The organism is Microbacterium paraoxydans (genome assembly GCF_900105335.1).
GTDB lineage: Bacteria > Actinomycetota > Actinomycetes > Actinomycetales > Microbacteriaceae > Microbacterium > Microbacterium paraoxydans.
The window spans coordinates 1-215,445 of record NZ_LT629770.1 but is presented as its reverse complement, the minus strand read 5'-3'; the positions used below and the strand labels follow the sequence as shown (position 1 = coordinate 215,445).

The 215,445-nt window shown below is 69.4% G+C and carries 250 protein-coding genes and 3 tRNA genes (2 of these 253 cut by a window edge); 64 read left to right on the top strand and 189 right to left on the bottom strand.

Translation table 11 applies throughout. The features are described 5' to 3' along the window. Nucleotides 1-4, bottom strand: partial view of a nucleoside/nucleotide kinase family protein gene (locus BLU02_RS01230; protein WP_060922769.1) — the 5' end (the start) only. Its footprint begins 578 nt before the window's first position; 4 of the gene's 582 nt are visible here — the first part of the coding sequence; the start codon lies at nt 2-4; its stop codon lies off the left edge, out of view. Then, nucleotides 1-305, bottom strand: partial view of a hypothetical protein gene (locus tag BLU02_RS01225; protein ID WP_060922768.1) — the 5' portion only. Its footprint begins 13 nt before the window's first position; only the first 305 of its 318 coding nucleotides appear in the window; its start codon is at nt 303-305; its stop codon lies beyond the left edge, outside the window. The genes BLU02_RS01230 and BLU02_RS01225 overlap by 17 nt, the downstream gene beginning before the upstream one ends. Before the next feature lie 37 nt (nt 306-342). Further along, entirely contained in the window at nt 343-1,599 is a 1,257-nt protein-coding gene (locus BLU02_RS01220; protein WP_060922767.1) for a DNA polymerase IV, read from the bottom strand. 48 nt (nt 1,600-1,647) lie between these two features. After that, complete coding sequence (gene gatB, locus BLU02_RS01215) at nt 1,648-3,162, bottom strand: Asp-tRNA(Asn)/Glu-tRNA(Gln) amidotransferase subunit GatB (RefSeq protein WP_060922766.1); 1,515 nt, start codon at nt 3,160-3,162, stop codon at nt 1,648-1,650. Next, the gene (gatA, locus tag BLU02_RS01210) at nt 3,162-4,679 is read right to left on the bottom strand and encodes an Asp-tRNA(Asn)/Glu-tRNA(Gln) amidotransferase subunit GatA (RefSeq protein WP_060922765.1); all 1,518 of its coding nucleotides are present in this window, start codon (nt 4,677-4,679) and stop codon (nt 3,162-3,164) included. Before gatA ends, gatB begins: the two co-directional genes overlap by 1 nt. Further along, nucleotides 4,676-4,975: an Asp-tRNA(Asn)/Glu-tRNA(Gln) amidotransferase subunit GatC gene (gatC, locus tag BLU02_RS01205; RefSeq protein ID WP_025103377.1), complete on the bottom strand. Its 300-nt coding sequence runs from the start codon at nt 4,973-4,975 to the stop codon at nt 4,676-4,678. The genes gatA and gatC overlap by 4 nt, the downstream gene beginning before the upstream one ends. Before the next feature lie 64 nt (nt 4,976-5,039). Between gatC and BLU02_RS01200 the strand changes: the two genes are divergently transcribed. The 3 genes from BLU02_RS01200 to BLU02_RS01190 are packed head-to-tail and all read left to right on the top strand — an operon-like array spanning nt 5,040 to nt 9,137. Further along, a complete protein-coding gene (locus tag BLU02_RS01200) occupies nt 5,040-6,740 on the top strand; it encodes a long-chain-fatty-acid--CoA ligase (RefSeq protein WP_060922764.1) in 1,701 nt (566 codons plus the stop codon). Between the two features lie 46 nt (nt 6,741-6,786). Then, entirely contained in the window at nt 6,787-8,646 is a 1,860-nt protein-coding gene (locus BLU02_RS01195) for a DEAD/DEAH box helicase (protein ID WP_407939394.1), read from the top strand. Nucleotides 8,647-8,657: 11 nt separating this feature from the next. Beyond that, the gene (locus BLU02_RS01190; protein ID WP_060923553.1) at nt 8,658-9,137 is read left to right on the top strand and encodes a GNAT family N-acetyltransferase; all 480 of its coding nucleotides are present in this window, start codon (nt 8,658-8,660) and stop codon (nt 9,135-9,137) included. A gap of 3 nt (nt 9,138-9,140) precedes the next feature. Here BLU02_RS01190 and ligA read toward each other — a convergent pair whose 3' ends face one another. Genes ligA through BLU02_RS01175 form a run of 3 tightly spaced genes read right to left on the bottom strand, consistent with a single transcriptional unit; the run spans nt 9,141 to nt 13,777 of the window. Next, entirely contained in the window at nt 9,141-11,456 is a 2,316-nt protein-coding gene (gene ligA / locus BLU02_RS01185; RefSeq protein WP_060923554.1) for an NAD-dependent DNA ligase LigA, read from the bottom strand. 38 nt (nt 11,457-11,494) lie between these two features. Continuing rightward, a complete protein-coding gene (gene mnmA, locus BLU02_RS01180) occupies nt 11,495-12,592 on the bottom strand; it encodes a tRNA 2-thiouridine(34) synthase MnmA (RefSeq protein WP_082750179.1) in 1,098 nt (365 codons plus the stop codon). Between the two features lie 9 nt (nt 12,593-12,601). Next, entirely contained in the window at nt 12,602-13,777 is a 1,176-nt protein-coding gene (locus BLU02_RS01175; RefSeq protein ID WP_083370855.1) for a cysteine desulfurase family protein, read from the bottom strand. Between the two features lie 101 nt (nt 13,778-13,878). Here BLU02_RS01175 and glgX point away from each other — a divergent pair, with 101 nt between their 5' ends. The 3 genes from glgX (at nt 13,879) to glgB (ending at nt 20,283) form a co-directional block, all read left to right on the top strand. After that, complete coding sequence (glgX, locus tag BLU02_RS01170; RefSeq protein ID WP_083370854.1) at nt 13,879-15,951, top strand: glycogen debranching protein GlgX; 2,073 nt, start codon at nt 13,879-13,881, stop codon at nt 15,949-15,951. 64 nt (nt 15,952-16,015) lie between these two features. Continuing rightward, nucleotides 16,016-18,085, top strand: coding sequence for an alpha-1,4-glucan--maltose-1-phosphate maltosyltransferase (locus tag BLU02_RS01165; RefSeq protein WP_082750106.1), 2,070 nt, complete (start codon nt 16,016-16,018; stop codon nt 18,083-18,085). After that, on the top strand, nt 18,082-20,283 hold the full coding sequence (gene glgB, locus BLU02_RS01160) for a 1,4-alpha-glucan branching protein GlgB (RefSeq protein WP_157546956.1): 2,202 nt from the start codon (nt 18,082-18,084) through the stop codon (nt 20,281-20,283). The genes BLU02_RS01165 and glgB overlap by 4 nt, the downstream gene beginning before the upstream one ends. A gap of 54 nt (nt 20,284-20,337) precedes the next feature. Here glgB and BLU02_RS01155 read toward each other — a convergent pair whose 3' ends face one another. Both BLU02_RS01155 and BLU02_RS01150 read right to left on the bottom strand, forming a co-directional pair. Beyond that, the gene (locus tag BLU02_RS01155) at nt 20,338-21,264 is read right to left on the bottom strand and encodes a tetratricopeptide repeat protein (RefSeq protein ID WP_370670661.1); all 927 of its coding nucleotides are present in this window, start codon (nt 21,262-21,264) and stop codon (nt 20,338-20,340) included. Nucleotides 21,265-21,269: 5 nt separating this feature from the next. Continuing rightward, nucleotides 21,270-23,213 carry a DUF8094 domain-containing protein gene (locus BLU02_RS01150; protein WP_060922796.1) on the bottom strand — a complete coding sequence of 648 codons (1,944 nt, stop codon included), beginning with the start codon at nt 23,211-23,213 and terminating at the stop codon, nt 21,270-21,272. A 178-nt stretch (nt 23,214-23,391) separates the two neighbouring features. Between BLU02_RS01150 and BLU02_RS01145 the strand changes: the two genes are divergently transcribed. Then, on the top strand, nt 23,392-24,453 hold the full coding sequence (locus BLU02_RS01145; RefSeq protein WP_060922797.1) for an AI-2E family transporter: 1,062 nt from the start codon (nt 23,392-23,394) through the stop codon (nt 24,451-24,453). 18 nt (nt 24,454-24,471) lie between these two features. Here BLU02_RS01145 and BLU02_RS01140 read toward each other — a convergent pair whose 3' ends face one another. From BLU02_RS01140 to rpsB, 9 genes are all read right to left on the bottom strand, one after another. Next, on the bottom strand, nt 24,472-25,194 hold the full coding sequence (locus tag BLU02_RS01140; RefSeq protein ID WP_060922798.1) for an alpha/beta hydrolase: 723 nt from the start codon (nt 25,192-25,194) through the stop codon (nt 24,472-24,474). Beyond that, nucleotides 25,191-25,478, bottom strand: coding sequence for an Rv1322 family protein (locus BLU02_RS01135; protein WP_082750107.1), 288 nt, complete (start codon nt 25,476-25,478; stop codon nt 25,191-25,193). The genes BLU02_RS01140 and BLU02_RS01135 overlap by 4 nt, the downstream gene beginning before the upstream one ends. Nucleotides 25,479-25,487: 9 nt before the next feature. After that, nucleotides 25,488-26,195, bottom strand: a complete 708-nt coding sequence (locus BLU02_RS01130; protein ID WP_231919614.1) for an aggregation-promoting factor C-terminal-like domain-containing protein — start codon at nt 26,193-26,195, stop codon at nt 25,488-25,490. A gap of 49 nt (nt 26,196-26,244) precedes the next feature. After that, nucleotides 26,245-26,826: a DivIVA domain-containing protein gene (locus tag BLU02_RS01125; protein WP_060922799.1), complete on the bottom strand. Its 582-nt coding sequence runs from the start codon at nt 26,824-26,826 to the stop codon at nt 26,245-26,247. Between the two features lie 20 nt (nt 26,827-26,846). After that, a complete protein-coding gene (locus BLU02_RS01120) occupies nt 26,847-27,992 on the bottom strand; it encodes a phosphatidate cytidylyltransferase (protein WP_060922800.1) in 1,146 nt (381 codons plus the stop codon). A 5-nt stretch (nt 27,993-27,997) separates the two neighbouring features. Next, a complete protein-coding gene (gene frr / locus BLU02_RS01115) occupies nt 27,998-28,552 on the bottom strand; it encodes a ribosome recycling factor (RefSeq protein WP_060922801.1) in 555 nt (184 codons plus the stop codon). 67 nt (nt 28,553-28,619) lie between these two features. Then, nucleotides 28,620-29,336: a UMP kinase gene (gene pyrH / locus BLU02_RS01110; RefSeq protein WP_060922802.1), complete on the bottom strand. Its 717-nt coding sequence runs from the start codon at nt 29,334-29,336 to the stop codon at nt 28,620-28,622. Nucleotides 29,337-29,426: 90 nt separating this feature from the next. Continuing rightward, on the bottom strand, nt 29,427-30,254 hold the full coding sequence (gene tsf, locus BLU02_RS01105) for a translation elongation factor Ts (protein WP_060922803.1): 828 nt from the start codon (nt 30,252-30,254) through the stop codon (nt 29,427-29,429). Nucleotides 30,255-30,295: 41 nt separating this feature from the next. Continuing rightward, nucleotides 30,296-31,237 carry a 30S ribosomal protein S2 gene (gene rpsB, locus BLU02_RS01100; RefSeq protein ID WP_025103356.1) on the bottom strand — a complete coding sequence of 314 codons (942 nt, stop codon included), beginning with the start codon at nt 31,235-31,237 and terminating at the stop codon, nt 30,296-30,298. 361 nt (nt 31,238-31,598) lie between these two features. On the opposite strand from rpsB, the gene BLU02_RS01095 reads away from it, so the two are divergent. Then, nucleotides 31,599-32,144 (top strand): M23 family metallopeptidase, encoded by a 546-nt coding sequence (locus BLU02_RS01095; RefSeq protein WP_231919613.1) that lies wholly within the window; start codon nt 31,599-31,601, stop codon nt 32,142-32,144. A 21-nt stretch (nt 32,145-32,165) separates the two neighbouring features. Here the strand turns inward: BLU02_RS01095 and BLU02_RS01090 are convergent, their stop codons facing one another. From BLU02_RS01090 to BLU02_RS01050, 9 genes are all read right to left on the bottom strand, one after another. Further along, a complete protein-coding gene (locus tag BLU02_RS01090; RefSeq protein ID WP_060923624.1) occupies nt 32,166-33,068 on the bottom strand; it encodes a tyrosine-type recombinase/integrase in 903 nt (300 codons plus the stop codon). 56 nt (nt 33,069-33,124) lie between these two features. After that, a complete protein-coding gene (dprA, locus tag BLU02_RS01085) occupies nt 33,125-34,315 on the bottom strand; it encodes a DNA-processing protein DprA (RefSeq protein WP_060923625.1) in 1,191 nt (396 codons plus the stop codon). Further along, on the bottom strand, nt 34,312-35,841 hold the full coding sequence (locus tag BLU02_RS01080) for a YifB family Mg chelatase-like AAA ATPase (RefSeq protein WP_083370851.1): 1,530 nt from the start codon (nt 35,839-35,841) through the stop codon (nt 34,312-34,314). The genes dprA and BLU02_RS01080 overlap by 4 nt, the downstream gene beginning before the upstream one ends. Further along, a complete protein-coding gene (locus BLU02_RS01075; protein WP_060922195.1) occupies nt 35,838-36,200 on the bottom strand; it encodes a YraN family protein in 363 nt (120 codons plus the stop codon). The genes BLU02_RS01080 and BLU02_RS01075 overlap by 4 nt, the downstream gene beginning before the upstream one ends. Before the next feature lie 111 nt (nt 36,201-36,311). After that, entirely contained in the window at nt 36,312-36,638 is a 327-nt protein-coding gene (locus BLU02_RS01070; RefSeq protein WP_017204525.1) for a DUF2469 family protein, read from the bottom strand. A 56-nt stretch (nt 36,639-36,694) separates the two neighbouring features. Further along, nucleotides 36,695-37,354, bottom strand: coding sequence for a ribonuclease HII (locus BLU02_RS01065; RefSeq protein ID WP_060922196.1), 660 nt, complete (start codon nt 37,352-37,354; stop codon nt 36,695-36,697). Then, nucleotides 37,351-38,076, bottom strand: a complete 726-nt coding sequence (gene lepB / locus BLU02_RS01060; RefSeq protein ID WP_060922197.1) for a signal peptidase I — start codon at nt 38,074-38,076, stop codon at nt 37,351-37,353. The genes BLU02_RS01065 and lepB overlap by 4 nt, the downstream gene beginning before the upstream one ends. Before the next feature lie 119 nt (nt 38,077-38,195). After that, on the bottom strand, nt 38,196-38,546 hold the full coding sequence (gene rplS / locus BLU02_RS01055; protein ID WP_025103348.1) for a 50S ribosomal protein L19: 351 nt from the start codon (nt 38,544-38,546) through the stop codon (nt 38,196-38,198). 169 nt (nt 38,547-38,715) lie between these two features. Then, complete coding sequence (locus tag BLU02_RS01050) at nt 38,716-39,204, bottom strand: hypothetical protein (protein WP_060922198.1); 489 nt, start codon at nt 39,202-39,204, stop codon at nt 38,716-38,718. Nucleotides 39,205-39,312: 108 nt separating this feature from the next. On the opposite strand from BLU02_RS01050, the gene map reads away from it, so the two are divergent. Next, on the top strand, nt 39,313-40,095 hold the full coding sequence (map, locus tag BLU02_RS01045) for a type I methionyl aminopeptidase (RefSeq protein ID WP_060922199.1): 783 nt from the start codon (nt 39,313-39,315) through the stop codon (nt 40,093-40,095). Here the strand turns inward: map and BLU02_RS01040 are convergent. The 6 genes from BLU02_RS01040 to rpsP are packed head-to-tail and all read right to left on the bottom strand — an operon-like array spanning nt 40,058 to nt 43,317. Then, a complete protein-coding gene (locus BLU02_RS01040) occupies nt 40,058-40,540 on the bottom strand; it encodes a pyrimidine dimer DNA glycosylase/endonuclease V (RefSeq protein ID WP_060922200.1) in 483 nt (160 codons plus the stop codon). The two genes, map and BLU02_RS01040, sit on opposite strands and share 38 nt — an antisense overlap. Next, a complete protein-coding gene (locus BLU02_RS01035) occupies nt 40,537-41,271 on the bottom strand; it encodes a class I SAM-dependent methyltransferase (protein ID WP_060922201.1) in 735 nt (244 codons plus the stop codon). Before BLU02_RS01035 ends, BLU02_RS01040 begins: the two co-directional genes overlap by 4 nt. 46 nt (nt 41,272-41,317) lie before the next feature. Then, entirely contained in the window at nt 41,318-42,022 is a 705-nt protein-coding gene (trmD, locus tag BLU02_RS01030; protein WP_060922202.1) for a tRNA (guanosine(37)-N1)-methyltransferase TrmD, read from the bottom strand. Between the two features lie 19 nt (nt 42,023-42,041). Then, nucleotides 42,042-42,641 (bottom strand): ribosome maturation factor RimM, encoded by a 600-nt coding sequence (gene rimM / locus BLU02_RS01025; protein ID WP_060922203.1) that lies wholly within the window; start codon nt 42,639-42,641, stop codon nt 42,042-42,044. A 1-nt stretch (nt 42,642) separates the two neighbouring features. Beyond that, a complete protein-coding gene (locus BLU02_RS01020) occupies nt 42,643-42,873 on the bottom strand; it encodes an RNA-binding protein (protein ID WP_025103341.1) in 231 nt (76 codons plus the stop codon). A 6-nt stretch (nt 42,874-42,879) separates the two neighbouring features. Further along, the gene (gene rpsP, locus BLU02_RS01015; protein WP_060922204.1) at nt 42,880-43,317 is read right to left on the bottom strand and encodes a 30S ribosomal protein S16; all 438 of its coding nucleotides are present in this window, start codon (nt 43,315-43,317) and stop codon (nt 42,880-42,882) included. A 208-nt stretch (nt 43,318-43,525) separates the two neighbouring features. Between rpsP and BLU02_RS01010 the strand changes: the two genes are divergently transcribed. Beyond that, nucleotides 43,526-44,677, top strand: a complete 1,152-nt coding sequence (locus tag BLU02_RS01010; RefSeq protein WP_060922205.1) for a glutamate--cysteine ligase — start codon at nt 43,526-43,528, stop codon at nt 44,675-44,677. 12 nt (nt 44,678-44,689) lie between these two features. On the opposite strand, the gene BLU02_RS01005 is transcribed toward BLU02_RS01010, so the two are convergent. Then, the gene (locus BLU02_RS01005) at nt 44,690-45,661 is read right to left on the bottom strand and encodes a sugar-binding transcriptional regulator (protein ID WP_060922206.1); all 972 of its coding nucleotides are present in this window, start codon (nt 45,659-45,661) and stop codon (nt 44,690-44,692) included. A 102-nt stretch (nt 45,662-45,763) separates the two neighbouring features. Here BLU02_RS01005 and BLU02_RS01000 point away from each other — a divergent pair, with 102 nt between their 5' ends. From BLU02_RS01000 to glpK, 3 genes are all read left to right on the top strand, one after another. After that, nucleotides 45,764-47,473 (top strand): glycerol-3-phosphate dehydrogenase/oxidase, encoded by a 1,710-nt coding sequence (locus tag BLU02_RS01000; protein ID WP_060922207.1) that lies wholly within the window; start codon nt 45,764-45,766, stop codon nt 47,471-47,473. Nucleotides 47,474-47,564: 91 nt separating this feature from the next. Next, complete coding sequence (locus BLU02_RS00995; RefSeq protein WP_060922208.1) at nt 47,565-48,338, top strand: MIP/aquaporin family protein; 774 nt, start codon at nt 47,565-47,567, stop codon at nt 48,336-48,338. A 36-nt stretch (nt 48,339-48,374) separates the two neighbouring features. Continuing rightward, nucleotides 48,375-49,889: a glycerol kinase GlpK gene (gene glpK, locus BLU02_RS00990; RefSeq protein ID WP_060922209.1), complete on the top strand. Its 1,515-nt coding sequence runs from the start codon at nt 48,375-48,377 to the stop codon at nt 49,887-49,889. Between the two features lie 89 nt (nt 49,890-49,978). Here the strand turns inward: glpK and BLU02_RS00985 are convergent, their stop codons facing one another. Beyond that, the gene (locus BLU02_RS00985) at nt 49,979-50,854 is read right to left on the bottom strand and encodes a LysR family transcriptional regulator (RefSeq protein ID WP_060922210.1); all 876 of its coding nucleotides are present in this window, start codon (nt 50,852-50,854) and stop codon (nt 49,979-49,981) included. Nucleotides 50,855-50,932: 78 nt separating this feature from the next. Between BLU02_RS00985 and BLU02_RS00980 the strand changes: the two genes are divergently transcribed. Next, nucleotides 50,933-51,841, top strand: coding sequence for an EamA family transporter (locus BLU02_RS00980; RefSeq protein ID WP_060922211.1), 909 nt, complete (start codon nt 50,933-50,935; stop codon nt 51,839-51,841). 11 nt (nt 51,842-51,852) lie between these two features. On the opposite strand, the gene ffh is transcribed toward BLU02_RS00980, so the two are convergent. Further along, nucleotides 51,853-53,415: a signal recognition particle protein gene (gene ffh / locus BLU02_RS00975; protein WP_060922212.1), complete on the bottom strand. Its 1,563-nt coding sequence runs from the start codon at nt 53,413-53,415 to the stop codon at nt 51,853-51,855. 149 nt (nt 53,416-53,564) lie between these two features. Then, nucleotides 53,565-54,152 carry a TetR/AcrR family transcriptional regulator gene (locus tag BLU02_RS00970; protein WP_060922213.1) on the bottom strand — a complete coding sequence of 196 codons (588 nt, stop codon included), beginning with the start codon at nt 54,150-54,152 and terminating at the stop codon, nt 53,565-53,567. A gap of 87 nt (nt 54,153-54,239) precedes the next feature. Between BLU02_RS00970 and lipB the strand changes: the two genes are divergently transcribed. Then, on the top strand, nt 54,240-54,890 hold the full coding sequence (gene lipB, locus BLU02_RS00965) for a lipoyl(octanoyl) transferase LipB (RefSeq protein ID WP_060922214.1): 651 nt from the start codon (nt 54,240-54,242) through the stop codon (nt 54,888-54,890). Next, entirely contained in the window at nt 54,887-55,876 is a 990-nt protein-coding gene (lipA, locus tag BLU02_RS00960) for a lipoyl synthase (protein WP_060922215.1), read from the top strand. Before lipB ends, lipA begins: the two co-directional genes overlap by 4 nt. A 10-nt stretch (nt 55,877-55,886) precedes the next feature. On the opposite strand, the gene BLU02_RS00955 is transcribed toward lipA, so the two are convergent. Beyond that, a complete protein-coding gene (locus tag BLU02_RS00955) occupies nt 55,887-56,387 on the bottom strand; it encodes a DUF2004 domain-containing protein (RefSeq protein WP_060922216.1) in 501 nt (166 codons plus the stop codon). Between the two features lie 43 nt (nt 56,388-56,430). Continuing rightward, on the bottom strand, nt 56,431-57,303 hold the full coding sequence (gene ftsY / locus BLU02_RS00950) for a signal recognition particle-docking protein FtsY (protein ID WP_025103328.1): 873 nt from the start codon (nt 57,301-57,303) through the stop codon (nt 56,431-56,433). 28 nt (nt 57,304-57,331) lie between these two features. On the opposite strand from ftsY, the gene BLU02_RS00945 reads away from it, so the two are divergent. Continuing rightward, nucleotides 57,332-58,009 carry an alpha/beta hydrolase gene (locus BLU02_RS00945; RefSeq protein ID WP_083370850.1) on the top strand — a complete coding sequence of 226 codons (678 nt, stop codon included), beginning with the start codon at nt 57,332-57,334 and terminating at the stop codon, nt 58,007-58,009. 111 nt (nt 58,010-58,120) lie between these two features. On the opposite strand, the gene smc is transcribed toward BLU02_RS00945, so the two are convergent. Next, nucleotides 58,121-61,666: a chromosome segregation protein SMC gene (smc, locus tag BLU02_RS00940; RefSeq protein WP_083370849.1), complete on the bottom strand. Its 3,546-nt coding sequence runs from the start codon at nt 61,664-61,666 to the stop codon at nt 58,121-58,123. 520 nt (nt 61,667-62,186) lie between these two features. Between smc and BLU02_RS00935 the strand changes: the two genes are divergently transcribed. The 4 genes from BLU02_RS00935 (at nt 62,187) to BLU02_RS00920 (ending at nt 65,771) form a co-directional block, all read left to right on the top strand. Beyond that, nucleotides 62,187-62,471 (top strand): hypothetical protein, encoded by a 285-nt coding sequence (locus BLU02_RS00935; RefSeq protein WP_060923102.1) that lies wholly within the window; start codon nt 62,187-62,189, stop codon nt 62,469-62,471. 109 nt (nt 62,472-62,580) lie between these two features. Continuing rightward, nucleotides 62,581-63,660, top strand: a complete 1,080-nt coding sequence (locus BLU02_RS00930; protein ID WP_060923101.1) for a GNAT family N-acetyltransferase — start codon at nt 62,581-62,583, stop codon at nt 63,658-63,660. A gap of 99 nt (nt 63,661-63,759) precedes the next feature. Beyond that, on the top strand, nt 63,760-64,455 hold the full coding sequence (locus BLU02_RS00925) for an ABC transporter ATP-binding protein (RefSeq protein WP_025103323.1): 696 nt from the start codon (nt 63,760-63,762) through the stop codon (nt 64,453-64,455). Next, nucleotides 64,452-65,771, top strand: coding sequence for an FtsX-like permease family protein (locus BLU02_RS00920; RefSeq protein ID WP_060923100.1), 1,320 nt, complete (start codon nt 64,452-64,454; stop codon nt 65,769-65,771). The genes BLU02_RS00925 and BLU02_RS00920 overlap by 4 nt, the downstream gene beginning before the upstream one ends. A gap of 50 nt (nt 65,772-65,821) precedes the next feature. On the opposite strand, the gene mutM is transcribed toward BLU02_RS00920, so the two are convergent. The 6 genes from mutM to BLU02_RS00890 all read right to left on the bottom strand — a co-directional run bounded on the left by mutM (nt 65,822) and on the right by BLU02_RS00890 (nt 70,927). Further along, a complete protein-coding gene (gene mutM / locus BLU02_RS00915; protein ID WP_060923099.1) occupies nt 65,822-66,685 on the bottom strand; it encodes a bifunctional DNA-formamidopyrimidine glycosylase/DNA-(apurinic or apyrimidinic site) lyase in 864 nt (287 codons plus the stop codon). Next, nucleotides 66,678-67,370 carry a ribonuclease III gene (gene rnc, locus BLU02_RS00910; RefSeq protein ID WP_060923098.1) on the bottom strand — a complete coding sequence of 231 codons (693 nt, stop codon included), beginning with the start codon at nt 67,368-67,370 and terminating at the stop codon, nt 66,678-66,680. The genes mutM and rnc overlap by 8 nt, the downstream gene beginning before the upstream one ends. 10 nt (nt 67,371-67,380) lie before the next feature. Further along, nucleotides 67,381-67,590 carry a 50S ribosomal protein L32 gene (gene rpmF, locus BLU02_RS00905; RefSeq protein WP_013586329.1) on the bottom strand — a complete coding sequence of 70 codons (210 nt, stop codon included), beginning with the start codon at nt 67,588-67,590 and terminating at the stop codon, nt 67,381-67,383. Between the two features lie 2 nt (nt 67,591-67,592). Continuing rightward, entirely contained in the window at nt 67,593-68,087 is a 495-nt protein-coding gene (locus BLU02_RS00900; protein ID WP_025103319.1) for a YceD family protein, read from the bottom strand. 136 nt (nt 68,088-68,223) lie between these two features. Next, the gene (gene coaD / locus BLU02_RS00895) at nt 68,224-68,721 is read right to left on the bottom strand and encodes a pantetheine-phosphate adenylyltransferase (protein WP_060923097.1); all 498 of its coding nucleotides are present in this window, start codon (nt 68,719-68,721) and stop codon (nt 68,224-68,226) included. A gap of 31 nt (nt 68,722-68,752) precedes the next feature. Further along, nucleotides 68,753-70,927 carry an ATP-dependent DNA helicase RecG gene (locus BLU02_RS00890; RefSeq protein WP_060923096.1) on the bottom strand — a complete coding sequence of 725 codons (2,175 nt, stop codon included), beginning with the start codon at nt 70,925-70,927 and terminating at the stop codon, nt 68,753-68,755. 60 nt (nt 70,928-70,987) lie between these two features. Here BLU02_RS00890 and rsmD point away from each other — a divergent pair, with 60 nt between their 5' ends. Then, the gene (gene rsmD, locus BLU02_RS00885) at nt 70,988-71,602 is read left to right on the top strand and encodes a 16S rRNA (guanine(966)-N(2))-methyltransferase RsmD (RefSeq protein ID WP_083370848.1); all 615 of its coding nucleotides are present in this window, start codon (nt 70,988-70,990) and stop codon (nt 71,600-71,602) included. Here rsmD and thiL read toward each other — a convergent pair. Then, nucleotides 71,572-72,567: a thiamine-phosphate kinase gene (gene thiL / locus BLU02_RS00880; protein WP_083370847.1), complete on the bottom strand. Its 996-nt coding sequence runs from the start codon at nt 72,565-72,567 to the stop codon at nt 71,572-71,574. The genes rsmD and thiL overlap by 31 nt on opposite strands. Before the next feature lie 23 nt (nt 72,568-72,590). Here thiL and BLU02_RS00875 point away from each other — a divergent pair, with 23 nt between their 5' ends. Next, the gene (locus BLU02_RS00875) at nt 72,591-73,073 is read left to right on the top strand and encodes a DUF3515 domain-containing protein (protein ID WP_025103314.1); all 483 of its coding nucleotides are present in this window, start codon (nt 72,591-72,593) and stop codon (nt 73,071-73,073) included. Between the two features lie 22 nt (nt 73,074-73,095). On the opposite strand, the gene BLU02_RS00870 is transcribed toward BLU02_RS00875, so the two are convergent. The 6 genes from BLU02_RS00870 to leuC form a co-directional block, all read right to left on the bottom strand. Further along, entirely contained in the window at nt 73,096-74,178 is a 1,083-nt protein-coding gene (locus tag BLU02_RS00870) for a D-alanine--D-alanine ligase family protein (RefSeq protein ID WP_060922900.1), read from the bottom strand. Then, nucleotides 74,078-75,217 (bottom strand): NAD(P)H-dependent glycerol-3-phosphate dehydrogenase, encoded by a 1,140-nt coding sequence (locus BLU02_RS00865; RefSeq protein WP_060922899.1) that lies wholly within the window; start codon nt 75,215-75,217, stop codon nt 74,078-74,080. The genes BLU02_RS00870 and BLU02_RS00865 overlap by 101 nt, the downstream gene beginning before the upstream one ends. Next, on the bottom strand, nt 75,207-75,962 hold the full coding sequence (locus BLU02_RS00860; protein ID WP_029989231.1) for a lysophospholipid acyltransferase family protein: 756 nt from the start codon (nt 75,960-75,962) through the stop codon (nt 75,207-75,209). The genes BLU02_RS00865 and BLU02_RS00860 overlap by 11 nt, the downstream gene beginning before the upstream one ends. Before the next feature lie 5 nt (nt 75,963-75,967). Continuing rightward, nucleotides 75,968-77,335, bottom strand: a complete 1,368-nt coding sequence (gene murA / locus BLU02_RS00855; protein WP_060922898.1) for a UDP-N-acetylglucosamine 1-carboxyvinyltransferase — start codon at nt 77,333-77,335, stop codon at nt 75,968-75,970. Nucleotides 77,336-77,396: 61 nt separating this feature from the next. Further along, nucleotides 77,397-78,017, bottom strand: a complete 621-nt coding sequence (leuD, locus tag BLU02_RS00850; protein ID WP_060922897.1) for a 3-isopropylmalate dehydratase small subunit — start codon at nt 78,015-78,017, stop codon at nt 77,397-77,399. Between the two features lie 2 nt (nt 78,018-78,019). Next, on the bottom strand, nt 78,020-79,456 hold the full coding sequence (gene leuC / locus BLU02_RS00845; protein WP_060922896.1) for a 3-isopropylmalate dehydratase large subunit: 1,437 nt from the start codon (nt 79,454-79,456) through the stop codon (nt 78,020-78,022). Between the two features lie 187 nt (nt 79,457-79,643). On the opposite strand from leuC, the gene BLU02_RS00840 reads away from it, so the two are divergent. Both BLU02_RS00840 and BLU02_RS00835 read left to right on the top strand, forming a co-directional pair. Next, complete coding sequence (locus BLU02_RS00840) at nt 79,644-80,939, top strand: O-acetylhomoserine aminocarboxypropyltransferase/cysteine synthase family protein (protein WP_060922895.1); 1,296 nt, start codon at nt 79,644-79,646, stop codon at nt 80,937-80,939. Next, entirely contained in the window at nt 80,936-82,249 is a 1,314-nt protein-coding gene (locus tag BLU02_RS00835) for an LLM class flavin-dependent oxidoreductase (RefSeq protein ID WP_060922894.1), read from the top strand. Before BLU02_RS00840 ends, BLU02_RS00835 begins: the two co-directional genes overlap by 4 nt. Nucleotides 82,250-82,265: 16 nt before the next feature. On the opposite strand, the gene BLU02_RS00830 is transcribed toward BLU02_RS00835, so the two are convergent. Further along, nucleotides 82,266-83,273, bottom strand: coding sequence for a TerC/Alx family metal homeostasis membrane protein (locus tag BLU02_RS00830; protein ID WP_060922893.1), 1,008 nt, complete (start codon nt 83,271-83,273; stop codon nt 82,266-82,268). A 267-nt stretch (nt 83,274-83,540) separates the two neighbouring features. On the opposite strand from BLU02_RS00830, the gene BLU02_RS00825 reads away from it, so the two are divergent. The 4 genes from BLU02_RS00825 (at nt 83,541) to BLU02_RS00810 (ending at nt 87,037) form a co-directional block, all read left to right on the top strand. Next, a complete protein-coding gene (locus BLU02_RS00825; RefSeq protein ID WP_060922892.1) occupies nt 83,541-84,098 on the top strand; it encodes an RNA polymerase sigma factor in 558 nt (185 codons plus the stop codon). Next, nucleotides 84,095-85,183: a DUF4349 domain-containing protein gene (locus BLU02_RS00820; RefSeq protein WP_060922891.1), complete on the top strand. Its 1,089-nt coding sequence runs from the start codon at nt 84,095-84,097 to the stop codon at nt 85,181-85,183. Before BLU02_RS00825 ends, BLU02_RS00820 begins: the two co-directional genes overlap by 4 nt. Before the next feature lie 64 nt (nt 85,184-85,247). Next, nucleotides 85,248-85,796, top strand: a complete 549-nt coding sequence (locus BLU02_RS00815) for a helix-turn-helix domain-containing protein (protein ID WP_060922890.1) — start codon at nt 85,248-85,250, stop codon at nt 85,794-85,796. Beyond that, nucleotides 85,796-87,037, top strand: coding sequence for an MFS transporter (locus BLU02_RS00810; protein ID WP_083370846.1), 1,242 nt, complete (start codon nt 85,796-85,798; stop codon nt 87,035-87,037). The genes BLU02_RS00815 and BLU02_RS00810 overlap by 1 nt, the downstream gene beginning before the upstream one ends. Nucleotides 87,038-87,447: 410 nt before the next feature. Here BLU02_RS00810 and BLU02_RS00805 read toward each other — a convergent pair whose 3' ends face one another. Beyond that, a complete protein-coding gene (locus BLU02_RS00805; protein WP_060923671.1) occupies nt 87,448-87,630 on the bottom strand; it encodes a hypothetical protein in 183 nt (60 codons plus the stop codon). Nucleotides 87,631-87,843: 213 nt separating this feature from the next. Between BLU02_RS00805 and BLU02_RS00800 the strand changes: the two genes are divergently transcribed. Both BLU02_RS00800 and BLU02_RS17325 read left to right on the top strand, forming a co-directional pair. Continuing rightward, complete coding sequence (locus tag BLU02_RS00800) at nt 87,844-88,368, top strand: hypothetical protein (protein ID WP_060923670.1); 525 nt, start codon at nt 87,844-87,846, stop codon at nt 88,366-88,368. After that, a complete protein-coding gene (locus BLU02_RS17325) occupies nt 88,352-88,489 on the top strand; it encodes a hypothetical protein (RefSeq protein ID WP_157546954.1) in 138 nt (45 codons plus the stop codon). The genes BLU02_RS00800 and BLU02_RS17325 overlap by 17 nt, the downstream gene beginning before the upstream one ends. A 60-nt stretch (nt 88,490-88,549) precedes the next feature. Here BLU02_RS17325 and BLU02_RS00795 read toward each other — a convergent pair. After that, nucleotides 88,550-88,622 (bottom strand) — tRNA-Glu (locus BLU02_RS00795). A gap of 151 nt (nt 88,623-88,773) precedes the next feature. On the opposite strand from BLU02_RS00795, the gene BLU02_RS00790 reads away from it, so the two are divergent. After that, on the top strand, nt 88,774-89,412 hold the full coding sequence (locus BLU02_RS00790; RefSeq protein ID WP_025103300.1) for an MBL fold metallo-hydrolase: 639 nt from the start codon (nt 88,774-88,776) through the stop codon (nt 89,410-89,412). Continuing rightward, nucleotides 89,409-89,939 carry a GNAT family N-acetyltransferase gene (locus BLU02_RS00785; RefSeq protein WP_231919612.1) on the top strand — a complete coding sequence of 177 codons (531 nt, stop codon included), beginning with the start codon at nt 89,409-89,411 and terminating at the stop codon, nt 89,937-89,939. Before BLU02_RS00790 ends, BLU02_RS00785 begins: the two co-directional genes overlap by 4 nt. Here the strand turns inward: BLU02_RS00785 and pepN are convergent. The 4 genes from pepN to BLU02_RS00765 all read right to left on the bottom strand — a co-directional run bounded on the left by pepN (nt 89,936) and on the right by BLU02_RS00765 (nt 95,346). Next, nucleotides 89,936-92,419, bottom strand: coding sequence for an aminopeptidase N (pepN, locus tag BLU02_RS00780; protein WP_060923371.1), 2,484 nt, complete (start codon nt 92,417-92,419; stop codon nt 89,936-89,938). The two genes, BLU02_RS00785 and pepN, sit on opposite strands and share 4 nt — an antisense overlap. A 49-nt stretch (nt 92,420-92,468) precedes the next feature. Continuing rightward, nucleotides 92,469-93,479: a DNA topoisomerase IB gene (locus BLU02_RS00775; protein ID WP_060923370.1), complete on the bottom strand. Its 1,011-nt coding sequence runs from the start codon at nt 93,477-93,479 to the stop codon at nt 92,469-92,471. 73 nt (nt 93,480-93,552) lie between these two features. Beyond that, nucleotides 93,553-94,059 (bottom strand): hypothetical protein, encoded by a 507-nt coding sequence (locus BLU02_RS00770; RefSeq protein ID WP_060923369.1) that lies wholly within the window; start codon nt 94,057-94,059, stop codon nt 93,553-93,555. A gap of 9 nt (nt 94,060-94,068) precedes the next feature. Beyond that, nucleotides 94,069-95,346 (bottom strand): MFS transporter, encoded by a 1,278-nt coding sequence (locus BLU02_RS00765; protein WP_060923368.1) that lies wholly within the window; start codon nt 95,344-95,346, stop codon nt 94,069-94,071. A gap of 83 nt (nt 95,347-95,429) precedes the next feature. Here BLU02_RS00765 and BLU02_RS17660 point away from each other — a divergent pair, with 83 nt between their 5' ends. After that, nucleotides 95,430-96,224, top strand: a complete 795-nt coding sequence (locus BLU02_RS17660; RefSeq protein ID WP_083370845.1) for a hypothetical protein — start codon at nt 95,430-95,432, stop codon at nt 96,222-96,224. 89 nt (nt 96,225-96,313) lie between these two features. Beyond that, on the top strand, nt 96,314-97,165 hold the full coding sequence (locus tag BLU02_RS00755) for a class II glutamine amidotransferase (RefSeq protein ID WP_060923188.1): 852 nt from the start codon (nt 96,314-96,316) through the stop codon (nt 97,163-97,165). Between the two features lie 526 nt (nt 97,166-97,691). Here BLU02_RS00755 and BLU02_RS17315 read toward each other — a convergent pair. Beyond that, nucleotides 97,692-101,267, bottom strand: coding sequence for a hypothetical protein (locus tag BLU02_RS17315; RefSeq protein WP_157546952.1), 3,576 nt, complete (start codon nt 101,265-101,267; stop codon nt 97,692-97,694). Nucleotides 101,268-101,463: 196 nt separating this feature from the next. Between BLU02_RS17315 and BLU02_RS00745 the strand changes: the two genes are divergently transcribed. Then, nucleotides 101,464-102,168, top strand: coding sequence for a hypothetical protein (locus tag BLU02_RS00745; RefSeq protein WP_060923186.1), 705 nt, complete (start codon nt 101,464-101,466; stop codon nt 102,166-102,168). A 14-nt stretch (nt 102,169-102,182) separates the two neighbouring features. Here BLU02_RS00745 and BLU02_RS00740 read toward each other — a convergent pair whose 3' ends face one another. The 10 genes from BLU02_RS00740 to BLU02_RS00695 all read right to left on the bottom strand — a co-directional run bounded on the left by BLU02_RS00740 (nt 102,183) and on the right by BLU02_RS00695 (nt 112,511). Then, a complete protein-coding gene (locus BLU02_RS00740; RefSeq protein WP_060923185.1) occupies nt 102,183-102,761 on the bottom strand; it encodes a hypothetical protein in 579 nt (192 codons plus the stop codon). 132 nt (nt 102,762-102,893) lie between these two features. Further along, a tRNA-Gln gene (locus BLU02_RS00735) sits at nt 102,894-102,968 on the bottom strand. A gap of 100 nt (nt 102,969-103,068) precedes the next feature. Beyond that, on the bottom strand, nt 103,069-104,574 hold the full coding sequence (gltX, locus tag BLU02_RS00730; RefSeq protein ID WP_060923184.1) for a glutamate--tRNA ligase: 1,506 nt from the start codon (nt 104,572-104,574) through the stop codon (nt 103,069-103,071). A gap of 29 nt (nt 104,575-104,603) precedes the next feature. Next, nucleotides 104,604-105,368, bottom strand: coding sequence for a class I SAM-dependent methyltransferase (locus tag BLU02_RS00725; protein WP_083370844.1), 765 nt, complete (start codon nt 105,366-105,368; stop codon nt 104,604-104,606). Further along, on the bottom strand, nt 105,365-106,624 hold the full coding sequence (locus tag BLU02_RS00720; RefSeq protein WP_083370843.1) for an MFS transporter: 1,260 nt from the start codon (nt 106,622-106,624) through the stop codon (nt 105,365-105,367). Before BLU02_RS00720 ends, BLU02_RS00725 begins: the two co-directional genes overlap by 4 nt. Further along, a complete protein-coding gene (locus tag BLU02_RS00715; RefSeq protein ID WP_060922668.1) occupies nt 106,621-107,400 on the bottom strand; it encodes a fumarylacetoacetate hydrolase family protein in 780 nt (259 codons plus the stop codon). The genes BLU02_RS00720 and BLU02_RS00715 overlap by 4 nt, the downstream gene beginning before the upstream one ends. A gap of 115 nt (nt 107,401-107,515) precedes the next feature. After that, nucleotides 107,516-108,496, bottom strand: coding sequence for a hypothetical protein (locus BLU02_RS00710; RefSeq protein ID WP_060922667.1), 981 nt, complete (start codon nt 108,494-108,496; stop codon nt 107,516-107,518). A gap of 190 nt (nt 108,497-108,686) precedes the next feature. Further along, nucleotides 108,687-109,787, bottom strand: a complete 1,101-nt coding sequence (locus BLU02_RS00705; protein WP_060922666.1) for a branched-chain amino acid aminotransferase — start codon at nt 109,785-109,787, stop codon at nt 108,687-108,689. A gap of 62 nt (nt 109,788-109,849) precedes the next feature. Next, nucleotides 109,850-110,893, bottom strand: coding sequence for a 3-isopropylmalate dehydrogenase (locus BLU02_RS00700; RefSeq protein ID WP_060922665.1), 1,044 nt, complete (start codon nt 110,891-110,893; stop codon nt 109,850-109,852). An 82-nt stretch (nt 110,894-110,975) separates the two neighbouring features. Continuing rightward, on the bottom strand, nt 110,976-112,511 hold the full coding sequence (locus tag BLU02_RS00695; RefSeq protein WP_060922664.1) for an MFS transporter: 1,536 nt from the start codon (nt 112,509-112,511) through the stop codon (nt 110,976-110,978). A 96-nt stretch (nt 112,512-112,607) separates the two neighbouring features. Between BLU02_RS00695 and BLU02_RS00690 the strand changes: the two genes are divergently transcribed. Beyond that, nucleotides 112,608-113,150, top strand: coding sequence for a TetR/AcrR family transcriptional regulator (locus BLU02_RS00690; RefSeq protein ID WP_060922663.1), 543 nt, complete (start codon nt 112,608-112,610; stop codon nt 113,148-113,150). A 73-nt stretch (nt 113,151-113,223) separates the two neighbouring features. Here BLU02_RS00690 and serA read toward each other — a convergent pair whose 3' ends face one another. From serA to BLU02_RS00675, 3 genes are all read right to left on the bottom strand, one after another. Then, nucleotides 113,224-114,828 (bottom strand): phosphoglycerate dehydrogenase, encoded by a 1,605-nt coding sequence (gene serA / locus BLU02_RS00685; RefSeq protein ID WP_060922662.1) that lies wholly within the window; start codon nt 114,826-114,828, stop codon nt 113,224-113,226. Between the two features lie 131 nt (nt 114,829-114,959). Beyond that, entirely contained in the window at nt 114,960-115,295 is a 336-nt protein-coding gene (locus BLU02_RS00680; protein WP_060922661.1) for a hypothetical protein, read from the bottom strand. Beyond that, the gene (locus BLU02_RS00675; RefSeq protein ID WP_060922660.1) at nt 115,292-115,762 is read right to left on the bottom strand and encodes a hypothetical protein; all 471 of its coding nucleotides are present in this window, start codon (nt 115,760-115,762) and stop codon (nt 115,292-115,294) included. Before BLU02_RS00675 ends, BLU02_RS00680 begins: the two co-directional genes overlap by 4 nt. An 83-nt stretch (nt 115,763-115,845) precedes the next feature. Here BLU02_RS00675 and BLU02_RS00670 point away from each other — a divergent pair, with 83 nt between their 5' ends. Beyond that, the gene (locus BLU02_RS00670) at nt 115,846-116,796 is read left to right on the top strand and encodes a hypothetical protein (RefSeq protein WP_060922659.1); all 951 of its coding nucleotides are present in this window, start codon (nt 115,846-115,848) and stop codon (nt 116,794-116,796) included. Nucleotides 116,797-116,798: 2 nt separating this feature from the next. On the opposite strand, the gene BLU02_RS00665 is transcribed toward BLU02_RS00670, so the two are convergent. After that, nucleotides 116,799-117,461, bottom strand: coding sequence for a GntR family transcriptional regulator (locus BLU02_RS00665; protein ID WP_060922658.1), 663 nt, complete (start codon nt 117,459-117,461; stop codon nt 116,799-116,801). 74 nt (nt 117,462-117,535) lie between these two features. Between BLU02_RS00665 and BLU02_RS00660 the strand changes: the two genes are divergently transcribed. Next, the gene (locus BLU02_RS00660; RefSeq protein ID WP_060922657.1) at nt 117,536-120,370 is read left to right on the top strand and encodes an FAD-binding and (Fe-S)-binding domain-containing protein; all 2,835 of its coding nucleotides are present in this window, start codon (nt 117,536-117,538) and stop codon (nt 120,368-120,370) included. A gap of 58 nt (nt 120,371-120,428) precedes the next feature. On the opposite strand, the gene BLU02_RS00655 is transcribed toward BLU02_RS00660, so the two are convergent. The 6 genes from BLU02_RS00655 to BLU02_RS00630 all read right to left on the bottom strand — a co-directional run bounded on the left by BLU02_RS00655 (nt 120,429) and on the right by BLU02_RS00630 (nt 127,471). Continuing rightward, nucleotides 120,429-121,778 (bottom strand): alpha-L-fucosidase, encoded by a 1,350-nt coding sequence (locus BLU02_RS00655; RefSeq protein ID WP_060922656.1) that lies wholly within the window; start codon nt 121,776-121,778, stop codon nt 120,429-120,431. Beyond that, nucleotides 121,775-123,322, bottom strand: coding sequence for a M81 family metallopeptidase (locus tag BLU02_RS00650; RefSeq protein WP_303621141.1), 1,548 nt, complete (start codon nt 123,320-123,322; stop codon nt 121,775-121,777). Before BLU02_RS00650 ends, BLU02_RS00655 begins: the two co-directional genes overlap by 4 nt. A gap of 65 nt (nt 123,323-123,387) precedes the next feature. Next, entirely contained in the window at nt 123,388-124,362 is a 975-nt protein-coding gene (locus BLU02_RS00645; protein WP_083370842.1) for an ROK family protein, read from the bottom strand. Continuing rightward, the gene (locus BLU02_RS00640) at nt 124,359-125,273 is read right to left on the bottom strand and encodes a carbohydrate ABC transporter permease (RefSeq protein ID WP_060920974.1); all 915 of its coding nucleotides are present in this window, start codon (nt 125,271-125,273) and stop codon (nt 124,359-124,361) included. The genes BLU02_RS00645 and BLU02_RS00640 overlap by 4 nt, the downstream gene beginning before the upstream one ends. Further along, the gene (locus tag BLU02_RS00635) at nt 125,263-126,168 is read right to left on the bottom strand and encodes a carbohydrate ABC transporter permease (protein ID WP_060920975.1); all 906 of its coding nucleotides are present in this window, start codon (nt 126,166-126,168) and stop codon (nt 125,263-125,265) included. The genes BLU02_RS00640 and BLU02_RS00635 overlap by 11 nt, the downstream gene beginning before the upstream one ends. A gap of 43 nt (nt 126,169-126,211) precedes the next feature. Further along, complete coding sequence (locus tag BLU02_RS00630) at nt 126,212-127,471, bottom strand: ABC transporter substrate-binding protein (protein ID WP_060920976.1); 1,260 nt, start codon at nt 127,469-127,471, stop codon at nt 126,212-126,214. Between the two features lie 199 nt (nt 127,472-127,670). Here BLU02_RS00630 and BLU02_RS00625 point away from each other — a divergent pair, with 199 nt between their 5' ends. After that, nucleotides 127,671-128,822, top strand: a complete 1,152-nt coding sequence (locus BLU02_RS00625) for an ROK family transcriptional regulator (RefSeq protein ID WP_060920977.1) — start codon at nt 127,671-127,673, stop codon at nt 128,820-128,822. A 19-nt stretch (nt 128,823-128,841) separates the two neighbouring features. On the opposite strand, the gene BLU02_RS00620 is transcribed toward BLU02_RS00625, so the two are convergent. The 8 genes from BLU02_RS00620 to BLU02_RS00585 form a co-directional block, all read right to left on the bottom strand. Further along, entirely contained in the window at nt 128,842-130,107 is a 1,266-nt protein-coding gene (locus BLU02_RS00620) for an alpha-L-fucosidase (protein ID WP_060920978.1), read from the bottom strand. A gap of 102 nt (nt 130,108-130,209) precedes the next feature. Beyond that, on the bottom strand, nt 130,210-131,238 hold the full coding sequence (gene ilvC, locus BLU02_RS00615; protein ID WP_060920979.1) for a ketol-acid reductoisomerase: 1,029 nt from the start codon (nt 131,236-131,238) through the stop codon (nt 130,210-130,212). Between the two features lie 59 nt (nt 131,239-131,297). After that, nucleotides 131,298-131,807, bottom strand: coding sequence for an acetolactate synthase small subunit (gene ilvN, locus BLU02_RS00610; protein ID WP_025103268.1), 510 nt, complete (start codon nt 131,805-131,807; stop codon nt 131,298-131,300). 3 nt (nt 131,808-131,810) lie between these two features. Beyond that, nucleotides 131,811-133,610 (bottom strand): acetolactate synthase large subunit, encoded by a 1,800-nt coding sequence (locus BLU02_RS00605; RefSeq protein WP_060920980.1) that lies wholly within the window; start codon nt 133,608-133,610, stop codon nt 131,811-131,813. Between the two features lie 70 nt (nt 133,611-133,680). Continuing rightward, nucleotides 133,681-135,399, bottom strand: coding sequence for a dihydroxy-acid dehydratase (gene ilvD, locus BLU02_RS00600; protein WP_060920981.1), 1,719 nt, complete (start codon nt 135,397-135,399; stop codon nt 133,681-133,683). A 9-nt stretch (nt 135,400-135,408) separates the two neighbouring features. Continuing rightward, nucleotides 135,409-136,206 carry a trehalose-phosphatase gene (gene otsB, locus BLU02_RS00595; RefSeq protein ID WP_082749910.1) on the bottom strand — a complete coding sequence of 266 codons (798 nt, stop codon included), beginning with the start codon at nt 136,204-136,206 and terminating at the stop codon, nt 135,409-135,411. A 43-nt stretch (nt 136,207-136,249) separates the two neighbouring features. Continuing rightward, nucleotides 136,250-137,656 carry an alpha,alpha-trehalose-phosphate synthase (UDP-forming) gene (locus BLU02_RS00590; protein ID WP_060920982.1) on the bottom strand — a complete coding sequence of 469 codons (1,407 nt, stop codon included), beginning with the start codon at nt 137,654-137,656 and terminating at the stop codon, nt 136,250-136,252. 65 nt (nt 137,657-137,721) lie between these two features. Beyond that, a complete protein-coding gene (locus tag BLU02_RS00585; RefSeq protein ID WP_060920983.1) occupies nt 137,722-138,978 on the bottom strand; it encodes an MFS transporter in 1,257 nt (418 codons plus the stop codon). A gap of 207 nt (nt 138,979-139,185) precedes the next feature. Here BLU02_RS00585 and BLU02_RS00580 point away from each other — a divergent pair, with 207 nt between their 5' ends. After that, nucleotides 139,186-139,485, top strand: a complete 300-nt coding sequence (locus tag BLU02_RS00580; protein WP_025103262.1) for a hypothetical protein — start codon at nt 139,186-139,188, stop codon at nt 139,483-139,485. A 21-nt stretch (nt 139,486-139,506) separates the two neighbouring features. On the opposite strand, the gene BLU02_RS00575 is transcribed toward BLU02_RS00580, so the two are convergent. The 3 genes from BLU02_RS00575 to BLU02_RS00565 are packed head-to-tail and all read right to left on the bottom strand — an operon-like array spanning nt 139,507 to nt 142,127. After that, nucleotides 139,507-140,691 (bottom strand): acetyl-CoA C-acetyltransferase, encoded by a 1,185-nt coding sequence (locus tag BLU02_RS00575; protein WP_060920984.1) that lies wholly within the window; start codon nt 140,689-140,691, stop codon nt 139,507-139,509. Continuing rightward, nucleotides 140,684-141,352 (bottom strand): CoA transferase subunit B, encoded by a 669-nt coding sequence (locus tag BLU02_RS00570; RefSeq protein ID WP_174521412.1) that lies wholly within the window; start codon nt 141,350-141,352, stop codon nt 140,684-140,686. The genes BLU02_RS00575 and BLU02_RS00570 overlap by 8 nt, the downstream gene beginning before the upstream one ends. 1 nt (nt 141,353) lies before the next feature. After that, the gene (locus tag BLU02_RS00565; protein ID WP_060920985.1) at nt 141,354-142,127 is read right to left on the bottom strand and encodes a CoA transferase subunit A; all 774 of its coding nucleotides are present in this window, start codon (nt 142,125-142,127) and stop codon (nt 141,354-141,356) included. Nucleotides 142,128-142,230: 103 nt separating this feature from the next. On the opposite strand from BLU02_RS00565, the gene BLU02_RS00560 reads away from it, so the two are divergent. The 8 genes from BLU02_RS00560 (at nt 142,231) to BLU02_RS00525 (ending at nt 147,133) form a co-directional block, all read left to right on the top strand. Next, nucleotides 142,231-143,019 (top strand): IclR family transcriptional regulator, encoded by a 789-nt coding sequence (locus BLU02_RS00560; RefSeq protein WP_060920986.1) that lies wholly within the window; start codon nt 142,231-142,233, stop codon nt 143,017-143,019. Nucleotides 143,020-143,054: 35 nt separating this feature from the next. Then, entirely contained in the window at nt 143,055-143,492 is a 438-nt protein-coding gene (locus tag BLU02_RS00555; RefSeq protein ID WP_060920987.1) for a MarR family winged helix-turn-helix transcriptional regulator, read from the top strand. Then, nucleotides 143,489-144,727 carry an MFS transporter gene (locus BLU02_RS00550; protein WP_060920988.1) on the top strand — a complete coding sequence of 413 codons (1,239 nt, stop codon included), beginning with the start codon at nt 143,489-143,491 and terminating at the stop codon, nt 144,725-144,727. Before BLU02_RS00555 ends, BLU02_RS00550 begins: the two co-directional genes overlap by 4 nt. Nucleotides 144,728-144,749: 22 nt before the next feature. After that, nucleotides 144,750-145,232: a YbaK/EbsC family protein gene (locus BLU02_RS00545; RefSeq protein ID WP_060920989.1), complete on the top strand. Its 483-nt coding sequence runs from the start codon at nt 144,750-144,752 to the stop codon at nt 145,230-145,232. Between the two features lie 82 nt (nt 145,233-145,314). Then, nucleotides 145,315-146,007, top strand: a complete 693-nt coding sequence (locus BLU02_RS00540) for an SOS response-associated peptidase (RefSeq protein ID WP_060920990.1) — start codon at nt 145,315-145,317, stop codon at nt 146,005-146,007. A 145-nt stretch (nt 146,008-146,152) separates the two neighbouring features. Then, the gene (locus BLU02_RS00535) at nt 146,153-146,494 is read left to right on the top strand and encodes a DUF7882 family protein (RefSeq protein ID WP_060920991.1); all 342 of its coding nucleotides are present in this window, start codon (nt 146,153-146,155) and stop codon (nt 146,492-146,494) included. Between the two features lie 64 nt (nt 146,495-146,558). After that, on the top strand, nt 146,559-146,828 hold the full coding sequence (locus BLU02_RS00530; protein WP_060920992.1) for a hypothetical protein: 270 nt from the start codon (nt 146,559-146,561) through the stop codon (nt 146,826-146,828). Between the two features lie 29 nt (nt 146,829-146,857). Next, the gene (locus BLU02_RS00525; protein ID WP_060920993.1) at nt 146,858-147,133 is read left to right on the top strand and encodes a hypothetical protein; all 276 of its coding nucleotides are present in this window, start codon (nt 146,858-146,860) and stop codon (nt 147,131-147,133) included. A gap of 169 nt (nt 147,134-147,302) precedes the next feature. Here BLU02_RS00525 and BLU02_RS00520 read toward each other — a convergent pair. Next, nucleotides 147,303-147,375 (bottom strand) — tRNA-Lys (locus BLU02_RS00520). A gap of 154 nt (nt 147,376-147,529) precedes the next feature. Between BLU02_RS00520 and BLU02_RS00515 the strand changes: the two genes are divergently transcribed. The 3 genes from BLU02_RS00515 (at nt 147,530) to BLU02_RS17310 (ending at nt 149,156) form a co-directional block, all read left to right on the top strand. Further along, entirely contained in the window at nt 147,530-148,327 is a 798-nt protein-coding gene (locus BLU02_RS00515) for an inositol monophosphatase family protein (protein WP_060920994.1), read from the top strand. A 15-nt stretch (nt 148,328-148,342) separates the two neighbouring features. Further along, nucleotides 148,343-148,891: a hypothetical protein gene (locus tag BLU02_RS00510; protein ID WP_060920995.1), complete on the top strand. Its 549-nt coding sequence runs from the start codon at nt 148,343-148,345 to the stop codon at nt 148,889-148,891. Between the two features lie 88 nt (nt 148,892-148,979). Then, nucleotides 148,980-149,156 carry a hypothetical protein gene (locus BLU02_RS17310; RefSeq protein ID WP_157546950.1) on the top strand — a complete coding sequence of 59 codons (177 nt, stop codon included), beginning with the start codon at nt 148,980-148,982 and terminating at the stop codon, nt 149,154-149,156. A gap of 56 nt (nt 149,157-149,212) precedes the next feature. Here BLU02_RS17310 and BLU02_RS00505 read toward each other — a convergent pair whose 3' ends face one another. Both BLU02_RS00505 and BLU02_RS00500 read right to left on the bottom strand, forming a co-directional pair. Next, nucleotides 149,213-149,527: a DUF7882 family protein gene (locus BLU02_RS00505; RefSeq protein WP_025103247.1), complete on the bottom strand. Its 315-nt coding sequence runs from the start codon at nt 149,525-149,527 to the stop codon at nt 149,213-149,215. 57 nt (nt 149,528-149,584) lie between these two features. Then, nucleotides 149,585-149,812: a DUF2188 domain-containing protein gene (locus tag BLU02_RS00500; protein WP_060920996.1), complete on the bottom strand. Its 228-nt coding sequence runs from the start codon at nt 149,810-149,812 to the stop codon at nt 149,585-149,587. 213 nt (nt 149,813-150,025) lie between these two features. Here BLU02_RS00500 and BLU02_RS00495 point away from each other — a divergent pair, with 213 nt between their 5' ends. Further along, nucleotides 150,026-150,370 (top strand): hypothetical protein, encoded by a 345-nt coding sequence (locus BLU02_RS00495; RefSeq protein ID WP_060920997.1) that lies wholly within the window; start codon nt 150,026-150,028, stop codon nt 150,368-150,370. Between the two features lie 247 nt (nt 150,371-150,617). Here the strand turns inward: BLU02_RS00495 and BLU02_RS00490 are convergent, their stop codons facing one another. Then, entirely contained in the window at nt 150,618-150,935 is a 318-nt protein-coding gene (locus BLU02_RS00490) for a DUF3263 domain-containing protein (protein ID WP_082749912.1), read from the bottom strand. A 60-nt stretch (nt 150,936-150,995) separates the two neighbouring features. Here BLU02_RS00490 and BLU02_RS00485 point away from each other — a divergent pair, with 60 nt between their 5' ends. Both BLU02_RS00485 and BLU02_RS00480 read left to right on the top strand, forming a co-directional pair. Then, nucleotides 150,996-151,358 (top strand): hypothetical protein, encoded by a 363-nt coding sequence (locus BLU02_RS00485; protein WP_060920998.1) that lies wholly within the window; start codon nt 150,996-150,998, stop codon nt 151,356-151,358. 263 nt (nt 151,359-151,621) lie between these two features. After that, complete coding sequence (locus tag BLU02_RS00480) at nt 151,622-152,098, top strand: hypothetical protein (protein WP_060920999.1); 477 nt, start codon at nt 151,622-151,624, stop codon at nt 152,096-152,098. Nucleotides 152,099-152,162: 64 nt separating this feature from the next. On the opposite strand, the gene BLU02_RS00475 is transcribed toward BLU02_RS00480, so the two are convergent. The 15 genes from BLU02_RS00475 to BLU02_RS00405 all read right to left on the bottom strand — a co-directional run bounded on the left by BLU02_RS00475 (nt 152,163) and on the right by BLU02_RS00405 (nt 163,809). Beyond that, nucleotides 152,163-152,666 (bottom strand): holin, encoded by a 504-nt coding sequence (locus BLU02_RS00475; protein ID WP_060921000.1) that lies wholly within the window; start codon nt 152,664-152,666, stop codon nt 152,163-152,165. Beyond that, on the bottom strand, nt 152,663-153,259 hold the full coding sequence (locus BLU02_RS00470; protein WP_060921001.1) for a collagen-like domain-containing protein: 597 nt from the start codon (nt 153,257-153,259) through the stop codon (nt 152,663-152,665). Before BLU02_RS00470 ends, BLU02_RS00475 begins: the two co-directional genes overlap by 4 nt. 2 nt (nt 153,260-153,261) lie before the next feature. After that, nucleotides 153,262-153,627, bottom strand: a complete 366-nt coding sequence (locus BLU02_RS00465) for a hypothetical protein (RefSeq protein ID WP_060921002.1) — start codon at nt 153,625-153,627, stop codon at nt 153,262-153,264. Between the two features lie 72 nt (nt 153,628-153,699). Beyond that, the gene (locus BLU02_RS00460; protein WP_060921003.1) at nt 153,700-154,425 is read right to left on the bottom strand and encodes a M15 family metallopeptidase domain-containing protein; all 726 of its coding nucleotides are present in this window, start codon (nt 154,423-154,425) and stop codon (nt 153,700-153,702) included. Nucleotides 154,426-154,447: 22 nt separating this feature from the next. Beyond that, a complete protein-coding gene (locus BLU02_RS00455; RefSeq protein ID WP_060921004.1) occupies nt 154,448-155,026 on the bottom strand; it encodes a hypothetical protein in 579 nt (192 codons plus the stop codon). A gap of 9 nt (nt 155,027-155,035) precedes the next feature. Continuing rightward, nucleotides 155,036-155,893 carry a hypothetical protein gene (locus tag BLU02_RS00450; protein WP_060921005.1) on the bottom strand — a complete coding sequence of 286 codons (858 nt, stop codon included), beginning with the start codon at nt 155,891-155,893 and terminating at the stop codon, nt 155,036-155,038. Nucleotides 155,894-155,907: 14 nt separating this feature from the next. Further along, nucleotides 155,908-156,672 carry a hypothetical protein gene (locus BLU02_RS00445; RefSeq protein WP_060921006.1) on the bottom strand — a complete coding sequence of 255 codons (765 nt, stop codon included), beginning with the start codon at nt 156,670-156,672 and terminating at the stop codon, nt 155,908-155,910. Continuing rightward, nucleotides 156,672-157,862 carry a hypothetical protein gene (locus BLU02_RS00440; protein WP_060921007.1) on the bottom strand — a complete coding sequence of 397 codons (1,191 nt, stop codon included), beginning with the start codon at nt 157,860-157,862 and terminating at the stop codon, nt 156,672-156,674. Before BLU02_RS00440 ends, BLU02_RS00445 begins: the two co-directional genes overlap by 1 nt. 14 nt (nt 157,863-157,876) lie before the next feature. After that, nucleotides 157,877-158,704: a hypothetical protein gene (locus tag BLU02_RS00435; RefSeq protein ID WP_060921008.1), complete on the bottom strand. Its 828-nt coding sequence runs from the start codon at nt 158,702-158,704 to the stop codon at nt 157,877-157,879. A gap of 3 nt (nt 158,705-158,707) precedes the next feature. Further along, entirely contained in the window at nt 158,708-161,554 is a 2,847-nt protein-coding gene (locus tag BLU02_RS00430) for a phage tail tape measure protein (RefSeq protein WP_060921009.1), read from the bottom strand. A 6-nt stretch (nt 161,555-161,560) separates the two neighbouring features. After that, nucleotides 161,561-161,896 carry a hypothetical protein gene (locus BLU02_RS00425; protein WP_060921010.1) on the bottom strand — a complete coding sequence of 112 codons (336 nt, stop codon included), beginning with the start codon at nt 161,894-161,896 and terminating at the stop codon, nt 161,561-161,563. Next, entirely contained in the window at nt 161,893-162,222 is a 330-nt protein-coding gene (locus BLU02_RS00420; protein ID WP_231919611.1) for a hypothetical protein, read from the bottom strand. Before BLU02_RS00420 ends, BLU02_RS00425 begins: the two co-directional genes overlap by 4 nt. 92 nt (nt 162,223-162,314) lie before the next feature. Further along, nucleotides 162,315-163,088 (bottom strand): phage tail tube protein, encoded by a 774-nt coding sequence (locus tag BLU02_RS00415; protein ID WP_060921012.1) that lies wholly within the window; start codon nt 163,086-163,088, stop codon nt 162,315-162,317. Continuing rightward, the gene (locus BLU02_RS00410) at nt 163,085-163,495 is read right to left on the bottom strand and encodes a minor capsid protein (RefSeq protein WP_231919609.1); all 411 of its coding nucleotides are present in this window, start codon (nt 163,493-163,495) and stop codon (nt 163,085-163,087) included. The genes BLU02_RS00415 and BLU02_RS00410 overlap by 4 nt, the downstream gene beginning before the upstream one ends. Beyond that, nucleotides 163,492-163,809: a hypothetical protein gene (locus tag BLU02_RS00405; protein ID WP_060921014.1), complete on the bottom strand. Its 318-nt coding sequence runs from the start codon at nt 163,807-163,809 to the stop codon at nt 163,492-163,494. The genes BLU02_RS00410 and BLU02_RS00405 overlap by 4 nt, the downstream gene beginning before the upstream one ends. Before the next feature lie 30 nt (nt 163,810-163,839). Here BLU02_RS00405 and BLU02_RS00400 point away from each other — a divergent pair, with 30 nt between their 5' ends. Next, nucleotides 163,840-164,382, top strand: coding sequence for a hypothetical protein (locus tag BLU02_RS00400; protein ID WP_157546928.1), 543 nt, complete (start codon nt 163,840-163,842; stop codon nt 164,380-164,382). On the opposite strand, the gene BLU02_RS00395 is transcribed toward BLU02_RS00400, so the two are convergent. Then, a complete protein-coding gene (locus BLU02_RS00395; protein WP_060921016.1) occupies nt 164,375-164,695 on the bottom strand; it encodes a hypothetical protein in 321 nt (106 codons plus the stop codon). The genes BLU02_RS00400 and BLU02_RS00395 overlap by 8 nt on opposite strands. A gap of 147 nt (nt 164,696-164,842) precedes the next feature. On the opposite strand from BLU02_RS00395, the gene BLU02_RS00390 reads away from it, so the two are divergent. After that, nucleotides 164,843-165,298, top strand: a complete 456-nt coding sequence (locus tag BLU02_RS00390; protein WP_167627829.1) for an HNH endonuclease — start codon at nt 164,843-164,845, stop codon at nt 165,296-165,298. Here the strand turns inward: BLU02_RS00390 and BLU02_RS00385 are convergent. The 50 genes from BLU02_RS00385 to BLU02_RS00165 form a co-directional block, all read right to left on the bottom strand. Then, nucleotides 165,295-165,672 (bottom strand): hypothetical protein, encoded by a 378-nt coding sequence (locus BLU02_RS00385; RefSeq protein ID WP_060921018.1) that lies wholly within the window; start codon nt 165,670-165,672, stop codon nt 165,295-165,297. The two genes, BLU02_RS00390 and BLU02_RS00385, sit on opposite strands and share 4 nt — an antisense overlap. Before the next feature lie 20 nt (nt 165,673-165,692). Next, nucleotides 165,693-165,911, bottom strand: a complete 219-nt coding sequence (locus BLU02_RS00380; protein WP_060921019.1) for a hypothetical protein — start codon at nt 165,909-165,911, stop codon at nt 165,693-165,695. Continuing rightward, the gene (locus BLU02_RS00375) at nt 165,911-166,837 is read right to left on the bottom strand and encodes a phage major capsid protein (RefSeq protein WP_060921020.1); all 927 of its coding nucleotides are present in this window, start codon (nt 166,835-166,837) and stop codon (nt 165,911-165,913) included. The genes BLU02_RS00380 and BLU02_RS00375 overlap by 1 nt, the downstream gene beginning before the upstream one ends. Before the next feature lie 14 nt (nt 166,838-166,851). Continuing rightward, nucleotides 166,852-167,211 (bottom strand): capsid cement protein, encoded by a 360-nt coding sequence (locus BLU02_RS00370; protein WP_060921021.1) that lies wholly within the window; start codon nt 167,209-167,211, stop codon nt 166,852-166,854. Nucleotides 167,212-167,213: 2 nt separating this feature from the next. After that, nucleotides 167,214-168,506 carry a head maturation protease, ClpP-related gene (locus BLU02_RS00365; protein ID WP_060921022.1) on the bottom strand — a complete coding sequence of 431 codons (1,293 nt, stop codon included), beginning with the start codon at nt 168,504-168,506 and terminating at the stop codon, nt 167,214-167,216. Further along, complete coding sequence (locus BLU02_RS00360) at nt 168,503-169,822, bottom strand: phage portal protein family protein (RefSeq protein ID WP_060921023.1); 1,320 nt, start codon at nt 169,820-169,822, stop codon at nt 168,503-168,505. The genes BLU02_RS00365 and BLU02_RS00360 overlap by 4 nt, the downstream gene beginning before the upstream one ends. Nucleotides 169,823-169,835: 13 nt before the next feature. Continuing rightward, the gene (locus BLU02_RS00355) at nt 169,836-171,482 is read right to left on the bottom strand and encodes a terminase large subunit domain-containing protein (protein WP_060921024.1); all 1,647 of its coding nucleotides are present in this window, start codon (nt 171,480-171,482) and stop codon (nt 169,836-169,838) included. A gap of 22 nt (nt 171,483-171,504) precedes the next feature. Then, a complete protein-coding gene (locus tag BLU02_RS00350) occupies nt 171,505-171,786 on the bottom strand; it encodes a hypothetical protein (protein WP_060921025.1) in 282 nt (93 codons plus the stop codon). 753 nt (nt 171,787-172,539) lie between these two features. Beyond that, nucleotides 172,540-172,704 carry a hypothetical protein gene (locus BLU02_RS17300; RefSeq protein ID WP_157546946.1) on the bottom strand — a complete coding sequence of 55 codons (165 nt, stop codon included), beginning with the start codon at nt 172,702-172,704 and terminating at the stop codon, nt 172,540-172,542. Then, the gene (locus tag BLU02_RS00345; protein WP_060921026.1) at nt 172,701-172,883 is read right to left on the bottom strand and encodes a hypothetical protein; all 183 of its coding nucleotides are present in this window, start codon (nt 172,881-172,883) and stop codon (nt 172,701-172,703) included. Before BLU02_RS00345 ends, BLU02_RS17300 begins: the two co-directional genes overlap by 4 nt. Beyond that, nucleotides 172,862-173,038 (bottom strand): DUF7455 domain-containing protein, encoded by a 177-nt coding sequence (locus BLU02_RS17950; protein WP_441888663.1) that lies wholly within the window; start codon nt 173,036-173,038, stop codon nt 172,862-172,864. The genes BLU02_RS00345 and BLU02_RS17950 overlap by 22 nt, the downstream gene beginning before the upstream one ends. A 10-nt stretch (nt 173,039-173,048) precedes the next feature. Next, the gene (locus tag BLU02_RS00340) at nt 173,049-173,384 is read right to left on the bottom strand and encodes an HNH endonuclease (protein ID WP_157546944.1); all 336 of its coding nucleotides are present in this window, start codon (nt 173,382-173,384) and stop codon (nt 173,049-173,051) included. Next, complete coding sequence (locus BLU02_RS00335) at nt 173,381-173,581, bottom strand: hypothetical protein (RefSeq protein WP_157546942.1); 201 nt, start codon at nt 173,579-173,581, stop codon at nt 173,381-173,383. The genes BLU02_RS00340 and BLU02_RS00335 overlap by 4 nt, the downstream gene beginning before the upstream one ends. Then, nucleotides 173,578-174,114, bottom strand: coding sequence for an Lrp/AsnC family transcriptional regulator (locus tag BLU02_RS00330; protein ID WP_083370840.1), 537 nt, complete (start codon nt 174,112-174,114; stop codon nt 173,578-173,580). Before BLU02_RS00330 ends, BLU02_RS00335 begins: the two co-directional genes overlap by 4 nt. A gap of 287 nt (nt 174,115-174,401) precedes the next feature. Continuing rightward, nucleotides 174,402-174,587 (bottom strand): hypothetical protein, encoded by a 186-nt coding sequence (locus tag BLU02_RS00325; RefSeq protein ID WP_231919610.1) that lies wholly within the window; start codon nt 174,585-174,587, stop codon nt 174,402-174,404. Nucleotides 174,588-174,630: 43 nt separating this feature from the next. Continuing rightward, nucleotides 174,631-174,858, bottom strand: coding sequence for a hypothetical protein (locus BLU02_RS17295; RefSeq protein WP_157546940.1), 228 nt, complete (start codon nt 174,856-174,858; stop codon nt 174,631-174,633). Further along, nucleotides 174,855-175,295: a hypothetical protein gene (locus BLU02_RS00320; protein WP_060921029.1), complete on the bottom strand. Its 441-nt coding sequence runs from the start codon at nt 175,293-175,295 to the stop codon at nt 174,855-174,857. The genes BLU02_RS17295 and BLU02_RS00320 overlap by 4 nt, the downstream gene beginning before the upstream one ends. Then, nucleotides 175,282-175,629: a hypothetical protein gene (locus BLU02_RS00315; protein WP_060921030.1), complete on the bottom strand. Its 348-nt coding sequence runs from the start codon at nt 175,627-175,629 to the stop codon at nt 175,282-175,284. The genes BLU02_RS00320 and BLU02_RS00315 overlap by 14 nt, the downstream gene beginning before the upstream one ends. After that, on the bottom strand, nt 175,626-175,832 hold the full coding sequence (locus tag BLU02_RS00310) for a hypothetical protein (RefSeq protein ID WP_060921031.1): 207 nt from the start codon (nt 175,830-175,832) through the stop codon (nt 175,626-175,628). The genes BLU02_RS00315 and BLU02_RS00310 overlap by 4 nt, the downstream gene beginning before the upstream one ends. Beyond that, on the bottom strand, nt 175,829-176,668 hold the full coding sequence (locus BLU02_RS00305; protein ID WP_060921032.1) for a hypothetical protein: 840 nt from the start codon (nt 176,666-176,668) through the stop codon (nt 175,829-175,831). Before BLU02_RS00305 ends, BLU02_RS00310 begins: the two co-directional genes overlap by 4 nt. Then, nucleotides 176,665-177,342: a hypothetical protein gene (locus BLU02_RS00300; RefSeq protein ID WP_060921033.1), complete on the bottom strand. Its 678-nt coding sequence runs from the start codon at nt 177,340-177,342 to the stop codon at nt 176,665-176,667. Before BLU02_RS00300 ends, BLU02_RS00305 begins: the two co-directional genes overlap by 4 nt. Then, a complete protein-coding gene (locus BLU02_RS00295) occupies nt 177,342-178,313 on the bottom strand; it encodes a helix-turn-helix domain-containing protein (RefSeq protein WP_083370839.1) in 972 nt (323 codons plus the stop codon). Before BLU02_RS00295 ends, BLU02_RS00300 begins: the two co-directional genes overlap by 1 nt. Continuing rightward, entirely contained in the window at nt 178,310-179,827 is a 1,518-nt protein-coding gene (locus BLU02_RS00290) for a DNA methyltransferase (RefSeq protein ID WP_060921035.1), read from the bottom strand. Before BLU02_RS00290 ends, BLU02_RS00295 begins: the two co-directional genes overlap by 4 nt. After that, a complete protein-coding gene (locus BLU02_RS17290) occupies nt 179,824-179,991 on the bottom strand; it encodes a hypothetical protein (protein ID WP_157546936.1) in 168 nt (55 codons plus the stop codon). The genes BLU02_RS00290 and BLU02_RS17290 overlap by 4 nt, the downstream gene beginning before the upstream one ends. Continuing rightward, nucleotides 179,988-180,551: an ASCH domain-containing protein gene (locus BLU02_RS17655; RefSeq protein WP_060921036.1), complete on the bottom strand. Its 564-nt coding sequence runs from the start codon at nt 180,549-180,551 to the stop codon at nt 179,988-179,990. Before BLU02_RS17655 ends, BLU02_RS17290 begins: the two co-directional genes overlap by 4 nt. Beyond that, nucleotides 180,548-180,991 (bottom strand): hypothetical protein, encoded by a 444-nt coding sequence (locus BLU02_RS00280; protein ID WP_060921037.1) that lies wholly within the window; start codon nt 180,989-180,991, stop codon nt 180,548-180,550. The genes BLU02_RS17655 and BLU02_RS00280 overlap by 4 nt, the downstream gene beginning before the upstream one ends. After that, entirely contained in the window at nt 180,988-181,440 is a 453-nt protein-coding gene (locus BLU02_RS00275) for a hypothetical protein (RefSeq protein WP_060921038.1), read from the bottom strand. Before BLU02_RS00275 ends, BLU02_RS00280 begins: the two co-directional genes overlap by 4 nt. After that, on the bottom strand, nt 181,437-181,667 hold the full coding sequence (locus tag BLU02_RS00270) for a hypothetical protein (RefSeq protein ID WP_060921039.1): 231 nt from the start codon (nt 181,665-181,667) through the stop codon (nt 181,437-181,439). Before BLU02_RS00270 ends, BLU02_RS00275 begins: the two co-directional genes overlap by 4 nt. A gap of 14 nt (nt 181,668-181,681) precedes the next feature. Further along, nucleotides 181,682-182,926 (bottom strand): AAA family ATPase, encoded by a 1,245-nt coding sequence (locus tag BLU02_RS00265; RefSeq protein WP_060921040.1) that lies wholly within the window; start codon nt 182,924-182,926, stop codon nt 181,682-181,684. After that, nucleotides 182,926-183,306, bottom strand: coding sequence for a hypothetical protein (locus tag BLU02_RS00260; protein WP_157546934.1), 381 nt, complete (start codon nt 183,304-183,306; stop codon nt 182,926-182,928). The genes BLU02_RS00265 and BLU02_RS00260 overlap by 1 nt, the downstream gene beginning before the upstream one ends. A gap of 2 nt (nt 183,307-183,308) precedes the next feature. After that, entirely contained in the window at nt 183,309-183,527 is a 219-nt protein-coding gene (locus BLU02_RS00255) for a hypothetical protein (protein ID WP_060921042.1), read from the bottom strand. Further along, nucleotides 183,524-183,844 carry a hypothetical protein gene (locus tag BLU02_RS00250; RefSeq protein ID WP_060921043.1) on the bottom strand — a complete coding sequence of 107 codons (321 nt, stop codon included), beginning with the start codon at nt 183,842-183,844 and terminating at the stop codon, nt 183,524-183,526. The genes BLU02_RS00255 and BLU02_RS00250 overlap by 4 nt, the downstream gene beginning before the upstream one ends. Beyond that, on the bottom strand, nt 183,841-184,602 hold the full coding sequence (locus BLU02_RS00245) for a helix-turn-helix domain-containing protein (RefSeq protein WP_060921044.1): 762 nt from the start codon (nt 184,600-184,602) through the stop codon (nt 183,841-183,843). The genes BLU02_RS00250 and BLU02_RS00245 overlap by 4 nt, the downstream gene beginning before the upstream one ends. Next, nucleotides 184,599-185,006, bottom strand: a complete 408-nt coding sequence (locus tag BLU02_RS17280) for a hypothetical protein (RefSeq protein ID WP_060921045.1) — start codon at nt 185,004-185,006, stop codon at nt 184,599-184,601. Before BLU02_RS17280 ends, BLU02_RS00245 begins: the two co-directional genes overlap by 4 nt. Next, entirely contained in the window at nt 185,006-185,290 is a 285-nt protein-coding gene (locus BLU02_RS00235; RefSeq protein ID WP_060921046.1) for a hypothetical protein, read from the bottom strand. Before BLU02_RS00235 ends, BLU02_RS17280 begins: the two co-directional genes overlap by 1 nt. Continuing rightward, nucleotides 185,287-185,766, bottom strand: a complete 480-nt coding sequence (locus BLU02_RS00230; RefSeq protein ID WP_060921047.1) for a hypothetical protein — start codon at nt 185,764-185,766, stop codon at nt 185,287-185,289. Before BLU02_RS00230 ends, BLU02_RS00235 begins: the two co-directional genes overlap by 4 nt. Further along, nucleotides 185,763-186,044 carry a hypothetical protein gene (locus BLU02_RS00225; RefSeq protein WP_060921048.1) on the bottom strand — a complete coding sequence of 94 codons (282 nt, stop codon included), beginning with the start codon at nt 186,042-186,044 and terminating at the stop codon, nt 185,763-185,765. Before BLU02_RS00225 ends, BLU02_RS00230 begins: the two co-directional genes overlap by 4 nt. 8 nt (nt 186,045-186,052) lie before the next feature. Beyond that, on the bottom strand, nt 186,053-186,358 hold the full coding sequence (locus BLU02_RS00220; protein WP_060921049.1) for a hypothetical protein: 306 nt from the start codon (nt 186,356-186,358) through the stop codon (nt 186,053-186,055). Beyond that, nucleotides 186,355-187,398 carry a phage recombination protein Bet gene (bet, locus tag BLU02_RS00215; RefSeq protein WP_060921050.1) on the bottom strand — a complete coding sequence of 348 codons (1,044 nt, stop codon included), beginning with the start codon at nt 187,396-187,398 and terminating at the stop codon, nt 186,355-186,357. The genes BLU02_RS00220 and bet overlap by 4 nt, the downstream gene beginning before the upstream one ends. Next, nucleotides 187,395-188,285 carry a PD-(D/E)XK nuclease-like domain-containing protein gene (locus tag BLU02_RS00210; protein WP_060921051.1) on the bottom strand — a complete coding sequence of 297 codons (891 nt, stop codon included), beginning with the start codon at nt 188,283-188,285 and terminating at the stop codon, nt 187,395-187,397. The genes bet and BLU02_RS00210 overlap by 4 nt, the downstream gene beginning before the upstream one ends. Beyond that, nucleotides 188,285-188,512: a hypothetical protein gene (locus tag BLU02_RS00205; protein WP_060921052.1), complete on the bottom strand. Its 228-nt coding sequence runs from the start codon at nt 188,510-188,512 to the stop codon at nt 188,285-188,287. Before BLU02_RS00205 ends, BLU02_RS00210 begins: the two co-directional genes overlap by 1 nt. Beyond that, a complete protein-coding gene (locus BLU02_RS00200; protein WP_060921053.1) occupies nt 188,512-188,814 on the bottom strand; it encodes a hypothetical protein in 303 nt (100 codons plus the stop codon). The genes BLU02_RS00205 and BLU02_RS00200 overlap by 1 nt, the downstream gene beginning before the upstream one ends. Further along, nucleotides 188,811-189,125 (bottom strand): hypothetical protein, encoded by a 315-nt coding sequence (locus BLU02_RS00195; RefSeq protein ID WP_083370838.1) that lies wholly within the window; start codon nt 189,123-189,125, stop codon nt 188,811-188,813. The genes BLU02_RS00200 and BLU02_RS00195 overlap by 4 nt, the downstream gene beginning before the upstream one ends. A 25-nt stretch (nt 189,126-189,150) precedes the next feature. After that, a complete protein-coding gene (locus tag BLU02_RS00190) occupies nt 189,151-189,681 on the bottom strand; it encodes an HNH endonuclease signature motif containing protein (protein ID WP_060921055.1) in 531 nt (176 codons plus the stop codon). After that, nucleotides 189,678-190,259 (bottom strand): hypothetical protein, encoded by a 582-nt coding sequence (locus BLU02_RS00185; protein ID WP_060921056.1) that lies wholly within the window; start codon nt 190,257-190,259, stop codon nt 189,678-189,680. The genes BLU02_RS00190 and BLU02_RS00185 overlap by 4 nt, the downstream gene beginning before the upstream one ends. Further along, a complete protein-coding gene (locus BLU02_RS00180) occupies nt 190,256-190,447 on the bottom strand; it encodes a hypothetical protein (protein WP_060921057.1) in 192 nt (63 codons plus the stop codon). Before BLU02_RS00180 ends, BLU02_RS00185 begins: the two co-directional genes overlap by 4 nt. Next, entirely contained in the window at nt 190,444-190,989 is a 546-nt protein-coding gene (locus BLU02_RS00175) for a hypothetical protein (protein WP_157546932.1), read from the bottom strand. Before BLU02_RS00175 ends, BLU02_RS00180 begins: the two co-directional genes overlap by 4 nt. 32 nt (nt 190,990-191,021) lie before the next feature. Beyond that, complete coding sequence (locus BLU02_RS17275) at nt 191,022-191,180, bottom strand: hypothetical protein (protein ID WP_157546930.1); 159 nt, start codon at nt 191,178-191,180, stop codon at nt 191,022-191,024. 107 nt (nt 191,181-191,287) lie between these two features. Next, the gene (locus BLU02_RS00170) at nt 191,288-191,527 is read right to left on the bottom strand and encodes a helix-turn-helix transcriptional regulator (protein WP_060921059.1); all 240 of its coding nucleotides are present in this window, start codon (nt 191,525-191,527) and stop codon (nt 191,288-191,290) included. Then, the gene (locus BLU02_RS00165; protein WP_060921060.1) at nt 191,524-191,793 is read right to left on the bottom strand and encodes a helix-turn-helix domain-containing protein; all 270 of its coding nucleotides are present in this window, start codon (nt 191,791-191,793) and stop codon (nt 191,524-191,526) included. The genes BLU02_RS00170 and BLU02_RS00165 overlap by 4 nt, the downstream gene beginning before the upstream one ends. Before the next feature lie 100 nt (nt 191,794-191,893). Here BLU02_RS00165 and BLU02_RS00160 point away from each other — a divergent pair, with 100 nt between their 5' ends. From BLU02_RS00160 to BLU02_RS00150, 3 genes are read left to right on the top strand one after another with little or no spacing between them, the layout of a single operon-like run. Then, nucleotides 191,894-192,328, top strand: a complete 435-nt coding sequence (locus tag BLU02_RS00160) for a hypothetical protein (protein ID WP_231919608.1) — start codon at nt 191,894-191,896, stop codon at nt 192,326-192,328. Further along, the gene (locus BLU02_RS00155) at nt 192,325-192,783 is read left to right on the top strand and encodes an ImmA/IrrE family metallo-endopeptidase (RefSeq protein WP_060921062.1); all 459 of its coding nucleotides are present in this window, start codon (nt 192,325-192,327) and stop codon (nt 192,781-192,783) included. Before BLU02_RS00160 ends, BLU02_RS00155 begins: the two co-directional genes overlap by 4 nt. A gap of 2 nt (nt 192,784-192,785) precedes the next feature. Further along, nucleotides 192,786-193,964, top strand: coding sequence for a site-specific integrase (locus tag BLU02_RS00150; RefSeq protein ID WP_082749916.1), 1,179 nt, complete (start codon nt 192,786-192,788; stop codon nt 193,962-193,964). Between the two features lie 182 nt (nt 193,965-194,146). Here BLU02_RS00150 and BLU02_RS00145 read toward each other — a convergent pair whose 3' ends face one another. After that, entirely contained in the window at nt 194,147-194,464 is a 318-nt protein-coding gene (locus tag BLU02_RS00145) for a DUF3263 domain-containing protein (protein ID WP_082749912.1), read from the bottom strand. 60 nt (nt 194,465-194,524) lie between these two features. On the opposite strand from BLU02_RS00145, the gene BLU02_RS00140 reads away from it, so the two are divergent. Both BLU02_RS00140 and BLU02_RS00135 read left to right on the top strand, forming a co-directional pair. Next, the gene (locus BLU02_RS00140; RefSeq protein ID WP_060920998.1) at nt 194,525-194,887 is read left to right on the top strand and encodes a hypothetical protein; all 363 of its coding nucleotides are present in this window, start codon (nt 194,525-194,527) and stop codon (nt 194,885-194,887) included. A 263-nt stretch (nt 194,888-195,150) separates the two neighbouring features. After that, nucleotides 195,151-195,627, top strand: a complete 477-nt coding sequence (locus BLU02_RS00135; RefSeq protein ID WP_060920999.1) for a hypothetical protein — start codon at nt 195,151-195,153, stop codon at nt 195,625-195,627. Between the two features lie 64 nt (nt 195,628-195,691). Here BLU02_RS00135 and BLU02_RS00130 read toward each other — a convergent pair whose 3' ends face one another. The 15 genes from BLU02_RS00130 to BLU02_RS00060 form a co-directional block, all read right to left on the bottom strand. Then, nucleotides 195,692-196,195 (bottom strand): holin, encoded by a 504-nt coding sequence (locus BLU02_RS00130; protein WP_060921000.1) that lies wholly within the window; start codon nt 196,193-196,195, stop codon nt 195,692-195,694. Further along, nucleotides 196,192-196,788 carry a collagen-like domain-containing protein gene (locus BLU02_RS00125; RefSeq protein WP_060921001.1) on the bottom strand — a complete coding sequence of 199 codons (597 nt, stop codon included), beginning with the start codon at nt 196,786-196,788 and terminating at the stop codon, nt 196,192-196,194. Before BLU02_RS00125 ends, BLU02_RS00130 begins: the two co-directional genes overlap by 4 nt. 2 nt (nt 196,789-196,790) lie before the next feature. After that, nucleotides 196,791-197,156 carry a hypothetical protein gene (locus tag BLU02_RS00120; RefSeq protein ID WP_060921002.1) on the bottom strand — a complete coding sequence of 122 codons (366 nt, stop codon included), beginning with the start codon at nt 197,154-197,156 and terminating at the stop codon, nt 196,791-196,793. A gap of 72 nt (nt 197,157-197,228) precedes the next feature. Continuing rightward, complete coding sequence (locus tag BLU02_RS00115; protein WP_060921003.1) at nt 197,229-197,954, bottom strand: M15 family metallopeptidase domain-containing protein; 726 nt, start codon at nt 197,952-197,954, stop codon at nt 197,229-197,231. Between the two features lie 22 nt (nt 197,955-197,976). Further along, on the bottom strand, nt 197,977-198,555 hold the full coding sequence (locus BLU02_RS00110; RefSeq protein ID WP_060921004.1) for a hypothetical protein: 579 nt from the start codon (nt 198,553-198,555) through the stop codon (nt 197,977-197,979). 9 nt (nt 198,556-198,564) lie between these two features. Further along, nucleotides 198,565-199,422, bottom strand: coding sequence for a hypothetical protein (locus tag BLU02_RS00105; RefSeq protein WP_060921005.1), 858 nt, complete (start codon nt 199,420-199,422; stop codon nt 198,565-198,567). A gap of 14 nt (nt 199,423-199,436) precedes the next feature. After that, entirely contained in the window at nt 199,437-200,201 is a 765-nt protein-coding gene (locus BLU02_RS00100; RefSeq protein ID WP_060921006.1) for a hypothetical protein, read from the bottom strand. Then, the gene (locus tag BLU02_RS00095) at nt 200,201-201,391 is read right to left on the bottom strand and encodes a hypothetical protein (protein WP_060921007.1); all 1,191 of its coding nucleotides are present in this window, start codon (nt 201,389-201,391) and stop codon (nt 200,201-200,203) included. Before BLU02_RS00095 ends, BLU02_RS00100 begins: the two co-directional genes overlap by 1 nt. A gap of 14 nt (nt 201,392-201,405) precedes the next feature. Then, a complete protein-coding gene (locus BLU02_RS00090) occupies nt 201,406-202,233 on the bottom strand; it encodes a hypothetical protein (protein WP_060921008.1) in 828 nt (275 codons plus the stop codon). A 3-nt stretch (nt 202,234-202,236) separates the two neighbouring features. Further along, nucleotides 202,237-205,083 carry a phage tail tape measure protein gene (locus BLU02_RS00085; protein WP_060921009.1) on the bottom strand — a complete coding sequence of 949 codons (2,847 nt, stop codon included), beginning with the start codon at nt 205,081-205,083 and terminating at the stop codon, nt 202,237-202,239. A gap of 6 nt (nt 205,084-205,089) precedes the next feature. Then, on the bottom strand, nt 205,090-205,425 hold the full coding sequence (locus BLU02_RS00080) for a hypothetical protein (RefSeq protein WP_060921010.1): 336 nt from the start codon (nt 205,423-205,425) through the stop codon (nt 205,090-205,092). Further along, complete coding sequence (locus tag BLU02_RS00075; RefSeq protein WP_060921011.1) at nt 205,422-205,841, bottom strand: DUF7426 family protein; 420 nt, start codon at nt 205,839-205,841, stop codon at nt 205,422-205,424. The genes BLU02_RS00080 and BLU02_RS00075 overlap by 4 nt, the downstream gene beginning before the upstream one ends. Nucleotides 205,842-205,844: 3 nt before the next feature. Next, a complete protein-coding gene (locus tag BLU02_RS00070) occupies nt 205,845-206,618 on the bottom strand; it encodes a phage tail tube protein (protein ID WP_060921012.1) in 774 nt (257 codons plus the stop codon). After that, on the bottom strand, nt 206,615-207,025 hold the full coding sequence (locus BLU02_RS00065) for a minor capsid protein (protein WP_231919609.1): 411 nt from the start codon (nt 207,023-207,025) through the stop codon (nt 206,615-206,617). The genes BLU02_RS00070 and BLU02_RS00065 overlap by 4 nt, the downstream gene beginning before the upstream one ends. Beyond that, nucleotides 207,022-207,339, bottom strand: a complete 318-nt coding sequence (locus BLU02_RS00060; protein WP_060921014.1) for a hypothetical protein — start codon at nt 207,337-207,339, stop codon at nt 207,022-207,024. The genes BLU02_RS00065 and BLU02_RS00060 overlap by 4 nt, the downstream gene beginning before the upstream one ends. A gap of 30 nt (nt 207,340-207,369) precedes the next feature. Here BLU02_RS00060 and BLU02_RS00055 point away from each other — a divergent pair, with 30 nt between their 5' ends. Continuing rightward, entirely contained in the window at nt 207,370-207,912 is a 543-nt protein-coding gene (locus tag BLU02_RS00055; protein ID WP_157546928.1) for a hypothetical protein, read from the top strand. On the opposite strand, the gene BLU02_RS00050 is transcribed toward BLU02_RS00055, so the two are convergent. Further along, nucleotides 207,905-208,225, bottom strand: a complete 321-nt coding sequence (locus tag BLU02_RS00050) for a hypothetical protein (RefSeq protein WP_060921016.1) — start codon at nt 208,223-208,225, stop codon at nt 207,905-207,907. The two genes, BLU02_RS00055 and BLU02_RS00050, sit on opposite strands and share 8 nt — an antisense overlap. Nucleotides 208,226-208,372: 147 nt before the next feature. Between BLU02_RS00050 and BLU02_RS00045 the strand changes: the two genes are divergently transcribed. Continuing rightward, nucleotides 208,373-208,828 (top strand): HNH endonuclease, encoded by a 456-nt coding sequence (locus BLU02_RS00045; RefSeq protein ID WP_167627829.1) that lies wholly within the window; start codon nt 208,373-208,375, stop codon nt 208,826-208,828. Here BLU02_RS00045 and BLU02_RS00040 read toward each other — a convergent pair. The 8 genes from BLU02_RS00040 to BLU02_RS00005 are packed head-to-tail and all read right to left on the bottom strand — an operon-like array spanning nt 208,825 to nt 215,316. Further along, nucleotides 208,825-209,202, bottom strand: a complete 378-nt coding sequence (locus BLU02_RS00040; protein WP_060921018.1) for a hypothetical protein — start codon at nt 209,200-209,202, stop codon at nt 208,825-208,827. The genes BLU02_RS00045 and BLU02_RS00040 overlap by 4 nt on opposite strands. Nucleotides 209,203-209,222: 20 nt before the next feature. Beyond that, on the bottom strand, nt 209,223-209,441 hold the full coding sequence (locus BLU02_RS00035) for a hypothetical protein (protein WP_060921019.1): 219 nt from the start codon (nt 209,439-209,441) through the stop codon (nt 209,223-209,225). Beyond that, nucleotides 209,441-210,367, bottom strand: coding sequence for a phage major capsid protein (locus tag BLU02_RS00030; RefSeq protein ID WP_060921020.1), 927 nt, complete (start codon nt 210,365-210,367; stop codon nt 209,441-209,443). Before BLU02_RS00030 ends, BLU02_RS00035 begins: the two co-directional genes overlap by 1 nt. 14 nt (nt 210,368-210,381) lie before the next feature. Beyond that, entirely contained in the window at nt 210,382-210,741 is a 360-nt protein-coding gene (locus BLU02_RS00025) for a capsid cement protein (protein WP_060921021.1), read from the bottom strand. Between the two features lie 2 nt (nt 210,742-210,743). Beyond that, entirely contained in the window at nt 210,744-212,036 is a 1,293-nt protein-coding gene (locus BLU02_RS00020) for a head maturation protease, ClpP-related (RefSeq protein ID WP_060921022.1), read from the bottom strand. Continuing rightward, nucleotides 212,033-213,352, bottom strand: a complete 1,320-nt coding sequence (locus tag BLU02_RS00015) for a phage portal protein family protein (protein WP_060921023.1) — start codon at nt 213,350-213,352, stop codon at nt 212,033-212,035. Before BLU02_RS00015 ends, BLU02_RS00020 begins: the two co-directional genes overlap by 4 nt. 13 nt (nt 213,353-213,365) lie before the next feature. Then, nucleotides 213,366-215,012: a terminase large subunit domain-containing protein gene (locus BLU02_RS00010; protein WP_060921024.1), complete on the bottom strand. Its 1,647-nt coding sequence runs from the start codon at nt 215,010-215,012 to the stop codon at nt 213,366-213,368. A 22-nt stretch (nt 215,013-215,034) separates the two neighbouring features. Next, nucleotides 215,035-215,316: a hypothetical protein gene (locus tag BLU02_RS00005; protein WP_060921025.1), complete on the bottom strand. Its 282-nt coding sequence runs from the start codon at nt 215,314-215,316 to the stop codon at nt 215,035-215,037. Nucleotides 215,317-215,445 lie beyond the last annotated feature (129 nt).

Here is a 215,445-nt window from a genome sequence, read left to right as displayed (position 1 = left end):
GCACGGATGATGCGCGTGAGAGCCCGACCGGCGACCCAGACGAAGGGCACGGCGACGACGAGCAGCGTCACGATGTTCGGCTCGAAGCGCAGCCCCTCCTCGCGCCGGACGTAGACGCCGACCGGTACCGAGACGCCACCACCTCCACCGCCTTCTCCGCCGTCACCGCTGGCTCCGCCGAAGCCCGCGTAGGTGAACGCCACCGGAGTGACGGTGACGCCGTCGATCTCCTGCGGTTCCCCGTACGCGCTCTTCACGCCGAAGGACGCGACCTGATTCCCGAGTTCCAGTGCAATGTTCGGCATGTTCCCACGGTAGCCGACAGTGGCCTTCCACGGGCGCTCAATCGACGCCGTGGTCCTTCGGATGCCGCGCGGAGCCCCGCCCCTCGCCCCGTCCGATGTGGCGCGCCCTGCTGATCGTCGCCGAACCGAACCGCGCCATGGCCTCGTCGACGGCCCCTTCGACCTTGCGCCAGTCCTCGTCCTCGTCCCACAGCGCCAGCGCGCTGCCTCCCGCGGGCCGGAGGTTCTCGGCACGGACTCCCACGAGGCGGATGGGATCACGACGCTCGATGAGCGCGAACAGGCCCTGCGCGGCCTCGCCGATGCGCTGGCCGACGGCGGTCGGCTCCGCCAGCGTCTGCGAGCGGGTGACGGTGCGGAAGTCGTCGAAGCGGATCTTGATCGCGACCGTGGAGGTCTCCCACCCGGCCCGGCGCAGGCGCGCGCCCACGCGATCGGCCAGCCGGAGCAGCTCGGCGCGGAGGAACGCCCGGTCCGTGACGTCGTGGTCGAAGGTCTCCTCGTGGCCGATGCTCTTCTCCACGCGCTCGGTGTCCACCGCGCGGGCGTCCTCCCCCCGCGCCAGCTGCGCCAGGCGGGCACTCAGCGCCGGCCCCACGGCGCGGTCCAGCATCTCGGGCGATGCGGTGCGGAGGTCGCCGATCGAGCGCAGACCCCGGGCCTCCAGGGCCTCCGCCGCCTTCGGCCCCACGCCCCACAGCGCTCGCACGGGGCGCGGCGCGAGGAAGGCGAGGGTGTCGTGTTCCGCGACCACGAGCATCCCGTCCGGCTTGGCCATGGTCGACGCCATCTTCGCCACGTGCTTGGTCGCGGCCACGCCGACGCTGCACGTGATGCCGACCTCGGCGAGGACGCGGTCACGGATCTGGGCCGCAATCCGGGCGGGGCTCCCCCAGAGCCGGCGCACACCCTGCACGTCGAGGAACGCCTCGTCCACCGACAGCGGCTCCACGAGCGGCGTGAACGACTCGAAGATCGCCATCACCTGCCGCGACACCTCTTGGTACCGGTGGAAGTGCGGCGGGACGATACGTGCCGTCGGGCACAGCCGCACGGCCTGCGACACGGGCATCGCGGAGCGCACGCCGTAGCTCCGTGCCTCGTAGGAGGCGCTGGAGACCACGGAGCGCCCGTCCGGTGACCCGATGATCAGCGGCAGTCCGCGGAGACTCGGGTCGTCCAGCACTTCGACGGCAGCATAGAACGCGTCCATGTCGACGTGGAGGATGCGCGTTCCCGTATCGTCGGCGTCGGCCGAGGACACCATGCGGCCTCTGCCATCACCGTGTCCCATGAACCCATTGTCCCCTGGGCCTCCGACATCGAGGCCCAGGGGGACGAATCACTGCGCGGCGCGCTCGAGGATGAGTTCGCGGACGCGGGCGGCGTCGGCCTGGCCCTTCATGGCCTTCATGACCGCACCGATGATCGCACCTGCGGCCTGGACCTTGCCGTCCTGGATCTTGGCCATCACATCGGGCTGTGCGGCGAGGGCCTCGTCGATCGCCGCGATGAGCGCACCGTCGTCCGAGACGACGGCGAGACCGCGCGCGTCGACGACCTCCTGCGGCGTGCCCTCGCCGGCGATCACGCCCTCCAGCACCTGGCGTGCGAGCTTGTCGGTCAGCGTCCCGGCGTCGACGAGCTGCTGCAGCGCCGCGACGTTCTCCGGACTGACGAGGTCGACCGCATCCTTCTCCTGCGCGTTGGCGAGGCGGGTGATCTCCCCCGTCCACCACTTCCGTGCCGCGGCCGGCGTGGCCCCGGCGGCGATCGTGGCCTCGACGACGTCGAGCAGGCCGCCGTTGCGCACGTCCTGGAACTCCAGCGGGGTGAAGCCCCACTCGTCCATGAGCCGACGACGGCGAGCGACGGGCTGCTCGGGCAGCGCCGCACGCAGCTCCTCGATCAGCTCGCGGGGAGGCTGGACCGGAAGCAGATCGGGCTCCGGGAAGTACCGGTAGTCGTCGGCGTCCGACTTCGGACGGCCGGGAGAGGTGGTCCCGGTGTCCTCATGCCAGTGCCGCGTCTCCTGGATGATGGTGCCGCCGTCGGCGAGGATCTGCGCCTGCCGCTGGATCTCGTAGCGCACCGCACGCTCGACCGACCGCATCGAGTTGACGTTCTTCGTCTCGGTGCGCGTGCCGAGCTTCTCGGCACCGCGAGGGCGCAGCGAGACGTTCGCGTCGCAGCGCAGGTTGCCGCGCTCGAGGCGAGCCTCGGAGATCCCGAGTCCGCGGACGATGTCGCGGATCGCGGCGACGTAGGCCTTGGCGACCTCGGGGGCCCGGTGCTCGGTGCCGAAGATCGTCTTCGTCACGATCTCGACGAGCGGGACGCCGGCGCGGTTGTAGTCGACGAGCGAATACTCCGCCCCCTGGATGCGACCGGTCGAGCCGCCCATGTGCGTGAGCTTGCCGGCGTCCTCCTCCATGTGCGCGCGCTCGATGGGGATCGTCACCATCGTGCCGTCCTCGAGCTCCACCTCGACCGAGCCCTCGAAGGCGATCGGCTCGTCGTACTGGGAGATCTGATAGTTCTTGCCGAGGTCAGGGTAGAAATAGTTCTTCCGGGCGAACCGGCTGGACTCGGCGATCGAGCAGCCGAGCGCGAGGCCGAGGCTGATCGACGAGCGGATGGCCGTCTCGTTGACGACCGGCAGCGCACCGGGGAGGCCCAGGTCCACCGGCGCGATCAGGGTGTTCGGCTCCGCCGCGTGGTACGCCTCGTTCGCAGGGTTGGGCGCGTCGGAGAACATCTTCGTGTTCGTGTTGAGCTCGACGTGCACCTCGAATCCGAGGACCGGCTCGAACAGCTCGAGCGCCTTGTCGAAGTCCATGAGCTTGGCGGCGGCCATCAGCGCGCGCCTCCTTCCAGCTGGGGGGCACGGGACAGCAGCGGCGCGCCCCAGGAGTCCACGAGCAGCGTCTCGAGGGCGGCGCCCACCCGGTAGAGGCGGGCGTCCTCTCGCGCCGGCGCGAGGAACTGGATGCCGACGGGCAGCCCGTCGTCATCCGAGAGACCGCTCGGGATCGAGATACCGGGGACACCGGCGAGGTTCGCCGGGATCGTGGTGATGTCGTTCAGGTACATCTGCAGCGGGTCGTCGATCTTCTCGCCGAGCTTGAAGGCCGTGGTCGGGGCCGACGGCGTGGCGATGACGTCGACATCGGCGAAGGCCGCGGCGAAGTCCTGCTGGATCAGCGTGCGGACCTTCTGCGCGCTGCCGTAGTACGCGTCGTAGTATCCGGCCGACAGCGCGTAGGTGCCGAGGATGATGCGGCGCTTGACCTCATCGCCGAAACCGGCGTCGCGCGTGGCGGACATCACGTCCTCCACCGTCGGGTTGCCCGCCGGGGTGACCCGGAGACCGAAGCGGACCGAGTCGAACTTGGCCAGGTTGCTCGAGGCCTCGGCCGGGAGGATCAGGTAGTAGGCGGCGACGCCGTACTCGAAGTGCGGTGCACCGATCTCGACGATCTCCGCACCCTGCGCCTCCAGCAGGGCCAGGGCGCTGCGGAACGAAGCCGCAACCCCCGGCTGGAAGCCGCTGTCGGGAAGCTCTCGGATGACGCCGACACGGAGGCCCTTGAGGCCGTCCCCGCGCGCACCCTCGCGTGCCGCCGCGGCGAAGGACGGCCACTGCTCGTCGAGCGACGTGGAGTCCTTCGGGTCGTGGCCGCCGATCGCGTCGTGCAGCAGACCGGCATCGAGCACCGTGCGGGTGACCGGGCCGACCTGGTCGAGGCTCGACGCCAGCGCGATCGCGCCGTAGCGGCTGACGCCCCCGTAGGTCGGCTTCACGCCGACCGTTCCGGTCACGTGCGCAGGCTGACGGATCGAACCGCCGGTGTCGGAGCCGAGGGCGAGCGGGGCCTCGAAGGCGGCGACGGCGGCGGCGGAGCCCCCGCCGGAACCGCCGGGGATCCGGTCGAGGTCCCAGGGGTTGCGGGTCGGGCCGTAGGCGGAGTGCTCCGTCGACGAGCCCATCGCGAACTCGTCCATGTTCGTCTTGCCGAGCGCGATGAGGCCGGCGGCGCGGGAGCGGGCCACGACCGTCGCGTCGTAGGGCGAACGGTACCCCTCGAGGATCCGCGAGCCGCTCGTGGTCGGCTGATCGGTCGTGACGAGCACGTCCTTGATCGCGAGCGGGACACCGGCGATCGGCCCGAGGTCCTCCCCCGCGGCGCGACGGGCGTCGATGTCGGCTGCCGCGTCGAGCGCGTGCTCGTTGACGTGCAGGAACGCATGGACGTCGCCGTCGACCTGTGCGATCCGGTCGAGGTGCGCCTGCGTGGCCTCGACGCTGGAGAGCTCCCGCGCCGCGAGCTTGTCGGCGAGCTCCGCCGCGGTCAGCCGGATGATGTCGCTCACTGCTCTTCTCCCAGGATCGCGGTGACGCGGAACCGGCCGTCGGCCTGGTCCGGGGCGTTCTGCAGCACCTGCTCGTGCGTGAGCGTCTCGCCGACCACGTCGGGACGGAACACGTTGCTCAGCGGGATCGGGTGGCTGGTCGCGGCGACATCAGCGGTCGCGACCTCGGACACCTTGGCGATGTTGTCGACGATGGCGTCGAGCTGGCCCGTGAGCCGCGTCACCTCGTCGTCGTTCAGCTGGATGCGCGCGAGCACGCCGAGATGGCGCACAAGATCAGGGGTGATTTCAGACACGCCCCCAGTCTAGTTGGCGAGCCGCCCGCCGCTCGGCGCGGCGCGGCCCGCCTAAGCTGGGCGCGTGAGCACGTTCCAGCCCCCTCGCCCGTGGATCGCCAGCTACGCCGACGGCGTTCCGGAGGACCTCGCCCCCGTCAGCGGCTCCCTCGTGGACATCGTCGCCGCCTCGGCCCGCGACTACCCCGATGCCCCGGCTCTGCAGTTCTTCGGCAGGGAGACCACCTACGCACAGCTGCAGGAGGCGATCGATCGCGCCGCCGCGGGGCTCCGGGATCTCGGCGTCCGTGCGGGCGATCCCGTCGCCATCGTCCTGCCGAACTGTCCGCAGCACATCATCGCGTTCTACGCCGTGCTGCGTCTCGGTGCGGTCGTGGTCGAGCACAACCCGCTCTACACCCCTCGCGAGCTGCGCAAGCAGTTCGAGGACCACGGCGCCAAGCACGCGATCGTCTGGAACAAGGTCGTCGCGACGGTGCAGGAGTTCCCGAGCGACCTCGCCGTCTCCACACTCATCTCGGTCGACGTTACGCGGGCCATGCCGGCCCTCACCCGCTTCGCCCTCCGGCTGCCGGTCGCGAAGGCGAGGGAGTCGCGCGCCGCACTGACCGAGCGCGTCCGCGGCACCGTCCTCTGGGAGTCGGTACTCGCCGGTGCCCCGATCCCCGCCTCGCATCCGCAGCCGGGCACGGACGACCTGGCGATCATCCAGTACACGTCCGGGACCACCGGCACGCCGAAGGGCGCCGCCCTCACGCACCGCAACCTCCTCGCCAACGCGGCCCAGTCCCAGGCGTGGGTCCCGTCCATCCAGCGCGGCAAGGGCTGCGTCGTGTACGCCGTGTTGCCCATGTTCCACGCCTACGGCCTGACGCTCTGCCTCACCTTCGCCATGTCGATGGGGGCACGTCTGGTGCTGTTCCCGAAGTTCGATCCCGATCTCGTGCTGGACGTGGTCAAGAAGCACCCCGCGACCTTCCTGCCGCTCGTGCCGCCCATCGCCGACCGGCTGCTCGCGGCCGCCAACGCCAAGGGCGTCTCGCTCGAGGGCATCGAGGTCGCGATCTCCGGAGCCATGGCCCTGCCGCACGAGCTCGTCGTCCCGTTCGAGGCCGCCACGCACGGCTACCTTGTCGAGGGCTACGGTCTGAGCGAGTGCTCGCCCGTGCTCATGGCGAACCCGGTGGCCGACAACCGCGTCCCCGGCACGGTGGGGCTCCCGCTCCCCGGGACGGAGTGCCGCGTCGTCGATCCGGAGAACCCCACCGAGGACGTCCCGGCCGGTTCCGCCGGCGAACTCGTCGTGCGCGGCCCCCAGGTCTTCTCCGGGTACTACGGCAAGCCGGAGGAGACCGAGGCCGTGTTCGTCGATGGCTGGTACCGGACCGGCGACATCGTCACGATCGACGACGCCGGATTCGTGCGCATCGTCGACCGCATCAAGGAGCTCATCATCACCGGCGGCTTCAACGTCGCCCCGACCGAGGTGGAGAACGCGCTGCGCCAGCATCCGTCGGTCGCGGACGCCGCGGTCGTCGGACTGCCCAGCGACCACTCGGGCGAGGAGGTCGTCGCGGCGATCGTCGTCGACCCCGGCGCCGATGTCGACGTGGAGGCGATCCGCGAGTACGCCCGCAGCATCCTCACCCCGTACAAGGTGCCGCGCCGCGTCTTCGTCGTCGACGAGCTGCCGAAGTCCCTGATCGGGAAGGTGCTCCGCCGGCAGGTGAAGGAGAAGCTGCTCGCCCTCACGTCGGGGGTCTGAGCCGGCCCCACAGGAATCGGGGGGCCGGGCGCGCTACCCTTGGGAAGTGACCCCTGAAGAAGTGACCCCCGCCGACGCCCCCGACGAGTCCCCTGCCACCCCCGGATTCGAGGACCTCGGCATCACCGGGCCGGTCCTCAAGGCCATCAAGGATCTCGGCTACGAGACCCCCTCGCCCATCCAGGCCGCGACCATCCCGACGCTGCTTGCCGGCCGCGACGTGGTCGGCATGGCGCAGACCGGAACCGGCAAGACCGCCGCCTTCGCCCTGCCCGTGCTGGAGCGGCTCGACATCGCGCAGAAGACGCCGCAGGCCCTCGTCCTCGCCCCGACCCGTGAGCTCGCGCTGCAGGTCTGCGAGGCGTTCGAGTCGTACGCCTCCCGCATGAAGGGCGTGCACGTGCTGCCCGTCTACGGCGGTCAGGGATACGGTGTCCAGCTCTCCGCACTCCGCCGCGGCGTGCACGTCGTGGTCGGCACCCCCGGCCGCATCATGGACCACCTGGCCAAGGGCACCCTCGACCTCTCGGAGCTGCAGTACCTCGTCCTCGACGAGGCGGACGAGATGCTGAAGATGGGCTTCGCGGAGGACGTCGAGCAGATCCTCGCTCAGACCCCCGAGGAGAAGCAGGTCGCCCTGTTCTCCGCCACGATGCCCGCGCAGATCCGCCGTCTCGCGCAGCAGTACCTCCGCGACCCGGAGGAGATCACGGTCAAGTCCAAGACCGCGACCAACACGAACATCACCCAGCGCTACCTCGTCGTCTCGTATGCGCAGAAGGTGGACGCGCTGACCCGCATCCTCGAGGTGGAGAACTTCGACGGCATGATCGTCTTCGTCCGCACGAAGAACGAGACCGAGACCCTGGCCGAGAAGCTCCGCGCCCGCGGGTACTCCGCCGCCGCGATCAACGGCGACGTGCCGCAGGTGCAGCGCGAGCGCAGCGTGAACCAGCTCAAGGACGGGAAGCTCGACATCCTCGTCGCGACAGACGTCGCCGCCCGCGGACTCGACGTCGAGCGCATCAGTCACGTCGTCAACTTCGACATCCCCACCGACACCGAGTCGTACGTGCACCGCATCGGACGGACCGGGCGGGCCGGGCGGACGGGCGACGCGATCAGCTTCATCACCCCGCGGGAGCGCTACCTGCTCAAGCACATCGAGAAGGCGACGCGGCAGCAGCCCACGCAGATGCAGCTGCCGAGCACCGAGGACGTGAACACGACGAGGCTCGCGCGCTTCGACGACGCCATCACGACTGCACTGTCGGAGACGTCGCGCATCGACGCGTTCCGCGACATCATCGCCCACTACGTGCGGCATCACGACGTGCCGGAGGGCGACGTCGCGGCCGCTCTCGCCGTGGTCGCCCAGGGCTCCACCCCGCTGCTCCTCGACCCCGCAGACGACGCCCTGTCGCAGGCGGTCGCCGCGGACAACCGCCCGCCGCGCGAGCGGCAGACGCGGGAGCCCCGGGAACCCCGGGAGCGTCGCAGCCGCGGCGACTACACCCCGTACCGCATCGAGGTGGGTCGGCGGCACCGCGTCGAGCCGCGGCAGATCGTGGGCGCGCTCGCGAACGAGGGCGGTCTGGGCCGCGACGACTTCGGCGCGATCAACATCCGTCCCGACTTCTCGATCGTCGAGCTCCCGGCGAACCTCGACCCCGCCGTCCTCGACAAGCTGCGCGACACCCGCATCTCGGGACGGCTGATCGAGATCGCCCCTGACCGCGGTCCCGGCGCACGGCGCGGCTCGTCCTCGCGCGACGGCGAGGGCCGCGGCCGGCCGGCCCGCTACGACCGGACCGATCGGCGCGACCGCGACGATCGCCCGGCGCCCCGCGACCGCGACCGCGACCGCGAGGAGAAGCCCTTCCGGAAGCCCCGCCACAAGGCCTGAGCGGACCGACGATGCGCATCGACCGCGCCGGCAGGGAGGATCTCGCCGCGCTCGCCCAGCTCAAGTGGGAGGACGTGCCTGCGGACCTGACGGCCGGTCGATCGCTCGACGCCTTCACCGCCGAGCTGGGCGCCTGGTGGCGGGCCCACGACCGCACCCACGTGGCCTTCGTCGCGCGGGGCGATGACGACGACCACATCGTCGGCGCGGCCTGGGTCGCCCTCGTACCGCGCGTGCCGCGGCCGGGCGCTCCGCACCGCCTCTCCGCGGACATCCAGAGCGTCTTCGTCCTTCCCGGGCATCGGGGACAAGGAGCGGGCCGCGGCCTCGTCGCCGCGGCCTGCGCCCACGCGGTCTCCGTCGGCGCCGAACGGATCACCGTGCACTCGAGCGAGGCGGCCGTCGGGCTCTATCAGGAGCTGGGGTTCGCGGACTCCCCACGGCTGCGGCAGTTCCTCGCTCCCACCACGGCAGCGCCGGAGAGCGCCTGATCCTCAGTCCAGCGCCGCGGGACCCTCGGTGACCAGCACATGGAACTGTGCGGCGTCGAGGATGCGGACGCCGAGCTCCTCCGCCTTCGCGAGCTTGGAGCCCGCTCCCGGCCCCGCGGCCACGAAGTCCGTCTTCTTGGACACACTCGAGGCGGCCTTTCCGCCGGCCTTGATGATCGCCTCCTGCGCCCCCTCGCGGGTGTACCCGTCGAGAGATCCCGTCGCCACCACGGTGAGACCCTCCAGCACTCCCCCGGCCGCGACCGCTGCTCCGGGACCGGGGTGCCCCGGCGTCGCCCACTGCACGCCCGCGTCCGCCCATTGGCGGACGATCTCCTGGTGCCAGTCGACCTCGAACCAGGCGCGCAGGGAGTCGGCGATGATGCCGCCCACGCCCTCGACCGCCGCCAGCTCCTCGCGCGACGCGGCACGGATCGCATCCAGCGACCCGAACCACTGCGCGAGCGCCCGCGCCGCGACCGGTCCGACGTGCCGGATGTTCAGCGCGACGAGGAGCCGCCAGAGGTCTTTGGTCTTCGCCTTCTCCAGCTCCGCCAGCAGGGTCAGCGCCTGGGAAGACGGCTGCGGGCCCTCCAGACCCGACTTCTTCTCGGCCGCGGTCGGGTTGCGTCGGAACGGCGCGCGGGTCTTCACGAGGCCGTCCTCGTCCTCGCGCGGCAGACCCGTCTCCGCATCGCGCACGACGACCTCGATCGGCACGAGCTGCTCCAAGGTCAGGGCGAACAGGCCCGCCTCCGTGACCAGTGGAGGCTCCGCCGGACTCGTGGGTTGGGTCAGGGCCGCCGCCGTCACCTCGCCCAGGGCCTCGACATCGAGGGCTCCCCGCGAGCCGATGTGCTCGACACGTCCGCGCACCTGGGCGGGGCACGACCGGGCGTTCGGGCACCGGAGATCGATGTCCCCTTCCTTCATGGCGCGCAGCGGCGTGCCGCACTCGGGGCAATCGACGGGCATGACGAACTCCCGCTCGGTCCCGTCCCGCTTCTCGACCACCGGGCCGAGCACTTCGGGGATCACGTCGCCAGCCTTGCGCAGCACCACGGTGTCGCCGATGAGAACACCCTTCGCCTTCACCACGTCCTTGTTGTGGAGCGTGGCCTGACGGACCACGGATCCGGCGACGTGAGCCGGCGCCATCACCGCGAAGGGCGTCGCGCGACCGGTGCGACCGACGGAGACGACGATGTCGAGCAGCTTCGTCTGCACCTCCTCCGGCGGGTACTTGTAGGCGATCGCCCAGCGGGGCGCCCGGCTCGTCGCTCCCAGCTCGTCATGCAGGTCGAGCTCGTCGACCTTGACCACGATGCCGTCGAGCTCGTGCTCGATGTCGTGCCGGTGCTCGCCGTAGTACTCGACGAAGGCGACCACGTCGTCGACGCTGCGGCACACCTTCGTGTGCGGGCTCGTCGGCAGCCCCCAGGCGGCCAGCAGCTCGTAGACCTGGCTCTGGGCCGCGACCGGCGGGTTCGTCCAGGCACCGATGCCGTGCACGTACAGCGCGAGCGACTCGATGCGCAGCAGCCCCGCTTCCAGCTCCAGGCCGTCCTTCTTGTCGATCTGCTGACGCAGACCGCCGCTGGCCGCGTTGCGGGGATTCGCGAAGGCCGGGAAACGCCGTGCCGCCGCGGTGCGCGCCTTCTCCTCGTCGAACGGCTTCTTCGCGCCTCCCCTGGCCTCCCAGCGCGCAAGGGCGTCCGCGTACGCCCGATCTCGGAACGCCGCCTGCGCCGCGTTCAGCCGCTCGAACGCGGCGACGGGGATGAAGACCTCTCCGCGCACCTCGACGATCGGCGGGTGCCCCTCCCCGGCGAGCCGTTCCGGGATCTCCGGGAGGCGGAGCGCGTTCTCGGTGACGATCTCGCCGACGCGCCCGTCGCCACGGGTCGCGGCCGACGTCAGCACGCCGTCCTCGTACCGCAGATTGATCGCGAGGCCGTCGATCTTGAGCTCGGTCAACCAGTCGACGTCACGCCCGGCGGCGGCGCGCGTCTTCTGCGCCCACTCGCGCAGCTCCTCGATCGAGAAGACGTTGTCGAGGCTGAGCATGCGCTCGGCGTGCTCGATGGTCGCGAGCCCCGTCGCCTCGGCCGCGCCGACCATCTGCGTCGGCGAGTCCTGTCCCTGGAGCTCGGGGTGCAGGCGCTCAAGCTCTTCCAGGCGCCGCATCCAGCCGTCGTACGTGGCATCGTCGACGAGCGATGTGTCACGCCCGTAATACGCGTCCTTCGCCTCGAGGATGCGGGTCGTCAGCTCCTCCGCCTCGCTGCGGGCGTCTTCCAGTGAGATGTTCTCCGGCACTCCGTCAGTCTAGGAGCGGCGACCGACATCCGCCCGGATCAGACGCCGACGGGTACCGCGGACACGGTGGAATCGATCGTGAACTGCCCGAGAACGCGCGTGCCGATGTAGAGCACGGCGGTCTGCCCGGGGGCGACACCGTCAAGCGGAGAATCGGGAACGACGCGGACGCCCTCCGTCGTCACGGTGGCCGTGGCGGGTACCGGCTCGGCATGCGCGCGGATCTGCACGTCGCACGCGAACACCGACGCGGTCGGCGCAGCGCCGGCCCAGCTGAAACGCTCCCCGGAGATCTCGGCGATCGCCAGGGCCTCCTTCGGGCCGACGACCACCGTGTTCGACACGGGGCGCACCTCGAGCACGAAGCGCGGCTTGCCGTCCGCCGCCGGGACGCCGAGCTTGAGTCCGCGCCGCTGACCGACAGTGAACGCATGAGCGCCCTCGTGCGCGCCGACGACGGCACCGGAGCGGTCGACGATCTCGCCGGTGGCGGTGCCGACCTTCTCGGCCAGCCAGCCCCGGGTGTCCCCATCCGGGATGAAGCAGATGTCGTGGCTGTCCGGCTTCTGCGCGACGCTGAGACCACGCGCCTCGGCCTCCGCCCGCACGAGCGCCTTCGACGGCGTGGTGCCCAGCGGGAAGTAGGTGTGTGCGAGCTGGTCGGCCGTCAGGACGCCGAGCACGTAGGACTGGTCCTTCGCATTGTCCGATGCCCGGTGCAGTTCGAGACCCTCCGCGCCGTCGACGAGGGTCGCGTAGTGTCCCGTGCACACGGCGTCGAAGCCGAGTTCCAGGGCGCGCTCCAGCAGGGCGGCGAACTTGATCTTCTCGTTGCACCGCATGCACGGGTTCGGCGTCCGACCCGCACGGTACTCGGCGACGAAGTCGTCGATCACGTCGTCGCGGAACCGCTCCGAGAAGTCCCACACATAGAAGGGGATGCCGAGGAGGTCGGCGGCGCGACGCGCGTCGAGGGCGTCCTCGATCGTGCAGCAGCCGCGGCTGCCGGTGCGCAGGGTCCCCCCGGCGCGGGAGAGCGCGAGGTGCACGCCGACCACATCGTGCCCCGCCTCGACGGCCCGGGCGGCCGCGACAGCGGAGTCCACACCACCGCTCATGGCCGCAAGGATTCGCATGGGTCTAGTCTACGAGCGCTCGGCTGCACGGGCCCCGGATGCCCGTGCGTAGGCCTCGCCGATCACCGCCAGCACCGCGTCCACATCGGCATCGGTCGATGTGCGCCCGAGGGAGAAACGGAGCACGCTCCGGGCGTCCGCCTCACTTCGCCCCATCGCCATCACGACGTGCGAGGGCTCGGCGACCCCCGCCTGACACGCGGAGCCCGTGGAGGCCGAGACGCCGGCCATGTCCAGCAGGAACAGCAGGCTCTCCCCCACTGCGCCGGGGAAGAGCAGATGAGCCGTGCCGGGGAGGCGGTGGTCGGGGTCGCCCAGGAGCTCGGCGGCCGGCACCCGCGCACGGATGCCCTCGACCAGGCGGTCGCGCAGCTCGCCCACCCGGACGCTCTCGGCGGCCCGCTCACGCTCGGCGAGTTCGAGCGCTGTCGCCAGCGCCGCCGCTCCCGGCACGTCCTGGGTGCCCGCGCGCAGACCCCGCTGCTGGCCGCCGCCCCGCAAGAGCGGGGTCAGCCGGGCCGACCGCGTCACCACCAGCGCCCCGACGCCGACCGGCGCTCCGACCTTGTGGCCGGCGATGCTGAGCGCCACGAGGCCCACAGCGTCGTCGGCGCGGCCCCGCAAGTCGCGGAACGACAGCGGCAGGTGTCCGAGCGCGGCGACCGCGTCGAGGTGCAGCGGGACTTCGGCATCCGCGGCCGCAGCGGCGAGGGCGGGCGCGTCGTTGACGGTCCCGGTCTCGTTGTTCGCCACGAGCGCCGTCGCGAACGCTGCCCCGGGAAGGGCCGCTGCGAAGCGGCCCTCGTCGATCCGCGCCTGCGGAGACAGCGGAACAGCGCGCACCTCGGCCCCGTCGGCCACCAGGGCTGCGATCGTGTCCATCGTCGCGTGATGCTCGCCGTCCGGCACCACGACGGCCGTCGTCCCCGGACCACGCGAGTGCCACAGTCCCTGGAGGGCGAGGTTGATGGACTCCGTCCCACCGGAGGTGAGCACGACCTCGATCGGGTCGGCCCCGAGGACCGCGGCGATCCGCTCCCGTGACTCCTCCAGCACCCGGCGCGCGTCCTGCCCGGCTCCATGCGTCGATGACGCGTTGCCGATGATGGCCGACGCCTCCAGCCACGCGTCCCTGGCCTCCGGGCGCAGCGGCGTCGTCGCCGCGTGGTCGAGATAGTGCCGCATGCTTCGATTCTCCCCGATCCACGCCCCGGCCGGTCCGTCTGCGCGTGAGACCGGGTGCGTCCTGTCATGAGACCGAAATGCAACACGTTTAGGGTGTATCCATGTCTTCGTCCCCCGACTCCGTCGTGCCCGGTGGGGCGATCCTCGACAACCTCGGCGTCCGGCTGCACGACCGCGTCGGCACGCTGCGGGTCTGGTCGCAGAACGCCTCCGCGGTCGAGCTCGTCGTCTTCGACGCGACGGACCTCGACTGGGTCGTCGACCAGGCGCCGCTCGAACGGCGGCCCGGAGGCGTCTGGGAGGTGACGACGCCGTTGCTGCAGCCCGGAGTCCGCTACGCACTCCGCGTCGAGGGTCCGCACGGCCCCGGCAACACGTTCAACCCGGAGACGCTGCTCCTCGATCCGTACGCGCGGGGCCTCGCCCAGGGACACGGCTACCAGGAATGGCGAGCCGTGGTCATCGAGGACGGCTTCGACTGGGGCGATTCCACCAAGCCGCGCGTCCCAGCAGACCGCACCGTCATCTACGAGGGCCACTTGAAGGGACTGACCAAGCGGCACCCCGACATCCCGCCCGCGCTGCACGGCACCTACGCGGGCCTCGCGCATCCGGCCATGATCGCGTACCTCCGCACGCTGGGGGTGACGTCGGTGGAGCTGCTCCCCGTCCACGCCTTCGTCCCGGAACCGCGGCTGCTGGAGCGGGGGCTGACGAACTACTGGGGCTACAACACGCTCAACTTCTTCACACCGCACGCCGCCTACGCGACGGAGGACGCCCGGAAGCGGGGACCCGAGGCGATCATCGCCGAGTTCAAGGGCATGGTCAGGCTGCTGCATGAGGCCGGTCTCGAGGTGATCCTCGACGTGGTCTACAACCACACGTCGGAAGAAGGTATCGGCGGACCGCGCTCCAGTCTCCGCGGTATCGACAACGCGCGGTACTACCGGCAGGACGACGCGGGCGTCTACATCGACACCACGGGATGCGGCAACACGCTCAACACGGCCACCGACGCGGGCGCACGACTGGTGCTGGACTCGCTCCGGTATTGGGCCGAGGAGATGCAGATCGACGGCTTCCGCTTCGACCTGGCGACGGCGATCGCGCGCGACGGCGCTCACGCCTACACTCCGGATCATCCGCTTCTGCAGGCGATCGCCGCCGACCCCGTCCTCGCGGAGACCAAGCTCATCGCGGAACCCTGGGACGTCGGACTGGGCGGCTGGCAGACGGGCAACTTCCCCGCCGGGTGGCACGAGTGGAACGACCGGTACCGCGACCGGGTGCGCAACTTCTGGCTGAGCGACATCGACTACGCGCGGCGGGCCTCGGCACCGGTGGGGATCGGCGGCTTCGCCACCCGCCTCGCCGGATCGTCGAACACCTTCAGCGAGGAGCGCGGGCCGCTCGCGAGCATCAACTTCGTCACGGCGCACGACGGGTTCACGCTGCACGACCTCGTCTCGTACGACGTCAAGCACAACGAGGCCAACGGCGAGCACAACCGCGACGGCGCCGACCTCAACCGGTCCTTCAACCACGGCGTCGAGGGACCGACCGACGATCCCGCGATCCTCACCGCGCGGCGCAAGGCCATGCGCAACCTGCTCGGCACCCTCCTCCTCTCGGCCGGCATCCCGATGCTCACCGCCGGGGACGAGGTGGGGCGTAGCCAGCGCGGCAACAACAACGCCTACGCGCAGGACTCGCAGCTGTCATGGCTGACCTGGGAGTTCGAGCCCTGGCAGGAAGACCTCCGGGCTCACGTCGCGCGCCTGGTGCGGCTGCGGCAGGAGAACCCCGCACTGCGTCCGAGCCGGTACGCGCGCCTCGGCGAGCACATCCCGAACGCGTCGGTCATGGACTGGTACGACCAGGACGGCGCGACCATGGAGCCGAACCAGTGGACGGATCCCGGCAACCGCACCCTGCAGTACGTCGCCGCGTCCACGCCGGACAAGGAAGCCGCCAACCGCATCCTGCTGATCGTGCACGGGACGGAGGCGCCGATCGATGTCCGGCTGCCGGAGGAGATCGATGACGCCACGCGGTTCGTCTCCCTCTGGTCGAGCGCCGACGAGCGCCCGTCGGAGGCCGAGGAGACGTTCGCGCCTGGCGATGTCCTGCCGATCCCCGGCACCTCGATGCGCCTGTTCCGGGTGGAGTGATAGCACGGTTCGCCGCCGGGGTCGAGCGGTAGGTTCCGACAGGCCCGAGCGGTAGATTCGGCATGTGACTGCACGTGCTGGAACCCGACCCACGGCTCTACGGAGCCCCGTTCAGATCCCGACGCGCGCCGCCGACGCGGATCTCCCCGGAGCTCTGCGGACGACCCGTATCCCCTTGCTCGACGGTACCCCTGCGGTCCCCGGCGGGTTCCCGGCCAAGGCCTTCGCTGGCGAGGTTGTCCCCTTCCGCGTCGTGGCATTCCGGGAAGGGCACGATCTCATCGGCGTGCATGTACGACTGACGTCTCCGACCGGCGAGGAGAGCCTGCACCGGCTGACCGCCCTCGCGGACGGCACCGACCGCTGGGAAGCCGAGATCGCGCTCGACGCGGAGGGCGTCTGGCGGTACCGTTTCGAGGGATTCTCGGACGACTTCGCCACCTGGGCTCATGCCGCGCACCTCAAGATCGCCGCGGGAGTCGATGTCGAGGTGATGGCCGCCCTGGGCGCCGAGCTCCTGCAGCGCGCCGCCGGAGAGAAGGACCGCCCCGCGACGCAGCGCACGCGGCTGCGCGCCCGTGCCGAGGAGCTCCGGAGAAGTGACGCCGCCACGACCGCTGCTTCGGCCGTCGACCCCGAACTCGCGGCGATCTTCCGCGACCGTCCGGTCACGACCCTGCGCTCCGCCTCCGCGGAGCAGGTCCTCCGCGTCGAGCGCACCCGTGCGGGTGTCGGCTCCTGGTACGAGTTCTTCCCACGCTCCGAGGGTGCCCGTCGCCTCAAGGACGGCACGGTCCGCAGCGGGACGTTCCGCACCGCCGCGAAGCGGCTGCCCGAGGTCGCCCGGATGGGATTCGAGGTGATCTACCTCGTCCCGGTGCACCCCATCGGCACGACCAACCGCAAGGGTCGCAACAACACCCTCGTCGCCGAAGCGGGTGACCCGGGCTCGCCGTACGCGATCGGAGCGGCGGAGGGCGGACACGACGCGATCCATCCCGACCTCGGCACCCCGCAGGACTTCCGCGCATTCGTGCGCGCCGCGCGGAAGGAAGGACTGGAGGTCGCCCTGGACCTCGCCCTGCAGGCCTCCCCCGACCACCCATGGGTACGCGACCACCCGGAATGGTTCACGACCCTGCCGGACGGGAGCATCGCCTACGCGGAGAACCCGCCCAAGAAGTACCAGGACATCTACCCGCTGAACTTCGACAACGATCCGGAAGGCATCGCCGCCGAGATGCTCCGGATCGTCCGGCACTGGGTGGGCGAAGGCGTCCGGATCTTCCGCGTGGACAACCCGCACACCAAGCCGCTGCAGTTCTGGGAGTGGCTGATCGCGACGGTCAACGAGACGGATCCCGACGTCATCTTCCTCGCCGAGGCGTTCACCCGACCCGCCGTGATGCGTGCGTTGGCCGCGGTGGGCTTCCAGCAGAGCTACAGCTATTTCACCTGGCGCAACACCAAGCCCGAGCTGGAGGAGTTCCTCACCTCGATCTCCCACGAGACGGCCGACTACATGCGTCCGAACCTCTTCGTGAACACGCACGACATCCTCACCGAGTACCTCCAGTTCGGTGGTCGCGCGGCGTATCGCATCCGTGCCTGCATCGCCGCGACGGCCGGGCCCGTGTACGGCGTCTACGCCGGTTACGAGCTCATCGAGAACGTGGCCCGTCCGGGTTCCGAGGAGAACATCGACAACGAGAAGTACGAGTACAAGTTCCGGGACTGGGCGGGGGCCGAGGAACGCGGGGAGTCCCTGGCTCCGCTGCTCCGGCGACTGAACGAGATCCGTGCGGCGCATCCGGCGCTGCGGCAGCTCCGCAACCTCGAACTGCACTGGAGCGACGACGACGCCGTCCTCGTGTTCAGCAAACACCTCGACGCTGCCTTCACCGGCACCGGCAGGCCGGACACCCTCATCGTCGTGGCGAACGTCGACCCGCACTCGGTGCGCGAGACCACGGTCCACCTCGACACCACGCGTTGGGGGGTTCCCCTGGGTGAGACCTTCGAGGTGGAGGATCTGCTGACCGGCAGCGTCTGGACCTGGAGCGACCACAACTACGTCCGGCTCGACGCCTTCGCCGAGCCCGTCCACATCCTGAAGGTGAGGGAGCGCGCATGAGCCGCATCGAGGACACCGCCGACGCCGAATGGGAAGCGGTCGCTGCCGGTCAGCATCACGACCCGCACTCCCTGCTCGGTGCACACCCCGCCAAGGACGCCGCCGGCCGTACGGTCACCGCCGTCCGCGCCCGCCGGCCGCTCGCCGAGACCGTCGAGGCCGTCTTCGGAGACGGGAGCAGGCTCACCCTGTCCCACGTCGCGCACGGCGTCTGGGAGGGCACGCACCCCGGACCGCCGCTCCCGTATCGCATCGCGACGCGCTACCGCGGCGAGGAGGAGACCGTCTCCGGTGACCCGTACCGGCATGCACCGACGCTGGGCGACCTCGACCTGCACCTCATCGCCGAGGGTCGGCAAGAGCGACTGTGGGAGGCGCTGGGTGCCCATCCCCGCACCCAGGGCGACGAGCAGGGTGTGTCCTTCGCGGTGTGGGCTCCCGATGCGTCGGCCGTCCGGGTCGTGGGCGACCACAACGGTTGGAACGGCGAGAGCCACGCCATGCGCTCGCTCGGGGCCAGCGGCGTCTGGGAGCTCTTCGTCCCTGACCTCCCCGTCGGCACCCGGTACAAGTACCAGATCCGTACGCGGAGCGGCGCCTGGGTCCTCAAAGCGGACCCGATGGCTCTGGCGGCACAGGTGCCCCCGGAGACCGCGTCGGTCGTCACCGCGTCGTCCTACGTCTGGGAGGACGGCGCGTGGATGACCCGGCGTGCCGCGACCCACGCCGTCGCGCAGCCGCTGTCCGTGTACGAGGTGCACGTCGGCTCCTGGCGCGGGGGCCTGGGTTATCGCGAGCTGGCCGATCCGCTGATCGCGCATGTGCAGGAGACCGGGTTCACGCACGTCGAGTTCATGCCGCTCGCCGAGCATCCGTTCGGCGGATCGTGGGGTTACCAGGTCAGCGGCTACTACGCTCCGACGAGCCGGTACGGCTCCCCCGACGACCTGCGGTACCTCATCGACCGCCTGCACCAGGCCGGCATCGGCGTCATCATGGACTGGGTGCCGGGGCACTTCCCCAAGGACGACTTCGCCCTGGCCCGGTTCGACGGTCAGCCCCTCTACGAGCACCCCGACCCTCGGCGCGGCGAGCACCAGGACTGGGGCACGCTCATCTTCGACTACGGCCGACCCGAGGTCCGGGGGTTCCTCGTCGCGAACGCGCTGTACTGGCTCGAGGAGTTCCACGTCGACGGTCTGCGCGTCGACGCCGTGGCTTCGATGCTCTACCTCGACTACTCGCGCCGCGAGGGTGAGTGGGAGCCGAACATCCACGGCGGACGCGAGAACCTCGAGGCGATCCGCTTCCTCCAGGAGGTCAACGCCACGGCCTACCGGCTGCACCCCGGGATCCTCATGATCGCCGAGGAGTCCACGAGCTTCCCCGGCGTCACAGCGCCGACGGATCATGCCGGCCTCGGATTCGGTTTCAAGTGGAACATGGGCTGGATGAACGACTCGCTGCAATACATCGGCAGAGATCCGATGTACCGGGCGCACCACGAGGGCGAGATGACGTTCTCGTTCGTCTACGCGTTCGGCGAGAACTACGTCCTGCCGATCAGTCACGACGAGGTCGTGCACGGCAAGGGCAGCCTGTTGTCGAAGATGCCGGGCGACCACTGGCACAAGCTCGCGAACGTCCGCGCCTACCTCGCCTACATGTGGGGACATCCGGGCAAGAAGCTGCTGTTCATGGGACAGGAGTTCGGACAGCTCGCGGAGTGGTCCGAAGGGCGTGAACTGGACTGGTGGCTCCGCGACCAGCCCTCCCACGCCCAGCTGCAGGACTTCGTCGCCGCGATGAACGCGGTGTACCGGTCGCAGGCTCCGCTCTGGGAGCGTGACAACGACGGCTCCGGATTCACGCGACTCGGCGCGCCGAGCTGGGACCCGTCCGTGATCGCCTTCGAACGGCGGGACGCGCACGGCGGCCGTCTCGTCGTCGTCAGCAACTTCGCCGGAGTGGAGCGCACCGGGTACCGTCTCGGGCTCCCGCGCGAAGGCGTGTGGCAGGAGATCCTGAACTCGGATGCTGACGCCTACGGTGGGCGGGGCTCGGGCAATCTCGGAATGGTGATCGCCGAGTCGGCGGACGCCGGCGCCCCCACCGCCTCGATCACGCTGCCCGCGCTGTCGACGCTGTGGCTCCGTCATCAGCCGGAGCCGCACGTCCCCACCGTGAACAACGGCTGACGGACGGCCGACGACGACCGATCTGCGCGGAGCAACGAGCTCCGCGCGGATCGATCAGAACAGCAGCGAGGAGAGTCGGTTGCGAGCCGCGATCACGCGCGGGTCGCTGGCGCCGATGAGGCCGAACAACTCGACGAGGCGCTCGCGGACGGGTGTCCGCTGGTCGGACGGCAGCTGCGCGAACAGGTCGAGGAGCCGGCCGAAGGCGTCGTCGACGTGTCCGCCGGCGAGGTCGAGGTCCGCGACGTCGAACTGGGCCTGCACGTCCAGCGGAGCCGCTGCGGCCGCGGCTCGGGCCGTCTGCAGGTCGAGTCCCTGCACACGGTCCAGCAGTCGGACCTGGCCCAGGCCGGCGATGGCGTCCTCGTCACGCGGGTTCTCCGCGAGCGCCTTCTCATAGGCGGCGATGGCCGCACGGTAGTCGCCCCGCTCGATGGCGGAGAACGCCTCCGCGTGCAGCGGCGGTAGCTCGGGCTCGGCGGGAGGTTCAGCCTCCCCTGCCTCGGAGTCGCCGACCGGGAGCGATCCCGAGACGCCGTTCTGCGCGGCCACCTGCAGCAGCTGCGCGAAGACCTCACGCACCTGCTGCTCAGGAACGGCGCCCGTGAACATCGGCACCGGCTGGCCTGCGATGAGGGCGACGACCATCGGGATCGACTGCGCACGGAAGCTCTGCGCGAGCTGCGGATTCGCATCGACGTCGACCTTGGCCAGGAGCACCCGGCCGCCGAGCTCCCTGGTCACCTTCTCGATGATCGGGCTCAGCTGCTTACACGGCCCGCACCACTCGGCCCAGAGGTCGACGACCACGGGGACGGTGCGGGACAGCTCGAGCACCTGGCCGAAGTTCTCATCTGTCGCATCCACGACGACATCGGCCACCGGGGAGTTCGAGGGGGCAGCCGCACCGCTCGCGGGCGCGGACGGACGGTTGCGCAGATTGGACAGATCGACGGCGCCTCGCAGGGCCGCGGGAGACATCTCACTCACTTGATCACCTTCACGGAGACGAGATCCTGGCGCGAGGCCAGGAGGCGGATCGGTTCACTCGAGCCCTGAGACGGCACGGCGAAGAACAACTGGAACTCGTATGTCGTCTCGGCGCCCTTCGCAGACTCCTTCGCCCCGGTGAGCGCCTTCGCCTCCTCGTTGTCACCGAAACGGATGACGACGTCGGAGGACGTGGGGGTGATCGTCTCGACATCGAGAACGGAGACCGCGACGATGGCGCCGCTGTCCAGCGTCGTCATCGAGACCGGATCCGCCGTCGTCGGCTTCATGTCGAACGCCGCCTTGGACGTCTTCGCGGCGCCGGCATCAGCCAGCCCCTGCACCAGGTTCTGCCTGCTGTCCCTGATCGACGTGGCGAGGTTGAGCGCCAAGTCGTCGAACTGCCCGTACGAGGCACTCTTCTCGCCCTTGTCGACGACATCGGCGAACGCCGCCGCGACCTCGTTCGGCGGCACGGACAGGAAGGCCGAGTCCGCCGGGACCAGCGAGGTCCCCAGCCAGCTTGCGGCCACCTCGGGGAACACCGCATCCGCCGACATCTCCGCCATGTTGGTCACCTTGTAGTTGGACCAGGGGTCGGCCTGCGTCATGGTGAGCACCACCGGCGGCACTGTGTCGTCACCGGTGCTCTTCGAGAGCATGAGGACCGTGCGCGGCCAGCGATCCGTCGCCTCCGGGAGCACCACCTCGACGTCGTCCGTGGGGATCGCAGCGGGCGCGGCCCGATCCGGGAGCTTCGCGCGCAGGGCGTAGTCAGTGGTCCTCGTCGTCAGCGGAGCGCCGTCGAGACGGGTCGCCGCGAGGTCGAGGTCTTTCGCCTCATCGGCCTGCACCAGAGTTTCGGAGACCTCCCGGAGGATCCGCTCGGCCTGCGTCTCGGTGACTGCCGGCGGCTTCTGGTTCTCGGGGGCGATCACGGTCGGCGTCCGAGACGGCGATGCGGAGGCGTCCCCGAACTCCGGCCAGGAGTCGGCCGTGCAGCCTGAGGCCAGCAGAGCGGTCAAACCGATGGCGGGGAGGGCGAGCAGGCGCCGACGACGCCTCGGGCGCTCGGCTCGCATCGTACTCTTCCCGTCCTGCTCCTTCTCGTCGACGATCTCCGCGTCGTCCACGTCGTCCTTCCCCGCCGGTGTCGGCGACTGCGCCCCGTCCGCGGCCTCCAGGGCATCCCGCTCGGATGGCGGAAGGGCCGCCACGTCGATCGGCTGGGTCGAGGGAAGCGGCCCGGGACCCTTCCGGCGCGGGCCCCGACCACGGCGCTGGTGGCGGATCGCGAGCACGTAGAGGACCAGCCCCACGAGGAGCACCAGGCCGCCGGCCGCCATGAGCGGTCCTGCCAGAGGCGTCCGCGTGTCCAGCGGCCAGGAGACGACGATGTCGTCCGGCGCGTCCTTGGTGCCGTCGTAGGCGATCAGCACGCTGGTCCCTTCCGGGAGCTGCATCTTGTCGGTGGAGAGGAAGTTCTCATCGGTGAACGAGTCGAGCCACAGATCAGAGCCGGCGGGGTTGCGACCCGCGGGTGCATCGGCGTCGGCTTCCGGCGACGGTGTCTCCGTGGCCTCGGGCGCCGGCGTCTCGGTCGACCCCTCGTCGTCCGCGGCGGCGACGTGGTCGACGACGAGTTCGTCGTCGTCCCCGACGGTCACGTGGTTGTACTCCGAGTCGGAGAGCCAGGCCTCCATGTCGGCCGTGCGCCCGTAGCTGGTGAAGATCTCGCCCTCGCCGCGGATGAGCAGCTTCTGCGCGCCGGCGTTGATCCGCAGGACGTCGCCGTCCAGGAGCACGAAGGGCGCGGGCTCCTCGATGTCGACGCGGGCTTCCTCAGACGACGGGCCGACGAAGATGGTGCGTTGGGCGATCCCCGCACCGATCAGCACGGCAGCCAGCACGAAGGCCACCACGGCCCATACGAAACGCACGAATAGTCTCCTCACGCATCGCGGCTTCCCGCCCGCGACGCCACACTCGACATTTCAGACTAGCGAACCCACCTGTGTGTTGACCACGAGGGCCCTCCCTCCTCCGTCGCGCGGCACGTCGGCGGCGCGTCGAGCCGCGGCATGGGTAGCCTTGCTGCAGCCGTACCGAGGAGTCCGCATGAAGATCCACAACCCGTTCCGCACCGCCCTCGTGGCGACACTGGGCGTGGGCCTCGGGATCGTCCTGATCAGCAGCGTGCAGACGCTGTCGACCGTGCTGCTGTACATCGGGACCGCGCTCTTCCTCAGCCTCGGACTCGATCCCCTGGTCACGTTCCTCGAGCGTCGACGCCTGCCCCGGTGGCTCGCGGTCCTCGTGACGATCGTCGCCGTGCTGGCCGTCTTCGTCGGGATCATCCTCATCGTGCTGCCGGTGCTGGTCGACCAGATCTCGCAGCTCATCGCCCAGATCACGGCGATCGTGCAACGCGGAACCGCGATCGAGGACCTGCGGAGTTGGATCCAGGAGACGTTCCCCAACCTCCTCGTCGACGACGTCTTCGCGTACGTGGAGGACTGGCTGACCACCAATCTCGCGGAGATCGGCGGGTCGATCGGTCAGGGCGTGCTGATCGCCAGCGGCGCCGTGCTCAGCGGTGTGTTCGGCGCGTTCATCGTCCTCATCCTGACCATCTATCTCACGGCCTCGACGCCCTCGCTCAAGCGCGCGGTGTACCAGCTCGTCCCGGCGTCCAAGCGGGATCGCTTCATCGATCTCTCGGAGCAGATCACCGACTCGGTCGGCTACTACGTCATGGGCCAGGTCAGCCAGGGCGTGATCAACGGCGTCCTCAGCGCGATCTACCTCACGATCATCGACGCGCCGTTCCCCGCCGTTCTCGCGGTCGTCGCCTTCTTCTTCTCGCTCATCCCACTGGTGGGCACCCTGACCGGCTCGACGATCATCGTCCTCGTCTGCCTCATCCCTGGCCTCGGCTCCCCCGGCACGGCTCTCGCGGCGGCGATCTACTACCTGATCTACATGCAGATCGAGGCGTACGTGATCTCGCCGCGCATCATGAGCCGCGCGGTCTCCGTGCCCGGCGCCGTCGTCGTGGTGGCCGCCCTCGCCGGAGGCAGCCTGCTGGGCCTGCTCGGGGCGCTCATCGCGATCCCGGTGGCCGCCAGCATCCTGATCCTCTACCGCCAGGTGCTCATCCCGCGTATGAACGAACGATGACCAGGGTCGCCCGCGGCGTCAGTCCTCGGTCGACCAGTGGGTCGGCAGCGGCAGAGCCGACGGATTGACCGCGGCGACGATCTCTGTGAGCACCCGGCGCGTCTGGGTCTCCCCCACCCACAGGTGCTTGCCTCCTTCGACCGCGATCAGCTGCGCCTGGGGGATCGTCGCGAAGCGCTCCCGCGCTTCCGCCGGGCGCAGGTAGTCGTCGAACTCGGGCACGAGGATGACCACGCGGTGGCCGGTCTTCCCCCAGGCGGCGACCTCCTCCGCCGTAGCGCGATGCAACGGCGGCGAGAGGAGGATGATGCCCTCGATGTCGTGGTCGGCACCGTACTTGAGGGCGAGTTCCGTCCCGAACGACCACCCGACGAGCCACGGGCGCGGCAGCGCGCGGTCACGGACGAAGTCCATGGCGGCTGCGACATCGAACTGCTCCGCAGCGCCGCCGTCGAACGTTCCCTCGCTGGTGCCGCGCGGCGATGTGGTGCCACGCGTGTTGAACCGCAGCACCGCGAGATCGGCCAGGGCGGGCAGCCGCGCGGACGCCTTCCGGATGATGTGCGAGTCCATGAAGCCGCCGGCGGTCGGCAGCGGGTGCAGCGTGACCAGGGTCGCGGCCGGCGCGTCGGCCTCCGGCATCGCGAGCTCGCCGACGAGCGTCAGGCCGTCCGCGGTGTGCAGCTCGATGTCCTCACGACGCGCCGGAAGCTCCAGCGGTCCCCGGATCTCGATGGTCATGCGATCCTCCAACAGTGGTTGTGCCAGTGTCTGCGGTCGGCGAGAGCCGCGGCGTCGCCGAGAACACCGTCCGCGCGCCAGGCGACGAGGTGGGCGGTACCGGGCTCGACGGACCGTCCGCAACCCGGGCAGACGTACGCCTTCTGCGCCTGGAGTGCGGAGACGGGCTGCACCGTCCACTCCACGCCTCGGCGGACCTCGGTGCGCTTCCAGCCGGCGAGGAGACGCTCGAAGGAGTCATCGCCCTCAGGGCGCGCGGAAGGACGTCGGCGTGAGCGGGGCATGGTGCCGGCTCACCACCAGTGGTTGGTGACCCAGAAGTTGTACGCGCCTGCCCAGCTGCCGTAGCGACCGGTGGCGTATCCGGTGGCCCAACGGAGGTTGTCCACCGGGTTGTAGCCGTTGCCCGGCACCTTGCTGCAGGGCAGCGCCTGGACGAGGCCACAGGCGCCGGAGGACGAGTTGGTCGCGTTGGGGTTCCAACCGCTCTCCCGCGAGACGATGTAGTCGACGTACTGCCAGTCGCTCTGCGCGATCCCGGCGGCTGCCATCCACTCCGCGGGAGCGCCGCCGCCGCTGTACGGCGGGAGCCCACCGCCGCCGGAGGATCCGCCCTCCGACTCGTCGGACGACGAGGACGTGGTCGCCGGGGCCGGCTTCGGCTTGGGCTTCGGCTTGGGCTTGACGTAGATGTCGAACGACCCGCGCTCGACGGGGGTGATCGCCGCTCCTTCCACCGTGACGGTGAGGTTCTGCGTGTCCGCCAGTGCTACCGCATACACGGAGTCCGGTGCGTCCGTGGCCATGGGCTGCGCCAGGGCGACACCGGTGGGCGCGACCATCGCGGCGGCGAATCCGACGACCGCGAGAGAGCTGAAGACCCCGACGACACCGCGGCGGCGAGACCAGCGGCGGGTGCCGCGGGTGGCCGACGCGGACGTCGCTGCGGGTACCAGCAGGGCGTCGTTTCGATCGGGCATCATGTCGTTTCGGGAGTTCACGATGGAGGACAGTTTACGCATACCTGCCTGAAGAGGCCATCAGACGTGCTCAGCGGACCGCCAGGATCACGTCGATGGTGGCGTCCAGGAGCGCGTCGACCTGCTCTTCGCGGTAGCCGCCGCGCTGCATGCGGAACGCCGCGGACCGCAGCTGCTCGGCCGACAGCGCGTCGCCGTCCCGCAGGTAGCGGACGATGCGGGAGGTGACGTGATCGACCTCGTCGACGCGGTAGCCGAAGGTGAGGAATCCGGTGCGGGCGAACCGGTGCCGACGCGGACGCGCCAGGTGGTCCAGGATCACCTGCGCGTCGGCCCTCGCCTGCTCCACCCATGCGCCCGCTCCGAGGGAGCGCACGGCGCGCTCCCGCTCGCGCGCGGCGAAGGCATCCTCGACGCGTCCGAGGGCCGCGTCGACGTCCGCCACCACGTAGCCCTCCTTGACGAGCGGGAAGGAGACGGTGCGCACGTCCTCGGCCGTGAGGTCGTCCGCACCGCTCTCGAATGTCTGTCGCGCCGACGCGAGGAACCCGTCCACCGCGGCGCGGTGGTACCCCTTCGTGCGTCCGGTCGTGAGTGCGAACGCCGGCTTGGCCGTGCTCTGCACGGTGCCCTCGCGGCGGTCGTCGTCCATCACAGCACCACTGTCGTTCATCACAGCACCAACCAGGGAGAGAGGAGGAAGTACAGGCAGAGGGCGGGGATCGTCGACGGCAGGATGCTGTCCAGCCGGTCGAGGAGTCCTCCGTGCCCTGGAAGCCACGAGCTCATGTCCTTGATCCCGAGGTCGCGCTTCAACATCGACTCGCCGAGGTCCCCGAGCGTCGCGGACAGCAGGATCGCGGCGCCGAAGATCACGCCACCCCACCAGGGCAGATCGAGCAGGAAGATCGCGAGGAGCACGCCCGCCACGAGCGACGCGACCACGGCGCCGCCGAAGCCCTCCCAGGTCTTCTTGGGACTGATCCGCGGTGCCATCGGGTGCCGCCCGAAGGCGAGTCCAGCCGCATACGCACCGGTGTCCGCGGCGACCGCGATCGCGATGAAGCTGAGCACCCACCACTGCCCGCCCTCCTGCTCGAGCAGGATGAGGGCCACGCCGGCGAGGAACGGCACGTACACCTGCACGAAACCGCCGATCACGGCGTCGGTGAGCACATCTCCGTATGTGCGGCCGTCCTTCGCCACCATCTGGGCGAGCAGGCGCCAGACGATGACGAAGGCCACGGAGACGAACAGCATGACCCAGCTCAGCCACGGCTCGGCGAAGTACGCGGACAGGACAAGGAACGTCGAGGCGATCAGCTGCGGGACGACGTCGACACGACGCCCGGCCGCTCGCAGGGCGCGGGAGAGCTCGTACACGCCGAGCAGGGCCGCAGCCAACGCGAACGGCACGAACAGCGCCTTGATGAACAGCAGCGAACCGAGCAGTGCCGCGCCGAATGCGAGTCCGATGAGGATCGCGAGGATCAGATCGCGACCGGTGCGCTGCTTGATGCGCTCGTTCGCCTGGTCGAGCTGATCGCGCGCATGGGAGACATGCGTGCCGAACTCGTCGCGCGCCTGACGCCACTGCTCGCGGATCGCGTTGTGGTCGGCGGTGTCGAGGCGGTCGGCGGTGACAGGAGCCGCACCCGGCGGCGCCGGGAGTGGTGGCCGGGGCGGCACCCGATCCGCGTCGAACGCCGGGAAGGCGGCGTCGGCGAGCGGCACGCCGCCGTCAGGACCGGCCTCGGGCCGCTCCTCCCGGCGCGTCACCGGAGTGCCCTCCTCAGCGCCGCGCGATTCATCGGACATACGAGCTACACCTCGAGGAGTTCGGCCTCTTTGCGCTTGAGCGCGTCGTCGATGAGATCGACGTGCTGACGGGTCAGCGCGTCCAGCTCCTTCTCGCCGCGGGCGATCTCGTCCTCACCGAGCTCGCTCTTCAGGCCGTCCAGCTCGTCCTTCGCCTTCCGGCGGATGCCGCGGACGTGGACCTTGGCGTCCTCGGCCTTGGACTTCACGAGCTTCACGTACTCCTTGCGCCGCTCGGCGGTGAGCTCGGGCATCGTGACCCGCACGAGGTTGCCGTCGTTCGTGGGGTTCGCCCCGAGGTTCGGCATGTCGCGGATGGCCTGCTCGATCGCCTTGAGGGCGGACTTGTCGTACGGCGTGATGATGAGCGTGCGTGCTTCCTGGTTCGCGAGCGAGGCGAGCTGCGCGAGCGGGGTCGGCGTGCCGTAGTAGTCGACCAGCACCTTCTGGAAGAGCTGCGGGTTCGCACGACCGGTGCGCACCGTGGAGAAGTCCTCCTTGGCAGCCTCGACGGCCCGGGACATGCGGGTGGTGGTTTCAGCGAGGACGTCCGCGATCACGGTGGCTCCTATCGTCGGGGTGTTCTGGAAATTCTATCGGGAGCGGGCTCCCGTCCCGTGCAGGCGCTCAGGCGGTGACGAGCGTGCCGATGGGCTCGCCCAGGAGCGCGCGGGTGACGTTGCCCGCCGGCTCCATGCCGAAGACGCGCATGTCCATGTTGTTGTCCATGCACAGGCTGAACGCCGTCGAGTCGACGACCTTGAGGCCCTGCTGCAGAGCATCGCGATAGGTCACGCGATCGATGCGCTCCGCGTCGGCGTGCTTGTTCGGGTCGGCGGTGTAGATCGCGTCGACGCCGTTCTTGGCCACGAGGACCTCCTGCGCGCCGATCTCCAGTGCGCGCTGCGCGGCGACCGTGTCGGTGGAGAAGTACGGCAGGCCCGCGCCGGCGCCGAAGATGACGACGCGGCCCTTCTCCATGTGCCGCTCCGCCCGACGCGGGATGTAGGGCTCGGCGACCTGGGTCATCGAGATCGCGGACTGCACACGCGTCGCGGCACCCGCCTGCTCGAGGAAGTCCTGCAGAGCCAGGGCGTTCATCACGGTGCCGAGCATGCCCATGTAGTCGGCGCGCCCGCGATCCATTCCTCGCTGGCTGAGCTCGGCCCCACGGAAGAAGTTGCCTCCGCCGACGACGACCGCCACTTCGACCCGGTCGACCGCGGCGGCGATCTCCCGCGCCATCTGGCTGACCACGTCGGGGTTGACGCCGAGCTGCCCGGCGCCGAACGCCTCTCCGGAGAGCTTGAGGAGGACGCGACGGCGTCCGGTGCGTTCAGTCATGGGGGGTGTCCTCTCGTCCCGATTCAAGATAGTGCCTGGTGGGCATGAAGAAGGGGTTCGGATCGAGCGATCCGAACCCCTTCGACAGTGCTACGCGCCGACCTTGAAGCGCGCGAAGTCCGTCACGGTGATACCGGCGTCCTTCGCCACCTGGGCGACAGAGAGCTTGTTGTCCTTGGCGTAGTCCTGCTCCAGCAGGGCGACCTGCTTGATGAACGCGGAGACGCGGCCTTCGACGATCTTCGGCAGAGCGGCCTCGGGCTTGCCCTCGTTGCGGGAGATCTCGGTGACGATCTCGCGCTCCTTCTCGACCGCATCCGCCGGCACGTCCTCGCGGGACAGGTACGACGGGTTCGCGAACGAGATGTGCTGGGCGATGCTGCGCGCGGTCTCGGCGTCGTCACCCGTGTAGGCGACGACGACACCGATCTGCGGCGGCAGGTCCTTGCTCGTGCGGTGGAGGTAGACCTCGACGCTGTCACCGGAGACGGTGCGCACGCGACGGAGCTCGACCTTCTCACCGATGATGGCGGCCTCTTCCGAGATGAGCTGCTCGACGGTCTTGTCGCCCGCCGGAGCGGCGAGGGCGGCCTCGACCGAGTCGGCCTTCACGGCGGCGACGGCGTCGGCGACCTTGTCGGCCAGCGCGATGAAGCGCTCGTTCTTCGCGACGAAGTCGGTCTCGCAGGCGAGCTCGACGAGCGTCACGGCGCCGTCCTGCTCACGAGCGACGACGAGGCCCTCGCTGGTCGAACGGTCGGCGCGCTTGGCGTTGCCCTTCGCACCCTTCAGGCGCAGGATCTCGGTGGCCTTCTCGACGTCGCCGTCAGCCTCCTCGAGCGCCTTCTTGGTGTCGACCATTCCCGTGCCGAGCTGCTCACGCAGCGCCTTGAGGTCGGCGATGGTGAAGTTGGCCATGTGTGGTGGCTCCTTGCTTCGTTGTGTGGGTGTACGAGGGATTACTTGGCGTCTGCGGCCTCGGCGGCGGCGACCTCGGCGGTCTCCTCACCGGAAGCGGCGGCGATCGCCTCGTCGTGCGCCTGGGCACCGGCCTCGTCGGCGGCGGTGGCGTCAGCGGCCGGGGTCTCGACGACAGCGGCCTCGTCGTCCGCGGTCACGACCTCGGCGGCGTCAGCGGACTCCTGCACGGGAGCCTCGAGAAGCTCCTTCTCCCACTCGGCCAGCGGCTCCGCGTCGCCCGACTCCGGGTTGTGCTTCTGCTGCAGGCCCTCGGCGGCGGCGTCGGCGATGATGCGCGTCAGCAGCGACACCGAACGGATGGCGTCGTCGTTGCCGGGGATCGGGTACTGGAAGTCGTCCGGGTCGGCGTTGGTGTCGAGGATGCCGATCACCGGGATGCCCAGCTTCTTGGCCTCGTCGATGGCGAGGTGCTCACGCTTGGCGTCGACGACCCAGAGGGCGGACGGCGTCTTGGTGAGGTTGCGGATACCACCGAGCGACTTGTGGAGCTTGTCCAGCTCGCGCTTCTTGAGCAGCAGCTCCTTCTTCGTGAAGCCGGAAGCGGAGGGGTTCTCGTAGTCGAGCTCCTCGAGCTCCTTCATGCGGGCGAGACGCTTCGCGATGGTGGAGAAGTTGGTGAGGAGGCCGCCGAGCCAACGCTGGTTCACGTAGGGCTGGCCGACGCGCGTGGCCTGCTCCGCGAGGATCTCCTGCGCCTGCTTCTTGGTGCCGACGAAGAGGATCGTGCCGCCGTGCGCCACGGTCTCCTTGACGAAGTCGTAGGCCTTGTCGATGTAGCCGAGCGACTGCTGGAGGTCGATGATGTGGATGCCGCTGCGCTCCGTGAGGATGAAGCGCTTCACCTTCGGGTTCCACCGACGGGTCTGGTGTCCGAAGTGCACGCCGCTGTCGAGCAGCTGGCGGATGGTGACCACAGCCATGGTCGTCTCCTGATTCTGGCGCGGGGCGCCGTTGAGGTTGTCATGCCGACCGGACGGTCGGACATCCTGGTGCCCGGCTCACCCCCACCCGTTCGGAAACGGGACCTGCGGGAGTGGATGCCACGACAGAGTCGCTCTGGGCACGCGTAGTCACCCCGAGATCGAGGTGCTCGTCCAGCATACAGGATCATGCGGCGCCAGCTCGTCCTCCACAGCGGCGCGATGCTCGGCCTTCTCCCCTGCCGCCGGCCCCGGCGGAGAGCGGCCGCTCCGCCGGCCCGCACCGGTCACGCACACTCGCGTGATGACTCCTCCGTCCCCTCCTCGCCCTCGCTCTCGCCCGCACCCCTCTCTCCTCCGGGTGCTGATCGCCACAGTCCTCGCCGCTGTCGCACTCCTGTGTGGCGGTGCTCCGTTCCCGTCTCCGCCCGCCGCCCGAGCCACGTCGGCGGCACACGGCCTCGCGCCCGTGCCCGACGAGTTCGTCTCCGACATCCCCTGGCAGTGGCCCGTCGACGGGACGCGCCGCGTGAGCGTCGCCTACCGCGCGCCAGCGCACGCCTACGGCCCCGGACACCGCGGCGTGGACGTCGCTGCGGCTGCGGGCGGCACCGTCGTCGCCCCGGCGGAGGGGATCGTCGCGTTCCAGGGCGTCGTCGTCGATCGTCCGCTGCTCACGATCCGACACGCGGATGGCCTCGTGAGCACGTTCGAGCCCGTGGAGTCGCCCCTGCGCGCGGGAGACCCGGTCCGCCGAGGCCAGGACATCGGCCGTGTCGCCACGGGTGGTCACACTCCACCCGACTCACTGCACGTCGGCGTGCGACGCGACGGCGAGTACATCAACCCGATGCTCCTGTTCGGCGGCCTCCTGCGGGCGCGGCTCCTGCCCTGCTGCGACGGATGATCCGACGGGCGGGCTCCGCGCTCAGGCCCGCGGGTGCGCGAGGCGATACGTCGCCGTCAGCCGCTCCGCCGACACGTGCGTGTAGATCTGCGTGGTCCCCAGGCTCGCGTGCCCGAGGATCTCCTGCACGGCACGGAGATCCGCACCACCGTCCAGCAGATGGGTCGCCGCCGTGTGACGGAGGGCGTGCGGCCCGACGGTCTCCGCGCCGACGACGGGTGCGAGCGCACGGGCGACGACCTCGTAGACCGTCCGCGGACCGACGCGCCCACCGCGACTGCCGAGGAAGACGGCGGGCGAGGCGGCCCCGGCCCGTGCGAGGAGAGCTGGTCGAGCGCGACGCAGGTAGGCGGTGAGCGCATCCCGCGCCGGAGCGCCGAACGGGACGACGCGCTCTTTGTCGCCCTTGCCCCGCACGCGGGCCGTCCCCCGATCGAGATCCAGGTCGTCGATGTCGAGGCCGCAGAGTTCGGAGACGCGGACCGCCGCACCGTAGAGGAATTCCAGCACCGCGTGGTCGCGGAGGGCCGCGGGATCGCCCGAGGCCGCCGCCTGCCGATGTCGCTCCAACAGCTCCGACATCGCGTCCTTCGATGCCACCGTCGGCAGCGTCTTCGCGCGCTTCGGTGCCACGAGCCGCAGGCTGGGGTCGACAGGGACGAAGTCCTGCTCGCGCGCCCACCCGAAGAACGCTCGCGCCGTGGCCGCGCGTCGGGCCAGCGTCGCACGGGCGTCGCCCCGCTGGGTCGCCTGCCACAGCCATTCGCGCAGCATCTCCAGGTCGATACGGCCCACCGGGCCACCCCCCACGCTCGTCCCGAGGTCCCGCAGATCGGAACGGTACGCCTTCACGGTCGCCGGAGAGAGCCGACGCACCTTCTCGAGGTGGTCGGCGAACGCCTCGACAGCGACCGCGAAGTCCATATCCCCAGCCTGCCGCTCCCCCGCCTTCAGAGCGACGCGCCCCGCCGGGACCCTGCCTACGATGTGCGTGCCGCGCCCACGCCACGCCAGCCGTCGCCGTCGCGTCGCGCGAGCCCGTCGAGATCGAGCAGGCCGAGCACGGCGCGAGTCCGGTCGACGGTGAGATCGGCGCGCTGGGCGAGCTCCGCCTCCGTGCGAGCGGCTCGGGTGCTGAGCGCACGGAGGAGCACGACCCGCGCGTCGTCCGTCGCATCGAGTCCCCGTTGCGACCGCGCGCCGGCCGGGAGCAGCTCGGCCACCTCCGCCGCGGAGGTGACGCACACCGCGTCGTATTCGCGCAGCAGCCGGTGACAGCCGGCCGACGAGGCGGACGTCACGGGACCGGGCACCGCGCCGAGCGGCCTACCCAGAGTTGCCGCATGCCCCGCCGTGTTGAGGGAGCCGCTGCGCCAGCCCGCCTCGACGACCACGGTGGCCTGCCCCAGCGCCGCGATCAGCCGGTTGCGCGCGAGGAAGCGCCACCGCGTCGGGGCCGTCCCGCATGGCACCTCGCTGACGACGGCTCCGTCGACCGCGATGCGGGTCAGAAGGTTCCGGTGACCGGCGGGGTACGGGCGGTCGACGCCCCCGGCGAGGACCGCGATCGTCCCCCCGCCGACGGTCAATGCGGCGCGGTGCGCTGCGCCGTCGATGCCGTACGCACCGCCGGACACGACCGCCGTCTCCCCGACAGCCAGGTCTCCGGCGATGTCGGCGGCGACACGCTCCCCGTAGGCGGTGGCCGCCCTGGCTCCCACGATCGCAACGCGCGCGGCGCTCGACAGGAGGTCGCTGCGCCCGCGCACCCACAGCACCATCGGCGCCTCCGCATCGAGATCGTCGACGGACAGCGGCCAGTCGGGGTCTCCGGGGAGCAGCAGCTTCGCACCCGCCTCCCGTGCGCCACGGATGGCGCCGATCACCGCCGCCGGATCCGCGCGCTGCCGCCACCGGGCGCGCGCGTCGTCGAGGGCCCGTCGTGCCCCCACGGCTCGGACCACCGGCCACGGCCGTCCCGCCCCGTCCAACGCGAAGCGCAGCCCGTCGGCCGGCCCGAACTCGCGCACGAGGGTCGCGGCGACGGCGTCCCCGGGGTCGGCGATGACGGACCACGCGACCCGCGCCAGCGCCTCCGTCACCTCGTCTGTTCCGCGCACGCCCCGCGCCGCGTCGAGAGCGTCCTGTTGAGAGAGGAGTCCGTCGATCATCGTGCCACCCCCGTCCGCAGGAGCAGCGCCCGCCCGACCTCGTCCGTGCCGGGGCGGTCGCGTCCGGCCAGATCGGCCATGGTCCACGCCACCCGGAGGACGCGGTCGTAACCGCGGAGCGTCAACGCCCCGCGTTCCAAGGCGCGATCGAGCCCCGCCCGCACGTCCGACGGGAGACGGTAGCCGCCATGCCGGAGCACAGTGCCAGGTATCTCCGCATTCCGACGCCACGGTGTGCCGCGCCAGCGCCGCTCGGCTCGTGCGCGGGCCGCGCCGACGCGATCCCGGGCCTCGGCGGTCGTCGCTCCGGAGCGCTCCCCCGCGATCGAACGGGAGGCTGCGACGCGCGTGACCGGCAGATCGATGTCGAGACGATCGCGCAACGGCCCGGAGAGCCGCGTGGCATAGCGTCGCAGCGCCTGAGGCGGGCAGATGCAGTCGCCATCACGGACGCCGCGGTTGCCGCAGGGACACGGATTCATCGCCAAGAGCAGCTGGAACCGCGCCGGGAATCGCACCACGAAGCCCGAGCGATGCACATCGACGAATCCCGTCTCGAGCGGCTGGCGGAGCGCGTCCAGGGCCACCCGCGGGAACTCCGCCGCCTCGTCCAGGAACAGGACGCCCCGATGCGCACGGGCGACCGCGCCGGGGCGCGCCGTCCGCGATCCGCCTCCCACCATCGCCGCCACCGAGGCGCTGTGGTGCGGAGCGACCAGCGGGGGCTGGTGGTCGAGTCCGGTCACGGCCTCACCGCAGAGGGAGCGGACCGAGGCCACCTCGATCGCCTCCTGCTCGGTCAGCGGCGGCATGATGCCGGGCAGGCGCCCTGCGAGCATGGTCTTCCCTGCTCCCGGTGGACCGCTCAGGAGCATGTTGTGGCCACCGGCGGCAGCGACGATGAGCGCCTCGACGGCTTCCTCCTGCCCGAGGACGTCGCTCAGGTCGCGCTCGTCCGCTTTCTCCTCCGGCGGCTGCGGCCCCGGAACCGGCTCGACATCGGGCACCTCGACGTCCGCGCCGTGCCAGGCGGCGACCTCCGCGAGTGAGGCGGCGGCACGCACCTCCACGCCGCCGACGAGAACCGCCTCAGCCGCATTGCCGTGCGGCACGATCACGCGGTCGAAGCCGGCACGAGCGGCGGCGAAGACGGCCGGCAGCACTCCCGGCACGGGACGCAGCCTCCCGTCCAGCCCGAGTTCTCCCAGATGCACGGTCTGCCGGACGGCGCGACGGGCGATCACGTCGCCCGCGGCGAGGCAGGCCACCGCGATCGCCAGGTCGAAGGCGGCCCCGTGCTTCGGCAGACTCGCGGGCGAGAGGTTGACGGTCAGCCGTCGCCGCGGCAGCGGGAGGCCGGAGTTCCCGCAGGCGTTGTGCACGCGCTGCACGGCCTCGCCCAGGGACTTGTCCGGGAGGCCGATGATGCGGAACTCCGGCGTCTGCGCTGAGAGGTCGGCCTCGACCTCGACGACATGCCCCTCGGCCCCGGTGAGCGCCACGGACCAGGTTCGCGCCGTGCTCATGCGATGTCCTCGAGGTGCTCGATCGAGGCCGTCGCCACGGACGCGCCGATGATGCCGACCGCTTCCACCCGGAGGGCCCGTCCGCGCGCCAGCTCGGGGTGTGCCGCACGCCAGGCGTAGGCGAGACGCCACAGCCGGCGCCGCTTGCGGTCATCGATCGCATCGAACGGGTGCCCGAACGCCGCTGACCGCCGTGTCTTGACCTCGACCACCGCGACATGGGGGCCGATGATCGCGACGATGTCCAGCTCCCCCTGAGGACACCGCCAGTTGCGGTCGACGATCCGATACCCGCGCTTCGTCAGATAGTCCGCTGCCTGCTGCTCCCCGGCTCGCCCGAGGTCGTCTTTCGCTGCCATCCCGACAGAATGGACGTCAGCACCCCGTCACCGCCGTGGTCCCGCGCGAACAGTCCAGAGGCTGTGGAAACGACGAAGAATGTCACCGCTGTGCAGAAACGGCGCGCCGCGTCACTCTCCGTCGAGGGAGAGCTCCTGCGGCAGTTCGAACTCGCGGCGCTGGAGCTCCTCGACGTTCACGTCCTTGAACGTGAGCACCCGGACGGCCTTCACGAAGCGGTCAGCCCGGTAGATGTCCCACACCCACACGTCGCTCATGGAGATCTCGAAGTAGAAGTCGTGCTCGGTGTCCCGCCGCACGACGTTGACCTCGTTGGCCAGGTAGAAGCGACGCTCGGTCTCCACGACGTACTGGAACTGAGAGACGACGTCGCGGTACTCGCGGAACAGCGCGAGCTCCAGCTCGCGGTCGTAGTCGTCGAAGGCTTCCTCATCCATGATGAGTCCATCCTATGGTCGTCCGGCGCCGGTCGCGGCATCCCGGGCGCGGCCGCTCAGAACAGCGTCGGCGCGTCGGCGATCGCCCACGAGGACCGGTGGAACGGGGAGAGCCCGAACGAGCGGATGGCCTCCCGGTGCTCCGGGCTCGCGTACCCCTTGTTGCGATCCCACTGGTAGTCGCGGTGACCCTCGTGCAGCTCCGCCATGTGACCGTCTCTCGCGACCTTCGCGATCACCGACGCCGCGGACACGGAGGCGCAGTCGCGATCCGCCTTGATGACGGGCTGCACCCGCAGGGGCACGGGATGCACTCGCGAGACGTAGTCGTGATTGCCGTCGAGCAGGACCAGGGCGTTCTCCACCGTCGCGCCCTGTGCGACCACCGCCTCCACGGCTCGCGAGGCGGCGAGCCCCAGGGCCCGCATGATCCCGACCTCGTCGACCTCCGCCGCGGTCGCCCAGCCGACGGCGGAGGCCTGCACCCAGGCGGCGGCGCGGGTGGCCACGTCCGGGCGCCGGCGCTCGGGCACCAGCTTCGAGTCGCGCAGGCCCTCCGGAACCCGACGGCGGGCGCCTTTGGCGTCCATCACGGCTGCTCCGACGGCCACAGGTCCCGCCAATGCGCCGCGACCGACCTCATCGAGGGCGATGATGAGGTCGCACTCCCCCAGGAGCTTCCGCTCCAGGGTCAGTCGAGGCGTGATGACGGTCATTCGGGATCCGGGACCCCGTTGAAGATCTCGTGATGGCCGTCGATCGGTCCGAATCGGTCGAGCGGCCACGTCGTCAGGAACGCCTTGCCCACGATGTTCGAGACGGGGACGAATCCGCCGCTGGGCAGCTCCTGGTGTGCGCGGGCGTCGCGGGAGCGGTCGCGGTTGTCGCCGAGGAGCCACACGGAGTCTTCCGGCACGACGACGTCGAACGGCTCGTTGGAAGCCGCGGTGTCCCCTTCGGGAAGGTTCAGGTAGCTCAGCTCGTCGATCGGGGCCCCATTGATGGTGATCTGCCCCAACGCGTTGCAGCACACCACGTGATCGCCTTCGACCCCGATCACCCGCTTGACGAGATGGTCCTGCGTGTCGGTGGCCGAGATGCCCACGAAAGTCAGCACCCAGTCGACGGCCTTGACCAGCGGCGGCTGTGCCGGGGTCTGCGGCATCGGGTCGAGCCAGCCCCCCGGGTCCTTGAAGACGACGATGTCGCCGCGCTCATAGCCGGTCCAGCGCGGCGTCAGCTCGTCGACGAGGATGCGGTCGTCGATCAGCAGCGTCCGCTCCATGGAGGCCGACGGGATGTAGAACGAGCGCACGACGAACGTCTTGATGACGAAGGACACCAGCGCGGCGATGACGACGATGACCAGCACGTCGCGGAGGAAGACCAGGAACCCGCGCCGCCGTCGTGTCGGGCGTGCGGACGGAGAGTCAGTCATCTGGTTCCTTCTCGAAGAGTGCACCGTGAGCGCACGGCAGTAACAAGGTTCGCACACCGGGGACAGAACGAAAGCACCCCGGGACATCGTGTCCCGGGGTGCTGTGAAGAAGCTTCGCGTCAGTTGTTGACGCGCTTCTCCTTGATCTTCGCCTTCTTGCCGCGAAGCTCGCGCAGGTAGTAGAGCTTGGCGCGACGCACGTCACCGCGGGTGACGACCTCGATGTGGTCGATCACCGGGGAGTGCACGGGGAAGGTACGCTCGACACCCACCTGGAAGCTGATCTTCCGGACGGTGAAGGTCTCGCGGACGCTGTCACCCTGGCGGCCGATGACGACGCCCTGGAAGACCTGGATACGGGAGCGGTTGCCCTCGGTGATGTTGACGTGCACCTTGACGGTGTCACCGGGGAAGAACTCGGGGATGTCGGAACGGAGCGAAGCCGCGTCGACGGCGTCGAGGATCTGCATGATCGTCTCTCTCTGCACTCGCCTCAGGTCGGATGCACGGATTAGGAAGGAACAAGAATGGGAGTGTGCCGAACGGCGCTGACGCGTCCGCGGGCTCCCCTGGGGCAGAGCCGGTCACGGCACAAACAACCATTCTGCCACGGATGACAGGCCCGACCAAAACGACAGGTCAGAGCCGGTCGTCGGTCTCCCGCACCACGATCACCTCGTGCACACTCGTCTGCGGGCTCTCGGTGCGCGGCGGCGTCATCGTCGACCAGGAGATGGTTTCGCGGATCCGCGTCCCGCTCCCCCGCGCCTCGTTCCAGAGCTGCCACAGCTGCAGCCACATCAGGGCGATGCCCACGACGATGGCGGCCGCGAGGAGCCAGCCGAAGGCCCCCTCGATGAAGAAGCCGACTGCGATCGTGAGCGCGTGCCAGAGACCGAACCCGGCGACGTCCCACCACGAGACGGCGCGCTCGGCGCGGACCGACGGGCGGGAGCGCGTCAGCAGCGTGAGCAGGAGCTGCCCCACGAACACCGAGGGCATCGCGATGAGCAGCACCCAGAGGATCGACCAGCCGCCCTGGAAGACGGCCCAGCCGATGAGAAGCCACAGCGGCAGGAGGAACGCCGACGGCAGCAGCCAGCGGAAGAAGGCCTGTCGGATCCACATGCTCCGATGCTACGGCGACCGCACCGGCGCGTCACGGGTGTTCGCTGAGAGCGGCAGGCGCCGGGCACCTGTGCGATCAGGGAGAATGGAGACGACGAGAGGACACTGATGATCGAACTGCGCACCCCTGCCGAGATCGATGAGATGCGCGCGGCAGGCCGGTTCGTCGCCGAGACGCTGGCGACCCTGCGCGACGAGACGAAGGTCGGCACCAACCTCCTGGCGATCGATCGCCGGGCCCATGACATGATCCGCAAGGCCGGCGCCGAGTCCTGCTACATCGACTACCACCCCTCCTTCGGGGCGAGCCCCTTCGGCAAGGTCATCTGCACCTCGGTGAACGACGCCGTGCTGCACGGCCTCCCGCACGACTACGCGCTCCGGGACGGCGACCTCGTCACCCTGGACTTCGCCGTCTCGGTCGATGGCTGGGTCGCCGACTCCGCGGTCTCCTTCGTCGTGGGTACACCGCGGGACGAGGACCTCCGTCTCATCGACACCACGGAGCGCGCGCTGGCGGCCGCGATCGAGACCTCGGTGGTCGGCAAGCGCATCGGCGACATCTCCGCCGCGATCGCCGACATCGCGCACGGCGAGGGCTACTCCATCAACACCGACTTCGGCGGTCACGGCGTGGGCCGCACGATGCACGGCGACCCTCATGTGGCGAACGACGGCCGCGCAGGACGCGGCTTCCCGCTCCGTGCCGGCCTCGTGCTCGCGCTGGAGCCCTGGTTCCTCGCGACGACGGACGAGCTGATCACCGACCCCGACGGGTGGACGCTGCGCAGCGCGGACGGCTCACGCGGCGCGCACTCCGAGCACACCATCGCCATCACCGAGGACGGTCCGATCATCCTGACGGATCGCTCGTTCCTCGGCGTCGACTGACTCCGGCCGCGGGGTCGGCGCGCTCCCAGGGCGCGATCGGCCCGGGAACGACGACGAACAGCGGGTGCGCCCTCGGGAGCTCCACAGCCCCGTGTCGGGTGAGCACCTCCGGACTGCGCTCGGCGAGCTTCGCCCGCAGATGCTCCCACTCCCGCGCGAGCTGACCCGTGGTGACCGGGATCGGCGGTATCGCCGACTCAATCCGCCGGATCCGCGTGCGGTCGAAACGATAGCCACGGGCGTCCGCCTCGTCGGCGACACCTGCCAGGTACGCGCCCACCGCGGCCACCGGATCGGCCACCGCTCGGAAGCGCTCGAGCTGCGGATGCCGCTGATACCCCTTCGTGGCGTCGGCGAGCACCGCCTGGGCGAGGAGCGTCTCCCGCCAGCAGGCGACGAGCCCCTGACGGTCGAGGTACTCGGGGTGCAGCGACCAGATCCTCATGCGCGGCGGTAACGGAACACGTCGGTGAGGTGCGGCAGCTCGAACTCCGCCTTCCCCCGCGTCTCGTCCGCACCGTCCAGCACTGCCTCCAGGGCCGCCACCATCGCCGCGCGCTCCGCATCGTCCGCCACGAGGAAGCTGCTCACCGTGCCCCACCGTCGGAGGTAGTCCTCGCGGGTGTTCCGCTCCGTCCAGCGCACCTCCTCGTGGACCTCCAGGACGAAGCCGGGGAGATCCGCGGCCGACGCGGAGGTGTCGTCGTCCGCGCCGACCGCGGGATGCGCCACCCGGTGGCACGCGAGGTCCCAGGGACAGGCGGGGTCGGCACGATTCCACAGCAGCCCGAGCGTGCCGTGAGGCACGAGCGCGCGAGCGATCTCGGCCGCCGCCGCGTCCCGATCGAACCAGTGGAACGCCTGCGCGACGCTGACGGCATCGATGGAGCCGTCCGGCACGGGGATGCTCTCCGCGGTCCCCGGCCGCGCGTCGACCGTCGGCAGCGTCCGCGCGAGCACGGCGAGCATCGGCGCAGACGGCTCGACCGCGATCACCCGCCTCGCCCGCGCGACGAGCAGCCCCGTGAACTTCCCGGTGCCGGCGCCGAGATCGAGCGCCGTGGCGACCCGGTCCGGAACGACGATGTCGGCCGCACGCTCCGGGAACCCCGGTCGGTAGCGGTCGTACTCCTCGCCGATGCTCTCGAACGATCGCGCGTGTGTCACATCCACCATGCCTCGACGCTAACAGCAGTCGTCCCGGCGGATGGCCGCGGCCGGGTCAGCCGTCGGTCGGCGCGTCCGGGAGCAGGTCAGGGCGCCGCAGGCGGGTGCGGAGGAGCTGCTGCTCGCGACGCCATGCCGCGATCGCCCCGTGGTTGCCGCTGAGGAGCACATCGGGGACCGCGCGCTCCCGCCACACCGACGGCTTGGTGTACGACGGGTACTCGAGGAGGCCGTCCTCGTGCGACTCCTCGACCAGGCTCTCCGGATTGCCGACGACGCCCGGGATCAGGCGGCCGATGGCCTCGATCATCGCCATCGTCGCCACCTCGCCGCCGTTGAGGACATAATCGCCGAGGCTCAGCAACCGCACCTCGCCCCGCTCGGCGGCGTACTCGAAGACGCGCTCGTCGATGCCCTCGTAGCGCCCACAGCCGAACACGAGGTGGTCGCGCCCCGCGAGTTCCCGCGCGGTCGCCTGGGTGAAGACCTCCCCCGCCGGCGACGGAAAGATGATGGTCGGCGCCGGGGCGGCGTCCGCCGTGAGCTCATCGAGAGCGAGGCCCCACGGCTCCGGCTTCATGACCATGCCGGCTCCCCCGCCGTAGGGGGTGTCGTCGACGGTGCGATGGCGGTCGTGCGTCCAGTCGCGGAGATCGTGCACCTGGAGGTCGAGCAGACCCGAGCCTCGCGCCTTGCCGAGCAGGGAGAGCGTCAGTCCGTCGAAGTACGAGGGGAAGATGGAGACGACGTCGATGCGCACGGGGGAACCGTATCAGCGGTCACTCGGCGGTGTCGGAGGGAGCGGTCTCGTCCTCCGACTCGGGAAGCTCCTCGAAGAGCCCGGCCGGCGGGGTGACGATGATGCGCCCGGCGGCGACCTCGACGGCGGGGACGATGGCCTCGACGAACGGGACCATCACCTCGTCCGTGCTGCCGGTCGCCGTGGGCTTGACGATCAGGAGGTCCTGCGCGGGCAGGTGCTCGACCCGGACCACGCGGCCGATGACCACCTCGTCGCGGACGACGTCCAGACCCACGAGCTGGTGGTCGAACCAGGCGTTGTCCTCGGTCTCGTCCTCGTCCTGGTCCATCCAGAGGATGGCGCGGACGAGGCTCTCGGCGGCGTTCCGGTCGTCCACGTCCTCGAAGAAGACGACGGGGTTCCCGTTCATCACGCGGTACTCGCGGACGACGATCTCCTTGCCGTGCCACGGAGATGCCTCGGGCACCTGCAACGTGAACGCGGCCCCGGGGACGAAGCGCCGCTCGGGGTTGTCGGTGTAGAGCTCGAGCTTCAGGGCGCCCTTGAGCCCGTGGGCCTTGACCAGGCGCCCGACGCGCAGCTGGTTACGGCCCTGGGTGCGGTCCTGCGACACCACGTCAGTCGTCCGCGACGTCGACGCGGACGCGGCGCCCGTCGGCGAGGGCGCTCACGAGAGTGCGCAGGGCCTTGGCCGTGCGGCCGCCGCGCCCGATCACGCGTCCACGGTCATCGGGGTGCACACGCACCTCGAGCAGGTCGCCGCGAGGCGACGAGGATTCGTGGATGCGCACATCTTCGGGGTGATCGACGATCCCCTTGACGATGTGTTCGAGCGCGGCGGCGAGCACGATGGATTACTCGGCGTCGGCGGCGGGAGCCTCAGCGGCCTCCGCGTCGGCGTCAGCGGCGGGGGCCTCCGCAGCGGGGGCCTCCTCCTTCTTCTCCGCCTTGGGCTTGATGACCGACTTCTTCGAGGCGTCGGCCTCGAACGCGGCCTTCTCGCCGGCGACCTTGAGGGTGGACTTCGCGTCCTTGTCGCCCTTGAAGATGCCCCAGTCGCCGGTGATCTTGAGGATGGCGGTGACCTGCTCGGTCGGCTGCGCGCCGACGGAGAGCCAGTACTGCGCACGCTCGGAGTCGACCTCGATGAACGAGGGCTCCTCGGTGGGGTGGTACTTGCCGATCTCCTCGATCACACGACCGTCGCGCTTGGTGCGCGAGTCGGCGACGACGATGCGGTAGTACGGCGCGCGGATCTTGCCCATGCGCTTGAGACGAATCTTGACAGCCACGATTCTCCTGAATGGTGTGGAAGGAAACGAACCGGTCGCCTGGAGCGTGGGGTGCACACCCGGCGGAAGCTCAAATGAGGAGGACGAGCGCTGGATAGAGGGTCGAGCACGTCGTCCGACCCTCTATTCTGCCAGATGCGTGCGCCGCGTGCGAAACCCGGCGACACGGCGTTGCGGAGCAGGCCCGGCCCCGTGTCAGACTGTCCCCGTGCAGCTCGACTTCGCCGCTTCGGCCCGCTCCACCGTCGGTCTCGAGTGGGAGATCATGCTCGCCGATCCAGAGACCGGTGATCTCGTCGGTCGCGCGCCGGAGCTCCTCGCCGCGCTGGAGGCGGAGAGCGAAGACGAACGCCACACCGTCACCGGCGAGCTCCTCACCAACACCATCGAGGTGACCAGCGGGATCGGCGACTCCGTGGCCCACGCCGTCGACGACATCGCGAACGCGATCGCGGCGGTGCGGTCGGCCACCGACCCGGCAGGGATCGAGCTGCTCTCCGCCGGAAGCCACCCGTTCGCCCAGTGGTACGACCAGTCGGTGACCGACAAGACCCGCTACCACAGCCTGATCGAGCGCACCCAGTGGTGGGGGCGCAACATGATGATCTGGGGCATCCACGTGCACGTGGGCGTCGACGAGCAGCGCAAGGTCTTCCCCATCATCAACGCGCTGTCGGCCTATCTCCCCCACCTGCAGGCGCTGTCGGCGTCCAGCCCGTTCTGGGCCGGGGAACGCACGGGGTACGCCTCCAATCGCGCTCTCGTCTTCCAGCAGCTGCCCACGGCGGGTCTGCCCTGGCCGCTGCGCGACTGGTCGGAGTTCGAGCGCTACCTGGACGACATGGTCCGCACCGGAGTCATGGCCGACGCCACGGAGGTGCGGTGGGATATCCGTCCCGCTCCGCGCTGGGGCACGATCGAGGTCCGGGCGTGCGACGGCCTGTCCACGCTCTCCGAGATGGCCGCCGTGGCCGCGCTCGTGCAGGTCCTCGTCGAGCACTTCTCCCGGCTCCTGGACGAAGGGGCCGCCCTGCCCGACCTCCCCGCGTGGTTCCACCGCGAGAACAAGTGGCGCGCGGCCCGATACGGCCTGGACGCCCGGGTCATCGTCGACACGATCGGCACGCAGCGGCCCGTGCGCGAGCACCTGACCGAGAAGATCGAGGAACTGACCCCGGTCGCCGTCGAGCTCGGGTGCGTGCGCGAGTTCGGCAGCATCGCGACGATCCTCGACGGCGGCGCGAGCTACGCCCGTCAGCTCGCGGTGGCGGACGCCACGGACGGCGACCTCCGGGCCGTGGTCCAGCATCTGATCCGCGAGTTCCGGACCGGACCGCAGTCCTCGATCGAAGGCGAGTGACGCAAACGCCGCTCAGTCCTCGACGAGCCGGCGCGCGAGCCCCTCGTCCAGGACCACGTCGGTGATGAGCTCCGCGGCGATAGCCGCGCGCAGGCTCGCGAGCTTGGGCACGCCGGAGACGACGCACACTCGTCGTGGCACGCGGCGCAGCCGGTCGAGTCCCGGGCCGGTCGCCCGCGCATTGAGACGGATGTCGCGCCAGGAGCCGTCGGCGCGGAAGAAGACCGTCGCCACGTCGCCGATCGCGTGGTCCTCCCGCAGACTGCGGTAGTCCTCCCGACCGAGGTAGCCGCCGACGTAGACCCGGCTGGGCACCTCCGCCGCCGGGGAGCCGAGACTGAACACGGCGATGTCCATCTTCGCCTGCAGGTCGAGGACACGCCGGGTGCTGCGCTCGCGCCACATCGCCTCGCGGGTGGCGGGGTCGTCGAAGAACGCGGGGACCGGGAACTGCTGCACCTGCGCCCCGAAGGCGCTGCCGAAGCGCTGCAGGATGTCACTGGAGTACTCCACACCGCTGGTCTGGGTGTTCCCGGCGCCGTTGAGCTGCACGAATGTCGTGTTGTGCGTCTCCTTCTGGGTGAGACCGCGGCTGACCGCACTGATCGTCGACCCCCATGCGACGCCGACGATCATGTTCGAGTCCACGAACTGGGACAGCAGCCGCCCGGCGGTCAGCGCCACCCGCTCCAGGCGCTCGACCTCGCTGACGATCTCGGCCATCGGAACCACGTGCGCAACGACGCGATGGCGATCCCTGATGCGCTGCTCGAGCATCCCGAGGCGTTCCAGAGGCGAGTTGATCCGGATGTCGACGAGGCCGCTCTCGCGCGCGAAGCTGAGCAGCCGTGACACGGACGATCGCGACGTTCCGAGCTCCTGCGCGATGACCTCCATGGTCTTGTCCTGCATGTAGTAGAGCTGGGCAGCCTTGAGCGCGGCGATCAGCTTCCCGTCGCGCGAAGGCGCTCCGGATTCCGCCATGATGACCTCCTCTCCCTCGATCCTTGCACATATGTGCAGCCAGCTTGCGCGCGGCGTCACAGAGGTCGATGCTGGTGGCAAGCAAGGAAGAGAGGGTCGACGATGATCGATTCCACCCACACGTCCCCGGAGCGGGACGCCGTTCGCGCGCTCCGTGAATCCGGGCGCACCAGTGTCCTCGTGATCGGCGGCGGCATCAACGGCATCTCGACGTTCCGCGATCTGGCGCTGCAGGGCGTCGACGTCGTCCTCGTCGAGCGCGGCGACTTCGCCTCCGGTGCCTCCGCGGCGTCGAGCCACATGATCCACGGCGGCATCCGCTACCTGGAGAACGGCGAGTTCCGTCTCGTCCGGGAGTCGGTGGAGGAGCGCAACGGTCTGCTCAAGATCGCTCCGCACTACGTCAAGCCGCTGCAGACCACGATCCCGATCTACTCGACGTTCTCGGGCATCCTCTCCGCTCCCCTGCGCTTCCTCACGCACAAGAGCGGGAAGCCGAAGGAGCGCGGCGCCTTCCTCATCAAGGTCGGTCTCACCATCTACGACACGTTCTCGCGCGACGGTGGCACCGTGCCCCGGCACCGCTTCCTCGGCCGCAAGAAGTCGCTGGCCGAGCTGCCGTCGATGGACCCGAAGATCAAGTACACCGCGACGTACTACGACGCGTCGATGCACGACCCCGAGCGCCTCGCGCTCGACGTGCTGCAGGACGGCCGCGCGAGCCACCCCGGCGCCGTGGCGCTGAACTACGTCGAGGCGATCGGCCGCGACGGCGAGCAGATCACCCTCCGCGACCGGGAGAGCGGCACCGAGTTCACCGTGACCGCGGATGTCGTCGTGAACGCCTCCGGCCCGTGGACCGACCTCACGAACGACGCCCTCGGTACCGACACCCACTTCATGGGCGGCACCAAGGGCTCGCACATCGTGCTCGACCACCCCGAGCTGCTGGAGGCCACGCGGGGACGCGAGATCTTCTTCGAGCACTCCGACGGTCGCATCGTGCTGATCTACCCGCTCAAGGGGCGCGTCCTCGTGGGCACGACGGACATCGACGCCGACCCGCGCGAGGTGCCGGTGTGCACGGAGGAGGAGATCGACTACTTCTTCGACCTCATCCACCACGTGTTCCCGTCGATCTCGGTGACCCGCGAGCAGATCGTCTACAACTTCTCCGGCATCCGTCCGCTCCCCCGGCACGAGGACACCGCTCCCGGCTTCGTCTCGCGCGACTACCGCGTCGAGGTCGACCGCCAGGGCGCTGTTCCGCTGGTGAGCCTCGTGGGCGGGAAGTGGACCACGTTCCGCGCTCTGGGCGAATCGCTCTCCGACACCGTCCTCGGACTCCTCGGGCGCACGCGCACCGTCTCCACGGCGGGCCGCGCGATCGGCGGCGGCCGCGAGTTCCCGCGTACCGAGAAGGCCAAGCGGATCTGGATCCAGGAGAACCTCGCCGGCGCCGGCACCCGGGCCGACCAGCTCCTCGCGCGCTATGGCACCCGGGCGGCGGCCGTGTGGGCGTACGTCGAGCAGGGGGACGACGCGCCCCTCGCCGGCGGCGACCTGTCGACCCGCGAGCTGGAGTGGATGGTGAACGAGGAGATGGTCACCCGTCTCGAGGACGTCATCCTCCGCCGCACGAGCATCGCCTTCACGGGCGGCGCCCGAGCGGAGGTGCTCGACGAGATCGCCGACGCCCTGGCTCCGCTCCTCGGCTGGGACCGCGAGCGTCACGACGCCGAGGTGGAGCAGACGCGCGTGCTGCTCAACGAGCGACACGGACTCCACATCCCGTCCCGCGCCCGCGGCTGACGGGGCCCGACCACCGCGCCCTCCTCGCGGTGCTACCCCATAAGGGGTCGGGGCAGAGGGGCCCCGACCCGCAAGAAAGGTCAACGAAGACATGACTGACGTCAATCTCGGTCTCTACTTCCTCTCCGAGCTCGTCGGCACCGCGATGCTGGTCCTGCTCGGCTGCGGTGTGGTCGCGAACGTCGCCCTGGCGAAGAACAAGGGCTTCGGCGGCGGCTTCCTGATGGTCAACTGGGGATGGGGTCTCGCGGTGTTCGCGGGTGTGCTCGTCTCGGCGTACTCCGGTGCCATCCTGAACCCGGCCGTCGGTATCGGCCTCTGGGTGCAGCACCTGCTGGACCCCGCCAAGGGCATCGACTTCACGATGTTCCTCACCGCGACCGCCGCGGAGCTCCTCGGCGCGATCATCGGCGCCATCGTCGTCTGGCTCGCGTACAAGCAGCACTTCGACCAGGAGCCGGAGGCCGCCAACAAGCTCGGCGTCTTCTCCACCGGCCCCGCCATCCGCTCGTACGGCTGGAACCTCGTCACCGAGATCATCGGCACGTTCGTCCTCGTCTTCGTCATCTTCGCGTTCGCGGACTACGGCGACATCGAGGTCGGCACGCCCGGTGGCCTCGGCCCGCTCACCGCCCTTCCGGTGGCCCTCCTGGTGGTCGCGATCGGTGCATCGCTCGGTGGCCCCACCGGCTACGCGATCAACCCGGCTCGTGACCTCGGTCCCCGCATCGCCCACGCGATCCTCCCGATCCAGGGCAAGGGTGCCAGCGACTGGTCCTACTCGTGGGTGCCCGTCGTCGGTCCGCTCATCGGCGGTGTCATCGCCGCCCTCGCCGCCCCCGGCCTGCTCAGCCTCGCCGGCTGATCCCCCTCAACCGCTCGGGAATTCAAAGGAGAACACATGGCTGACTACATCATCGCGATCGACCAGGGCACCACGTCGAGCCGCGCGATCATCTTCGACAAGAAGGGCAGCATCGTCGCCACCGGTCAGAAGGAGCACGAGCAGATCCTTCCCAAGGCCGGCTGGGTCGAGCACGACGCCGCCGAGATCTGGCGCAATGTCCAGGAGGTGATCGGTCTGGCCCTCGGTCGCGCCGATCTCACCCGCCACGACATCGCCGCCGTGGGCATCACGAACCAGCGCGAGACCGCCGTCGTGTGGGACAAGACCACGGGCAAGCCGGTCTACAACGCCATCGTCTGGCAGGACACCCGTACGCAGGAGATCGTCAACCGCCTCGCGGGCGACGAGGGCGTCGACCGGTTCAAGTCGATCGTCGGCCTCCCGCTGGCGACCTACTTCTCCGGCACCAAGATCACCTGGATCCTGGAGAACGTCGAAGGTGCCCGCGAGAAGGCCGAGGCCGGAGATCTGCTCTTCGGCACGACCGACACCTGGGTCCTGTGGAACCTGACCGGCGGCATCGACGGCGGCGTGCACGCGACCGACGTGACGAACGCCTCGCGCACGATGTTCATGGACCTCGAGACGCTGGAGTGGCGCGACGACATCCTCGAGGCGTTCGGCGTGCCGCGCTCGATGATGCCGGAGATCCGCTCCTCCTCCGAGGTCTACGGCGCCGCCGAGAGCTCGTCGCTGCTGCGCGAGACGCCGATCGCCGGCATCCTCGGCGACCAGCAGGCGGCGACGTTCGGGCAGGCCGCGTTCCAGAAGGGCGAGAGCAAGAACACCTACGGCACGGGCTGCTTCCTCATCTTCAACACGGGCGAGGAGATCGTCCGCTCGAAGAACGGTCTGCTCACCACCGTCGGCTACAAGCTCGGCGACCAGCCCACGCACTATGCGCTGGAGGGGTCGATCGCGGTGACCGGCTCGCTCATCCAGTGGCTGCGCGACCAGCTCGGCATCATCTCCTCCGCCCCCGAGGTCGAGGAGCTGGCGGAGAAGGTCGAGGACAACGGCGGCGTGTACATCGTCCCCGCGTTCTCGGGTCTGTTCGCACCGTACTGGCGTCCGGACGCCCGTGGCGCGATCGTCGGCCTCACCCGCTACGCGAACAAGAACCACATCGCGCGCGCCGCCCTGGAGGCCGTGGCCTTCCAGACCCGCGACGTGCTCGACGCGGTCAACGCGGACGCCGGAGTGGACCTCAGCGAGCTCAAGGTCGACGGCGGCATGGTCGCCAACGACGCGCTCATGCAGTTCCAGGCCGACATCCTCGGCGTCCCGGTCGTGCGTCCGGTGGTCGCCGAGACCACCGCGCTCGGTGCGGCCTACGCCGCGGGACTCGCGGTCGGCTTCTGGAGCGGCCTCGACGACCTGTCCGCGAACTGGCAGGAGGACCGCCGCTGGGAGCCCTCGCTCGACGAGGCCGAGCGCGACCGCCAGCTGCGCCTGTGGCGCAAGGCCGTCACGAAGTCGATGGACTGGGTCGACGACGACGTGCGCTGATCACCACACGACGAGGCGGGTCCGGGTTCTTCCCGGGCCCGCTTCGTCGTCTCCGGCTCACCCTCCGCCCGGGCTGCAGGAACAGGGTCTCAGGAGGCTGCCGCGACGATGTCGAGGAACGCGCGGGCGGCGCTGCGCGGTGCCGCGGCGTCCCAGGCCACGTGTTCGACACGGACCGGGCCGTCCTGGACCGCCACCGTGTCGACGATGTCCTGATACCCCCGCACCACGCCGGGTGCGAGCAGCGTGACGGCGAGGCCCGCAGCGACCAGGCCGATCAGGCTCGCGGCCGTGTCGGATTCGAAGGCCACGTCCCGCCCGACCCCCGCGGCCAGGAACGCCGCGTCGCTCTGCGCCCGTCCCGAGGTTCCGGCCGCGAAGTCGGCGAAAGCGGAGTCCGCGAGGTCACTCAGCCGCACCCGCCGCCTCGCAGCGAGGACATGCCCGCGAGGCAGCACCGCTACCAGCGGCTCGTGGGACAGGGGTCGGGACGCCACACCCTGGGGCTCCACACCCTCCCGAAGCCCGAGGAACGCGACATCGATGTCGCCTTGGCGGATCGCGGTCATGAGGCCGTCGCTGTTCCCCTCGCGAAGCTCCACGCGGGCGGCCGGGTGCGCGCTGCGATAGGCCACGAGGAGGGCGGGGACATCGACAGCGGTCACCGTGGGGATGATCCCGAGCCGGAGCGTTCCGACGACTTCGCCGGCGGCGGCCGCGGCATCCTCCCGCGCCTGATCCGCGGCGCGCACGGCGAACCGCGCGGACCGGAGGAACGCCTCACCGGACTCGGTCGCGCGGACGCTACGACTGGTGCGCGCGAACAGCCGTACGCCCAACTCGCGTTCGAGAGCGGCGACCTGATGGCTGAGCGCCGACTGCGTGACGTGACAGCGCTCCGCCGCGCGGGTGAACGAACCGGTGTCCGCCACGGCGACGACATATCGCAGCTGCTGGAGTTCCATAAATCCATGATCGCTCGTCATGAATAGCGTGACAACAATGCGTTGGACTCATCTGAGTGCGGCGCGCAGGCTGGGAGCATGAACCGCCTCACGCTCACCCTCGTCACGGCCCTCGCGCCGGCGGCGTGGGGTACGACCTACCTGGTGACGACGGAGCTGCTCCCCGCCGGGCATCCGCTCCTCGCCGGCCTCCTCCGCGCGCTGCCTGCGGGTTTCCTCGCGGTGCTACTGGCCCGGCGCCTGCCGCACGGGGCCTGGTGGGGCAAGGCCCTCGTCCTCGGCGCCCTCAACATCGGCGCGTTCTTCCCGCTGCTGTTCCTCGCGGCCGAACGCCTCCCCGGTGGGGTCGCCGCCGCCGTCGCCGGAGCGCAGCCGCTCATCGTCCTGGGGCTCGGAGCGCTCGTGCTCGAGGAACGTGTCCGACCGGTATCCGCGGCCGCCGCCGTCGCCGGAGCGGCGGGGGTCGCCCTCGTCGTCCTCGGCCCTGCCGCCGCGCTGGACCTCTGGGGCGTCGTCGCGGCTCTCGGCGGGGTGACCGCGACCGGCCTCGGGATGATACTCACCAAGCGCTGGGGACGCCCCTCCGGCGTCGGCCCCGTGGCGTACGCAGGCTGGCAGCTCAGTGCGGGCGGACTGCTGCTCCTCCCCCTCACCTTCGCGGTCGAGGGCCCGCCTCCTGCCCTCGACGCGGGGGCGCTCCTCGGCTATCTCTGGCTCGCGACGGCGGGAGGGATCATCGCCTACACGCTGTGGTTCCGAGGGATCCAGCGCCTGCCCGTGATCGTGCCCGGCCTGCTCGCACTACTCTCACCGATCGTCGCGGCGCTGCTCGGCGTGCTCGTGGTCGGCGAGAGCTTCACGGTGGTCCAGGTGGCGGGCATCGTGATCACGCTCGCCGCCCTCGTCGGCGGGCAGTTCGCGGCGCGGCCGCGAGGCACGCCCGCGGCCACGGTCGGTCCTTCGTCCGCGCCGGTCGCCGTGCGCTGAGTTCCGGCCGCTCAGCTCTTGCCGAACAGCTTCTGGATCTCGGCGAGGTCGGCCTCCGAGGGGGCCACGCCTCCCCCGCCGAGGCCGAAGCCGGAGCCGGTCGGTGCCGTCGAGGCCGCGAGGCCGGCGTTCTCCGCCGCGCGCTTCGCGGGGTTGCCGGAGCGGGAGCGGTTGCCGCCGCCGCCCTTGCCCTTCTTGCCGCGCTTCGACGAGGCGCCGGGCTTGCCCATGCCGGGGACCGGCCCCATGCCGGGGATGTTTGGCGTGCCACCGCGAGCGACGGTCTTCATCATCTTCGCGGCCTGCTCGAAGCGCTGCACGAGCTGATTGACGTCGGTGACGGTCATGCCGGAGCCGCGCGCGATGCGCAGACGACGGGAACCATTGAGGATCTTGGGGTTGCGACGCTCGACCGGCGTCATGGAACGGATGATGGCCTCCGTGCGGTCGATCTCGCGCTCGTCGAAGTCCTCGAGCTGCTGCTTCATCTGGCCCATGCCCGGGAGCATCCCGAGCATCTTCTTCATCGAGCCCATCTTCTTCATCTGCTGAAGCTGCTCGAGGAAGTCCTCGAGGGTGAAGGCCTCGTTCGCGAGCTTCTCGGCGACCTTGCGCGCTTCATCCTCGTCGAAGGCCTGCTGCGCCTGCTCGATGAGGGTGAGGATGTCACCGAGGTCGAGGATGCGGCTGGCCATGCGATCGGGGTGGAACGGCTCGAGGTCCTCCAGCCGCTCGCCCGTGGAGGCGAAGATGATCGGACGACCGGTGACCGAGGCGACCGACAGCGCCGCTCCGCCTCGCGCGTCACCGTCGAGCTTGGAGAGCACGACGCCGGTGAAGTCGACGCCCTCCTGGAACGCCTTGGCCGTGTTGACGGCGTCCTGACCGATCATCGCGTCGATGACGAAGAGCACCTCGTCCGGGTTGACCGCCTTGCGGATGTCGGCGGCCTGCTTCATGAGCTCGGCGTCGACGCCGAGGCGGCCGGCGGTGTCGATGATGACCACGTCGTGCTGCTGACGGCGGGCGTGCTCGACGCCGTCGCGCGACACCTTGACGGGATCGCCGACGCCGTTGCCCGGCTCGGGCGCGTACACGGTGGCGCCGGCCTGCTCGGCGACCACCTGGAGCTGGTTCACCGCGTTCGGGCGCTGGAGGTCGGCGGCGACGAGCAGAGGCGTGTGCCCCTCGCTCTCGAGCTGCTTGGCCAGCTTGCCGGCGAACGTCGTCTTACCCGAACCCTGGAGGCCCGCGAGCATGATCACGGTCGGGGCGGTCTTTGCGAACTGCAGGCGCCGCTGCTCCCCGCCGAGGATCTGGACGAGCTCCTCGTTGACGATCTGCACCACCTGCTGCGCGGGGTTCAGCGCCTTGTTGACCTCGTCGCCGAGAGCGCGCTCGCGCACCTTGGCGGTGAAGTCCTTGACGACCGCGAGCGCGACGTCAGCGTCGAGCAGAGCACGACGGATCTCGCGCACCGTGCCGTCGACGTCGGCGGCGGTGAGCTTTCCCTTCGTGCGCAGGTTGCGGAAGGTGTCGGTGAGCCGATCGGAGAGCGTGCCAAAGGTAGCCATGGTGCCTACGATTCTACGCGAGTGGAGCCCCCACGCTCAGCGCGGCACGGAGCAGAGTCGCCGAAGCCCCGCTTTGTCGTCGAGACCCCGCCCCGCATGCGTGAGCACGCCGGGGCCTCGGCGCGGAACCGGGGGCTCGCGAGGCCGCGTCACTCCCCCCAGGGCAGATCGTGCACGCGGGCGAGCGCCTCGCGGAGCACGGACTCCGGTGTGCCGCGGCCCGCCCCCTCCTCGGCCCAGACGCGCAGGGCGGACAGGACGGCGGCCGCCTGCGCCGCTCCCAGCACGTCCGCACGCATCACATCGATACCCGCCGCGCACGCCGCACGGGAGACCGCGGCGGCGAGGCGGGCCAGACGGACACCCGTCTCCCGCACCAGCTCCACCTCGAGCGCCATGGCCTCCGCATTCCGCAGCGCCAACGCCAACGGGTCCGGGGCGAAATCGTCCACGATCCCCTGCAGGATCCCGCGCACCCGCTCCCCCGTGGCGTTGCGGCCGAGGTCGTCCAGAGCGCCGGCTGCGACGCCGATGCGCTCGTCGATCCCGGACCACAGCACGTCGCTTTTGGACGTGAAGTAGTTGAAGAAGCTGGAACGGCTGACGCCCGCCCGCTGCGTGATGTCGGCGATGGAGGTGGCCTCGTACCCGCGCTCCAGGAAGAGCTCGCAAGCGGCCTCGGCGAGGGTCTCGCGCGAGGAGGCCTTCGGGCGGCCGGCGCGACCAGTCCGGTTCATGACTTCACGGTACCGCGCGCCGCGCCGCACCCCGGACGAGGATGTATTGTTGGACGCAATCCATGTATTAGAGGGAAGCGACGACGCATGCTCGACATCCTCACCCCCGGCTTCATGCCGACCCCTGTCCCCTATCCCGAGGGCTGGGCCCTGCAGCGCCGTGTGCACGCGGACGTCGTGTCCGGTACCCGCCCTGACACGCTCATCCTGCTCGAGCACGCGGCCGTCTATACCGCGGGCAAGCGCACGGAGGACCATGAGCGCCCCCAGGACGGGACCCCGGTGATCGACGTCGACCGCGGCGGGAAGATCACCTGGCACGGACCGGGGCAACTCGTCGGCTATCCGATCTTCCGCCTGCCGGAGCCGATGGACGTGGTCGCACACGTCCGGCGACTGGAGCGGATCCTCATCGAGGTGCTGCGTCCGTTCGGAGTCGACGGGCACCAGGTCGAGGGACGCAGCGGTGTGTGGGTGCGCCGACCGCTCTCGGAGGACAAGGTGGCCGCGATCGGCGTGCGCGTGCAGCAGGGCGTGACCATGCACGGCTTCGCCATCAACTGCGACAACAGCCTCGCCCCCTTCCGCGACATCATCCCCTGCGGCATCACCGACGCCGGTGTGACGACGGTGAGCGAGGCGTCCGGACGCGTGGTCGGTCCGCTCGACCTCGTCGACGCCGTGCAGGACGCCTTCCGCACCGCCCACGCACCCGACCTGACAGGAGTCCCGGCATGACCGCCGCACCCGAGGGGCGCAAGCTCCTCCGCCTCGAGATCCGCAACGCGGAGACCCCGATCGAGCGCAAGCCCGAGTGGATCAAGACCAAGGCCAAGATGGGGCCGGAGTACTCGGCGCTGCACTCGCTCGTGAAGAGCGAGGACCTGCACACGGTGTGTCAGGAGGCCGGCTGCCCGAACATCTTCGAGTGCTGGGAGGACCGCGAGGCGACCTTCCTCATCGGAGGCTCGCAGTGCACGCGCCGCTGCGACTTCTGCCAGATCGACACCGGCAAGCCCGCCGACTACGACACCGACGAGCCGCGACGCGTCGCCGAGAGCGTGCAGCGGATGAACCTCCGCTACGCGACCGTGACGAGCGTGGCCCGCGACGACCTGCCCGACACGGGGGCCTGGCTGAACGCCGAGACGGTGCGCAGGATCCACGAGCTCAACCCGAACACCGGGGTGGAGCTGCTGGCCAACGAGCACAACGCCGACCCGGCCTTCCTCGGTCAGATCTTCGACGCCCGCCCCGAGGTGTTCGCGCACAACGTGGAGACCGTGCCCCGCATCTTCAAGCGCATCCGCCCCGCTTTCCGCTACGAGCGGTCGCTGAACGTGCTCACGCAGGCCCGCGACGCCGGACTCATCACGAAGTCGAATCTCATCCTCGGCATGGGCGAGGAGCCGGAGGAGGTCGTCCAGGCGCTGCAGGACCTCCATGACGCCGGCTGTGACATCATCACCATCACCCAGTACCTCCGCCCGACCCCGCGGCATCTTCCCGTCTCGCGGTGGGTGAAGCCGGCCGAGTTCGTCGAATTCAAGGAGGAGGCGGAGCGGATCGGGTTCCTCGGGGTGCTCGCCGGTCCGCTGGTGCGCTCCTCGTACCGCGCCGGGCGGCTCTGGGCGCAGTCGATGACCTCGAAGGGGCGGGAGATCCCCGCGCACCTCGCGCACATCGCGGAGAGCGCCGACCTCGGCTTCGCGCAGGCGGTCTGACGAGCGGCGGTCAGTCGGCGCTCATGACCGACTGCACGCTGCCGTCGGATCCGAGGTTCACGAGCAGCACGTCGTCCGTGGCGCTGTCATCGAGCGCGTACTCCAGCACGGCGAACGGCTCGGAGCCGCCGTGCTCGTCCGCGAGGATCGTCATGCTCATCAGGCGCAGCGATCGGATGATGTCCACGGCCGCGTCTCCGGACACGTCGATGAGGACGTCGGGGAGGTCGTCGCCGAACACCTCCTGCTGCTGCAGGATGTACTCGGTGACCTCGCTCGTGCGGTCGTCCACCTCGGCGAGCATCCCCCGTCGCGCCGTCGCATCCACGTTCTCCAGGCCGGCGATGAGCCCGGCGGCGATGTCGAGGGCGTCGGCGGAGACGTCGTCCTGGTCCGGGGCCGTCAGGTCCACCGTGACGCTCTGGTCACCGAGCTCGACCGTCTCCGACCAGAAGATCGAGCCGTCGGGGCCCGACGACAGCAGTCCGAAGTAGTCGTGTTCGATCGCCATAACGCTATGAAACCAGCCTGGTGCTCGGGGCGGAAGCCCTGTGTCAGCCGACCAGCGCCTGCACGAAGACGTGCGGCGTGAAACCGGTCAGATCGTCGATGCCCTCGCCCTGCCCGAGGAGCTTCACCGGGATGCCCGTCCGCTCCTGAACGGCGAGCACGAAACCGCCCTTGGCCGAGCCGTCGAGCTTGGTGAGCACCAGTCCCGTGACCCCGGCGTGCTGCAGGAAGGTCTCCGCCTGCATGACGCCGTTCTGCCCCGTCGTCGCATCGAGGACGAGGAGCACCTCGCTGATGGGAGCCTGCTTCTCCACGACACGGCGGATCTTGCCCAGTTCGTCCATGAGGCCGCCCTTGGTGTGCAGGCGTCCCGCCGTGTCGATGATCGCGATCTCCATACCCTCGCGCTTCGCGTACTCGACGGTCTGGAAGGCGACGGAAGCCGGGTCCTGGCCTTCCTGCTGCGGGCGGACGATCGCCGCTCCCCCGCGCTGGGCCCAGGTGGCGAGCTGGTCCACAGCCGCGGCACGGAAGGTGTCGGCGGCGCCGACGACGACGCTCCGCTGGTAACCGCGGAGGAACTTCGTGAACTTCCCGATCGTGGTCGTCTTGCCCACGCCGTTCACCCCGACGACGAGGACCACGGCCGGGCGCTCGGTGAGCTTGAGCGTGGTGTCGAACTTCGCGAAGTGCTCCTCCAGAGTCTCCCGCAGCATGCGCTGGAGGTCCTTGGGGTCTGTGGTGCGGTACTTCGCGACCTTGTCGCGCAGCTCTTCGACGATGCGCTCGCTGATGTCAGGGCCGAAGTCCGCCGTGATCAGCGCCGTCTCCAGGTCTTCCCACGTCGTCTCGTCGATGGTGGGCTTCACGAACATGCCGCGCAGCGCGCGACCGAGAGACCAGGACTTCTCTGCCATGCGTCCAGCCTACGGGTAGCATCCAGGGATGCACCGCGCGCCGCTCCCGCACCGGGTGTTCCTCCATGGCGCCGGGAGGCGCGGCACGGCCGCGTGGCCCTCGCAGGATCCGGAGTCGGGGACCTTCCTCAGCTTCCCGCCGGAGTCGTCCGTCGAAGCGCAGGCGGGCGCGCTCGTCGAGGGAGAACGTGACCGGTCGCCGCTCCTGTTCGCCCACTCCATCGGCGCTGTGACCGCCGTCCGCGCCGTCGCCGACGGTCTGCGGGTGTGCGGCCTCGTCCTCGTCGAGCCCGCCCTGTACGACATCGCTCGCGGTGACGCGCCGATCGAGCGGCATATCGCCGTGGTCACGGAGGCGCGATCACGCGCGGCCGAGGACGACCTCTACGGCTTCTGGTCGATCCTGCGCCCGCTCATGTTCGGCGGCCCGCTGGACCGCGAGTCCTGGCCGGACGAACGCGCGGTCGCGGAGCACTGGGCGGCCGCGAATCTCCCCTGGGGACACGGGATCCGGGAGCGTTCTCTCGCCGCCGTGCCGACCTTCGTCGTCACCGGCGGCTGGAACGAGGAGTACGAGCTCATCGCCCGACGTCTCGTCGATGTCGGGGCCGACCACATCGTCCTCTCCGGTTTCGCTCACCGCCCCCAGGATCACCCCGAGTTCCCCGCCGCCGTCACCGGATTCGAACAGTCGCTCACGGTGTGACCCGCCGTGGTCCGTCCGAGCACAGCTTCGGAGACCGCGGGCGACACGCCGGATCGGACCGTCGACACGCCAGGTGGGGGTCACGATCTCCGCAGCTGTGCCCGGGGCGAGTCAGACCGCGGCGGCGGCGCGGTCGCCGACGCGCTGACCGACCACCGCGGAGACGCCGTCCTGGCGCATCGACACGCCGTAGAGCGCGTCGGCGATCTCCATCGTCCGCTTCTGGTGCGTGATGACGAGGAGCTGGGAGCTCTCGCGCAGCTGCTCGAAGACCGTGAGCAGCCGGCCGAGGTTCGCGTCGTCGAGCGCGGCCTCGACCTCGTCGAGGATGTAGAACGGGCTGGGACGCGCCTTGAAAATCGCCACCAGGAGCGCCACCGCGGCCAGAGACCGCTCACCACCGGACAACAGCGACAACCGCTCGATCTTCTTCCCGACGGGACGGACCGAGACCTCGATCCCCGTCGTCAGCATGTTCTCCGGATCGGTCAGCGAGATGCTGCCCGTGCCTCCGGGGAACAGCAGCGGGAAGACCTGGCCGAACGCCTCCTTGGTGTCCTCGAATGCGCTGGCGAAGATCGTCTGCATGCGCTCGTCGAGGTCGGCGATGATCGTCAGGAGATCCTGCCGGGTCTGCGTCAGGTCCGCGAGCTGGGTGGTGAGGAACGCGTGGCGCTGCTCCAGGGCGGCGAACTCCTCCAGCGCGAGCGGGTTGACCCGCCCGAGCTGGGCGAGTTTCCGCTCCGCGTCCGCCAGGCGCCGCTGCTGGATGCGCCGGTCGAACGGGATCGCGGTGTCGTCGAGCAGTTCGCCGTCGGCCGGCTCCGTCCCGGGATCCCGCGGCACGAGCTGATCAGGACCGTACTCGGCGACGAGCACGTCCTCGTCCAGCGAGAGTTCCGAGGACACGCGCTCCAACAGGCTGTTCAGGTGGAGCTTCTTCTCGTGGATCTGCAACTCCAGGCCGTGCACGCTCTCCGTGAGCCCGACCAGCCGTTCCCGCAGGGACGACTCCTGGGCGCGCAGGGCGACGAGTTCCTCGTTCTGCGCCGACCGAGCTGCTTCCGCCTCCGCCAGGGCGACGCGGGCCTCGGTGACCGAGCGGTCGAGGGAGTCGAGGATGCGCGGCAGCTCGTCCACGACCCCGGACGCCGCCTCGCGCTGCGCCCGGCGGATGACGGCGCGCCGGGCGGCCTCCGCCGCGGCGTCCCGCTCCTGCTCGCGCTGGCGCTCCAACGCGGTCACCCGGGACTGCGCGGCACGGACCCGCTCGCGCAGGGTCTCGACCTCCAGGCGGGCGCGGACCTCGCCCTCGCGGGCCCGCTCCAGGGCCTCCAACAGGCCGTCCCGCGCAGACGCGTCGAGCACCGGACGCGGCGCCGCGACGGCGGCATCGAGCTCCGCCTTCGCGGCCTCCGCCTTCGCCTCCGCGTCCGCCACGGCGGCCTGCGCCTGAGCGAGCCCGGTCTCGAGACGATCGCATTCGGCGACAGCGGCCTCATGGCGCACGGTCACCTTATTGACCTGCTCCGCGTGCGTCGCGAGGGCGGCGTCGTGCTCGCGGAGGGCGCGCAGCGCGTCCTTCGCCTGACGCCGTGTCTCCTCCACCGCCTCGTCGGCGTCGATGCGGGCCTCCCGCAGGGAGTCGACGACGATCTGGATCTCGGTCAGCCGCTCGGTCGCCGCATCGCGCTCCGCCGCGAGTTCGAGGCGGGAGCGCTCCCCTCCGGATCCGGTCCGCAGCGTCTGGGCGGTGATGACGTCGCCCCCGGTCGTCACGATCGTGGTCGCGGTGTCACCTGCCGCGTCCAGAGCGCGCCGCGCCGCCCGCGCCGCATCGAGGTCGTCGGCGATGAGCACATGCGCCAGGATCCCGAGAACGCCGTCCGGCGCCGTCACCGTCTCGGTCGCGGCGATCACGCCGTCGACGGCGGGGTGCGGCGCCCGCTCCCTCGGCGCCTCGGCGACCACGAAGTCGACCACCCCGCGGCGGCGCTCCGCGGCCTCCGCCGCCAGGATGAACGCGTCGTCCGCGGAACCGACCAGCACACCCTCGGCCAGGGGACCGAGCACGGCAGCGATCGCGGCTTCGTATCCCGCCCGGACCTGCACGGCATCGCCGACGAGACCGCGGATTCCGGGGCCGCCCTCCGCGACGATCTCGGCGGCACCTCCCGACAGCGACAGCGCACTGCTCAACGCAGCGGCCTTCGCCGTGAGGGCATCGACCTCGCGCTCCGCGGCGTGCAGGCGCTCGCGGAGGCTCTCCCGCTCCGCCTCCGCCGCCGTCGCCGCACGCTGGGCGCTCTCGTAGGCGGCGGCATACTCGACGGCCGTGCCCTCGGGAGCTTCCGCATCGTCGATCGCCTCCAGGGCCTCTTCGGCCTCGCGTCGTCGGGCGTGCGCGGCCTCGAGCGCGTTCTCCTGGCGCAGCACCGCGCCGCGGACGGCGGCCAGAGCGGACGCGGCCGCATCGGCGTTCCCGCGGAGCGAGGAGAGCCGCATGTCGTATTCGGAGACGAGCGCGCTCTGCTCCGCGATGTCGACATCGAGCGTGTCGAGCTCGGCACGGGCGTTCACGACCTCGCGGCTGGCGGCGGCCGCAGCGTCCTGAGCGTCGCCGAGGCCGGAGGAGATCGTCTCGATGTCCTCCTTCGCCTCGTCGATGGTCGCCTGCGTGACGGTCACCGCGGTCACGGCCGCGTCGTCCTCCTCGGACCCGAGGAGCGCGAGGCGCTGGTTGGCGAGGGTGTAGAGCCCGCGCATCCGCTCCTGCACCTGTTCGAGTCCGAACGCGACGCTGCGTGCCTCGTCGACCGCGATCGAGTTCTGGTTCTTCTCCAGCCGAGTGATCCCGGCGCGCACGGTCTCGGCCTGGTCGGACAGCACGAGACGCTCGGTGTGCCGCTCCTGCTCGGTGCGGGTGTGGTCCGCGAGGGCTGTGCGCAGCGCCACGACGTCATCGGCGAACAGGCGGGCCTTGGCATCGCGCACGACAGCGGCGATGGTCTGCGCCTCACGCGCGATCTCGGCCTGGCGCCCGAGGGGCTTGAGCTGTCGGCGGATCTCCCCGGCGAGGTCGCTCAGACGCGTGAGGTTGGCCTCCATCGCGTCGAGCTTGCGCAGCGTCTTCTCCTTGCGACGACGGTGCTTGAGGATGCCGGCCGCCTCCTCGATGAAGCCGCGGCGATCCTCCGGCGAGGCCTGGAGCACGGTGTCGAGCCGCCCCTGACCCACGATGACGTGCATCTCCCGGCCCAGCCCGGAGTCGCTGAGCAGCTCCTGCACGTCGAGCAGCCGGCAGCTCTCGCCGTTGATGGCGTACTCGCTGGAGCCGTTGCGGAACAGGGTGCGGCTGATCGTCACCTCGGCGTACTCGATCGGCAGCGCGCCGTCGGCATTGTCGATCGTGAGCTGCACCTCGGCGCGCCCGAGGGGACCACGGGTCGAGGTGCCGGCGAAGATGACGTCTTCCATCTTCCCGCCGCGGAGCGTCTTCGCCCCCTGCTCCCCCATCACCCAGGCGAGGGCGTCGACGACATTGGACTTGCCGGAGCCGTTCGGTCCGACGATGCACGTGACGCCGGGCTCGAACACGAAGGTCGTGGGCTGCGCGAACGACTTGAACCCCTTGAGCGTCAGGCTCTTCAGGTGCATGGGGCGACCGCTCGTCCGGGGAGATTCACGCCGCTACGCTACCGGAATCCCGCGGAACGGCCGGTATCCCGCGCGGTCGTCGCGGACCCCGCCTCCACCGCGACACGCCGGTGCTACCACGAAATGCTTGACGATCTCCTGAGAGTTTCGCTACGGTGGCCTCCGGATCGCCACACGAAAGGAGGTTACCGATGATGATCACTCAGCACACCGCAGAGGTCTTTGGCCTCGCCGCGCCCGCGCACTCCGCGCCGCGCCTCGCGGCATCGGTGACCGCTGGCGTCCGTCACGGCTCGCTCGGCTAGAACCGCAGCCTGGGAACGCAGGCCCCCTCCGGGTCTTCTCCCGCCTGTTCTGTCGCGTCCCACCCTCTGATCCCCCGGATTATGGATCCCCGCCGCTTCCGGCCTCCGCATTCGCGGCTCCGCAGGCGCTGCTCTCGTCCGCACCCGCCGCGGCCGACGACTCGGTCCTGACGTGGTGCTTCCGCACCCCATCCATCCCTTTCGAAGGAACCATCGTGAACATCACGCTGTCACACAGCACCACCCATCCGCCCGATACCGAGGACCGCGAGGTCCTCCAGATCCCCCGCGACGACGAGCTGCGTCAGCTCGGCATCGCGGACCGCCTCTCGCTCCGGATCGGCCTCTGGCTGTTCCAGCGGGCGCAGCGGCCCCGACGTCCACGCCGGTCGTGGACCGTCGATCCCGGAGACCTGTTCCTCGTCGGAGAACAGCGTCACCGTTCGGCCGCGGAAACGCACGCCCTCCTCATGCACGACATGCAGCGCGGAATGCGCTGATCGGGCGATGACGACCGCATCGACACCGACCCGGCGTCCGTCCGTGCACCTGCGGACGGACGCCGGGACACCCGGCACCTCCTCCTCCCTCCGACACGAAGGACCAGACATGACGACCGCCGCACTGACGATCACGCCGCTGATCGTCCCGGCCACCCTCGACGATGCGAACGCCGCGGACTTCCGCGCGTACGGCGCTCTGAACCGACAGATCTGCGACGAGCAGGTCGGTCTCCCCGACCTCGCCCCGGACGCCGCGCAGATGCTGCCCAACTGGCAGGACGACTCCGATTCGCTGGACCTCGGATTCGTCGCCCGGGACGGGGACGACATCATCGGCATGGTGACGGTGTCCTTCCCGCAGGAGGAGGACGCGCGCGCCGCCGAGGTCGACCTTCTCGTTCCGGCCGCCCACGCCGGGCGCGGTGTCGAGGACGCGCTGCTCGTCCGCGCCGAGGCCGAGGCCAGGGAGCGGGGCCGGAGCGTCCTGCAGATCTGGACCCTGCACCGGCCCGAGGAGGCCGACCGCATGCTCGAGCCGCGGACCGGCTGGGGACGGATCCCGGCGACACCGCTGAGCGATGTCGTCGAGGCCCACGGCTTCACCCTGGAGCAGGTCGAGCGCAACAGCGAGCTCGATCTGCGCGCCGATCCGGAGCCCCTGCGCCGGGCGTTGGATGCGGCCCTCGCGGCCGCGGGGCCGGACTACCGCGTGCTCGAGTGGGAGCTGCCCACCCCGCCGGAGCTCCGCGACGGGTATGCCGCTGTCCTCGCCCGGCTGTCGACCGATGCGCCCAGTGGCGATATGGATTTCGTCGCCGAGGTGTACGACGCGGAGCGGGTGATCCGCCGGGATGCGCGTCTCACGGGCGCCGGTCAGACCGTCTCCGTCGTGGCGGTGGAGCATGTCCCCTCCGGCACGCTCGTCGCGTACAACGAGCTGCTGATCGGCGCGGAGAAGACCGGGACCACCCACCAGTTCGGGACGCTGGTCGCGAAGGATCACCGCGGCCACCGTCTCGGCACGATCGTCAAATGCGCCAACCTCCTGCGCTGGCGGGAGCTCGTCCCGGGGTCGACCGTGGTCTCCACCTTCAATGCGGAGGAGAACCGGCCGATGCTCGACATCAACGAGGCGATCGGCTTCGTGCCCGTGTCGTACGCAGGGGCGTGGCAGAAGAAGATCTGACGACGAGCGGTGGTCGTCATCCTCCCGGATGACGGCCACCGCTCAGCTTCATCCGCCGGGCCGACGACACCGGCACGGCCCCGCGGCGAGGCTGGGAGCATGAACACTCCCGTGATCGAAGCCCACGCCCTCGTCAAGACCTACGGCGTCACCCACGCCCTCGCCGGTGTCGACCTCGCGGTGCACCGTGGCGAGTCCGTCGCCATCATGGGCGCGTCGGGCTCGGGGAAGACGACGCTCCTGCATGTGCTGGCGGGAATCACCGCACCGGACAGCGGCCGCGTGGTCTTCCAGCCCTCGACGGGCACGGCCATAGACGTGACCGCGCTGGGTGAGGCGGCGCGCTCCCGGCTGCGTCGCGAGCGCTTCGGGTTCGTCTTCCAGCAGGGACTGCTGATCCCCGAGCTGACCGCGGTGGAGAACGTCGCGCTCGCCTCCATGATCAACGGCGTCGCAAAGAAGGACGCGCTCCCCCACGCGGCGTCGTGGCTCGCGGCACTGGGCCTCGGCGGCATGGAGGAACGGCGCATCGGCGAGCTCTCCGGAGGACAGGCGCAGCGCGTGGCCATCGCGCGCGCCCAGGCGACGGGTGCGGACCTCGTCTTCGCGGACGAGCCGACCGGCGCTCTGGATTCGCACACCTCCGCCGAGGTCATGGACGCGCTCCTGTGGTCCACGACCGGGCAGGGGCGCACCCTCATCGTCGTCACGCACGACGCCGACGTCGCGGCGCGCTGCACGCGCACCGTCGCCGTCCGCGACGGCCGTATCCTCGGCTCGGCGGTGAACGCGTGAACCTCTCCGTTCTCGGCCTGCTCCTGCGTCCCGCTCCCGGACAGCGCAGCGTCCTCGCGCTCCCGATCGTCGCCTTCGCGGTGGTCACGACCCTCGTCCTCACCGTCGTCGGCGGGGCCCAGGCCTTCTGGACCTGGACCGACGACGAGGCTGTCCTCTACCAGGGCCTCGCCGCCATCGCTCTCGTCCTGCTTGTCGTGCCGCTGACCTCGCTCGGCGGCGCCGCCGCCCGGCTCTCGGCACGGCGCCGCGACGAGCGCCTCTCGACTCTTCGTCTGCTCGGCGTGACGCCCGGCGGGGTGACGACGGCAACCGTCGTCGAATCCGTCCTCGTCGCTGCGGCCGCAGCCGTCATCGGCATCGGCGGTCACCTGGCCCTGAGCCCGCTGATCGGTCTCATCCCGTTCCGGGGAGAACCGCTCGGCCTCTCGGCAGTCGTACTCCCCCCGGTGATGATCGCCGCCGTCGTGCCCGGCGTGCTCGTGCTCGCCGCCGGAAGCGCCGTCGTGGGGCTGCGTCGTGTCGTGATCTCGCCGCTCGGCGTCCGCACGCGCACGGCGCCGACGAACGTGCACTGGATCCGCGCCGTCATCGCGGTCACGGGGATCGCCATCGCGTTCGCGCTCATCAAGGTGTTCCCGATGATCGGCGGGGTCGTGGCGACGATCGCGGTACTCGCTGCGATGTTCGCCCTCGCGCTGAGCGTTCTCAATCTGCTCGGCCCGTGGGTGCTGAAGGTCTCGGCGGGGCGCCAGCTCCGGCGGGCGGAGCGTCCCGAGCGGCTGCTCGCCGCACGACTCGTGCTGGATTCCCCGAAGGCGGCCTGGCGTCAGGTCGGCGGCATCGCGATGGCGAGCTTCATGGCCGTCTTCGCGGGCACCGGCGTCGCGCTCCTCGACACGATCGGGGCGAGCGACGATCCGTCCAGCATCGCGCTCGCGGAGGACATCCGGACCGGCCTCATCATCACCCTCATCGGGTCGTTCCTCATGGTGGCTGCCTCCGTCGGCGTGAATCAGGCCTCGGACGTGCTCGACAAGAGCGACCTGCACGAGAGCCTGCATCACCTGGGCATGCCCGTCGAGACCGTGGACCGCGCGCGTCGCCGCGCGATCATGTCGCCGCTGCTGGTCACGGCGGTGGGATCCGCGCTGTGCGCTGCCGTGCTCGTGTTCCCGCTGGTGGGCATCGCACTGATCGTCGCGCCCCTCTCGCTGATGACGATCGCGACGGTCGTCGCCGTCGGCATCGGCGTCGTGTGGGCGAGCACCTGGGCAACGCGTCCCCTGCTGGATCGCGCTTTCGCCCCGGCGTGAGACGGTGGCAGGCCGGGTGCGTCAGGCCCGCGACGCGCGCCCGGTCACGGTCAGCGCCTCCGCTGGCAGCGCGGGCAGAAGTGCGAGGAGCGGTTCATGAACGCAGCACGGGTGATCGGCGTGCCGCAGCGCGGACAGGGCTTCCCGCCACGACCGTAGGCGTTCAGGGAGTGGGCGAAGTAACCGGCCTGCCCGTTGACGTTGACGTACTGGGCGTCGAAGCTCGTGCCGCCCTCGGCGAGAGCCTTCTGCAGGACCGATCGCACTTCCGCGAGCAGGCGATTCACGGCTCGGGTCGGCAGAGCGTCGGCCGGCGTCTCCGGATGGATGCGGGCCGCCCACAGCGACTCGTCGGCGTAGATGTTGCCGATCCCGCTCACGACGCCCTGGTCCAGCAGCACTCGCTTGATCGCGCTGTGCCGCCGGGTGAGAGCGGCTCGGAATACCCGGTCGTCGAAGAACGGGTCGAGCGGGTCGCGTGCGATGTGCGCGACCTGTGTCGGGATGCGGGAGGGGCCGTCGGCGATGAGAGCGTCGACGGCAAGGGAGCCGAACGTCCGCTGATCCGCGAACACGATCGCGAGCTCGCCGTGTCGGGGATGCTCGATCCCGAGGCGGACACGCTCGTGGCGCTCGGTCGGCGCGTCCGGCGCGCGGAGCAGCATCTGGCCGCTCATGCCCAGATGCGCGATCAGAGCGGAGTCGCCGTCGTCCACGGGGAGCCAGAGGAACTTGCCTCGCCGCGCGGCCGCGGTGAAGCGGCGACCCTCCAAACGCTGGACGAAGTCCGCGGCTCCGGCGGTGTGCCGGGTGAGCGCGCGTTCGTCGAAGACGCTGACGCCCGTGATGACCGCGTCCACGGCAGCCGGTGCGAGGCCGGAGCGGACGACCTCGACCTCGGGGAGCTCAGGCACGCTCGCTGAGCGTGCGCCAGGCGCTGAGGGCCGCGGCCATCTCCGCCGTCTTCTTGCTGCTGCCGGCGCCCGTCATCCGCACGTCGCCGACGGCGACGGTCGCCGTGAAGCGCCGGTCGTGGTCGGGACCGCTGGCCTCGACCGAGTACTGCGGAGGCGTGGCTCCGAGACGGGCCGCGAGCTCCTGCAGGCTCGTCTTCGGGTCCATCGCCGCGCCGTACCGCTCGGGGTCGGCGAGTAGCGGCTCGGTCAGCCGCAGGACGAGCGCCGTGGCAGCCTCGGGCCCGGCGGACAGGTAGGTGGCGCCGATGACGGCCTCCATGGTGTCCGCGAGGATCGAGTCCTTGTCTCGACCACCGGTCTGCTCCTCACCGCGTCCGAGCAGCAGGTGGCTGCCGAGATCGATGCCGCGAGCGACCTCCGCCAGCGCGACCGTCGACACGACGCTCGCCCGACGCTTCGCCAGCTCCCCCTCGTCGAGCTCGGGGTGCCGCGTGAACAGCATGACGGTCACGGCCTGACCCAGCACCGAGTCGCCGAGGAATTCGAGACGCTCGTTATGCGGGATGCCACCGTGCTCGTACGCATACGAGCGGTGGGTGAGGGCCAACTCCAGAAGCTCCGCGTCGATATCGACGCGGAGCTTATCTGGGAGAGGCCTCGTCCCCCCGGGGACCTCCGTCACGGTTCGCGACTCAGACGTCGGCGACCTTGCGGCCCTTGTACTCGAGGAAGAGTTCGGTGCCCTGCGAGTCGGTGACGACCTTCGCCTGGTGCGGACGGCTGTAGACGACCTTGCCGTTCTCGATGGTCTTGACGAGCGCGGGGGCCTCCGCCTTCCACTGCGCGCGGCGCGAGCGGGTGTTCGAACGGGAGACCTTGCGCTTCGGGGGGTTACCAGCCATGACTAGCTCTCTTCTTTCTCGGCGGCACCGCGTTCTGCCGTGCCGTCCTGGTCTGTGATCTGCTGGAGCGCGCTCCACCGAGGATCGATGGGAGCGGCCTGCTCCGTTCCGGTGCTCTCGGTCAGCCTCTCGCCTGTGACCGGGTCGAGCCCGAGGCAATCCGGCTGACACACCGGCTGAAAAGGAAGGGCCAAAACGGCCGCATCCCTGACGAGAGTTTCAAGATCCACGTGGTCGTCTTGAACCTCGAAGTCAGTTTCTTCCTCACCAGGATACGCGAAAAGCTCCTGGAACTCGACTTCGACGGGCCGAGCGATGTCGGTGAGGCATCGACCGCACACGCCGACGTACTCGCCCTCCGCCTCTCCGGTGACGAGGATGCCCTCGTGGACGGACTCCAGCCGCACGTCGAGATCGAGTTCCGAGCCCGCCTCGAAGGAGACGATGCCCTCCCCCCACTGCTCCGTCAGGGGCACCGAGAAGGAGTGCTCGCGCATCTCCCCCGGGCGCCGGACGATGTCACGGACGGGGAGGACGAAAGGGCTGTTGAGTCGGGAACGCACCCCGCCATGCTACCCGGGTCACCGGAGAGGAGGGCCGGGAGACCGCCGGGAACGGGAGGGTGATCGCCGATCAGATCCCGCGCGCGCCGGTGTCGAGGAAGGAGGCCACGGCCGGCGGGACGAACGGCGAGACATCGCCTCCGAGACCGGCGACCTGGCGCACCAGCGAGCTGGAGACCATCGCGTGCGCGGGGTCGGGCAACAGGAAGACGGTCTCGATGTCGGCCAGATGACGGTTGACGATCGCCATCGGCGATTCGTATGCCACGTCGACCTGCGAGCGGATGCCCTTCACGAGGACGCCGGCGTTCACGTCGCGCGCATAGTCGACGAGGAGTCCCATGCTCCAGGAGCCGATGACGATGTTGCCGGACATGCCGTCCTCGGCGATCGAACGTTCCAGGAGGGCGAGCCGCTGCGCGATCGGCAGCATCGCCTCCTTGCCCGGGTTGTGCACCACGAGCACATGCAGCTCGTCGTAGAGGGCGGCCGCGCGCCGGATCACGTCGAGGTGACCCAGGGTCGGCGGATCGAAGGAACCCGGGACGACGGCGATCCGGCTGCTCATGGAATCCAGCCTAGGGCACCCGGAACGGCGATCAGTTCTTCGCCAGCGCCGCGCGATCCTCGTCGGTGACGCGCCGTCCGATGGCCTCCCGGAGCCCGGGGTGCGCCGTCAGCTCGGGGTCGGCGGCGAGGATGTCCTCCGCGAGCTCGCGTGCCCGGGTGATGAGAGCGGCATCCTTGACGACGCGCAGCAGCTTGAGGGACGACCGCACCCCGGCCTGTGCCGCGCCGAGCACGTCGCCCTCGCCGCGCAGTTCGAGGTCGACCTCAGCCAGCGCGAACCCGTCGAGGGTGGCGGCGACCGCGTCGACGCGTTCGCGAGCCACCGATCCGGCCTCGGCCTCGGTGACGAGCAGGCACAGCCCCGGGACGCCGCCTCGCCCCACCCGACCGCGGAGCTGGTGCAGCTGGGAGACGCCGAAGCGGTCGGCGTCCAGCACGATCATCGTCGAGGCGTTGGGGACGTCCACGCCCACCTCGATCACGGTCGTCGCTAGGAGGAGGTCGATCTCCCCGCGGGCGAAGGCCTGCATGACGGCGTCCTTCTCCTCCGAGGGCATCTTCCCGTGGAGCACCGCCCGTCGCAGACCGCCGAGGGTCGGATGCGTGGCCAGCGCCTCGTCGAGCTGCACGACACCCCATCGAGGGCCTTTGCCGCCCTCGGGGGCGAGCAGCGCCTGCTCCCCCGCCTCGGCCGTCTTCGCCGCGGTGTCGATGGCCGCGCAGACGGCGAACACCTGCCGGCCCTGCGCGATCTCCTCCGCCGCCCGTTCCCACACCCGGTTGAACCAGCCCGGGTGCTCGGCCAACGGCGCGACGTACGACTCGATGCCGGCACGACCGGCGGGCATCGTGCGGATGACCGAGGTGTCGAGGTCGCCGAAGACCGTCATCGCGACCGTCCGCGGGATCGGGGTCGCGGTGAGGACGAGCGCGTGCGGGCTGGATCCCTTCGCCCGCAGCGCCTCCCGCTGCTCGACCCCGAAACGGTGCTGCTCGTCGACCACGACCAGACCGAGATCGGCGAACGTGGTCTTCTCCCCGAGGAGCGCGTGGGTGCCGACCACGATCAGCGCCTGGCCGGAGGCGACGCGCAGCGCGGCCTTGCGGCGATCGGCCGCCGGCATCTGCCCGGTGAGCAGCGTCGGCATCAGCAGCGGGGCCAGCTGCGGGCCGAGCATCTTCGTGATCGAACGCAGATGCTGCGCCGCGAGGACTTCCGTCGGGGCGATCAGGGCCGCCTGTCCGCCGCTCTCGGCCACCTGCAGCATCGCCCGCAGCGCGACCAGCGTCTTTCCCGAACCGACCTCGCCCTGCACGAGCCGGTTCATCGGCCAGGAGCCGACGAGGTCGTCTGCGATCTGAGCGCCGACCGTCTCCTGATCCGGCGTGAGCGTATAGGGCAGAGCGGCATCGAAGCGCTCCAGCAGCCCGCCGGGTGCCGCCGGCCGCGAGGTGGCGGCCAGGGCGCGAACCGCGTCGCGCTGCTGGAGCAGGGCCGTCTGGAGCGTGAGCGCCTCGTGCATGCGCAGCGTGCGGACGGCGGGATCGATGTCGTTGCGGGAACGCGGGCGGTGGATCGCCTCCAGAGCCTCTCGCGCCGTCAGCAGCTCCTCGCGGGTGCGGATCTCCGGGGTCAGCGGGTCGGGGACCGACGAGAGGTCGTCGAGGACGCGCCCGACGAGGCGGGCGATCTGCCACGTCTGGATCGCGGAGGTGGCCGGATAGATCGGGATCGGGACCGCCGCCCTCGCATCCGCCCGCCGGCGCGCCGCGTCCTCGTCGTCGAACAGCTCGTATTCCGGGTGGGCGAACTGGGTCATCCCGTTGAACTCGCCCACCTTCCCGGAGAAGACCCCGCGGCGCCCGACAGCCAGATCCTTGGAGCGCCACTCCGCCGCGCCGACGTTCTTCGCGAAGAAGGTCAGCGACATGCGACCGACGCCGTCGCCGATGACGACGTCGACCATGGCTCCCGGTCGATTGCGCATCCGGCGGAAGCTCGACGAGAGGACCTCGGCGACGATCGTGACGGTCTCCCCGATCGGGAGGTCGCGGATGGGAGTGAGCTCCCCCGGGTCGGCGTACCGACGCGGGTAGTGCGCGAGCAGGTCGCCGACGGTCTTCATGCCGAAGGCGCGGTCGAGCGTCTTGGCCGACGCCGCACCGAGGGCCTCCTCGAGCGAGGATTCGAGCGTGAGCGACATGCTCCGAGTCTAGGGAACCGCACGGACACGACCGTCCGCGGCCTGTCGTATCGTGAACGGGTGACGAGGATCATCGCCGGAACGGCACGCGGCACCCGGCTCGACGTCCCCGGCGCCGGGACCAGGCCGACGAGCGACCGCGTGCGCGAGTCGCTGTTCGGCGCCCTGGAGTCGCTCGACGCGATCGCGGACGCCCGCGTGCTCGACCTCTACGCGGGCTCAGGAGCGCTCGGGCTCGAAGCCCTCAGCCGCGGGGCCCGGAGCGCCGACCTCGTCGAGCGCGGCCGGCAGGCCGCCGCCGTCGTGCGGCGCAACGCCGCGGCCGTCGCGAAGGCCTCCGGCACCGCGACCGCACGGGTGCAGGAGGCGACGGTCCGGGCGTTCCTCGGCCGAGCGTCCGGGCCCTACGACCTCGTGTTCACGGATCCGCCGTACGACATCGGCGACGAGGCGATGGACGGCGACCTCGCCGCCCTCGCTCCGCTGCTCAGCGACGATGCCGTGGTGGTCGTCGAACGCGCCCGGCGTTCGTCCACACCCGACTTCGCCGCGGCCGGACTCCGGGTTTTCCGGGAGAAGACCTACGGCGACACGACCCTCTGGTGGGCGGAGCCCGACCTCGAGGACGCCGCCTCCGCGACCGCTCAACCGGCGACGGAGTCCCAGTCCCGGTAGGGATCCCAGCCGCTGACGTCCACGGGACCGTCGTCGCAGAGCAGGTCCTCCTCGCCGCGCGGACGCACGACGCCGATCGCACGGAAACCCGGCGGCAGCACGCCGTCCGGGAACGTCGCGAGCAGGGCGTGGTCCTCCCCGCCTGCGAGCGCGCGCTGCGGGTTCGCGCCGAGCGCGGCGCCGTCCAGCGCGAGGGTGACGCCCGAGGCCTCGGCGAGGCGACGCGCGTCGAGGGCGAGCCCGTCCGAGACGTCCATCATCGCGGTCGCCCCGGCCGCCGCCGCGACCACGCCGAGGCCGATGGGCGGCGACGGCCGCAGCTGCGCGGCGACCGCGGCGCTCTCCCCGGGTGCGAGAGCCGCGGGATCGACCGGGACCGGCGTCTCGCCGTCCCGGAAGCGTCCGAACAGCACGGCCAGCCCGTGTGCGGCGTGACCCAGCTCTCCGGCGACGGCGACGACGTCCCCCGGTCGCGCCCCCGCCCTGGTCACCGGTGGGCGGCCTTCCAAGTCGCCCAGAGCCGTCACAGCGACGGTGAGCACCTCGGACACCGTGAGATCGCCGCCGACCACCGCGCACCCGGGGGCGAGCGCCGCGCAGGCCTCGCGGAAGCCGTCGGCCAGGCGCTCCACGAAGGACAGCCGGAGGTCGCGCGGCACGGCCAGAGCCACGAGCAGCGCGGTCGGGCGTGCGCCCATCGCGGCGATGTCGGCGAGGTTGACCGCCGCCGCCTTCCAGCCGAGGTCGTACCCGCTCGTCCAGGCGAGCCGGAAGTCGGGCCCGTGCACGAGCGTGTCCGTCGTCGCGACGACCGATGCCGAGGGGGCGGCGATCACGGCCGCATCGTCGCCGGGACCGAGAAGCGTGTGCGCTCCCGGCGCGGTGCGCTGGAGGATGGCGCGGAGGATGCGACCCTCCGAGAGATCTCCCAGGCGCGGATCGTCGGAGTCGGGTCGGGAGGGCATGTCGTCAAAGGTAGCCTGGATACATGCTTCGTTCCCGCCGCCTCGCTGCCGTCGCGGGGGCGATCGCCCTCGCCGCCGGACTCGCCGGATGCTCCACGACCGTGCACCTCGAGCCGGCGGCCGACGCGAACGACCCGGCCTGCGCGAACGTCTCCGTGCTCCTGCCGGACACCGTCGGGGGGTACGAGCGCGTGTGGACCGACGCGCAGGCGACGGGCGCCTGGGGAGACCCCACGGTCGTCCTGCGCTGCGGCGTGGAGCCGCCCGCCCCGTCCGATCTCGTCTGCACCACCCTCGGCGGCGTCGACTGGCTCGTCCTGGAGCAGGAGGAGGAGCGCCAGCGCCTCGTCACCTACGGTCGGGAACCGGCCATCGAAGTGATCATCCGCCGCGGCGAGCAGGTCGACTTCCAGTCGATCGTCGACAGCCTGTCGTCGAACATCCAGTCCGGGCTCGCCCCGGCGACCGCGCAGTGCACCGACCGGGTGGAGTTCCCCGCGAGCTGAGCACGCGCGGGGAACCACGACGTCAGCGGCGCAGACCGGCCTCGACGAGCTCGGTGATGAGGTCGCCGTAGCTCAGTCCCGATGCCACCCAGCACTTCGGGAACATCGAGATGGGCGTGAATCCGGGCATGGTGTTGAGCTCGTTCACGACGAGCTCGCCGGTCGGGGTGAGGAACATGTCCACCCGGGCGAGGCCGCGACCGTCGACCGCCTGGAAGGCCCGGACGCCGGCCTCCTGAACGGCGGCCACCTCCGCGTCGGTCAGCTCCGCCGGGCACACCACATCGACGCCGTCGCCGCCGAGGTACTTCCCCTCGAAGTCGTAGAAGCCGCGATCGGTCAGCACGATCTCGCCGGGGAGCGAGGCGCGGACGCCCTCGGCCGTCTCGAGGACGGCGACCTCGATCTCCCGGCCGGTGACACCGGCCTCGATGAGCACCTTGTCGTCCTCGGCGAACGCGATCGCGAGGGCGGCGTCGAGTTCCTGCGGCGCCGACACCTTCGAGACCCCGACGCTCGACCCGGCGCGGGCGGGCTTGACGAAGACGGGCAGGCCGAGGTCGGCGGCACGGGCGCGGAGGGCATCGGGATCGGCGTCCCACTCCCGACGGCGCACGGTCACACCCGGCGCCACCGCGATCCCGGCGGCCTGCAGGGCGATCTTCATGAAGTGCTTGTCCATGCACAGCGCCGAGTCGAGCACGCCGCCCCCGGCGTAGGGGACCTCGAGCGTGTCGAAGTAGCCCTGGATCGTGCCGTCCTCGCCGTGCGGTCCGTGCAGGATCGGCAGCACGACGTCGATCTCGCCGAGTCCCTCGGTCTCACCGCCCGGATGCACGACCCGCAGGGTGCGGTCACCCCCGGGTTCCGGCCAGAGCACCCGGGTGCCGTTGTCGACGACCTCCGGGAGATGCGCGGCGTCGAGCGGGAACTTCGCCGGGTCGTCGTCCTCGAGGACGAAGGCCCCCTCGCGGGTGATCCCCACCGGGATCACGGCATACCGCTCACGATCGATCGCGCCCAGCACTCCCCCCGCCGTTGCGGAACTGATCGAATGCTCGCTGGAGCGCCCTCCGAAGAGCACCACCACCGTCTGCTTGTCCATGGTTGGTCCTCTCCCCCTGCGGGGTGTCGTCGTCCGTCGTGAGATGCGGGGCGATGTCCCGGGGATCCATCTTGCCGTCGAGCACCATCTTCACCTGCTCGACGATCGGCATGTGCACATCGGCTTCGCGGGCGAGCTGCAGCACCGGCGCGACCGAGGCGAGCCCCTCGGCTGTCTGCTGCATCTGCTTCACGACGTCCTGGAAGCTGTAGCCCTGCCCGAGCAGCCGCCCGGCGGTGTTGTTGCGGCTCAGCGGCGACTGGCAGGTCGCGATGAGGTCGCCGAGACCGGCCAGCCCCTGCAGGGTCTCCGGCTGGGCGCCGTTCGCGACCGCGAAGTCGGTCATCTCGACGAGGCCGCGGGTGATGATCGACGCCTTGGTGTTCTCGCCGTAGCCGACGCCGTCGACGATGCCGATGGCGACGGCGATGAGGTTCTTGAGCACTCCGCCGAACTCCGTGCCGATGACGTCCGTGTTCACGAACGTCCGGAAGTAGGAGTTGCGCGCGGCCCGAGCCACGACGTCCGCGGTCTCCTGGCTGCGCGACGAGATCACGGCCGCGGTCGGCTGCTCCCGCGCGATCTCCAGGGCGAGATTCGGTCCGGAGGCCACGGCGATCCGGTCGGGGTCGCACTGCAGCTCCTGCTGGATGACCTGGCTCATGCGCAGACCGGTGCCCCGCTCGACGCCCTTCATGAGGCTAACGATCTTCGCGTCACCCGAGGCGATCAGCGGGCGCAGTGCCTTGAGGTTCTCCCGCAGCGACTGGCTCGGCACGGACAGGTACACCTGGTCGACGCCGTCGAGCGCGGTCGCCAGCTCGTGCGTGGCCGCCATCGTCCGGGGCAGATTGATACCCGGCAGGTAGCGCGAGTTGCGCTTCGCCTCGTCGATCTCATGCGCGAGCTCGGCCCGACGCGCCCACATCGTCACATGGGCGCCGCCATCGGCGAGGATCTTGCCGAACGTGGTGCCCCAGCTGCCGGCGCCGATCACGGCGACGCGGGGTCCGGCCGGCGCGGTTCTCTTAGGGGTCAAGGCGTCCGGTCTCCTTCTGTCCGTGGCTCGCCGGGTTCCAGCGCTCCGCGGGGGCCTTCTCGCCGCGTACCTGCTCCAGCAGCGCGGTGATCGCGTTCATGAGTCGGTTGGTGGCCTCCGTCAGCGCCGCCGGCTCACCCGCGCGGCCGCGGAGATCGGAGACGTCGACGGGGTCGCCGACGATGACGGTGACGGGCTTCCGGAGCGGCCAGAGGCTGAGCCCCTTCTGGTAGCGGCCCATGATCGCCTGGGTCCCCCACTGGGCCATCGGGATCAGCGGGATGCCGTCGGCGAGGGCGAGCCGCACCGCGCCCGACTTGCCGCGCATCGGCCACATGTCGGGGTCTCGGGTGAGCGTGCCCTCCGGGTACACGATCACGCCGCGGCCGTGCTCCACGAGAGCTGCCGACTGGGCCATCGTCTGCTTCGCGGACGACGCCGACGAGGTGCGCGCGACCGGGATCATCCCCGTCTTGCGCAGGAACCACCCGAGCACCGGCACGCGGAAGAGGCTCTCCTTGGCCATGAACCGCGGAGCACGCCCGATCCGCCAGACCGCCAAGGCGACGATCAGCGGGTCGAACTCCGAGTAGTGGTTCGGGGCCAGGACGAACGCGCCCTCTCGCGGGAGCTTCTCCGCACCGATGATGCGGACCTTCGCGATCAGCGACACCAGCGGGACGACGATCGCCGCGAGCGGCCAGAACACGCTCGGCCGCGTCTTCTCCGGAGACCGGGAAGCCATGGGGCTCACCGGAGGACGTCGAAGTCGGCGCCGAGCGCGTCGAGCTTGGCGAGGAACTTCTCGTATCCGCGGCTCAGGATGTCGACGCCCGACACCTTCGACTCGCCCGTGGCCGTCAGGGCCGCGATCACATGGCTGTAGCCGCCGCGCAGGTCGGGCACCACGATGTCGGCGCCGTGCAGAGGGGTGGGACCGGTGATGACGGCTGCCTGCTCCAGATCGCGACGCGGCACGCGCCGGGGCCCGTCCTGCAGACCGCGCGGGTGCACGACGATGTCGGCGCCCATCTTGACCAGCGCCTCGGTGAAGCCCATCCGGTTCTCGTACACGGTCTCGTGCACGACCGAGCGGCCATGCGCCTGGGTGAGCGCGACGACGAGCGGCTGCTGCCAGTCGGTCATGAAGCCCGGGTGCACGTCGGTCTCGATCACGACCGGCTTGATGTCGCCGTCGCGACGGAAGAGGATGCCGTCCTCCTGGATGTCGAACCAGCCGCCCGCCTTGCGGAAGACGTTGAGGAAGGTGAGCATCTCCTGCTGCTTGGCACCGCCGACGAAGATCTCGCCGTCCGTGGCCAGAGCGGCCGACGCCCACGAGGCCGCCTCGTTGCGGTCGAAGATCGACCGGTGGTCGTAACCGCGGAGCTTCTCGACGCCCTCGATGAGGATGACGCGGTTCGGCTCGTAGGAGATGATCGCGCCCATCTTCTGCAGGACGGCGATCAGGTCCATGATCTCCGGCTCGATCGCCGCGTTGCGGAGTTCGGTGATGCCCTCGGCGCGCACCGCGGTGAGGAGCACCTGCTCCGTGGCGCCGACGCTCGGGTAGGGCAGGTGGATGTTCGCGCCGTGCAGGCGGGTCCCTCCCGTCGAGAGGCGGATGCCGCTGGGCAGCTTCTCGACGATCGCGCCGAACTTGCGGAGAGCGTCCAGGTGGAAGTCGATCGGACGGTCGCCGATGCGGCAGCCGCCGAGGTCGGGGATGAACGCCTGACCCAGGCGGTGCAGCAGCGGGCCGCAGAACAGGATCGGGATCCGCGAGGCGCCCGCGTGGGCGTCGATCTCCTCGAAATGGGCCGACTCGACGTCGCTGGGGTCGAACACCAGCGAGCCGGGCTCGTCTCCCTCCGACACCCGGACGCCGTGCACCTCGAGCAGCGAGCGCACCACGGCGACGTCGCTGATGGCCGGCACGTCGCGCAGGACGCTCGTGGTCTCCCCGAGCAGGGACGCGACCATCGCCTTGGTGGCGAGGTTCTTCGCGCCCTTCACGTCGACGCGTCCGCGCAGCGGACGACCTCCACGGATGGCGAGGACGTCTCCGGTCAGCGCGGGGACGTCGTCGGAGAGAGCGTCGCGCACGGGTGTCGTCATTCGGGGCCTCACTTCGTTCATCGGGGGCGGGGTTACCCCTGGCTCCCCCGCCCCCTCCGTCTCACTGGACGGGGAGGGTCCGCGGCCGCCACGACTCGCGACGGGCCTCGAACTGCGCGATCTTGTCTTCGTTGCGCAGCGTGAGCCCGATGTCATCGAGCCCTTCGAGGAGCCGCCATCTAGTGTAATCGTCGATCCCGATGTCGGCCTGGAAGCCGGCCTCCGCGCCCCCGGTGGGGTCGCCGATGGCGGCGGTGCGCGCCTCGAGGTCGACCGTCATCCGCGCGCCGGGAACAGCGTCCATGAAGGCCCAGAACCGCTCCAGGTCCGCTTCGGAGATGGTCGCCGCGAGGAGCCCCTGCTTGCCCGCGTTCCCGCGGAAGATGTCGGCGAACCGGGGGCTCAGCACGACCTTGAAGCCGAAGTCGCGAAGGGCCCAGACCGCGTGCTCACGGCTGGAGCCGGTGCCGAAATCAGGCCCGGCGACGAGCACGGACGCCCCCTGGTACGGCGCCTGGTTGAGCACGAAGGCGGGGTCCTGCCGCCAGCCGTGGAACAGCGCGTCCTCGAAGCCGGTCTTGGTGACGCGCTTGAGGAACACCGCGGGGATGATCTGGTCGGTGTCGACGTTCGACCGCTTCAGCGGCGCGGCGATGCCCGTGTGGGTGGTGAACTTCTCCATGGTCAGGCCTCCAGATCGCTCGGGCTGGACAGGGTGCCGCGGATGGCGGTCGCCGCCGCGACGAGCGGCGACACGAGGTGCGTACGGCCGCCCTTGCCCTGGCGCCCTTCGAAGTTGCGGTTCGAGGTGGAGGCGCAGCGCTCCCCCGGGGCGAGCTGATCGGGATTCATGCCCAGACACATTGAGCACCCTGCGAAGCGCCACTCCGCCCCGAAGTCCTTGATGACCTGATCCAGGCCCTCGGCCTCGGCCTCCAGTCGCACGCGGGCGGACCCGGGGACGACCATCACCCGGACGCCGTCGGCCTTCTTCTTGCCCTGGATGATGGAGGCGAAGGCCCGGAGGTCCTCGATGCGGCTGTTCGTGCACGAGCCCATGAACACCGCGTCGACCGGCACTTCCTTGAGCGGCGTGCCCGGCGTCAGGTCCATGTACTCCAGCGCACGCTCGGCAGCGGCCCGCTCGTTCGGGTCGGCGATCTCCGCCGGGTTCGGCACCGTGGCGGAGAGCGAGCTGCCCTGGCCGGGGTTCGTCCCCCAGGTCACGAACGGCTCCAGCTCGTCGGCGTCGATGAAGACCTCGGCGTCGAACGTGGCGCCCTCGTCGGTCGGCAGCGTGCGCCAGTAGGCGACGGCGTCGTCCCAGTCCTGACCCTTCGGCGCGTGCGGACGGCCCTCGAGGTAGGCGAACGTCGTCTCGTCCGGGGCCACCATGCCGGCGCGCGCACCTGCCTCGATGGACATGTTGCAGATCGTCATGCGGCCCTCCATGGAGAGCGCGCGGATCGCGCTGCCGCGGTACTCGAGCACATAGCCCTGACCGCCGCCGGTGCCGATCTTGGCGATCACGGCGAGGATGATGTCCTTCGCGGTGACGCCGGGGCGCAGCGTGCCCTCGACGTTGATGGCCATCGTCTTGAACGGCTTCAACGGCAGGGTCTGGGTCGCCATGACATGCTCGACCTCGCTGGTCCCGATGCCGAACGCCATCGCGCCGAATGCGCCGTGCGTGGATGTGTGCGAGTCGCCGCAGACCACGGTGATGCCGGGCATGGTCAGGCCGAGCTGCGGGCCGACGACGTGCACGATGCCCTGCTCCGCGTCCCCCAGCGAGTGCAGACGCACGCCGAACTCGGCGGCGTTGCGGCGCAGCGTCTCGATCTGCGTCCGGCTGGTCAGATCGGCGATGGGCTTGTCGATCTCCCACGTGGGCGTGTTGTGATCCTCCGTGGCGATGGTCAGGTCGAGCCGGCGGAGCGGGCGCCCCTCTCTGCGGAGGCCGTCGAAGGCCTGCGGGCTGGTGACCTCGTGCACGAGGTGCAGGTCGATGTAGATGAGGTCGGGCTGGCCGTCCTCACCCTTGACGACGAGGTGGTCGTCCCAGACCTTCTCGGCGAGCGTCCTGGGGCGTGCGGAATCCGCACCGGCGGTGGTGGTCATGGCGTGTCTCCTGTGGATGGCGGTTCGGCCCACGATGGACTCCGCGACGAGGAGGGGCTCAGATCGAGGTCTCGCCGCGGCCGCTAAGAAGGAGCACGGTCCGCATGACGTCAGGTTACCACCGCTCGGACACGCCGAGACACGCCGTGACACTCTGTTGCTCACCCGATCGACCGAGAGGCCCCGCATGACCGTCGAGACCGCCCGCTTCGCCACCCGCGCCGTCCACGCCGCGAGAGGCCGAGCCACTGCCGCCTCCCGTGTGACGCCGATCTACCTGACGGCGGGCTTCGAGTTCGACGACTTCGATCACGCCGCCGACCACTTCGGCACGGGCACCGGATTCGGGTACACCCGCACCGGCAACCCCACGGTGCACGCGGTGGAGCGACAGCTCGCGAGTCTGGAGTCCGGTGCCGACGCCGTGCTCGTGGCCAGCGGACAGGCTGCAGTGACCACTGCTCTGCTCTCGGTCGTGGGGGCGGGCGACCACATCGTGTCCTCGACCCACATCTACGAGGGCACCCGCGGGCTGTTCCTGGACAACCTCGCCCGCCTCGGCATCGAGACGACGTTCGTGGACGACATCGCGGACCCGGATGCCTGGCGGGAGGCCGTACGCCCGACGACGAGGGCGCTGTTCGCGGAGTCGCTCGCCAACGCCCGCAACGACGTGCTCGACGTGGCGGCGGTGAGCGCCGTGGCCGACGAGATCGCCGTCCCCCTGATCGTCGACAACACCCTGGCCACGCCCGCCCTCCTCCGACCGCTGGAGCACGGCGCGGCCATCGTCGTGCACTCCGCGTCGAAGTTCCTCGCTGGCCAGGGTGCGGTGCTCGGCGGCGTGGTGATCGACGACGGCCGGTTCGATGCGGAGCGCGCCGGGCACAACGCCCCGCACCTCGTGCTGCCGGGGCGGGGCGGCGTCCCCAGCGTCTTCGCCCGGCACGGCGGCCGCGCCCGCATCGGGTACGCCAGGGAGTCGGTGGCCCCGCGATTCGGCGCGTCCCCCTCGCCCCTCAACGCGTTCCTCATCGGCCAGGGCACCGAGACGCTCGGCCTGCGTGTGGAGCGCCAGTCGCAGAACGCCCTCGCCGTCGCACGCTGGCTCGCCGCGCACGACGCCGTGGAGAGCGTGGACTACGTCGGCCTGCCCTCGCATCCTCATCACGAGACCGCGCTGCGCTACCTCGACGGCGGATTCGGCTCCATCTTCACCCTCACACTGCGCGGCGGCCTCCCCGCGGCCCGTCGCTTCGTGGAGGAGGTGTCCGTCTTCACCCACATGACGCACATCGGCGACGTGCGGTCGCTCGTGCTGCACCCCGGCACGACCAGCCACGCGCAGCGCACTGAGGCGGAGCGCCGGGTCCTCGGCGTCGGCCCCGGCACGCTGCGGCTGTCGATCGGCATCGAGGATGTCGACGACCTGATCGGCGACCTCGCGCGGGTGCTCGAGAGCGTCAGGGAGACGGTGGCATGAGCCGCCTGCAGCACTTCGGGTGGTTCCTCGCCCGGGGCTTCGGTCCTCAGGGCTGGGGATATCCGTCCCTGGACTGGGACTACGACTGGAAGCGGCCGGAGGTCTACCAGGAGGCCGCCCGCACCCTGGAGCAGGCCGGTTTCGACCTCGTGATCATCGAGGACAGTCCCTCGCTCGGCTCGGCGGACACGATCGACCTGCGCGTGCGTCATGCGTTCGGCGGCCCGAAGCACGACCCCCTGCTGCTCGCACCGTACCTCTTCCAGGCGACCCGTCATCTCGGCGTGGTGCCCACCGTGAACCCCGCGGCCTCGCTGCCCTACACCTCGGCCCGTCAGTTCGCGACCCTGCAGCACCTGAGCGGGCACCGGCTCGGCCTCAACGTGGTCACCGACACCGGCAGCGCCCGGCACTTCTCGGCGGCCCCGCAACTCGGCCACGACGAGGCGTACGACCGTGCCGAGGAATGGCTCGCGGGCATCCGCGCGCTCTGGCGGAGCTGGGACGACGGCGCGCTGGTCGCCGATCCCGTCTCCGGCGTCTACGCGGACGGCACGCGCATGCGTCCGGTGCAGCACCGCGGCGCCCACTACGACTTCGACGGCCCTCTCAACGCCCTGCCCTTCACGGACGGCGAGCCGGCCATCGTCTCCCCCGGCGGCTCCGGGCGCGGCCTGGCGTTCGCGGGGGCGAACTCCGACGTCCAGCTGGCGCTCGCTCCCCTGCACGAGAAGGCGGTTCGGGAGTATCGGCAGCGGGTGCACGACGCTGCTCTCGCCCGCGGGCGCCGGGCCGAGGACGTCAAGATCCTCTTCGCGATCCAGCCCGTGATCACGGCGTCCGCCGAGGAGGCCGACCGGATCGTGGCCGCCTCCGCCCACCCGGACGACGCCGCGCTCGCGCAGATCGCCCGCAAGCAGTCGAGCGACCTAGAGACCGACCTCACGGCCCTCGATCTGGACCGCCCTCTCGACCCCTCGATCTTCGGAGCTCACGTCTCCCGTGGGAGCATCCAGCGGCTGATCGGGGATCGTGGGGAGGATGCACCGCTCCGCGCACACCTGACCGCGCTGGCCAGGACCGGGCGCCTTCGTGATCGCAGCGGCTTCGTGGGCACAGCGGAGGAATTCGCCGATCTCGTCGAGGAGCTCGGCGAGTGGGGCAACGACGGCGTGCTCCTCTGGGGCGACTTCCATCCCGTGACGCTGCACCGGACCCTCGACGAGCTGGTGCCGATCCTCCGCCGCCGCGGGCTCCTCCGCCGCGAGTACGCGGACGGCGGCCTGCAGGCCAACCTGCAGGCGTTCTGACCCGCGCCCCGCCGGATCAGTCCCGGATCGCAGCCGTGCGCTTCTCGGCGCGCTTCTCCCGGGACGAGGCGATCAGGCTCGCGATCGTCGCCACCGTCATCGAGACGAGGATCACGGCGAGCGACACCATGTTGTCGATGTCCGGCACCCATTCCACGTGCTCGCCGCCGTTGATGAACGGGAGCTCGTTGACGTGCAGCGCATGCAGGATCAGCTTGATGCCGATGAACCCGAGGATCACGGCGATGCCGTAGTGCAGGTAGCGGAGGCGGTCCAGGAGGTCGCCGAGGAGGAAGTAGAGCTGGCGCAGCCCCATGAGCGCGAAGATGTTGGCGGCGAAGACGAGGAAGCCGTTGGTCGTGATCTCGAAGATCGCCGGGATCGAGTCGATCGCGAAGATGAGGTCGGTGACGCCGATCGTGATGAACACGATGATCATCGGCGTCCACATCCGCTTCCCGTCGACGGTCGTGCGGATCTTCGAGCCGTCGTAGGTCTCGCTGATGTCGATCCGACGGCGGAGCAGCCGGACGATGAAGTTCTCGCGCTTGACGTCGTCCTCGTGCTCGCCTTCCGGCATCGCCTGCCGGATGGCGGTGTAGACGAGGAAGGCGCCGAACAGGTAGAAGATCGGCGAGAAGTTCTCGATGATCGTCACGCCGACGAGGATGAACAGTCCGCGCAGGATCAGCGCGATGATGATCCCGACCATGAGCACCTGCTGCTGCAGACGTCGCGGCACCGCGAACTGCGCCATGATCAGCACGAAGACGAACAGGTTGTCGACGGAGAGGCTGTACTCCAGCGCCCACCCGGTGATGAAGTCCCCGGCGTTCTGCCATCCGCCCACGTTCCCCAGCAGCACCGCGAAGAGCAGCGCGAGGCCCACGTAGAACACGACCCACAGGGTCGACTCCTTGGTGGAGGGAATGTGGGGGCGCAGCCGGATGAGGAGCAGGTCGCCGATCAGGATGATCGTGAGGACGACCATCGACGTGATCTCGAACCAGACGGGGATGTCCACGGGCGCTGTGCACCTTTCGCGAGGGGTCGGGAATGAGTCGAAAGTCTCTCCCCCGCAGATGTGCGGCGCGCGCCCGGAGCAGCGATGTCGGTGCTCGTGATGACGTTACGCGCGGATTCGGGATACTCCCTCTCGCCCGGGCCATGCTACCGGAGGTGGGGGTCCTCGGGACGAGGAAGTCGACACACGACTGCGGATCCGGATCCGTGCTGAGACGATGGGACATCCGCCGACACTCTCGAGGGAGAGACACCGAACGGAACCAGGATGCCCGGACAGACGAGTGACCAGCGCTGGGCCGCCCAGGCGGCGGCCGGCGATCAGAGCGCCTTCCGCGCCCTGTATCGCGCCCATGTGCGCCCCGTGTACTGGATCGCGCATGGCATCCTGGGCGCCGTCGCCGACGCGGAAGACGTGACGCAGGAGACCTTCGTGGTCGCCTGGCGCAAGCTTCCGGGTCTGCAGCTGCAGGGAGAGTCGATCCTCCCCTGGCTCGCGACGATCTGCCGCTTCCAGGCGGCGAACCGGCTGCGCCAGCGCCGCCGCGACCAGGCGCACACGACGGACGCGGCCGACGACCAGCTCCCCGACGTCGTCAGCGTCGAGGACCAGGTGATCACGGCGGCGCTCGCCGCTCGGATCGCCGCGGAGGTGGGCACCCTGAGCGCGCTCGACCAGGAGATCTTCCGGCTCTGCGCCTCCGAGGGCTACGCCTACCAGGCCGCCGCCGACGAGCTCGGCGTGACGCACGCCGTCGTCCGGAACCGTCTCTCGCGCGTGCGCACTCAGCTGCGCGGCGCCATCAAGGAAGTGAGGGACGCATGAACGACCAGACCCCGCAACAGAGCCTCCCGCCCGTGTCCGACGCGACCGTCGCGCGGATCGAGGAGGCCGTGTTCACCGAGATCCAGGGCGAGCGGCCGCCGGTTCCGCCGCGCGCAGAGGGCGCCAGGAGACGTCGGCGCCGGTGGCTCACTGCCGGCGGGATCGCGGCGGCCTTCGTCGTCGGAGTCCTCGTGACGCCGCCGATCCTCGGTGCCGTGGGAGGGGGCGGCTCGTCCGTGTCCACAGCGGACGGCGTCGTGGGCTGGTCGACCGACGAGGCGGGGTCGGCCGTGCCGGACCGCGCTGTCGAGGGGGCGACCCTGCCCGGTGTCATCGGATCGGACGCCGCGGCATCCGCCGAAGACGGCAGGGAGATCGTCGCCTCGGCCCAGGCCTCGGTGCAGGTGAAGGACATCGCCGATGCCGCCGCCGCCATCGGCGACCTCGCTGTCGAGCACGGCGGCTACGTCGAGAGCACCGAGGTCGGCAAGGCGCTCGCGACGGATGCCCCCGCCGAGCGGGTCCCCGCGGACTCCGGGTACGGCTGGGTCACGGTCCGCGTCCCCGCCGACGACTTGACCACGGTGATCGCCGCCCTCGGCGACACCGGGGAGGTGCTCTCGTCCTCCGTCACGAAACAGGACGTGACCGCCACCGCGATCGACCTCCGCGCCCGCGTGGAGTCGACACGCGCCTCGGTGCAGCGGCTCACGGAGCTCATGAGCCAGTCGGGCACGGTCGCCGATCTCATCGAGGCCGAGGTCGCGCTCACCGATCGCCAGGCGCAGCTCGAGTCGTACGAACAGCAGCTCGCCGCGCTGGAGGATCAGGTGGCCCTGTCGTCCCTCACCGTGGAGCTGTCCCGAGCGGACGCACCGGCCGCGGCGGACCCCGCGGGCTTCGGCGACGGACTCCGGGCCGGATGGAACGGTCTGGTGGTCTCGCTGAACGCCCTGGTGATCGCGTTCGGCTTCCTCCTCCCCTGGCTCGCGGTGACCGCTGTCGTCGTGCTGGTCGTCTGGCTCGTCCGCCGCGGCCGACGGCGCCGGAAGGCCGCGTCCGCTGCGCCCCACGCGGAGGAATAGCCCGCCGTTCCGGGGTATACAAGAAGTCTTGTGCGTCTCCGCACCGGTGCATAGCCTTCGGAGCGTGGAAGACATCTCTGTGATCACCGCCGTGCACCATCCGCTGCGTCGCCGCATCTACGACTACCTCCTGCTGTACGGCACCTCGCAGGTGACGGCGATCGCCCGTGCGCTCGAGAGTCAGGTCGGCAGCATCAGCCATCACCTCCGGATGCTCGAGCGTGCCGGCATCGTCGAGCGCGCCGCAGACCCGACCGGCGATCGGCGCACGAGCTGGTGGACGGTCGCACGGCGGGGCCTGACCTGGTCGGTCGAGGACTTCGCCGACTCCCCCGCCGATGCCCTGCTCGCCCGGGAAGCACAACGGCAGGGCATCCGCATGCAGATCGACCGTCTGCAGCGCTGGCACCGCCGCCGAGGCGAGCCCGCCGTGGCTGACTACGACGCCTCCAACACGGAGACCACCGCGTGGGCGACCCCGGAGGAACTGCGCGACCTCTCCGCGCGCGTGCTGGGCGTGGTGCGGGACTGGCAGGCCTCGATCGACGAAGACGACGGCCGGGCGCGCACGCCGGTGTTCTTCTTCGCCCACGCGTTCCCCACGGAGCCGTGATGACCGCGCTCACCCCGCCCGTCGAGCTCTCCAGTCCCCCTCCGTTCCGGCGTGACCGGATGGTGCACGCGTGGATCGGCGTGAAGGCCCTGTCCGACGCCGGCGACGCCGTGTGGACGATCGCGTTGGCGTGGACAGCCGTGCAGATCGCCTCCCCCGCCGTCGCCGGACTCATCGTCGCCGCCGGCACGGTGCCGCGCGCGATGGTGCTGCTCTTCGGCGGGGTCATCGCAGACCGCGCCGATGCCCGCCGGGTGATGATGGTCTGCAACACGGTCCGCGTGGGGGTGCTCGTCGCCGCTGCCGTGTGGACGGTCTCGCATGCGCCCACCGTGCCCGTCCTGCTCGCCGCCGCCGTGGCGTTCGGAGTGTGCGACGCGTTCTACGAACCCTCGGCCGGCACCATCGGGCGACAGCTGGTACGCACCGACGACCTCCCCTCCTACGCGGCTGTCATGCAGACGGCGTCTCGCCTCGGCACGATGGGAAGCGCCGCTCTCGGCGGCCTGCTCGTCGCCCAGGCAGGTCTCGCGGGGAGCGCATCGGCGAACGCGGTGACCTTCGCTCTGGTCGTCGGGTTCCTGGCGATCGCCCTCCGTCCGCGGTTCCGGCTCGCCCGGGCCCCGCGCACGTCATCCCTGCGGGCGATCGGCGCGGCGTTCGCCCACCTCGGAGCGAACCCCACGACGCGCACGCTCGTCATCGCCCTCTCCGGACTCAATCTCGCCGTGGGACCCGCCGTCGGCATCGGCCTGGCTCTGCGGGCGCACGACGAGGGTTGGGGGGCTCCCGCGGTCGGCCTCTTCGAGGGCCTGCTCGGCCTCGGCGCCGCCGTGGGGGCTGCCACGGTCGCGAGATGGCGGCCGCGCCACGAGGCGCGGAGCGGGTTCGGCGCTCTCCTCGTCCAGGGAGCGGGCATCGTCGCGCTCGGGTTCGGCCCCGCCTGGACGGTGGCCGTCGCCGCCACCGTCGTCGGCGCCACCGCCGGCTACGCCTCCGTGCTGCTGAGCGCGACCTTCGCCTCGACGGTGGACACCGCGTTCCTCGGTCGCATGGGCTCCCTCACCCGGCTCGGCGACGACTGCCTGATGCCGCTCGCGATGGCGGGCTTCGGCGCGCTGGCCTCCCTCACCACCGTCTGGGTGCCGTTCGTCGTGGCCGGTGGCGCGATGATGGCGCTCATGCTCGTGCCGCTCCAGGCCCGGGCGTTCCGGACCCTGTCGCTGGGCGCGGACGACTGACGCGCACGCTCGGAACGACGAAAGCCCCCCGGAGAACCGGAGGGCTTTCGTCGTGTTGTGTGACCCCAGCGGGATTCGAACCCGTGTTGATGCGGTCGTCGAGGTGCTCATGCGCGCCCTCACGTGTGGATCGAGATTCGCTCCGTTCTCTCCGAACGTCGTCTATGCGCTAAGGGCAGTGACCTCGAGCAGCCAGCGTCGCTCATCGTGACCTCATGCTCCGTGCCGCCAATGAGCCGAGCATCTGACCCACATTTCCGCGACGCCGTCGCCATTGATACGTCGGTTCCTCAAGAACATCGCGATGCTCGTCGCTCGACGTGACTCCACGGTCGCGGTCCAGTTGTGGTCGCGGACGACGACAACCGGCGCCGCTCCAGGGCGGTCGATCCGCAGGGATTCGAGTTCGATCAGACGGAGGTAACCAGCTCGCCATCGGTGATGGCACAGCACCCGAACGCAAGCATCTGGGTCGAGTCGCTGTCAGGTCGCATGACGAACCATCCGGCGACACCACCCTGCACGCAGTACCAGGCGAACACGGCCTTCTGGTCGAGAGCGGTTTCCTCGGCGGCATGCAGCCAAGGGATCATCTCGCTCTTCGCAGGGTAGAAGACGTGGTCACGCAGGTCTCGATCTACTCCAGAAAACCAATCGCGGGCACATCACGGTCGGCGCTATGAGTGGCGGTGCACGGAGTTCAGCCGCCGCCGCGCATGTGTTGAGTGACGCTCGCGCATAGAGGGCATACCGACAACACCGCCGGAGGAGCAACCGCTCCAAACTTCTCATCCGAAAGGGACATCATGTTCTCGTTCTTCCAGTCCATCCACAAGTCTCACGCCCTCCTGGTGATGGTGCTTTCAGCCAACACTCTGACATTCGGCGCAGCCCTGGTCTACGGCACCGACCCTCTTGACGTACTTGGCTCGATTCTCGACTGGCTCTCCTTGACCGAGGTTGCGACCTCGATCCGAGCGCTCCAACTCGACGCGCTCCCTCACCTCGCATTCGTCCCGTTGGGCGTGGCTGTAGTCATCACCTTTGCGTGGTGCGTCGATGTCGTGAGAGAGGGAGCGGTGCGCCCGAACATGATGCCGTCGCGCCGGGCGGCGCTCCTGGTGCTCGCGCTCGTCGTCCTGAGCCCCGATACCATGGCACTCGCGTGGCTGGGCACGGCAGCGTGCGCGATTCCCACCGTTATCACCCTCACCGCCAGATACGGGGTGCAGGCGGCTCTCGAAGTGCTCCTGTTGCGAGTGGCCGACATGGTCATGTCAGCGTTCGCGGTCCTACTCTACCCGGTCATGTGGCTTGCCGAGCGGCGGTAGCCAGCTGTTCCGCGCCGTCTGGGTGCCGTTCGTCGTGGCCGGTGGCGCGATGATGGCGCTCATGGTCGTGCCGCTCCAGGCCCGGGCGTTCCGGACCCTGTCGCTGCGCGCGGACGACTGACGCGCACGCTCGGAACGACGAAAGCCCCCCGGAGAACCGGAGGGCTTTCGTCGTGTTGTGTGACCCCAGCGGGATTCGAACCCGCGTTACCGCCGTGAGAGGGCGGCGTACTAGGCCGCTATACGATGGGGCCGTCTTGCAGAACTTTTCCGTTCCGCGACAACCGTTCAAGTATGCCACGGCGATTCTCATGGCGCCAAATCGAGGCCGCTCCAACCAGGATCCCGGGCGTGGCGCGCCGATCTCCGTTTGCCGCAGCCCCCGGGAAGGAGTTGACTCGTCTCATGCGCGTCACCAAGTTCGAACATGCCACCCTCCGTCTGGACCAGAACGACGACACCCTCCTGATCGATCCGGGATCCTTCACCGCGCCGCTGCACGATCTCAGCGGACTGGTCGCCATCGTGCTCACGCACGAGCACCCCGACCACTGGACGCCGGAGCACCTCGACCGGATCCTGCGCGCGGCCCCCGGGACCCCGATCTTCGGGCCGGAGGGCGTGGCGAAGGCGGCGGAGGGCTATGAGGTGACCGTCGTCTCCCCCGGCGACACCGTGGAGGTCGGCGCCTTCACCCTGCGCTTCTTCGGAGGCACGCACGCGGTGATCCACTCGTCGATCCCGACGATCGACAACGTGGGCGTGCTCGTCAACGACACGTTCTACTACCCCGGTGACTCGTATGCGGTGCCCGAGGGCGTCGAGGTCGGCACCCTCGCCGCGCCGCTCGGAGCCCCGTGGCTCAAGATCGGGGAGGCCATCGACTACGTGCTCGCCGTGAAGCCCCGCCGGGCGTTCGGCACGCACGACATGACCCTGTCCGTGATCGGCAAGAACATGCACCGCCAGCGACTGCAGTGGGCGACCGAGCAGGGCGGCGGCGAGTTCCTCGTGCTCGAACCCGGCGACGCCGTGGATCTGTGACCGCACCGCGACGCCTCCTGCCCTCCCCGACGCCGCGGCTCGCCTTCCGGGAGATGACCGCCGACGACCTCGACGAGATGGCGGCGCTCCTCGGGGATGCGGAGGTCATGGCCTACTACCCGGCGCCGAAGTCGCGAACGGAAGCCGCCGCGTGGATCGCGCGCATGCAGCAGCGCTACCGCGAGGACGGCCACGGTCTCTGGGTCATCGAGACGCACGACGGGGAGTTCCTCGGCGACTGCGGTCTCACCTGGCAGTCGGTGAACGACTCCCCCGTGCTCGAAGTCGGGTATCACGTCCGCACCGACCGCCAACGACGCGGCTATGCGACCGAAGCTGCGCGCGCCTGCGTCGACCTCGTCGCGCAGACCTTCGCACCGACCCTCCTCACCGCCATCATCCACCCCGAGAACCAGGCGTCACGAGGCGTGGCGGAGAAGCTCGGCATGACCCACATCGCCGATGACCATGCCCATCCGTGGATCGTGCGGACCGTGATGGGCATGACCGTGGAGGCCGCGACCTAGTCCTGAGCGCCCCGCACCCGCAGGTCACGCGCGAGGTGGTCGCGCTGCTCGATGAGGAGTCGTCGCAGCGCTGCCGGGGCCTCGGGGCTGGCCGACAGCCAGGCATCGACCAGGTCCAGCGAGGACCGCGCGGGGAACAGACCGATCACCAGTCGACGAGCGATCTCGATGCTCCGCTCCGACCACGCCGTCCCGATCCGCTCGAAGTACTCCTCGTCGAAGGACTCGATGAGGTCGCGGCGGCCGCCGGCGCGGAAGCCCGCGATCTCGGCATCGAGGTGGTCGTTGGTGAGAGACCGGTCATCCCATGCGGCCGTCCAGGCGGCCGCGCGCACCGTCGCGTCGGGCACGGAGGCACGAGCGCGGCGGGCGGCGGTGCGTCCGTCGCCGGTGTCGTCCCGCTCCTCCTCCGCGGCGATGTCCGTGAGATCGGCGCGGCCGGTCGTCACGAGGGCCGTGAGGAGCTGCCAGCGCAGGTCGGGATCCACGACGAGCCCCTCGGGCACATCGCCGTCGAGCAGGGCACGGACCTCGGCGTGATGGATGTCGTCGAAGGCCGAGGCCGCCGCCAGCGCGCGCGCCCAGGAGAGCTGGGCGTCGCTGCCGGCGTCCGCCTGCTGCAGCGCCGACCACGTGGCTTCGGTCCAAGCGCGCTGCTCCGCGTCGCGTCGGTCGTCGCGGACGAAATGCCGCAGCGCGAAAGCGGCGTCGAGGAGCGCTGCGGCCAGCAGACCGCCGTTCGACTCCCGCGGCGCGTGCGCCCGCACGATCGCGACGAAGCGGGCCGCGTCGAGCTCGCCGTCGCGGGTCGCGTTCCACAGCGACGACCACACGAGCGCACGGGCGAGCGGGTCCTCGATGTCGGAGAGGGACTCCTCGACGGTGCGCAACGACCGCTCGTCGAGGCGCGCCTTCGCATAGGTGAGGTCGTCGTCGTTGAGCAGCACGAGATCGGCCTCGGGGAGGTCGATGTCGACGCGCTCCCCGATCAGGTCCAGCTCCCGCTGCTCCCGCCGCACGATGCGGCCGTCCACGCGGTCGTACAGCCCGATCCGCAGGCGGTGCGGACGCACATCGTCCTGCACGAGGTGGTGTCCTCCGTCGTCGTCGGTCTCCGTCCAGATCGTCGAGACGCCCGTCGTCTGCAGCCAGGCGGCTGCCCAGTCGGTCATGTCCCGCCCGGACACCGCGCTGAGCTCGACGAGGAAGTCGTCGAGAGTGGTGTTGCCGAAGGCGTTGGCGGCGAAGTACCGGCGAGCCCCCTCGAAGAAGGCGTCATCGCCCACGAACGCGACGAGCTGCTTCAGCACCGAAGCGCCCTTGGCGTAGGTGATGCCGTCGAAGTTCAGCTTCGCGGCCTCGAGGTCGGGGATGTCGGCGACGATGGGATGCGTCGTGGGGAGCTGGTCCTGCTGGTAGGCCCAGGCCTTGCGCCGCATGGCGAACGTCACCCAGGCGTCGTGGAACCGGGTGGCCACCGCCGAGGCGTGCGAGCCCATGTAGTCGGCGAACGACTCCTTGAGCCAGAGGTCGTCCCACCACGTCATCGTGACGAGGTCGCCGAACCACATGTGCGCCATCTCGTGGAGGATCGTGTTGGCCCGGCTCGCCCGCTGCGCCTCGGTGGCGGCGCCGCGCGAGAGGTAGCCCTCCGTGAAAGTGACCAGACCGGGATTCTCCATTGCACCGAGGTTGTACTCGGGGACGAAGATCTGGTCGTACTTGCCCCACGGATAGGGATAGGCGAAGGCGTCGGTGAAGAAGTCGAGCCCCTGCCGGGTGACCTCGAGAATCTCGTCGGCCTCGAGGTGGTCGACGAGCGAGCGGCGGACGAACACCCCGAGGGCGACCCGCTGTTCGTCTCTGGTCCACTCCCCGTCGACGCGGGCATAGGGGCCGGCTGCGACCGCCGTGATGTAGCTCGAGATCGGCAGCGTGGCAGCGAACTGCACCCGTTGCACGCCGACGCCGAGGTCGACGTGAGCCGGCGACTGGTTCGAGAGCACCTCCCACCCGGACGGCGCGTCGACGACGAAGGTGTACTCCGCCTTCATGTCCGGCTGCTCGAAGCAGGCCATCACCCGGCGGGAGTCCGCGGGCTCGTACTGGGTGTACAGGTAGGTGCGATCGTCCGCCGGGTCGTGGAACCGGTGCAGGCCCTCCCCCGACCGGCTGTAGGCACCGACCGCCTCGACCAGGACGACGTTCGAGGTAGCGAGGCCGTCGATCGTCAGGCGCGCCCCGTCGTAGACGACGTCCCGCTCCTCGCCGTTCACTTCAACGCGGACGACCTCTTCGCCGATGAAGTCCAGCCACGTGCTCTGGACGGTCGCATCGAACTCCAGCACGGTCGTGGTCGGGAAACCCGTGCGCGCCCGCTCGGGGGCTCCGGTCAGGTCCAGCTCGACGCGGATGCGGTGCAGGGTGATCGCAGCGGATCGCGCCGCGGTCTCCTCACGGGTCAGGTTCGCGGTGTGCATCCCCCCATCCTGGCATCTTCCCGGGGGCGATCGGGGAGCGTCGGCGCGTTCAGCCGCGCCGCCCTGTTCCTCGCCGGTTGACCTTGCGCGACGTCTCCGGTCCGCCCAGCAGTCGCCGGATCGCGGTCTCCGGGGTCACGTCGAGATCGAGCGTCCGGCCCCGACCGTACTGCCGGAACACGCGGGGATCGATGTAGCTGTTGCGGGCGACCGCGGTCGTGTTGCCGAGGGCGGTCGCCGCCGCCTGCACCGCGAGGCGTTCGGCCTGATTCCGCTGACCGCGGCGGTCGAGGGCTCCGATGCGGGCGAGGGCGTCCGCGGCGATGATCGTGCCGTGGAGGGTGCGGAAGTCCTTGGCCGAGAAGCTGGCCCCGAGCACGTCCTTGAGGTACGTGTTGACCTCGGCGGGCGTGATCTTCACCCGCCGCCGGCCTTTCCGGTACGCCAAGAGGAAGGCGCTCGAGGCACCGCTCGCGAAGTCGGTGAGAGCTTCGGCGAGGGCTTCGTCGGTGATCTCGATCGCGGCGGTCTGTCCGCTCTTCGCCGGGAAGGAGAGGGCGACGTCGCCGCCGTCGATGCGGACGTCGCGGCGGCGGAGCGTGGTCAGGCCCCGGCTGCCGTGGCGCGCCAGGTAGCGCTCGGAACCGATCCGCAGCGCGGCGTCGTCGAGGAGGCGGAAGGCGATCGCGAGGGCTCGCTCCTTCGTCTGCCCGTCCTCCTTGAGAGCCTTGGTGACCTGCGCCCGGGCGCTGGGCAGGGCCGCGGCGAGGTCCAGCGCACGGACGAACTTGCGACGGTCGCGGGAGACCCGCCAGAGCGGGTGGTAGAGGTACTGCTTGCGCCCGGCGGTGTCGATCCCCACGGCCTGGATGTGCGCGAGCGGGTCGGCCGCGATCCACACGTCCTGCCACGCCGGCGGGATCACCAGGTCGCTGATGCGTTCGCGATCCGCCTCGGGCGCCGGCTCCCCCGTCGGATCGACGTACCGGAATCCCGAGCTCGTCCGCTTCCGTGTGAAACCCGGGTCCTGGCCGGGTACCACTCGCACCAGTCGCGCCATGCGTCTCTCCTCCCGCCGTGCAGCTCCTCCGAGTGTGGAGTGACCGCAGTCTCGGCGGGAAGGGAGTGGCGTCTCACCCTGCCCGCGTGCTATCTGCGTCGGCGTCCTTCGCGAAGACCGCCCGCATGTGGTCGCTGGTGAGGAAGTCCGCGATCCCGATCATGATCAGGCTGAAGACGATCTGCTCGGTGACCATCCAGACCGGGTAGAGGCCGGGGATCGCCGCCATGACGAGCGTGATGACCGGGAAGATCTGTGCGAACAGTCGCAGCCGGAGGTAGGCCCAGCGCCATCCGCGACGCGCGCGCCACGCGAAGTAGAACAGCGTCGCCGTCATCGCCAGCACCACGAGGGTGCGCATCCACACGGCGAAGGGCACGCTGTCGCCGTCGGCGGCGAGCACCAGGGCGACCACCACGGCGCCCACCCCGAGCACCAGTTCGGCGACGAGCAGCCAGAGGATCCACGTGAAGGCACGGACGGTCCGCGGATGGGTGCGACCGGCGTCGCTGATCAGCACGCCGGCCTGCCGCCCACCCGCGATCCGGTCGAGACGGAGGAAGAGCGGTTCGAGGGCCATGCTCGGAGCCTAGACCGGCGGCGTCCGTTCGACCTCGTCCGTTCGATGGACCTCGGCGCTGCTGCCGTTGGCCGCTGCCGGGAGCACCCGCTCCAGCACCGCCGCCAGCACGCCGACGGCGAGGCTGCCCGCGACCATGACCGCGATGAACCAGCCGCTGACGCCGACGCCGAGGAGCACCCCCGCAACGAGCGGGCCGAGGATGGCGCCGCCCTGGAAGGCCGCCGAGTTGAGGGCGTTGTAGCGCCCGCGGGTGCGGTCCGTCGCGAGATCGTTGTAGATGGCCGGGATCGTCGGCTGCATCATGGTCTCGCCGAACGCGAACACGCCCATGAACGCGATCACCGCGATCGCGGCCGTGACCGAGTCGGGAAGCAGGCCCGCGGCGCCGAGCATGACCCAGGAGACGGCCCAGATGAGCGCCATGACCTGCATGACCCTGGTGCGCCGGCGCCCGGTGATGAGCCGGAGGACGGCGAACTGCAGCAGCACGATGACGGCCGTGTTCACCGCGAACGAGATGCCGACGACGGCGGTCGAGACCTGGGCGATCTGACGGGCGTAGGCGGGGAAGCCCGCCTCGATCTGTCCGTAGCCGATGAAGACGGAGAAGAAGGTCAGCAGGGTCATCCACAGCACCGCCGGTCGGCGGAGGATCTCCCGGTAGCCGCCCTCGGTGGTGACCGACGGGTCGGGGTCCGGCTGCGTGCGCACGTGCCGGAGCGGGCCGAGGAGCAGAGCGAGCGGGATGAGGCTCGTGGCCGCGTCGATGAGGAAGATCGCGGTGAAGGTCGACGGCTCCGTCACGTCGACGAAGAAGCCGCCGATGATCCCGCCCACGCCGATGCCGAGGTTGACGAGGGCGAAGTTCACGCCGAAGTACTGCTGACGGACCTCGCCGTCGACCACCGAGGCGATGAGGGCGTTGAAGCCGGGCCAGGAGACCCCGAAGTTGATCCCGATGAGCACGACCGCGACCGTCGCGACGGCGGGATGCGTGGCATAGGCGAGGAGCGTGCACCCCGCGATCATCGCGAGCAGTCCCACGATCAGCACACGGCGGGCGCCGAAGCGGTCGATGAGCGTACCGCCGGGGCCCGTGACGACGAGCCCCGTGATCGCGATGAGGCTCATGAGCGCCCCGGAGAACCCGAGGTCGAAGCCGCGCACCTCGTGGAGGTAGATGATGGTGAACGGCAGCGTCATCCCCCGCCCGAGCGTCTGGATCGCCACGGTCGACAGCAGCCAGCGCCCCTCGGTGGGCAACGCGTTCCAGAAAGACCTCATACCGATCACCTCGTCATTGTTCCAGGAGCCGGGGACATCGGATGACCGCGGGGTCTCGAGGAGGAAGCCGATATTCTGCGAGCATGCCCGTGTCGTTCGAAGACTTCCGCTCCGCCCTCCCCCATGCACCGGCCCGTGACGCGTGGGGCCTCGTGCTCACCGACGCCGAGGCGCAGCAGGTCGCCGCGGACGAGCAGGCGAGCCGGGCCTGGTACGACTACTTCCTCGCGACCACGGCCGCGGCGCCGACCGCCCCTGCGGCGGCGGCACCGCTCGGGGGACACGAGCTCCCCGTCGCCGCCGCGCCGGGATTCGCCGCGGCACCCCCGCCGGCACCCGCCGCCGCCCCGTGGACCCCCGCGCCCGCGGAGGGCCCGGAGCGGAAGAGCCGGGTGGGACTCTGGGTGACGCTCGGCATCGTGGGCGCGCTGCTGCTGATCGCCGCGATCGTCACGGTGTTCGCGTTCACGACCGCGCGCCACTGGACCAAGATCGACGTGCCGGAGAAGCCCGAGACCTTCCACAGCGAGGAGTACGAGACCGGCAAGTACCTCGTCGCCGACGACGGCGTGAGCCCGTGCGCGGTGGACCAGGACTGGACAGACTGCATCGGCCTCATGGAGGCCGAGTACTCGGGCGCCTGCGCCGGGGTCGAGCTCGTCCCCGCCGCCGCGGACCTGTGCGCCCAGCACCGCGCCGAGATCGACCGGATGATCGCGGAGGACGCGGACGGGATGTACGTGGCCTCCCTCGGCGATTTCGGACACCTCACCCGGACGCCCGAGACGGCGACGCGGCAGGTCTCGAACGACGATGCCGAACCGGCCGTCACGCATGAGGCCGTGTGCTATCTCGGGTTCCTCGGGGAGTGCGAGTAGCCGGTCAGCCATCCGCGGGTCTCGCCGGGGAGGCTGACCGAGCGTATCGTCGGGCACAGACGTGATCGGGTCGGGGACGAGGTGTCGACATGTGTCGGTGGCTGGCGTACGTGGGAGAACCGCTGCACCCGTCGGAGGTGATCCTCGACGCGCGACATTCCCTCGTGGCGCAGTCCCTGGACTCGCCCCTCGGCGCGGAGACCGTGAACGGGGATGGGTTCGGCCTCGGCTGGTATCCGGCGTCGAACGGTGACGACTCTGGGCAGCCTCCGAAGCCTGCACTGTTCCGCAGCATGGAGCCCGCCTGGAACGATCTGAACCTGCGCGAGATCTCCCGCACGATCCGCAGCCCGCTGTTCTTCAGCCATGTGAGAGCTGCCGCCGGGCCGCCGGTCCAGCAGACCAACTGCCACCCGTTCCGGCACGCGAACTGGCTCTTCATGCACAACGGCGGCTTGGCGGATTTCCTGAGCGTGAAACGCGACCTCACGCTCGCCGTCGATCCCTCCCTCTACCCGGAGATCCAGGGCACCACCGACTCGGAGGTGCTGTTTTACCTCGCCCTGACCCTCGGCCTCCAGGACGATCCGATCGCGGGCATGCGGGCGGCCATCCGCGAGGCCGAGCGCGTGGGGCGCGAGCATGGCGTCCGCTTCCCGGTCCAGGGAACCTTCGCGGTGTCCGACGGCACCACCGTCTGGGCGTTCCGGTACTCGACGGCTGGGCGCTCCCGCTCCCTCTTCCACTCCACCGACATCGAGACTCTTCGCCGGATGTACCCCGATGCCGAACGGCTTCGCGTCTTCGGCCGCCGGGCGCACGTGATCGTGTCCGAGCCCCTCAACGATCTGCCCGGTGCATTCACAGAGGTCCCTGAATCGACGGTATCGATCCTCGACGAGACGGGCTATCGGTACGTGCCCTTCCTCGAAGCCGCGTGAGAAGCTGAGGCCCCGTACCGGAAAACGACAAAACCCCCGCCGGAGCGGGGGTTTTCGAAGTGCTGACATCGCTGACCTCTACTCAAACCCTTTGGAGCTGCCAGTCAACCTTGTGGAACTGCGGAATCTCGCGGTTCTTGGTGATCGAAACGATGGTTTGAGCGCACCAAATGTGTACCGAAGCCACGAGCTGTCCAAGCGACTCGGCAGCATCAAAGTCGCGGAGCTCGTCCGCCGTGTCAGGGCGGGTTAGAGTACTCGGTCCCTTGCTCGCGAACTGGATGTTGCGAACTCGGCACTGACGCGAATGCTGCGCGAGGAAGGTGTCGCCATCTCCAAACGGAAGGTGAGTAACGACGAGGCAGCCGCGATGGCGGGCGAGTATGAAGCCGGCGCCACGATGGCGGGACTCGAGAAAAAGTACGGACAGTCGCACGGTGCAATCTTGAGAGCACTGCATCGATGCGGAGCAAACTGAGAGCAAGCGCGCCTCGCCGCAAGAACTAGGCGGGACCGCGCTGCGTCACTACCAATCGTGTTCCTGCTCGCCCTGGAGTACATCTCCCAGCCGAGACTCGAGGTGTTCAAGCAGCTTTCGACACCACCGCTTAGCACCATCAGATTGACCGGGTTGAGCGACCCAGCGCTTCACCTGAGCAATCTGGCCCTTGATCCGGTCCGACTCGTTCCCTGACCACATCCCAGAGACGAACTCACCGACTAGCGGAGACGTTACCCCTCGCTCATCTCCGAAGCGACTCAAAAGGAAAGACGCGACCGGACTTAGTTCGTCTGAACCCACAGAAGCAACCGAGGCCACGGTCTTGGCGCGATCTATCGAGTCGCCAACCCAGCTTTCGATCACATCAAGATCGATGATGTCGGCAACCCAACCTCGCGTAGAGAATGCCAGCTTCCACGACTCACGCTTCGCAAGCCGGTCAAGGAGTTCGATCCAGACTTCTTTTCCTGCGAGCTTCAGGGCTCGGCCGAAGAGTCCCTTCTCTTGAGAGCCGGAGTACATACTGATCGCGTCTTGCTCGACGAGCTCAACGAGAATCCGAACGATCCTGGCCGGGTCCTTCTCGAGCTGTCGTTCTGCGAGCTGAGACCAGTCGTACTCTTGTTGACCGAGCACTGGGAACCGAGGCCGAAGCTCGACGATCTCTTCGATCGCAGCCTGAAGCTCTGGTGAGATTTCCGGTCGATCATGTAGCTCGAACGCAAGGAAGTCCACGAGTGCGCGATAGTCATCCTCCGATTCGACGCGGGTCCTCCAGTCATTGATGTAGAGGCGAAGTAGGTCGTCGTCGCTGGTCTCACGCAGCCAGTAGAAGACTGCGCGAGCGCCTTCTGCGACAGAGATTTCTGGAAGAAGCTCTGCTGCTCGTGCTTCAGCGCGCAAAGTGCGTGGACCTTGCGTGGTGAGACGAAGCTTCGTGATCGGATCGGCGTTTAGCTGGTCAACGTACTCGTCGTAAGTGCCAGGAGTTGCCTCCTCCAGACCAACGAGGAACCCTACCAATGCGCGAGCGTTGGGGCCCGACAACTGCGCGAGCAGCGTAGGTGCGGTGGCGGCGATATTTGCACCACGCTTTGCAAGCACCCTCCCGATAACGAAGTCGGTGGGTACCTCTTTCACGAGCAGTGCGAGAAGCTTGGCCGTGGCGGACTCGGATTCCGTCCCCTCCAGGGCGTTGATGAAGTCAGTTTCGATGTCGCCGTTGCGCCTGTCCCATGGCGATGCGTGCGCGAACACCCAGAGTTGGTCGTCAAGAGTGCCAGCGGGCAGGGCAGCAAGGATGGCGTCGATGTCTTCGGCAAAATGCTTCTCGTCACCAGTGCGGTCGTACAGCGACGCAAGGTCTGCAAGTTTCGCACGAGCGTCTTGGAGCTGCTCGGGAGGAAGGCTTGCAAGGGTCGACGCCAGATGGTCTCGAAGCACGGGCTGACCGAGGGAAGCGTGAATAGCGTCCGTGAGCGCCTCAACGGCGGACGCTGCAACGTATGCGTCCGAATCGCCGCTGAGAGAACCGAGGATGTCGATGATGGCGTTGCGGTACTCCCAAGACTCGCCCCAAGTCTTGGGCGCACCGCGAGGTTCAACCACGACTCCACCTTGAAGCTCTCCTGACACCGTCGTGTGCTCGTGGGAATCAAGCGCCCGATGCGCGGCCTTAACTACGAGCGCACGGATTTCTGAACGACCTTTCGCGGCCTTCGATTGCAGATAGGCGAGGCGTTCGGCCGGAGACGCAGCTGTTGACGGCAGCATCGTTCCGAACAGGTCCACCCAGACACCTGTCGAGTTGTTGGAGAAGGGTTCATTTTCTACGAGAGCAAGTCGTAGAAGGGAATCGGCTGCTTCAGTGAAGGTTGAGGTATGCCATGCAAGCTTCTGCAGTGCCCACACCAGTGGCCGTCGTGCGCCCTCAGCCTTGCGCAGGTCGTCATCTTCCGTTTCCGCGAGTAGCTCAGCAATCCGACCCGACACCCTCTCAGGCGAGAGAATCGCGAGGTGATCCAGCAGATTCCCGCGGCGGTCTGTTGCTACGGCTTCAAGTGAGCTGAGTGGACCATCGGCACCAAGCATTTGATCGATGACTGCGCGAGGCAATGTGGAATCGCCAATCTCGGCAGCGCGTCGGAAGAGGCGTTCAGTGAGGTCTTCGGAGAGTTTGGGTAGGAGGTCAATTACGATGCGTGATCCAAACTCTGTCCACCCGTTTGAGGCAAGGTAAATTGCGACGGGGTTGGGGCCGACACTTCGATAGCGTCCCTGTGTCGTGAGTAAGCCGTGTGAGGCGAGGTCCGCTGCCGCGGCCCGAAGATCGGACTCAGGTACGCCGAGCCCCTCGCTCAGTATTGAGAGTTCCGACGCGAGTTCAGCGTCGAAGCCGATTCGGCTGAAAAGGGCGAGGGCGGATGATGCTAAAAAAAGTGTCCCTCCAGGAAGTTCATCGACAATGAACTGGCGGATGTCGTTGGGGTCGATCAGTTGGCGCGCGGTGCCAGGGCGTTGGGCAACGAGTGCCTTCGCACACTTCAGTGCGTAGTCGATGTTCCCCGCAGACACTTCGACAATGACCCGGGTCGCTTCCGGCCAGAGTGTCGGTACGTTCTTCTGCAAGAGCTCAGTGAGCGGCGCGTCCTCGAAAGCCGTGATTTGGAGCGTCGCCGCTCGGGCCGCACGCTGAGACGGTTCGCTAACGGTGACGAGTCGGATCTTCGTACCCGTCTGGAGCATCGCGGCAAAGATGTCATGACGCTTTGCATCGCACTCATCGATCACAATCACGGCTGAGCGCCCCTGCGTCTGAAGTTGACTCAAGACGGCCGGAGTGAACTGGTCTTCGCTCGGCACATAGATCACAAGGGCCTGATTGGGTTGGCCTCGGAGCGCCTCCATGACTAGTCGGGTCTTTCCGAGTCCGCTTACGCCCTCGACATGTACGCCGGACTCGTCACCGGACTGTATGGCTTCCCGCAAGCTTTCGATCTGCTTTTCGCGTGCGTCAGACGCAACCCAAGTCGTCTTATGACTGACCGATGCCGACCACTCATCAAAGGTCTGGCCGATAATGCCGATACCGCGAATCAACGGGCTGATCGCAACCGCTGGGTAGACCTCCGCCCATCGGGCAAGATGATCGGCGTTCAACACTTCGATAGTTCCGGGGTTGACGGCGATGCCAACCGAACGAGCAGCCGCCTCCAGCGCCGACTTTCGTCTAGATATCTGGACAGGAGTCAGCGACCGTCCGAGGGCTAACCGGTAGGAGCCGCCACTCGTCAGGATCTCAAGGGCTGCGGTTGCCTCAAGGAGTTCTGTCTTGCATGCGGCTGGTGCGAGATCGCCAGCCTTGAACTGCCACGCTGATTGTCCTTGAGGAACCCAGACAGTAGCGAGATCAGAGGCGAGCCCTGCATCGACACCTCTGTCAGGTGCGTTCGTACGGTACGTCTGTGTGAGGGCAGCACCCGCAAGTCCGGCACTCGCCAACCCGGCTTCGAGCAGGCGTCCCACTAGATCCGCGAAGGCCGAGCCTTCGAGCCCTTCGACCTGCTGCGGGTCAACAGAAAACGGGCCCTTATCAGGCACTTCCTGTTGCCCCCGTCTTACATACCGTAGTAGTCATATATGCCCCGATTATGAAGATCTTGCCGACCTTAGTCAAGACGCTATCGTCGCCGCCGCTCCTGCCGGGCTTCCCTACGGCGCGCCTTCCTCATGACCGTGCCGTCGTCCTCTTTGACGAGCTGGAGCAGCGCCTTGGCGAGGTAATGAGTATCGATCTGTGGACGTGATCGGCGGCGATGCGGATCGTGCGCGTCCTGCCACCGACCTTGAACGCGCGGGTGATCTTGGCACGATGGCGGTCGACCATCTGGTTCGGACGCCCCTCGAGACTGGCGCGGAGGGCTTCGAAGTGTCGACCGTCCTCCTGAGGCAGAGAAGGGAAGACCTTGGTCATCTGCTTGCGGTGGGCGAGTGCGTCGCGATCGGTTATCGGAACCGTGGGAGCGAAGTAGTCGTGGAGGTCGCGCTGCGCGGATCCAGGGAGGGCCCCGAATGCTTGACCATCGCTCTCACTCCACAGCTCGATGAGGAAGTGGCGGAGCGTGAGGTAGTCGCGGGTAGTGAGTCTCGGCATAGGACGCTTCACTATGAGCTACTCCCCCGAGGTTGCAAGCATGAGCAACGGCGCGACAACGCGGCCACGTATGAGCTGCACATCTATCCGACCTTCGGGAACCGGCGCATCTCGCAGCTCACCACGATGGACGTGGAGGCGTGGCTGGCCGAACAGCGCGCGGCGGTTAAACCCAAGCCGTGCGCGAGCGCCGGTCTACCTATCGAGCGCGTCGCCAAGTTCATGGGGCACGCCGACATCACCACGATGTACAAGCATTACCTGCACCTGTTCAACGACGACCTGACCGACGACATGGACCGCCTAGCAGCCTTGGCCAGCCGTCCCGCTCTGGCGCGCATCGGCTGACCGCCCTCCGGGGATCACTGGGCCTGAGACAAAGCCTCAACCTGCACAGCATCCGTGCGGCGTTCGTTCTTCGCGTTCACCGAGCGGCGAATTCCGAGTTCGCGTCGCGTCCGATTGACGTACTTGTCCAAAGCCTGGGCATACTCCTTATGGAACTTCTGTGCCTCTTCACCGCGGAAGATCCCATCCGTATTGATCTGCCTTGCACACTCATCCATGAAGGTGTCGGTTGCAGTCTGAAATGCACCAAAGGAGTCAACAATCGCTTGGGATCCGACGACAGCGACGCGCCCCCGGAGTCGGCGCATCTCCTTGTTCAGTTCCAGAGCCCTTTCCAGTGCAGCTGCTCCAGCCGCATCAGCCTCGGGATCCGAGCCGCCCAGCGACGCATTCGTCGTGAAGTCGCGCATGGCGTCCTCAAACTCATATGCGTTATCGAGGGACTCAAGCAACACCTCACGCTTCAACTCTGCAATTCGCTTCTGCTTATCGTTGCTCCGACCGATCAAGCCTCCGACGAACGCACCGCATAGCGCGGAGCCAATCGCGAAGAGCGGTATGGCGTACGTAGCCAAGAAGCTGAGAATGTCCACCCGCACATTCTGGCAGAAGTACGCACTCCGACCCGCGCGGCTACCGGGGATCTACCGGGGATGCAACGCCGACGCCGGAAACAACAGAAGCCCGGATCCTCCGTTTTGCTGCGGAGTTCCGGGCTTGTCTGTTGGCTGGGGTACCTGGACTCGAACCAAGAACAACTGAACCAGAATCAGCCGTGTTGCCAATTACACCATACCCCAAGGGCGAAACCGGAGCCTCGCACCGAGAGTCAAGCTTACCCGAGCGGCGACCGATCACCAAAACCACCGGTGCCGTGTCGCCGCTCGGGCGCGTCGCGCATCAGTTCGCGAGGAACGCCGAGAGCGCGCGCAAGCGGCGCAGCGACTCGTCCTTGCCCAGCAGCTCCATCGACTCGAACAGGGGCGGGGAGACGCGGCGGCCGGTGATGGCCACACGCGGCGGCCCGTAGGCCACACGCGGCTTGAGCTCGAGGTTCTCCACGAGCGCCGTCGACAGCACCTCCTGGATTTTCTCCGGGGTGAAGTCCGTGACCGGCTCCAGGGCGGTGACGCAGGCGTCCAGCACCTCGGCCGCGTTGGCCGGGAGCCCCTTGAGCGCATCCGCGTCGTACGACACCTCGTCGCGGAACAGGAAGCCGAGCATGCCCGGGACCTCGCCCAGCAGCTGCACGCGCTCCTGCACCAGCGGCGCCGCGCGGAAGGCGAGGACGAGCTGCTCGTGGGTCGGCTCGTCGAACAGGCCGGCCGCGGCGAGGTACGGCACCGTGCGCTCGGCGAAGTCCTTCACGTCGAGCATGCGGATGTGGTCGCCGTTGATCGACTCGGCCTTCTTCTGGTCGAAGCGGGCCGGGTTGGGGTTCACGTTCTCGATGTCGAACGCGGCGATGAACTCGTCGAGCGAGAAGACGTCGCGGTCCGGGCCGATCGACCAGCCCAGCAGCGCGAGGTAGTTCAGGAGGCCCTCGTGGATGAAGCCGCGCTCCCGGTGCAGGAACAGATCGGCCTGCGGGTCGCGCTTGGAGAGCTTCTTGTTGCCGGTCTCCCCCAGCACGAGCGGCATGTGGGCGAACCGTGGCACGAACGTCGTCACACCCGCGTCGATGAGAGCGGCGTAGAGCGAGAGCTGCCGCGCGGTGGACGGCATGAGGTCTTCGCCGCGGAGCACATGGGTGATGCCCATCAGCGCGTCGTCGACGGGGTTCACGAAGGTGTACAACGGCACACCGTTGGGGCGCACGACGACGAAGTCCGGGAAGGACCCCGCGGGGAACGTGACCTCGCCGCGGATCAGGTCGACGTACGTGAGGTCCTCATCCGGCACCCGCAGGCGGAGGGCGGGCTGCCGGCCCTCGGCGCGGAAGGCGGCCTTCTGCTCATCGGTGAGGTCACGGTCGAAGTTGTCGTAGCCGAGCTGCTTCGCGCGGCCGTTGGCCTCGTTGCGGGCGTCGATCTCCTCGGCCGTCGAGTAGCTCTCGTAGAGCGCGCCTGTCGCGAGCAGCTTGTCGATGACCTCGCGGTAGATGTCGTGCCGCTCGGACTGGCGGTACGGGGCGTGCGGGCCGCCGACCTCGACGCCCTCATCCCAGTCGATCTTCAGCCACGTGAGCGCGTCCACGAGCTGGCGGAAGCTCTCCTCGCTGTCGCGTGCGGCGTCGGTGTCCTCGATGCGGAACACCATCTTCCCGCCGTTGTGACGGGCATACGCCCAGTTGTACAGAGCCGTGCGGACCATGCCGACGTGCGGCAGCCCCGTCGGAGAGGGGCAGAAGCGGACGCGGACGTCGGCGCCGCTGGCGGTCGTGGTGAGGGGATGCGGAGTAGCCATAGCCCTTCGATTCTACGGGTGCGGGCCGGTCAGCCCCGGCGCGAGACCGCCACGGCCGCGCGGTGCTCCAGCGGGAGCACCGCACCCACCCGATGCGCGGCGACCGTCTCCTCGAACCCGGCACGGAACCGGGATCGCTCGGCAGAGGAGAGCCCCGCATACTGCGCCCCGGCGCCGGCCACACCGCCCTCGACCGAGACCCACAGGGCGTCCGGGTCGGCGTGCCAGGTCCAGGTGTGCTCGCCGACCGACACCTCCGGGAGTCCGGCGTCGACGAGCATGGCCGCGAAGCCGTCCGCGGTGCGATCGAAGTCCTCCTCCGCCGGAAGCCTCTCCCCCGCAGAGGGCCGCAGCCCCGCGCGTTCGACGACCTCGGCCCAGAACCACGACGGCGAACGGGTCCAGGTCGTCGCGGCGACCTGTCCCCGCACGATCCGACGCAGCTCGCGGGCGGCGGTCCGCGGGGAGGAGACGTGGTTCAACACGAAGTTCGCCACGACGGCGTCGACGGCGCGGTCGGCGAACGGCAGCGTCGGCAGGCCGCCGTCGATGATGCGCAGCGTCGGGTGCCGCCGGCGGGCGACGGCGCGCATGGTCGGCTCCGGCTCGCAGGCCGTGACGTCCCACCCCAGGCCGGCGAAGCGGACCGCGAGGCCACCCTCCCCCGCCCCGACGTCGAGGAGGCTGCGACCCTCCGCCGGTCCGAGGGCGGCGGCGAGGACGTCGAAAGTCCCCGCGCACAAGGCCGCGTACGAGGCGGCATAGGCCTCCCCGACGCCACCCCAGGCCTTCACCGCGCGCTGCTCCGGGCGAGCGGTGACAGCGCGACGATCGCGAGGACGAGCACGGAGGCCGCGATGCCGAGCCCGGCGTACTGGAAGTTCGACAGCACAATGCCGGCGAGGACGGAGCCGGCGGCGGCCGACAGGCTCATCAGCGAGTCGCTGCGTCCCTGCCGCCGCGTGCGGACGTCGGGGGCCGAGGCCTCGGTGAGCAGGGCGGCGCCGGCGACCGTGGCGGCGCTCCACCCGAGGCCGAGGAGGATGAGCGCCACCATGACACCCCACGCCTCGGTGCCTGTGAAGACGGCGAAGGCGAGGGCGCCGCCGAGCAGAGCCTGCCCGAGCAGCACCACGCGCAGCCGCCCCCAGCGGTCGGCCAGCACGCCGAACACCGGAGAGAGCGCGTACATGCCGCCGACGTGCAGCGCGATGGTGATCCCGACGAGCGCTGAGACGTCAGCCGGGGTCGCCGCCGCACCGTGGGCGCCGTGCGCCATGTGGGACAGATGCACGGGGGTCATCGCCATGACCGACGCCATCACCACGTGCGACCCCGCGATCGCGAAGATCGCGTAGCGGGCCACGCGCGGGCGGTCCGCCACGGCGGCGCTCGTCGCGGCGGCCGCCGCCTGCGCGAGTCGCTGCGCGGCGAGCAGCGGATCGGGTCGGAGGGCGACGAGATAGAGCGCGAGCGCCGCGCACTGCGCGACGAACGAGAAGACGTACGAGCCGGTCTGCGGCGGCATGCCGATCGCCTGGCCGACGATCTCCCCCGGACCGAGCAGCAGCGGCCCCGCCACGCCGCCGATCGTCGTGGACCACACGACGATCGAGAGGTCGCGCCCACGATGCTGCGGGGCCGCGAGGTCCGTGGCCGCGAACCGGGACTGCAGGTTGCCCGCGTTCCCCGCACCGATCAGCAGGATGCCAACGAGCAGGAGCGGGAAGACGCGCACGGATGCTGCGAGGATCACCACGGCGATGCCGATGAGGGCGAAGAGGTTGCCGAGGGTGAGTGCACGACGCCGTCCGAGCCGCGCGGCCATCCGGGCGAGCGGGATCGCGCAGACCGCGGCCCCGAGGGTCACCGACGCCGTCGCGAGTCCGGAGAGCGCGTCGCTGCCGGAGATGTCCGCGGCGAGCAGCGCACCGAGCGACACGGTGGCTCCGAACGCGATGCCGCCGAGCACCTGCCCCAGCGACAGCACGAGCACGGTGCGACGCTGGACCGCCTGCTGCTGCGTCGCCGTGAGGGCGACCTCGATCATGACGTGGGAGCGGCGTCGCGCGCGGTGTTGCGGAGGATGCCGAGTCCGGAGATCTCGACCTCGACCGTGTCGCCCGCCTCGAACGTGCCCACGCCGGCGGGAGTCCCCGTCATGATGACGTCGCCCGGAAGGAGCGTGAACACCGCGGAGGCGTACTCGATGATTGCGGCGACCGAGTGGATCATGTCGGTGAGCGGGGCGTGCTGGCGGACCTCGCCGTTCACCCGCGTCTCGATCGTGGCCTGTGCGGGATCGAAGTCCGTCTCGATCACGGGGCCGAGCGGGCAGAACGTGTCGAAGCCCTTCGCCCGCGACCACTGCCCGTCCTTGCGCTGCAGGTCGCGCGCCGTGACGTCGTTGCCGATGGTGTAGCCGAGCACGTGGTCGAGGGCGTTCTCCGCCTTCACGTTCTTGGCGATCCGCCCGATCACGACCACGAGCTCGCCCTCGTACTCCGTCCGCTCCGAGAGGGCGACGGGACGCACGATCGCGTCGTCGGGGCCGATCACGGCGGTGTTCGGCTTGAGGAACAGCAGCGGCTCCTCGGGGGCCACTCCCCCCATCTCGGCGGCGTGGTCGTGGTAGTTCTTCCCGACGCAGACGACCTTGGAGCGCGGGATCACGGGCGCGAGCAGCGTGACCTCGGTCAGCGGGACGCGGGCGCCGGTGGTCTCGTACCCGGAGAACATCGGGTCCCCGGCCAGGACCACAAGCTCGCGGTCGTCGATGATCCCGTACATGATGGCGTCGTCGTGGCTGAACCGGGCGATCTTCATCACTCCACCCTAGATCCCCTGCTCCCCTGTCGAGACCCCGCTTTCTCGTCGAGACCCCACCTTGCGTGCGCAGGTGAGGCGGGGTCTCGACGCGACCCCGGGGGCTCAACCGACCTCAGCCGGGCGGATGGATGCCGAACGCGGCGAGCCGGCGCCCGAGGTCCTCGGGGGTGCGGATGTGCCGCGAGCCCCACCGCACCACCCGCCACCCCGTGACCCCGCGGATCTCGTCCTCGCGGTGCTTCTCCGCCATCACCGCATCGGTCGTCGTGGGCGTCGTCCGCAGCTCCGCATCCCGGTACTTGTCCTCCCCGTCGAACTCCCCGAAGGCCCGCGACCGCGGGAAGCCGAAGTCGGCGAAGTACCGCGCGCCGTCAGAGCCGACGACGGGGATCTGCAGACCGATGTCCCGGAAGCCGAGTCGGTGGAGCTGGAGGCGACTCACGCTCTCGCCCGGAAGCTGCGCCCGTCCGTCCGCGAAGGCTCCGATCCACCGCGCGCGCCGCACGCCCCGGAGCCCCGCCGTACACAGCCGGTCGACCTCGGCCCGCCAGGCGTCGACCTCATCGTGGTCGACCTCGTGTCCGTCGATCGAGACCATCCGAAGCGCCGCGTCCCCGGCCGCGACGACGGCCTCGGGGCGCAGCAGCCTCGCGAGGTCGAACACGGTACGGATCAACGACGTGCACCGGAGCCCGTACCGCCGGACGATGTCGCCCTCGTCGAGCGCCATCTGGTGTCGGACGACCCCGGCCTCGGTCCGGCTGTGCCGACGGCTGCGGATCGCGGTGTGCACGTCGTCCCGGATCGGCCCCACGAGCGGCAGCCCCCAGAGCGCCGCCGCGGAGAGGTGCGAGAACACCGGACCTCCGCCGGCGCTGGCCCGTCGTACGGCGCACACCCGCACGAGCTGTCGCCCCTCCGGCCACAGCGCGTCCCAGACCTCCGCGTCGACATACGCCCCCCGGTGCACCCGTCGCAGCCTGCCGTGCGCGACCGCCTCCCCCAGTTCCCGTTCCGTGACCCCCGTGTCGAGGACCTCCTCCCGCGATCGCACGAGATCCCAGGCTTCGGAGAACGAGAGGCGCCGCGACATCCCCTCACTCTCCCCCGCCTCCTCCCCTCACCTCTCGTTCTCCACACCCCCCACCTCTCTTCCCCCACTCCCCCCGCATTGTGCAGGAACCGTCCCCGCGCGCGAGACCCCGGGTACACGCCGAGACCCCGCCTTCCACGCGGCGACACGGCGGGGTGTCGGCGGGGAGACGGGGTCTCGGGGAATCGGATCAGGCGTCGAGGCGGAGCAGCCAGCCGTGCTTGTCCTCGCGGCGCCCGTACTGGATGTCGGTGAGCTCTTCGCGGAGCGACAGCGCGAGCTCACCCAGCGGCTGCGGCTCGTCGAAGCCCTCGCCCACGAGCGCGCCGATCGGGGTCACGACCGCGGCCGTGCCACAGGCGAACACCTCGACGATGTCACCGGAGGCCACGCCCTCACGCCACTCGTCGATCGAGATCGGACGCTTCTCGACCGTGTAGCCGCGGTCCTCGGCGAGCTGCAGCAGCGAGTCGCGCGTGATGCCCTCGAGGATGCTGTCCGACTCCGGCGTCACGACACGACCGTCTTTGAACACGAACACGACGTTCATGCCGCCGAGTTCCTCGACATCGCGGTTCTCGTTGAGGAACACGACCTGGTCACAGCCCTTCGCACTGGCCTCGGCCTGCGGCAGGAGGCTGGAGGCGTAGTTGCCGCCCGTCTTCGCCTTGCCGGTGCCACCGCGTCCCGCGCGGGCGTAGTCCTCGGAGAGCCAGATCCGCACGGGCTTCACGCCTCCGGTGAAGTAGGCGCCCGCGGGGCTCGCGATCACGTAGTAGGCGACCTTCTGCGCCGCGCGCACACCGAGGAAGGCCTCCTTGGCGAACATGAACGGCCGCAGGTACAGGCTCTGGTCGGCGCCGGAGGGCACCCAGCGGCCGTCGACGGCGATGAGCTCGCGCAGCGACTGCATGAAGTACTCCGTCGGCAGCTCCGGCAGCGCCAGGCGGCGGGCGCTCGCCTGAAGGCGCGCGGCGTTGCGGTCGGGACGGAAGGTGTGGATCGAACCGTCCGCGTGCCGGTAGGCCTTGATGCCCTCGAAGATCTCCTGCGCGTAGTGCAGCACGGACGCCGCGGGGTCGAGCGGGATCGGGCCGTAGGGCTGCACGCGCGGACGGTGCCAGCCGCCCTTGGCCGACCAGCAGATGTCGACCATGTGGTCGGTGAAGACGACCCCGAAACCGGGGTTCTCCAGCACTTCGGCGACGCGTGCCGGCGAGGCCGCGTTCAGGTTCTTCGTCACGGCGAACTCCAGGGGAGCCACGCTCGTCTCGGCGTCGATCGTCGTCATGTCGTCATCCAATCCTCGTGGGGTGGGCGCATCCTCGCGCCCTGTCAGCCTACGCCCGCCGTTCAGAGACGGGCAGTGATCGCGGAGCCGATCTCCGCGGTGGTGCGGGCACCGCTGCGGGCGGCGATGTCCGCCTCGACCGCGGCGCTCACACGCGCCGACTCGGCCGTCAGGCCGAGGTGGTCGAGCAGCAGCGCGATGGAGAGGATCGCGGCGGTCGGGTCGGCCTTCTGCTGGCCCGCGATGTCCGGAGCCGAGCCGTGCACGGGCTCGAACATCGACGGGAAGGCGCCATCGGGGTTGATGTTCCCCGAGGCGGCGAGGCCGATGCCGCCCGTGACGGCGCCGGCGAGGTCGGTGAGGATGTCACCGAAGAGATTGTCCGTCACGATCACGTCGAAGCGCGACGGATCGGTGACGAGGAAGATGGTAGCGGCGTCGACGTGCAGGTAGTCGACGGCGACGTCAGGGTGCTCGGCGGCGACCTCGTTCACGATGCGCTGCCAGATCGCACCGGCGTGCACGAGCACGTTGGTCTTGTGCACGAGGGTGAGCTTCTGACGGCGGCGCTCGGCAAGCGCGAAGGCGTAACGGACGACCCGCTCGACGCCGAACGCCGTGTTCACGGACGTCTCGTTCGCGACCTCCTGCGGTGTCCCCTTCCGGATCGCTCCGCCGTTGCCGACGTAAGGCCCTTCCGTCCCTTCACGGACCACGACGAAGTCGACCTCGCCCGGGTCCGACAGCGGACCGGGCGCTCCGGCGAAGAGCTTCGAGGGGCGCAGGTTCACGTAGTGGTCGAGGGTGAACCGGAGCTTCAGCAGGAGTCCGCGCTCGATGTTCGCGTCCTTCAGGCGCGGGTCGCCCGGCGTGCCGCCGACCGCGCCGAGGAGGATCGCGTCCTGTGCAGAGATCGCGGCGAGGTCGTCGTCGGTGAGCGTGTCGCCGGTCTCGAGGTACCGGCCGGCACCGAGCGAGAAGCGGGTCTTGTCGAACGTCACGGCGCTGTCGGCGGTGACGGCGTCGAGCACCTTCTCCGCCTCGGCGATGACCTCGGGACCGATGCCGTCACCCGGGATGACGGCCAGCTTCACGACACGCGACATGAGACTCCTTGCGCACTGCACGGGGGTGGACCGGCCGCGGCGCGACCGCGGGTCGAACGGGCCGGTCCCCCCAGCGTAGTGGTCAGTGCGTGGGTGCCTTGCGCAGTGTGACGGCCGCGATGACCGCCGCGACGACGACGAGGCCCGCACCGATGAGCGACGTGACCGTGACTCCCGAGCCGAACGCGTCGGCCGCCGCCTGCCACAGGGTGTCGCCGAGCGCGGCCGGGAGCTCGTGGGCGGCGGTGTACGCACCGGCCAGCGTCTCCTGCGCAGCGCGGGCCACCTCGGCCGGAAGCCCCTCGGGCAGCACCAGCGCGCCGCGGTAGAACGCGGTGATGATGCCGCCGAGGATCGCGGTCCCCAGCACGGCGCCGAGCTCGTACGCCGTCTCGGACACTGCGCTCGCGGCACCCGCCTTCGCCGCGGGAGCGCTGGAGAGAATGAGTTCGTTCGAGATGGTCTCGGCCGCACCGATGCCGATGCCGAGGACGACGAAGGCGAGGATGAGCGGTGCCACGCCGTGCGCGTGCGTCGTGAAGGCGACGATGAGGTACCCCGCGACGGAGAACACCAGCGCCGCCGGGATGAGCACGTGCGGCGGAACCCGCCGCGAGATCGGTACCACCGTGAGTCCGGCGACGATCATGGCCGCCATCCCCGGCACGAGCGCGAGGCCCGCGACCATCGGCGAGAGTCCCAGCACGAGCTGCAGGTGCTGCGACACGAAGTAGAGGAACCCGACGAGGGCCACGACGCTGAGCAGGTTCACCAGGATCGCCCCCGAGAACGACCCGCGGCGGAACAGCGCCATGTCGAGCATCGGGGTGTCGGCGCGGAGCTGACGGCGCACGAACAGCGCCCCCATCACGAGGCCGAGCAGCGCCCATCCCCCGGCGTAGAGCGACGGACCGTCGACCGCGAAGGACTTGATCGCGTAGACGACCGGGATCATCGCGGCCATCGAGAGGGCGATGCTGAGCGGGTCGATGCGGCCCGGGTTCGGGTCACGGCTCTCCGGCACGAGCAGCGGCGCGGCGATGAGCAGCGGGATGAGGACGGGGACGGCGATGAGGAACACCGAACCCCACGCGAAGTGCTCGAGGAGGAAGCCGCCGACGATGGGGCCGAGCGCGGACCCGGCGGAGAACGCGGACGCCCAGACCGCGATGGCCATGCGGCGCTGGTCGCGGTTCTGGAAGATCGATCGCAGCAGCGACAGGGTCGACGGCATCAGCATGGCGCCGAAGAAGCCGAGCAGGGCGCGGGCGGCGATTAGCAGGCCCGCGGTCGGCGCGAAGGCGGCCAGCGCGGAGACCACGGCGAAACCGGTGGCGCCGATGAGGAGCAGACGACGACGCCCGAAGCGGTCGCCGAGTGTCCCCATGGTCACCAGGAGTCCGGCGAGCACGAGCGGATAGACGTCGATGATCCACAGCTGTTCGGCCCCGCTCGGCGCGAGCGAGATCGAGATCTCGGGCAGCGCGAAGCTCAGCACCGTGTTGTCCACCGACACCAGCAGCACCGGGAGCATGAGGACGACGAGCGCCGCCCACCCCCGAGCCCCGACGCGGGGAGCTTCCGTCTCTGTCGTCGGGATCGACGCAGTACGGGTCATGGAACACCTTTCCTTCCTGCGGACCGCTCGTTACTAAACCGTCCGGCTGGTATAGTAACAGATGCCGCCCTCCCGATCCCGCTCAGAGGATGAACGATGCCCCGCCCACCCCTCGCCCGCGAGAAGGTCCTCGACGCCTTCGAGGCGATCCTCATCGACGACGGCGAACGCGCCGCGACGCTCGAGGCGACGGCCAAGGCCGCCGGCGTGTCGAAGGGCGGCCTGCTCTACCACTTCCGCTCCAAGGACGACCTCGAGGCCGGGCTCCTGGAGCGCCTCGACCACCTGACCACCCTCGATCTGGAGCGCATGCGCACCGCCGACGAAGGTCCCGTCGCGTACTACGTGCGGACCTCGGTGATGGAGGACGACGCCCTCGATCGGGCGCTGATCGCCACGACCCGGCTGGCCCAGGGCGGCTCGTCCGCCGCGTCCGACATGCTCCGGGATACCCGGCGTCGCTGGGCGGAGACGATCCGCCCGCACGTCCGCGACACCGCCAGCCTCGACCTCGTGATGCTCGTGAGCGACGGCCTCTACTTCAACAACTCTCTCGACGTGCACGGGCCGGAGCGCCTGGTCCCGCGGAGCGACGAGCTCGCCGATCTCATCGCGCTCGTGCTGCGCGCCACCGCCTGACGCCGGATAGGGCTGCAGATACGGAGAAGGGCGGGAGCATCGCGCTCCCGCCCTTCTCCCCCGCTCTGGGGTGTCAGACCTCGGTGATCTCGATCTGACGGAAGAGGTCGGCGTCGATGGCGCCCCGCACGTCGTCCAGCAGCTCCTCGGACACGGGCGAGTCGAGCGTCAGCACGCTGAGCGCCTGGTCGCCGGCCGCGAGCCGCGAGATCTGCATGCCGGCGATGTTGATCCCGGCCTCGCCGAACTTCTGCCCGTAGACGGCCACGATGCCGGGGCGGTCGGTGTAGAGCATGACGACGTGGTGCTTCTCGATCGGCAGCTCCAGGGCGTGGTCGTTGATTCCGACGAGCTTCTCGGCCTGCTTCGGTCCGGTCAGCGTGCCCGACACCGAGAGCTGCGATCCGTCGGACAGCGCCCCCGTGAGGGTGATGACGTTCCGGTACTCCTCGCTCACGTCGTCCTTGAGCAGGCGCACCGCGATGCCGCGCTGCTCCGCCAGGAGGGGCGCGTTCACGTACGACACGGTCTCGCTCACGATGTTCGTGAAGACACCCTTGAGGGCAGCCAGCTTGAGCACGCTCACGTCGTAGTCGTTGAGCTCGCCGTGCACCTCGACGTCGAGGCTCGTGAGCGGCGACGTGGCCAGCGCGGCGAAGATCTGGCCGAGCTTCTCCACGAGCGTGATGCCGGGACGCACGTACGGGTCGATGACGCCGCCCGCGACGTTGACCGCATCCGGGACGAGGTCGCCGCCGAGCGCGAGCCGCACCGAGCGCGCGACCGAGACGCCGGCCTTCTCCTGCGCCTCTTCCGTGCTCGCCCCGAGGTGCGGGGTCACGACGACGTTCGGGAGGTCGAGCAGGGCGCGGGCGCTGCCGCCCTCCGCCGGGGGCTCGGAGGTGAAGACGTCCAGGCCGGCCCCGGCGATCTCGCCGGCGACGAGCGCCTCGTGCAGCGCCTCCTCGTCGATGAGTCCACCGCGGGCGACGTTGACGACGAACGCGGTCGGCTTCATGGCGGCGAACTGCTCCGCGCCGATCATGCCCGTCGTCTCCGGGGTCTTGGGCATGTGGATCGTGAGGAAGTCGGCTTCGGCGACGAGCTCGTCGAGCGAGAGGAGCTGCACGCCGAGCTGCTGGGCGCGCGCCGAGGTGACGTAGGGGTCGTACGCGACGACGCGCATGTCGAAGGCGGCGAGGCGAGCGGCGACGAGAGCGCCGATCCGGCCCAGTCCGACGATGCCGACGGTCTTCTCGAAGAGCTCGGCACCGGTGAAGGAGCTGCGCTTCCACTGCCCGGCGGACAGCGAGGCGTGCGCGACCGGGATGCGGCGGGCCAGGCTGAGGATGTGGCCGACCGTCAGCTCGGCGGCCGAGACGATGTTCGACGTCGGGGCGTTGACGACCATGACGCCGGCCGCGGTCGCGGCCTTGATGTCGACGTTGTCGAGGCCGACACCGGCCCGCGCGACGACCTTGAGCTTCGGCGCGTGCGACAGCGCCTCCTCGTCGATGCGGGTCGCGGAGCGGATGAGCACCGCGTCCGACTCCGCGAGGGCGGCGAACAGCGCCTCGCGATCGGTACCGTCGACGTGGCGGACGTCGAAGTCGGGGCCGAGCGCCTCGATCGTGGCGGGAGAGAGTACTTCGGCGATGAGCACGACAGGCTTCGGCACAGTGGATCCTTCGGGGCAGCGCGACAGGCGGGAGGGGCCGATGCGCCGCACACCGTCGGGGGCGCGATCGCGACAACTCTACCGGAGCGCCGGGACCGCTCCGTGCCGTGTGACGGCGTGACGGATGCGGGTCAGGCGCTGGGCAGCGTCAGACTCAGCGCGAGCAGGCTCATCCAGAACACCGCGACGATCCCGAGTCCGGCGAGGAACGTCAGAGCGAGCTCGCCCACCCGCCGCCGCCGGCCGATCGCGAAGGCGAACCCGAACACGATGACGGGGAACACCACGCCGAACAGGAGCGTCGCCCATCCGGTGCCGGTGAGACCGGTCTGGGCCATGGTGATGAGGTGCGCGACTGCGTTCCACACCGCGTAGGCGTAGAAGAGCCCGGCGAGGGCGATGACGGTCCACACGAGCCAGCGCGGCGAGCCGGTCGCCACGGCGGACGGTAACTTCGGAGCGCTCATGAACCGATCACCCCCACGGTGACGAACGGCCACGGCACGAGCAGTACGACGCCCGCCAGGAGCACGGCGGCGCGGATCCAGGAGGCCCGGCCCCGCGTCAGCACCCATGTCGCGAGGAACCACAGCGCGGGGGCGGCGATCGCCAGCACGAACCAGGGCAGGAACATGAAATCCGCGACGAGGAACGAGGCGAGTGGCTGCAGGCGGAGACCGCCCGCGATCCACCCCAGGGTGTAGAGCAGGTAGACGCCCCCGACGACCCCGACGAGGACCAGCATCGCGTTGCTGAGACCGGAGGGCGCCCCGGTCGTCTCGTCCCCCGACGCGGATGCGGGCGCCGCGGGCGCGACGGCCTCGACCGGCGTCGGTTCCGGAGCGGGCGTGGAGCGCCGTGCGGCGTCCCGGGGGCGTCGCTCCGCGCTGTCGTCGCCCTCCCAGCTCAGGGCGTCGTCCGAATCGGATGTCATCTCTCCAGCGTAGGACACCGCGGCCACTAGGCTCGGGGATACCTCGGCGGGGTCGCCGAGGACTTTCGGGGGAAAGGACAACCATGGCCGAGAACGACCAGACGTCTTCCGCCGCGCCGCGTCGTCCCACGACCGGCGCCGCGACCGGCGAGCCGCCCGCGGGCTGGACGCCGAGCCCGGAGGCCAAGGCCTCCGCGACGCGCTTCCGCATCATCGCCGCGGTCCTCTGGGCACTCGCCATCGCGGGCGAGGCCGTCGGCATCTTCTGGCTCCTGCGCCAGCGCGAGTTCGTCGACGAGGGCGGCAGGCTGCTCCGCGATCCGGACACCGGCCTCCTGGAAGAGCAGGGAGCGACGGCGCAGTTCCCGCAGTGGGCGTTCATCGCCCTGCTCGTCCTGCTGGTCGTGATCGCCGCGCTGTCGATCATCGGCTCGATCCTGTGGAAGAAGGCCAACACCCTCGACCCGGCGCGGCGCGCGGACAAGACGCGGTTCTTCGTCCAGAACCAGCTCGGCGCGATCATCGCGGTCGTCGCCTTCCTGCCCCTGGTCATCCTCATCTTCCTGAACAAGGACATGGACAAGGGGCAGAAGGCGACCGCCGGCATCGTGGGCATCGTCCTGGCCGTCCTCGCCGCGGTCGTCGGGACGAGCTTCACCCCGCCGTCCGTCGAGCAGTACACCGCGGACCAGTCCGCCGTGATCCAGCTCCTCGGGGCCGATGAGGTCGTGTGGGTCGACGGCGGCAAGGTCTATCACGTCTGCGACGAGGTGCCCGCGATCCAGACCGGCAGCGAGATCCGCACCGGCACCACCTCCGAGGCCATCGAGGCGGGGAAGATACGGCTCACCCTGCAGTTCGCGTCCGAGCTGCGCACCTGCGGCCTGGCGGTGCCCGAGAACGCCGACGAGATCACCGAGGCCCTCCGCGCGATCCAGGCCGGTCAGGTCGACACGCCTCTGCCTGCTCCGGTCTGGGCCGACCCGACGGATGCGCCGATCCAGATCCAGGACGCCCCCGCCGACGCGGGCTGACGTCAGGAGCCGTGCAGGGCCTCGACGAGACGGTCCTCGGCCGAGGCGAGGTGGGCACGCAGCACGGCGGCCGCGCGCTCCGCGTCCCCGGCGGCGACGGCCTCGAGCATCTCGGCGTGCTGCGCGGCGATGAGTTCCGCGTCGAGGAGACGCCGCCCCTGCACCTGCGCCATGCACAACCGCACCTCGTCCAGCACGCTCCGGTACATGCGACTGGTGCGCTCGCTTCCCAGCGCGTCGATGAGGGCCGTGTGGAAACGGAGGTCGGGATCGACCGTCGCGGGATCGGGGCCCGGTGCCATCGCCTGCAACTCGGCGTTCGCCGCCACAGCGGCCGCCGGCACGGCCGCGCTCTCCGCCAGCTCGCGCAGCGCCGCACTCTCCAGCCGGATCCGCGTGCGGTAGACGTCGCGGACGGTCTCCGCCTCGATGCCGACCACACGCGCCGTGCGATGCGCCGTCCGGACGAGCAGTCCACTGGCCACGAGCTGCTCGATGGCCGCTTTCGCGCTGGGCCGGGCGACGCCGTAGGTCTGGGAGACGGCCGCCTCGGTCAGCGGCTCCCCCGAGCGGATCTCGCCGGAGAGGATCCGGGTGCGCAGCTGTCCGGTCACGGCATCGACCACGCCGACCACGCCGAGGGGGCGCTCCGCGATCGAGGTCATGCGGAACAGTCTAGTGAGACGCCCGTCGTTCAGTACACTTGTCAGACAATCTTCGAGCGGAGCAGAGGAGCACCGTGCCCACCACCCTCGACCACCCCCTCGATCCCGCACTGTTGGGGACCGAGACGCAGGTCCACGCCCGATCCATCGACCGGTTCGCCCGCGCCCACGACGCCTCGCATTACCTGCTCGTCCCGGACGCAGTGCTCTCCCCCGCGGACGCGGAGGGCGTCGCCCGCGCGTTCACAGCGGTCCGGGCGGCCGGGCGTACGCTCACGTTCCGCTCCGGCGGCACCAGCCTCTCCGGGCAGGGCATCAGCGGCGACATCCTCGTCGACACGCGCAGCCACTTCCGCGACATACACATCGAGGAGGACGGCGCCGCGGTGCGGGTCGGCCCCGGGGCCACGGTCCGGCAGGTGAACACACGGCTGTCCCGGTACCGCCGCAAGCTCGGACCGGATCCGGCCAGCGAGATCGCCTGCACGATCGGCGGCGTCGTCGCCAACAACTCCAGCGGCATGGCCTGCGGCATCACGGAGAACTCGTACCAGACGATCACCTCGATGGTCGTCGTGCTGCCCAGCGGCACCGTGCTGGACACCGGACGGGCGGACGCCGCGGATGTGCTCCGCGCCGCGGAACCCGCCCTGTTCGCCGGGCTGTCGTCGCTCCGGGAGCGGCTGCTCGCCGCGCCCGAGAACGTCGCCTTCCTCCGACAGCAGTTCTCGATGAAGAACACCATGGGCTACGGCCTGAACGCCCTGCTCGACTTCGACGACCCGGTGCGGATCCTCGAACACCTCCTCATCGGATCGGAAGGGACCCTCGGCTTCGTCGCGGAGGCCCGTTTCCGCACCATCGAGGTGCGCCCCGCGATCGCCACCGGCCTGCTCGTCTTCGAGACTCTGTCGGCGGCGATGACCGCGCTCCCCGCTCTCACGGAGCTCGGACTCGCGACGATCGAGCTCCTGGACGCCGCCTCACTGCGCGTCGCCCAGGGCCTGAGCGACGTCCCGGCCGCGATCTCCGAGATCGACGTGCAGGGCCACGCCGGGCTCCTCGTCGAGGTGCACGCCGTGGATGACGACGCCCTCGCCGTCGCGAGCGCATCAGCGCAGGCGCACTTCGATGCCCTCCCCCTCGCCGTCGCCCCGCGACTGACCACGGATGCGGGAGAGCGCGCCGCGCTGTGGCACGTCCGCAAGGGCCTCTACACGGCGGTCGCCGGAGCGCGGCCGTCCGGCACGACCGCTCTCCTCGAAGACATCGTCGTCCCCGTCCCCCGGCTGCTGGCCACCTGCGAACGCCTGATCGAGCTGTTCGCGGAACACGGCTACGAGGGGTCCGTCATCTTCGGGCACGCGAAGGACGGCAACGTCCACTTCCTGCTGAACGAGCGTTTCGACGACCCCGACAGCGTGGCGCGGTACCGCCGCTTCACGGACGACCTCGTCGAGCTCGTCCTCGCGCAGGAGGGATCCCTCAAGGCCGAGCACGGCACCGGCCGCATCATGGCGCCGTTCGTGCGGCGGCAGTACGGCGACGAGCTCACCGACATGATGTGGGAGATCAAGCGGCTGTTCGATCCGGACGGGATCCTCAACCCCGGGGTCGTGCTCTCCGACGACCCGGACTCCTATCTGCAGGATCTGAAGCGCGTGCCCACGGTCGAGCGCGAGGTGGACCGCTGCGTCGAGTGCGGCTACTGCGAGCCCACGTGCCCGAGCAAGAGCATCACGCTCACACCCCGGCAGCGCATCGTGCTGCGCCGGGACATGGCCTGGGCCGAGGAGCAGGGCGACACGGCGCTGCTGCGGGACCTCCGCGCCGACTACGACTACGACGGCGTGCAGACCTGCGCGGTCGACGGCATGTGCGGCGCCGCGTGTCCGGTGGACATCAACACCGGCGACCTCGTCCGCCGCCTCCGCGCCGAGCAGGAGAACGCCGTGGAGGGGGCCGCGTGGGGAACGGCGGCGAAGCACTGGAGCACCGTCACGCGCGCCGGCGGCGTCGCCCTCACGGTCGCCGACGCTCTCCCCGTCCCGCTCGTGCGCGGCGCGACGCGGGTCGGACGCGGGGTGCTCGGCGCCGATACCGTGCCCCTCTACGACGGCGGCCTCCCCCGCGGCGGCACCGCGCCGCCCCGACCGGTCTCACCGCCCGATGCCCAGGCCGTCTTCTTCGGCGCCTGCATCGGTACGATGTTCGGCCCGGAGGACGAGGGTCCCGGTTCCCGCGACGCCCTGCGCGCCCTGCTCGACCGCGCCGGGATCCCCGTCGTGGTCCCGGAGGAGAACGGCGGGCTCTGCTGCGGGACGCCGTGGAAGTCCAAGGGACACCTCGACGGGTATCGCCTCATGTCGGCCCGGGTGCTGGCCTCGCTCTGGGACGCCAGCCGCCACGGCGAGCTCCCGGTCGTCTGCGATGCGGCCTCCTGCACCGAGGGCCTCGACGTGATGCTCACCCAGGCCGTCGCCGCGCACCCGGAGTACGCGGGGCTGCGCATCGAGGACGCCACCACGTTCGTCGCGCGGGAGGTGCTGCCGCGCCTTTCCGTCGATGCGAAGCTCCCCTCGATCGCCGTGCACCCGACCTGCTCGACGACCGCGCTCGGCGCGACCGGGGCACTGACGGCGATCGCTGCCGCCGTCGCCGACGAGGTCTTCGTGCCGGACGGCTGGGGCTGCTGCGCGTTCGCCGGCGACCGCGGCATGCTGCACCCCGAGCTCACCGCGAGCGCGACGGCGCAGGAATCGGCCGAGGTGGCCGCAGCCGATACGGCCCGCGGCGGCTTCGACGCCTTCGTGTCGGCCAACCGCACGTGCGAGATCGGCATGACCCGCGCCACCGGCCGCCCGTACCGCCACGTGATCGAGGTTCTCGAGGAGCGCACGCGCCCCTAGCTCAGCGACGAAGGGCCCCCGTCGGATCACCGACGGGGGCCATTCTGCGGAGCGTGTGTCAGGCGCCGTGCGCGGTGAGCACGGCGACCGGAGCCTCGCGGAGACCGGCCGGGATCACGATGCGGGTCGTGCCGCCGTCCACGGTCGCGTGGGCCGGGGTCCCGTCGGCCCACGACAGCGCGGCGGCCGCGAGCTCGGACGGCAGCTCGAACTCGCCTGCCGCCGGGTCGAGCGCATGCACGTGCACCGCGTCGGTGGAGGTGGTGTAGCGACGAGGAGCCCCCGTCCGCTCCCCCATCCGCATCCAGGGCCGCGTGCCGTAGATCGCCGCGCCGTTCACGGACAGCCAGCCGCCGAGCTCCTGCATCGCCTTCCGCTGCAGCGCCGGAATGGATCCGTCCGCCGCGGGGCCCACGTTGATGAGCAGGTTGCCGTTCTTCGCGACGACGTCGACGAGGAGCCGGACCAGGGCCGCACCGGAGAGCGAGTGCCGCTCGTCCTCCGCCTGGTTGAACCCGAACGAGTAGCCGAGCCCGCGGGTCGACTCCCAGGGCTCGGGGATGATGTCCGGGATGTCCGTGTATTCGCGGGTGAGGAAGCCGTGGTACGGCACGCCCCACCGGTCGTTGACGACGCCGTCCGGGACGGCGTCGAAGTAACGCCGTAGCAGTGCGGCCACGGCGTAGTCCTCCGTGCCCTTGCCGCCGTCCGGCCACTCGATGTCGTTCCAGAGCACGTCGGGCGCGAACCGGTCCACGAGCTCCTCGAGCTGCGCGGCGGCGTACCGGGAGAAGTGCGCGTCGTTGCGACGGAACCGGAACAGGTCGGTGTCCGACTCGATCGGCGGGAAGTCGCTCACGTGCCAGTCGAGCGCTCCGGAGTAGTACACGCCGAACTTGGCTCCGGCCCGCCGCGTGGCGTCGTGGAACTCGGAGATGAGGTCACGACGAGGGCCGCGCGCAACGGCGTTGAATCCCGTCGTGGCGGTGTCCCACAGACAGAACCCCTCGTGGTGCTTGGTCGTGGGCACGACGTAACGCGCCCCCGCCGACACGAGCTCACCGACGAAGGCGTCAGCATCGAAGGCGTCGGCGTCCCACTGGTCGGCGAGGTCCTCGTACGAGGTCCCTGGGCCGTAGGTGCGCTGGTGACGCTCCCACGTCGGGCTGCCCTGGATGCGCACCGTGTTGCCGTACCACTCCGCGTACTGGTGCCACGCATAGGCGTCCTCGGTGGGGATGTTCACGCCCTCCCCGTGCTGCACGGCCCACGCCGGCACGGAGTACAGCCCCCAGTGCACGAAGAAGCCGAGCTTGGCGTCGCGGTACCAGTCCGGCACGCCGTTCGCGGGGTAGACCGGGGACGCCGCACCGAAGTCGGGGCCGGTGCGCTTCTCGAAGTTCATCATGATGCCGTGTCCTCCTCGTCGGCCCCGCGGCGCACGACCACCGCGGTCAGATCGGGGTCGCCTGTCGTGTCGAACGGGAACACCCCGGGGCGCAGGCGATGGTGTCCGAGGCGGAGCAGGTCCTGGTCCACCCCGCCCGGGGTGAGCGCCAGCGTCCATCCCGCCGCCAGCTCATACAGCTCCGGCTCCAGGTAGCCGATCTTCACGACCACGACGTCGGCCGTCGTCGGCTCGAGCCCCAGCATCCGGAAGTCGGAGAGGTGGTGGAAGGGCTTGCGGCGCGCGGTCACGATGGCGTGCAGCCCGCCGACAGCGATCACCACCTGGGTGCCGGCGTCCGGGTCGCCGTCGGTGACGGAGAACACCGTGCCGGTGATCTCGACCGGTCCGTGGGGCCCGGAGTCGACCGCGGCGCCGGCGGACAGCGTGACCGTCGCACCGACGCCCGCCTCCACGGCTTCGGCGACGGCCCGCGGATCGAAGATCGAGGCGACCAGCGTCGTGTGCGTCCCGTCGGTGAGCTCGGGTCGCTGGAGCAGCTGGGCGAGGGTCCAGGTCACGTCGCCCGCTCCCCCGGCCGTAGGGTTGTCCCCGGAGTCGGAGATCACGTACGGACGCGGGGCTCCGGACGCCAGGGCCTCCTCCAGCGCCTCGTCGAGGCTTCCGGTCTTCGCGACGAAGACGAAATCCTCCCGCGCCTCCCAGAACATCCGGGCTACGCGCTCCGCCTCCCGGGCGATGACCTCACGGTCGTCCCCGGTGACCACGACGTAGGCCTGGCAGCGCGGCTCGTCCGCCCACGCGTAGCCGATCCACACGGAGGCGTCGACGACACCGGGCAGAGCCTCGATCTCGGGGAGCTCGGCATAGATGCCCTGCGCGGGCTCGAGCCGCGTGCTCGTCTTCTCCCCCGGCAGGAGCACAGGCACGGGCACCCAGGCGGTGAAGGGTCGCCGCGCCTGCACATCGCCGCCGTGCGGTCCACGGAGACGGTCGAGCAGGTTCCACACCGCCCGCTCCTTCGTGTTCAGCCAGTCCTCGTGCGGGGCCATGCGGTAGCAGGTGAGCAGATCCACCGCGTCGCGCAGGGTCTCCGAGACCTTGCCGTGCAGGTCCATCGACGTGGAGACGAGGGTGTCCGGGCCGAGAGCCTCCCGCACCGCGAGAGCCAGATCGCCCTCGGCATCGTCCATCCCGACGACGCTCATCGCGCCGTGGATGTCGAAGAAGAAGCCGTCGAACGGGCCCTGCGTGCGGATCCCCTCGACGAGGGCGTCCTTCATCCGCCGATAGGTGTCCGGGTCCACGGCGCCGCCGGGGAGCGACCGCCCGTGCGTGAGCGGGACCCACTCCGCCGCCTCGGCGAGCTCGCGTCCGGCGTCGAGGAACGGGTAGTACGCCCGCAGTGCATCGCCGGTGCGGATCGTGAAGGCCTCGTCCCCGGAGATGTGCGGGGAGAAGGTGCTCGACTCGATGGAGATGCCGCCGATGCCGATCCGGGGCCGCGCGAGCCCGCCCTCGGCGAGCGGCGGCAGCGGACCCATCCAGATCTCGTGGGCTTCCGGGCGTGCGGTCACGGTGGTGTTCTCCTCTGCGGTCGCAGTCGTGGTCAGGAAACGGGGGCGAGGGCGCGTCGGGCGCTCTCGATGGCGCCGAGCGCGACGGCGTCGGCTCCGAGGACGGCGGGGACGACGCGCAGCGCGATGCCCGACACCGGGGCATCGGTACCGAGCGTCCGCTCGATCGACGGCTCCAGGAGGTCCCAGGCGGCCGTGACCCCGCCGCCGACGATGGCGATCGGCAGGTCGAGGAGCGTCGCGGCACTGGCGCAGGCGAGAGCGAGCGCCCGTCCGGCGGCGTCGAACACCGCGCGGGCGTCGGCGTCACCCGCCCGGGCGGCCTCCGCCACCTCCCTGGCATCGCTCACCGAGCGCCCGGTGCGCTCCTCGAACCGCCGGGCGATCGACGTCCCGGAGGCCAGGGTCTCCAGGTGACCGGTCTGCCCGCAGGTGCAGACGAGGTCGCTGTAACCGGGCGTGTGCCCGATCTCGCCGGCCGCGCCGTGCGGGCCGTGGTGCAGCTCCCCGCCGATGACCAGCGCGCCGCCGACGCCCGTGCCGAGCATCACACCGAGCACATCGGGCACGCTCGGACCCGCCGCGGCGGCTTCACCGAGGAGGAAGGCGTTCACGTCGTTCTCCACCCGCACCGGGACACCGAGGCGCTGCGCCAGCTCCGGGCCGAGCGGGAAGCCCGCCCAGTCCGCGAACAGGGCGGACGCGGCGCGGATGGTGCCGCTCTCGTGGTCGATGACGCCCGCGGCGCCCACCCCCACCGCGGCGACGGCGACACCGGCCTCGGCCGCCAGCCGCGCGACGAGACCGGCCGCCGCATCCGCCATCGCCGGGCCGCCGACGCTGGCGGGTGCCGGCACGCTTCCGCGTGCGAGGACGTCTCCGAAGGCGTCCACGACGAGGGCCGCGATCTTCGTGCCCCCGATGTCCACCCCCGCCAGCGCCAGGTCGGATCCGAGGCCCGTGGTCGTTCGTCGAGGGTCGTCCGTCTGCTGCCCGACCGCGCTCATCGTCCGCCCAGTCCGGCCATCGCGATGCCCTTGACCAGATGCTTCTGCAGCACGATCACGAGCAGGGTGGTGGGGATCATCGAGATGATCGCTGCGGCCATCTGCAGGTCCCAGCGGGTGCCGGTGAGGCCGGCGAAGCTCGCCAGACCGACGGGCAGCGTGCCGTGCGCGTTGTAGTCGACCGTGACGATGAGGGGCCAGAGGTAGCTGTTCCAGAAGGACAGGAACGTGAAGACCGCGAGCACCGCGACCGCGGACTTCGACAGCGGCAGGATGATCTGCAGGAAGGACCGGACAGGGCCGGCGCCGTCGACACGGGCCGCCTCCTCCAGCTCGTAGGGGATGCCGCGGAAGAACTGCCGCATCAGGAACGTGCCGAAGGCGCCGAACGCGAAGGGAAGGATGAGCGCCTGATAGGTGTCGACCCAGTTGAACCACTGCATGACCTGGAACATGGGGATGACGAGCACCTCGGCGGGCACCATCAGCGTGGCCAGGAAGAGGACGAAGACCGCGTCGCGGCCTTTCCAGCGCAGGCGCCCGAACGCGTATCCGGCGGTCGTGGACACCACGAGCACGACCAGGGTGCCGCCGATCGCCACGATGAACGAGTTCATGATGTACGTCAGGAACGGTCCGTAGGCGAAGACGTCGACGAAGTTGCTCCAGCGGAGCTCGGAGCCCACGAGCGTCGGCGGCATCGAGAACATCTCGGAGTTCGGCTTGAGGGCCGAGAAGAACGCGTAGACGAGCGGCGCGATGAAGATGAGCGCCGCGACGTAGATGGTGACGTGCGCGAGGATCAGTCGGGCGCGCGCGCCCGGCGTGGTCGCCGCACCACGCGCCTTCTCCCGCTCGCGCTGACGCCGCGGGGCGGTGCCGGTGGGCCGGACGAGGGTCTCAGTGCTCATAGTGCACCCACTTCTTCTGTGCGGCGAACTGGATGCCCGTGATCGCGATGATGATCGCGAACAGGATCCACGCGGCGGCGGCGGCGAGTCCGAGATCGCCGAAGGTGAAGCCCTGCTCCCAGATGTACATCACGAGGGGCTTGGTGGCGTTGCCGGGGCCGCCTCCGGTGAGCATCTGCGGCTGGACGAAGACCTGGAGCGAGGTGATCATCGTCATGATCGTCGCGAAGAAGATCGACGGTGAGATCATCGGGATGATGATGCTCCACACACGCCGGATGCCCTGTGCGCCATCGATACTGGCCGCTTCCAGGACGCTCTCCGGGAGCTGCTCGAGGGCGGCGGAGAAGATCAGCATGTTGTAGCCGAGTCCCTGCCAGACGCTCATCACGACGACCATGATCATCGCCCAGTTGGGGTCGGCGAGGAAGTTCGGCAGCTCGATGCCGAACCAGGTGACCGAGAGGCCGTTGAAGAGCCCCTGCGGCTGCAGCATCATCTTCCACACCAGGACGTTCGCGACCATCGGGGTCACGACGGGGATGAAGAAGAGGACGCGCAGGGCACCGCGGCCGCGGATGCGGGGGCCGAGGCCGAGGGCGAGCACGAGCGAGAGAGCGACGCTCAACGGCACGTACAGCAGCGTGTACACGGCCGAGTTGCGCAGCGCGGGCCAGAAGTCCGGGCTGCTGGTGAACAGCTTGACGTAGTTGTCCACCCCGTTGAAGGTGCGTTCGCCGAAGGTCGGCCAGTCGAAGACGCTCATCACGATCGAGAGCCCCACGGGCACGATCGTGAACAGGGCGAGGCCCACCAGGGCCGGGCTTGCGAAACCCAGCGCCTGGCGGCCCTCGACCTTGGCGAGCGATCCTCGACGTCTCGTCGTGATCGTCATCTCGTTGTCTTTCTCTGTTACTGCTGTGCGGGCCGGATCCGGCTCACTCGCCGAACTGCGCCTGGGCGTTCGACAGCAGCTCCTCCATCGTCATCTGGCCGTTGTAGACGCTGACGAGGTTGGGCTGGATGTAGCTGTCGAGCTTCTGCCAGTTCTTGGTCATGTACAGCGGCACCGTGTCACCGAACGCGGCCTCGAACACCGACTGGACCTGGTCGCGGTACTGCTCGTCGATCGACTCGAAGTACAGCGGCTGCGACGAGATGCGGGCCGGGTAGGAGCGGCCGGACGACGCGATGTAGTCCTGCGCGTCCTCGCCGACGAGGGAGCCGAGCACCTTCAGCGCGGCCTCCGGGTTCTTGCAGTTCTCGGCGATGCCGTAGCCGGAGCCGAGGATGGGACCGGGGTTGCCGTCCACACCCGCGGGCAGCGGCACCATGCCGGCGGCGAAGCCGGACTCGTTGTTGAGGTAGCTGACGGCGTTCCAGGTGCCGTCGACGGCCATGGCCGCGTTGCCACCCGTGTACTGGTTCTCGCCCCAGCCGGTGTCGGAGGCGGAGGCGACCGGAGCCGCGACCTTCTTCTCCGTGACCAGGCCGGCGTACCAGGACGCGGCGTCGACGAAGTCCTCGTCGTCGATGTGCAGCGTGCCGTCCTCGGAGGCGGGCTGCGTGGCGGAGTACGCGATCGGCATCGACATCCACTGGTAGCCGCCCATGCCCATGCCGAAGCCGTACTTGCCGTCCTTCGTGGCGTCGGCGGCGATCGTGTCGAAGTCGTCGAACGTCCAGCCGATCTCCGGCGTGGCGGCACCGGCGGCGCTGAGCATGTCCTGGTTGTAGTAGACGAGCATCGTGGCGACGTCGAACGGCACGCCGTAGACCTTGCCCTCGAAGCTGAGGATGCCGTCGGCGCTCGGGTTGAACTCCGACCAGTCGATGCCCGCGGTCTTGAGATCCTCGTCGCTGAGCTCGCGGAAGCCGGCCGTGTAGCCGCCGAGCTGCGCGCCGCTCATGCCGGTGATGCACGCCATGTTGCCGCTGGCCATGTTGGTCGTGAGCTTGGTGAAGAAGTCGCTCCACGGCGACGTCTGCAGCTTGATCTTGATGTCCGGGTTCTGCTTCTGCGCGAACTCGATCTGCGCCTCCAGCGCATCGACGTCCGACTCGCTGCCGGCCCACATGTCCACGACGATGGTGTCGCCGTCGGCCGAGCCTCCGGATCCCCCGCTGCTCGCACAGCCGGTCATCGCCACGGCCACGCCCGCGACAGCGGCGACAGCCCCCACACGCAACTTCTTCATTGAATGCCTCCTGAGAACGGAACGGTTATTTCGAGACTCGAACTAACCAATTAGGATTTCGTATGAAGTTACGCTGTCATAGTTCGCAAGGTGCCGCAAGCTGAACATCCGATGTTTATAGGGTGGTGATAATTCGTCACTCCCCCGAAACATGCGACACCCCCGCTACGCTGACGATGCTCCGAGACGAAGGGCCTCCATGACGAACCCCGCCGACACCCCCGTCGACGATCCGCACACACGGCGCATCCTCGACTTCGTCGCGCGCGGGCAGGCCCGCTCCCGCTCGGAGCTCGCCTCCGCCCTCGGCGTGGCCGCCTCCACCGTCGGCCTGCGCGTACAGGCGCTTCTCGATGCCGGCGTGCTGGAGGAGGCCGGGGCCGGCACCTCCCGCGGGGGGCGACGGCCGCGCGTGCTCCGGATCGCCGGCGACGGCATCGTGCTGTCCGCCGATCTCGGCGGGCGCCATGCCCGCATCGGGCGGCACGACCTCAGCGGCGGCCTGCTCCACTCGGAGACCATCGCGATCGACGTCGCGGACGGTCCGGAGGCCACCTTGGAGAGAGTGTCGGAGGTGTTCGAGCGCCTGATCGCCGAGACGCGGGTCCACGCGATCGGCGTGAGCCTGCCCGGCCCCGTCGACGTCGCGACCGGCTCCGTGGATCAGCCCTCGCGGATGCCGGGGTGGCCTGGATTCCGCGTCGGCGAGCACCTCGCGGAGCGCCACGGCGTCCCCGTCGTCGTCGACAACGACGCCAATCTCGCCGCCCTCGGCGAGCACCGTCGCCAGCTCGGGCACACCCAGCACAGCATCACCGTCAAGGCGGGCACCGCGATCGGCAGCGGGATCATCGTGGACGGCCATATCCACCGCGGGGCCACCGCTGCGGCCGGCGACATCACGCACACGCGCATCGACGGCAGCGGGGACATCCCCTGCTCCTGCGGCAACACCGGCTGCCTGGAGACCGTGGCCAGCGGCGCGAGCCTCGTCCGCCAGATGCGCGAGCGCGGCAACACCGACGTCCGCACCACGGCCGACGTGCTGACACTGGCACGGGACGCGGACCCGCTGGCGACGACGCTCGTCCGCACCGCCGGGACCCACCTGGGTCAGGCGCTCTCCGGGGTCGTGAACTTCTTCAACCCGCACGCCCTCTTCCTCACCGGGAGCATGAGCGCCTCCGAGCCGTTCATCGCCGCGGTGCGCAGCCGGGTCTACGAGGCCTGCCACCCGCTCGCGACCCAGCGCCTGCGGATCGAGGCCGCGGCCACCGGCGCGGACGCGATCCTGCACGGCGCCGCACGCCTCGCGCTGGAGGGCATGGAGATCCCGGTGGCGACGGCCTGAGCCGCCGCCACCGACGGCCTCACTCCCCTGTCAGGCGCAGCTCGATGACCGGCATCAGCACGTCGGGACGCCGTACCGGGAGATGCACCGTGAGCGTCCCCTCGGCCTCGCCTGCCGGCGTCATCAGGTCGGCCTGCTGGTCCGGGTCGCTGATGCTCGTGCGCAGCCAGGACCCGTCGTTCAGCAGGCGCGCATACGAGACCCTGCCCGCGAGTCCCGGCAGATGCACGAAGCCCAGCGGCCAACTGAACAGGCTCAGGTAGAGCCGGTCGCCGCGGAGCGTGTACACGCCCTCTCGGGGCGGCGTGAACGGCGCATGACCGGCCCCGATCACGGCGCGGTCGTGGAGCCGCATCCACTCGCCGATCTCGGCGAGGGTCGCCGCGTCCCGGGGGGCGATCGCCCCGCGGCCATCCGGACCGATGTTGAGCAGCATGTTGCCGCCCATCGACACCGAGTCGACGAGCATCTGCACGAGCAGCACCGGCGACTTCTGGTCGGTGTTGTCCCGGTGATAGCCCCAGGAGCCGTTGAGCGTCTGGCACGCCTCCCACACGAGGGGCACGCCGTCGCGGACGATCGGAGCCGTCGGCTGGTACTGCTCTGGCGTCACGAAGTCCGCGGGGATGCCGAGCCGGTCGTTGACGAGCATCTCCGGCTGCAGCTCACGGCACAGCGCGAGCAGCGCCTCGGCGTCCCAGTCCTGCGGCCCCTTCCCCTCCCAGCCGTCCTTGGACTCCGGGTAGGTGAAGTCGAAGAACAGGTAGTCGATGTCGCCGTACTCGGTGAGCAGCTCGCGGACCTGACCATGCAGGTACTCCCGGTAGCGGGCCATGTCGCGCCCCTCGTTCAGGGCGTGCGCGTTCTCGTCGTCGCGTCGGGGGTGGTTCCAGTCCACCGTGAAGTCGGGGTGATGCCAGTCGATGACCGAGTGGTAGAGGCCGACGCGGATCCCTTCGGCACGGAGGGCGTCGACGTACTCGCGGACGAGGTCCCGTCCGACCGCCGTGACGGAGGTGAAGTCGGTCAGCTTCGAGTCCCAGAGGCAGAAGCCGTCATGGTGCTTGGTCGTGAGCACGACGTAGCCCATCCCCGTCTCCTTGGCGGTCTTCGCCAGGGCCGCGGCATCGAAGAGGTCGGGATCGAAGTTGTCGAAATAGGGGCGGTACTCCTCGTCGGTGAGGCGTTCGTAGTTCTGCACCCACTCGTGCCGCGCGGCTCCGCTGTAGAGGCCGAAGTGGACGAACATGCCGAAGCGGGCGTCATCAAACCATTCCTGTCGCATGCGTCCATCCTGGCACAGACATCCGATGTCTGCGCCCGTGAATGCTGTGCGGAACGCCGAACGGGCGCCCCCGAGGGGACGCCCGTTCGTTCGCGAGTCGAATCAGCGCGCGGCGCTGCCGTCGACGTAGTCCTCGTCCTGCTGCTTCCAGGCGAAGAGCGAACGCAGCTCCTTGCCGGTCGCCTCGATCGGGTGCTGCTCCTCCTTGGCGCGGAGGGCGAGGAACTCCTCGGCCCCGTTGTCCTGGTCCTCGATGAAGCGCTTCGCGAACGCGCCGGACTGGATGTCGGACAGGACGCCCTTCATGCTCTCCTTGACGCGCTCGTCGATCACGCGCGGGCCGGACACGTAGTCGCCGAACTCGGCGGTGTCGGAGATCGACCAACGCTGCTTGGCGATGCCGCCCTCCCACATGAGGTCGACGATGAGCTTGAGCTCGTGCAGGACCTCGAAGTAGGCGATCTGCGGCTGGTAGCCTGCCTCGACGAGGGTCTCGAAGCCCGCCTGCACCAGGTGGCTCATGCCACCGCAGAGCACGGCCTGCTCGCCGAACAGGTCGGTCTCGGTCTCCTCGGTGAAGGTCGTCTTGATGACGCCGGCGCGGGTGCCGCCGATCGCCTTCGCGTACGAGAGCGCGAGGTCCCAGGCGTGACCGGACGCGTCGCGCTCGACGGCGATGATGTCCGGAATGCCGCGGCCGGCGACGAACTCGCGACGCACGGTGTGACCGGGAGCCTTCGGCGCGACGAGGATCACGTCGACACCCTCGGGAGCGTCGATGTAGCCGAAGCGGATGTTGAAGCCGTGCGCGAAGGCCAGGGTCTTGCCCGCCGTCAGGTTCGGGGCGATGGACTCGCTGTAGATCGTGCGCTGGTGCTGGTCCGGCGCGAGGATCATGATGACGTCGGCCCACTCGGTCGCCTCGGCGACGGTCTTCACGGGGAAGCCGGCCTCCTCGGCCTTCGCGGCGGACTTCGAGCCCTCCTTGAGGGCGATCGCGACCTCGACACCCGAGTCGCGCAGGTTCTGGGCGTGGGCGTGGCCCTGCGAGCCGTAGCCGACGATGGCGACCTTCTTGCCCTGGATCAGGGACAGGTCGGCGTCGTCGTCGTAGAAGATCTCGGTGCTCACTGGTTTCTCTCCTTGGTTGTGGTTGTGCGGGACGCGCGGTCCCTGAGTCTGTCGAAGGGTCAGCCGCGCAGGACGCGCTCGGTGATGCTCTTGCCGCCGCGGCCGATCGCGAGGAGGCCGGACTGGGCGATCTCCTTGATGCCGAAGGGCTCCAGAGCGCGCAGCAGCGCCTCGACCTTGCCCTTGTCTCCGGTGACCTCGATGACGAGGGCGTCGGCGGCGTAGTCGACGACCGAGGCGCGGAAGAGGTTGACGACCTCGATCACGTTCGAACGGCTGGCGTTGTCGGTGCGCACCTTCACGAGCATGTGCTCGCGCTGCACGGACGACGCCGGGTCGAGCTCGACGATCTTGATGACGTTGATCAGCTTGTTGAGCTGCTTGGTCACCTGCTCGAGCGGCAGCTCCTCCACGTCGACGACGACCGTGATGCGGGAGATCCCCGGCACCTCGGTCACGCCGACGGCGAGGGAGTCGATGTTGAAGCCCCGGCGCGCGAACAGGCCGGCGACGCGGGTCAGGAGGCCGGGGGTGTTCTCCACCAGCAGGCTCAGGACGTGGGTCGACATGGCTCAGTCCTCCTCGTCGAACGCGGGCGCGTGGTCGCGCGCGTACTGGACATAGCTGTTGCTGACCCCCTGCGGCACCATCGGCCACACCATGGAGTCGGCGCTCACGACGAAGTCGATCACGACGGGGCGGTCGTTCGTCTCCAGCGCGAGCTGGATGGCGGCGTCGACCTCCTCCTCCTTCTCCACGCGGATCGCGAGGCAGCCGTAGGCCTCCGCGAGCTTCACGAAGTCGGGGATGCGGATCGTGCCGTGCCCGGTGTTCAGGTCGGTGTTGGAATGACGGCCGTCGTAGAAGAGCGTCTGCCACTGCCGGACCATGCCCAGAGACGAGTTGTTGATGATCGCGACCTTGATCGGGATGTTGTTGATCGCGCAGGTGGCGAGCTCCTGATTGGTCATCTGGAAGCAGCCGTCGCCGTCGATCGCCCAGACCTGGCGTTCCGGCTCCGCGACCTTGGCGCCCATGGCCGCCGGCACCGAGTAGCCCATCGTGCCCGCGCCGCCGGAGTTCAGCCAGGCGTTCGGGCGCTCGTACTTGATGAACTGCGCAGCCCACATCTGGTGCTGCCCCACACCGGAGGCGAAGATGCCCTCCGGACCGGTGAGCTCTCCGATGCGCTGGATCACGTACTGCGGGGCGAGCAGCCCGTCGGTCGTCGGCGCGTACCCGAGGGGGAACTCGTTGCGGAGTCCGTCGAGGTACGACCACCACTCCTCGATGTCGGGCTTCGCGTCGGCCGTCGCTCCGCGGAAGGCGGCATCGAGATCGGTGAGCACGTCGCGCACATCGCCCACGATCGGCACGTCGGCCGCGCGGATCTTGGAGATCTCCGCCGGATCGATGTCGACGTGCACGACCTTCGCGTGCGGCGCGAACAGCGCGGCCTTGCCCGTGACGCGATCGTCGAACCGGGCGCCGAGCGAGACGAGGAGATCGGCCTCCTGCAGCGCGAGCACGGCGGGAACCGTGCCGTGCATGCCCGGCATGCCCAGGTGCTGCGGGTGCGAGTCGGGGAACGCGCCGCGCGCCATCAGCGTGGTGACGACGGGCGCGCCGGTCGACTCGGCGAGCTCGAGCAGCTCGGCCGCGGCACGGCCGCGGACGACGCCTCCACCCACGTACAGCACCGGCTTCTTCGCCTCGGCGAGGAGGGCGGCTGCCGCCTGGATCTGCTTGCCGTGCGCCTTGGTCACCGGTCGGTACCCGGGGAGGTCGATCTTCGGCGGCCACACGAACGGGGCCGTCGCCTGCTGCGCATCCTTGGTGATGTCCACGAGCACGGGACCGGGACGACCGGTGCCGGCGATCTCGTAGGCCGCGGCGATGGCACCGGGGATGTCGGCGGCGTCCTTCACCAGGAACGAGTGCTTGGTGATCGGCATCGTGATCCCCACGATGTCGGCCTCCTGGAACGCGTCCGTCCCCATCAGCGTCGAGAACACCTGGCCGGTGATCGCGAGCAGCGGCACCGAGTCCATGTAGGCGTCGGCGATCGCCGTGACGAGGTTGGTCGCTCCGGGACCGGAGGTGGCGATGCACACGCCGACCTTGCCGGACGCGGACGCGTAGCCCTCGGCCGCGTGACCCGCGCCCTGCTCGTGCCGCACGAGGATGTGGCGCAGCTGCGAGGCGTCCATGAGCGGGTCGTAGACCGGGAGGATCGCGCCGCCGGGAAGGCCGAAGACGTCCGTGACGCCGAGAAGCTCGAGCGAGCGGACGACGGCCTCCGCACCGGTGATCTCCGGAGCGGATGGACGGGCGGGCGGCCTCGGCACGGCCGAGACGGAGTCAGCAGTCATGACTTTCCTTCTGATGAACTGTGCGGGACACCGGCGCTCCGATCGAGCGGTTGCTGAGCCGGTCGATGGATCAGCCGGTCGTCGCTCCCTCGGCGGCGGACCGCACGAGGCGCGAGTACTTGGCAAGAACGCCTCGGGTGTAGCGCGGGGGAAGCGGCTCCCAGCCAGAGCGGCGGGAGGCGAGCTCTGCCTCGTCGACGAGTAGATCGAGAGAGCGAGCTGCGATATCGACCCGTATCAGATCACCATCGCGCACGAAGGCGATAGGACCTGCGTCCACCGCTTCGGGTGCTATGTGGCCGATGCACAGGCCGGTTGTGCCGCCTGAGAATCGTCCGTCCGTCAAGAGTAGTACATCTTTTCCGAGCCCCGCGCCCTTGATGGCCGCGGTGATGGCGAGCATCTCGCGCATGCCCGGTCCGCCCTTGGGGCCCTCGTACCGGATGACGATGACCGTCCCCGGCTCGATGCTGCCCTCGGCGACCGCGTCCATGGCGGCGCGCTCCCGCTCGAACACCCGCGCGGGGCCCTCGAAGACGGCAGCGTCGAAGCCGGCGGTCTTCACCACGGCACCCTCCGGCGCGAGCGATCCGTGCAGGATCGTCAGGCCGCCGGTGGCGTGGATCGGGTTGTCGAACGTGTGGATGACCTCGCCGTCGATCGGCTGCGGGTCGAGCTCGGCGAGGTTCTCGGCTAGCGTCTTGCCGGTGACCGTGAGCGCGTCGCCGTGCAGCAGCCCTTCGTCGAGCATGGCCTTCATGATCACGGGGATGCCGCCGTGCCGGTCGACGTCGTTCATGACGTACTTGCCGAACGGCTTCATGTCGGCCACGTGCGGGACCTTGTCGCCGATGCGGTTGAAGTCGTGCAGGCTCAGCTCGACCTCGGCCTCGCGGGCGATCGCGAGCAGGTGGAGGACGACGTTGGTCGAGCCGCCGAGGGCCATCGCGAGGGCGATCGCGTTCTCGAACGCCTCCTTGGTGAGGATGTCGCGCGTCGTGATCCCCTGGCGGAGCAGGTTCACGACCGCCTCCCCCGAGCGGTGCGCGAAGTAGTCGCGACGGCGGTCGGCGGCGGGCGGCGCGGCGGAGCCCGGGAGGCTGAGCCCGAGCGCCTCGGCGACGGAGGCCATGGTGTTGGCCGTGTACATGCCGCCGCACGCGCCCTCACCGGGAGCGATGGCGCACTCGATGCGCTTGAGGTCCTCCTCGCTCATGAGGCCGGCACGGCAGGCACCGACCGCCTCGAACGAGTCGATGATCGTGACGTCCTTCTCGGTGCCGTCCGAGAGCTTGACCCAGCCCGGCGCGATCGACCCGGCGTAGAGGAAGACGCTCGACAGGTCGAGGCGCGCGCTGGCCATGAGCATGCCGGGGATCGACTTGTCGCAGCCCGCGAGGAGGACGGAGCCGTCGAGGCGCTCGGCCATCATCACGGTCTCGACCGAGTCGGCGATGACCTCGCGGGAGACGAGCGAGAAGTGCATCCCCTCGTGGCCCATCGAGATGCCGTCCGAGACGGAGATGGTTCCGAACTGCAGCGGGTACCCGCCGCCGGAGTGCACGCCCTCCTTCGCGCCCTGAGCGAGCCGGTCGAGGCTCAGGTTGCAGGGCGTGATCTCGTTCCAGCTCGACGCGATGCCGATCTGCGGCTTGTCCCAGTCGGCGTCACCCATGCCGACGGCGCGGAGCATGCCGCGGGAGGTCGTGGCCTCGATGCCGTCGGTGACGACGCGACTGCGGGGCTTGATGTCGATGGGCGCGCTGGCGGAGGGATCATGCGAGGACATGACGAGAGTCTATTCCTGCGCGACGGCCCTCTCGTTCGCGAGCGTCTCCAGAAGCGCGGCGATCTGTTGTGGAGAGTCCACACGGAGGGTCGCGGCGCTCTCCCCCGGCCCGACGCGCACGCCGAGGTCGCCCTCCTGCAGCACGCGCATCGCATCCTCGTCGGTCACGTCGTCGCCGGCGAAGAGGATGCCCGTCGCGTCGAAGCGCTCACGGAGGGCGATCATCGCGGCGTCCTTCCCCTCGTTCCGCGACGAGAACTCCAGCACCCGGTGGCCGGCACGCCGCCGCCACTGCGGGAAGCGCTCGGCGACGAGGGCATCGATCTCGGCGAAGACCTTCTCCTCGGTGTCCCGGTCCGCGCGGCGAGTGTGCACGCCCATGCCGAACGTCTTGGGCTCCAGTTCCGCCCCCTCGTAACGGTCGATGATCGGTTGCGCGGCAGCCCACAGCTCCTCCCGCGCCCCGGTCTCGGTCGCATCGCCCGGCGCGTCGGCGGCCCCCTCGCCGGGGAACCAGTACTGCGCGCCGTGGGAGCCGGCGAGGACGACGACGGAGTCGTCGGTGTGCTCGGTGATCTCCCGGAGGTCGTGCATGCTGCGCCCGGAGACGTAGGCGACCACGGTGTCGGGCATCGCAGCGAGGCGATCCATCTGCACGGCCACCTCGGGAAGCGCCCGCGCGGCCATGGGGTCCACGACGAGCGGGGACGCGGTGCCGTCGAAGTCGAGGGCGACCACCAGGCGCGGCGTCGTCGCGAGGGCGGTGAGGTCGGCGTCGGCGGTTCCGGGGATCCAGGGGCGCGTCACGGTGTCTCCGATCGAGAGGAAGAAGGGGGTGCAGGAAGGGCGGTCAGCGGCTGCGGACGTCGGCGAGGGCCTCGAGGAAGGACGACGACCAGGCGTTCACGTCGTTGTCGAGCACCCGTCGGCGCAGGGACCGCATGCGGCGTCCCTGCTCGGCGGGCGACATCTCCACGGCCTCCATGATCGCGTCCTTGAGCCCGGCGATGTCGTGCGGGTTGACGCGCACGGCCTGACGGAGCTCGTCCGCCGCGCCGGTGAACTCGCTGAGCACCAGCACGCCGCGGTTGTCCGTCCGCGTGGCGATGTACTCCTTCGCGACGAGGTTCATGCCGTCGCGCAGCGCCGTCACGAGCATGACGTCCGCCGCGAGGTACAGGGCGACCATCTCCTCGCGCGGGTATCCCTGATGCAGGTAGCGGATGGCGGAGTGGCCGACCGTGTCGTGGTCGCCGTTGATGCGGGCCACCGCGAGCTCGATCTCGTCCCGGAGGTGCGCATAGGCGTCCACCCGCTCCCGGCTCGGGCTCGCCACCTGGATGAGGGTGACGTCCTCCACATCGAGGCGGCCGTCTTCGAGGAGCTCGCCGTAGGCCTTGATCCGGTGCCCGATGCCCTTGGTGTAGTCCAGGCGGTCGACGCCGAGGAGGATGCGCTTGGGGTTGCCGAGGCTCGCGCGGATCTCCGCGGCCCGCGCCCGGACGTCCTCCCGCGCGGCGAGTTCGAGGTACGGGGCGGTGTCGATGGAGATCGGGAACGCCTTGGCGATCGCCGTCCGCGACCCGCCCTGCTCAGGGACCGTGATGTTCGGCCCCTTCACCTCGTAGCGCAGCCGGCGCCGCACCGCGGTGAGGAAGTAGGTCGCGTCCTGCGCCCGCTGGAAGCCGATGACGTCGGCGCCGAGCAGTCCGCGGAGGACCTGGTCGCGCCAGGGAAGCTGAGCGTAGAGGCCGTGCGCGGGGAACGGGATGTGGTGGAAGTAGCCGATCGTGACATCGGGGCGCAGCTCGCGGACCATCTGGGGCACGAGCTGGAGCTGGTAGTCGTGGACCCAGACGGTCCCGTCCTCAGCGGCGGCGGCCGCGGCAGCCTCGGCGAACCGGCGATTGACCCGCACATACGCCTCCCACCACTCACGGTGGTACTGCGGCGGGGCGATGACGTCGTGGTAGAGCGGCCAGATCGTGTCGTTGGCGAAGCCCTCGTAATAGTCCGCGACCTCCTCGGAGCTCAGCGTCACCGGGATGAGATGGATCCCATCGGCATCGAAGGCCTCGAGCTCCACGTCCGGCTGACCGGGCCAGCCGACCCAGGCGCCGTGCACGCGGCGCATCATCGGCTCGAGTGCGGCGACGAGTCCCCCGGGCGACGTCCGCCAGGTCTCCTCGCCGTCCGGCCCCACGACCCGGTCCACCGGGAGGCGGTTGGCGACGACGACGAAATCAGCAGCGGTCACAGGGGCACTCCTCGGTCCAGGAGCTTCCAACCTACCGAGGATGAGCGCCGACCGCTGGTCCGCGCTCAGGCCTTGACAGCGGACGTTCCGCGGTGCAGACCGCTGAGGGCCCAGTTGGCGAGACCCGCCGCGAACGCGATGCCGGCCGCGATCATCGGAAGCACGAGGGCGGCCGACGTGCCGAGGCTCTCCGCGATCTCCCCCGCCACCGCGGCACCGATCGACTGGCCGACGATCACCCCGGAGCCGAGCATCGTCATCACCGTCGCCGACCGGCCACGGGGGCTCCGCGCCGCTCCGAAGCTGTACTGGGTGACGAGGGTCGGACCGATGCCGATGCCCATGATGGCCAGGGCGAGCATCATCCCCGCCGGCGAGTCGACGATGCCGAGCAGCAGCGAGCCGGCGAGGAGGACTCCGGAGAACACGAGCCATCGCGCCCGGAGCGAGAACCGCGCGGGGAGCCACGCGACACCCAGGGCCAGCAGCGCGGAGCCGACGCCCATCACGCCGTACAGCAGGCCCGCCTGCTCCGGGGCACCGAGGTCGGCCATGAACGACGTGAGCGAGGTGAGCATGGTCCCGAAGAAGATGCCGACTCCCAGGATGCCGAGGACGACGATGAGGAGCTGCGGCCGGAACAGCTCGGACACGGCGGACGGCGCCCGGCCGTCCTCGGTGCGGTCCTGCGACACATGCCGTCCGCTCGGGTGCAGCGCGAAGGCCCCGACGAACACCAGGGTCAGCACGGCGGCGCCGACCAGCGGCGCCCAGGGCGCGAGTGCCGAGGCGAGGACACCCACGAGGAAAGGACCGAACACGAAGACGGTCTCGTCGGCGGCCGACTCGTACGCCATCGTGCCGGAGACCGTGCGGGCGCGGCGCTCCGCCGGCATCCGCTCGCCGATGATCGTGACCAGACGGGAGCGCGAGAGCGGCGCCACCTGCGGGGCCGTCGCGCCGATGCCGATCGCGGTGAGAAGCACGAAGCCGTCGGCGGCCGGACCATAGACCACCGCGGTGAAGAGCAGGAGCATCGCCGCGTTGCCCACGGCGAGCGCGAGGAGGACCGTGCGCTGGCCGAAGCGGTCGGCGGCGGCGCCCAGGAGCGGACCGAAGCAGGCGGTGCCGAGACCGACCGCAGCGGACGTGAGCCCGCCGAGGGACAGGGATTCCCGCGCCGATACGACGACGGTCAGCACACCGACCACCATCATGGCGAAGGGCAGACGCGCGATGAACGCGATCAGGAAGTAGGGCAGGCCGGCGAGGCGGAAGAGGCTCGGCTCGGCGGTATCGGGCGTGGTGCTGGCGTGTGTCATGGCTCTCGCGCGTCGACGACGCGATGTCGGGTGCCGCCGCTGTCCGCCGGAGACGCCGACGGCCGGTAGATACACGGTTTCTGCGGCCGCGGGCGAACCGCGACCCTTCCATGATATCCGGTGCCCCTGGGCGGGCGCCCTGCCAGCCTCTCCCCCGGCTTGTCAAGGCTCCGGCCCGCGCACCCCGGCTGCGGGTACCGTAGGGGCATGCGCTACCTCTTCAGCACCGGACTCGTCGCCGCGATCTCGGCTGGGATCTCGCTGCTGCGCGGCACCCGCAACGAACCCATCACCTGGCGCTCGCTCCTGTCGTGGGTGAGCTGGGGCATCACGATGGCGCTCGCGGTCGGCGCGGTCGTCGACATGCGCCGCGAACGCCACGGCGTGCCGGTGGACGCGGACTCCCCGCAGTCGGTGAAGAAGTCCAAGAAGGCGCAGCGTCTGCAGTTCCGTTCGCAGAAGGCCCTCGCCGACGCGCAGGGGCACGCCCAGGACAAGCGGTCCTGACGCACCCCCGCGCCTCCCGCGTCAGCGCGTGAGGATGAGCGCCTCGCCCTGACCGCCGCCGCCGCACAGGCCGACCGCCGCGGTTCCGCCTCCCCGGCGGGCCAGCTCGTGCGCGACGTGCACCACGAGACGGTTGCCGGAGGCACCGATCGGATGACCGATCGCGATGCCGCCGCCGTGCACGTTGACGATCTCACCGTCCAGCCCGAGCTCGGTCTGCGAGCGGGCCACGACGGCCCCGAACGCCTCGTTGATCTCCACGAGGTCGAGGTCCTGCGGGGTGATGCCCTGTTTCCGGCACGCCTGCTCGATCGCTCGCGCCGGCTGCGCCTGGAGCGAGTTGTCCGGGCCGGCGGTCTGGCCGCTCGCGCCGACGGTCACGAGCACCGCCCAGCCCTTGGCCTCGGCGGTCGCCCGCGTCGTGACGACCACGGCGGAGGCGCCGTCCGAGATCTGGGACGAGTTACCCGCCGTGATCGAGCCACCCTCGGCGAAGGCGGCTCGCAGTCCCGCGAGGGTCTCCACCGTCGTCTCGGGGCGCACGCCCTCGTCCCTGGTCACGCGCACCGGTTCGCCCCGGCGCTGCGGCACCTCGACGGCGACGATCTCCGCGTCGAGCACACCGCTCTCCTGCGCGGCGGCGGCGCGCTGATGCGAGAGCGCGGCGACCTGGTCCTGGGCCTCCCGGGTGAGTTCGTAGCGCGCGTTGTGCCGTTCCGTGGACGCGCCCATGCTCTCCCGGTCGTAGGCGTCCGTCAGCCCGTCGTAGGCCATGTGGTCGAGGACCTCGACGGTGCCGTAGGTCCAGCCCTCGCGCGATCCCATGAGCAGATGGGGTGCTCGGGTCATCGACTCCATGCCGGCGGCGACGACGACCTCGGCGTCCCCGGTCCGGATCATGCGCGCCGCGTCGATCACGGCCGTGAGCCCGGACAGGCAGACCTTGTTCACGGAGTGGGCGGGGACGTCCCAGCCGATTCCCGCGCCGATGGCGGCCTGACGGGCGGCGTTCTGACCAGACCCCGCGGCCAGCACCTGTCCCACGATGACCGCGTCGACGTCAGCCGGGTCCACTCCGCCCTGCTCCAGCGCACCGCGGATCGCGAACGACCCCAGCTGCGGCGCGGTGAAGGCGGCGAGCTGCCCCTTCAGCCGCCCCTGCGGGGTGCGCGCCGCGGCGACGATGACGACATCGTTCTCACTCATTGATCTCGGTCCTTCCGTTGTCCAGTTCCGGGGCGAGGCGGAGAGGCGGCTCCGTGGCGTGCCGCACCTGCTCCACCGTGACATCGGGCGCGAGCTCGACCAGGACGAGCCCGTCCGGCGTCACGTCGATCACCGCGAGGTCCGTGATGATCCGGTCCACGACGCCGCGTCCGGTCAACGGCAGCGTGCAGGCGTCGACGATCTTCGCCGAGCCGTCCTTGGCGACGTGCTCCATCAGCACGATCACCCGTCCGGCGCCGTGCACGAGGTCCATCGCGCCCCCGGGGCCCTTGACCATCTTGCCGGGGATCATCCAGTTCGCGAGATCTCCCGAGGCGGAGACCTGCATCGCCCCGAGGATCGCGGCATCGATCTTCCCGCCGCGGATCATGCCGAAGCTGAGGGCGGAGTCGAAGAACGCCGCCCCGGGCAGCGTGGTCACCGTCTCCTTCCCCGCGTTGATGAGATCCGGGTCGACGTCGGCCTCCCGCGGATAGGGCCCGACCCCGAGGATGCCGTTCTCCGACTGCAGCACCACGGTCACGTCGGACGGGACGTGGTTCGGCACGAGGGTGGGCAGGCCGATGCCGAGGTTCACATACGCGCCGTCCGGCAGCTCGGCCGCCGCACGCGCGGCCATCTGGTCTCTCGTGAGCGCCATGTCAGGCTCCTTCCGCGGCGACGGTCCGTCGCTCGATGCGCTGGGGGATGTCCTCGCCGACTTCGACGATCCGGTGCACGAAGACGCCGGGCAGGTGGATCGCGTCCGGGTCGAGCTCTCCCGGTTCGACGAGCCGCTCCACCTGCGCGATGCACACGCGCCCGGCCATCGCGGCGAGCGGGTTGAAGTTCCGCGCCGCCTTCCGGAACACGAGGTTGCCGTGCCGGTCGCCGCGGACCGCGTGGACCAGGGCGAAGTCGGTGGTGATCGCCTCCTCCAGCACGAACTCGCGCGGTTCGCCGTGCACCGTGAACGTGCGTACATCCTTGGGCGGCGAGGCCACCGCGATCGAGCCATCGGCGTGGTACCGGCGAGGCAGACCGCCCTCGGCCACCTGGGTGCCGACGCCCGTCTGGGTGAAGAACGCCGCGATTCCGGATCCTCCCGCCCGCAGCTTCTCGGCGAGCGTGCCCTGCGGGGTCAGCTCCAGCTCGAGCTCCCCGGACAGGAACTGCCGCTCGAACTCCTTGTTCTCCCCCACGTACGACGACGTCATCTTCCGGATGCGCTGCGCGGCGAGCAGGATGCCGAGCCCCCAGTCGTCCACCCCGCAGTTGTTGCTGACGACGCTCAGGTCGGTCGTGCCCTGGGCGAGGAGCGCTTCGATGAGGGCGATCGGGTTCCCGGAGAGCCCGAAGCCTCCGACCGCGAGCGAGGCGCCGTCCGGGATGTCGGCGACCGCGGCGGCCGCGGACTCCCATTGCTTGTCGATCACGTCTGCTCCTTCGGTTCCGTGTCCCCTCCAGCCTCTCGCCCCGGCGGAGCCACGGCCAGCACCCTCTTGCGATGTGGACGCCCGCACCACTAGCGTCCACGATGTGGACACTGTGACGAACGCCGTCCCCGGCACTCAGGCCGTCGCGCGGGCGGCTCGGCTTTTGCGCCTGGTGACGGCGGCCGGCACCGACGGCGCCACCCTGCAGGAGCTCGCGGCACGCGCCGGGCTCTCCCGACCCACCACACATCGCCTGCTCAGTGCCCTCCGCGCGGAGGGACTCGTGGACCGCGACGCCGACAGCACGCGCTGGATGCCGGGACCCGAGCTCTTCCTCATGGGGTCCGTGGCTGCCGCTCGATACGACGTGACCGCCCTGGCCCGGGACATCGTGCGGTCGCTCGCGGTGAAGACCGAGGAGAGCGCATTCTTCTCCGTCCGCCGCGCGGACGAGACGGTCTGCCTGCTGCGGGAAGAGGGCTCGTTCCCCATCCGCTCGTTCGTGCTGAGCGAGGGAGTGCGCTTCCCGCTCGGCGTGGCGAGCGCGGGCCTGGCGATCCTCGCCTTCCTCCCCGACCACGATGTGGATGCCTACCTGGAGCGCCATCCGGAGCTCGTCGAGAACTGGGGACGCGCTCATGGCGAGCGCCCGCTGCGGAAGCGCCTCGCCGAGACGAAGGAGCGCGGGTTCGCCGTCAACCCCGGCCTGATCGTCGAGGGGAGCTGGGGCCTCGGCGCGGCCGTGTTCGACCGCGCCGGACGCCCGGAGTGGGCCCTCAGCCTCACCGGTGTCGCGTTCCGCTTCGGCCCGGAGCGTCAGGCCGAGCTGGGCCGGATCCTCCTCGCGCACGCGCATCAGCTCTCCGCGAGGATCGCGCACGCCCGACGGTGACCTCGATACATACCCAAAGGTATATACTTTCTGGTATGAATCGCTCCGAGGTCATCCCGTCGCTCGTCCTGTCGGGCTACGCGCTGGGTCGCATCGCCGCCCAAGACGCGGGGAACGAGGCCCCCGCCGCGCAGTGGCGGGTGCTCAGCCTGCTCGACCAGTCAGGCCCCCATCGCGTCGGCGAGCTCGCCGCGGCAGCCCGCACGACACAGCCCGGCATGACCCGGCTGCTCGGCGCCCTCGAACGCGAGGGCCTCATCCGCCGCTCCCCCGATCCCGACGATTCCCGTGCCACCGTCGTCGCCGCGACCCCCGACGGCACGGCGGCCCTGGCCGCTTGGCGCTCCGAGTTCCGGGAGACGATCGCACCGCGGTTCGCCGACCTCGACGACGACGACTGGCATGCCCTCACCCGTGCGGCCGAGATCCTCGCCGCCCACACCTCTGCCGACCGGACAGGAGACATCCGTTGAACACCGCCCCCGCATCCCCCGCCCCCTCGGTCTGGCGGCAGCCCGCCCAGGTATGGGCCGTCGCCTTCGCGTGCGTCGTCGCCTTCATGGGGATCGGACTCGTCGACCCCATCCTCCCGGCGATCGCGGAGTCGCTCGAGGCCACGCCGGTCGAGACGGAACTGCTGTTCACCAGCTACCTCCTCGTCACCGGCCTCGCGATGCTCGTCACCAGCTGGATCTCCAGCCGGATCGGCGCCAAGGCCACGCTCCTCGTCGGTCTCGGCCTGATCGTCGTGTTCGCCTTCCTCTGCGCGATCAGCGGCAGCGTCGACGCGGTCATCGGCTTCCGTGCCGGCTGGGGGCTGGGCAACGCGCTGTTCATCTCGACGGCGCTGGCCACGATCGTCGGTGCCGCATCCGGCGGCAGCAGCGCGGCCATCGTGCTGTACGAGGCGGCGCTCGGCCTCGGCATCGCCGTGGGTCCCCTGCTCGGCGGCATCCTCGGTGAGCAGAGCTGGCGAGGACCGTTCTTCGGCGTCGTGGCCCTGATGGCCATCGCCTTCATCGCCGTGCTCGTGCTGCTGCGGGGGCCGGGCGAGAAGCGCACGCCGGTGAAGTTCTCCGCCCCTTTCACGGCTCTGCGCCGTCCCGCGCTCGCGATCCTCGCCGTGGCCGCCCTGTTCTACAACATCGGCTTCTTCGTGCTGCTCGCGTTCTCGCCCTTCCCCCTGGGCTTCGGAGCGATGGGCATCGGCCTGACGTTCTTCGGCTGGGGTGTCGCCCTCGCGATCACCAGCGTGTGGGTCGCGCCGGTGCTGATGCGCCGGATGCCGAGGACCCACGTCATCCTCACCGTGCTGCCGCTGCTCGCCGTCGACCTCGTCGTCGCGGGGCTGGTGGTCGCCGAACCTGCCGCTCTCGTCGTGTGCATCATCGTGGGCGGCCTGCTCCTCGGCGTCATGAACACCGTGCTGACCGAAGCCGTGATGGAGGCGACCGACCTCCCCCGCTCCGTCGCCTCCTCGGCCTACTCCGCGGTCCGCTTCCTCGGCGGCGCGATGGCCCCGCCGATCGCGGCTCTGCTGTGGCACCTGTTCAGCGCGACGGTGCCGTATCTCTTCGCCGCCGCCGCGGTCCTGCTGGCCGCACTGACGATCCTCCTCGGCCGGAAGGTCCTCGCGCACATCGACGACGAGCCGGGCGACGTGGCCACCGAGGACGCGGCGGCGATCCTCGTCGGCGACGCCGGCTGACCCGCTCGGCTACCGTGGGGACATGACCGACGCCCCTCCCCTCCCCGAGCGCAGCCGACGGGTGCAGGAACACCTCCACGCCGCCGGCGTGGAGACCGAGATCCGGGTCCTTCCCGACTCCGCCCGCACCGCCGCGGAGGCCGCCGCCGCCATCGGCTGCGACGTCGCAGCGATCGCCAACAGCCTCGTCTTCCTCGCCGATGGCCGTCCCGTCCTCGTCATGACCAGCGGCGGGCACCGCGCGGATCTCGCGGTCCTCGCGCGGAGCATCGGGGCGCGTGCGGTGGTCATGGCTCCGCCCGCCGTCGTCCGTGAGGCCACCGGACAGGCGATCGGCGGAGTGGCGCCCGTCGGCCACCCCACGCCCCTCCCCACCTTCATCGACAGTGCCCTGCAGGTAAACGACGTGGTCTGGGCGGCGGCCGGCCACCCGCACACCGTCATGCCGCTGACCTTCGCCCAGCTGTCGGATCTGACCGGCGGCACCGTGATCGACGTGGTCTGACACCCCGGATGTCCGCGCCATGCCTCATGATGGAGGCGATGCGGGCCGCGGCGCGAGCGACCGGCGAGACGGAGGCGACGACATGTGCGGACGATTCGCGAACGACGCGGCGACGGACGAGCTGATCCAGGAGTTCGTCGCCGAGGGCGGCCGCCCGGAGGACTGGTGGAAGTCCTGGCACGGCGCCTACTCGATCGCGCCCACCGAGAGCGCCCCCATCGTCCGGGACCGCGGCGAGGGCCGCATCCTCGAACTCGTGAGGTGGGACTGGCAGAGTCCCCCCAACCGTCCGCAGCGCGCCCCGCTGATCAACGCCCGGATGGAGAAGCTCGCCGCCGGGTTCTGGGCGCCGGCGTTCTCCGCCGCGCGGTGCCTCGTCCCGATGCGCGGGTACTTCGAATGGACGGGCGAGAAGGGCCACAAGACCCCGCACTTCCTCCACGGTGACGGCCTGCTCGCCGCCGCCGGCCTCACCTGGTCGATGGAGCACGAAGGAGAGAAGGTGCGCTGCTTCGTCGTCGTCACGCGGGAGGCACGCGACGCCGGTGGGGAGGTGCACGACCGGATGCCCGCCTTCCTGACTCCCGACACCTGGGACGCGTGGCTCACACCGGAGAAGCTCACCGGGCAGACCAAGCTCGACACGCTGGCGATGCTCGATCACACCTCCGCCGATGTCGCGGCGACGCTCCGCGGACACGTCGTGGGCCGCAAGGTGAGCAACACGCGCACCGTCGACCCGTCCGATCCCACGCTTCTCGATCCGGTGGCCTGAAACAGGGAGACACGCGACGACGCACGACACCCCGGTCGGGTAGGAGAACGGGCAGAAGTGTGACACGCTGAGCACACCCCACACCAGCGGTCATCGCGTCCGCGCCTCTTCGCACAGGTTCCCGTGGCGAGAAGGGAATCTTGCAATGGGCAAGTTCATCTACGAGAACAGCGTCAAGGTCGATATCGAAGACCGCGCTCTCACTCACATCCAGCTGGTCATGACCGCGAAGCTCCGCCGTGGCGAGCCCTTCGGCTTCACGTGGAAGGACGACGTCAGCATGGGCGGCGGCCGGACGACGGTCTGGATCCATGCCGGCAGCTCGCTCGTGTACAAGTACCACGGCAGTCGCCAGCCCAGCGTCAACCGCGCCTGGATCGAGGCCCTCGCATTCACCGCCAACGCCCCGAGCGGTCTGTACCTCGTCCCCGAGCCTGCGGAGCAGCAGCTGTCGGACGGCAGCGAGAGCGCTCTCACGCGGTCCTAACACGCTCTTCGACGGGGTTCAACCCCTCTTGTCGGGTTCCGAGGAGGTTCGTACCGTGGAGCGCATGGGGAACCAGACGGGAATGACGACGACGCACATCGAGATCGATGGGCACGACTTCCTCCTGCCTCGCAGCACGGATGTCGCGGACCTCATGTCTCGGATCGAAGCGGCGGCGCGCTCGCAACCGACGTTCATCGACTTGGCGACCGGCGACACTCTGACGAGCGTGCTCATCACCGCGCAGTCGCGTGTCGTCGTCTACCTGATCCGCGAGGACGCCGGTCACGACGCCCCCGTCGACGTGCGCTCCACGCTCGACTGGGATCTCTGAGCAGCACGGTCCGCTCGTAGACTGGACGGATGCTCGTCGCCCTCATCCGCCCCCGAGGATCCATGACCGTCGACGTCACCGGGACATCCCTCGAAGACGTCCACACCCAGCTCGATGCTCATCGTGAACCGGGCTACGCGCTCACCTCCGCCCCGGTGCGCATGCTCAAGGGCGAGGCGAAGATGGAGGCGACAGGAACGTTCCAGCGCGTCGACGGCGTCGAGCAGATCGAGGCCGACGACATGGCGGGCATCGAGGCGAAGGTTCCCGAGGGCTGGCAGCTGCTGTCCGTCCGCCGCGCCTGACGCGCGCCCCACCCCCCAGATCCCGCCGCCCCTCCCGCCCCGTGCGGGTTCGAGAAGGTGCCTCTCCCGGCCGCGAAAGGCACGGTTTCCATCCCGGCCCGAGCGATCCGGCCCCGAAACGGGCAGAGAAAAAGCCTCGGAGATGGCGAGATCTCTGAGGCTTGTTCCGTGCACCCCCAGGGACTTGAACCCTGAACCCACTGATTAAGAGTCAGTTGCTCTGCCGATTGAGCTAGAGGTGCGTGGCCCGGGATAACCCCGACCGAGGAATTACATTACCAGCGGTTGGCGCCGACACGAAATCCGGCGCGGCCCGGGCGTGGCTCGGGCGTTTCGCCCCTGATCCTGGCCGATGGTCTCTGCGGGCGCGGTCGGGGCGGCGACTATCCTGAGAGCGTGACCGCCACTCCCGACGCCGCCGACCTGCGCGCCGACCTCCAGCTCGCCCTTCGCCTCGCCGACGCCGCGGATGCCCAGTCGCTCCCGCGTTTCGACGCCGCCGACCTGGAGATCTCCACGAAGGCGGACCACTCGCACGTGACCGACGCCGACCTGGCGACGGAGCGGGCGATCCGCCGGATCCTCGAGGAGGAACGACCCGACGACGGCATCTTCGGCGAGGAGTTCGGCGCTCAGGGCAGCACCGCCCGGCAGTGGATCATCGACCCGATCGACGGCACCGCGAACTTCCTCCGCGGCGTTCCTCTGTGGGGCACGATGATCGCTCTCGCGATCGACGGCGTGCCGCGCGTCGGCGTGGTCAGCATGCCCGCCCTCGGTCGACGCTGGTGGGCGGCGGCCGGACATGGCGCCTGGACCCTCAGCGACCGCACCGAGCGCCGTCTCGCCACCTCGACCGTCTCCTCGCTGGACGAGGCCAGCGTGAGCTTCCAGAGCATCGCGCAGTGGCGTGACGCCGGGCAGCTGGATGCCCTGCTGCGCCTGAGCGAGCACGTCTGGCGCGATCGGGCGTACGGCGACGTCTACGCCTACATGCTCCTCGCCGAAGGGCGACTGGAGGCGGTCGCGGAGTTCGATGTGAAAGAGTACGACATCGCAGCGGCTGTGGCGATCGTGAACGAGGCCGGCGGGCGCATGACGGCATTCGACGGCTCCGAGACGATCTCGGCGCGCTCGACACTCGCCACCAACGGCACCCTTCACGACCAGTTCCTCCGTCTCCTGCACGACTGACTCTCCGAGGCCACGATGACCACCCGACGACTCGCGATCCTGATCGGTCTCGTGCTCGCGGGAGCCGCCCTCACCGCGTGCACGGGTGGCGGCACCCCTGATCCGTCGGCGCCGGGCTCTGCCGCTCCCACGGGAGACGGCGGCGCGGGCGCGACACCGGGCGGGGACGAGCTCACGTGCGAGTCGATGATCTCCGAAGGCACCGTCGCGGCCCTCACCGACGCCGGCTGGACGGCAGAGCCGCGCGAGTTCCGCGTCGGGGACGTCGAGCTGACACAGGGACTCCTCTGCTTCTGGGCGGACTTCAGCGTGCCCTCGGACCACGGGCAGATGTACGGCTGGTCTCCCTTGTCCATCGAGGAGGCGGAGCGCGCACAGGCGGGCCTCGAGGAGGAGGGGTGGCGGAGCGAGGAAGACGCCCAGGGCACGTACGTCACCGAGGACCCGCAGTTCGCCATGAGCACGGACGAGGACGGGTACGGCATGACCTACCTCTTCGGCGACGGCTGGGTGAAGGTCGCCGACACGAAGCAAGGACTCCTCCTCATCGAAGGCCCCCGCTGACGGCACACACCATCCGGTCGGCTGTCAAGCGGCTGGGCCTGCGGCCGGTGATGGACGAGGCTGGAGGCATCCGAGGAAAGGAACGCCCATGGATAACGACAGCGACCGCAACGACATCAGCACCGAGCCCTCCCCCGGCCCCGAGGAGAACGACAACCTCGGCGCCGAGGACAACAAGGGCGAGCCGCGCACCGTTCCGCCCACGGACGGATCGGATGACGACGGGGACGACGTGCGCGCCGAAGACCCGGACCGCTCGCACTGAGCCGCTCGTCCGGATGCCAGGAGCCCCGCCTCTCACGAGGTGGGGCTCCTTCGCTGTCACTCGGTCGTGGAGCCCTGGACGATCTCGTCGACGAGCGTGATGCCTCCGGTGGAGTTCGCCGATTGCATGAGGTCATCGATCCACTTCGGGTTCAGCTTGGGCGGCTCCCGCCCTTCGAACGTGAAGCGCAGCGGGATCGACGGATGCAGCCAGATCGTGGAGCGTCCGTACGCATCGCCCTCGGGGTGGGTCCACGACACCGTGAAGCTCTCGTTGCGTCGGAGCTTCGTCGCGATCACGACCTTGAGGTGCGCGAGCGCGCGGTCCTCGATGTGGAGCTGGCTCGTGCTGTCGTACATGATGAACCCCATGTGCGAATCGTAGGCCTCGCCCGACTCCGCCACCAGGGCCGTCATGCCGCGTGCATCTCAGCCGCGGACGTCCCTGGGGTCGTCGCCATAGCTGTTCCGCTCCCCGATCGTGCCGTCCTCCCGTCGGATGAGGTGCTCGACCTGACGCGCCCGAGCCGTCTCCCGCCCGACGGCGACCGCCTCGTCCTTCGTGTCATGCGGCCCGCTGAACGTGTTCACCTCGCCCTGGACGCGATTGAACCAGCCACCCTCCTGGTGGAACGTGTCGACATCGCCCTTCGGCATGGCCTCTCCCTTCGTCGTGGACCCCCTTGGTACCGCGCGACGCCGCTCGTCTCCGACCCCCTTGCGCGCGCGCCGGATCGGTCGTACGCGGCCTGGGATCCGTTCGCGTCCCCCGAAGAGGGGACAGACATCCGGTCCCTCCGCCTGCGATCATCGCGGTGAGGGAGTCGAACGGGCGGGCGCTGTCCCGCCGATCGGGGAAGAAGACTTCTGATGACGACCGATATGATCGCGGGGCCGTTCCTGACGGCTGTCCGTCAGGCCTGGGACCGTGCGCGTGGAACACTCATCATCCCCCGGGATTTCACCCTGACGCAGTTGGCGGCCGGAGCGGGATCGCTGAGCGCGGAGGTCACCGACTCGACGGGGACCCGGTTCGGCTTCCGCGTTCCGCTTCCCGCAGCCGCCCGATGGGAGGGGAGGGCACAAGGTGGTGAAGGCACTCCGGAGCACTGGGCGCTGTGGAGCGTCATCATCCCCCTCATGGAGGAACTGGAGACGGACGCCGGGCGCCGCTTCGCCCCCGACACCGATGGCGTCCGCTGGGTGACCACGTAGAGGATCGCGGTCACCGCGCCGCGGAGCCTATCGCAGACCGTCTTCGCAGTTGCTTCCCTGACGGGCTTCCCACCACAGCGCGTACTCGGTTCCGTTCTCGGTCTCGATCGTCCACGGCGGGAAGGTAAGGCCCGCCTCCCCAGTGAACACTAGGGAGGCGGGCCTCATTCCGTGTGACAGCGACCTGGTGGAGCTGGGGGGAATCGAACTCTGCCCGATGCGCCGGCCTATGGCGTCGCCCGCGGATTCATGCGGCAGAAGCGGGGGTAACAGGGGGTATCACGGGGGGATGCGGGTGAGGAAGTGTGCCCAATCTGTGCCCACGGGCGGCCTCGCTCAGAGCGCGACGCTCGCGTACTCGGCGAGCCGTGACGGGGTGCGTGGCGATCCCCTCTAGCGAGTCTGCTGCGCGCATGAGGAGTTGGTAATAGCGGGCTGGCGTGATCGCAAGATCCACGCGGATCGCAACGTCCTTCGCTGGGGTGTGCTGCTGCGTCCATCGGGATTCAAAGTCGAGAAGTAGCTGGGGCGTCACGGTTTCGATCTTGCCCAGCACCTCTGACATTCGCGGTGTCTTCGCCCAGGCATAGACTCGACTCCTCGGCCGGAGGAAGGACACCCGGCCATGCCATCCGCAGGACTCTCCCCGACCGTGAGGCTCAGCGTCACTCTCGACGCGATCTGCTCCCGCAACAGGTACACGACCGACCCGGCACCCGTTCTCGCCGAACTGCGCGAAGTCGCCGGCGAGCGGCGCGACGTGCTCGCTGAGGCGGCGGGCACCTGGGTCGGCTACTTCGAGGACCGCCACACGGCGACCCTGTGCACGGCACTGCGTGCCCTCCCTGACCTCGAACCGTGGATCGCTCTCGGCCAGCACCGACGATCACTCCCAGCCCCCTCCACGCCCGAGCTCCTGGGGCACGGCCAAGCCGCTGCGCTCCCCCTCTACATCACCACGGACCCCGCCGTCCTCGACGAACCCTGACTGGCGGGATAACGATCACGTACGACGGTCGCTCACGGAGACTCCCTATGGGTATCCTTAGCGCAAGCCAGTAAGAAAGTAGACCGATGAAGCCGATCCGCTCGGCGACAACGGCAGCGGTAATCGGCGCAACTACGGCAAGTATCGTCACTGCGTTGATCTTCGGTCAGACGCTCCCTTCACCGGAGCCCTCGCCTACCTCTGCCGTCGCGCCCACCGACGAACCGACTGCCACCACCACGGACGAGACGCACGACATTCGTGTGTCCGCCGATGAGACGGAACCTCTCCCGGAGCCTGTGCCGGACCCGGAGACGCCGCCGACTGAGCCGGAGCCCGAGCCGACGCCGACGCCGACGCCGACGCCGGATCCCGAGCTGCAGGTGCAGGAGATCGGTGGGACGATCCGGTGGGCGAACCGCTACCAGTGGGCTCTCGTCGATGACCGGGCGCACGCCTCGTACGGCACCTCCCACGTTCTCGTCCTCAAGGACCGGGTACGCATCTTCTACGAGTTCGGGGCGGCCGAGGTCCGCGACTTCAGCGTCACCGTCGACGACGAGTTCGCATCCGCCGACGTCCGCGTCGGGGCCTCCGTCGGCCTCACCTACGCTGACGTGTTCTTCTTCATGGGTAACAGCAAGAAGCGGGTCAACCCGTCACTGCTGAGCAAGAAGGGCGCGAACGTCTGGTACTCCGGTTCGTTCAACGTGCTCTCCCCGCCCGAACCCGCGCAGTGAACGCAGAAGAGACCCCCACCTGGCCCGAAGGCTGGGTGGGGGTCTCTTGTGCGCGGCGCAGTGCTCAGGGGAAGGTGCGGCTCTGGGAGTCGCGCGCGCGGGTGCCGAGTGCCGGATCTTCCTTCCGAGTGTCTGCGCGGGTGCCGTTCTCGGTCTGCGCGAGCGCGACCGCCGCGGGGGTCGGGTCCGCGGGAAGGGTGGCGAGGATCAGGCGCAACAGCGAGATGAAAGCGGCGCCGAGAGCGGCCTGCAGCACGACCGACCAGTCGACGTCGGAGAGAAGGACTGCTCCGGTGAGTCCGGCAGCGAGGGACTGGCCGAAGGTCTTCGCGACTCGTTCGAGCGCGGCGAGCCACCAGGGCAAGTCCACGCCCTCGGACTCGGGCAGCCCGAACAGCGACGTCGCGAACGACAGGATCGCTCCGACCGTGGCGGCCGAGGCTGCCATGAGCCACGGGACGTCTGCGAACTGCACGGCGGCGATGTACGGGATCGCGATGGCGATGGCCGTGTAGACGGCGCGCAGCAGCGCGGCCTTCCACCAAGCGGGGTCGGTGAGCTTGCTCATGGGGTGCCTCCTACGGCGGTCGGTATGCAGACGGTCGCCTGCGTCGGAATGAACGGGCCGAGCTCGGTGTCGGCCATGTTGATCCAGCGGGTATCCGGTTCGCTCCCCGCGGGACAGGCTGGCCCAGGGGCGCCAGTGGGCCCGGCGGGACCTTGGGCGCCGGACGGACCGGGGTCCCCCTTCGGCCCCGCTGGCCCAGCCGCCCCCGGCGGCCCGGAGGCGCCAGGCTCGCCCGGTTCGCCGGCGGCACCAGGAGTCCCTGCGGGACCGGAGGTGCCGTTCTCGCCGTCCTCGCCGTCGCTCCCGCGGGGTCCTGTCGGCCCCGGGACTCCTCGGGGGCCGGGGTCACCCGCTGGCCCCGAGGCGACCTCTGCGGGGGCCTCTCCCTCCGGTTCGACACCTTCGGCGAGGAGCTGCTCGTACAGGCTCTGCGCGTTCGACTGCGACGCCTGCAGGTCGGCGTACATGTCCTGGTTCTCCGCACGGAGCTGCGCGTTGTTCAGGGAGACCAGGACGATCGCGCCGAGCACGAGCACGACGATCAGCGCGCCCATGACCTTGTAACCGACGGTCCACATCTTCGTCGAGAACATGCTCAACCTCCTGCGATCTGCTGCAGCCCGGCCGTCACGGTCCAGACGACGATGCCGCCGATGAGTGCGAGTACGGCGCTGAACGCGGCGAGGCCGATGGAGAAGAACTGCTGCGCGCGCGTCTTGCGCTGCTCCTCAGCGATGCGCCGCGCTTCCTTCTCGCGCTCGGCGTCCGCCTCCTCGAGGCCGCGGATGCGCGCGTCCTGCCTGTCGTCGCGCTCCTTCTGGTTGGCCTGGACTTGGGCCAGCATCGCCGAGGTGACCATGTCCCGAGCCAGACCGTCGAGACGCCCGTTGATCTCGGAGCGGGTGTCGCGAAGGTCGCCGCGCAGGATGTTGAACAGGGATGGGGGAAGCTCCTCACCCATGGCCACCTCCTCCGGTTCGGAGTTCGCGTATCGCCCGCTCGACGTTGCAGCCGGCCGGTTCCGGCTCGGTCATCAGGCGTCCGCGTCGCCGAGGCTGACCGCGATCTGGCCCTGCGGGCGCACCGCCGCGCATGCCTCGCCGATGACCCGGAACACGGACGCGGACACCTGCATCGAGTTGCCGGTCTCGTACTGGTCGGCGAACGCCTGGAGCGTGTCCTTCGAGCCGGTGATGAAGTTCAGCTCGAAACCGGATCCCGGGTTGCTGACCTTCACCTCCATGCGCTTGTCCGCATTGATCTTGTGGTGCATCACGTTCTTGACGTACATGTCGTCCTCGTCTTCCTCCCCGGCGGGGATGATCGGTGTCGCAGCGTGCCCGGTCGTGGCGGGCTTGCCGTAGTTCGTGTCGCGAGCACGGATGTACTCGAAGTGGTGGTTCTCGTTCGGAACGTAGAGCCGGTTCCGGATGAAGCCGTTCTCGGCGAGGATTTCGACGATGCGGGCATTCACCCAGTCGTCGGAATCGAGCGCAGTACCGGCGACGTGGAACGACTCGGACGGGTGCACAGCCTTCGAATGCCCCGGGTACAGCGCAGCCTTGTAACCCGAGGAGACGTACCGGCCCCAGTTGACGAACATGAGCATCTGGTCGGACCACGATCGGTACGTCGAGTTGACGTCGATGTGCCGCCCGAACTCGGCGAGCACCTGCGCATCGGCGCGACGGAACGCGGCCGCCGCATCGGGGATGAACTGCACCCCGGGGCGGACAGTTTCGATGACGAGACCGCCCATCAGCTTCCTCCCTTCCCCGCGCTCAGGAGAGCGCGAACGAGCCCACGATCGGCAAGGTCTGCCCCGCAGCGAGCGAACCTGTGCGGTACGGCAGCCGGACCTGCCCGGCCGTGGTGATGTCCAACATCCCGGTGACCGCGGCGCCCTGCCCCACGGTTGCCCCGATCCACCGGAGAGCGGTGGGGCGGGTGAGCACGGGAGCGGTGAAGATGTGGGTGAACGCGGCGCCAGAGCCGACCACTGCCGCGCCTTCGACGTGAACACGGTTCCCGACGAGACGGAGCAGGATCGGGTAGGTCGGCGACTCAGTCCAGCCCGGTCCCATCGACTCGGGACCGAAGACCGTCTCCGTGGTCGGTGATAGCCAGTCGAACGCGTCCTCGCTCCACACGTTGATCTCGCCGGTGTTCTGGTTGAACACGGCGAGCCCGTCGAATCGGGAGGGGCCGTTGATGGCGTCGCGCTCAGACTCCGCCATCCCACCGCGGTAGTTGCCCATAAGCGCGAGGAGGTCGCGCAGCTTGTTCAAGTCCGCGGCCGTCTGGGGCGTGTCGTTGAAGGTGCCCAGGCCCTTCGGACCGCCGGTCGGTGAGTAGCCCATGTCGTTCTCCTAGGTGGTGTAGGTGACCCGCACGGCTCCGGACTGAGCGTCCTTCTGCGTGCCGGCCCAGATCGAGTAGCCACCACCCGCGAAGCCGAGGCCCCCGGTGTTGGACTTGAGGTGGTCGATGAGTCCGACAGGGATGCTCCGCCAGCCCGTGCGCCGACCGCTGACCTCGGGGAGCTCGCTGACCGCAGCGAACGTGACCGCGCCGACGGGCTTAGTCGCGAAGCCATGGCGGCCGAACGGCGCGGCACCGAGGTTCTTCGTCTGCGGCAGATAGATCCGCGCACTGATGATCGACGCGTCGTCGGGGATCGTGTCGCGGAACTTGTTCCCGTAGAACCACGCCCCGATGTTCCGGGCCGAGCACCACACGTCGTTCTGCCACCAACTGTTCTCGTACGCGCCCGAGTCGATCGCAGTGAAGGTCACGGTCCGCCGACCGCCGCCGCCGCCCGGAGCCGGCGGGACCTCGGGGTCCGGCGGGACATCAGAGCGCACGCCGAGGATCCAGCATCCGTCGCCCCAGAGAAGCTTCACCGCGTCGCCGGAGCTGTACGTGCGTCCGAGGTCGAATGTCGCGTCAACGCGCCCGAGGTCGGTCTGCACGCTCGCGACACCGCCGGCGATGGTGGCGATCACGCCATTCGTCGGCTTCGGCCGTGTCGGGCCGAGCATGTAGGCGACGCCGTCGGCGACGAGCACCCACACTGGCTCATTCAGCTCGGGCATGTACGAGCTGGTGAAGTTCGCTGGCACCCGCCCATCGCTGAAGTCGACCGTTGCCCGCAGCCCGTCGATGCCACGGAAGAACCCGGCGACGATCTGCACCCTCGACTTCTTTCCGATCAGGTCTAGGATCATCTCGGTTTCGGTACTCACTCCGGCACCTCCTGGAAGCCCACCACCCAGAAGTTCCCCGAGGCGACGGTGAGCTCAGACGGCTTGACCGGCCGGGAGCCGGGGCGCGTGATCCAGAACTTCATGTCCGTGGTCGGGGCCTTGGCGGAAGTGGCCGAGTTGTACGGGTAGACGAGTGCCCCGATCGAGGTCTTCGACCGGCCCTCCGCCGATAGTCGGAGGTTCGCGGACCGGATCTCGATGCTCCCGCCGTAGTCGGTGGCGCTCTCCTTGTGGGTGAACGTGATGAGCCCGGTGGTCGCGTTCATCGACCCAGCGGTGACGAACCCGGTGAGCGACACCCAGTTGCTGCCGTCCCACTGGACGTAGTCGTAGAAGCCCGAGTCGTCGCCGAAGCGGATCAGGATCTCGTCGGTTCCGACGGAAGCGCCCGGGTGGATCGCGCGCTGCGCGTACGTCTCGTCCTGTCCGACGACGAGCCCGACGACGCGAGTGGCGTCGAATGACAGCCCGAGTGTCACCCCCGCGTCGTCCTGGCTGATGGTGTCGAAGCCGACTCGCTGGTGCTGAGCGTCGTCGATGTACTGGAAGCCGGAGCCTGTGTTCCGGATCGAGCAGCCGATCATCCGCATGCGTCGTCCCGGGTCGCCGATGACCATCCCCAGGTTGCCGAGGTCGGTCATCACAGCCGCGTACTGCGACTGGAAGTGCGCGAGGTCATCGGCACGGACAGGTGTCGTGCGGGCCGGCTTGTCCTGGTAGACGCGAGGGGTGAACGGCATCAGATATCTCCTCCGGGGAAGACCCCATCGCCCGGGAACGTCGAGTCACCAGGAAGCAGCAGTGGTTCCGGATCGGCCACCGTTGTCGTCCCACCGATCTCGACGGTGAGCGACTGTGTCGCCTGACCTCGGTCGATCGTCACGACCCGGCCGATCAGCCAGTGAGTGGGACGCTCGATGAGCACGACGTCGCCGCGCTCTCGCAGCGGGTTGAACAGCTCCACCACCGGAACCACCTGGGTGCGGAGCGTGGAGACCTGCGCGAGCGTCTCGTTCGCCCACTTCTGCGCCTGCGCGCGGGTGGTCACGAACTCACTCGACAGATAGTGGGTGCGGGCGCCGAACGGTGAACGAACCCCGGCCGGGTTCCGCACCCGCAGTGGACCCGTGGTGATCTCGGCGACCGCGAGGACGGCCGCCTGGTCGGCACCGTTCGCGCGGACCACGACCCGGTTGTAGACCTTCCCGGCTGACATCATCGACCCGATGTCGACGAGCACCTCGCGAGTGATGCGGTCGACCGGGTCGGGCCACGCCTTCGGGCGTGCTGACAGAGCGCCGTCGGCGGTCATGTGCGGGACCGCCGACAGGATAACGTCCATCAGCTCATACAGCGCCTTGATCTTCTCGTCCTCGTACATCACCGAGCGGGTGATCGCCGCGTCTGGGACGGACCGCTCGATCGGCATGCCTGAGATCCGGCCGACCTCGTCCCATGCGGACACCAGCGACGCCGGTGCCGTCGGCACGTCGAACGTCTCCTCGCCGATCGAGGCGGTCAGCTCCTTGAGTTCGAGTTCGACTGTGGAGCCCACCGTGATCCAGTCACCGCGGAACCGCATCTGCTCGTCGCGCGCGGACGGGACATCGGTGATGAGGAACCAGCCGTACGGGACACGCTCTACGAACGGGCCGGAGTGGACCACCGAGAACACCTGCAGTTGGGCGCCGAACGGCGCGAACGCATCCTCCATTGCGGTCGGAAGGACGGAGCGACCGAAGTCGTCCGTCCACACGACCGCGCACGTCATCGACTGCTGGATCTCCGCGCCCGCGTCCTCTGAAGGCCGCACGTCCGTCAGAGGCACGCGCTCCTGTCGGCGCTCGCCGTCGTAGTACAGGTCCGCCTCCCAGTAGTGGTCGAACGAACTCGTGAGCAGACCGCGAAGAACCTCAGACCCGAAGCGCATCACACCTCCTGAAGTCAGCCGGCCAGCCCCGCCAGGGAGTAGTCGCGATCCATGTCCGTGTACGTCGCATAGGCCGCGTCCCGCTCGGCGTACGTTGCGTACGCCGCATCCAGATCGCCGTACGTCAGCAGCGGTACCGCGAGCCCTGGGAACGGCGGCTCGACTTCGTCGACGCGCGCGTCGAATGTGACCTTGGTCCCGCCGAATCGAACGGTGCGATCGTTCTCCGCGAAGTCGCCTCGGACGAAGAACGTCCGCGGCCAGCGGATGGACGACGAGGTACGGATACACACCGTTCCGATCTGCCGGACCGCGTAGCTTCCCTGCAGGTCTCGAAACGCGTCAGCCTCAGCGATACTGCTCGTCTGCAGCGAAACACCCACGCCGCGGAGGCCTCGACGCCCGGACCCGATCCACACACCCACATCGCGACCCTCTGTCTGGACGAGAGTCCCCTCCTCGGGGCGCGTGAGCGGGCTCACGCTACCCGGCATGACGTCGACGGGGACCCACGATGTGGGGTCGAGTGGCTGGTGCACGATCGTCCCGACGTACTCGAGCACTGTCGTCGACGCCTCCGTCCAGCCGATCGACGCACCTGTGGCGGTGAACATCTGAGCCCTGTACGTCGCCTCCACGTTGAACGGTGCCTCGAAGTCGAGAGCAGCCACGCCCGGGGCGATGTTCACACCGCCCCGGACGGGCCACTCCCGGCCTTCCGAATAGCGCACCACGCGGATGTAGGCCGTATCCGGTTCCAGTCCGCTCGGGTCGAAGAAGACCTCCACGTACGGATTCCCCGCGACGTCGACAGAGAGCTCCGGCGCAGACGTGGTGACCATGACCTACCTCCTCCGTCCGTTCTCCAGCGCGCGCTTACGATCTCGACTAGCTGCCACGACTCGAGCGTCGACGAGCTGCGCGAAGCCCGACGTGTCCACGACCAGTCGGCCGCTAACCTCGAGCCCGACTAGGGGATCCGGCCCGGCCAGCGCCTGTCCGACTGGTGCCCCTTCAACAGCCCCCGCCGCCATCGCCGAGAAGTTCGGCATCCGCTGGATCGTCTCCATCAGGAGCGCGATCGACCGCGGCGAACCGTCGAGCGGGATGTACGCCTCGGGCACGTCGGCACGATCACCCACGATCCGCCAGGTGTTCGCCGGGACCATCTGCGCGAGCGGCTTCATCGGTGTCAGCCCGGTACCCCGCAGCCCGCCAGCCGCCATCATCTCGACGATGGCGCCGTCGTGCTGCGGGGACGCGGTGATCGACCCCATGCGGATCGAGGTGCCGTCGGCCGCGATCTTCACCCGGATGACCCGATTGCTCGCGTCGCGGATGAAGTAGTTCAGCGAGTCGTACGCAGGCTTGGTGTTCGCGTAGATTACCGATCTCCCGTCGGGAAGGGTGATGATCTTCCCGCCGAGACGCTCTACCTTGCCGCGCTCCGAGTCCGCGTTCGAGCTGAACTTCGTCGACGCTTCCTCCGGCGTCTGCAGCACCGTGTCGATGAGGGCCTGAGCCTGCTCCTGCGTGAGCCCCATCGTCGTGAGCTGGTTCAACAGCGCGTCACGCGTCGAGTTGTACCGGCCGCGGAGGTTGTCCTGCGACTCCCCCGCCGCGATCGCCGCGTCGTACTCCGCCCGCAGAGCCTCCGCCGAGGCGTCGAGCTGCGACTTCAGCTCGCCCGTCGCACGGACGGTGCCATCGGTCGCGACCTCGAACCCGCTGAGCAGGGCGGCCCCGCTCTCCGCGGAGAACCCCACCTGCGACACGGCATCCGCGGTGCGCAGGGCGGCGTCGTTGACGTAACCGAGCGCGATGAGCGGATCCGTCCAGTCGGTCAGATCGTCCTTCATGCCCTCGAGGTTCGTGCTCACGTCGTCCGTGACCCCATCGAAGTCACGCAGGCCGGCGACGAGGTTGTCGAGGTCGGTCCAGTCCTTGAACGGATCGAAGTTCGTCAGCTTCAGGAACGACACGAAGCCGTCGACCATGTCCGCCAGCGGACCCGACACGAACTCGCCGGTCGCATCCGACGCCGTGATCGCGAAGTCGAGCGCACCCACCGCCATGTCCCGGAAGAACTCGAGCACAGGCCCGCGGTTCTGGGAGACCCAGTCGGCGAAGTCGCCCAGCGGCTCCGCGAACGCCTGAGCGAGCGCACCCTTGATGCCGTCCGCCGCGACCTCGATGTTCCGCTGCGCCTGCTCGATCTTCGATGCGTCGTTCCCCGCGAGGGTGTCAAACATCTGCTGAGCGGCACCCGTGACGGTGCCGAGCTGATCGACCGCGGACGACAGGTCCATAGCGAACAGCGCGGCCCCGAGGTCCTCCGCCTTCGTCCCGAACAGAGCCACCGCCGCGGCGTTCCGCGCCACGGGGTCCTCGGTCTCGCGGAGCTTGGTGAGGACCTCGTCGAGCCCGTCCCGCGCATCCGCTCCACCGCGAGCGATCTTCGCCGTCATCGCCTCGGCGTCGAGGCCGAGGATCCGGAACCCCTCAGCCGAAGCCACCGACGCATCGGTCGCGCGGATCTGGAACTCCTTCAGCGCGTCGGCCGCGACGTCCGTGTTCCGGGCGCCTGCCTGCATGCTCTGGTTGATGAGGCCGAGCATCTCCTCCCCGGTGAGTCCGAGTCGCGTCAGCACGACCGGATACTCCGTGAGGGTGTCGAGCAGATCCTCGTTCCGGTTCAGCCCGTTCCGAGCGCCGGCCGCGATGACGTCGAACGCCTCCTGCGCCGACTTCACCATGCCCGACCCGAGGAGCGTCGTGACCGCGGTCGCGGTCGGACCGACCTCCTCGCTCAGCACATCGGCGATTCCCGAGAGTCCCTGGACGACGAGCTGCGCGTCGCGCGTCGTGCTCTTCGAGTCGATGAGTCGGAACTGCAGGGCGAGCCGAGTCGTGTCCATGTTGGCCTCGACGGAGTCGCCGAAGTTGCTCGCGTACGCCTCACCGGCAGCGCGACCGAGACGGAGCGCAGTCGCCTCGTCGACGCCCGTGAGCGCCTGCAGCCGGTCGTACCCGACTTCGATCTGCAGGCCGTCGTTCAAGCCGCCGATGAGCGCCTTGCCGATCGCGACACCGGCGAGGACGATACCGCCCGCCACCGGGATCGCAGACAGTGCCTTGATGAGCGTCTCCTCGACGCCGTCACCGACAGCCTGTCCGACCTTCTCGCCGGCGCCACGGGTCGCGGAATCGAGGGATCCGACGAAGCCCTTGCCCGCGTCGTCGCCGGCGGCCTGCGCCTTGGCCGGGAGCTTCTTCAGCTCCGACTCCGCCTCGGACGTGTCGGCGTCGACCTCCATCGTCGCGCGTGCAGCCTTGAGACCGTCGAGGTTCCGCTGCACCTTGGACAGCGACGCCTCAGCGCGGGCGATGTCGGCCTTCACGTCCATCGTCGTCTCGACGGACCGGAGATAGTCGAGCCGCTTCTGGACACGGTCGAGGGACTTCTCGCCGCGCTCGATGTTCGCGTCGACCGTCAGCAGCGTGTCCTTCGACACGAGCTTCTTCGCCGCCGCCTCGACCCTGTCCATGCTCTCGAGCGCGGGCTTCGCGTTCGCGTCGAGCTCGACCGGGTTCTTCTCGACGCGCTGGCCGACATCGCGGATCTTCTTGTCCGCCTGCTCGATCTGCTTCGTGTCCGCAGTGAACAGAACATCGATCTCGGCTGCGCGCATCGGTGGTCACCTCCGGGTGAGCGCCCTCCGAATCCGGGAACCCGGAGTGTCGATGAGCGCGAAGATCGCCGTCCGCACGCCCGGCCAAGGGCGTGCCCTGACGGCGGCGTCGTACAGGTCGAGTTGGAAGCGCTCGAGCAGGTCGGCGATGACGAACCGCCAGTTGGTGACGATCGCGAGCAGCGAGTCGTCGACCTCAGGCTCGGTGCTGTTGACGGTCGAGGACGCCGGCGCCTTCGGCGGGGCGGGCCGGAGATGCGCGGGCGGTGTCCGGTAATCCGGATACCAGCCGTCCGCGTCCGGCACGCCCCGCCCGTACGGTGCCCAGTCCTCGGCCGTCACGAGGCTTTTGGGATCGCCTCGTCCTCCTCGTCGGGGAACAGGTCGTCGTCGGTCACGCGTGGCATGAACAGCAGTCGCGCGAGCGCGTCGGCATACTCTTCACTGCGCGCCCAGAAGAACACCGCGTAGTAGGTGAAGCGGTCGATCGTCGTCGGCGACAGACCGTCGTTGACCATCTCCTGATGCACGTCACCGAGGGCGATGTGCTCGTCGGGCTGTATCGTTTCGAGGACGGCCTGCACCTCTGGAGGGATCGGACCCTTCACGATGCCCAGGTTCACCTCGCCGCGGATCGCGCAGGCGAGCAGCTTCCCCGCGTCCCCCACGCTCGGGGCTTGACCCGATAGGTCTTGCCCCCGAACGGGAGGACGAGGTCCTGCTGCGCCCACGCCGCGAAGTCGGACGCGGACGCCATGCGTCACGCCCCTCGCGTGAACGTGTGCGGCGCCGAAGCGCCCGCCGCGTTCGTGACGATCACGGGCACGTTGCCCGCGTCACCGGCAGGCAGAGCGGCGATGATCGTCGCACCCGAGACCACGGTGTAGTCCGTCGCGGCGAGCGACGCACCATCGATCGACACGCCGGTCGTGCCGAGGAACCCGGTGCCGGTGATCGTGACGAGATCGCCGTCGCCGGCACCCTCCGGACCCACGGTCCCGATGACCGCGACCGTGCTGTCCCATCCGTCGAACGGGTTCGCGATCTCGGTGTACGGGCCCTTGCCCGACAGGGTGACCGAGAGGACCTCGATCTCACCGTTCGGGCCGGTGTTCTGCCGAGTGATGGCGACGGTCGCGCGACCCTGGCCGGCGTCGGCCGGGTTCGGCGTACCGATCTCCGGCTTGTGGTACCAGCGCACCTCGACGACCGCGGCCTCGCCCTTCGCCGACGGGCGGGTGCGGGCGAGCAGCGCCTCGATCTCCGGCAGGTACAGGCCGGTCGCGGTGTTGCGGTTCACCTGGACGTTGAACGCGATCGCGAACGACCAGCCGGTCACGTCCGAGTTGTCGGCGCCGAGGTCGTCGTACGTCTGCGCGTCCTGCGTGGTCGGCGTGAACGTCGGCTGGAAGCCGCTGATCCTGCGGAACGGCTGCCACTCGGGGACCGCCGACGTGCCGAGGTTGATGTCGATGCCGTACTCGAAGGACTTCCCGAGCGTGGTGCCGGCGGGAAGGGGAACTGCTTCGCTCATGATGAGGACTCCTGATTGTCGAGGGTGATGATGTAGTTGTCGGTGCGCTCCTCGCGCCCGTTCGTGTCGGCCCCGTTCGGGGACATGGATTCGCGGCGGATGCCGCTGATACCTCCCTCGCGGGAGAGTCCGTGGAGAGCAGCGAAGACGATGCCGGCGATCTTGTCGGCGTCCGTCTTGCTTCCCTTCGCGCCTCGGATGCGCACCTGAGCGCGCCGCCAGTGGAGATGTCGCTCGTCCGTGGTGCTGTAGACGCGCACGCCCACAGCCCTGTCCGGCTCGGCCTTCAGCGCCCCGTACTGGACGGCCACGCCGGACGGCGGCGGGGTCACGTCGTACTCGAATGTCGGGACGCGGGCGAGGAGGCGGCAGAGGAGGCGGGTGAGGGTCGCGTCGTCCATCGTCATCCGAACGCCTCCCGGAGCTTCTGCGCCGCGAGCTGCTCGATGTCAACCTCGTCGAACGCCTTCTCGAGGAACTTCGCCTCGCCGCCCTGCGGGTGCTGGTTGTCGAGGTCCTCGTGCTGAAGCCGGGACACGAGCGACGTGAACCCGACCTGCACGGTCAGATCGTCGACCTGCATGAACCCGGACTTGTCCGAATCGCCGGTGAGCGTCGGACTCAGCTCGCGGGCGCGGCGCAGGACCTCCCGGCCGCCCTCCCGGATCGAGTCCTGCGCGACCTTCTCGACCGTGCTGAGGATGGGCTTGAGAATCTTCACGGCGGCTACCTCCCCCGGTACGGTGTGAGCATGCGTAAATCGGTGGCCGCGGGCGTCCTCGCCGCGGGGATGTTCCTGGGTGGGTGTGCGGCGCAGACGCCGCCCGAGACGACGACGACGTCGCCAGCACCCGAGCCGACGGTGTCGGCGCCGGAAAGCACACCGACCGCGTCGGCAGCCGAGGTGCCGCAGGAGTGCGTGGACTACGTCGCGCCCCCCTCCCCGGGGAGCGAGGCGATGCAGGCTGTCGGGGCGACCGCGGTACTCCCGGATGGTGTCGTGCTCAACCCCGGATTCCAGGTGCTGAACTCGATCGACGAGCCAGGGAAGGTCGAAGCGGTCGCGCGTGTCTGCAGCGATGGGCTCACCGACGATGAGCTTGTCGATGTCGGGGAGGCCATCGCCGCGACGCTCTACGCGCACCCGATCCACGAAACGTTGACCCTGCTGAAGGTGTCCTCGTGGGTGCCGACCGGCGACCATCTCGACCGCGACCCGGGCGTCGACGTCATCACTACCGACTACGAGCTGTATCTGTGGGACGACCCGCGGCCGTCGAACTGGACTAGGTGAGCCAGAGGATCAGGTGAGACGGCAACGGCCGGGCGTTCTCGTCCCGGCCGACACGGATCACCTCGGCCTCCCGCGCCGCCGACGTGCCCGGCCACACGGTGACCAGCGCACCCGGCGCGACGTTCGCGTCCAGAGGGACGGTGACGCGGGAGTTCGACACAACTTCGAGGTTGTCCCGGTTCTTCACCAGCGTCCGCTCGTCGATGGTCTCCGCGATCGACAGCCGCGCAGGGCCAGGGCTCGACCCCTCCCCGCCCCGGTCGATCATGTCGCGGATCAGAACCTTGTGCGGGAAGAAGAACGACTCGATCACGATGTCCCTCCCCCGAGGTAACATGTACTCATGAAGGCCACCTGTTCTTTCGAAGGATGTGAGCGCCCGGCGAAATCGCTCAGCCTGTGCCATTCGCACTACGTCCAGAAGCGTCGGACCGGGGCTCTCACACCTCTTCGGCGAATCGTGAACGGATCACTGCAGGACCGCCTAGACGCCTACACCGAGCGCACCGAGCACTGTTGGAACTGGACCGGCTCGAAGAGCGCCGGATACGGACAGCTCCGAGTGGGAGGCGCCGTCGCACGTGCCCATCGTGTCGCCTACGAGCTCGCCAACGGCCCACTACCGCAGGGCGTGATGCTCGACCACCAGTGCCGCAATCGGGCATGTGTCCGACCGGATCACCTGATCCCGAGCACGAACAAGGTGAACATGGAGAACCTCGACCCTGCCGGCTACCGGGGGAACTCCTCGGGTGTGCGCGGTGTGACGTGGGATGCGCAGACGTCCCGTTGGCGAGCGAAGATTACTCACGACGGGAAGACGATCCACGTCGGACGCTTCAGAACCATCGACGAGGCGAAAGCGGCGATCGTTGCCCGCCGAGGCGAGGTCTTCTCGAACAGCGTCAGCGACTAGCTATAGCCACCCTCCGGCCACACGCGCTCGAATGCGCGCTCCGTGGGGAACGACCCCGCCGGGAGTGACCCCGACGGCACCGAGGCCCCCTGAGCGTCGCACAGCGCCCGCAGGCTCGCCCGGGCGTCCGAGTCGAACGCCGACTCGATGTCCGCGAACGTGATCGACGTGCCGTTCCGGCTGAGGGACTTCGTCCGACGATCCCCCGGCGCGGGCAGCTCGGCGACGACGGCGCTGAGCACCGCGATCGCGTCGAGCTTCTGCTCCGAGTCGTCAGGGAACGCGTCGATGCAGGGGGCGATGGACCGTGCCAGCACGAGAACCCGTCGAGCCGTGTTCTCGTCGCCGCCGATGTCGGCGTGTGTGATGGTCATATCCATCGCCCCCTGTCTCGCTACTTGCTCGAGCTGTCGGCGGACTCGCCGTCAGCGGTGTCGATCTCGAACTTCTCGATCAGTCCGAGCGTGCTGAGCCGCTTGACCTCGTCGGCCGTGACCGACGCCGGCAGGACGCGACCCTGACGGAGGTAGACCTCGCCGCCCTGCGCGCCCGGCACCTTCGCGACGATCATCGTGGCCGTCACACGGTGCGCGTACTTCTTGGCCTCAGCCATCAGCTCAGCCCCGTTCCCGTGATGGTCACGCCGGCCGTGGCGTCGGTGACGACGGGCACGGTGACGCGACGCGAGCGGAGGAGGTAGCCGTCGATCTTGTCCTCGCGGATCGACTTGACCTCGATGCCCGGCAGCGCGTTGCTGTAGCCCGGGCCGCCGAGGTCCTCGTCGGCCATGCCGCCGAGCTCGTCCGAGTCGACGAGCAGCGGGGCCGTCGTCGGCGTGTACGGCGACCGGAGCCACGTCAGGTCGAGGACCTGCGGCCACGTGCCGTTGATGAGCGGGTTCGACCCCTCGCGCGGCAGGAAGCCCGCCTCGAGGAACAGCGACATCACGGTCGCGTAGTGCGTCGGCTTGAGGACGATGGTGTCGAGGGTGTGCCCCTCGCCCGCCTCCTCGGCCTCTGCCTTCGCCTTCTCGACCGAAGCGACGATGGCCTTCGCCGTCGTCCAGTTCGCCGTCGCCGCGCTGGTCTGGGTGATCTTCGACGCGATGACGCCGAGCGCCGCCGAGTCGACGAACTTGACCATGCGGTTCACGAGCTGGCCGAGGCCACGGTTCACGACGTCGATGCCGCGGCGCTTGATCGACTCGTCGGTGACCGGCACGTCGCGGCCCCACTTGTCGACCTTCGCGGCTGCGAGGTCGCCTGCGGTGACCTGCGAACGCGGGTACTCGCCGCCGGGGGCGATCGCCTCGGGGTCGTCCGGGGCGAACAGCGGGTCACCGTTCTCGTAGAGCACGGTCCCGCCGACCGCCTGGAAACGGCCCTTGAGGAGCGCGTCCGAGATGAACCGCTTGTCCGCGAGGGTGCGGACGCGACGAGCGACCGCGGTGCGCGAACGGAGCAGCTCGTGGATCTGCTCAGCGGTGAGGCTGCCGGTGCTGTCGATCGAGGGCACCGGGTACGTCAGGGAGTTTCCCATGTCTGTTCTTCCTCTCAGTCCAGTGCGACCTGGAGCAGGGCGTCGGCCGCACCGGCCGCCGTGAGTGCGAGGCCGATGCCCCGCTCGCCAGCGCCGACCGTGACGACCTTCCCGGCCGCCGCGGGCTTCACGCGGGCTCCGGCGACGATCGCCGCGGACGCGACGAGGTTCTGGACCCCGCCACGCAGCACGAGCACGTCCTCGCCGGACTTCGTGTCCTGAGCCGCCGCGCCGACGGTCTTGACGCTGTCGGCCGCGGCGTTCGCGACCGTGCGGGCGCCGGTGACCTCGACGAGGCGACCGCCGATGACGTCCGCCGATGCCGTGAAGGTCACCGATGCGCCCGGCTTGAACAGGTGGATGTGGTCAGCCATGGTCAGGCCTCCTCGTCGTCGTCGCCCCAGCCCGCACGGGCCATGAGCGCGTCCTCCGCCGACACCTCGCCGGCGGCGTGTCCGATCTCCGCGACCGGAACGCTGTTCTTCGCCATCGAGGCGAGCACCTTCGCGGTGCCGTCCTCGTCGGAGTCGAGCATGGTGCGGAAGTGCTCCGCCGAGGCCGCCGTGATGCGACCCTCCTGCAGGGCGTTCGCGATGATCCCGTCGCGGCGGTCCTTGATCTGCTGCTCGCGGGCCTCGCGGCCAGCGGCGGCGTCGGCGCGGAGCGAGTCGAGAATCGAGTTCTCGATGAGCTGCGTGCCGGCGGGGATCGTCGGGGCGACCGTGGCCGCCGAGGTGGGCGTGTTGGTGTCGGCCGACTCGTTGAGCGCCTCGGAGAGAGCGGACAGGACCGTCTCCTCCGACGCGTTGGCATCGGTCACGCCGAGCCGATCACGAACCGCAGCCAGGAAAGCGTCGCTCATGTTGAGCGCCTCCTTCTGTTCCTTGGGATTCCCCGGCTCGGACGAGCTCGGGAGTTTGTGGGGCGCCGAAGCGCCGATGGGGTGCAGGCCCAGATGGGCGCGCGCGGACTGGTACATGTCCTCGACGTCGTCGCCCTCGAGCTGGTCGGTGCCGTCGTCATCCGTGCCGGCAGTCGCCGTCTCTCCGGCGTCCTTCACGACGGCGACGCGATCGGCCAGGCCTGCCTCGACGGCGGCCTCGGCGGTGTACCAGGTTTCGTTGGCGAGGAGCTCGCCCCATGCGGACTCGCCCGCCTTGTCCCGGTAGATCGAGATGATCGACTCCTCGATCGTGTCGAGCACCTCTGCGACCTTCCGCATGTCCGCGGCGTTGCCCCAGACGATCGTCGACGGCGAGTGGATCATCATCTGCGAGGCAGGCGACATGACCGTCTCGTCGCACCCGGCCGCGATCACCGAAGCGGCCGACGCTGCGAGGCCGTCGACGACTGCGGTGACCTTGGCGTCGTGAGCGCGGAGCATGTTCAGGATCGAGACGCCCTCGAACACCTCACCGCCGGGCGAGTTGATCCGGAGGATGATCTGCGTGACCGAGTCGGGGAGCCCGTCGAGTACCTCGGCGACATCCTTCGTCGAGATGCCCCAGAACCCGCCCCACGAGTCGATCGGACCGTACATGCGGATGGTCGCGACAGTGCCCTCGCCTCCCGCGGACGGCATCGTGATCGCGTCGAAGAACTCGGTCTTCGACTTCGGCGGGGTGAGCTTGCCCCAGAACCGGTTTCGCGCGCTGCGCTGGTCGGTCATGCTGCCTCCTCTGTTGGCGCAGGCTCGCCCGCGGCGCTCTGCGTGGTGGTGGTGCGCTTTCGCGCGGTGTCGGGGTCGTGCGCCGGGAGCCCGTAACGCGCCCGGAGGTACTTCTCGAGCTCGGCGTCGGCCGTGAACGCCCCGCAGTCGATGAGCGCTCGGATCGCTTCCGCGGTCAGTGGCGCGTCCTTGCCCAGCGGAACGGGAACGATCCGCGGCGCGGGCTCCTCCGGCCCCCAGTTCTGGTCGACGAGGTCCTCGACGACGTGCTGGTTCGTCACGTCGGCGAGGTGCTTCATCACCGCGTTGAGCGAGCCGGTCAGCACGTCTGCGAAGGTGTCGCCGAGCGCGTAGGACCCGGTCGACTTGTCGCCGCCCAGCGTGAGCAGGTGAGCGAGCACGGCGTGCGCGATCTGCTCGTCGTGATACCGGATGGGGCCGTCGATGTCGGGGAGCTTGCCCGTCACGCCCTTCAGCTCGACGCTGCCGCCATGAGGGACGAACGCGCCCGCCGCCTCACCGGCACGGAAGTCCGTCGCGAGCTTGAGGCCCTCGTCCTTCTGCGCCTTCAGCCACTCCTCGGCCTTCGCGGTGTCCTTCGAGATGCTCTCGGGGAGCTCCGCGCCGGTGACCACCGGCACACCGAGTCCGTTGCGTTCGCCGACGAGTGCCTGGATGCGCAGCAGGCGGTCCTTTAGGAGCCAGTTCTTGTAGGCCTGCCGGAGGAGCGACTGGCCGATCCAGTTCGCGCCCTCGCGCTCGTTCACGAACACCACGAGTCGATCGACCGGGATCTTCACCGTCGTCGATCCGAACACGCCGTGCTGGTGGACGGCGATGAGTCCGCCGTCCTTCGCGACCTCGAACTTGCTGATGGTCCGCGGGGGCCGCCAGGCGAGCTTCCCGAGACGCGCGCGCCCGTCCTCGATCCGGTACACCTGCTCGAACACCGAGTGGCCGAACACGAGTTCGAGGAGCGCCAGGCGGAGGAACTCGTCCCACGAGAACCGACCGCGCTCCCGCTTCGGGCGCTCCGGCTCCTCCTGCCCCTTCACGGGAAGGCCGAGATCCTGCGCGACGAGCTTCACGACCTCGTCGCGGGCCCCCGCCGGGTCGATCTCCCACCGCGTCGAGCGGATGGGCAGCGTGACCGCCCGGACTACGGAGCCGACCTGAGCGTCCTCGCGGCGCATCTGGTCGTAGACCTCGAGCGAGTGCGGCCACTGCAGGTCGATGTTCTTCTCGTGCGCCTCGTCGGCGAGAGACGACCATCCGCGCAGCGCTCCGTCCTTGACGTAGCCGATCTCGTCTGCCACCGGGGGCCTCCTCTCAGAATGCGACCGTCGCGAGGTTCATCTCGTCGGGCGCGATGTCAGCGCGACTCACCGATTCGGCGGCCGGCGGCTTGGGTGGGTCGGGGACGATCTCGGGCTCGAGGTTCACGAGCCCGTAGAGCGCCTCAGACATCGCGATCAGGCCCGAGATGTCGACCGGCAGGGACTTCGAGCGCGACCAGGCGTCGTTCTCGGCGTACTCCTTCGTCACGCCGCCCTCGACGGCGAGCGTGATGTCCGGCTGCTCGACGAGCACGATGTCCTTGTCGCGGACCGCGTCGCTCATCTGGCCCGTCGCCGCGGCGAACTGGCCGCCGTCGAGGACGTGCACGGTGAGGTTTCGCTCGGGCTTCTGCAGCTCCTCCACGAGCTCAGCGGCCGGCGCGCCCCGTCCGACGACCACGACCTCCCGGAAACCGGACTCGTCGGCGAGCTTCGTGATGTAGTCCGGTGCCCAGACGATGCCGGTCCGACGGTGTCGCACCGTCGCGAACGGCTTCCCGGACTTCGTGCGCGTCGCCGCGCCGATCCACGTCGTCACGCCCGAGTCGTTCGACCGCTTCGAGGTATCGATGGCCCACACGGTCCGCTCGCCCTTCGTGATCTTCACGTCGGCGGGCGGGACGTAGAGCGCCTGGAAGTCCTTCACGTTGATGAACGAATCGACGCGCACCGTCACCCACTGGCACAGCACCTCAGTGCGGTAGCCGGCGTCGGTCATCGACCGAATGTCGGAGAGAGCGTCCTGCACGGTCATCGCGCCGTACCCGATCGACGGGTTCGCCTGCAGGATGCCGTCGATGTCGTCCTTCGCGCACCCGTCGGGCGCGGACCACTCGAAGATCCCGAGCGACGTGTCGTGGGTGTTCGCGTACTCCTCGGCCGAGGTGAGCCCAGCGCCGACGTAGGCGTCCCAATCGGCGATGTCCGCAAGGCCCGCGTCGCGCTGGGTGCGGAGCACGACCGCGTCGGACGCGCCCGCATTCGAGATGCCCCAGAGCTGTCCGGACCAGAACGACTTGAGGGTCTGCGAGACGGCATTCCACGCGACCCAGTCGCGCTGCTCACGCATCTCGTCCATCAGGACGCGCGCGGCGGGCTTGCCTCGGGCGTTCTTCGCTGCCCGGATCTCGTAGTGCGCCCGGGAGCGCGCCGTGATCGCAATCGACCCGTTCGCGTCGCGAACCTTCGCCGTGGCGGCCTGCAGCGCGTCGATCGCGAGTTCGGCCTCCTCCTCCGTCTCCGGATCCGGGTCACACCAGGACTTGACCGCCGCCCACGGCTCCTTAGCGATGTCGAGGTTCTGCGCGACACCCACGACCTTGAACTTCAGCGGCGGGACCTGCTCCTTGTTCCGGCCCGAGTCGACGAAAAGCCACCACGCGGCGAGCACCGACGCGAGCATCGTCTTCCCCTGCTGCCGGGCGACGAGCACGATGACCCGCTTGAAGCGGTATGTGCCGTCAGGGCGCAGCTCGAGAGCGTGGATCAGGAGCCACTTCTGCCACGGGTAGAGCGTCACCCCGAGGATCGTCAGCGCGAACTCGATCACCTCGAACCCGCGCGACGTCTCCGGGGTCAGTTCCCGCAGCGGCTTCGTCCACAGACGCGGCTCAGTCCGCCCGAACAGCTTCGCCGTCACCGCTCACCCCCACCTCGAGCGGTCAGCCGATGCCCCGCTCCGCCTTGAACTTCGCCAGCGACGTGGGCTCGTCGATCTCCTCGTCCGTGAGGGCCTCCGACTCGCCCTCACCGGGCTTCGCCGCCTTCGTCGGCTCCGGCACGTCAGGCGAGCCCTTCGGCTTCCCGCGCGCCGTCGTGTTCAGCACCATCCGCGCGTCCTTCAGCGCCGCCCGGTACTCGATCCGCGGCCGAGAGCCACCACCGCGGTCCAATTCGTCGGCCAGCGTGCGCAGCAGCTCGACGAGGGGTGCTTCCTCGGGCACGTTCGCGAGCCCCGTAACCCTCAGCATCCGCGTCAGCGCGGCCCTGTGAGGACGGTCAGCCTTCTTCGGCATCCGGGTCACCCCCTGGTAGAAATCGGGCACTTCGGGTCGGGGAGAGAGGACGGCTCCCCCGGGCTGTCGTCCGCCCCCTGGGGTGTTGCTGGATTTTTCGGGGGGTGGGGGTCTGCGGCTCGCGTGAGCGTCTGGGAACGTCTGGGGGTGGTCGGGCTACGCCCTCCCCGTGGTCTGTCCGTATCCGGGCGTGTGTGACCGGGGGTGGGTGGTTACCGTCTCCGCCGTCGGCGTGCGCCGCTGTCCCCTGCTGCCCCTCGGGGTGCGTGTGTGGGTGGGTAGGTGTACCCGGGGCCGAAGGTGAGGTCGGTGGGTGCGACGGGCACGCGGGCCGGGAGGCGTCCCCACTCCTGCGCCTCGTGTGCACCGTGGGGGTGAGCGGGCTCGGGTGGCCAGTTGAACGCGGTGCGCTGGTCGGGTGGCAGGTAGAGCGGGTGCGTCGTCTGCTCCCACGGGTGCTCGGGGTGATACGAGTCTGTGCCGTCGGGGTCAAGCTCGCGGCCGCTCATGCTCTGCGTCCTCTGAACGACCAGAGGTCGAGGAGTGTGTCCCAGAGGCGGAGGCGGCGGCGCGCACGTCTGGTCTCCGTGGAGGTGACCGGGTGGGTGCGGTCGTGTGCGGCGCTCCTGCACCATCCGCTGAGTGCTGCCTCGCGGTGTGCGACGAGGCGGGCGGTGATGGTCACGTCTCCTCCTCGGGGTTGAGGTGACACCACGGGATGAGTTCGCGTGGCATGTCCTCACCGAAGATCACGACGCCGGTGTCGGGGTGGATCCAGGTGTCGGTGATGGGGTCGTGGACGAAGTCGGGTGCGGTGCCGATGCCGCGGAGCGCGAGGGCGGTCACGCCGGCCATGATGCGCCCGGCTGTTCGACGTGGTCGTGCCACACCCTCACCCGGTCGACGTGGTCGGGATGGGTGGCGGGCGGGATGCGGGTGAGGAGCCAGCGAGTCGGGCCTCGCCAGATAGCGAGCGCTGACCAGCCGATGACGATCCCGACGGTCACGCCGATGGCGGTACGCATGCCGGCTCGATCGGGTTGAGGGTCGCGTTCGCGCGGATCAGGCCGACCATGTTCGCTGACGCGCAGTGCGTGCAGTAGGTCAGGGTCCGACCGGACGGGAGTGTCGCGCGTTCCTTCGCCTGGACGGCGGGCCCGCACTGGTCACATGTCTCCATGATGTGCTCCTCACCACCAGGCGGCGACTTGCTCGCCGAGTCCCTGCGTGTTGGCTGCACGCTTGCCTCGGCTGCTGTTGCAGGACGAGTGCGAGTGACGGAAGTTGTCGACGTCTTCCTCGAGGTCGGGCCGGTCGTCGACGGGGTGGTAGTGATCGAGCTCGTGGGAGTCGGAGGTGGTGCCCTGCCCGGCGTCGTAGTCGATCGCGTCGCGGCAGATCCAACACTTCGACTTCTCGACCTCGTCGGGGTTGGTGCTGCGCGACTGCCGCTTCCCCTCCTCGAAGAACTCGCGGCGGAGCTTGTGCATCCGACGGGATTCCTTGTGGGTGCGCTTGCCGGTCATGCTCCGGCCTCCCGTCCGAGGCGACGCTTCTCGGCGTTGCACCTGCCGCAGAACGTCTGGTCGAAGACCATGTGGACGCCGGCGGTGCCGAGGAAGTAGCCGCGGAGCCGGATCATCGCGTTGTACCCGCAGATCGGGCACTCGACGTCGTCGAGGTGTTCGCTGATCGTGTCGAGGTGGACGACGACGGCCATCATGCGGCCTTGCGATTCGGGCCGCGTGGGCGCGGCGACTGCAGGCCGAGCAGGCGGCGGCGCCGTGAGACGGACGGCTGTGACATGCCGACCGCGCGGGCGATTGCCGTGTCGGTGAGGCCGTCCGCGTTCAGGGTGCGGATGCGGCGGTCGATAGGGTCCTCGACGTGCACAGGACGACCACGCGTGCCGCCTCGCGCGGCGATCGGCTTCGGGCCGGGCTCGACCGGGGCGACGGTTGGTTCGGGAGCCGCGAGCGGTGCGGTGCCGACGGCACGGTCGGCGAGGCGGGACAGCAGGTCACCGACCTCGATATGCAGCTCCTTCGCGTGCCGGGCGAACGCCTTGTAGGTCGAGGGCCGAAGGACGGCGCGGACGAGGACGGCCGGACTGTCGTCGATCGAGTCGACGGGCTGCCCCTGCTTCTTCACGCAGTTCGCGCAGAGCCCGCGTCCGCCCTGCGCGATCGTGTCGGGGGCGTCGGCCTTCTTCGCGCCGAAGGGCCGCATCGTCCGGCTGCACTGTGAGCACTGCATGGCCGCCCCTCTCGTCAGTGGGTGGGTGGTACGCGGGCGGACAGGGAATGCCGCTGCCCGCCCGCGTCGTCGGACCGTGTTCGGGCGCAGGGGTCCCGTGCCAGCCGAGGGGATGGGTTCGGCCGGGTCGCGTGCGCTGCGCCCGAGATCACGAAAGCCCCGGCGTCTGGGGAACGGCGGGGCTTCGTTAGTGGTTGTCTTCGGTTCTGTGAGGCTGTATCAGCCCCTCCGACGACTTTCCGATCATGAATGTAGGGTATGCAAGCGCCGGGTCCGATAGCGTCCGCCTATTGGTCGGGGTCGGCTTCGGCGAGCCGCTTGCGGAGGTTGATCTGGTAGACGGGGTCATTCTTCATCCGCTCCCGCCACCAGGCGAGGAGGACGGACTCCTCGACGACGCGGACCTTCTGGCCTTCCCGGATCTCCCACGACATCGGCATGCCGCGTGCCCGCCAGTAGCGGACGGCTCGCATTGAACGTCCGACGCGGCGTGCGGCCTGCCGGTAGGTGAGCATCTCACCCATGACAACCTCGGGCGGTGTCGATGAGCCGGCGAACGGTCGACCATCCCGCGCGCCGTGCTCTGGAGATGGTCGGGATCTCGCCCCGGAGGGCGGCGAGGGCGAGGTCGCGCTGCCACGGCATCGGCTCTATCCCGAGGTTGGCGCACATCGCGTCGAAGCGGGCGGCGATGCGGCGGTCTCGGCGGATGCGGCGGCCCGCGCGACGTCTTTCGGCGTTCATCGCTGGTTCCCCTGCTCGTGTTCGGCGGAGGCGGCTCGAAGGCCGTCGCCGAGGGCGCTGAGGAGGTGCACGACGACCTCGGCGTGGTACTCGTGCGGGTGAGTGAGGACGGCGACGATGAGGGCGGTCATCGTCGGCCAGTCGGCGTTGAACGCGGCGGTCATGATGCGGCCTGCGTCGATGTAGTCCTGGGTGGCTCCGGTGATCTTCATCGCCCAGTAGTGGTTCTCGTCGACGACGACGCCCTTCGTGAGTCCGAGGGGGAATATCTTGTAGATCGCCCGGCCGAGGAACTCCATCAGGGCGTGCATGTCGCGGGTGTTCTGGATGTGCTCGTGCATCCACTGGGTGACGTGCTCGCTGTCCTGGTCGAACAGGTACGCGCCGAGTTCGTGGGTGTCCTGCTGGGTGAAGTTGGGGGGCTTACGCTCGGACATCGTCGGCTCCTTCCTGCTTCACCGGCACCCACTCACCTGCCGGGACAGCAGCACTGCGACGCACCAGCACCCAGTCCGGGTTGCGCTTGATTACGTCCTCTGCCCATTCCCTCGACGATGTCGGATTGGGTTTGAAGCCTGCACACGCATCCCAGCCGTACTCCCATTCCGGTTCCTCGGCTACGACACCAGCCCAGTCGGGGTCAGAGAGAATGCAGCGGGCGACGTTCCTCGTGATCTCGTGATCCAGGTAGACCCCGTCCATGACGAGGTAAGCCTGGATGTCTTCGCCGAGCGATTCGACCGCCTCGGTGGTCGGTGTGTAGTCGCTCATCGCGCACCCCCAGCAGCACGCAGAGCGGCGCGGCGGTCGCGCTCACGGATGAGCGCCTGTCGCGTGTGTTCGGCTGCGTCGATGCGGTATCCAGCCGCTTCGACGCCCTGGGCGATCTGGTCGTCGCTCATCTGCATGTACGGGGTGGTGCCGAGCGGGTTCGGGATGCTGGGCTGCGGGTACATCATGATTGGGTCGTTCATCGCTTCGCCTCCTCGGCCGCGCGGAGGGCGGCACGCATCTGATCCTTCTCGTCGTCCTTGAATGGGAAGCCCGCGGGTGCGGGGTCGTAGCCAAGGTGCGCGATGAGTGCGGCTTCCACCTGCGCGTCGGACGGTTCGCCCTGCGGCTCCGGGACGGCGGCGAGGATCGCAGCGACGTGGTCGACAGCCGCGGCATACCCGTTGAAATACCCCTGCTGCTGGGCGAACGGCACCTTCGCGACAGGCTGACCGGTACGTTCCTGGGACACCTCGAAGGGTTCGCCGTCGATCCATGCCCGCAACATCGCGATCAGGCCCGCGCTCGACTCCGGTACCTCGGAACGACGGAAGCGCCACACGTCCGAAGCGAGGATCGCATCGACCGCCTGGTGGATGGTGCTCATGTCGGTTGCGGCGTAGTCGCTGAGCTTCGTCATCACCATCACGTCGATCAGCGCCTCCCGCTCGTCGTCGGTCGGGGTGTGCGCCTCAGTAACCACGAGCTCGACCTCGTGCGTCGGCACCACCCACGGGAGCGCCGCTGCCACCTTCTCGGCGCACGCGTGCATGTACTCCTGGATGCCGGGGACGGCCCGGTCGAACGATGCGCCCGGCGAGTAGACGACCTCGTGGAGCACGCGGGCGAGGCTGGTGAGGTCGTGTTCGGTGAGGCCGATTCGTTCCCGTCGGGCGGTGGTGCAGTCGTCGCACCCGCATCGTCGGAGCGAGGTCTCGAACACCTCGAGCACGCGGGCGATGTCGTCGCGGCTCGGGGCGGTAATGTCGCGGACGGCGAATGCCGTGACCACGTCGTCGATGAGCTTCTGGTCGGTCATGATGCTGTCCCTTCGTCTTCGCGGTGCTCGTCTCCGCAGGTCGAGCAGGTCTTCACTTCGACGGATCGCGCCCGTCCGTCACGGGACGTCGCCCACCACGTCCGCACCGTCGTCTCCCCGCACACCGTGCAGATCGCGAGCCGTGCCCGTCGCGGGTGCGGGAACACCCCGTAGCGGCCTCGTAGGTGTCGGATCAGGGCGAACAGGTCCGTCGGTTCCTTGTCGAGCACGGGGGCCTCTGCGATCCGGTCGCCGTGGTCGATCAGCCACCCGACGGCGATGAGTGCTTCCCCGCGAGCGGTGAGCGGGTCCGCGTCGACGGTGTTCCCGATGGGTGGCACCGGTCGGATCGGGCGGGAGACGACCTGCGCCGCGGCCCCGAGGTAGGTGATGAGTTCGTACCAGAGTTCGCGGGCGTCGGCTGCTGCGCCCTGTCCGATGATGCGGCCTCCGGAGCTGACCGTGTAGGCGTCGAGTGCGCGCATGTTGTCGAGGTAGCCGCCTCCGGTGATCTGGTCCTTGTCGAAGCGGGAGCCGCCGCCGACGGGGATGTCGGGAAGGGTGGCGTCGACGATCGCGTCGATCAGGTCGGGGAGGATCGCGAGGTGCCACTCATGCTCGCGCACCCACTGGTCATGTGCGGCGTTGGGGTCGATGATCGTGAGCGGGTCCATCACTCGCCTCCTGCCTGTCGGCGTGCGGCCCTGTGAGCGTTCAGCATCGCTTCGGTGCATGTCGGGGTGCTCGGGCATCCGCGACCGCGGCATCCGGCCGTGTAGCCGTCAGGGGTGCCATGTGTGATGTCCGCGTCGGGGGCGAGTTCCACCCGCTCCGGCCTTGTGGTCGTGCGGGGCTTGTACGGTCCGCGGGTGCGTGCCCGGTTCAGGGGAAGGTTGAGCCGGACCCGGGCCTGGTAGACCGCGGACCGGGTGGTGCCGAGCTCGTCGGCGATCTGCTGGTCCGTCATGCCCTGCCCGTGCAGCTCGACGATGCGACGCTGCCGGGCGGCACGCGGCGACTCCTCGTGTGCCCGGGCGACCTTCGGCGACAGGCGCGGGAGCTTCAGCTTCTCCCGACGGATCGTGCTGATCGTGCTGTTCGCGACACCCATGCGTTGGGCGATCACCGTGTCCGAGTAGCCCTCGGCGTGGAGGCGGGCGACCTCGGCGACGTCGACGATGATCCGGGGCGGCGGGCCCTTGATGCCGAGCGCTTCCCGGGTGCGGGTGACCGACGCGATCGCGACCTTCAGCTCGGCCGCGATCTCCCGGACCGTCTTCCCCTCGCTGATGAGCCGGCGGACGTCGTCGCCGATCCGCTCCGTGAGGTTCGGCTCCGCAGCGCGCGCCTTCCTCTCGTCGCGTTCCTTCTCGGCGCGGGCGGCGGCGGCCTTCGCTTTCCGGTTCGCGGCCTTGTCGCGCTCCCGGATCGCCTCAAGCTCGGCGGTCTCCTCGGCGACGATGTCGGCGGGGTTCTCGCCGGCGTCGACGCGCTTCCGGAATCCCCAGTCGCCCTGATACCGGATGTAGACGTCGGTGCAGGACACGGCCGCGCCGCAGGACACCGTGGAGCCGTGGCATCCGGCACGGTACCCGTCGACGGTGCCGTGCTCCACGGTCGCGAGGACCTCCATCGTGCGGCTCATGCCACACCCCCTTCCCAGTCGCCGAATAGCGACGTCTGCAGCGGCTTCCGCACCCTCGCGAGGATCAGCGGAAGGTGATCGGCTTCGAGCTCGATCAGCGTGCATTCCATGCCTTCGAGCAGGGCTGCCTCTCCGGTGGTGCCGGAGCCGGCGAACAGGTCGAGGACGTGGCCGCCGCGGCGTGTGACGAGGCGGACGAGCCAGCGCATCAGGTCGAGGGGCTTCACAGTCGCATGCGCGACGCCGTCGACCTCGGGCCGCTCGGTGCCCGGGGCCTTCGCGGCGTAGCGGAACGTCGGGAAGTAGCGCGACGCTCCCCCGCTGTCGCCGTACGAAACCATCTCAGTTCCCTCGGCGCGCGATTCCTTGCCTAGCGCTGCGCCGCGGTTGCCGTCGCGCGCTGCGCTCGAGGCGCGCTTCACCGCTCCGGTGCCACTGGTCAACGTGCCGGTCTGCGCGTCGAGCGCAGCGGCCTGCGACTCGTCGAGCAGCACGTTCGACGGGAACCGACCCGCTTTAGTTTCCCCCTCGTACGTCTCGGCGTCGGGATCGTCCGGGCGCCAGTTGCCGCCTTCCCTGTTGAGGGTCGCGCCCGGCTTCAGCTGCTTCACCTTGTACGCCTTTGCCTCGCTGCCAGCGGTGTGCACACGGTTTGCGTCGATGTTGATCGCTCCGGTGCCGTACGCAAGCACGTTCGCCGCGACCGTCCCGACCAGCGGCTTCCGCGCGACGATGATCGGCTCGAACGCCGGCTTGAGCGCAGTACCCCAGCCCTCCCACTGGCGCGCCACATCTGAGGTCGCGCGGGCGATTTCGCCTGAGTGGCCGAGACCGATTACTGTGCCGTCGCCGCGACGGTCCTGTGCCTGCCCGATGATCTCGCGCGCGGCCCACGCCTCCCCGGGTGCGCCCTTCCGTCCGTTCAGCCGCCATACCTCGTCGTCGAGCTCTGAGGCGCCGGGGATAAGATCCCGCAGGCGCCCCCAGTTCTCGACGGACGCGATGGCTGCTCGACCTCGAATGCGGGAAAGCCACCACCCGCCCATGTCGCTGGTGCCCATCGCTTCGTCGATCTGGCGACGGGTGACGCCCGCGGCTGCCGCGAGGTCAGCGAGCCGGGTAGTAACTGCGAGCACTTCGTCTTGGTCATTCCGCGACTTGTCGATCGCGTTTGCCACGTTCAGGGACTTGGGAAATCCGCTGCCGTACATCCAGGCGATCGAGTCGCGGATCTCGAACCCGGCATCCTCGATCGCGACGGCGATGCGGTGCCAGGTGCGGGTGCCGCCGAACGCGAGAAGATGCCCGCCGGGCTTGAGCACGCGGAAGCACTCACGCCACACGTCGACGTCGTACGCGATGCCGGACGAGTCCCACCCCTTGCCCATGAAGCCGAGCTCGTAGGGCGGGTCGGTGACGATCGAATCGAACGACGCATCCGCGAACGTCGGGAGGATGTCCTTGTTCGACCCGTGGAACAGGCGGAGGCCGGCGTCGTCGTAGTGGAGGGTCATGGTGTGGTCTCCTTGTCTGCTCGGATCGCGGCTGCGCAGTTCGGGCAGGTCACGGTGCGGAGGTCGTGGGCGAACTTGGGGGCGTCGGTGGTGCCGCAGTACGCGCGGCGGGGGTTGTCGGTGCGGGCGTGGAGGCGGTCGGCGACGGGGGTCGGGGCGCTCATGACGTCGCCGCCAGTCGCGCGACCGGCTCGAGGCCGCATCCGGGCTCGTGGCCGTAGAGTGCGCCGATCGTGCCGCCCGCGCCGCAGGTGCACCGATCGGTCTCCTCGTACAGCCAGTCCCCCGCGATGCCGAACGCGGTCCGGCGGAGGCCGAGCGCCCCGCGGTACGGGATCGGCTCGTCGAGCGCCCGCGGGTTCGCGAGCACGAGGTGATGCCCCGCGCGCTCCGCCCACTCGGAGCAGACGAACCAGTCGCCGTCGTGCTGCTGCTCGATGCATGACTCGACGGGGTGCGAGTCGACGAGGTCGACGACGCCGATGATCGCACCGGCGGGGTCGCGCCACGGCTGCGGCTCGTCGTAGACGCCGTCGTGTCGGTTCATGATGCCGGCGAGTACGTTCGACTGCCAGTCGTCGGCGTATGCCTTCGCGACGTGGATGAGGACGGGTCCGCGGTAGTCGCCCGCGATGTTCCGCGTCCGGTTCTCGACGGTCTTCCCGCCGTGGATAATCGCCCACGCCCACGGCTGACGAACCGTGAGGATCCGCGCGGCGCTCATGCTGCGCTCTCCTCGGTGGTGTCGTGGCATGAGCAGGTGCAGGGAACCTCGACGTCGGCGTCGTCGTCCCACGCCGTGTCCTGCCACCCGTGCGGGTGCTTCCCGGCGGCGCAGTCCGGCGACACCGGCGCCGAGTGGGACACGGTCGCGCCGAGCTCGACGGCGATCGTCTCGACCTGGACGTGTGCACGGTCCTTCTCCCGCTGGATCGCGACGTCGAGCGCCCCGAGCAGATCGAACGCAGGTGCCACCACTGGTCGCACAGCCTCGTTTGCGGCGCTCTCAGCGTTCCCGGCGGCCTCCACCAGCTCGGCGGCGAATGCGCGCGCCTGAGCGGGCGTGAGCCGCATTTTCCGCTTCCGCATCCGGGCGAGCACCTCGCACTCGTCGGTCCAGTCGGCGTCCGCGACGAACCGGACGTACTCCTCCTCGATCGTCATCGCTGCTCACCACCGAACGAGCAGTCGAACCACGGCTCCTGGAAGTACGCGAACCGCTTCTCGCAGACGAGGTTCACCTCGTCGCCGGCGTCCAGCGATCGGAACCGCTGATCGCCGGACCGGATGAACAGGTCGACACCGTCGACGCGGGCGATGAAGACCTGACTCATCGTGCCCTCGTCGCCGTTGAACGCTGATTCCACCTGCGTCAGTTCGCCGGTGATCCGGTACGTCTGGTAGTAGGAGACGTCGTACGGCGGGAGCATCGCCCCGAAGTAGAAGCCGCCGAGGATGAGGAGTGCGAACGGCGAGATGATCGTCGGGAGCATCCACAGCGACAGGTCGTCTCGCCAGAGCGCGAAACCCCCGACGACGGTCAGCGCCACCAGCACGACCATGAGGATCGGGATGATCCAGATCCACGGGTTGAAGAAGATCGACTCGATCATGATGCGTTGTCCTCCGTGTCGGTTGCGAGGGCGGCGCGGATGTCCGCCCGAAGCTGGTTCTGCCGCGCGAGGCGAGCCTTCGCGGTGTCGGTCTTGGCGCGTTCGCCCTTGTCGTGGTCCAGGAACGAAGCGCCCGCACGGAGCACCTCGATCTGGTTCGAGAGCCGCAGCTCTGCACGCAGGTCGTCGAGCGCGTCGACGATCCGTCGTCCCTTGTTGGTAGCCATCCCCATGTCCTTTCTCAGTACGGCAATCTCTCCCAGGGCCAGTTGTTGCCCCAGATGAGCTTTCGAGGGAAGTCCCGGCGGTCACGGTCCCCGCGCCACCGGACGAGGCTGAACGTCGGCGTCCGCCCCTCGATCTGCTTGTCCCGGCGGATGCCGAGACCGAACTCCGGCCAGCCCAGGAGCGTCGACGAGCCACGCGGACGCAGCCCCCGCTCCCCCGTGCCGTCCTTGTCGAGACCCGCGTGGACCTCGATGAGCATCGCGACGTCGCGCTCACGGATGGAGTCGAGCGCGTTCAGCACGGGCTTCGCCTCCTCCTCCTTGTTCAGCGACCCGCCCGTCATCCGGTACAGCGGCCCCATCAGCACGAGGTCCGGCTTCGACTCATCGATCCAGCGGTGGATCCGGCCGAGGTCGTTCGCGTTCGTGATGTCCATCGGCGGCACGCAGTGCAACGCGAGGTGGTCGCGGGGGTCACGCCGCCCGACCATCGCCGCGCGCTCCGTGAGCCCGCGCACCGCACGCCGCCACTGCCGCTCGCTGTTCTCGACGTCGATGACGAGGACGTTCAGCGGCGGGATGTCGCTGCCCTCGAACGGGTGCAGGCCGGCGGCGGACATCGTCGCGATCTGCCGGAGGAACGTCGACTTGCCGACGCCCTCACCCGCCGAGAGCATGAGCCTGTCCTGCCGCTCGAGCAGGCCCGGGATCGCCCAGTCGTACGCGTCGTCCTCCTCGGGAACGTCCAGCACCTCACGCAGCCACCGGACCGACATGCCACCGACGGCCATGTCGCGCAGCGTGCGGAGGTCCTGCGCCGCGCGTGCCATCGCGACCCCCGGCTCGACGCCGCCCTCCATGAGCCGGGCACCGATCAGCCGGAGCACCCGCTCCACGGACGCCTCCCTCACCTTCGACGCGTAGAACCGTGCCGCGTCGGCGGTGACCGTGCCCCACTCGGAGAGCTCCGGCAGCGAGATCCCGTGGACGCCCCACGCCGCGAGCTGGTCCCACACGGACAGGTAGTCGATGTGCGCCCCGGCGAGGTGCCACTCGACGACCCGGGTGAAGATCACACCTAGGCGGCCGTCGTGGAAGTCGCCCGCTGCGACCTCCCGCTCGAGCGCAGGGATGATGCGGGGGTGCGCGAGCATCCCACCGATCACGCCCTGCTCGAACAGGGCCAGGCCGTCGACGGCGGGTGCCGTGCCGGGAGCGTACGGGTCCTCCGGCGGGACCTCGTCGAGGAAGTCGCTCATCAATCCCTCTCCTGCCGCGCGAGTCCGCGCTGGTAAAGCGGGGTCTGCTCTGGGATCAGGCAGAGCAGACCATCGACGTACATCCACTCGGTCGCACCGCACCGGGTGCAGGTCTTGCCCACGGGGTGCCCGCGATCGGAATACGGGTCGAAGTCGTGCTCGAGGTGCTGTCCGCACTTCGTGCACTCAGCGCCTAGGCCTGTGGCCCCGTAGGTGCCGACGCGGTTCTTCCAGTCGTGGTTGCAGGAAGCGCGGGTGGCCCGCACCGTCTCGCGAAGCTTCGCAATCTCCGTGGGCTCGCTTTCAAACCGTGAAGGGTTGAACCCGAGGCGGAGGTCCCACTCGTAGACCGTGCGGGCGGCATCCTTGATCGCGTTCACTGTCACACCGCCCCGCACATGCAGGCGCCGTTGCGGGCGACCTCGGTGAAGCACTCGCCGCACACGGTCGGCGCGGCCGGGCAGGTGACGTGCTCCCACTCCGGGTCTGCACCCGCCGCGCCGACCTCCTCGTTCAGCCGGATCATCTGCCCGGGACGGATGCCGAGGTCGCAGGCGAAACACGGCCCGGGGTGCGTGGCCTCGGTGACGATGACGCTCATGACGTGATCTCTCTCTGCTCAGGGTGCAGTCGCTCGTACGCGGCGACCGCGGGATAGTCGGGCTCGATGTCGTTGCCGTACTCGTCCTGCTGTGGACCGAGCCCGGCGAGACGGATGCGCTCGACGGCGACGCGGACATGCGCCGGCGTGAGGTAGGCGGTCGACTCGCGCTGGTGGAGCTTCACGGCCTCCACGGCCGTCGCATAGTCGAGGTCGCTCACGAGCTCGTGCCACGCGATCACGGTCGAGTCGCCGATCTGCCGGTTGTCGATCACCTGGATCCGGATGAGGAGCTGGTTCGTCTCCTGGATGTTCATGCGAGCGCCCCCTGCTCACTCGCGAGAGCCGCGAGACGGGCACCGCGCTCGATGCCGTCGCGCAGACGATCGTCCGGAGTAGCGCGCCCGCTCTTCGACGCGTTCCACCGATGCGCCTTCCGCATCCAGTTCCGCCACGTCGCGAGCCAGTCGAGCTTCGACGCCTTCGCGCCCGACTCGGCCCGCCAGTAGTCCACGAACTCGCGTGTGTGAGCATCGACGTCCAGACCCGGAACCTCGGCCGCTGCCCAGGCCCTCATCTCCGCCGTCAGCACGAACGGATCCGGGATGCGGGCGGCGCGCTTGCGTGCCGCTACCTCACCGGGTTCTACCTCTCCGGGTTCTACCTCTATAAGAGGAGTGGCTTGCAGCTCCTTGCCGGTTGCAACCTCCTCCGTTGCCGGTTGCATCGCGTTCGTTGCCGGTTGCATCGAGCTACCGGCAAATGTTGCCGCCAGGTCCGGGGAGCCGTTCGGGTGGAGCGTGTACCCATCCGGGAGACGGTTCCCACGACCCCTCGTGCCGGTCGTCCGACGCAGCCGCTCGATCACGCCCAGCTTCTCGAGCTCGGCGAGCATGCTCCGCACGGTCCGCTCACTCAGCCCCGACTCCTGCGCGATCGTCGCCTGCGACGGGTGAATCCCACCCAGGCCCGACCGAGACGCCAGCGACGCGTACACCAGCACCGCATTCCGGGGAACCCGCTTCTCACGGATCATCCAGTTCGGCACGGCCGCGAAGCCCTCCGCCTTGCTCATAGCCCTGTCCCTTCTTCGACCTCGACGGCGAGCCCGCTGCGCGTCAGCAGCCACCACGTCCCGTCGTCCCTCTTGATCCGAATCCCCGCCGGCGGATTGATGCCCCGGCGGACGATGTACCCGTAGTCCTCGGCGATCGCACGGCGGGACTCGACCCACCCGTGACACCCGGTCGTCCCCGACCCGCAGAGGATCAGGCAGTTCGTGACGTCGGAGATCATGCGAGCCAGCTCGCCGTCCTTCCGACCCACCCCGCCCGCACCGCGCGGCATCCGGTGGTGCGCCGACCAGCCACGCCCGCGGTCCTCGAACCGGAGCGGGCGCCGGCAGCGGAAGCACCGCTCCCGCTCTCGTTTGAAGAACGCGTGTCGTACCGTCGCCGCGGTGAAGTCCCCGGCGCCCATCAGATCCGCTCCGTCCGGTACAGGTCCCACGACATCAGGTCGGCGTGACCGCACCCGCGGCACCGTGTCTCCCGGCCCATGTTCAGCGCGATCACCGTCTCCCAGCGGGCATAGCACCCGAGGCACATGACCGTCGTGTGCTCGCAGCACGCGAGCCCGATGAACCACGCGGCGTCCGCGTCGCACACCGTGCACTTCGCCTCGAAGTCGAGCGCCGCGAGCGTGTTCTCCTCGACCATCCCGCGCACCCACTCGTCGACGTCCGACGGTTCGTTCTCGTTCACGACAGCCCCCCGTGCCGGTAGGTGATCTCGATCTGCTTCCCGATGGACTGCAGCCGGCTCGTGTAGTCCGACAGGAGGTTCCCCACCCGGCGGGCCTTCTCGAACGCGACGACCGCCCGGTCGTACTCCTGCCGCTGCGCGACCGTCGCGATCCGCACACGCGACGCCTGCTCCCGCGCCGGGTAACCGGCTGTGTCGATCACGGCCTGCGCTCGCGCGTCCTGGTACTCGCCCGACTTCTGCCGCTTGATCTCCTCGGCCGTGGCGATGATCGCGACCATGCGCGCCGCCCACCGCGAAGCGTCGTTCAGCGCGTCGATCACCCAGTCGGGCGTCCGGATCGACGCCGAGTCGAGGGGGTGCGCGATCAGCCGCGCTTCCTCGGTGTACGCGTCGAGCGAGTCGGCGTCGATCAGGGTGCCGTCTTCCCAGACGAGGACGTCGCCCCGGCGGATGATGGCCTGCGGTTCGCTCATGATCCGAACGCCCCCACCGCGACGACGTCGACCCGCTCACCGATCACGGCCTCGTGCACGATCTCCGCGCCGCCCGCCGTCCGGGTGATGAGGTGCATCGCCGACGCCGACCGCGGACCCTCGACCCGGTGCACGACGACGTCCTGCCCGTCGAGGTGCACCGTGTCACCGGGCATCACGTTCCGCACGTCGATCCGACCGGGCACCGACTCGAGGCCCATGTCGGGCACCTGTCGCCAGTCGATCCCGAGGACCGCGCCGTGCTCGTTCCGCACCATCGGCCGGCTCACAACCCCAGCCCCTCTCGGATCTCGGCGCGCAACTGGTACTGCGCATCCCAAGACGGGACCGACGCCTCGGCACCGTCCATCAATGTCTGCGGCACGCTGAGGGCGATGAGGTTCGCGATCCGCCGCTGCTCGACGGCGCGCTCAGCGATCTCGTTCGCCTTCTGCTGCACTTCGACTAGCGCGAGGAGGCCGTGTGCGATCGCGTGCTGTGCGTGCACCCCGGCTTCCTGCAGGTCGTCCGTCTGCTCCGCCGCCTGACCGTTGTTGATCGCCGACTCCACGTGATCGATCCGCTCGCTCATGACTCCTGCTCCTCTCCGGCGGCCATGTCCGCCTCGATCTGTTCCTCACACGGGCCGCAGATGCCGCCCTCGTCGTCCGCCTGCGGAAGCCCGCAGTTCGAGCACGGCCACTCACCGACCACGTCGGCATCGACCACGCCCGGTTCCGTGCGCTCGTCTCCCGCGCTCTCCACGCCGTCGGCACCCTCCGGCGCCTCCGGCTCCACATCGGCCGCCACAGCGGCATCCGTGCGCGCCTCGGCCTCCGCAGCTCGCGCACGGCTGGCGATCGTCGAGATGCCCCGACCCTGACGGGGCTTGCTCTCCGGCACGACGACCGTCTGTCCGTCCATCTCCTCCTCCGTGTAGAGGCCAGAGAGATCCATCGGGAACGCCTTCCGCAACGCGAGCGCCTCGGCGACCTTCGCGAGCATCAGGTCAGGCATCTTCGCCCACGTCGCGCCGAGCACCTTCTTCCCGGTCTTGCGACCATCGCGCCACTCGTCGTTCTCGACCTTGTACGAATCCCACCGGGCGACCGCGGTGAGCGGCTGGTCGAAGTCCTCACGGAACACCGACACCCGGGCGGCGACCGGGTAACCCTCGCCCGTCCACACGTCCGACCAGACGAGCTCCTCGGTCCAGACGATCGACCCGTCCGCGTCACGGATGATGGACCCGTCGAGATCCCGCATCGGGGTGCGAGTCTTCGAACCGTCCGTCCACTGGGGCTGCGACTGGCCGCGATACATCCGCGAACGCTGAGCGACCAGCCGCATCCCATCGATCGAGACCTGAATCGTCCACTTCCCGCCACGCTCGATCGCGTAGATCTGCCGGGCGATCGGGTCGAGACCAGTGCGCTCGCACTGCTGCAGGAACGCGACCACCGTCGACGTCGGAGCGGGGACCGGCTTCGCGTCGCGCTTGCGGATCACCAGCCCCGCGAAGTCGAGCAGCGCCTTCTGATCCGGCGTCCACAGGTCGGTGTTCGCCGTCGTCGGGAGGACGATCGACGCCCCCGTCAGGACTGGCGTGTGCACATCGTTCGAGGTGTTCACAGCCACCCCTCCTCATCCGTCATCGCGGTCTGCCGCTCGTACCAAGCCGGCACGGGCAGGTCACGGATCTCTCCGCCGTCCTCGTCATCACCGGGCCACACGCCCTGCTCCGAGCACCACGCGAACACGTCCAGCGCCGCCCGGATCTTCGCCTCCCCACCGACCCGCCACGCCGGGTCCGCGAGCCGCACCACACGCACCTCGTGCGGGAGCTCCTTCTCGACGAAGATCAGGTTCATCGGCCCCGGGTCGTACCCGAGCACCCGGATCACCATCTGCCGGTACATCTCCGCCGACAGGTCGTAACCCAGGTCGACCACCGCGTTCGTGATCTTCCAGGCACTCACGTCCGGCGTCGTCTTCACGTCGGCGAGGACCCCCTCGCCGAGCGCGTCGAGCCGACTCCGCACCTGCACCCCGGTCGCCTCGTCCTCACCGAACAGCGACACCTCACGCCACGGCGCCGCCTCGAGCACACGCCGCGCCTTCACATTCGTCAGCACCGCGTCCGCCATCCGACGCACCGCCTGGAACTCCCGCGGCTTCAGCGGCACCTTCCCCTCGGCGCGGGCATCCTCGACCCACGCCTTCGCCTTCGCGCTCGACACCGACGCGTACTGCCCGGACAGCAGCCCCGCCGGGATCTCGACGATCGGCATCCCGACACCGAGGATCAGCTTGTGCGCCGCATGCCCAACGTCGAACTCCTTCTTCGGCGCCCGGTTCTCGGTCCGCGCGAGCCGGAAGTGCTTCGGCGACCGGAGCAGGACCTTCATCCCCGACGCCGACAGCGCCGGGTGCGCGTGGTACTCCTCCTCGTCCATGCTCGGCTCGAACCGCCCGGAGACGACCTCCGGGCGCTCGAGTACCGTCTCCGGGCCGCCCATCAGATGTGCCGCCCGTTCTCGTCGATGACGTTCCGGAACGTCGGCGGGCCGAGGATCTCGCGTTCCGTGGGCTTGCCCTCGTCGATCAGGCCGAGCAACGGCCGCGACATGTGCAGGCGATCACGCAACACCGGGAACAGGTCAAGGGCGGACGGCCGCAGCCGATCCTCCCGAGCCAGCCGCTCACGGACGACGGGCTGCGGTGCTGCGAAGTGACGAGCGCGCATCAGCTCTGCTCCTCACCGCGCGGACCGCGCACCCGCTCGATCCAGCGACGCAGCAGACCCAGACGTGCCTCGTCCGTCACCTCCGACAACTTCGGGTTCAGCCGCGGGATGCCACCGCTCGCGATGAACCGCTCGATCCGACGCGGCGACCGCGCCGTCCCGAGGTGCACGCCCTCGTCACCGTGCCGGCGGAACACCGGCGCCGTCACGAACGACCGCTCCTCGACGGGCGTACCGACCTTCTGCGCCTTCACGAACGGGATACCCGCCCGCTTCCGGTCCTTCCGGGCTCGCGTGCTCATGCCTCCACCTCCGGGATGTCGAGCGCGCCCTCAGCGGTCCGCGCCTTGTACGCCGTGTCGCGCAGCTTGGTCGCCGACGCCTCCGCCTTCTCCTCGAACAGCGGCTCGATGTGGTCGATCTGCACCACCGGGTACCGCTCGTCCGCGATCTCGTCGTGCATCACCTTCGGCACCGAGTACGTCACGATCGCCGTGACCGTGCCGCCCGCCTTCGCGAGCTCGATCAGCCGGTCCTCCGCACCGAACATGCCGTTGCGTTCCGCCTTCGGGACGCCGTTCTTGAACGACGTCGGCTTCATCTGACTGGTCATTTCCATCCCCTATCTCGTTGGTCTTTCACCACCAGAGCGCGGCGATACCGCGTCTGACGTTCTCGGCCTGCGTGACCGGCTCCAGATGGTCCGGGTTCACGCAGGAGTGGTTCCTGCACAGGTGGTCGAGCTGCAGCCCGTCCGGGATCGGACCGACGAGCAGCTCCCACGCCCAGCGGTGCGCACGCACCGGGCGACCGTCGAAGCTGAACAGCCCGTATCCCTCAGACGTCGCTCCGGTCCACTGCCAGCACAGGCCGACCTCGACCTGCACCCAGAAGCGATCCGCGGGCGTCATGTCTGCCGTCGCGCGCCGTCGTGCCGCGAACAGGGGGTCACCGTGGCGGCGCCACCGGTCCCAGTGCAGCGAGCACATGCCCCGGGCGCGTGAGTCTCGCCCGCATCCGTCGATGGAGCACGGCTTCGTCGGGTAACGGTGGTGCGGGTCCCCGTGCACTTTCACGCGCGTGTAGTGCATCTGGCAGTAGCCCTTCGCGCGATACGGCTTCTCACACCCGTCGATCGCGCAGGTCCGCACGGTGGTCACGACGCTCATCGCTCGATCACCGGCCACGCGACGTTGGAGTGCGCCGAAATCTGCTTCGCCCCGTAGGGCAGGTCGAGGCCGAGCGCGTACCCGCCGGCGGCGGCCATAGCGACCGCGTCCGCGACGTTGTCGTCCGGCACCCGGACGTCGGGGAGCATCGCCCGCACCGCCTCGGTGACCATCTGCTTCCGCTTCCTCGGGGTCGTGCCCCGCGGGATCGGCCCCACACCGCTGAGCGCCTGCCGCGTGTTCGGCGACACGACCACCACCGGACCCCGCGCGATGAGCTGCGAGACCAACAGCCACCGCAGGCCGGCACGCTCGTCGGCGAGTGCCGCATGCTTCGACCCCATCGACGGCCCCTCGACGACCGACAGGTCCAGCCGAGGCGGGACGAACGCGAGGATCTCCGTGAGCATCAGCCGCATCCGACGGAACGACGTCGCCGTCGACTCGACGTCAGGCTTCACCCCGAGGCCCCGCCACGTCTCCCACGTCGGACCCCACGCGTCGGCCGCGCCACCGAACTTCACCAGCGCGCACCCCGACGTCGTCAGCGACGGGTCGACACCGAGCACGACGGTCATGACGCCAGCCCCGACGCGAAGTAGAACCCGATGCCGCCGAGGCAGATCGCGATGAGCACGGCACCGGCCGTCACGTTCACGACGAACGACGCCCGCTGCTGCCGCACCTCGGACAGACGAACCGGGGGGTTCGCGTTCGGGATCCGCTCGGCGCGCACGGGCGCCGGGTCCACCTGCGGGGCGCTCACGCCTGCACCGCCGACCAGACACACCGCGCATCAGCGATGTCGGAGAAGTCCACGAACGCAGGACGCCCGTTGTCCTCGCCGATGACCACGAATCGCCCGCCTGTCGTCGGCATCGCCGGGACGTCCGGGAGCGAGATGTCGTTCAGCGTGAGCACCCAGATGTCGCCCGGCCGAGCGCCTGCCCAGGGCAAGGCAGGGTGGGCCTCCCAGAACGCGCACGCCGCCCAGAACGGATCGGACGCGTGCACCACGTCCTCGCGGCGGTAGAACCAGTTGTCGCCGGTCGTCTCGTCGACCACGCGCGCCCCGCCGTCGTCGCGGCCGTACACCACGAACTTGCGGTCCTCCGGCCAGCGCCACCGGCCAAGCTCTTCGTCCTTCCGTGCCGCGAAGAACTCCTCTGCGTCCGGCACCATCTCTGGGGTGAGGTACCCGTTGACGTGGTCGAACACCAACGTCCCGTCCTCACCGACCTTCACGGCCCGCCCGCTGCTCGCGAGCCATTCGGGCGCGCCAAATACTGCTGTACTCATGGGTCCCATCCCCTTTGTGTGAGTTGATTTCCGCGGCGGGACTAGCGCCGCCAGAACGCTTTCGTGAAGACGCCGGCAGCACCGAAGAAGCCGACGAGGAAGATCGATACGAGGAGCAGCAGCCCGTCCCGCTCACGGGAGACCACAAGCCACAGCGCGAACGCCACCGTCGCGAGCCACAGCAGCGCCATTCCGACCACGACCCGCGCAGATCCAGTCCGGACAGGTCGGGGCTGCTCCCCAGCAGAGCCCCGACCCGCCGATGACCCATCCCCAGGGGTCTGACCCGGGCCCCACGCCCGGGAGCTCATGACTGCTCCGTAGTGGTGTGCACGGAAGCCTCGACCCAGGCACGCACATCCGCTTCGGCGTAGACGATGACCTTGCCGTGCTCGCCCGTCGGTTTCCGGTACTTCGGCCCAAGCCCCCGCTTCCGCAGGTCGAGCAATCCCGAGACAGAGAGCCCTGGCACAAGCTCGCAAACCTGCACTGGCGAGAGGTACACATGCTCGACCTGCTTCGCCCGCAGCGCGGTGACGTTGCTCATACCGCTACCGCCAGATCATCCGCGTCGACCTCGACGACCTCGACGACCTCACCGAGCGCGAGCCCGAACGCCTGAGCGATCACGATGACGGTGCGGAGCGTCGGCTCCTCCCCCGACTTCAGCCGCTGCAGGGTAGCTCGGCTGATGCCGATCATGCGGGCGAAAGCGTCATCGCTCTTGATGCCGGAGTTCGTCTTCAGCCGGTCGAGAAGGCCCGGTCGGATCTGCGCGGTCTGAGTGACCTGCGGTTCGTTTGCCTGAGTCATGAGGCAACTATCTAACGCATGAGTCAATGTGTCAACTGGACTACTCAAATGACTTGCGCATGACGCATCCGTGCCTCATTATTGAGTCGTGAATATCGCCATGAAGTGGGTAGACGAAGTCCGCGGAGCCGACTCGATCAGAGAGGTCGCGAGGCGTTCAGGGATCAACCAGGCCACACTCAACCGCCAGATCAACCTCGACGTCCTCAGCTTCGAGTCGGTGCGCGACATCTCCCGGGCATACGATCGGGTGCTCCTGGCCGACCTGGTCGCAACCGGCCACATCGCCCAGAGCGACATCGGGACCGACGACATCGCGAACGCCCTCTACGCGGCATCGGACGCCCAGCTCGTTGCGGCCGTCGCGATGCGTCTTGGCGTCGACCTCTCGATCTTCGACAAGCCGATCACCGAGGCCTTCTCCACCGCCTCGAACATCACCCACCTGCGCCCCAATGTCACCGGCATCGACCAGGATGACGACGACCGCGCAGTCGCGCGCCCCACCGACCCCGAGCCCACGGACGAGCAATGACCCCCATCGATGCGAGACTCCTCGACTTCGCAGACGCGATCGGCGTGACCATCGAGTACCGAGAGCTGCGCCACGGCCGCGACGGCCAGTACCTACACGACCGCCGCACGATCACCCTTCGCCCAGGTATGCACTCGCGCCTCCACCGGAGCGTCCTCGCGCATGAGCTCGGTCATGCCGCATGGGGCGACGTGCCGTCGCGGTTCGGCCCCGTGAACGCGAAACAGGAGCGGCGCGCCGAAGAGTGGGCCGCTCTGCGGCTCATCGACCCCGACGAGTACCGATACCTCGAGGCAGTGAACGAGGGCCGCGCTGGCGGGATCGCACTCGACCTCGGCGTGATGAAGAGCATCGTCATCGCCTACCAGGGTTTGCTTCAGCGCATCGGGGACACGACCTACATCGACGCCCGCATGGGCACAGGTCAGTGGGCGCATCGAGTCGAGGTCGCCTGAACGTGGCCGGAACAATCGAGCCGTACGACACGAGCAACGGGCGGCGGTACATGGTGCGGTACCGGAAGCCGGACAAGACCCAGACGAAGAAGCGTGGGTTCCGCACGAAGAAGGAAGCGGAGCTGTTCCTGGCCCGAGTGACGACCGCGAAGGCCGAGGGTGACTACATCGATCCTGCGCGCGGCCGCATCACCGTGGGCGATCTCGCTCCCTCCTGGCTCCGGCGGAAGAAGTCGCTGAAGCCGTCGTCATTCAAGTCGATCGAGACGTCATGGCGCGTCCACGTCGCCCCGAAGTGGGGCGGGCGCGGCGTCACGACGATCGAGGCGACCGAGGTGGAGCACTGGATTCAGGACATGCTCGAGGGCGTCGCTGAGTCGGCCCGCGAGCGACGGACCAAGAAGGACACGCAGCCGCTGTCCGCGACCGTCATTCTGCGCGCGCTCGGCGTGCTCGGGGGCATCCTGGACGATGCCCAGCGTGACCGTCGCATAGCGAAGAACCCTGCCCGCGGCGTGACGAACCTCCCGCGAAAGGCGTCGAAGAAGGATCGGCGGTACCTCACTGACGCGCAGGTCGCGCAGCTCGCCAGCGCCGTGAAGGATCCGCAGCTCGCGGTGCTGGTCCTCGTGCTGGCGTACACCGGCATCAGGTGGGGCGAAGCGATCGGCCTCCGGGTGAAGCACGTGAACTTCCTCCGACACCGCCTCCACATCCGGGAGAACGCCGTCCAGGTGAACTCCGAGATCCACGTCGGCGAACCGAAATCCTGGGAGCGACGCACCGTGCCGTTCCCCGTGTTCCTCACCCGAGCCCTCGAGGCTCTCACGGCCGGCAAGGGCCCAGGCGACCTCGTGTTCGCGAGCGCATCGGGCTCGCACCTTCTCCGGCCGCGCACCTCGGCGACCTCCGGCTCCTGGTTCGTCGCAGCCCAGCGCACCGCCGACATCCCGCTGCTCACCTTGCATGATCTGCGGCACACCGCAGCCTCGCTCGCGATCAGTGCCGGCGCGAACGTGAAGGTCGTGCAGAAGATGCTCGGGCACAAGTCCGCCGCGATGACCCTCGACACGTACGCTGACCTGTTCGACGACGATCTCGATAGCGTCGCCGAGCTGATGCACACGCGCGGCGTTCAGACGGCGACGGCTGCTCTTGCGCGGATCGGGCTCACGGCCTGAACGAAACGTGCCCATTCCGTGCCCACGGGGCGGTTGTCCACAGGTGCCCGGAACGCGAAAAAGCCCCCGTGTTCCCATACGAGAGTAGGGAACACGGGGGCTTCTTCAGTGACAACGGCTTGGTGGAGCTGGGGGGAATCGAACTCTGCCCGATGCGCCGGCCTATGGCGTCGCCCGCGGATTCATGCGGCAGAAGCGGGGGTAACAGGGGGTATCACGGGGGGATGCGGGTGAGGAAGTGTGCCCAATCTGTGCCCACGGGCGGCCTCGCTCAGAGCGCGACGCTCGCGTACTCGGCGAGCCGTGACGGGGTGCGTGGCGATCCCCTCTAGCGAGTCTGCTGCGCGCATGAGGAGTTGGTAATAGCGGGCTGGCGTGATCGCAAGATCCACGCGGATCGCAACGTCCTTCGCTGGGGTGTGCTGCTGCGTCCATCGGGATTCAAAGTCGAGAAGTAGCTGGGGCGTCACGGTTTCGATCTTGCCCAGCACCTCTGACATTCGCGGTGTCTTCGCCCAGGCATAGACTCGACTCCTCGGCCGGAGGAAGGACACCCGGCCATGCCATCCGCAGGACTCTCCCCGACCGTGAGGCTCAGCGTCACTCTCGACGCGATCTGCTCCCGCAACAGGTACACGACCGACCCGGCACCCGTTCTCGCCGAACTGCGCGAAGTCGCCGGCGAGCGGCGCGACGTGCTCGCTGAGGCGGCGGGCACCTGGGTCGGCTACTTCGAGGACCGCCACACGGCGACCCTGTGCACGGCACTGCGTGCCCTCCCTGACCTCGAACCGTGGATCGCTCTCGGCCAGCACCGACGATCACTCCCAGCCCCCTCCACGCCCGAGCTCCTGGGGCACGGCCAAGCCGCTGCGCTCCCCCTCTACATCACCACGGACCCCGCCGTCCTCGACGAACCCTGACTGGCGGGATAACGATCACGTACGACGGTCGCTCACGGAGACTCCCTATGGGTATCCTTAGCGCAAGCCAGTAAGAAAGTAGACCGATGAAGCCGATCCGCTCGGCGACAACGGCAGCGGTAATCGGCGCAACTACGGCAAGTATCGTCACTGCGTTGATCTTCGGTCAGACGCTCCCTTCACCGGAGCCCTCGCCTACCTCTGCCGTCGCGCCCACCGACGAACCGACTGCCACCACCACGGACGAGACGCACGACATTCGTGTGTCCGCCGATGAGACGGAACCTCTCCCGGAGCCTGTGCCGGACCCGGAGACGCCGCCGACTGAGCCGGAGCCCGAGCCGACGCCGACGCCGACGCCGACGCCGGATCCCGAGCTGCAGGTGCAGGAGATCGGTGGGACGATCCGGTGGGCGAACCGCTACCAGTGGGCTCTCGTCGATGACCGGGCGCACGCCTCGTACGGCACCTCCCACGTTCTCGTCCTCAAGGACCGGGTACGCATCTTCTACGAGTTCGGGGCGGCCGAGGTCCGCGACTTCAGCGTCACCGTCGACGACGAGTTCGCATCCGCCGACGTCCGCGTCGGGGCCTCCGTCGGCCTCACCTACGCTGACGTGTTCTTCTTCATGGGTAACAGCAAGAAGCGGGTCAACCCGTCACTGCTGAGCAAGAAGGGCGCGAACGTCTGGTACTCCGGTTCGTTCAACGTGCTCTCCCCGCCCGAACCCGCGCAGTGAACGCAGAAGAGACCCCCACCTGGCCCGAAGGCTGGGTGGGGGTCTCTTGTGCGCGGCGCAGTGCTCAGGGGAAGGTGCGGCTCTGGGAGTCGCGCGCGCGGGTGCCGAGTGCCGGATCTTCCTTCCGAGTGTCTGCGCGGGTGCCGTTCTCGGTCTGCGCGAGCGCGACCGCCGCGGGGGTCGGGTCCGCGGGAAGGGTGGCGAGGATCAGGCGCAACAGCGAGATGAAAGCGGCGCCGAGAGCGGCCTGCAGCACGACCGACCAGTCGACGTCGGAGAGAAGGACTGCTCCGGTGAGTCCGGCAGCGAGGGACTGGCCGAAGGTCTTCGCGACTCGTTCGAGCGCGGCGAGCCACCAGGGCAAGTCCACGCCCTCGGACTCGGGCAGCCCGAACAGCGACGTCGCGAACGACAGGATCGCTCCGACCGTGGCGGCCGAGGCTGCCATGAGCCACGGGACGTCTGCGAACTGCACGGCGGCGATGTACGGGATCGCGATGGCGATGGCCGTGTAGACGGCGCGCAGCAGCGCGGCCTTCCACCAAGCGGGGTCGGTGAGCTTGCTCATGGGGTGCCTCCTACGGCGGTCGGTATGCAGACGGTCGCCTGCGTCGGAATGAACGGGCCGAGCTCGGTGTCGGCCATGTTGATCCAGCGGGTATCCGGTTCGCTCCCCGCGGGACAGGCTGGCCCAGGGGCGCCAGTGGGCCCGGCGGGACCTTGGGCGCCGGACGGACCGGGGTCCCCCTTCGGCCCCGCTGGCCCAGCCGCCCCCGGCGGCCCGGAGGCGCCAGGCTCGCCCGGTTCGCCGGCGGCACCAGGAGTCCCTGCGGGACCGGAGGTGCCGTTCTCGCCGTCCTCGCCGTCGCTCCCGCGGGGTCCTGTCGGCCCCGGGACTCCTCGGGGGCCGGGGTCACCCGCTGGCCCCGAGGCGACCTCTGCGGGGGCCTCTCCCTCCGGTTCGACACCTTCGGCGAGGAGCTGCTCGTACAGGCTCTGCGCGTTCGACTGCGACGCCTGCAGGTCGGCGTACATGTCCTGGTTCTCCGCACGGAGCTGCGCGTTGTTCAGGGAGACCAGGACGATCGCGCCGAGCACGAGCACGACGATCAGCGCGCCCATGACCTTGTAACCGACGGTCCACATCTTCGTCGAGAACATGCTCAACCTCCTGCGATCTGCTGCAGCCCGGCCGTCACGGTCCAGACGACGATGCCGCCGATGAGTGCGAGTACGGCGCTGAACGCGGCGAGGCCGATGGAGAAGAACTGCTGCGCGCGCGTCTTGCGCTGCTCCTCAGCGATGCGCCGCGCTTCCTTCTCGCGCTCGGCGTCCGCCTCCTCGAGGCCGCGGATGCGCGCGTCCTGCCTGTCGTCGCGCTCCTTCTGGTTGGCCTGGACTTGGGCCAGCATCGCCGAGGTGACCATGTCCCGAGCCAGACCGTCGAGACGCCCGTTGATCTCGGAGCGGGTGTCGCGAAGGTCGCCGCGCAGGATGTTGAACAGGGATGGGGGAAGCTCCTCACCCATGGCCACCTCCTCCGGTTCGGAGTTCGCGTATCGCCCGCTCGACGTTGCAGCCGGCCGGTTCCGGCTCGGTCATCAGGCGTCCGCGTCGCCGAGGCTGACCGCGATCTGGCCCTGCGGGCGCACCGCCGCGCATGCCTCGCCGATGACCCGGAACACGGACGCGGACACCTGCATCGAGTTGCCGGTCTCGTACTGGTCGGCGAACGCCTGGAGCGTGTCCTTCGAGCCGGTGATGAAGTTCAGCTCGAAACCGGATCCCGGGTTGCTGACCTTCACCTCCATGCGCTTGTCCGCATTGATCTTGTGGTGCATCACGTTCTTGACGTACATGTCGTCCTCGTCTTCCTCCCCGGCGGGGATGATCGGTGTCGCAGCGTGCCCGGTCGTGGCGGGCTTGCCGTAGTTCGTGTCGCGAGCACGGATGTACTCGAAGTGGTGGTTCTCGTTCGGAACGTAGAGCCGGTTCCGGATGAAGCCGTTCTCGGCGAGGATTTCGACGATGCGGGCATTCACCCAGTCGTCGGAATCGAGCGCAGTACCGGCGACGTGGAACGACTCGGACGGGTGCACAGCCTTCGAATGCCCCGGGTACAGCGCAGCCTTGTAACCCGAGGAGACGTACCGGCCCCAGTTGACGAACATGAGCATCTGGTCGGACCACGATCGGTACGTCGAGTTGACGTCGATGTGCCGCCCGAACTCGGCGAGCACCTGCGCATCGGCGCGACGGAACGCGGCCGCCGCATCGGGGATGAACTGCACCCCGGGGCGGACAGTTTCGATGACGAGACCGCCCATCAGCTTCCTCCCTTCCCCGCGCTCAGGAGAGCGCGAACGAGCCCACGATCGGCAAGGTCTGCCCCGCAGCGAGCGAACCTGTGCGGTACGGCAGCCGGACCTGCCCGGCCGTGGTGATGTCCAACATCCCGGTGACCGCGGCGCCCTGCCCCACGGTTGCCCCGATCCACCGGAGAGCGGTGGGGCGGGTGAGCACGGGAGCGGTGAAGATGTGGGTGAACGCGGCGCCAGAGCCGACCACTGCCGCGCCTTCGACGTGAACACGGTTCCCGACGAGACGGAGCAGGATCGGGTAGGTCGGCGACTCAGTCCAGCCCGGTCCCATCGACTCGGGACCGAAGACCGTCTCCGTGGTCGGTGATAGCCAGTCGAACGCGTCCTCGCTCCACACGTTGATCTCGCCGGTGTTCTGGTTGAACACGGCGAGCCCGTCGAATCGGGAGGGGCCGTTGATGGCGTCGCGCTCAGACTCCGCCATCCCACCGCGGTAGTTGCCCATAAGCGCGAGGAGGTCGCGCAGCTTGTTCAAGTCCGCGGCCGTCTGGGGCGTGTCGTTGAAGGTGCCCAGGCCCTTCGGACCGCCGGTCGGTGAGTAGCCCATGTCGTTCTCCTAGGTGGTGTAGGTGACCCGCACGGCTCCGGACTGAGCGTCCTTCTGCGTGCCGGCCCAGATCGAGTAGCCACCACCCGCGAAGCCGAGGCCCCCGGTGTTGGACTTGAGGTGGTCGATGAGTCCGACAGGGATGCTCCGCCAGCCCGTGCGCCGACCGCTGACCTCGGGGAGCTCGCTGACCGCAGCGAACGTGACCGCGCCGACGGGCTTAGTCGCGAAGCCATGGCGGCCGAACGGCGCGGCACCGAGGTTCTTCGTCTGCGGCAGATAGATCCGCGCACTGATGATCGACGCGTCGTCGGGGATCGTGTCGCGGAACTTGTTCCCGTAGAACCACGCCCCGATGTTCCGGGCCGAGCACCACACGTCGTTCTGCCACCAACTGTTCTCGTACGCGCCCGAGTCGATCGCAGTGAAGGTCACGGTCCGCCGACCGCCGCCGCCGCCCGGAGCCGGCGGGACCTCGGGGTCCGGCGGGACATCAGAGCGCACGCCGAGGATCCAGCATCCGTCGCCCCAGAGAAGCTTCACCGCGTCGCCGGAGCTGTACGTGCGTCCGAGGTCGAATGTCGCGTCAACGCGCCCGAGGTCGGTCTGCACGCTCGCGACACCGCCGGCGATGGTGGCGATCACGCCATTCGTCGGCTTCGGCCGTGTCGGGCCGAGCATGTAGGCGACGCCGTCGGCGACGAGCACCCACACTGGCTCATTCAGCTCGGGCATGTACGAGCTGGTGAAGTTCGCTGGCACCCGCCCATCGCTGAAGTCGACCGTTGCCCGCAGCCCGTCGATGCCACGGAAGAACCCGGCGACGATCTGCACCCTCGACTTCTTTCCGATCAGGTCTAGGATCATCTCGGTTTCGGTACTCACTCCGGCACCTCCTGGAAGCCCACCACCCAGAAGTTCCCCGAGGCGACGGTGAGCTCAGACGGCTTGACCGGCCGGGAGCCGGGGCGCGTGATCCAGAACTTCATGTCCGTGGTCGGGGCCTTGGCGGAAGTGGCCGAGTTGTACGGGTAGACGAGTGCCCCGATCGAGGTCTTCGACCGGCCCTCCGCCGATAGTCGGAGGTTCGCGGACCGGATCTCGATGCTCCCGCCGTAGTCGGTGGCGCTCTCCTTGTGGGTGAACGTGATGAGCCCGGTGGTCGCGTTCATCGACCCAGCGGTGACGAACCCGGTGAGCGACACCCAGTTGCTGCCGTCCCACTGGACGTAGTCGTAGAAGCCCGAGTCGTCGCCGAAGCGGATCAGGATCTCGTCGGTTCCGACGGAAGCGCCCGGGTGGATCGCGCGCTGCGCGTACGTCTCGTCCTGTCCGACGACGAGCCCGACGACGCGAGTGGCGTCGAATGACAGCCCGAGTGTCACCCCCGCGTCGTCCTGGCTGATGGTGTCGAAGCCGACTCGCTGGTGCTGAGCGTCGTCGATGTACTGGAAGCCGGAGCCTGTGTTCCGGATCGAGCAGCCGATCATCCGCATGCGTCGTCCCGGGTCGCCGATGACCATCCCCAGGTTGCCGAGGTCGGTCATCACAGCCGCGTACTGCGACTGGAAGTGCGCGAGGTCATCGGCACGGACAGGTGTCGTGCGGGCCGGCTTGTCCTGGTAGACGCGAGGGGTGAACGGCATCAGATATCTCCTCCGGGGAAGACCCCATCGCCCGGGAACGTCGAGTCACCAGGAAGCAGCAGTGGTTCCGGATCGGCCACCGTTGTCGTCCCACCGATCTCGACGGTGAGCGACTGTGTCGCCTGACCTCGGTCGATCGTCACGACCCGGCCGATCAGCCAGTGAGTGGGACGCTCGATGAGCACGACGTCGCCGCGCTCTCGCAGCGGGTTGAACAGCTCCACCACCGGAACCACCTGGGTGCGGAGCGTGGAGACCTGCGCGAGCGTCTCGTTCGCCCACTTCTGCGCCTGCGCGCGGGTGGTCACGAACTCACTCGACAGATAGTGGGTGCGGGCGCCGAACGGTGAACGAACCCCGGCCGGGTTCCGCACCCGCAGTGGACCCGTGGTGATCTCGGCGACCGCGAGGACGGCCGCCTGGTCGGCACCGTTCGCGCGGACCACGACCCGGTTGTAGACCTTCCCGGCTGACATCATCGACCCGATGTCGACGAGCACCTCGCGAGTGATGCGGTCGACCGGGTCGGGCCACGCCTTCGGGCGTGCTGACAGAGCGCCGTCGGCGGTCATGTGCGGGACCGCCGACAGGATAACGTCCATCAGCTCATACAGCGCCTTGATCTTCTCGTCCTCGTACATCACCGAGCGGGTGATCGCCGCGTCTGGGACGGACCGCTCGATCGGCATGCCTGAGATCCGGCCGACCTCGTCCCATGCGGACACCAGCGACGCCGGTGCCGTCGGCACGTCGAACGTCTCCTCGCCGATCGAGGCGGTCAGCTCCTTGAGTTCGAGTTCGACTGTGGAGCCCACCGTGATCCAGTCACCGCGGAACCGCATCTGCTCGTCGCGCGCGGACGGGACATCGGTGATGAGGAACCAGCCGTACGGGACACGCTCTACGAACGGGCCGGAGTGGACCACCGAGAACACCTGCAGTTGGGCGCCGAACGGCGCGAACGCATCCTCCATTGCGGTCGGAAGGACGGAGCGACCGAAGTCGTCCGTCCACACGACCGCGCACGTCATCGACTGCTGGATCTCCGCGCCCGCGTCCTCTGAAGGCCGCACGTCCGTCAGAGGCACGCGCTCCTGTCGGCGCTCGCCGTCGTAGTACAGGTCCGCCTCCCAGTAGTGGTCGAACGAACTCGTGAGCAGACCGCGAAGAACCTCAGACCCGAAGCGCATCACACCTCCTGAAGTCAGCCGGCCAGCCCCGCCAGGGAGTAGTCGCGATCCATGTCCGTGTACGTCGCATAGGCCGCGTCCCGCTCGGCGTACGTTGCGTACGCCGCATCCAGATCGCCGTACGTCAGCAGCGGTACCGCGAGCCCTGGGAACGGCGGCTCGACTTCGTCGACGCGCGCGTCGAATGTGACCTTGGTCCCGCCGAATCGAACGGTGCGATCGTTCTCCGCGAAGTCGCCTCGGACGAAGAACGTCCGCGGCCAGCGGATGGACGACGAGGTACGGATACACACCGTTCCGATCTGCCGGACCGCGTAGCTTCCCTGCAGGTCTCGAAACGCGTCAGCCTCAGCGATACTGCTCGTCTGCAGCGAAACACCCACGCCGCGGAGGCCTCGACGCCCGGACCCGATCCACACACCCACATCGCGACCCTCTGTCTGGACGAGAGTCCCCTCCTCGGGGCGCGTGAGCGGGCTCACGCTACCCGGCATGACGTCGACGGGGACCCACGATGTGGGGTCGAGTGGCTGGTGCACGATCGTCCCGACGTACTCGAGCACTGTCGTCGACGCCTCCGTCCAGCCGATCGACGCACCTGTGGCGGTGAACATCTGAGCCCTGTACGTCGCCTCCACGTTGAACGGTGCCTCGAAGTCGAGAGCAGCCACGCCCGGGGCGATGTTCACACCGCCCCGGACGGGCCACTCCCGGCCTTCCGAATAGCGCACCACGCGGATGTAGGCCGTATCCGGTTCCAGTCCGCTCGGGTCGAAGAAGACCTCCACGTACGGATTCCCCGCGACGTCGACAGAGAGCTCCGGCGCAGACGTGGTGACCATGACCTACCTCCTCCGTCCGTTCTCCAGCGCGCGCTTACGATCTCGACTAGCTGCCACGACTCGAGCGTCGACGAGCTGCGCGAAGCCCGACGTGTCCACGACCAGTCGGCCGCTAACCTCGAGCCCGACTAGGGGATCCGGCCCGGCCAGCGCCTGTCCGACTGGTGCCCCTTCAACAGCCCCCGCCGCCATCGCCGAGAAGTTCGGCATCCGCTGGATCGTCTCCATCAGGAGCGCGATCGACCGCGGCGAACCGTCGAGCGGGATGTACGCCTCGGGCACGTCGGCACGATCACCCACGATCCGCCAGGTGTTCGCCGGGACCATCTGCGCGAGCGGCTTCATCGGTGTCAGCCCGGTACCCCGCAGCCCGCCAGCCGCCATCATCTCGACGATGGCGCCGTCGTGCTGCGGGGACGCGGTGATCGACCCCATGCGGATCGAGGTGCCGTCGGCCGCGATCTTCACCCGGATGACCCGATTGCTCGCGTCGCGGATGAAGTAGTTCAGCGAGTCGTACGCAGGCTTGGTGTTCGCGTAGATTACCGATCTCCCGTCGGGAAGGGTGATGATCTTCCCGCCGAGACGCTCTACCTTGCCGCGCTCCGAGTCCGCGTTCGAGCTGAACTTCGTCGACGCTTCCTCCGGCGTCTGCAGCACCGTGTCGATGAGGGCCTGAGCCTGCTCCTGCGTGAGCCCCATCGTCGTGAGCTGGTTCAACAGCGCGTCACGCGTCGAGTTGTACCGGCCGCGGAGGTTGTCCTGCGACTCCCCCGCCGCGATCGCCGCGTCGTACTCCGCCCGCAGAGCCTCCGCCGAGGCGTCGAGCTGCGACTTCAGCTCGCCCGTCGCACGGACGGTGCCATCGGTCGCGACCTCGAACCCGCTGAGCAGGGCGGCCCCGCTCTCCGCGGAGAACCCCACCTGCGACACGGCATCCGCGGTGCGCAGGGCGGCGTCGTTGACGTAACCGAGCGCGATGAGCGGATCCGTCCAGTCGGTCAGATCGTCCTTCATGCCCTCGAGGTTCGTGCTCACGTCGTCCGTGACCCCATCGAAGTCACGCAGGCCGGCGACGAGGTTGTCGAGGTCGGTCCAGTCCTTGAACGGATCGAAGTTCGTCAGCTTCAGGAACGACACGAAGCCGTCGACCATGTCCGCCAGCGGACCCGACACGAACTCGCCGGTCGCATCCGACGCCGTGATCGCGAAGTCGAGCGCACCCACCGCCATGTCCCGGAAGAACTCGAGCACAGGCCCGCGGTTCTGGGAGACCCAGTCGGCGAAGTCGCCCAGCGGCTCCGCGAACGCCTGAGCGAGCGCACCCTTGATGCCGTCCGCCGCGACCTCGATGTTCCGCTGCGCCTGCTCGATCTTCGATGCGTCGTTCCCCGCGAGGGTGTCAAACATCTGCTGAGCGGCACCCGTGACGGTGCCGAGCTGATCGACCGCGGACGACAGGTCCATAGCGAACAGCGCGGCCCCGAGGTCCTCCGCCTTCGTCCCGAACAGAGCCACCGCCGCGGCGTTCCGCGCCACGGGGTCCTCGGTCTCGCGGAGCTTGGTGAGGACCTCGTCGAGCCCGTCCCGCGCATCCGCTCCACCGCGAGCGATCTTCGCCGTCATCGCCTCGGCGTCGAGGCCGAGGATCCGGAACCCCTCAGCCGAAGCCACCGACGCATCGGTCGCGCGGATCTGGAACTCCTTCAGCGCGTCGGCCGCGACGTCCGTGTTCCGGGCGCCTGCCTGCATGCTCTGGTTGATGAGGCCGAGCATCTCCTCCCCGGTGAGTCCGAGTCGCGTCAGCACGACCGGATACTCCGTGAGGGTGTCGAGCAGATCCTCGTTCCGGTTCAGCCCGTTCCGAGCGCCGGCCGCGATGACGTCGAACGCCTCCTGCGCCGACTTCACCATGCCCGACCCGAGGAGCGTCGTGACCGCGGTCGCGGTCGGACCGACCTCCTCGCTCAGCACATCGGCGATTCCCGAGAGTCCCTGGACGACGAGCTGCGCGTCGCGCGTCGTGCTCTTCGAGTCGATGAGTCGGAACTGCAGGGCGAGCCGAGTCGTGTCCATGTTGGCCTCGACGGAGTCGCCGAAGTTGCTCGCGTACGCCTCACCGGCAGCGCGACCGAGACGGAGCGCAGTCGCCTCGTCGACGCCCGTGAGCGCCTGCAGCCGGTCGTACCCGACTTCGATCTGCAGGCCGTCGTTCAAGCCGCCGATGAGCGCCTTGCCGATCGCGACACCGGCGAGGACGATACCGCCCGCCACCGGGATCGCAGACAGTGCCTTGATGAGCGTCTCCTCGACGCCGTCACCGACAGCCTGTCCGACCTTCTCGCCGGCGCCACGGGTCGCGGAATCGAGGGATCCGACGAAGCCCTTGCCCGCGTCGTCGCCGGCGGCCTGCGCCTTGGCCGGGAGCTTCTTCAGCTCCGACTCCGCCTCGGACGTGTCGGCGTCGACCTCCATCGTCGCGCGTGCAGCCTTGAGACCGTCGAGGTTCCGCTGCACCTTGGACAGCGACGCCTCAGCGCGGGCGATGTCGGCCTTCACGTCCATCGTCGTCTCGACGGACCGGAGATAGTCGAGCCGCTTCTGGACACGGTCGAGGGACTTCTCGCCGCGCTCGATGTTCGCGTCGACCGTCAGCAGCGTGTCCTTCGACACGAGCTTCTTCGCCGCCGCCTCGACCCTGTCCATGCTCTCGAGCGCGGGCTTCGCGTTCGCGTCGAGCTCGACCGGGTTCTTCTCGACGCGCTGGCCGACATCGCGGATCTTCTTGTCCGCCTGCTCGATCTGCTTCGTGTCCGCAGTGAACAGAACATCGATCTCGGCTGCGCGCATCGGTGGTCACCTCCGGGTGAGCGCCCTCCGAATCCGGGAACCCGGAGTGTCGATGAGCGCGAAGATCGCCGTCCGCACGCCCGGCCAAGGGCGTGCCCTGACGGCGGCGTCGTACAGGTCGAGTTGGAAGCGCTCGAGCAGGTCGGCGATGACGAACCGCCAGTTGGTGACGATCGCGAGCAGCGAGTCGTCGACCTCAGGCTCGGTGCTGTTGACGGTCGAGGACGCCGGCGCCTTCGGCGGGGCGGGCCGGAGATGCGCGGGCGGTGTCCGGTAATCCGGATACCAGCCGTCCGCGTCCGGCACGCCCCGCCCGTACGGTGCCCAGTCCTCGGCCGTCACGAGGCTTTTGGGATCGCCTCGTCCTCCTCGTCGGGGAACAGGTCGTCGTCGGTCACGCGTGGCATGAACAGCAGTCGCGCGAGCGCGTCGGCATACTCTTCACTGCGCGCCCAGAAGAACACCGCGTAGTAGGTGAAGCGGTCGATCGTCGTCGGCGACAGACCGTCGTTGACCATCTCCTGATGCACGTCACCGAGGGCGATGTGCTCGTCGGGCTGTATCGTTTCGAGGACGGCCTGCACCTCTGGAGGGATCGGACCCTTCACGATGCCCAGGTTCACCTCGCCGCGGATCGCGCAGGCGAGCAGCTTCCCCGCGTCCCCCACGCTCGGGGGCTTGACCCGATAGGTCTTGCCCCCGAACGGGAGGACGAGGTCCTGCTGCGCCCACGCCGCGAAGTCGGACGCGGACGCCATGCGTCACGCCCCTCGCGTGAACGTGTGCGGCGCCGAAGCGCCCGCCGCGTTCGTGACGATCACGGGCACGTTGCCCGCGTCACCGGCAGGCAGAGCGGCGATGATCGTCGCACCCGAGACCACGGTGTAGTCCGTCGCGGCGAGCGACGCACCATCGATCGACACGCCGGTCGTGCCGAGGAACCCGGTGCCGGTGATCGTGACGAGATCGCCGTCGCCGGCACCCTCCGGACCCACGGTCCCGATGACCGCGACCGTGCTGTCCCATCCGTCGAACGGGTTCGCGATCTCGGTGTACGGGCCCTTGCCCGACAGGGTGACCGAGAGGACCTCGATCTCACCGTTCGGGCCGGTGTTCTGCCGAGTGATGGCGACGGTCGCGCGACCCTGGCCGGCGTCGGCCGGGTTCGGCGTACCGATCTCCGGCTTGTGGTACCAGCGCACCTCGACGACCGCGGCCTCGCCCTTCGCCGACGGGCGGGTGCGGGCGAGCAGCGCCTCGATCTCCGGCAGGTACAGGCCGGTCGCGGTGTTGCGGTTCACCTGGACGTTGAACGCGATCGCGAACGACCAGCCGGTCACGTCCGAGTTGTCGGCGCCGAGGTCGTCGTACGTCTGCGCGTCCTGCGTGGTCGGCGTGAACGTCGGCTGGAAGCCGCTGATCCTGCGGAACGGCTGCCACTCGGGGACCGCCGACGTGCCGAGGTTGATGTCGATGCCGTACTCGAAGGACTTCCCGAGCGTGGTGCCGGCGGGAAGGGGAACTGCTTCGCTCATGATGAGGACTCCTGATTGTCGAGGGTGATGATGTAGTTGTCGGTGCGCTCCTCGCGCCCGTTCGTGTCGGCCCCGTTCGGGGACATGGATTCGCGGCGGATGCCGCTGATACCTCCCTCGCGGGAGAGTCCGTGGAGAGCAGCGAAGACGATGCCGGCGATCTTGTCGGCGTCCGTCTTGCTTCCCTTCGCGCCTCGGATGCGCACCTGAGCGCGCCGCCAGTGGAGATGTCGCTCGTCCGTGGTGCTGTAGACGCGCACGCCCACAGCCCTGTCCGGCTCGGCCTTCAGCGCCCCGTACTGGACGGCCACGCCGGACGGCGGCGGGGTCACGTCGTACTCGAATGTCGGGACGCGGGCGAGGAGGCGGCAGAGGAGGCGGGTGAGGGTCGCGTCGTCCATCGTCATCCGAACGCCTCCCGGAGCTTCTGCGCCGCGAGCTGCTCGATGTCAACCTCGTCGAACGCCTTCTCGAGGAACTTCGCCTCGCCGCCCTGCGGGTGCTGGTTGTCGAGGTCCTCGTGCTGAAGCCGGGACACGAGCGACGTGAACCCGACCTGCACGGTCAGATCGTCGACCTGCATGAACCCGGACTTGTCCGAATCGCCGGTGAGCGTCGGACTCAGCTCGCGGGCGCGGCGCAGGACCTCCCGGCCGCCCTCCCGGATCGAGTCCTGCGCGACCTTCTCGACCGTGCTGAGGATGGGCTTGAGAATCTTCACGGCGGCTACCTCCCCCGGTACGGTGTGAGCATGCGTAAATCGGTGGCCGCGGGCGTCCTCGCCGCGGGGATGTTCCTGGGTGGGTGTGCGGCGCAGACGCCGCCCGAGACGACGACGACGTCGCCAGCACCCGAGCCGACGGTGTCGGCGCCGGAAAGCACACCGACCGCGTCGGCAGCCGAGGTGCCGCAGGAGTGCGTGGACTACGTCGCGCCCCCCTCCCCGGGGAGCGAGGCGATGCAGGCTGTCGGGGCGACCGCGGTACTCCCGGATGGTGTCGTGCTCAACCCCGGATTCCAGGTGCTGAACTCGATCGACGAGCCAGGGAAGGTCGAAGCGGTCGCGCGTGTCTGCAGCGATGGGCTCACCGACGATGAGCTTGTCGATGTCGGGGAGGCCATCGCCGCGACGCTCTACGCGCACCCGATCCACGAAACGTTGACCCTGCTGAAGGTGTCCTCGTGGGTGCCGACCGGCGACCATCTCGACCGCGACCCGGGCGTCGACGTCATCACTACCGACTACGAGCTGTATCTGTGGGACGACCCGCGGCCGTCGAACTGGACTAGGTGAGCCAGAGGATCAGGTGAGACGGCAACGGCCGGGCGTTCTCGTCCCGGCCGACACGGATCACCTCGGCCTCCCGCGCCGCCGACGTGCCCGGCCACACGGTGACCAGCGCACCCGGCGCGACGTTCGCGTCCAGAGGGACGGTGACGCGGGAGTTCGACACAACTTCGAGGTTGTCCCGGTTCTTCACCAGCGTCCGCTCGTCGATGGTCTCCGCGATCGACAGCCGCGCAGGGCCAGGGCTCGACCCCTCCCCGCCCCGGTCGATCATGTCGCGGATCAGAACCTTGTGCGGGAAGAAGAACGACTCGATCACGATGTCCCTCCCCCGAGGTAACATGTACTCATGAAGGCCACCTGTTCTTTCGAAGGATGTGAGCGCCCGGCGAAATCGCTCAGCCTGTGCCATTCGCACTACGTCCAGAAGCGTCGGACCGGGGCTCTCACACCTCTTCGGCGAATCGTGAACGGATCACTGCAGGACCGCCTAGACGCCTACACCGAGCGCACCGAGCACTGTTGGAACTGGACCGGCTCGAAGAGCGCCGGATACGGACAGCTCCGAGTGGGAGGCGCCGTCGCACGTGCCCATCGTGTCGCCTACGAGCTCGCCAACGGCCCACTACCGCAGGGCGTGATGCTCGACCACCAGTGCCGCAATCGGGCATGTGTCCGACCGGATCACCTGATCCCGAGCACGAACAAGGTGAACATGGAGAACCTCGACCCTGCCGGCTACCGGGGGAACTCCTCGGGTGTGCGCGGTGTGACGTGGGATGCGCAGACGTCCCGTTGGCGAGCGAAGATTACTCACGACGGGAAGACGATCCACGTCGGACGCTTCAGAACCATCGACGAGGCGAAAGCGGCGATCGTTGCCCGCCGAGGCGAGGTCTTCTCGAACAGCGTCAGCGACTAGCTATAGCCACCCTCCGGCCACACGCGCTCGAATGCGCGCTCCGTGGGGAACGACCCCGCCGGGAGTGACCCCGACGGCACCGAGGCCCCCTGAGCGTCGCACAGCGCCCGCAGGCTCGCCCGGGCGTCCGAGTCGAACGCCGACTCGATGTCCGCGAACGTGATCGACGTGCCGTTCCGGCTGAGGGACTTCGTCCGACGATCCCCCGGCGCGGGCAGCTCGGCGACGACGGCGCTGAGCACCGCGATCGCGTCGAGCTTCTGCTCCGAGTCGTCAGGGAACGCGTCGATGCAGGGGGCGATGGACCGTGCCAGCACGAGAACCCGTCGAGCCGTGTTCTCGTCGCCGCCGATGTCGGCGTGTGTGATGGTCATATCCATCGCCCCCTGTCTCGCTACTTGCTCGAGCTGTCGGCGGACTCGCCGTCAGCGGTGTCGATCTCGAACTTCTCGATCAGTCCGAGCGTGCTGAGCCGCTTGACCTCGTCGGCCGTGACCGACGCCGGCAGGACGCGACCCTGACGGAGGTAGACCTCGCCGCCCTGCGCGCCCGGCACCTTCGCGACGATCATCGTGGCCGTCACACGGTGCGCGTACTTCTTGGCCTCAGCCATCAGCTCAGCCCCGTTCCCGTGATGGTCACGCCGGCCGTGGCGTCGGTGACGACGGGCACGGTGACGCGACGCGAGCGGAGGAGGTAGCCGTCGATCTTGTCCTCGCGGATCGACTTGACCTCGATGCCCGGCAGCGCGTTGCTGTAGCCCGGGCCGCCGAGGTCCTCGTCGGCCATGCCGCCGAGCTCGTCCGAGTCGACGAGCAGCGGGGCCGTCGTCGGCGTGTACGGCGACCGGAGCCACGTCAGGTCGAGGACCTGCGGCCACGTGCCGTTGATGAGCGGGTTCGACCCCTCGCGCGGCAGGAAGCCCGCCTCGAGGAACAGCGACATCACGGTCGCGTAGTGCGTCGGCTTGAGGACGATGGTGTCGAGGGTGTGCCCCTCGCCCGCCTCCTCGGCCTCTGCCTTCGCCTTCTCGACCGAAGCGACGATGGCCTTCGCCGTCGTCCAGTTCGCCGTCGCCGCGCTGGTCTGGGTGATCTTCGACGCGATGACGCCGAGCGCCGCCGAGTCGACGAACTTGACCATGCGGTTCACGAGCTGGCCGAGGCCACGGTTCACGACGTCGATGCCGCGGCGCTTGATCGACTCGTCGGTGACCGGCACGTCGCGGCCCCACTTGTCGACCTTCGCGGCTGCGAGGTCGCCTGCGGTGACCTGCGAACGCGGGTACTCGCCGCCGGGGGCGATCGCCTCGGGGTCGTCCGGGGCGAACAGCGGGTCACCGTTCTCGTAGAGCACGGTCCCGCCGACCGCCTGGAAACGGCCCTTGAGGAGCGCGTCCGAGATGAACCGCTTGTCCGCGAGGGTGCGGACGCGACGAGCGACCGCGGTGCGCGAACGGAGCAGCTCGTGGATCTGCTCAGCGGTGAGGCTGCCGGTGCTGTCGATCGAGGGCACCGGGTACGTCAGGGAGTTTCCCATGTCTGTTCTTCCTCTCAGTCCAGTGCGACCTGGAGCAGGGCGTCGGCCGCACCGGCCGCCGTGAGTGCGAGGCCGATGCCCCGCTCGCCAGCGCCGACCGTGACGACCTTCCCGGCCGCCGCGGGCTTCACGCGGGCTCCGGCGACGATCGCCGCGGACGCGACGAGGTTCTGGACCCCGCCACGCAGCACGAGCACGTCCTCGCCGGACTTCGTGTCCTGAGCCGCCGCGCCGACGGTCTTGACGCTGTCGGCCGCGGCGTTCGCGACCGTGCGGGCGCCGGTGACCTCGACGAGGCGACCGCCGATGACGTCCGCCGATGCCGTGAAGGTCACCGATGCGCCCGGCTTGAACAGGTGGATGTGGTCAGCCATGGTCAGGCCTCCTCGTCGTCGTCGCCCCAGCCCGCACGGGCCATGAGCGCGTCCTCCGCCGACACCTCGCCGGCGGCGTGTCCGATCTCCGCGACCGGAACGCTGTTCTTCGCCATCGAGGCGAGCACCTTCGCGGTGCCGTCCTCGTCGGAGTCGAGCATGGTGCGGAAGTGCTCCGCCGAGGCCGCCGTGATGCGACCCTCCTGCAGGGCGTTCGCGATGATCCCGTCGCGGCGGTCCTTGATCTGCTGCTCGCGGGCCTCGCGGCCAGCGGCGGCGTCGGCGCGGAGCGAGTCGAGAATCGAGTTCTCGATGAGCTGCGTGCCGGCGGGGATCGTCGGGGCGACCGTGGCCGCCGAGGTGGGCGTGTTGGTGTCGGCCGACTCGTTGAGCGCCTCGGAGAGAGCGGACAGGACCGTCTCCTCCGACGCGTTGGCATCGGTCACGCCGAGCCGATCACGAACCGCAGCCAGGAAAGCGTCGCTCATGTTGAGCGCCTCCTTCTGTTCCTTGGGATTCCCCGGCTCGGACGAGCTCGGGAGTTTGTGGGGCGCCGAAGCGCCGATGGGGTGCAGGCCCAGATGGGCGCGCGCGGACTGGTACATGTCCTCGACGTCGTCGCCCTCGAGCTGGTCGGTGCCGTCGTCATCCGTGCCGGCAGTCGCCGTCTCTCCGGCGTCCTTCACGACGGCGACGCGATCGGCCAGGCCTGCCTCGACGGCGGCCTCGGCGGTGTACCAGGTTTCGTTGGCGAGGAGCTCGCCCCATGCGGACTCGCCCGCCTTGTCCCGGTAGATCGAGATGATCGACTCCTCGATCGTGTCGAGCACCTCTGCGACCTTCCGCATGTCCGCGGCGTTGCCCCAGACGATCGTCGACGGCGAGTGGATCATCATCTGCGAGGCAGGCGACATGACCGTCTCGTCGCACCCGGCCGCGATCACCGAAGCGGCCGACGCTGCGAGGCCGTCGACGACTGCGGTGACCTTGGCGTCGTGAGCGCGGAGCATGTTCAGGATCGAGACGCCCTCGAACACCTCACCGCCGGGCGAGTTGATCCGGAGGATGATCTGCGTGACCGAGTCGGGGAGCCCGTCGAGTACCTCGGCGACATCCTTCGTCGAGATGCCCCAGAACCCGCCCCACGAGTCGATCGGACCGTACATGCGGATGGTCGCGACAGTGCCCTCGCCTCCCGCGGACGGCATCGTGATCGCGTCGAAGAACTCGGTCTTCGACTTCGGCGGGGTGAGCTTGCCCCAGAACCGGTTTCGCGCGCTGCGCTGGTCGGTCATGCTGCCTCCTCTGTTGGCGCAGGCTCGCCCGCGGCGCTCTGCGTGGTGGTGGTGCGCTTTCGCGCGGTGTCGGGGTCGTGCGCCGGGAGCCCGTAACGCGCCCGGAGGTACTTCTCGAGCTCGGCGTCGGCCGTGAACGCCCCGCAGTCGATGAGCGCTCGGATCGCTTCCGCGGTCAGTGGCGCGTCCTTGCCCAGCGGAACGGGAACGATCCGCGGCGCGGGCTCCTCCGGCCCCCAGTTCTGGTCGACGAGGTCCTCGACGACGTGCTGGTTCGTCACGTCGGCGAGGTGCTTCATCACCGCGTTGAGCGAGCCGGTCAGCACGTCTGCGAAGGTGTCGCCGAGCGCGTAGGACCCGGTCGACTTGTCGCCGCCCAGCGTGAGCAGGTGAGCGAGCACGGCGTGCGCGATCTGCTCGTCGTGATACCGGATGGGGCCGTCGATGTCGGGGAGCTTGCCCGTCACGCCCTTCAGCTCGACGCTGCCGCCATGAGGGACGAACGCGCCCGCCGCCTCACCGGCACGGAAGTCCGTCGCGAGCTTGAGGCCCTCGTCCTTCTGCGCCTTCAGCCACTCCTCGGCCTTCGCGGTGTCCTTCGAGATGCTCTCGGGGAGCTCCGCGCCGGTGACCACCGGCACACCGAGTCCGTTGCGTTCGCCGACGAGTGCCTGGATGCGCAGCAGGCGGTCCTTTAGGAGCCAGTTCTTGTAGGCCTGCCGGAGGAGCGACTGGCCGATCCAGTTCGCGCCCTCGCGCTCGTTCACGAACACCACGAGTCGATCGACCGGGATCTTCACCGTCGTCGATCCGAACACGCCGTGCTGGTGGACGGCGATGAGTCCGCCGTCCTTCGCGACCTCGAACTTGCTGATGGTCCGCGGGGGCCGCCAGGCGAGCTTCCCGAGACGCGCGCGCCCGTCCTCGATCCGGTACACCTGCTCGAACACCGAGTGGCCGAACACGAGTTCGAGGAGCGCCAGGCGGAGGAACTCGTCCCACGAGAACCGACCGCGCTCCCGCTTCGGGCGCTCCGGCTCCTCCTGCCCCTTCACGGGAAGGCCGAGATCCTGCGCGACGAGCTTCACGACCTCGTCGCGGGCCCCCGCCGGGTCGATCTCCCACCGCGTCGAGCGGATGGGCAGCGTGACCGCCCGGACTACGGAGCCGACCTGAGCGTCCTCGCGGCGCATCTGGTCGTAGACCTCGAGCGAGTGCGGCCACTGCAGGTCGATGTTCTTCTCGTGCGCCTCGTCGGCGAGAGACGACCATCCGCGCAGCGCTCCGTCCTTGACGTAGCCGATCTCGTCTGCCACCGGGGGCCTCCTCTCAGAATGCGACCGTCGCGAGGTTCATCTCGTCGGGCGCGATGTCAGCGCGACTCACCGATTCGGCGGCCGGCGGCTTGGGTGGGTCGGGGACGATCTCGGGCTCGAGGTTCACGAGCCCGTAGAGCGCCTCAGACATCGCGATCAGGCCCGAGATGTCGACCGGCAGGGACTTCGAGCGCGACCAGGCGTCGTTCTCGGCGTACTCCTTCGTCACGCCGCCCTCGACGGCGAGCGTGATGTCCGGCTGCTCGACGAGCACGATGTCCTTGTCGCGGACCGCGTCGCTCATCTGGCCCGTCGCCGCGGCGAACTGGCCGCCGTCGAGGACGTGCACGGTGAGGTTTCGCTCGGGCTTCTGCAGCTCCTCCACGAGCTCAGCGGCCGGCGCGCCCCGTCCGACGACCACGACCTCCCGGAAACCGGACTCGTCGGCGAGCTTCGTGATGTAGTCCGGTGCCCAGACGATGCCGGTCCGACGGTGTCGCACCGTCGCGAACGGCTTCCCGGACTTCGTGCGCGTCGCCGCGCCGATCCACGTCGTCACGCCCGAGTCGTTCGACCGCTTCGAGGTATCGATGGCCCACACGGTCCGCTCGCCCTTCGTGATCTTCACGTCGGCGGGCGGGACGTAGAGCGCCTGGAAGTCCTTCACGTTGATGAACGAATCGACGCGCACCGTCACCCACTGGCACAGCACCTCAGTGCGGTAGCCGGCGTCGGTCATCGACCGAATGTCGGAGAGAGCGTCCTGCACGGTCATCGCGCCGTACCCGATCGACGGGTTCGCCTGCAGGATGCCGTCGATGTCGTCCTTCGCGCACCCGTCGGGCGCGGACCACTCGAAGATCCCGAGCGACGTGTCGTGGGTGTTCGCGTACTCCTCGGCCGAGGTGAGCCCAGCGCCGACGTAGGCGTCCCAATCGGCGATGTCCGCAAGGCCCGCGTCGCGCTGGGTGCGGAGCACGACCGCGTCGGACGCGCCCGCATTCGAGATGCCCCAGAGCTGTCCGGACCAGAACGACTTGAGGGTCTGCGAGACGGCATTCCACGCGACCCAGTCGCGCTGCTCACGCATCTCGTCCATCAGGACGCGCGCGGCGGGCTTGCCTCGGGCGTTCTTCGCTGCCCGGATCTCGTAGTGCGCCCGGGAGCGCGCCGTGATCGCAATCGACCCGTTCGCGTCGCGAACCTTCGCCGTGGCGGCCTGCAGCGCGTCGATCGCGAGTTCGGCCTCCTCCTCCGTCTCCGGATCCGGGTCACACCAGGACTTGACCGCCGCCCACGGCTCCTTAGCGATGTCGAGGTTCTGCGCGACACCCACGACCTTGAACTTCAGCGGCGGGACCTGCTCCTTGTTCCGGCCCGAGTCGACGAAAAGCCACCACGCGGCGAGCACCGACGCGAGCATCGTCTTCCCCTGCTGCCGGGCGACGAGCACGATGACCCGCTTGAAGCGGTATGTGCCGTCAGGGCGCAGCTCGAGAGCGTGGATCAGGAGCCACTTCTGCCACGGGTAGAGCGTCACCCCGAGGATCGTCAGCGCGAACTCGATCACCTCGAACCCGCGCGACGTCTCCGGGGTCAGTTCCCGCAGCGGCTTCGTCCACAGACGCGGCTCAGTCCGCCCGAACAGCTTCGCCGTCACCGCTCACCCCCACCTCGAGCGGTCAGCCGATGCCCCGCTCCGCCTTGAACTTCGCCAGCGACGTGGGCTCGTCGATCTCCTCGTCCGTGAGGGCCTCCGACTCGCCCTCACCGGGCTTCGCCGCCTTCGTCGGCTCCGGCACGTCAGGCGAGCCCTTCGGCTTCCCGCGCGCCGTCGTGTTCAGCACCATCCGCGCGTCCTTCAGCGCCGCCCGGTACTCGATCCGCGGCCGAGAGCCACCACCGCGGTCCAATTCGTCGGCCAGCGTGCGCAGCAGCTCGACGAGGGGTGCTTCCTCGGGCACGTTCGCGAGCCCCGTAACCCTCAGCATCCGCGTCAGCGCGGCCCTGTGAGGACGGTCAGCCTTCTTCGGCATCCGGTCACCCCTGGTAGAAATCGGGCACTTCGGGTCGGGGAGAGAGGACGGCTCCCC

What these genes read in the sequence shown, in the direction of transcription:
- BLU02_RS00320 (WP_060921029.1), bottom strand. Translation starts at nt 175,295, where the DNA reads ATGTCCGAGCGTAAGCCCCCCAACTTCACCCAGCAGGACACCCACGAA.
- lepB (WP_060922197.1), bottom strand. Translation starts at nt 38,076, where the DNA reads ATGACTGACTCTCCGTCCGCACGCCCGACACGACGGCGGCGCGGGTTC.
- BLU02_RS00225 (WP_060921048.1), bottom strand. Translation starts at nt 186,044, where the DNA reads ATGGTGCGGAACGAGCACGGCGCGGTCCTCGGGATCGACTGGCGACAG.
- leuC (WP_060922896.1), bottom strand. Translation starts at nt 79,456, where the DNA reads ATGACCACCACCGCCGGTGCGGATTCCGCACGCCCCAGGACGCTCGCC.
- murA (WP_060922898.1), bottom strand. Translation starts at nt 77,335, where the DNA reads ATGACGACACCCGTGCGCGACGCTCTCTCCGACGACGTCCCCGCGCTG.
- BLU02_RS00495 (WP_060920997.1), top strand. Translation starts at nt 150,026, where the DNA reads ATGACGACCGATATGATCGCGGGGCCGTTCCTGACGGCTGTCCGTCAG.
- BLU02_RS00400 (WP_157546928.1), top strand. Translation starts at nt 163,840, where the DNA reads ATGCGTAAATCGGTGGCCGCGGGCGTCCTCGCCGCGGGGATGTTCCTG.
- BLU02_RS00230 (WP_060921047.1), bottom strand. Translation starts at nt 185,766, where the DNA reads ATGAGCGAACCGCAGGCCATCATCCGCCGGGGCGACGTCCTCGTCTGG.
- BLU02_RS00375 (WP_060921020.1), bottom strand. Translation starts at nt 166,837, where the DNA reads ATGGGAAACTCCCTGACGTACCCGGTGCCCTCGATCGACAGCACCGGC.
- BLU02_RS00255 (WP_060921042.1), bottom strand. Translation starts at nt 183,527, where the DNA reads ATGAGCGTCATCGTCACCGAGGCCACGCACCCCGGGCCGTGTTTCGCC.
- BLU02_RS00270 (WP_060921039.1), bottom strand. Translation starts at nt 181,667, where the DNA reads ATGGCTACCAACAAGGGACGACGGATCGTCGACGCGCTCGACGACCTG.
- BLU02_RS00585 (WP_060920983.1), bottom strand. Translation starts at nt 138,978, where the DNA reads ATGACACACGCCAGCACCACGCCCGATACCGCCGAGCCGAGCCTCTTC.
- BLU02_RS00470 (WP_060921001.1), bottom strand. Translation starts at nt 153,259, where the DNA reads ATGTTCTCGACGAAGATGTGGACCGTCGGTTACAAGGTCATGGGCGCG.
- BLU02_RS00500 (WP_060920996.1), bottom strand. Translation starts at nt 149,812, where the DNA reads ATGCCGAAGGGCGATGTCGACACGTTCCACCAGGAGGGTGGCTGGTTC.
- BLU02_RS00160 (WP_231919608.1), top strand. Translation starts at nt 191,894, where the DNA reads ATGAAGTGGGTAGACGAAGTCCGCGGAGCCGACTCGATCAGAGAGGTC.
- glgX (WP_083370854.1), top strand. Translation starts at nt 13,879, where the DNA reads ATGTCTTCGTCCCCCGACTCCGTCGTGCCCGGTGGGGCGATCCTCGAC.
- BLU02_RS01035 (WP_060922201.1), bottom strand. Translation starts at nt 41,271, where the DNA reads ATGGTGGATGTGACACACGCGCGATCGTTCGAGAGCATCGGCGAGGAG.
- BLU02_RS00510 (WP_060920995.1), top strand. Translation starts at nt 148,343, where the DNA reads ATGACCACCCGACGACTCGCGATCCTGATCGGTCTCGTGCTCGCGGGA.
- smc (WP_083370849.1), bottom strand. Translation starts at nt 61,666, where the DNA reads ATGCACCTGAAGAGCCTGACGCTCAAGGGGTTCAAGTCGTTCGCGCAG.
- BLU02_RS00295 (WP_083370839.1), bottom strand. Translation starts at nt 178,313, where the DNA reads ATGAGCCGCACGATGGAGGTCCTCGCGACCGTGGAGCACGGCACCGTC.
- gatB (WP_060922766.1), bottom strand. Translation starts at nt 3,162, where the DNA reads ATGGCCGCCGCCAAGCTCATGGACTTCGACAAGGCGCTCGAGCTGTTC.
- ffh (WP_060922212.1), bottom strand. Translation starts at nt 53,415, where the DNA reads ATGGCTACCTTTGGCACGCTCTCCGATCGGCTCACCGACACCTTCCGC.
- BLU02_RS00490 (WP_082749912.1), bottom strand. Translation starts at nt 150,935, where the DNA reads ATGTCAGAGGTGCTGGGCAAGATCGAAACCGTGACGCCCCAGCTACTT.
- pyrH (WP_060922802.1), bottom strand. Translation starts at nt 29,336, where the DNA reads ATGACTGAACGCACCGGACGCCGTCGCGTCCTCCTCAAGCTCTCCGGA.
- lipB (WP_060922214.1), top strand. Translation starts at nt 54,240, where the DNA reads ATGCTCGACATCCTCACCCCCGGCTTCATGCCGACCCCTGTCCCCTAT.
- BLU02_RS00305 (WP_060921032.1), bottom strand. Translation starts at nt 176,668, where the DNA reads ATGACCGACCAGAAGCTCATCGACGACGTGGTCACGGCATTCGCCGTC.
- BLU02_RS00710 (WP_060922667.1), bottom strand. Translation starts at nt 108,496, where the DNA reads ATGTCGCGGCGCCTCTCGTTCTCCGAAGCCTGGGATCTCGTGCGATCG.
- BLU02_RS01135 (WP_082750107.1), bottom strand. Translation starts at nt 25,478, where the DNA reads ATGCCCCGCTCACGCCGACGTCCTTCCGCGCGCCCTGAGGGCGATGAC.
- BLU02_RS01070 (WP_017204525.1), bottom strand. Translation starts at nt 36,638, where the DNA reads ATGGATGAGGAAGCCTTCGACGACTACGACCGCGAGCTGGAGCTCGCG.
- BLU02_RS00625 (WP_060920977.1), top strand. Translation starts at nt 127,671, where the DNA reads ATGACGAACCCCGCCGACACCCCCGTCGACGATCCGCACACACGGCGC.
- BLU02_RS00280 (WP_060921037.1), bottom strand. Translation starts at nt 180,991, where the DNA reads ATGACGATCGAGGAGGAGTACGTCCGGTTCGTCGCGGACGCCGACTGG.
- BLU02_RS00705 (WP_060922666.1), bottom strand. Translation starts at nt 109,787, where the DNA reads ATGACGACGATCGACGCCGAGACGAGCGTGGCTCCCCTGGAGTTCGCC.
- BLU02_RS17295 (WP_157546940.1), bottom strand. Translation starts at nt 174,858, where the DNA reads ATGAACGCCGAAAGACGTCGCGCGGGCCGCCGCATCCGCCGAGACCGC.
- BLU02_RS00085 (WP_060921009.1), bottom strand. Translation starts at nt 205,083, where the DNA reads ATGCGCGCAGCCGAGATCGATGTTCTGTTCACTGCGGACACGAAGCAG.
- BLU02_RS00805 (WP_060923671.1), bottom strand. Translation starts at nt 87,630, where the DNA reads ATGATCCCTTGGCTGCATGCCGCCGAGGAAACCGCTCTCGACCAGAAG.
- BLU02_RS00275 (WP_060921038.1), bottom strand. Translation starts at nt 181,440, where the DNA reads ATGATCGAGTCGATCTTCTTCAACCCGTGGATCTGGATCATCCCGATC.
- BLU02_RS00435 (WP_060921008.1), bottom strand. Translation starts at nt 158,704, where the DNA reads ATGGTCACCACGTCTGCGCCGGAGCTCTCTGTCGACGTCGCGGGGAAT.
- BLU02_RS00645 (WP_083370842.1), bottom strand. Translation starts at nt 124,362, where the DNA reads ATGAGCGCGGTCGGGCAGCAGACGGACGACCCTCGACGAACGACCACG.
- BLU02_RS00415 (WP_060921012.1), bottom strand. Translation starts at nt 163,088, where the DNA reads ATGAGCGAAGCAGTTCCCCTTCCCGCCGGCACCACGCTCGGGAAGTCC.
- BLU02_RS00065 (WP_231919609.1), bottom strand. Translation starts at nt 207,025, where the DNA reads ATGACGATGGACGACGCGACCCTCACCCGCCTCCTCTGCCGCCTCCTC.
- BLU02_RS00530 (WP_060920992.1), top strand. Translation starts at nt 146,559, where the DNA reads ATGGGGAACCAGACGGGAATGACGACGACGCACATCGAGATCGATGGG.
- thiL (WP_083370847.1), bottom strand. Translation starts at nt 72,567, where the DNA reads ATGCCCTCCCGACCCGACTCCGACGATCCGCGCCTGGGAGATCTCTCG.
- tsf (WP_060922803.1), bottom strand. Translation starts at nt 30,254, where the DNA reads ATGGCCAACTTCACCATCGCCGACCTCAAGGCGCTGCGTGAGCAGCTC.
- BLU02_RS00640 (WP_060920974.1), bottom strand. Translation starts at nt 125,273, where the DNA reads ATGAGCACTGAGACCCTCGTCCGGCCCACCGGCACCGCCCCGCGGCGT.
- rplS (WP_025103348.1), bottom strand. Translation starts at nt 38,546, where the DNA reads ATGCAGATCCTCGACGCCGTCGACGCGGCTTCGCTCCGTTCCGACATC.
- BLU02_RS00340 (WP_157546944.1), bottom strand. Translation starts at nt 173,384, where the DNA reads ATGACCGGCAAGCGCACCCACAAGGAATCCCGTCGGATGCACAAGCTC.
- BLU02_RS00810 (WP_083370846.1), top strand. Translation starts at nt 85,796, where the DNA reads ATGACCGCGCTCACCCCGCCCGTCGAGCTCTCCAGTCCCCCTCCGTTC.
- BLU02_RS00825 (WP_060922892.1), top strand. Translation starts at nt 83,541, where the DNA reads ATGCCCGGACAGACGAGTGACCAGCGCTGGGCCGCCCAGGCGGCGGCC.
- BLU02_RS00380 (WP_060921019.1), bottom strand. Translation starts at nt 165,911, where the DNA reads ATGGCTGAGGCCAAGAAGTACGCGCACCGTGTGACGGCCACGATGATC.
- ilvN (WP_025103268.1), bottom strand. Translation starts at nt 131,807, where the DNA reads ATGTCGACCCACGTCCTGAGCCTGCTGGTGGAGAACACCCCCGGCCTC.
- BLU02_RS00465 (WP_060921002.1), bottom strand. Translation starts at nt 153,627, where the DNA reads ATGGGTGAGGAGCTTCCCCCATCCCTGTTCAACATCCTGCGCGGCGAC.
- BLU02_RS00025 (WP_060921021.1), bottom strand. Translation starts at nt 210,741, where the DNA reads ATGGCTGACCACATCCACCTGTTCAAGCCGGGCGCATCGGTGACCTTC.
- BLU02_RS00670 (WP_060922659.1), top strand. Translation starts at nt 115,846, where the DNA reads ATGGCCGAGAACGACCAGACGTCTTCCGCCGCGCCGCGTCGTCCCACG.
- BLU02_RS00195 (WP_083370838.1), bottom strand. Translation starts at nt 189,125, where the DNA reads ATGACCAGTCAGATGAAGCCGACGTCGTTCAAGAACGGCGTCCCGAAG.
- BLU02_RS00870 (WP_060922900.1), bottom strand. Translation starts at nt 74,178, where the DNA reads ATGGACAAGCAGACGGTGGTGGTGCTCTTCGGAGGGCGCTCCAGCGAG.
- BLU02_RS00110 (WP_060921004.1), bottom strand. Translation starts at nt 198,555, where the DNA reads ATGGGCTACTCACCGACCGGCGGTCCGAAGGGCCTGGGCACCTTCAAC.
- BLU02_RS01075 (WP_060922195.1), bottom strand. Translation starts at nt 36,200, where the DNA reads ATGGCAGCGAAAGACGACCTCGGGCGAGCCGGGGAGCAGCAGGCAGCG.
- BLU02_RS00200 (WP_060921053.1), bottom strand. Translation starts at nt 188,814, where the DNA reads ATGAGCACGCGAGCCCGGAAGGACCGGAAGCGGGCGGGTATCCCGTTC.
- BLU02_RS00030 (WP_060921020.1), bottom strand. Translation starts at nt 210,367, where the DNA reads ATGGGAAACTCCCTGACGTACCCGGTGCCCTCGATCGACAGCACCGGC.
- BLU02_RS00145 (WP_082749912.1), bottom strand. Translation starts at nt 194,464, where the DNA reads ATGTCAGAGGTGCTGGGCAAGATCGAAACCGTGACGCCCCAGCTACTT.
- BLU02_RS00335 (WP_157546942.1), bottom strand. Translation starts at nt 173,581, where the DNA reads ATGATGGCCGTCGTCGTCCACCTCGACACGATCAGCGAACACCTCGAC.
- BLU02_RS17280 (WP_060921045.1), bottom strand. Translation starts at nt 185,006, where the DNA reads ATGGGCGCCGGGGACTTCACCGCGGCGACGGTACGACACGCGTTCTTC.
- BLU02_RS00860 (WP_029989231.1), bottom strand. Translation starts at nt 75,962, where the DNA reads ATGGCTTCCCGGTCTCCGGAGAAGACGCGGCCGAGCGTGTTCTGGCCG.
- ilvD (WP_060920981.1), bottom strand. Translation starts at nt 135,399, where the DNA reads ATGTCCTCGCATGATCCCTCCGCCAGCGCGCCCATCGACATCAAGCCC.
- BLU02_RS00700 (WP_060922665.1), bottom strand. Translation starts at nt 110,893, where the DNA reads ATGTCGCGTGTCGTGAAGCTGGCCGTCATCCCGGGTGACGGCATCGGT.
- BLU02_RS00455 (WP_060921004.1), bottom strand. Translation starts at nt 155,026, where the DNA reads ATGGGCTACTCACCGACCGGCGGTCCGAAGGGCCTGGGCACCTTCAAC.
- glpK (WP_060922209.1), top strand. Translation starts at nt 48,375, where the DNA reads ATGGCTGACTACATCATCGCGATCGACCAGGGCACCACGTCGAGCCGC.
- BLU02_RS00970 (WP_060922213.1), bottom strand. Translation starts at nt 54,152, where the DNA reads ATGAACCGGACTGGTCGCGCCGGCCGCCCGAAGGCCTCCTCGCGCGAG.
- ftsY (WP_025103328.1), bottom strand. Translation starts at nt 57,303, where the DNA reads ATGGCAGAGAAGTCCTGGTCTCTCGGTCGCGCGCTGCGCGGCATGTTC.
- BLU02_RS00695 (WP_060922664.1), bottom strand. Translation starts at nt 112,511, where the DNA reads ATGACCCGTACTGCGTCGATCCCGACGACAGAGACGGAAGCTCCCCGC.
- BLU02_RS00605 (WP_060920980.1), bottom strand. Translation starts at nt 133,610, where the DNA reads ATGACTGCTGACTCCGTCTCGGCCGTGCCGAGGCCGCCCGCCCGTCCA.
- BLU02_RS00675 (WP_060922660.1), bottom strand. Translation starts at nt 115,762, where the DNA reads ATGACATCCGATTCGGACGACGCCCTGAGCTGGGAGGGCGACGACAGC.
- glgB (WP_157546956.1), top strand. Translation starts at nt 18,082, where the DNA reads ATGAGCCGCATCGAGGACACCGCCGACGCCGAATGGGAAGCGGTCGCT.
- BLU02_RS00505 (WP_025103247.1), bottom strand. Translation starts at nt 149,527, where the DNA reads ATGGGGTTCATCATGTACGACAGCACGAGCCAGCTCCACATCGAGGAC.
- BLU02_RS00980 (WP_060922211.1), top strand. Translation starts at nt 50,933, where the DNA reads ATGAACCGCCTCACGCTCACCCTCGTCACGGCCCTCGCGCCGGCGGCG.
- BLU02_RS00370 (WP_060921021.1), bottom strand. Translation starts at nt 167,211, where the DNA reads ATGGCTGACCACATCCACCTGTTCAAGCCGGGCGCATCGGTGACCTTC.
- BLU02_RS00790 (WP_025103300.1), top strand. Translation starts at nt 88,774, where the DNA reads ATGCGCGTCACCAAGTTCGAACATGCCACCCTCCGTCTGGACCAGAAC.
- BLU02_RS17310 (WP_157546950.1), top strand. Translation starts at nt 148,980, where the DNA reads ATGGATAACGACAGCGACCGCAACGACATCAGCACCGAGCCCTCCCCC.
- BLU02_RS01220 (WP_060922767.1), bottom strand. Translation starts at nt 1,599, where the DNA reads ATGGGACACGGTGATGGCAGAGGCCGCATGGTGTCCTCGGCCGACGCC.
- BLU02_RS00545 (WP_060920989.1), top strand. Translation starts at nt 144,750, where the DNA reads ATGACCGACGCCCCTCCCCTCCCCGAGCGCAGCCGACGGGTGCAGGAA.
- BLU02_RS01120 (WP_060922800.1), bottom strand. Translation starts at nt 27,992, where the DNA reads ATGTCCGATGAATCGCGCGGCGCTGAGGAGGGCACTCCGGTGACGCGC.
- rpmF (WP_013586329.1), bottom strand. Translation starts at nt 67,590, where the DNA reads ATGGCTGGTAACCCCCCGAAGCGCAAGGTCTCCCGTTCGAACACCCGC.
- BLU02_RS00835 (WP_060922894.1), top strand. Translation starts at nt 80,936, where the DNA reads ATGAGCCGCCTGCAGCACTTCGGGTGGTTCCTCGCCCGGGGCTTCGGT.
- BLU02_RS00310 (WP_060921031.1), bottom strand. Translation starts at nt 175,832, where the DNA reads ATGAACGACCCAATCATGATGTACCCGCAGCCCAGCATCCCGAACCCG.
- BLU02_RS17290 (WP_157546936.1), bottom strand. Translation starts at nt 179,991, where the DNA reads ATGAGCGCCCCGACCCCCGTCGCCGACCGCCTCCACGCCCGCACCGAC.
- BLU02_RS00115 (WP_060921003.1), bottom strand. Translation starts at nt 197,954, where the DNA reads ATGGGCGGTCTCGTCATCGAAACTGTCCGCCCCGGGGTGCAGTTCATC.
- BLU02_RS00875 (WP_025103314.1), top strand. Translation starts at nt 72,591, where the DNA reads ATGCTTCGTTCCCGCCGCCTCGCTGCCGTCGCGGGGGCGATCGCCCTC.
- BLU02_RS01145 (WP_060922797.1), top strand. Translation starts at nt 23,392, where the DNA reads ATGAAGATCCACAACCCGTTCCGCACCGCCCTCGTGGCGACACTGGGC.
- mnmA (WP_082750179.1), bottom strand. Translation starts at nt 12,592, where the DNA reads ATGCGAATCCTTGCGGCCATGAGCGGTGGTGTGGACTCCGCTGTCGCG.
- BLU02_RS00475 (WP_060921000.1), bottom strand. Translation starts at nt 152,666, where the DNA reads ATGAGCAAGCTCACCGACCCCGCTTGGTGGAAGGCCGCGCTGCTGCGC.
- BLU02_RS00930 (WP_060923101.1), top strand. Translation starts at nt 62,581, where the DNA reads ATGACGACCGCCGCACTGACGATCACGCCGCTGATCGTCCCGGCCACC.
- BLU02_RS00575 (WP_060920984.1), bottom strand. Translation starts at nt 140,691, where the DNA reads ATGAGTGAGAACGATGTCGTCATCGTCGCCGCGGCGCGCACCCCGCAG.
- BLU02_RS00315 (WP_060921030.1), bottom strand. Translation starts at nt 175,629, where the DNA reads ATGAGCGACTACACACCGACCACCGAGGCGGTCGAATCGCTCGGCGAA.
- BLU02_RS00775 (WP_060923370.1), bottom strand. Translation starts at nt 93,479, where the DNA reads ATGGCGCGACTGGTGCGAGTGGTACCCGGCCAGGACCCGGGTTTCACA.
- BLU02_RS00105 (WP_060921005.1), bottom strand. Translation starts at nt 199,422, where the DNA reads ATGATCCTAGACCTGATCGGAAAGAAGTCGAGGGTGCAGATCGTCGCC.
- BLU02_RS01050 (WP_060922198.1), bottom strand. Translation starts at nt 39,204, where the DNA reads ATGTGGATCCGACAGGCCTTCTTCCGCTGGCTGCTGCCGTCGGCGTTC.
- BLU02_RS01040 (WP_060922200.1), bottom strand. Translation starts at nt 40,540, where the DNA reads ATGAGGATCTGGTCGCTGCACCCCGAGTACCTCGACCGTCAGGGGCTC.
- BLU02_RS00945 (WP_083370850.1), top strand. Translation starts at nt 57,332, where the DNA reads ATGCACCGCGCGCCGCTCCCGCACCGGGTGTTCCTCCATGGCGCCGGG.
- BLU02_RS00525 (WP_060920993.1), top strand. Translation starts at nt 146,858, where the DNA reads ATGCTCGTCGCCCTCATCCGCCCCCGAGGATCCATGACCGTCGACGTC.
- BLU02_RS00720 (WP_083370843.1), bottom strand. Translation starts at nt 106,624, where the DNA reads ATGATCGAGGTCGCCCTCACGGCGACGCAGCAGCAGGCGGTCCAGCGT.
- BLU02_RS00120 (WP_060921002.1), bottom strand. Translation starts at nt 197,156, where the DNA reads ATGGGTGAGGAGCTTCCCCCATCCCTGTTCAACATCCTGCGCGGCGAC.
- BLU02_RS00650 (WP_303621141.1), bottom strand. Translation starts at nt 123,322, where the DNA reads ATGGGTCCGCTGCCGCCGCTCGCCGAGGGCGGGCTCGCGCGGCCCCGG.
- BLU02_RS00410 (WP_231919609.1), bottom strand. Translation starts at nt 163,495, where the DNA reads ATGACGATGGACGACGCGACCCTCACCCGCCTCCTCTGCCGCCTCCTC.
- BLU02_RS00555 (WP_060920987.1), top strand. Translation starts at nt 143,055, where the DNA reads ATGAATCGCTCCGAGGTCATCCCGTCGCTCGTCCTGTCGGGCTACGCG.
- BLU02_RS17950 (WP_441888663.1), bottom strand. Translation starts at nt 173,038, where the DNA reads ATGGAGACATGTGACCAGTGCGGGCCCGCCGTCCAGGCGAAGGAACGC.
- BLU02_RS00620 (WP_060920978.1), bottom strand. Translation starts at nt 130,107, where the DNA reads ATGCGACAGGAATGGTTTGATGACGCCCGCTTCGGCATGTTCGTCCAC.
- BLU02_RS00635 (WP_060920975.1), bottom strand. Translation starts at nt 126,168, where the DNA reads ATGACGATCACGACGAGACGTCGAGGATCGCTCGCCAAGGTCGAGGGC.
- BLU02_RS00185 (WP_060921056.1), bottom strand. Translation starts at nt 190,259, where the DNA reads ATGACCGTCGTGCTCGGTGTCGACCCGTCGCTGACGACGTCGGGGTGC.
- BLU02_RS17660 (WP_083370845.1), top strand. Translation starts at nt 95,430, where the DNA reads ATGCCCGTGTCGTTCGAAGACTTCCGCTCCGCCCTCCCCCATGCACCG.
- BLU02_RS00540 (WP_060920990.1), top strand. Translation starts at nt 145,315, where the DNA reads ATGTGCGGACGATTCGCGAACGACGCGGCGACGGACGAGCTGATCCAG.
- BLU02_RS01000 (WP_060922207.1), top strand. Translation starts at nt 45,764, where the DNA reads ATGATCGATTCCACCCACACGTCCCCGGAGCGGGACGCCGTTCGCGCG.
- BLU02_RS00445 (WP_060921006.1), bottom strand. Translation starts at nt 156,672, where the DNA reads ATGCCGTTCACCCCTCGCGTCTACCAGGACAAGCCGGCCCGCACGACA.
- BLU02_RS00655 (WP_060922656.1), bottom strand. Translation starts at nt 121,778, where the DNA reads ATGATGAACTTCGAGAAGCGCACCGGCCCCGACTTCGGTGCGGCGTCC.
- BLU02_RS00365 (WP_060921022.1), bottom strand. Translation starts at nt 168,506, where the DNA reads ATGACCGACCAGCGCAGCGCGCGAAACCGGTTCTGGGGCAAGCTCACC.
- rpsB (WP_025103356.1), bottom strand. Translation starts at nt 31,237, where the DNA reads ATGGCTGTGGTCACCATCCGCCAGCTGCTCGACAGCGGCGTGCACTTC.
- BLU02_RS00245 (WP_060921044.1), bottom strand. Translation starts at nt 184,602, where the DNA reads ATGAGCAAGGCGGAGGGCTTCGCGGCCGTGCCGAACTGGATGATCCGT.
- BLU02_RS00890 (WP_060923096.1), bottom strand. Translation starts at nt 70,927, where the DNA reads ATGTCGCTCACGCTCGAATCCTCGCTCGAGGAGGCCCTCGGTGCGGCG.
- BLU02_RS00075 (WP_060921011.1), bottom strand. Translation starts at nt 205,841, where the DNA reads ATGGCGTCCGCGTCCGACTTCGCGGCGTGGGCGCAGCAGGACCTCGTC.
- BLU02_RS00460 (WP_060921003.1), bottom strand. Translation starts at nt 154,425, where the DNA reads ATGGGCGGTCTCGTCATCGAAACTGTCCGCCCCGGGGTGCAGTTCATC.
- BLU02_RS01175 (WP_083370855.1), bottom strand. Translation starts at nt 13,777, where the DNA reads ATGCGGCACTATCTCGACCACGCGGCGACGACGCCGCTGCGCCCGGAG.
- BLU02_RS00055 (WP_157546928.1), top strand. Translation starts at nt 207,370, where the DNA reads ATGCGTAAATCGGTGGCCGCGGGCGTCCTCGCCGCGGGGATGTTCCTG.
- BLU02_RS00250 (WP_060921043.1), bottom strand. Translation starts at nt 183,844, where the DNA reads ATGAACATCCAGGAGACGAACCAGCTCCTCATCCGGATCCAGGTGATC.
- BLU02_RS01125 (WP_060922799.1), bottom strand. Translation starts at nt 26,826, where the DNA reads ATGGACGACGACCGCCGCGAGGGCACCGTGCAGAGCACGGCCAAGCCG.
- BLU02_RS00800 (WP_060923670.1), top strand. Translation starts at nt 87,844, where the DNA reads ATGTTCTCGTTCTTCCAGTCCATCCACAAGTCTCACGCCCTCCTGGTG.
- BLU02_RS00095 (WP_060921007.1), bottom strand. Translation starts at nt 201,391, where the DNA reads ATGCGCTTCGGGTCTGAGGTTCTTCGCGGTCTGCTCACGAGTTCGTTC.
- BLU02_RS00130 (WP_060921000.1), bottom strand. Translation starts at nt 196,195, where the DNA reads ATGAGCAAGCTCACCGACCCCGCTTGGTGGAAGGCCGCGCTGCTGCGC.
- BLU02_RS01140 (WP_060922798.1), bottom strand. Translation starts at nt 25,194, where the DNA reads ATGACCATCGAGATCCGGGGACCGCTGGAGCTTCCGGCGCGTCGTGAG.
- BLU02_RS01080 (WP_083370851.1), bottom strand. Translation starts at nt 35,841, where the DNA reads ATGAGCACGGCGCGAACCTGGTCCGTGGCGCTCACCGGGGCCGAGGGG.
- BLU02_RS01190 (WP_060923553.1), top strand. Translation starts at nt 8,658, where the DNA reads ATGCGCATCGACCGCGCCGGCAGGGAGGATCTCGCCGCGCTCGCCCAG.
- BLU02_RS00690 (WP_060922663.1), top strand. Translation starts at nt 112,608, where the DNA reads ATGCCCCGCCCACCCCTCGCCCGCGAGAAGGTCCTCGACGCCTTCGAG.
- BLU02_RS00765 (WP_060923368.1), bottom strand. Translation starts at nt 95,346, where the DNA reads ATGAGGTCTTTCTGGAACGCGTTGCCCACCGAGGGGCGCTGGCTGCTG.
- BLU02_RS00440 (WP_060921007.1), bottom strand. Translation starts at nt 157,862, where the DNA reads ATGCGCTTCGGGTCTGAGGTTCTTCGCGGTCTGCTCACGAGTTCGTTC.
- BLU02_RS00040 (WP_060921018.1), bottom strand. Translation starts at nt 209,202, where the DNA reads ATGACCATCACACACGCCGACATCGGCGGCGACGAGAACACGGCTCGA.
- BLU02_RS00330 (WP_083370840.1), bottom strand. Translation starts at nt 174,114, where the DNA reads ATGCAGTGCTCACAGTGCAGCCGGACGATGCGGCCCTTCGGCGCGAAG.
- BLU02_RS00155 (WP_060921062.1), top strand. Translation starts at nt 192,325, where the DNA reads ATGACCCCCATCGATGCGAGACTCCTCGACTTCGCAGACGCGATCGGC.
- BLU02_RS00325 (WP_231919610.1), bottom strand. Translation starts at nt 174,587, where the DNA reads ATGCGAGCCGTCCGCTACTGGCGGGCACGCGGCATGCCGATGTCGTGG.
- BLU02_RS00345 (WP_060921026.1), bottom strand. Translation starts at nt 172,883, where the DNA reads ATGCGTACCGCCATCGGCGTGACCGTCGGGATCGTCATCGGCTGGTCA.
- BLU02_RS00140 (WP_060920998.1), top strand. Translation starts at nt 194,525, where the DNA reads ATGCCATCCGCAGGACTCTCCCCGACCGTGAGGCTCAGCGTCACTCTC.
- gltX (WP_060923184.1), bottom strand. Translation starts at nt 104,574, where the DNA reads ATGGCTACTCCGCATCCCCTCACCACGACCGCCAGCGGCGCCGACGTC.
- BLU02_RS00485 (WP_060920998.1), top strand. Translation starts at nt 150,996, where the DNA reads ATGCCATCCGCAGGACTCTCCCCGACCGTGAGGCTCAGCGTCACTCTC.
- BLU02_RS00985 (WP_060922210.1), bottom strand. Translation starts at nt 50,854, where the DNA reads ATGGAACTCCAGCAGCTGCGATATGTCGTCGCCGTGGCGGACACCGGT.
- BLU02_RS00955 (WP_060922216.1), bottom strand. Translation starts at nt 56,387, where the DNA reads ATGGCGATCGAACACGACTACTTCGGACTGCTGTCGTCGGGCCCCGAC.
- BLU02_RS00820 (WP_060922891.1), top strand. Translation starts at nt 84,095, where the DNA reads ATGAACGACCAGACCCCGCAACAGAGCCTCCCGCCCGTGTCCGACGCG.
- BLU02_RS00580 (WP_025103262.1), top strand. Translation starts at nt 139,186, where the DNA reads ATGCGCTACCTCTTCAGCACCGGACTCGTCGCCGCGATCTCGGCTGGG.
- BLU02_RS00165 (WP_060921060.1), bottom strand. Translation starts at nt 191,793, where the DNA reads ATGACTCAGGCAAACGAACCGCAGGTCACTCAGACCGCGCAGATCCGA.
- dprA (WP_060923625.1), bottom strand. Translation starts at nt 34,315, where the DNA reads ATGATCGACGGACTCCTCTCTCAACAGGACGCTCTCGACGCGGCGCGG.
- BLU02_RS00070 (WP_060921012.1), bottom strand. Translation starts at nt 206,618, where the DNA reads ATGAGCGAAGCAGTTCCCCTTCCCGCCGGCACCACGCTCGGGAAGTCC.
- BLU02_RS00265 (WP_060921040.1), bottom strand. Translation starts at nt 182,926, where the DNA reads ATGAGCGACTTCCTCGACGAGGTCCCGCCGGAGGACCCGTACGCTCCC.
- BLU02_RS00665 (WP_060922658.1), bottom strand. Translation starts at nt 117,461, where the DNA reads ATGACCTCGATCGCGGAGCGCCCCCTCGGCGTGGTCGGCGTGGTCGAT.
- BLU02_RS00450 (WP_060921005.1), bottom strand. Translation starts at nt 155,893, where the DNA reads ATGATCCTAGACCTGATCGGAAAGAAGTCGAGGGTGCAGATCGTCGCC.
- BLU02_RS00900 (WP_025103319.1), bottom strand. Translation starts at nt 68,087, where the DNA reads ATGCGCGAGCACTCCTTCTCGGTGCCCCTGACGGAGCAGTGGGGGGAG.
- BLU02_RS00020 (WP_060921022.1), bottom strand. Translation starts at nt 212,036, where the DNA reads ATGACCGACCAGCGCAGCGCGCGAAACCGGTTCTGGGGCAAGCTCACC.
- BLU02_RS00100 (WP_060921006.1), bottom strand. Translation starts at nt 200,201, where the DNA reads ATGCCGTTCACCCCTCGCGTCTACCAGGACAAGCCGGCCCGCACGACA.
- BLU02_RS00035 (WP_060921019.1), bottom strand. Translation starts at nt 209,441, where the DNA reads ATGGCTGAGGCCAAGAAGTACGCGCACCGTGTGACGGCCACGATGATC.
- BLU02_RS00570 (WP_174521412.1), bottom strand. Translation starts at nt 141,352, where the DNA reads ATGGCGCTCACGAGAGACCAGATGGCCGCGCGTGCGGCGGCCGAGCTG.
- BLU02_RS00190 (WP_060921055.1), bottom strand. Translation starts at nt 189,681, where the DNA reads ATGAGCGTCGTGACCACCGTGCGGACCTGCGCGATCGACGGGTGTGAG.
- BLU02_RS00290 (WP_060921035.1), bottom strand. Translation starts at nt 179,827, where the DNA reads ATGACCCTCCACTACGACGACGCCGGCCTCCGCCTGTTCCACGGGTCG.
- BLU02_RS00175 (WP_157546932.1), bottom strand. Translation starts at nt 190,989, where the DNA reads ATGGGACCCATGAGTACAGCAGTATTTGGCGCGCCCGAATGGCTCGCG.
- BLU02_RS00840 (WP_060922895.1), top strand. Translation starts at nt 79,644, where the DNA reads ATGACCGTCGAGACCGCCCGCTTCGCCACCCGCGCCGTCCACGCCGCG.
- BLU02_RS00220 (WP_060921049.1), bottom strand. Translation starts at nt 186,358, where the DNA reads ATGAGCGAGCGGATCGATCACGTGGAGTCGGCGATCAACAACGGTCAG.
- BLU02_RS00680 (WP_060922661.1), bottom strand. Translation starts at nt 115,295, where the DNA reads ATGAGCGCTCCGAAGTTACCGTCCGCCGTGGCGACCGGCTCGCCGCGC.
- BLU02_RS01005 (WP_060922206.1), bottom strand. Translation starts at nt 45,661, where the DNA reads ATGGCGGAATCCGGAGCGCCTTCGCGCGACGGGAAGCTGATCGCCGCG.
- BLU02_RS00430 (WP_060921009.1), bottom strand. Translation starts at nt 161,554, where the DNA reads ATGCGCGCAGCCGAGATCGATGTTCTGTTCACTGCGGACACGAAGCAG.
- BLU02_RS00630 (WP_060920976.1), bottom strand. Translation starts at nt 127,471, where the DNA reads ATGAAGAAGTTGCGTGTGGGGGCTGTCGCCGCTGTCGCGGGCGTGGCC.
- BLU02_RS00995 (WP_060922208.1), top strand. Translation starts at nt 47,565, where the DNA reads ATGACTGACGTCAATCTCGGTCTCTACTTCCTCTCCGAGCTCGTCGGC.
- coaD (WP_060923097.1), bottom strand. Translation starts at nt 68,721, where the DNA reads ATGAGCAGCCGGATCGCCGTCGTCCCGGGTTCCTTCGATCCGCCGACC.
- BLU02_RS01155 (WP_370670661.1), bottom strand. Translation starts at nt 21,264, where the DNA reads ATGTCTCCCGCGGCCCTGCGAGGCGCCGTCGATCTGTCCAATCTGCGC.
- BLU02_RS00125 (WP_060921001.1), bottom strand. Translation starts at nt 196,788, where the DNA reads ATGTTCTCGACGAAGATGTGGACCGTCGGTTACAAGGTCATGGGCGCG.
- BLU02_RS00535 (WP_060920991.1), top strand. Translation starts at nt 146,153, where the DNA reads ATGGGCAAGTTCATCTACGAGAACAGCGTCAAGGTCGATATCGAAGAC.
- BLU02_RS00925 (WP_025103323.1), top strand. Translation starts at nt 63,760, where the DNA reads ATGAACACTCCCGTGATCGAAGCCCACGCCCTCGTCAAGACCTACGGC.
- pepN (WP_060923371.1), bottom strand. Translation starts at nt 92,419, where the DNA reads ATGCACACCGCGAACCTGACCCGTGAGGAGACCGCGGCGCGATCCGCT.
- BLU02_RS00770 (WP_060923369.1), bottom strand. Translation starts at nt 94,059, where the DNA reads ATGGCCCTCGAACCGCTCTTCCTCCGTCTCGACCGGATCGCGGGTGGG.
- BLU02_RS00385 (WP_060921018.1), bottom strand. Translation starts at nt 165,672, where the DNA reads ATGACCATCACACACGCCGACATCGGCGGCGACGAGAACACGGCTCGA.
- BLU02_RS00715 (WP_060922668.1), bottom strand. Translation starts at nt 107,400, where the DNA reads ATGAAGATCGCCCGGTTCAGCCACGACGACGCCATCATGTACGGGATC.
- BLU02_RS00300 (WP_060921033.1), bottom strand. Translation starts at nt 177,342, where the DNA reads ATGGACCCGCTCACGATCATCGACCCCAACGCCGCACATGACCAGTGG.
- BLU02_RS01090 (WP_060923624.1), bottom strand. Translation starts at nt 33,068, where the DNA reads ATGGACTTCGCGGTCGCTGTCGAGGCGTTCGCCGACCACCTCGAGAAG.
- lipA (WP_060922215.1), top strand. Translation starts at nt 54,887, where the DNA reads ATGACCGCCGCACCCGAGGGGCGCAAGCTCCTCCGCCTCGAGATCCGC.
- BLU02_RS01065 (WP_060922196.1), bottom strand. Translation starts at nt 37,354, where the DNA reads ATGACCGTCATCACGCCTCGACTGACCCTGGAGCGGAAGCTCCTGGGG.
- BLU02_RS17655 (WP_060921036.1), bottom strand. Translation starts at nt 180,551, where the DNA reads ATGAGCGCCGCGCGGATCCTCACGGTTCGTCAGCCGTGGGCGTGGGCG.
- BLU02_RS00170 (WP_060921059.1), bottom strand. Translation starts at nt 191,527, where the DNA reads ATGAGCAACGTCACCGCGCTGCGGGCGAAGCAGGTCGAGCATGTGTAC.
- BLU02_RS00755 (WP_060923188.1), top strand. Translation starts at nt 96,314, where the DNA reads ATGTGTCGGTGGCTGGCGTACGTGGGAGAACCGCTGCACCCGTCGGAG.
- map (WP_060922199.1), top strand. Translation starts at nt 39,313, where the DNA reads ATGATCGAACTGCGCACCCCTGCCGAGATCGATGAGATGCGCGCGGCA.
- BLU02_RS00090 (WP_060921008.1), bottom strand. Translation starts at nt 202,233, where the DNA reads ATGGTCACCACGTCTGCGCCGGAGCTCTCTGTCGACGTCGCGGGGAAT.
- BLU02_RS00205 (WP_060921052.1), bottom strand. Translation starts at nt 188,512, where the DNA reads ATGCGCGCTCGTCACTTCGCAGCACCGCAGCCCGTCGTCCGTGAGCGG.
- leuD (WP_060922897.1), bottom strand. Translation starts at nt 78,017, where the DNA reads ATGGAGAAGTTCACCACCCACACGGGCATCGCCGCGCCGCTGAAGCGG.
- BLU02_RS00210 (WP_060921051.1), bottom strand. Translation starts at nt 188,285, where the DNA reads ATGGGCGGCCCGGAGACGGTACTCGAGCGCCCGGAGGTCGTCTCCGGG.